Below are 226343 nucleotides of genomic sequence, written 5' to 3'. Positions count from 1 at the left end.
TTCTTGATTAAGACCATCTATTCATTCCTGTTAGCAGTTATCTGTATCGCCAGTGTTCTTTTGGGACGGTCTGAGTGGATCTTGATTTTCCCTTTCATTCCGATTCAAATTACCATGATCGACCAATTCGTGGAAGGTTTTCCACCATTCGTTCTGACTTTTGAGCGAAATATCAAACCTGTTGAACCAAACTTCCTCAGAAGATCCATGCTTCGTGCTCTACCAAGTGCACTCATGGTCGTGTTCAGCGTTCTCTTTGTGAAAATATTTGGAGCGAGTCAAGGTTGGTCTGAGATAGAAATATCAACTCTCCTCTATTATCTCTTGGGGTCAATTGGTTTCTTATCTGTATTTAGAGCCTGCATGCCATTCACCCTTTGGCGTGTACTCTTGGTTATTTGGTCAGTAGGAGGTTTCCTAGCCACAGCTCTTTTCCCAACGATTCAAAAACTGCTTGAAATTTCGACCTTAACAGGACAAACATTACCTGTTTATGGGGCCATGATGCTGGTCTTCACCGTAATTTTCATTCTGACCAGTCGTTACCAAGCCAGAAAATAAAGAAAGGCTGCAATCTGTGGATTGCGGTCTTTTTAGGTGCAAGATTGCTAGCTGAAGTATGGTATAATAAAAGGTAATAGAGTTTTGGAAAGTGAGAGAAGATGATTTCAAAGAGATTAGAAATGGTAGCTTCCTTTGTACCTCAGGGGACCATTCTACTAGATGTGGGGAGCGACCATGCTTATCTGCCGATTGACTTGGTCGAGAGAGGACAAATCGAAGGAGCTATTGCAGGGGAGGTGGTGGAAGGTCCCTACCAGTCTGCGGTTAAAAATGTTGAGGCTCATGGCCTAAATGAGAAAATCCAAGTTCGTTTAGCCAATGGCTTGGCAGCCTTTGAAGAGGCAGACCAAGTATCGGTTATCACCATTGCTGGTATGGGTGGCCGTTTGATTGCTACCATATTGCAAGAAGGTTTGGAAAAACTCGCTAATGTAGAGCGTTTAATCCTCCAGCCCAATAATCGTGAAGATGACTTGCGTATCTGGTTGCAAGACCACAATTTTCAGATCGTAGCAGAAAGCATTCTAGAAGAAGCTGGTAAGTTCTATGAGATCTTGGTGGTGGAAGCGGGACAAATGAAGCTATCAGCCAGTGATGTTCGCTTTGGCCCCTTCTTGTCCAAAGAAGTTAGTCCGGTCTTTGTCCAAAAATGGCAAAAAGAAGCAGCTAAGCTAGAGTTTGCTCTTAGCCAAATCCCAGAAAAAAATATGGAGGAACGTCAAGTTTTAGTTGATAAAATTCAAGCCATTAAGGAGGTGCTCCATGCTAGCAAGTGAAGTTATTAACGCTTATGAAGCCTTTTGCCCTCAGGAATTGTCTATGGAGGGTGACAGTCGTGGTCTGCAAATTGGAACTCTAGACAAGGATATTCAAAGAGTCATGGTTGCCCTCGATATTCGTGAAGAGACGGTGGCAGAGGCCATTGAAAAGGGTGTGGACCTGATTATCGTCAAGCACGCGCCAATTTTTCGTCCGATCAAGGACTTGGTAGCTAGTCGTCCTCAAAATCAGATTTACATCGACCTCATCAAGCATGACATCGCAGTTTATGTCAGCCATACCAATATTGACATCGTTGAAAATGGCCTCAATGACTGGTTCTGCCAGATGCTAGGTATTGAGGATACGACTTATCTTCAGGAAACAGGTCCTGAACGTGGAATTGGTCGGATTGGAAATATTCCGACTCAGACTTTTGGGGATTTCGCCCAACATGTCAAACATGTTTTTGACCTAGATAGTCTTCGAATGGTGCATTATCAAGAGAGTGATTTGCAGAAGCCAATATCAAGAGTGGCTATCTGTGGTGGAAGTGGTCAATCCTTCTATCCTGATGCTTTGGCAAAAGGGGCGGATGTCTTTATTACTGGTGATATCTACTACCATACTGCCCAAGACATGCTGTCTGATGGCTTGTTGGCACTGGATCCAGGACATTATATCGAAGTGCTTTTTGTGGAAAAAATTGCAGCACTCCTTACTCAATGGAAGGAAGAAAAGGGCTGGACTATTGATATCTTGCCTAGTCAGGCATCTACCAATCCTTTCCACCATATCTAGTTAGAAAGTGAAAATAATGAAAAAAGTTGCCATTATTGGAGCAGGGATTGTGGGGGCAACAGCTGCCTACTACCTCTCCAAAGAAGCAGATTTAGAGGTGACCGTTTTTGACCATGGACAAGGTCAGGCTACCAAGGCAGCAGCAGGAATTATCAGTCCTTGGTTTTCCAAACGCCGTAATAAAGCTTGGTACAAGATGGCACGCTTGGGGGCTGACTTTTATGTGGATTTGTTGGCTGATTTAGAAAAGTCAGGTGAAGAAATCGATTTTTACCAGCGTTCGGGAGTTTTTCTCCTGAAAAAGGATGAATCCAAGTTGGAAGAGCTCTATGAACTAGCCCTCCAGCGCAGAGAAGATTCTCCCTTAATAGGTCAGTTAGCCATTCTAGACCAAACATCAGCTAATGAGTTTTTCCCTGGTTTGCAGGGATTTGACCGCCTGCTCTATGCTTCTGGTGGGGCACGGGTGGATGGCCAGCTCTTAGTGAATCGTCTACTAGAAGCCAGTCAGGTCAAGCTGGTCAAAGAAAAAGTGAGTCTGACACCTTTAACATCAGGTTACCAGATTGGCGAAGAGGTATTTGATCAGGTTATTTTAGCGACGGGAGCTTGGTTAGGAGACATTTTGGAGCCTTTAGGATATGGGGTAGATGTTCGGCCCCAAAAGGGACAACTCCGAGACTATCAGATTTCTCAAGACCTAGAATCTTACCCTGTTGTCATGCCAGAAGGAGAGTGGGATTTAATTCCTTTTGCAGGCGGGAAATTGTCCTTAGGAGCTACTCATGAAAATGACATGGGATTTGACTTGACAGTGGATGAAACCTTGCTCCAACAAATGGAGGAAGCTGCCTTGCCTCACTACCCAGCCTTGGCAGAAGCAAAATCATCAGGTGAGCGTGTAGGAATCCGCGCCTATACCAGTGATTTCTCTCCTTTCTTTGGGAAAGTGCCAGGCTTAGCAGGCGTCTATGCAGCCAGTGGACTAGGTTCATCAGGCCTCACAACGGGTCCTATCATCGGTTACCATCTAGCTCAGCTGGTCCAATACAAGGAGTTGACCTTGGACCCAGTAAACTATCCAATTGAAAACTATGTCAAACGGGTAAAAAGCGAATAAAATTTTACTGAAATTTTAGCAGGTAGTTTAGGATGGCAAATGACATTCCCTACCAAAAATGGTAAAATAAGAAAAAATAATTCGAGAATCGAGGAAGCAAGATGCAAGAAAAGATTTTGGTAACTGGTGGTGCCGGTTTTATCGGAACCCACACTGTTATTGAATTGATCCAAGCAGGTCATCAAGTGGTTGTAGTGGATAACCTTGTCAATAGCAACCGTAAAAGTTTAGAAGTTGTTGAAAGAATCACAGGAGTTGAAATTCCTTTCTATGAGGCAGATATCCGTGATACTGATACTCTCAGAGATATTTTCAAGCAAGAAGAGCCAACAGGTGTGATTCACTTTGCTGGTTTGAAGGCTGTAGGTGAATCAACACGTATCCCTCTTGCCTACTATGACAACAATATCGCTGGAACTCTTAGTCTTTTAAAAGTTATGGAAGAAGCAAACTGTAAGAATATCATCTTCAGTTCTTCTGCGACAGTTTACGGAGATCCTCACACAGTTCCAATCTTAGAAGATTTCCCACTTTCAGTGACCAATCCTTACGGTCGTACCAAACTCATGCTAGAAGAAATCTTGACTGATATCTACAAAGCAGACTCAGAATGGAATGTGGTCTTGCTTCGTTACTTTAACCCAATCGGAGCACATGAGAGTGGAGATTTAGGAGAAAATCCAAATGGAATTCCAAACAATCTCTTACCTTATGTTGCACAAGTAGCAGTGGGCAAACTAGAGCAAGTACAAGTTTTCGGTGATGACTATGAAACTGAGGACGGAACTGGTGTTCGTGACTATATCCACGTTGTGGACCTGGCCAAAGGTCACGTTGCAGCTCTACAAAAGATCCAAAAAGGTTCAGGCCTTAATATTTACAACCTTGGAACAGGTAAAGGTTACTCCGTTCTTGAAATTATCCAAAACATGGAAAAAGCGGTGGGACGTCCTATTCCATATCGCATCGTAGAACGCCGCCCAGGTGATATTGCTGCCTGCTACTCAGACCCTGCAAAAGCTAAAGCAGAACTGGGTTGGGAAGCAGAACTCGACATCACCCAAATGTGTGAAGACGCATGGCGTTGGCAAAGCAAGCATCCAAATGGATTTGAAGACTAAGATGATGATTTCAATCATTGTCCCATGTTTAAACGAAGAGGAAGTACTTCCTCTTTTTTATCAGTCTGTGGAAGCTCTGCTTCCTGACTTGGGAGCAGAAGTCGAATATGTCTTTGTAGACGATGGCTCAAACGATGGGACCTTAGAGCTTTTGAAGGCCTATCGGATGCAAAATCCTGCGATACATTATATTTCTTTCTCGCGAAATTTTGGGAAAGAAGCAGCTCTGTATGCAGGCTTGCAGCATGCAACTGGAGACCTGGTGGTCGTGATGGATGCAGACCTCCAGGATCCTCCTAGTATGTTGCTCGAAATGAAAGCCTTACTAGACCAGAATGCAGACTTAGATTGTGTTGGGACACGGAGAACCAGTCGGGAGGGAGAACCCTTCCTTCGTAGCTTCTGTGCCAATCTCTTTTACCGTCTCATGCAAAAGATCAGCCCCGTAGCTCTGCCCTCGGGTGTCCGTGATTTTCGGATGATGAGAAGGTCTGTGGTGGATGCTATTTTAGCCTTGACAGAGTCCAATCGTTTTTCTAAGGGCCTCTTTGCTTGGGTTGGTTTTCGAACGCACTATCTTGATTATCCAAACGTTGAACGACAGGCTGGCAAGACCAGTTGGAGTTTTAGGCAGCTCTTTTTCTACTCGATTGAAGGGATTCTCAACTTTTCAGATTTTCCCTTGAGTATAGCCTTTGTAGCGGGACTCCTATCTTGTTTTATTTCTTTTGTGATGACTGTTTTTGTGGTGTTTCGGACCCTTATCTTGGGAAATCCGACATCTGGCTGGACCTCTCTGATGGCTGTCATTCTCTTTCTTGGAGGGATTCAACTCCTGACCATTGGGATTCTAGGCAAGTATATCAGTAAGATTTATCTAGAGACCAAAAAAAGACCACTCTATCTGGTCAAAAAAAAAAGTGATCTTTCTATTATTGAAGGAAAAAATAGCCGGAAAAGACTATAATTTTACCTAGAAATATGCTAAACTAGTAGATGAAGGGATTAAAGTGATAAAAAGAATCTACAATATCAATCTCCCTTTTAAACTATGACCGATCTTTTAGAAGTGCACGTGTAGGACAATTTTTGATGGCCTCCAGAACATCGCTGGTCTCAGTGATTTCTCTTTGTAATTCAACTGGATCATCATAAAAGCGAACGATTCCATTATCGTGATAATCAAAGAGTTCAGAATAGGTTTGGCAAAGCCCACAGGCGATGCATCGTTCAGGTATAAGTGTGAGTTTCATATTTATATTGTAATAAGAAAGTTTAAAAAATACAAGGAGTAAGGTATGGAAAAAGAACCATGGCAAGAAGATATTTATGAAAACAATGAGGAAGAATCAAGATCGGAACGTCGTCACCGTAAACAAAAGGGAAAAGGCGTTGTTGCCAATCGTGTCTTGACCATTCTAGCTAGCCTCTTCTTTGTAATCGTTGTAGCGATGGTTGTCGTATTGATTTACCTTTCTACTGGGGGAAGTAACCGCACGGCAGCTTTGAAGGATTTTTATGATTCTTCAGCTCCATCGTCAACCTCTAAAGTGGAAGAGTCTTCTTCCTCTACTAGTAAAGCTCAAGAAACGAAAGAATCAACTCCTTCAGAAAGTAGTTCTGAAGAACACATAGATGGAGAAGGAACGCTTACTGTTCAGCCTGGAGAAGGAGAAGCAGCTCTCGCTCAGCGTGCAGGGATTTCCATTGCCCAGCTAGAAGCTCTAAATCCTTCTCATATGTCATCAGGAACTTGGTTTGCCAACCCTGGTGATGTCATCAAGACTAGATAGGAGTCGGAAATGAAGATAATTCAAATTGCTATTGATGGTCCTGCTTCTAGTGGTAAGAGTACGGTCGCAAAGATTGTTGCCAAGGATTTTGGCTACACTTATCTTGATACAGGCGCTATGTACCGTGCTGCAACTTATATAGCACTCAAGCACCAGTTGAATGCAGGAAATGTAGACCAACTTCTTGAGCTTCTTAACCAACACCCTATTAGTTTTGGACGTTCGGAGGCAGGCGAACAACTTGTTTTTGTAGGGGATGTTGATATTACTCATCCGATTCGTGAAAATGAAGTGACCAACAAGGTTTCAAGCATTGCTGCTATTCCTGAAGTACGTGAGAAACTGGTTTCTCTCCAACAGGAGATTGCCCAGCAAGGTGGTATCGTCATGGATGGGCGTGATATCGGGACAGTTGTTTTACCACAAGCTGAACTCAAGATTTTCCTAGTGGCTTCTGTTGAAGAAAGAGCAGAACGACGTTACAAGGAAAATATTGCTAAAGGGATTGAGACTGACTTGGAAACTCTGAAAGAAGAGATTGCGGCACGTGATTACAAAGATAGTCATCGCGAAACCTCGCCTCTTAAACAGGCTGAGGATGCAGTTTACCTTGACACAACTGGATTAAGTATCCAAGAAGTGGTCGAAAAAATTGAATCAGAAGCAAAAAAACGCATGTCCTAGTGACAGGTGAAGCAGGCTAAGGCTAGCCTGCTTCTTTTCTCTCTTTGGGGAGCATTTGAAAACAGTCTTTTTGGGAGATTTTTGATAAAATAGTAGTATCAATGAAAAGGATGGAAGCATGACAAAGAAAATCGTAGCCATTTGGGCCCAAGATGAAAAAGGTGTGATTGGCAAAGAAGACCGTCTTCCTTGGCATTTGCCAGCAGAATTACAACATTTTAAGGAAACAACTTTGAATCACGCCATCTTGATGGGACGAGTGACTTTTGATGGAATGGGGCGTCGTCTGCTTCCCAAACGCCAAACCTTGATTTTGACACGAAACAGTGACGAAGTCGTGGATGGAGCGCTTGTGTTTCAAGATGTGGAGTCTGTTTTAGCGTGGTATCAGAGTCAGGAAAAAAATCTCTATATCATTGGTGGAAAACAGATTTTTCAGGCTTTTGAGCCCTATTTAGATGAAATCATCGTGACACAGATTCATGCTCAGGTGGAGGGAGATACCTATTTCCCTGAGGATTTTGACTTGTCTCGATTTGAGACAGTAGCAAGCAAATCTTATACCCGAGATGAGAAAAACGACTATGATTTTACCATCCAATACCGAAAGAGAAAGGAAGTCTAATGGAGCGCAGTATATTTGGATTTTTTACAGCTTTTTTGTGTGTGATCTGTATTTTGACTGGAGCACAGGCTTTTCGTAAGAAGCGCTATGGACTGTCTGCCTTACTCTGGTTGAATGCTTTTACCAATCTGGTGAACAGTGTCCACGCTTTTTATATGACCTTATTTTAGATAGAATGATAAATTAGAATGGAAGGAAATCATGCCTACAAATAGGAAAAATGATATGATGGTTTATTGCTCATTTTGTGGCAAAAGCCAAGAAGAAGTAAAGAAAATAATCGCTGGGAACAATGCCTTTATCTGTAATGAATGTGTGGAATTGGCCCAGGAGATCATTCGGGAGGAGTTGGCCGAGGAAGTCTTGGCAGACTTGTCCGAAGTACCAAAACCAATCGAGCTCCTCAATATCTTGAACCACTATGTGATTGGTCAAGATCGTGCCAAACGTGCCTTGGCAGTGGCAGTTTACAACCACTACAAACGCATCAATTTCCATGATACGCGTGAAGAGTCAGAAGATGTGGATTTGCAAAAGTCAAACATCTTGATGATTGGCCCGACTGGTTCTGGGAAAACTTTCTTGGCCCAGACCTTGGCTAAGAGCTTGAACGTGCCTTTTGCCATTGCAGATGCAACAGCTCTGACTGAGGCTGGATATGTGGGTGAGGACGTGGAAAATATCCTCCTCAAACTCTTGCAGGCTGCTGACTTTAACATCGAACGTGCAGAACGTGGGATTATCTACGTTGATGAAATAGACAAGATTGCCAAGAAGAGCGAGAATGTGTCTATCACACGTGACGTTTCGGGTGAAGGAGTGCAACAAGCCCTTCTCAAGATTATCGAGGGAACTGTCGCTAGCGTGCCGCCTCAAGGTGGACGCAAACATCCGCAACAAGAGATGATTCAAGTGGATACTAAAAATATCCTCTTTATCGTGGGTGGTGCTTTTGATGGCATCGAAGAAATCGTTAAACAACGTTTGGGTGAAAAAGTTATTGGTTTCGGCCAAAATAATAAAGCGATTGATGAAAACAGCTCCTACATGCAAGAAATCATCGCAGAAGATATTCAAAAATTCGGTATTATCCCTGAGTTGATTGGACGCTTGCCTGTCTTTGCTGCTCTTGAGCAATTGACAGTCGATGACTTGGTTCGCATCTTGAAGGAACCAAGAAATGCCTTGGTGAAACAATACCAAACCTTGCTTTCTTATGATGATGTTGAGTTGGAATTTGACGACGAAGCCTTACAAGAAATCGCCAATAAGGCTATCGAACGCAAAACGGGTGCGCGTGGTCTTCGATCAATCATCGAAGAAACCATGCTAGACGTTATGTTTGAAGTGCCAAGTCAAGAAAATGTGAAATTGGTTCGCATCACAAAAGAAGCTGTTGATGGAACGGAAAAACCCATTCTAGAAACAGCCTAGAGGTGACTATGGAAATCAATACACACAATGCTGAAATCTTGCTCAGTGCGGCCAATAAATCCCACTATCCGCAGGATGAACTGCCAGAGATTGCCCTAGCAGGGCGTTCAAATGTTGGCAAGTCTAGCTTTATTAACACCATGTTGAACCGCAAGAATCTAGCTCGTACATCAGGGAAACCTGGGAAAACCCAGCTCCTTAACTTTTTTAACATCGATGACAAGATGCGCTTTGTGGATGTGCCTGGGTATGGCTACGCTCGCGTTTCCAAAAAGGAACGTGAAAAGTGGGGGCGCATGATTGAGGAGTACCTCACAACTCGTGAAAATCTCCGTGCAGTGGTCAGTCTGGTGGATCTCCGTCACGACCCGTCAGCAGATGATGTGCAGATGTACGAATTTCTCAAGTATTATGAGATTCCGGTTATCATCGTTGCGACCAAGGCGGACAAGATTCCTCGTGGTAAGTGGAACAAGCATGAATCAGCAATCAAAAAGAAATTAAACTTTGACCCAAGTGACGACTTCATCCTCTTTTCATCTGTCAGCAAGGCAGGGATGGATGAAGCTTGGAATGCAATATTAGAAAAATTGTGAGGGAAAGAAATGGCAAAAACAATTCATACAGACAAAGCTCCAAAGGCTATCGGACCTTATGTTCAAGGGAAAATCGTTGGCAATCTTTTGTTTGCTAGCGGTCAAGTTCCTCTTTCACCTGAAACTGGGGAAATAGTTGGAGAAACGATCCAAGAACAGACAGAACAAGTTTTAAAAAATATCGGTGCTATTTTGGCTGAAGCAGGAACAGACTTTGACCATGTTGTCAAAACAACTTGCTTCTTGAGCGATATGAATGACTTTGTTCCTTTTAACGAGGTTTACCAAACGGCCTTTAAAGAGGAATTTCCAGCTCGTTCAGCTGTGGAAGTTGCACGTCTTCCTCGTGATGTAAAAGTCGAAATTGAAGTGATCGCAGAGATTGGATAAGCTAGTTGAAGTTTGGCTCTGCCAAACTTTTTTTGATATAAGGAGAGATAGATGACAAAAAAACAACTTCACCTTGTGATTGTAACAGGGATGAGTGGTGCAGGGAAAACGGTAGCCATTCAGTCTTTCGAGGATTTGGGATATTTCACCATTGACAATATGCCACCAGCCCTCTTGCCAAAGTTTTTACAGTTGGTTGAGACCAAGGATGATGATCACAAACTGGCCTTGGTAGTGGATATGCGTAGTCGTTCCTTCTTCTCGGAGATTCAGGCTGTTTTGGATGAATTGGAAAACCAGGATGAATTGGATTTCAAAATTCTCTTTTTGGATGCAAAAGATAAGGAATTGGTCGCTCGTTACAAGGAAACCAGACGGAGTCACCCTCTAGCAGCGGATGGTCGGATTTTAGATGGCATCAAGCTAGAACGTGAACTCTTGGCACCTTTGAAAAACATGAGTCAAAACGTGGTGGATACGACAGAACTCACTCCGCGTGAACTTCGTAAAACCATTGCTGAGCAATTTTCAGACCAAGAACAGGCCCAGTCTTTCCGTATCGAGGTCATGTCTTTTGGATTTAAGTATGGTATCCCTATTGATGCAGACTTGGTCTTTGATGTCCGTTTCTTGCCAAATCCCTATTACCTACCAGAGCTGCGTAATCAAACGGGGCTGGATGAGCCTGTCTACAACTATGTGATGAATCATGAAGAGTCTGAAAGTTTCTATCAGCACTTGCTAGCCTTGATTGAGCCGATCTTGCCAAGTTACAAAAAAGAAGGCAAGTCCGTTTTAACTATTGCAGTAGGATGTACAGGTGGCCAGCACCGTAGTGTCGCCTTTGCCAAGCGCATAGCTGAGGACCTTGCTAAAAACTGGCCTGTCAATGAAAGCCATCGTGACAAAGACAGAAGAAAGGAAACGGTAAACCGTTCATGAGAAAACCAAAAATAACGGTGATTGGTGGAGGGACTGGTATCCCCGTCATTTTAAAAAGTTTGCGGGAAAAGGATGTTGACATCGCAGCCATCGTAACGGTAGCTGATGATGGTGGTTCTTCTGGTGAGCTAAGAAAGAATATTCAACAGCTGACACCGCCTGGAGATCTTCGTAATGTTCTGGTAGCCATGTCGGATATGCCTAAGTTTTATGAGAAGGTTTTTCAGTACCGATTTTCAGAAGAGGCTGGAGCTTTTGCGGGTCATCCGCTAGGAAATATCATCATAGCAGGGCTTTCTGAAATGCAAGGATCTACCTACAATGCTATGCAATTACTCAGTAAATTCTTTCACACAACAGGAAAGATCTACCCCTCAAGCGATCATCCTTTGACACTGCATGCAGTCTTTAAAGACGGTTCTGAGGTGGCAGGTGAGAGCCACATTGCTGATCATCCAGGCATGATTGACCATGTCTATGTGACCAATACCTTGGATGATGAAACACCCCAAGCCAGCCGTCGAGTAGTCAATACCATTCTCGAGAGTGACATGATCGTCTTGGGGCCTGGTTCCCTCTTTACATCGATTTTGCCAAATATTGTCATTGAGGAGATTGGGCAGGCTCTCTTGGAGACCAAGGCGGAGATTGCCTATGTCTGCAATATCATGACCCAGCGTGGGGAAACAGAGCACTTTTCAGACAGCGACCACGTGGAAGTTCTCCATCGACATCTAGGTCGGCCTTTTATTGATACGGTCTTGGTCAATATCGAGAAGGTTCCTAGAGAATACATGAATACCAACCGTTTTGATGAATATTTGGTTCAGGTGGAGCATGACTTTGCTGGTCTTTGCAAACAGGTCCCTCGTGTGATTTCATCCAACTTCCTTCGTTTGGAAAATGGAGGAGCCTTCCACGATGGTGATTTGATTGTGGATGAATTGATGCGCATCATACAGGTGAGAAAATGAGTTTTACAGTTGCAGTAAAAGAGGAAATTCTTGGTCAACATCATCTCAGTCGTCATGAATTGTCTGCCATCATCAAGATGTCTGGCAGTATTGGTCTCTCGACTTCTGGCCTGACCTTGTCTGTCGTGACTGAAAATGCCAAGTTGGCTCGGCACCTCTATGAGTCCTTTCTCCATTTTTATGATATCAAGTCAGAGATTCGACACCATCAGAGAAGCAATCTTCGTAAGAATCGTGTCTATACGGTCTATACCGATGAGAGAGTGCAGGAGCTTTTAGCTGATTTGCGGCTTGCGGATTCCTTCTTTGGTTTGGAGACAGGTATTGATCCCAATATTTTAGCAGATGAAGAAGCTGGTCGTTCCTACTTATGTGGGGCCTTTCTGGCAAATGGTAGCATCCGAGATCCTGAGTCTGGCAAGTACCAGTTGGAGATTAGTTCCGTTTATCTGGACCATGCCCAAGGACTGGCCTCTCTCCTCCAGCAATTTTTACTGGATGCCAAGGTTATTGAGCGAAAGAAAGGTGCAGTTACTTATCTCCAGCGTGCAGAGGACATCATGGATTTCTTGATTGTGATTGGTGCCATGCAGGCGCGTGATAACTTTGAGCGAGTCAAGATTTTGCGTGAAACTCGTAATGATCTCAATCGAGCCAATAACGCTGAAACAGCCAATATCGCTCGAACGGTGTCGGCCAGCATGAAGACTATCAATAATATCAGTAAAATCAAAGATAGAATGGGCTTGGAAAATTTACCAATAGATTTGCAGGAGGTGGCTCGTCTGCGGATTCAGCACCCAGATTATTCTATCCAGCAGTTGGCAGATAGCTTGAGCAATCCCCTGACCAAAAGTGGTGTCAACCACAGACTGAGAAAAATAAACAAGATTGCGGATGAATTATAAAGAGTCTGGGACAAAAGTCTAACCTTAAATATAAAAAGCGAACAAAATCAGTTATCTGACACTCAGAATTCTGTCTTGTTCGCTTTTTTGTCTAATCTATTGATTTTAAAAATTTATAATAAAGAATTCCTAAAATCAAAATCTTTTTGTCCCAGACTATCTTTTCTTGAAGTTATTAAATATGTGAGAAATATTTTAAAGGAAACCTACTCCATAATCTATGGTATACTATAGATGAATTATACTGTAGAGTAAAGGAGGCACCATGAAAAAACCTAAAAAAAGTATGATTATTTTATTCAGTATTTTAGTAGTAATTGGAATTGCAGTAGGAGGATGTAGCATGCACCAATATCAAAAGAAACAAAAAATGATTGCCATCGCAACAAGCGATGAGGCGAAAAAGGTTTATGAAAATCATATGAAGGCAAATGATCCTAAAGCATTAACAAAAGATGGAATCATTAAATCATATGATATTGATACAGAAACTTTAGAGTATAATCCAATGGGAGGGCTAATGGTAAGGATATACTTTAATAAAGATAAGGAATTAGATTTTCACTTTGGCTTAATAAAAGATAATTCAGGTAATTATGAATCTTATGGATATACTGTATCACCAAAATTATCATCTATGTTAAAGGAATCTAAAAAATGAGAAAGTATGTCGATGATTCAAATCTTCAGATTGCAATGACTGAATATAACGATAACTCAATTAATCGTGAGGTTAAGGATCAATATGATCGAAGTGTTGGCACTGTTACCCAAGTCTACAACAATACTACAGGAGCAGGGGAGCAGGTTTATGCAGTTGTAAAAAATCCTGATGAAGAAGCTGATAAGGTACAGGAAAGTTATGCTATACTATGAGTAAGTTCATTTCTAATTTATTGATAGGATAACATAAAGGAGGCGCCATGAAAACATCTAAAAAAAGTATGATTATTTTATTCAGTATTCAGTCATTGGAATAGCAGTAGGAGGATGTAGCATGCACCAATATCAAAAGAAACAAGAAATGATTGCCATCGCGACAAGTGATGAGGCGAAGAAAATATATGAAAGCCATATGAAAGCATTGGATCAAAATGCCTTAACTGACGATGGTGTTATTAAATCATATGAAATTGATAATGAAAGCCTATATTACAATCCCATGGGAGGAATGGAGGTTACAGTTTATGTGAATCATGATAAAGATTTGGAATTTCAATTTGGGATCATTGAAGATAATGAAGGTATTTTAAAATCTAGTGGTTATATATACTCAGGGAAATTAGCAAAACTTCTTGGAGAATAGAGTTATGGAAAAAGAATATGTCAATGATAAACAACTTCAGATAGCTATGACAGAATATAGAAATTTAAAGTTGGATAATATTGCTAGAACTCCTAACAATGACATTCTTGGCACTGTCACCCAAGTCTACAACAATACTACTGGGGCAGGCGAGCAGGTTTATGCAGTTGTAAAAAATCCTGATGAAAAAGCTGATAAGGTACAGGAAAGTTATGCTATACTATGAGTAAGTTCATTTCTAATTTATTGATAGGATAGCATAAAGGAGGCACCATGAAAAAACCTAAAAAAAGTATGATTATTTTATTCAGTATTTTAGTAGTAATTGGAATTGCAGTAGGAGGATGTAGCATGCACCAGTACCAAAAGAAACAAGAAATGATTGCAATCGCAACAAGCGATGAGGCGAAAAAGGTTTATGAAAATCATATGAGGGCAAATGATCCAAAAGCATTAACAAAAGATGGAGTCATTAAATCATATGATATTGATACAGAAACTTTAGAGTATAATCCAATGGGAGGGCTAATGGTAAGGATATACTTTAATAAAGATAAGGAATTAGATTTTCACTTTGGCTTAATAAAAGATAATTCAGGTAATTATGAATCTTATGGATATACTGTATCACCTAAATTATCATCTATGTTAAAGGAATCTAAAAAATGAGAAAGTATGTCAATGATTCAAATCTTCAGATTGCAATGACTGAATATAACGATAACTCAATTAATCGTGAGGTTAAGGATCAATATGATCAAAGTGTTGGCACTGTCACTCAAGTCTACAACAATACTACAGGAGCGGGCGAGCAGGTTTATGCGGTTGTAAAAAATCCCAATGAAAAAGCTGATAAGGTACAGGAAGTAACGGTTCTCTTTCGTGGTTCTACGGGTCCAGATCATTTTTGGGAAGAAACAGCGGATTTCTGGAATGACTGGGCAGAAAACGATGCAGTTATAGCCAAGAGAATTATGTTGCAAAAAGATCTTAGCTATCAAGACAAGTCTACCGAACAGCTAAAGGCTTCTGCAAGAGCATTAAAAGACATCATGGGAAAATATCCCAATGCCAAGATTAATGTCTATGGACATTCACTAGGTTCTATGGATGCTCAGTATTCTATGGCTGCCCTACAGGCAGATCAAGTCAAACGTATCCAAAAGGCTTATATCTATAACGGCCCAGATATCTATAGGATACTAAGCCCTGAACAAAGGAAAGTTGTAGACTCTATTAAGACGAGGATCCATAACTATGCTGACCCAGATGATCCTATCAGTATGGTTGGTAGGGATATGGTTAAGGGAAGTATCGGATCGGTTGGCTTGGTTTATTATGTGGATAGTACAAAAGAAGACTTTGTGAACCAACACATGACTTATGGCTACCAGCTGGATAAAAATGGGAAGATCAAAATACTGTCAAACACCAGTACGGTCATTTATAATGACTATTTACTCCAGATGGATAACTATACACTACTCAAGGAGAAACTATCAGAAGGTGGTTATACAAAGGAAGAGCAATTGTTCCTAGATTCGGAGCAAGCAGGTATTGCAGCAGCGAGCATCAGTCTAATGTCTACAGAGGGAAAAAGTATCATCAAAAGTATAAGAGATGAAGCAGTAGAAGATGCAAGAAAAGTATTTGCTTCCCGTAGACAAGTTCCTTGGGGCTTTATCCTTAGTCCATCAGAGATGGAAAATGCATATATTGAAGGAGGAGCTACCTATGAAACGACTATCGGGGTTATTGAGAAACTATTAGATCCAGTTGTTGATAAGGTGTCTCAATTGGAAAAAGACTGTATAGATTTAGAAACTCAGACCAAGAAAGGTATTCAAAAGAAATTAGAAACAGATAAGGAGTTTGCTGAAAAATTTAGACAATGGAAAAAATTGACATGATAGACCAAGAGATTTGGAAAAAGAGACGGCAATTAGAAGAATTGGAGGAAGACTATTATCACTCACGTAAAAAGATAGAGAATGCAAAGGAAGAGAGTGATTATAGATTGAATGATTTGCATCGGATGCTTGAGGAAAAGCATACAGTAGCAAGTCATATGCTGAGTCAGATAGAAGGAGACACTTCTATGCTACACTATCAGCTGAATCAACTGGCTACAGACTTTAGTCAGCAAATGGATTTAGCATATAGAAAAAGACTTGATCAGCTAGAAACAGAAGAAAGCAATGCTAAACAGAAATATAGTCGTGAATACCGTGAGCTTGATGAAGAACTAACTCAAATTCTGGCTAAACAAAGACATATACAAGATAAAAGAGAGTAACGCGGATGGATTTATTTAATTATATATTTGATTTCGTCTCTGGTGTGGATGATAGTTTTCGTGAAATAGAAAAAGAAATTGAGCGTTTATTTGTTAGGCAGATATTGGCTCCTGCTAAAAAGTATGAAATTAATCAAATCGAGCAAGAAGCTAAGAAAAATACTCGTTTGACCATTAATAGTATCCAAGAAAGTCTAAACGCGGTAAATAAAAAAATAGATGTCTCTATGAAGGGCAAGTTTGCCTCAAAAGTTATTGAGACCATAGATAGCAAAAATAAAGAATACGAGAAAGTGTTGGAGGAGCAAATATAGGAAGTTTAAAACCACGAATCATTGATCCGTGGTTCTTTTCTTATAAACTGGTTGAGTGTTTGGGTTGTACTTTTTGGTCAGGGTCGATGTAGTTGATAGCATTATTGACGGCGGTTGGAGCTTCACCCAGTCCTGTCGCGATCAAATCAATTTTACCTTCATAGTAGCAGCAGTCTCCGATAGCGTAAATACCCGCTTGGCTGGATTCTTGCTTGCTATTGACGATAATCTTGTGTCGGTTGAGCTCCAGTCCCCAGTTTTTAAGATTTCCGACAGAAGACTTGAAGCCGTAGTTGACAAAGAGGTGATCTAAGTCAATTGTTTCGGTTTCATCAGATTTGACTTTTGTAATTTCCAGTTTATCGAGTGTTTTTCCATCTCCAAGGAGTTGGCTAGGAACAAATGGTGTCTTGATAGTCACAGATGATTCTTGCAGGGCTTGCACACTGTGTTCCAAGGCGCGGAAGTTATCTCGACGGTGAACGAGAGTAGTTGGGGCAATTTTTTCAAAAGCCAATGCCCAGTCAACTGCTGAGTCCCCTCCACCAAGGATGGTCACTTTCTTATCAGCGTATTGCTGGATATTGGAAACGTGGTAGTGGATATTTTCATAGTCCTCAACATCGTCTAATTCGAGTGGACGTGGTTTAAAGGCACCACCCCCCATAGCAATGATGACGGTTTTAGTCAGGTGACTTCCCTTGTTGGTTGTGATGCTAAATCCTTCATCTTGTTTCTCAATCTCAAGAACCGTTTCGTTGAGGTGAACAGGTGTGTCAAAGCCATCTAGCTGCTCAAGCAAACGATTGGTTAATTCCTCTCCAGTTAGATTTGGGAAACCTGGCACATCAAGGATTTGCTTTTCAGGATAGAGGATGGCAGGCTGCCCACCGAGTTGGGGAAGAGAGTCGATGATTTGGACTTTAGCTTGGCGTAGGTGAGCGTAAAAGGCAGCAAAGAGGCCGACAGGACCGCCCCCTACAATGGTAATATCATAGAGTTGAGACATGATTTCTCCTTCGTTTTTTCTAGTCAGTTTATTGTATCATAATTTTGCTTAATTTAAAATGAAGTAGGATGGGGAAAAAATGAGCAGAAAATGGTATAATAGTACGGAAAGTGTTTTGACGGGGAGGAGGCCAGGGATGAATTTTCAACAATTATCCAATTGGCAATACTGGACAAGTTTGTTTTCAAGTCCTTGGACGATAGTCATCAATCTGATTGATATTTTGATTGTGACTTATATTTTGTACCATTTTACCAAAGCGATTGCAGGGACTAAAATCATGATATTGGTTCGGGGAGTTTTGGTCTTTATTCTAGCCCAGATTCTCTCTAATATGATTGGTTTAACGACCATTTCCTGGTTGATCAATCAGATTATCACCTACGGGGTCATCGCAGCAGTGGTTATCTTTTCACCAGAGATTCGGACTGGTTTGGAGAGATTGGGCCGGGCGACAGATTTCTTTTCCAATGCCCCTATTAGTGCGGAAGAGCAAATGGTTCGTGCCTTTGTCAAATCAGTCGAATACATGAGTCCGCGTAAGATTGGGGCGCTTGTAGTGGTTCAGCGAGTGAGAACCTTGCAGGAATACATCTCGACAGGGATCCCTTTAGATGCTAAAATTTCGGCTGAATTGCTTATCAATATTTTCATTCCCAATACTCCCTTGCACGATGGTGCAGTCATCATCAGGGAAGATCGGATTGCCGTAACTTCAGCCTACCTACCCCTGACTGAAAATACTGAGATTTCCAAGGAGTTTGGGACACGTCACAGGGCGGCGATTGGTTTGTCAGAAGTATCGGATGCTCTTACCTTTGTGGTTTCTGAGGAAACAGGTGGAATCTCAATCACCTATAATGGAGTCTTTAAGCACGATTTGACCTTAGAAGAGTTTGAATCTGAATTGAGAAGAATCCTACTTCCAGCATCAGAGGAAAAACACGGTCTGAAGGAGCGCTTGCTAGGAGGATTGAAACATGAGAAAAAATAGTCTTTATATTATTTCTTCCTTCTTTTTCGCCTGCATCCTCTTTATCTATGCGACTTCTACAAACTATCAGAATAATAATAGTGCCAGACAGGTGCGGACGGAAACCTACACCAATACGGTCCTTAATGTCCCAATCGATATTCAGTATGACAGCGACCAGTACTTTATCAGTGGTTTTACATCTGAAGTGACCGTCTTCCTAACTGGATCAAATAGGGTTGCTTTGGCAAGCGAGATGCAGGAAAGCACTCGGAAATTCAAGGTCAAAGCTGACTTAACCAATGCCAGTGTAGGGACCATCGAAGTTCCTCTAACCATTGAAAATCTGCCTAGCGGTTTGACGGCTGTTGCGACACCACAAAAGATAACAGTCAAGGTCGGTAAAAAAGCAAAACGAGATAATGTAATCGTTGTGCCGGAGATTGACCCTAGTCAGATTGATTCTCGGGTCAAAATCGACACAGTAACTGTTTCAGATGAAAAAGTAACGGTCATTAGCGATGAGGAGACTCTCTCTAGAGTGGACCGTGTCATTGCCATCTTACCGACGAGTGAACGGATAACAGGTAACTACTCGGCTTCTGTTCCACTACAAGCAGTTGATAAAAATGGAAATGTTTTGCCAAGCGTCATTATGCCATTTGACACTACAATGAAAATTACAACCAAGACAGCATCGTCTAGCTCGAGTTCTTCGTCTACGACCTCATCAACTGGCACCTCAGCTAGCAGTTCGTCTTCAACGAGTTCAGAAACAAAACCAGACTCGTCTAAACAAGAATAAACTAAATTTTAGAAAAGGATGATTAACAAAATGGGTAAATATTTTGGGACCGATGGAGTCCGTGGAGAAGCAAACGTAGAACTAACGCCAGAGTTGGCCTTTAAACTGGGACGTTTTGGTGGATATGTTCTTAGTCAACATGAAACGGAAGCCCCTAAAGTCTTTGTAGGACGTGATACACGTATCTCAGGAGAAATGTTAGAATCTGCCTTAGTGGCAGGTCTTCTATCAGTAGGAATTCACGTCTACAAACTCGGTGTCCTTGCAACACCAGCAGTAGCTTACTTGGTAAAAACAGAGGGAGCTAGTGCAGGTGTCATGATTTCAGCGAGTCACAACCCAGCCCTTGATAATGGAATTAAGTTCTTTGGTGGGGATGGCTTCAAACTTGATGACGACAAAGAAGCAGAAATCGAAGCCTTGTTGGACGCTGCTGAAGACACTCTTCCTCGTCCGAGTGCAGAGGGCTTGGGAACCTTAGTGGACTATCCAGAAGGTTTGCGTAAGTACGAAGGCTACCTTGTTTCAACTGGAGCGCCTCTTGAAGGCATGAAAGTAGCCTTGGATACAGCCAACGGTGCAGCAGCTACAAGTGCCCGTCAGATTTTCGCTGATCTAGGTGCCCAGTTGACTGTTATCGGTGAGACTCCAGATGGTCTTAACATCAACCTAAATGTTGGTTCAACTCATCCAGAAGCTCTCCAAGAACTAGTCAAAGAAAGCCAGTCAGCTATTGGTTTGGCCTTTGATGGTGATAGTGATCGTTTGATTGCTGTTGATGAAAATGGCAACATCGTCGATGGTGATAAGATCATGTACATCATCGGGAAATACCTTTCTGAAAAAGGACAGTTAGCTCAAAACACCATCGTGACAACGGTTATGTCTAACCTTGGCTTCCATAAGGCCTTGGAGAGTGCTGGTATTAACAAGGCAGTGACTGCTGTTGGTGACCGCTATGTCGTTGAAGAAATGAGAAAATCAGGCTACAATCTTGGTGGTGAACAATCAGGTCACGTTATCTTGATGGATTACAATACAACTGGTGATGGTCAATTATCAGCTGTTCAATTGACTAAAATCATGAAAGAAACAGGCAAGAGCTTGTCTCAACTAGCATCAGAAGTGACGATTTACCCACAAAAACTGGTCAATATCCGAGTGGAAAATGCCATGAAAGAAAAAGCCATGGAAGTACCAGCCATTAAAACTATCATCGAAAAGATGGAAGAAGAAATGGCAGGGAACGGTCGTATCCTTGTCCGCCCAAGTGGAACAGAACCCCTCTTGCGTGTCATGGCAGAAGCCCCAACAACAGAAGAAGTTAACTACTACGTAGATACGATTGCTGCGGTTGTTAAAGATGAAATCGGAATTGACTAAAGCCTAGAAAACTAGATGAAATGATAAAAATGTGGTACAATTGCATAGTAAATTGTAGCAATGGGAGAGAAAAATGAATCTTAAACGAGAACAAGAATTTGTTAGCCAGTATCACTTTGATGCTCGTAACTTTGAATGGGAAAATGAAAATGGAGCCCCTGAAACCAAGGTAGATGTGAACTTTCAGTTGCTCCAACATGACCAAGAAAACCAAGTGACTTCGCTTGTCGTTATCTTGAGCTTTATGATTGTCTTTGACAAATTCGTCATCAGCGGAACAATTTCTCAAGTTAACCATGTGGAAGGTCGTATTGTCAACGAACCAAGCGAATTTAACCAAGAAGAAGTCGAAACCTTGGCACGTCCATGTTTGAACATGCTCAATCGTTTGACGTATGAAGTAACAGAAATCGCCTTGGATCTTCCAGGGATCAATTTGGAGTTTTAGTCATGAAATTAGCTGTCATTACAGATTCTTCAGCCTATTTAGAGGAGAAGACGCTGCAAAGAGAGAATCTATATATCTTGGATATTCCTGTCAATATTGATGGGGAGGAGTATGTTGAAGGTGTCAATCTGACTGCTGAGGAATTTTATCAAAAAATGGCTCAGTCTGCAGAATTGCCTAAAACTAGTCAACCAAGTATTGCCAAATTGGATGAGATTCTAAGTTCCTTGAAAGATGAAGGCTATACCCATGTCTTGGGACTCTTTCTTTCGTCAGGAATTTCAGGCTTTTATCAGAACATCCAATACATGTTGGATGAGTATGATGGCTTGACCATTGCCTTTCCAGATACCCATATCACAAGCTCCCCTCTAGGATTTATGGTGGAGAGTACCTTTAAATGGGCAGAACAGGGCGATAATTTTGCTCAGATTCAGGAGAAGTTGGCTATCCAAATCGCTGATAACTCAGCCTTTATCATAGTAGATGACCTCGACCACTTGGTTAAGGGAGGACGTTTGTCAAATGGGGCTGCCGTCTTAGGGAATCTCCTCAGTATCAAGCCTATCCTCTACTTTAATGACCAAGGGGTGATTGAAGTTTATGAAAAAGTTCGTACGGAAAAGAAGGCAACTAAACGTTTGGTGGAAATCATCAAAGAGTTGACAAAAGGTGGGGACTACCGTATTACAGTCATTCATGGTAACGCACCTCAAAAGGCGGCAGATTTGCGCCAACTCTTGATTGAGAGTGGTGTGACTTCTGAGATTCCAATTGTTAGCTTTGGTAGTGTCATTGGAACCCACCTTGGAGAAGGCAGTATTGCCTTGAGCTATACACCAATCGTCTAGATTGTTCTTACAGGCTTTGTATCTTAGAAATTGAACACGGACTACCTGCCTCTTGAAAAAAGATGCCTGTCTTGCCTTCCGTGGAAAGTCAGCGCCATTCCCTATTTTTCATGGGCAGCTAACGTCCTTTGTATCTTAGACAGGAGTAGAGATGAGTATTCGAGTAATTATTGCCGGGTTTAAGGGAAAGATGGGCCAAGCTGCCTGTCAGATGGTCTTGGCTGATCCAGACTTGGACTTGGTCGCAGTTTTGGATCCTTTTGAGTCTGAGTTAGAATGGCAGGGAATTCCTGTCTTCAATGATAAGACTGACTTGGCTGGTTTTGAAGCGGATGTTTGGGTAGATTTTACTACACCAGCCGTTGCCTACGAAAATACACGCTTTGCTCTTGAAAATGGCTTCGCTCCAGTAGTTGGAACAACAGGCTTTACTAGTGAAGAAATTGCAGAACTAAAAGCATTTTCCCGTGAACAAGATTTGGGTGGCTTGATTGCCCCTAACTTTGCCTTGGGAGCTGTCTTGCTTATGCAATTTGCGGCGCAGGCTGTCAAATATTTCCCAAATGTGGAGATTATCGAGCTCCATCACGACAAGAAAAAAGATGCTCCGAGTGGAACAGCCATTAAAACGGCTGAGCTGATGGCGGAAGTTCGGGAATCAATCCAGCAAGGTGCGCCTGATGAGGAAGAATTGATTGCAGGTGCTCGTGGTGCTGATTTTGATGGTATGCGCATCCACTCAGTCCGTCTACCAGGCTTGGTAGCCCATCAAGAAGTCATCTTTGGCAATCAGGGAGAAGGATTGACCCTTCGTCATGACTCCTATGATCGCAGCTCCTTCATGACAGGGGTGAATTTGGGAATTAAAGAAGTTGTCAAGCGTCATGAGCTTGTCTATGGATTAGAACACTTATTATGAGATTAACACAAATGCCTTCTGAATTTCAGAAGGCTTTACCAGTATTAGAAAAAATTAAAGAAGCAGGCTTTGAAGCCTATTTTGTTGGGGGCTCTGTTCGAGATGCCCTCCTCCATCGTCCTATCCATGATGTGGATATTGCGACCTCTTCCTATCCAGAGGAGACCAAGCAGATATTCTCCCGCACAGCCGATATCGGAATTGAGCACGGAACCGTCTTGGTTTTAGATGGGGATGAGGAGTATGAGGTGACGACCTTTCGGACCGAAGATGTCTATGTAGACTATCGCAGACCCAGTGCGGTTTCCTTTGTACGTTCGCTAGAAGAAGATCTCAAGCGCCGTGATTTCACAGTCAATGCCTTTGCCTTGGACGAAACAGGAGAAATCATCGATTTGTTCGATGGTCTCAAAGATCTGGAAAACCAAGTCTTACGAGCAGTTGGAGTAGCTAGTGAACGTTTCAATGAAGATGCTTTGCGTATTATGCGTGGTTTTCGTTTTCAGGCCAGTCTTGGTTTTGAACTTGAGCGAGAAACATTTGAAGCGATGAAATCCTTGACTCCACTCTTGGAGAAGATTTCTGTGGAACGTACCTTTGTTGAGTTTGATAAACTCTTGCTGGCACCTTTTTGGCGAGTTGGCTTGGCTTCCATGATTGAGAGTCAAGCTTATGATTATCTCCCTGATATGGCAGACAGTCGAGAAAAGCTTCAAAAATTGTTTGATTTAGAGGCGGACTTCACCTTTGAGTCTTCTGAGCAAGCCTGGGCGACCCTCTTGTGGGCTTTGGAGATTAGAGATGCACAGCCCTTTTTGAAAGCATGGAAGACCTCACGTCAATTTGCCAAGCAGGTTCAGGATTTGCTGACTATTTTGGTTCTGCGAGAAGAAGGGGAGTTGAGCAAGCGCGATTGTTACCGCTTTGACTTGGATTCCCTTTTACAAGCTGAAAGTCTTCGTCAGGCCCAAGGAAAAGAAGTCAATCCACAAGCCATCACTGAAACTTACCAGAGTTTGACCATTCATGATAAGAAAGAAATCCAGATTAACGGTGGTATTCTCATTAAAGAGTACGGCTACCAGCCTGGGCCAGACTTGGGAGAGATTTTAACAGAGATTGAGTTTGCCATTGTCGATGGAGAGTTGGAAAACGACCGTCAAGCCATCCATACTTACCTGAGGGAGAAAAAATGAGTGATTTTATTGTTGAAAAACTAAGCAAATCCGTCGGTGACAAGACCGTTTTTAAGGATATTTCTTTTATCATCCATGATTTGGACAGAATCGGTCTGATTGGTGTCAATGGAACGGGTAAGACCACCCTTTTAGATGTTCTTTCTGGAGTTTCAGGTTTTGATGGAGATGTCAGTCCTTTCTTGGCTAAGAATGATTATCAGATTGGTTACTTGACGCAGGATCCAGAGTTTGACGACAGTAAGACGGTTTTGGATACGGTCCTATCCAGCGACCTCAAGGAAATCCAGTTGATTCGTGAGTATGAACTCCTCATGCTCAACTATAGCGAGGACAAGCAGGCTCGTTTGGAACGCGTTATGGCGGAGATGGACTCCCTTCAAGCCTGGGAAATCGAAAGTCAGGTCAAGACGGTTCTCAGCAAGCTGGGGATTCAGGATTTGTCGACTCCAGTTGGTGAATTGTCAGGTGGTCTGAGAAGACGTGTTCAGTTGGCGCAAGTTCTCCTAGGAAACCACGACCTCTTGCTACTGGATGAGCCGACCAACCATCTGGACATTGCGACCATCGAGTGGTTGACCCTTTTCTTGAAAAATTCCAAGAAGACGGTTCTCTTTATCACCCATGATCGCTATTTCCTAGATGCACTATCAACACGGATTTTCGAGTTGGACCGAGCAGGCTTGACCGAGTATCAGGGAAATTATCAGGACTATGTTCGCCTTAAGGCGGAACAAGATGAGCGTGACGCTGCTCTCCTTCACAAAAAGGAGCAACTCTACAAACAAGAATTGGCTTGGATGCGCAGACAACCGCAAGCGCGTGCGACCAAGCAGCAGGCTCGGATCAATCGTTTCCACGACTTGAAAAAGGAAGTTTCAGGTGGCGTTGCTGAAACAGACTTAACCATGAACTTTGAAACTAGCCGTATTGGTAAGAAGGTTATCGAGTTTAAAGATGTTTCCTTTGCTTATGAGAATAAGCCGATATTACAAAATTTTAATCTCTTGGTGCAAGCCAAAGACCGTATCGGAATTGTTGGGGACAACGGTGTCGGGAAGTCAACTCTTCTTAATCTGATAGCAGGAAGTCTTGAGCCGACAGCAGGTCAAGTTGTGATTGGGGAAACTGTTCGTATCGCTTATTTCTCTCAACAAATCGAAGGGCTGGATGAAAGCAAACGGGTCATCAACTACCTCCAGGAAGTAGCAGAAGAGGTCAAGACTAGCGGTGGTTCTACAACTTCCATCGCTGAGTTGCTGGAGCAGTTCCTTTTCCCACGTTCGACACATGGAACCTTGATTGGGAAGTTGTCTGGTGGCGAGAAAAAACGCCTCTATCTCCTCAAACTTCTCTTGGAAAAACCAAATGTTCTCCTCTTGGATGAGCCGACAAATGATCTGGACATTGCGACCTTGACAGTTTTAGAGAATTTCTTGCAAGGTTTTGCTGGGCCTGTTTTAACAGTTAGCCACGACCGTTATTTCCTGGATAAGGTAGCTACCAAGATTCTGGCCTTTGAGAATGGAAGTATCCGAACTTTCTTTGGTCATTACACCGACTACCTTGACGAAAAAGCTTTTGAAACAGAGATGGTCAATCAAGTTCAAAAGGCCGAAAAAGAGAAAGTGGTCAAAGTCCGTGAAGAAAAGAAGCGAATGACCTATCAAGAAAAGCAGGAGTGGGCAAGCATTGAAGGCGATATTGAAGCCTTGGAAAATCGTATCGCTGCTATTGAAGAGGAGATGCAGGCAAATGGCTCTGATTTTGGTAAACTTGCGACACTTCAGAAAGAGCTCGATGAAAAAAACGAAGAACTCCTTGAAAAATACGAACGCTATGAATATTTAAGTGAGTTTGATAGCTAGAAGAATAGAAAAATCCCGTCTCATGACAGGATTTCTCTATTCTTTTTTGGTTTCTTGATGAAAGATATTTTGCCAAGTTTCGTGGCGACGCCAGATACTGGTGTGGACGATACCATCTAACTCATAGCAGATGAGTTTGGTTTTTTGACTGATAGAAGTGATTTGGATGTCCTTAATTGCAGCTTTAAGTTCTTTTTCAGCTTGATAGGCCTTTTTATCCATCTGCTCTCCATCTTGACGGATATAGAGAAAGTCCTCAGCAAGGAGTTCTTCTAGCTGGTTCCCTTGGTCAATCAATTGCTCGCGCATGAGTAGTTTTTTATAAACATTGTCCCAAATTTCGTCTTCAGGTATAGGAGCAGGTTCGATATGGACATCGGTGTCAAATACTCCAAATCGTTCTTCTAGCATAGACTCAACCTGATCTGCAATTTCGTGACTTTCATAGACTGATAGGTCGGGATTCATCTCCAGCGTGATATCAAGGTAGATATTGCTACCGTAGGTGCGACCTCTTTGGGACTTAACCTTACTAATCTTTGGAATCTCCATGATAGCCTTCTGATAATCTTCCAGCAGACGGTCGTCAAAACCATCTGAAAGACTAAAGGAAGACTCGATAAAGATATCATAGGCTGTCTTTAAGATAAAGAAAGTGATGATGATAGCGACCAGTTTATCCACGATTGGATAATTGAAACTGCTGGCTAGGATGGCGATGGAAGTCCCCAGCGAGGTGACAGCATCGGAAAGATTGTCCTTGGCGGCAGCCTTGAGGGCCTTGGATTTGGATTTTCTACTGAGGCGGGTATTATAGAGATAAACGGCGAACATGACTGCTGCAGAGACGACTCCGAGAGTTGCACCCAGTGGGTCGATAACTGTCTGTTCCCGACTGAGAATTTTTTGAATGGTGTCCCGAAGCACATCAAAGCCAACGTAGAACATGATGATGGAAGTAATCAAACTAGCCAAATCTTCAATCTTCCAGTGACCGAAACGATGGTCACGATCTGCGGGCTGGCGAGCCATCCGAATACCGATCAGAAGAGCAACATTTCCGATAATATCTGATACGTTATTGAAACCATCCGCTACCAAACTGGAAGAATGTAGGAGGTGGCCAGTCGCTAATTTTGCCGCAGACAAGAGGAGGTAGGTCGAAATGCTGATAATGGCACCACGTTCCGCCAACTTGAGATTTGACATGGATTGATTCATCGGACTTCCTTTCTAGTGCTGAGATTCTGTTTTCATTATACTGGTTTTCATGGGAAAATTCAAATTTAGTCTTGTTCCATCGGATTTTAATTCTTGAAAACTTTTCAAATTTTGATATAATAGTACTACTCAAGGGAGTAGCTGGCAGAAACCTGTGATAGTGTCGTCATTCCGAATTGTATACTGAAAAGTATGTTTTCCGGCGCTATCTTAAACAGCGAGACTTGTTATGATTAACAGGTCTCTTTTTGTTTGTCATAAAACCAAAAGAGAGCTTGTTTTGCACACAAAGTCAAGGAGGAGACACATGTCAAAAGAACAAAAACGCCAAGCGTTTTATACTCAGAGTCCTGAAGAGGTCTTGAAGTCGGTTGAAGCAACTGAGCAAGGTCTTTCGTCAAGCGAAGCGCAGAAACGCCTAGCTGAATATGGGCGCAATGAACTCGAGGAGGGTGAGAAAAAAACTCTCTTGGTTAAATTCATAGAACAGTTTAAGGATTTGATGATTATCATCCTAGTTGCTGCGGCTATTTTGTCAGTCGTAACTTCTGGTGGAGAAGATATCGCAGATGCCATCATTATTCTAGCCGTGGTTATCATCAATGCAGCCTTCGGTGTTTACCAAGAAGGAAAAGCGGAAGAAGCCATCGAAGCCCTCAAGTCTATGTCTAGTCCAGCTGCTCGCGTTATTCGTGATGGGCACATGTCAGAGATTGATTCCAAAGAATTGGTGCCAGGAGATATCGTTGCCCTTGAAGCAGGTGACGTAGTACCAGCAGACCTACGTTTGCTAGAAGCCAATTCACTCAAAATCGAAGAAGCTGCCTTGACAGGTGAGTCTGTTCCAGTTGAAAAAGATTTGACTGTAGAACTCGCTACCGATGCTGGTATTGGTGACCGTGTCAATATGGCCTTCCAAAACTCAAACGTGACTTATGGTCGTGGTCTTGGTGTTGTTGTCAATACAGGTATGTACACAGAAGTGGGTCATATCGCTGGCATGCTCCAAGATGCGGATGAGACGGATACACCACTCAAACAAAACTTGAACAACCTCTCTAAGGTCTTGACCTATGCAATTTTGGTTATTGCCCTTGTTACTTTTGTAGTTGGAGTCTTTATTCAAGGTAAAAATCCACTTGGTGAGTTGATGACCTCTGTTGCGCTTGCTGTTGCAGCCATCCCAGAAGGACTTCCTGCTATCGTGACCATCGTTCTTGCCCTTGGTACTCAAGTTTTGGCAAAACGAAACTCTATCGTTCGTAAGTTGCCAGCAGTTGAAACGCTTGGTTCAACTGAGATCATCGCTTCTGATAAGACTGGTACGCTTACTATGAACAAGATGACAGTTGAAAAAGTCTTCTATGATGCAGTCCTACATGATTCAGCTGATGATATTGAACTAGGTCTTGAAATGCCTCTTCTTCGTTCTGTTGTTTTGGCTAATGATACTAAGATTGATGCAGAAGGAAACCTGATCGGAGATCCAACCGAAACAGCCTTCATCCAGTATGCCTTGGATAAGGGCTATGATGTTAAAGGATTTTTAGAGAAATATCCTCGTGTGGCTGAATTGCCATTTGACTCAGATCGTAAGCTCATGTCAACGGTTCATCCATTGCCAGATGGGAAATTCCTAGTGGCAGTCAAGGGAGCTCCTGACCAACTCTTGAAACGTTGTGTTTCTCGTGATAAAGCTGGAGATGTCGCTCCGATTGATAATCAAGTCAATGACTTAATTCACACAAATAACTCTGAAATGGCTCACCAAGCCTTGCGTGTCCTTGCAGGTGCTTATAAGATTATTGATAGCATTCCAGAAAACTTGACTTCTGAAGAACTGGAAAACAACTTGATCTTTACTGGTTTGATTGGGATGATTGACCCTGAGCGTGCCGAAGCGGCAGAAGCAGTTCGTGTCGCTAAGGAAGCAGGAATTCGTCCAATCATGATCACTGGTGACCACCAAGACACAGCGGAAGCCATTGCCAAACGTTTGGGAATCATCGATGAAAATGACTCAGAAGACCATGTCTTGACTGGTGCTGAGCTCAACGAACTCTCTGATGAAGAATTTGAAAAAGTAGTTGGTCAATACTCTGTTTACGCGCGTGTATCTCCAGAACACAAGGTTCGTATCGTGAAAGCTTGGCAAAACCAAGGTAAGGTCGTTGCCATGACAGGTGACGGTGTTAATGACGCCCCAGCCCTGAAAACAGCTGATATCGGTATCGGTATGGGAATCACTGGTACAGAGGTTTCTAAGGGTGCATCTGACATGATTCTTGCGGATGATAACTTTGCGACCATCATCGTCGCAGTTGAAGAAGGACGTAAGGTCTTCTCAAACATTCAAAAGACTATTCAATACCTACTTTCTGCCAATACGGCTGAAGTATTAACTATCTTCTTATCAACCTTGTTTGGTTGGGATGTCTTACAGCCAGTTCATCTTTTGTGGATCAACTTGGTAACCGATACCTTCCCAGCCATTGCTCTTGGTGTTGAACCAGCTGAGCCTGGTGTTATGACCCACAAACCACGTGGACGCAAATCAAGCTTCTTCTCAGGTGGGGTCATGAGTTCCATTATCTATCAAGGTGTACTCCAAGGGGCTCTCGTCTTGACCGTTTATGGTCTTGCTCTTGCCTATCCAGTCCATGTGGGAGATAATAAAGCAATTCATGCGGATGCCCTCACCATGGCCTTTGCAACACTTGGTTTGATCCAGCTCTTCCATGCCTACAACGTCAAGTCTGTTTACCAATCAATCTTGACAGTTGGACCATTCAAGTCTAAGACTTTCAACTGGTCTATCTTGGTATCCTTCATTCTTCTTATGGCAACGATCGTCGTAGAACCACTTGAAGGTATCTTCCACGTAACCAAACTAGACTTGTCACAATGGGGAATTGTCATGGCTGGAAGCTTCTCAATGATTATCATTGTCGAAATCGTTAAGTTTGTTCAACGTAAACTTGGTCTTGATAAGAACGCGATTTAAAAAGAAAGTCATCTTCGGATGGCTTTTTTTGCATTTGAGGGAAAGGACTAGAAGTTGCCCCCTTTTGTGCTATAATAAAGTAAAGTTGTAAGGAGCGTAAGAGAATGGAAAAGAAAATTGTCCGAGATGTCTTATTCTTGTCGCAGGTCTCGAAACCTGCAAGTCAGGAAGACCTTTATCTGGCTAAGGATTTGCAGGATACCCTGCTGGCTAATCGCGAGACCTGTGTCGGTCTGGCGGCTAATATGATTGGTGCGCAGAAGCGCGTGATTATCTTTAATCTTGGACTGGTTCCTATGGTCATGTTTAACCCCGTTCTTTTGTCTTTTGAGGGAGCTTACGAGACGGAGGAAGGTTGTTTATCTTTGACTGGGGTTCGAACGACGACTCGATATGAAATGATTACGGTATCCTATCGCGATAGCAAGTGGCAGGAACGGACTATTACACTAACAGGTTTTCCAGCTCAAATATGCCAACATGAACTGGATCATTTGGAAGGACGGATTATTTAGGAGGAACTCAGATGAAACGCATCCTTTTTGAAATTGTTTTTATCGCAACGACCTGGTATATCTTTTTACCACCACTCAATCTCACCAGCTGGGAATGTATTTTTTTCCTCTGTGGTCATTTGGTGGTGATGGGGATTTTGTTTAGTTTCCGAAGGGATACCAATCCTTTCAAGACAGTTCACGTACGTCATGGCAAGGTTGCCAACGAACTCAATCTAGAAGGGCTTCATTTTAATAAATTAGGTGGAGGATTGTTGCTGGCTGCAGGCCTTATCTTTGTCCTTGCTGGTCTGGTAAGTCTAGTGACCTCTAGCTTTTTCCAGGCTAAAAACTATGCCAATGTGGTTTCTATCACAGAAAAAGACTTTAAAGACTTTCCTAAGAGTGATACCAGTAAGGTTCCAATCTTGGATCGAAGCACTGCAGAAAAGATTGGAGACCGTTATCTAGGCTCTCTGACGGACAAGGTATCCCAGTACGTAGCAGCAGATACCTATACCCAACTGACGATTGATGGGAAACCTTATCGGGTTACGCCACTAGAATACGCAGACCCTATCAAATGGTTCAACAATCAAGCCAAGGGAATTGGCGAGTATATCAAGGTTGATATGGTGACAGGAAATGCGGAATTGGTGGATTTAAAAACACCGATGAAGTATTCGGACTCTGAGTATTTTAACCGTGACGTCAAACGTCATCTTCGAATCAAGTATCCGACCAAGATTTTTAAAACTCCGTCCTTTGAGGTGGATGATGAAGGCAATCCTTTCTATGTAGCAACCGTTTATCAAAAACAGTTTGGTCTTGGAGTGCCTCGCCCTTCATCTGTTATTATCTTGGATGCTGCTAATGGAGAAACCAAGGAATATAGCTTGGATGAAGTGCCAGAATGGGTGGACCGTGTCTATCCGGCCGAAGAAACCATCGAACAAATCAACTACAACGGCAAGTATAAAGACGGCTTCTGGAATGCCTTGATTTCTAAGAAAAATGTTACCCAAACGACAGAGGGCTATAACTATCTTTCTATCGGAAATGACATTTATCTCTACACGGGGGTGACTTCAGCAAATGCTGACGAAAGTAATCTAGGTTTTATCCTTGAAAACATGCGAACTGGTGAAATCACCAAGTACAATCTAGCATCAGCAACCGAAGAATCTGCCCGTGCGTCCGCAGAAGGAGCCGTGCAGGAGAAAGCCTACAAGGCGACCTTCCCTATCCTTGTCAATCTCAACGACAAACCGCTCTATATCATGGGCTTGAAGGACAATGCAGGCTTGGTTAAGGAGTATGCTTTGGTCGATGCAGTGGAGTACCAAAACGTCATCGTAGCAGCTACAGTAGATGAACTCCTCAGCAAATATGCCAATAAAAACGACCTCGAGCTGGATAATGAAACGATAGAAAATATCAAGGGTGTGGTTGCGGATCTGAAATCAGCTGTCATCAAGGGAGACACCGTCTACTTCTTTAAAGTTGATGGCAAAATCTACAAGGTCAAGGCCTACGTATCAGACGACCTTCCTTACCTTGAAAATGGCCAATCCTTCGAAGGTCAAGTTGGAAAAGATAATTACCTCAAGACCTTTAAAGTGAAGTAAACAAAGAAACCTTGGTATAAACCGAGGTTTTTAAGATGAAATTCTTGGTCGTGATTGAAAAATATGCTACACTAACAATATGAAAATTTTAATCCCAACAGCAAAAGAAATGAACACCAATCTTCCTAGTATAGTAGCGACTCCCTTGAGAAAAGAAAGTCAGGCTGTTCTAGATGAACTAGCGTCTTACTCTACTCAAGAACTAGAGAAGTTTTACAAAATCTCTGCCGAAAAAGCGCAAGAGGAATATGAACGCATTCAAGCCTTAAAAGAACAAAGAGCCAAAAACTATCCAGCTTTGAAACTATTTGATGGTCTCATGTATCGCCACATCAAACGAGATAAATTGACCGAGCATGAACAAGCCTATCTGGAAGATCATGTCCTGATTACCTCAGCTTTGTATGGTGTTGTTCCAGCCTTATCACCTATGGCTCCTCACCGTTTGGATTTCTTGATGAAGTTAAAAGTGGCTGGTAAAACCCTAAAGAGCCATTGGAAACTAGCCTACGATGAGGCCCTACAGGATGAGGACTTGATATTTTCTCTCTTGTCATCAGAGTTTGAAACAGTATTTTCAAAGGAAATCAGAGAAAAGATGGTGACCTTCAAATTTATGGAGGACAAGGCTGGGCAGCTGAAAATTCATTCAACTATTTCCAAGAAAGCTCGGGGTGCCTTTTTAACCGCCTTGATAGAAGGGCAAGTTCAAACAGTTGAGCAAGCTCGTAAGCTCCGCTTCGCAGGCTTTGACTACCGACCTGATTTATCAAGTGACTTAGAACTCGTCTTTGTGAAACAAGCATAAAACCAGCTCGCATGAGCTGGTTTTTGCTTGATTAATTGATGGCTGCAAGAAGGTTGTCAGCTTGTTTGGCAAGGGATGAAACAGTTGTTTCTTCTAACACCAATTGTCCATCTGCCCAAGCAGAGTCATTGACACGCGCGGCAGTAAAGTCACCAACGACTTGTGTACGGATAAAAGGCAAGAGGTCTTTGTAAATCGCAAAGAGTTGCTCGTGACCTGCATTGGCTACAGATGAGACAGTAACAAACTTGTCTTGGAGGGCAGAAGCACTACGTGTATCTGTCAAGTCAAGGGCGCGCGAGAGCCAGTCAAGCAAGTTCTTCACTGTTCCAGGGATAGAGAAGTTGTAGACTGGGGAGAAGATCCAGATGGCATCGGCTGCAAGGACAGCTTCGCGAGCGGCAGCTACAGCTGGATGAGTTGGAACTTCGAGATCTTGGCTGAAGAGAGGAACAGCTGAGTAATCAAGATAGCTAACTTCCACTTTGCCAGCAAGTGCTTTTTCAGCTTCGAGGGCCATTTGGTGGTTGAAAGAACCTTGGCGTAGTGATCCGACGATAAATAGTACTTTTTTAGACATGATGTGTCTCCTTTAGTTAAAATTTAAAGAGCGAACTCTTTTGTTACCACCTATGTTACAACAAATAATACTAATTAGCAATAATTTTGCTCACAAATTTTTAAATTTTTTTAAAATCCGAATCAAATCCTCTTTTTCTCCATCTTCTAAGATACTAAAAGCATCTACAACAGAGTTAATATGGTCAGGAAGAACCTCTTCAATTTTTTTGCGTCCAGCTGGTGTTAGTTTCAGGAAAAAAGAACGACGGTCTTTTGGGTCACAAGTTCTAGAAATCCACCCATCTCGAATCATGTTTCGAATAACAACAGTCATGTTTCCAGAAGTGGCTAGAATTTTTTCAATCAAATCCTGAATGCGCAGTTCTCCCTTGCTATAGAGAGTCTCCAGAACGGAAAATTGAGTAGGGGTTAGTCCGTGTTCTTTGGCAGCCTTGGTTTCATAAGGTTTAAAACTTCGCATCGCTTTATTGAGAACGATAGCCGTTTTCAAGTCTAATTGATTTTGGAAAATTTTTTCTTTCAAATATTGTTTCATAAGGGTATTCTATCAATAAATAAATAGAAATACAAGAGGCATGGATTTTATAGGGAAATTATCTCAGAATGTTCCTGTCTTCACTTGTAATAAAGGAAGAGAGATGGTAAAATAGACGAGTGAAACTAAGACAGAAAAAAGCAAAAAACAAGCTACTTATACAATACGGAATCGGCATTTCTTTGGTGCTACTAGTGCTGACTGGATCCTTTCTTTACCTGATTTCCCTCAGCATGAAACCCTATCAAGATGCTAGGGTTGAGGGAGAAAAACTGGCCAAGCAGTATGCAGAATTAGAAAAAGCAGATCAGGTTGATTTTTTTAATGGTTCGGAAGCTTATTACAGCCTTCTGGGGCATAATAAAAAGCAAGAGGCCATTGCCGTGCTAATCGAAAAGAATGACCACAAGATTTACGTTTATCAGCTAGATAAGGGGATTTCTCAAGACAAGGCGGCGACGATTTCGAGGGAAAAAGGAGCTAGCGACATTGACAAAGTCACCTTTGGTCGCTATCAGGACAAGCCGATTTGGGAAGTTAAGTCTGGAAACCAGTACTATCTGGTGGACTTTGAAACAGGAGCAGTGATCCAATAAGGAGGGCATATGAAACTATCCAAGCGTGTACTAGAAATGGAAGAAAGTGTCACTCTAGCCAGTGATGCAAGAGCCAAAGCATTAAAAGCTCAAGGAAAAGATGTTCTTTTCTTAACCTTGGGACAGCCAGATTTTCATACTCCTGAAAATATTCAGGATGCGGCGGTGGAAGCGATTCGTGATGGTCGAGCTTCCTTTTATACAGTTGCTTCAGGTCTACCAGACTTAAAGGCAGCGGTTAATACCTATTTTGAACGCTACTATGGCTATTCCGTAGCAGCCAACGAGGTTACCTTTGCCACAGGTGCTAAGTTCTCTCTCTATACCTTTTTTATGGCTGTGGTCAATCCAGGTGATGAGGTCATCATCCCTACACCATACTGGGTCAGTTATGGAGACCAAGTCAAGATGGCAGAAGGTGTGCCGGTCTTTGTCCAAGCCAAGGAAGACAATCACTTTAAAGTAACAGTCGAGCAGCTTGAAGCGGCCCGAACAGATAAGACCAAGGTCTTGGTTCTCAATTCGCCATCGAATCCGACCGGTATGATTTACACTCGTGACGAATTGCTAGCCATCGGAAATTGGGCTGTGGAACATGATATTCTCATCCTAGCAGATGATATCTACGGACGTCTGGTTTATAACGGAAATGAATTTGTTCCAATTTCTAGTCTGTCAGAAGCGATTCGCAAGCAAACTATTGTTATCAACGGTGTCTCTAAGGCTTATGCCATGACTGGTTGGCGGGTAGGTTATGCAGTAGGAAATCCAGAGATTATTGCTGCTATGAGCAAGCTAACAGGTCAAACAACCTCAAACCTGACTGCTGTATCACAATATGCTACCATTGAAGCCTTAACTGGACCACAAGACTCTGTCGAAACTATGCGCCAAGCATTTGAGGAACGTTTGAATACCATTTATCCTCTCTTGTGCCAAGTGCCAGGATTTGAAGTTGTCAAGCCTCAAGGAGCTTTCTATCTTTTCCCAAATGTTAAAAAAGCGATGGAGATGAAGGGCTATACCGATGTGACGGACTTTACAACGGCTATTCTTGAGGAAGTCGGTCTTGCCTTGATTACAGGAGCAGGATTTGGAGCACCAGAAAATGTTCGTCTCAGCTATGCCACAGACTTGGATACTTTGAAAGAAGCTATTCGCCGTTTGCATCAATTTATGGAAAAATAAAACTTAGAATCTTCGCCTTTTTAGCGAAGATTTTTTGTATCGAAAATCTCGCGAATTTTCTCTAGTAGAACCTAGCTATCACAGTCTATTTATGGTAAAATAGTGGGTAATGATGTCTTCGGACAAGTTAAACGAAAAAAGGAAGATAGATTATGACAAAACGTGTAACAATTATCGATGTAAAAGACTACGTTGGTCAAGAAGTGACCATCGGAGCCTGGGTTGCCAACAAATCAGGAAAAGGGAAAATTGCCTTCTTGCAATTGCGTGACGGAACAGCCTTTTTCCAAGGAGTCGCCTTCAAACCAAACTTTATTGAAAAATTTGGTGAAGAGGTAGGCCTTGAAAAATTTGAAACGATCAAACACTTGAGCCAAGAGACTTCTGTTTATGTGACAGGGATTGTCAAAGAAGATGAGCGTTCTAAGTTTGGCTATGAGCTCGATATCACAGACATCGAAGTCATCGGTGAATCACAAGATTACCCAATCACTCCAAAAGAACATGGAACAGACTTCTTGATGGACAACCGTCACTTGTGGCTCCGTTCTCGTAAGCAAGTAGCAGTCATGCAAATCCGTAACGCTATCATCTATGCAACCTATGAGTTCTTTGACAGGAATGGTTTCTTGAAATTTGATAGCCCAATTCTTTCAGGAAATGCGGCAGAAGACTCAACAGAACTCTTTGAAACTGACTACTTCGGAACCCCAGCCTATTTGAGCCAGTCAGGTCAGCTTTATCTTGAAGCGGGTGCAATGGCTCTTGGTCGCGTATTTGACTTTGGTCCAGTATTCCGTGCTGAAAAATCAAAAACGCGCCGTCACTTGACTGAGTTCTGGATGATGGATGCGGAGTATTCTTACTTGACACATGACGAGTCACTTGACTTGCAAGAAGCCTATGTTAAAGCCCTTCTCCAAGGTGTTTTGGATCGTGCACCACAAGCCTTGGAAACCTTGGAACGTGATACAGAACTCTTGAAACGCTACATTGCAGAGCCATTCAAACGCATCACTTATGATCAAGCCATTGACCTCTTGCGAGAGCATGAAAACGATGCTGATGCTGACTACGAGCATTTGGAACATGGAGATGACTTCGGTTCACCACACGAAACTTGGATTTCGAACCACTTTGGTGTGCCAACATTTGTCATGAACTACCCAGCAGCTATCAAGGCCTTCTACATGAAACCAGTTCCTGGAAATCCAGAGCGCGTGCTTTGTGCTGACTTGCTAGCACCAGAAGGCTATGGAGAAATCATCGGTGGTTCCATGCGTGAGGAAGATTACGATGCCCTTGTCGCTAAGATGGATGAACTTGGTATGGATCGTACAGAGTACGAATTCTATCTTGACCTTCGTAAATACGGTACTGTTCCACACGGTGGATTTGGTATCGGTATCGAGCGTATGGTAACCTTTGCAGCTGGAACAAAACACATCCGTGAAGCGATTCCATTCCCACGTATGTTGCACCGTATCAAACCATAAAAAGAAACGCCCTAGGGGCGTTTTTTCAAAATACCATAATACTTGAAGGAAGAGGTGAGGAACATGTAAAGTTAGAATTAACAAGTGACAAACACAAGGATATATACACTTGTTAAAGGAGAAATGATGTTTAAAGCAAATTATCGGAAGAATATCGGTCTCATGGCTGGAGTGGAATTTTTTGCCTTTCTGGGTATTACTAGCTTTTGGATTTTATTTCTCAGTCAAAATGGGATGTCACTTTGGCAGATTGGCTTATTGGAAAGTATTTTTCATGCTACCAGTGTCATTTGTGAAATTCCTTCTGGAATGTTAGCTGACCGCTATTCATATAAAACCAACCTGTATTTAAGTCGAATAGCTGGAATTGCGTCGTCTATTCTCATGTTAGTAGGGCAAGGTAATTTTTGGATTTATGCCCTCGCGATGGTGGTGAGTGCCTTGTCTTATAATTTTGATTCGGGGACGAGTGCAGCCATGGTTTATGATTCGGCCGTGGAGGCTGGATTAAAAGAGCGCTACTTGTCTATCTCAAGTTTTATGTCAGGAGTAGCAGAAGGAACTCGGTCTTTGGGGACCGTTTTAGCGGGATTTTTTGTTCATGGTCAATTACACTTGACCTACTATATCATGATTGCCACTTCTATAATCGTTCTTTTCCTAACTTGGATGTTAAAAGAGCCTAGTATTAAAGCGCAAAAATCTGAGCGTCTGACCATGAAAAAAATTATTTGGACTGTCAAAGAGGAGTTGCAGAGAAATCCCAGTCTTTTTAGCTGGATGATTCTGTCCCAAATCATCGGAACTCTGATGTGCATGTTTTATTTTTACTATCAAAATCAACTGCCTGACTTAGAAGGTTGGCAGATTTCGATGGTCATGCTAATCGGTAGTGTTTTGAATATCTGGGCAGTTTATCTAGCGAGTAAGATTGGAAAGAGGTATTCAGCCTTAAAGCTCTTTCCAATTCTTGTACTCTTGACGGGAGTGACCTACTTGCTTTCCTACATTGGCACATCTCTAATTTATATTTTGATTTACTTGATTAGTAACGCCTTATATGCTCTCTTTCAACCGATTTTTGACAACGATTTACAAAAGCGACTCCCAAGTGAGGTACGGGCAACCATGCTAAGTGTCTACTCCATGATGTTCAGCCTGAGTATGATTGTTATTTTTCCTCTAACGGGGTGGCTGATTGATTCTCTAGGCTTTGTAGTAGCTTTCCTTTACTTGGGGCTCAGTTTAGTAATGGTGAGTCTTTTGCTATTTTTCGTTTTGAAAAAGATGGCCAGAGCTTTATAACTGAAAGAGAATGTCATTTCTAAGCAATAGAGTTATTTTACATTTTTCTCTTGCTATCTATTAGTATTTCTAGTATAATAGTTAATTGTGAGCAAACCTCACTTACCCCTTGCAAAGTCTTGGGGTCATTAGACCAAAAGGAGGAACATATCAATGGCTAAATACGAAATTCTTTATATCATTCGTCCAAACATTGAAGAAGAAGCGAAAAACGCTTTGGTAGCACGTTTTGACTCTATCTTGACTGACAACGGTGCAACTGTTGTTGAATCAAAATCATGGGAAAAACGTCGTCTTGCATACGAAATCCAAGATTTCCGTGAAGGACTTTACCACATCGTTAACGTTGAAGCAAACGACGACGCAGCTCTTAAAGAGTTTGACCGTCTTTCAAAAATCAACGCTGACATTCTTCGTCACATGATCGTCAAACTTGACGCGTAAGAAGGTAAATTATGATTAACAATGTTGTACTTGTAGGGCGTATGACACGTGACGCTGAGTTGCGTTATACCCCATCAAATGTAGCAGTTGCGACTTTTACTCTTGCAGTAAACCGTACATTCAAGAGTCAAAATGGCGAACGTGAGGCTGATTTCATCAATGTCGTTATGTGGCGCCAACAGGCTGAAAATCTTGCTAACTGGGCTAAAAAAGGCTCTCTTATCGGGATCACAGGTCGTATCCAGACTCGTAGTTACGATAACCAGCAAGGACAACGTGTCTACGTAACGGAAGTCGTGGCTGATAATTTCCAAATGTTGGAAAGCCGTAGTGTGCGTGAGGGACATACAGGTGGAGCTTATTCTGCACCAACTGCTAGTTATACAGCACCTACACAATCAGTACCAGACTTTTCACGTGATGAAAATCCATTTGGAGCAACAAATCCTTTGGATATTTCAGATGATGATTTACCATTCTAATGGACAATTAATACTATAAAGGAGAAAAAACATGGCTCAACAACGTCGTGGCGGATTCAAACGCCGTAAAAAAGTTGATTACATCGCAGCAAACAAAATTGAATATGTTGATTACAAAGATACTGAGCTTCTTAGCCGTTTCGTTTCAGAACGTGGGAAAATCCTTCCTCGTCGTGTAACAGGAACTTCAGCTAAAAACCAACGTAAAGTAACAACAGCTATCAAACGTGCTCGCGTAATGGCTTTGATGCCTTTCGTAAACGAAGATTAAAGAAAAAAAAGACCCTAACGGGTCTTTTTTTCACGAGTTTTTAAATGAGAAGGCGAGTTCGGTCCGATTGGACCTCTTTTTCAGACCCCAATGGGTCTTTTTTCTTTCTATAAACGTGCTATAATGATAGTAGGAATTTTTAAAGGAGCATCTTATGAAGACGACTTGTTCAATTAGAAAAATGCAAGAATCTGACATTAAAGATCTATCTCGAGGATTTACTAGCCAAGGTTGGCCAAGTAGAGAGGAAATTTTAACTCGATATTTTAAGGAGCAGGAAAGTGGAGAGAGGGAAGTGTTAATTGCTGACCTTACTGGTGTAGTAGCGGGCTACATTACTATTTTACCAATTGCCAAGCAAGGGCCCTTTGCTGGAAGTGCTCCAGAACTCTCAGATTTCAATGTCTTTGAACCCTTTCAAAATCAAGGTATTGGAAATCTCTTGATAGAAGAAGCAGAAAAACGAGTAAAACTTATATCCGATAAGGTGACGCTTGGAGTTGGGCTTCATTCAGGGTATGGTCCTGCTCAGAGATTGTACATCAAACGCGGCTATATTCCAGATGGTACGGGTGTCTGGTATCGAAACCAACCTTTGGAAATGAATGCCACTATTCAAAATAATGATGATTTAGTTCTGTACTTATCCAAGGAATTAGAATAAGAGATAGCGATTTTTTTGGAGATGTGGGATTTCTCTACTTTATGGTATAATGGAAAGAGTTAGATTGAAAGAGGTAGAGAGATGGATGCAAAATTAAAATACAAGGCAAAGAAAATTAAGATTGTCTTTTTTGATATTGATGATACCTTACGTGCGTCAAAGACAGGTTTTATTCCGGATACAATTCCTACTGTCTTTAAGCAGTTGCGTGAAAAAGGGATTTTGACAGGAATTGCCTCAGGGCGCGGTATTTTTGGTGTTGTTCCAGAGATTCGTGAACTCAAGCCTGACTTTTTTGTGACCTTGAATGGTGCTTATATAGAAGATAAAAAAGGAAATATTATTTATCAAAATCAGATTGAGAAGTCAAATGTAGAAGAGTACATTTCTTGGACTAAGAAAGAGGGGATTGAATATGGTTTGGTTGGCAGTCATGCTGCTAAACTCTCCACTCGAACAGAAATGATCAGTGAGGCGATTGATCCGATTTATCCAAACTTGGATGTGGATCCTGACTTTCATGAAAAAGTAGATATTTATCAGATGTGGACCTTTGAAGATGAAGGAGATGCCTTGCACTTGCCAGATTCATTGTCGGATAAACTTCGCATGGTGCGTTGGCATGAACATTCATCTGATGTGGTACCAATTGCAGGCTCAAAGGCTGCTGGTGTGGCAAAGGTTGTAGAACACCTAGGATTGAAACCAGAGAATGTCATGGTCTTTGGAGATGGCCTCAATGACTTGGAACTCTTTGATTATGCAGGAATTAGCATTGCCATGGGAGTTTCCCACGAAAAGATCAAAGAAAAAGCAGATTATATTACAAAAACAGTAGAAGAAGATGGCATTTTTGATGCCTTAGAAGGATTTGGTATGGTAGAAAAAGAATTGCATTTCCCACAAGTAGACATTGAAACAGTAGAAGGTCCTCTAGCGACTATTAAGACAAATCACGGAGACTTGCGTATCAAGCTCTTCCCTGAACATGCTCCTAAAACAGTAGCAAACTTTGTCGCTCTTTCAAAAGATGGTTACTATGATGGAGTGATTTTCCATCGCATTATCAAGGACTTTATGATCCAAGGCGGAGACCCAACTGGTACAGGTATGGGTGGTGAGTCAATCTACGGTGACTCTTTTGAAGATGAATTTTCAGAAGAACTCTATAATATCCGTGGTGCCCTTTCTATGGCCAATGCTGGTCCAAATACCAACGGCAGCCAGTTCTTTATCGTGCAAAATCAACATTTGCCTTATTCTAAAAAAGAGATTGCTCGTGGTGGCTGGCCTGAACCAATCGCTGAGATCTATGCAGAGCAAGGTGGAACTCCTCACCTTGACCGTCGTCACACTGTTTTTGGGCAATTGGTAGATGCAGAATCTTTTGCAGTCTTGGATGCCATTGCAGCTGTTGAAACTGGTGCTATGGACAAGCCAGTTGAAGATGTAGTAATTGAAACGATTGAAATTGAGGACTAGGATGAAAATTGGTGATAAGCTAAAGGGGCGTATTACAGGAATTCAGCCCTATGGTGCCTTTGTCGAGTTAGAGACAGGGGTGATTGGGCTGATTCATATTTCAGAGATTCGGACAGGATTTATCGAAAATATCTATGAAGTTTTGAAAATTGGTGAAGAAGTGCAAGTTCAGGTTGTTGATTTAGACGAATTTTCAGGTAAAGCTAGTCTATCTATTCGCACTCTGGAGGAAGAAAAACACCAGCTACCAAGACGGAGACGTTTTTCAAATGATCGTATCAAGCATGGTTTTGCACCACTTGGGCGAATGATGCCAATCTGGACAAAGGAAGCCCTCAACAATCTGAGAGAGAAAAACTAGTCTATTAGATTTCGTATTTTTAAAAATCAATATATGGAAGAACAATTATTAAAACCAGGAGAGCGCATCAACCAGCTCTTTTCGACAGATATCAAGATCATTCAAAATAGAGAAGTATTTAGCTATTCGGTGGATAGTGTTCTCTTGTCACGCTTTCCACGCTTTCCTAAAAATGGCTTAATAGTGGATTTTTGTGCTGGAAATGGTGCAGTGGGACTTTTTGCAAGTAGTCGTACAAGGGCAAAAATCCTCTCTGTAGAAATTCAGGAGCGTTTGGCGGATATGGCAGAGCGTTCGGTTCAGTTGAATGGTTTGGAAGAGCAGATGCGGGTCATCTGCGATGATTTGAAAAATATGCCTGCTCACATCCAAGGAAGTAAGGTGGATATGATCTTGTGTAATCCGCCTTATTTCAAGGTAGATCCGCATTCCAATCTCAATGAGAGTGAACACTACCTCCTGGCAAGACACGAAATTGCGACTAACCTAGAAGAAATTTGTCGAAGTGCTCAGAGTATTCTCAAGTCTAATGGTCGTTTGGTCATGGTTCATCGTCCAGATCGGCTCTTGGATATCTTAGACATGCTTCAACGCCACAATTTGGCACCCAAGCGCCTGCAATTTGTCTATCCTAAACGACAGAAGGAGGCCAATATGCTCTTAATCGAAGCTATCAAGGATGGATCGACAAGTGGTTTCAAGGTCCTGCCACCACTCATTGTTCACAATGACGATGGTTCCTACACGCCAGAAATTCAAGAGATTTACTATGGATCATAAGGCCTACATGTATGTGGTGGAGTGTAGTGACGGTTCTTACTATACGGGCTATACAACGGATGTGAAGAGGCGCATTGCCGTTCATAATAGTGGTAAGGGAGCCAAGTATACCCGAGCTCGCTTGCCAGTCAAACTCGTCTATACAGAAGGCTTTGCCAGCAAGGAAGAAGCCATGTCTGCAGAGGCTCTTCTCAAACGTAAGAAGAGACCACAGAAAGAACGATTTTTATCCGAAAATCAAGAAAAAAATCTAGTCAATCATATTGACATCTAATGAGGAGTCCTTTGACTCCTCTTACTTTTGTCAAAAGAGAAAAAAAATGCTAAAATAAGATGAATAAATTTAAAGAGGTATTATCATGTCTAAGATTCTAGTATTTGGTCACCAAAATCCAGACTCAGATGCCATCGGGTCATCTGTAGCCTTTGCTTACCTTGCAAAAGAAGCTTATGGATTGGACACAGAAGCAGTTGCTCTTGGTACTCCAAATGAAGAAACAGCCTTTGTTTTGAACTATTTTGGTGTAGAAGCACCACGCGTCATCACATCTGCTAAAGCAGAAGGTGCAGAGCAAGTTATCTTGACTGACCACAATGAATTCCAACAATCAGTGTCAGATATCGCTGAAGTAGAAGTTTACGGAGTAGTGGATCACCACCGTGTGGCTAACTTTGAAACTGCAAGCCCACTTTACATGCGCTTGGAACCAGTTGGATCAGCTTCATCTATCGTTTACCGCATGTTCAAAGAACATGGTGTAGCAGTTCCTAAAGAAATCGCAGGATTGATGCTTTCAGGTTTGATTTCAGATACCCTTCTTTTGAAATCACCAACAACACACCCATCTGATAAAGTTATTGCTCCTGAATTGGCAGAATTAGCAGGTGTGAACTTGGAAGAGTACGGCCTCGCGATGCTGAAGGCTGGTACAAACTTGGCTAGTAAATCTGCTGAAGAATTGATTGATATCGACGCTAAGACTTTTGAACTCAACGGAAATAAGGTTCGTGTTGCCCAAGTCAATACAGTTGATATTGCTGAAGTCTTGGAACGCCAAGCTGAAATCGAAGCAGCAATGCAAGCAGCTAATGCTGCAAACGGCTACTCTGACTTTGTCTTGATGATTACTGATATTGTGAACTCAAACTCAGAAATTTTGGCTCTTGGATCAAATATGGGCAAGGTTGAAGCTGCCTTCAACTTTAAACTTGAAAACAACCACGCTTTCCTTCCAGGTGCTGTTTCACGTAAGAAACAAGTGGTGCCTCAGTTGACAGAAAGCTTTAATGGCTAATAGCCTGAGTGATGATTGAAATGTGGAAACACTTGTTTCCATATAGCTAAAGGGGTCTCGGCTCCTTTTTTTCTAGGAGAGAAAGATGTTAGAAAATGGCGATTTGATTTTTGTGAAGGACCTTTCAGATATGGGGCAGGCCATCCAGGATTCTACTGGGAACTATAGTCATGTAGCTATCTTTTTGGACGGTTTGATCTACCATGCTAGTGGGCAAGCAGGGGTCATCTGTCAAGAACCGGCTGAATTTTTTGAACCAACTCATCTCTACGATCTCTATATCTACCCAGAGATAGAAACTGATTTGGTGAAGATGAGAGCTAGCAAACATTTAGGTGCACCCTATAATGCCTCTTTTTATTCAGATGGGTCTGGCTTTTACTGCTCCCAGTACATCGCTGAAATTCTCCCTATTTTTGAGACCATTCCGATGCAATTTGGAGACGGGGAGCAGGAGATTAGTGATTTTTGGAGGGAATATTACAGGAAACTCGAACTTCCTGTACCTCTGAATCAACCAGGGACCAATCCTAGTCAACTAGCAGCATCTTCTCTTTTAGAATGTAAAGAAAGGAATCTTCATGATTCAGATTTTTAATCCCTCCCGTTTGACTCGACAGCCATTTTTTATAGATTTGGTTGACTATCTGGACCAGCATGACGATGTGATTCTACGAGAAATCAAGGCTCAGTTTCCAGATGTGGCAGTTGATAAACTCATGGAAGAGTATATAAAGGCAGGCTTGATCGTAAGGGAAAACAAACGTTATTCCCTTAATCTCCCTTTTCTAGAATCTATAGGTAATCTATCCCTTGACCAAGAAATTTTTGTCAGAGAGGATAGTCCAGTTTATCAAGCCTTGCTAGAGAAGACTTTTGAGACAGAATTGCGCAATCAAACCAATGCAGCCATTCTAGTCGAATCTACGGATTTTGCAAGAGAAAAGATGACCCTGTCGAATTATTTCTACAAGATCAAACATCAATATCCTTTGACACAAAAACAGCAGGAACTCTATGCCATTTTGGGAGATGTCAATCCTGAGTACGCCCTCAAGTATATGACGACTTTTTTACTGAAGTTTCTCAAAAAAGATCAACTTTTGCAGAAACGCCGTGATATCTTCGTTGAGAGTCTAGTCGTCTTGGACTATGTAGTGCAAAACGAAGAAGGGAAGTATGAGTTGGCGGTTGATTTTGACAAGGAGCGGTTGACTTTTTATTTACCTTAATTGCTTCATTTTGAGCAGATTGTTTGACTTTACTAAAGAATAAGCATAAACTGAATGTAAGCGATAACATTTATCGTATTAAAAGCAAAGGAGACAGAGCTATGTCACTTGAAAATAAATTGGAACAAGCAACTGGTGCTATCAAAGAAGGATTTGGTAAAGTTACTGGCGATAGCAAAACAGAAGCAGAAGGTACTGTAGAAAAAACAGTTGCCAAAGCAAAAGAAGTTGTTGAAGATGCTAAAGGTGCTGTAGAAGGTGCCGTTGAAGGTCTTAAAAACTCATTTAAGAAAGAAGACTAAAAAAATCAAGGGAATGTTTCCCTTGATTTTTTTATAGATAACGTTCTGCGACAGCTGAGTCACCAGGGTAGGATTCTTTTACTCCATTGATGATTTGGTAGCAATCAGCTCCCTTACCAGCAATAATCACGGCATCGAGTTCTTGACTTGTAACAGCCATTGCCGCCTGGATGGCTTGTTCGCGATCGGCAATCTTTTCAACAGGATGACTGATGTAGTTGCTGATTTCATCTGCAATCGCTATTGGATCTTCATAGTTTGGATCATCAGCGGTGAGAAAGACTTGAATCTCAGGATGTTGATTGAGAAGGAGTCCAAAGTCTTTGCGACGACTTTCACCCTTGTTTCCAGTCGAACCGAGAACCAGAGCGATTTTCCCAGTTTGATGAGTTTCAACCACATTGATGAGTTTTTTCAAACTGTCCCCGTTGTGGGCATAGTCGATGAAGACCTTGGCTCCATTTTTCTGCGTGAGGACTTCCATACGTCCAGGAACTCGGGTCGCAGCGATTCCTTTTTTGATGTCCTCTAGACTGGCACCTAGACGAAGGCAGGCAAGTCCAGCTGCAACGGCATTTTCTTGGTTAAAGTGGCCAATGAGTTGAATATCATAATCACCAGCGAGTTTACCTGTAGCGGAAAAGCTAAAGGCTTTGGAATTCTCGATTTGGTTACTTGACTGGCTACCATAGAAATCATGCTCTTGATTTTCAACTTGTTCTTTTAGCACAGAAAAGTGGTCCATGTCGCTGTTAATGACAACTGCTCGGCTATTTTCCATCAAGAGACGTTTGTGGTAGAAGTAATCTTCAAAACTTGGATGCTCAATCGGACCGATATGGTCAGGACTGATATTGAGAAACACTCCTACATCGAAAGTTAGGCCGTAGACTCGCTTAACCAAGTAGGCTTGACTGGAGACTTCCATGATGAGATGGGATCTTCCGTTATGAACAGCTTGAGCCATCATATCAAAGAGATCAATGCTCTCAGGAGTTGTGAGGGCAGATTTAAAGAAGGTCTTACCATCTAAGGTTGTATTCATGGTAGACAGCATAGCTGGGCGATGATGTTGAGCCAAGATGTTATAGGCAAAATAGGCCGCTGTTGTCTTTCCTTTTGTCCCTGTGAAAGCGAGAATTTTGAGTTTTTCTTGTGGATTGCCATAAAATTCCATGGCAATCAAACTCATGGCTTTCTTAATGTCGTTCACGACAATAACAGGAATACCGACCTCGTAGTCCTTTTCAGCTACATACCAACCTAAGCCCTGAGTTATAGCAGAAAGAAGGTATTCTTTTTTAAAGGTAGCACCTTTTGCAAAAAAAAGAGTGCCTGCTTTTACTTTACGACTGTCGTAACTGATACTATCAAAATCGACATCACTGTAATTGTAGTAGTAATGTCCCTGATCAATAATCTCACGGAAGAGACTATCTTTCTTTAAAATATCTAATACGGTTTCAATCTTTATCATACTTTCTATTATAAACTTCAAGTCTGAATTTTACAAGTAACAAGGAAAAGTTTATAATGGAAGATAAGGAACTTTTCCTAGTTATCAAAATTGAATGAGGAAGCTATGTCTAACGAAAATAATCACCAGCAAGCCCAGATGTTGCGAGGGACTGCTTGGCTAACAGCTAGTAACTTTATTAGTCGCCTCCTTGGTGCTATCTATATTATTCCCTGGTATATTTGGATGGGGACTTATGCCGCCAAGGCAAATGGTCTCTTTACCATGGGTTATAATATTTACGCCTGGTTCTTGCTGATTTCGACAGCGGGTATCCCGGTTGCGGTTGCTAAACAAGTGGCTAAGTACAATACTATGCGAGAAGAAGAGCATAGCTTTGCCTTGATTCGGAGTTTTCTAGGCTTTATGACGGGCTTGGGACTAGTCTTTGCCTTGGTCTTGTATCTCTTTTCTCCCTGGTTGGCAGATTTATCAGGCGTGGGGACAGACCTAATTCCTATCATGCAGAGTTTGGCTTGGGCAGTTCTGATTTTTCCATCTATGAGTGTTATCCGTGGCTTTTTCCAAGGGATGAATAACCTGAAGCCCTATGCTATGAGTCAAATCGCCGAGCAGGTGATCCGTGTTATCTGGATGTTGCTGGCTACTTTTATTATCATGAAGATGGGTTCTGGTGATTACTTATCAGCGGTTACTCAGTCTACCTTTGCTGCCTTTGTGGGAATGGTGGCTAGTTTTGCAGTCTTGATCTATTTTCTTTCCAAGGAGGGACTGCTCCAAAAGGTATTTGAAACACGGGATAAGATCAATAGCAAGCGACTCTTGGTTGATACCATCAAGGAAGCCATTCCCTTTATCCTGACAGGATCAGCCATCCAGCTCTTCCAGATTTTAGACCAAATGACCTTCATCAATAGCATGAAGTGGTTTACCAACTACAGCAATGAAGACTTGGTTGTCATGTTTTCTTATTTCTCCGCCAATCCTAATAAAATCACCATGATTTTGATCTCTGTTGGTGTCTCGATTGGAAGTGTCGGCTTGCCACTTTTGACGGAAAATTATGTCAAAGGTGATTTGAGAGCCGCTGCTCGCCTAGTTCAAGATAGTATGACCATGCTCTTTATGTTTCTCTTACCAGCAACAGTTGGAGTCGTCATGGTAGGGGAACCTCTCTATACAGTCTTTTATGGCAAGCCAGATAGTCTGGCCATGGGCTTGTTTGTCTTTGCGGTTTTACAGTCTACTATTTTAGGTTTGTACATGGTCTTGTCTCCTATGCTTCAGGCTATGTTCCGCAATCGCAAGGCAGTGCTTTACTTTGTCTATGGTTCCCTTGCCAAGCTAGTCTTGCAGTTACCAGCTATTGCCATTTTCCACAGCTATGGTCCCTTGATTTCAACGACTATCGGTCTCATCATTCCAAATGTTTTGATGTATCGCGATATCTGCCAAGTGACTGGTGCTCGTCGAAAGATTATCTTGAAACGGACGATCTTAATCACGATCTTGACTCTCGTCATGTTTATCTTGGTTGGCTTTTTGCAATGGCTTCTAGGATTTATCTTCCAACCAACTGGACGTTTCTGGAGTTTCCTATATGTTGCTCTTATAGGCGGTATAGGTGGTGCTCTCTATGGTTTAATGAGTTTAGAAACTCGTCTATTGGATAAAGTTATCGGGAAATCGAAGGCAGATCGCCTGCGAGCAAAATTTAAACGATCTTAACAAAATAGATTTATAAATAAAAGGAATGCTGACACTTAAATTTCCATAAATTAAAATCCCTAGAATCAAGCGTTCTAGGGATTTATTGGGGTGTGAGCATCATTAACTCTACAATCATAGCGATATAGAGGACTAAGGTTAGGAGAAAACCTGCTCTCCAGAAGAATTTGATAAATTTAGGGTAGTAAAAACTTCTTTTTTTGAGGAGGAAAAAAATTGCAAGGAGAATTGCTAGAAGTGACAGTGCGACACCAAGTCGCGGTAGAAAGTTGTGGGTAAAAGCTTTAGCAGTGATAAGGTAGTACTCGAATACCAAAAGTGGAAAGGCTAAATCCGCGAAATTAATTCTTAGTTTTTTCAGTCCGAAAAGCTTGGTGACAATAAAGCAAACTACCAAGGTTAAAATCAATAATAAAATAGATGCTATTTTCATTAAAATCATACCCATATTGTATCATAAAAAATCACTAAAGGAAACGAGAAACAGAGGATTTTATTGCAAAGGCAGGCTTTTGAGATTGTTAGTGTTTTTTGTTATAATGAAAGTTATGAAATCTTATAATACCTTGAATGATTATTATCGAAAACTCTTTGGAGAAAAGACTTTTAAAGTTCCTATTGATGCGGGGTTTGACTGTCCAAATCGAGACGGAACTGTGGCTCATGGGGGCTGTACCTTTTGTACGGTTTCGGGTTCAGGAGATGCCATTGTGGCACCAGATGCCCCTATCCGTGAGCAATTTTATAAAGAAATCGACTTTATGCACCGCAAGTGGCCGGATGTTAAAAAGTATCTGGTTTATTTTCAAAACTTTACCAATACCCATGAAAAGGTGGAAGTGATTCGGGAGCGTTATGAACAAGCCATCAACGAACCAGGTGTAGTGGGAATCAATATCGGAACACGCCCAGATTGTTTGCCAGACGAAACCATCCTTTACTTAGCTGAGCTAGCTGAACGCATGCATGTGACGGTGGAATTAGGCTTACAGACAACGTATGAGACAACCTCTGATTTGATTAACCGTGCTCATTCCTACGAATTGTATGTGGAAACGGTCAAACGATTGAGGAAATATCCTAAGATTGAGATTGTTTCCCATTTGATCAACGGACTGCCTGGGGAAACTCATGAGATGATGGTTGAAAATGTCCGCCGCTGTGTCACTGATAATGATATTCAAGGAATTAAACTGCACTTGCTCCATCTTATGACCAATACGCGTATGCAGCGAGATTACCACGAAGGACGCTTGCAACTGATGAGTCAGAACGAATATGTCAAGGTCATTTGTGACCAATTGGAGATTATTCCCAAGCATATCGTCATCCACCGAATCACGGGAGATGCACCTAGAGATATGTTGATTGGTCCCATGTGGAGCCTCAAAAAATGGGAAGTGCTAAATGCTATTGAAACTGAGATGCGCCGTCGTGGAAGTGTGCAAGGATGCAAGGCTGTAAAACAGGAGTTTAAAAATGAAAAGACCACTTGAGATGGCACATGATTTTTTGGCGGAAGTTGTGACAAAAGAGGATATTGTAGTGGATGCGACCATGGGCAATGGCCATGATACCCTTTTTCTAGCCAAGCTAGCCAAGCAAGTTTACGCCTTTGATATCCAGAAACAAGCTTTGGAGAAAACCCAAGACCGTTTAAATGAGGCAGGTTTAGAAAATGTCCAGTTGATTTTACAAGGGCATGAGACGCTTGACCAGTTTGTGACAGAAGCTAAGGCAGGGATTTTTAATCTTGGTTATTTGCCTTCTGCTGACAAATCCATCATCACCAGACCTCAGACTACTATTGAAGCTTTAGAGAAGCTTTGCCATTTGCTTGTCAAGGGGGGACGAATTACCATCATGATCTACTATGGCCATGAAGGAGGAGATACCGAGAGGGATGCTGTGTTGGATTTTGTTAGCCAGTTGAACCAACAAGAGTATACAGCAGCCATTTATCGGACACTCAACCAAGTCAACAATCCCCCGTTTTTAGTTATGATTGAGAAATTAGAAAGATATAGACATGGATAAGCAATACCTACGTGAGAAATTAGAGGCTATGCGCCAAAATTTTGTTGAGTCAACGCATCACGAGAGAGCAGTCGGGGTGCTCGACGAAGCACATATGAGCAAGAAAATGCTCAAAATCAAGAAAAAATTAGTGGCTCTTGAAATGGAACGATGTCAGAAAAAAATTGAGCACAAAGACTGTTCCAAGATTGATCAGAAAATCCAAGAGCAGAAGGAGATGTTTGAATTTTGTTGTAAAAAAGACTAAGGAGGGTCTAGATGACACTACTAATTTACCTGATTCTATTTTTATTAGTCTTAATCGTTTCAACTACGACCAATAAACTTTTGCCTTTTTTGCCCCTCCCTCTAGTACAAATCCTTTTGGGACTTGGCATTGGTCTTTTTTTGCCCAATACTGATTTTCATCTCAATACAGAGCTGTTTCTGGCCATGGTTATTGGCCCCTTACTTTTCCGAGAGGCAGAAGAAGCCGATATTACATCTGTTTTAAAACACTGGCGCATCATTGTCTACTTAATCTTTCCAGTAATTTTCATCTCGACCTTGAGTTTGGGAGCCTTGGCTCATTTCCTTTGGCTCAGTCTTCCCTTAGCTGCCTGTTTGGCTGTTGGGGCAGCGCTTGGTCCGACGGATCTGGTAGCCTTTGCTTCTCTTTCTGAACGTTTTCGTTTTCCCAAACGGGTTTCCAATATCCTAAAAGGAGAAGGCCTTTTAAATGACGCTTCTGGTTTGGTTGCCTTTCAGATGGCTCTTGCTGCTTGGACAACAGGAACTTTTTCTCTCAGCCAAGCTGGGACTTCCCTAGCACTTTCTATCCTTGGTGGTTTTGTAGTCGGTTTTGTGACGGCTATGGTCAATCGTTTCTTGCATAGCTTTTTACTGAGTGTGCGAGCGACTGATATAGCGAGTGAACTCTTGCTTGAACTGAGTTTGCCTCTCATGACCTTCTTTATCGCTGAAGAAATCCATGTTTCAGGGATTATCGCAGTTGTAGTCGCAGGGATTTTGAAGGCCAGTCGTTTCAAAAAAATCACGCTCCTCGAAGCTCAGGTAGATACTGTTACAGATACTGTTTGGCATACCGTGACCTTTATGCTCAATGGTTCTGTCTTTGTCATCTTGGGAATGGAATTAGAAATGATAGCAGAACCTATCCTGACCAATCCCCTTTATAACCCCTTACTCTTATTAGTGTCGGTTGTTTTGCTGACATTCTTACTTTTTGCCATTCGCTTTGTCATGATTTATGGCTTCTATGTTTGGAGAACACGACGCCTCAAGAAAAGTCTCCGTAAATACATGAAGGATATGCTCCTTTTGACCTTCTCTGGTGTAAAAGGAACGGTCTCTATTGCAACCATACTTCTCATACCAAGCAATCTAGAGCAGGAGTATCCCCTCTTACTTTTTCTAGTAGCGGGTGTCACGCTATTAAGCTTTCTAACAGGTCTCTTAGTTCTTCCCCACCTTTCCGAGGAACAAGAAGAAACCAAGGATTACCTCATGCACATTGCGATTTTAAATGAGGTCACAGGAGAGTTAGAAAAAGAACTGGAAGGACATAAGAATAAACTTCCCCTTTATGCAGCTATTGATAATTATCACGGTCGAATTGAAAACCTAATCCTTAGTCAAGAAAACAAGAGTGCCCAAGAGGACTGGGAGGCTTTAAAACTCCTCATCTTGAGTATCGAAAGCGATGGTTTGGAGCAGGCTTACGAGGAAGGGAAAATCGGTGAGCGTGGTTATCAAGTTTACCAACGCTATCTGAAAAATATGGAGCAAAGCATCAATCGCAAGGTGGCTTCCCGCCTAACATATTACTTCCTTGTATCGCTCCGTATCTTGCGTTTTGTCCTGCATGAATTACTGACCTTTGGCCAGACCTTCCGGAGTTGGAATGACAAGGAGCAACGTCGACTTCGAGCTATTGATTATGATCAAATATCCGAGCTCTATCTGGAGAATACGGAGTTGATTATCGAAAGTTTGGAAAACCTAAAAGGAATCTACAAGAGTAGTCTGATCAGCTTTATGCAGGAGTCTCGCTTGCGTGAAACAGCTATTATCGGTAGTGGTGCCTTTGTCGAACGTGTTATTACTCGTATCAAACCAAACAATATCGATGAAATGCTAAGGGGTTACTACCTAGAACGTAAGTTAATCTTTGAATTCGAAGAGAAGAAATTGATTACAACCAAGTATGCCAAGAAATTACGACAAAATGTCAACAATCTTGAGAATTATTCTCTAAAAGAAGCCGCAAATACCCTACCCTATGATATGATGGAATTAGTCAGAAGAAATTAGTTTAGAAAATCAAGTTGTATTAGGAGGATAGCAACATGAAAAAGTGGTGGAAAGAGCTGATGGAACGGCCCTTGTTGAAAGCTTTTTTACATTTTTATCAAGCTTCCGATAGTGAACTAACCAGTGTTGCGGTTGCCTACTATTGGTTGATTTCAATCTTCCCCTTGCTGATGATAATGGTCAATATCTTGCCCTATTTTCAGATTCCGATTTCAAATTTTTTGCTCACCATCAAAGAATTTGTACCGGATACGGTCTATGATGTGGTCGCAAAGATTGCCCGAGAAGTCCTGACTCAACCATCAACTAGTTTGCTGAGTTTTGCCGTATTGTCTGCACTTTGGACCTTTTCGAAATCGATGGATTTCCTCCAAAAAGCTTTTAATAAGGCCTATGGAGTGGCTAAGAGCCGAGGAATTATCTCCCATCAACTGATGAGTTTAGTCGTCAGCTTTGGCTTGCAAATTCTTTTTGCCCTAGCCTTATTTGTGAGTATGTTTGGGCGTATGTTGCTCAACCTCCTCAAAACTTACTGGCAATCAGACAGTCCTTTCTTTGATTATCTACAGGACTTTACAGGCCCTTTGATTTATGCCTTGCTCTTTGCCATCTTGGTCATGCTCTACTATTTCCTTCCAAATGTCAGAGTCCCTCGTATTCGCTACGTTTTTCCTGGTAGTATCTTTGTTTTGCTGACGCTTGTCTTTCTGTTGAATATCTTTTCTGTCTATTTCAATAACTATGTCAACCATCTGGTCGATGTCCGATTTTTTAGTTCCATTATCGTGGTGGTCATGATGTTCTGGTTTATTCTCATCGCTAAGATTCTGATTATTGGAGCAGTTATCAATGCCAGTGTACAGAGTTTGAAAGATCCAAAGTTTCGTGATAACACATTCTTTTTAAAAAATGAAGAATAAAAAAAGACGCTTTGTTTTCAAAGTGTTTTTTTATTGCATTTGCAACAAAAATGTGCTATTCTATCATCATAGATACGAGAGGAGGAAACATGTCGTTATTACGCGAAATCGGAATTATAGCCCGTGCCCTAGATTCTATTGCTAATATTGAGTTTCGTGATATTGAACTAGCTCGTGGGCAATATCTTTATTTAGTACGAATCAAGGAGAACCCAGGAATCATTCAAGAAGTCTTGTCGGATTTACTGAAGGTTGACCGTTCGACAGTTGCTCGTTCAGTAAAAAAACTGGAAGAAAAGGGGTTAATAAAACAAGGAATGACCAGTACAAATCGGAAAAATAAGGAGTGGTTTGTAACAGAAAAAGGTGAGACACTTTATCCTTTTATCCTTGCTGAACATCACTATTCAGAGAATTCTGCCCTAAAAGGATTTTCCAGAGAAGAGGCCAGGGAACTGGAGAGCCTACTAATTCGGGTTAGAAAAAATATTACAAGTGATTGGGATATGGTCAAAAAAGGCCAGAAAAGAAATTATTTATAATGAGAGGTGAAAGATGAAAGTTATCGTTGAAAATGAATTTTGGAGCTTGTTTCCAGAAGCACAGATTAGCGTTTTAGTAGTAAAGGGATTAGATAATACAGTTGATGAAAGCAAGGATCCCTATTTCAAAACCTTGCTAGATAAGGGAGCTAAACGAGCTGGGGATTTCATTTCGGATGAGAATTTTACTCAGAATGATGTCGTTCAAGAATGGCGTCAGGCTTTCAGCAAGTTCAAAACGAAAAAGGGAGCACGCTCCTCTATAGAAGCTCTGCTTAAAAGGGTCAGTCAGGGAAGAGAGTTTAATCCCATCAATCCCTTAGTAGACATCTATAATAGTGTCTCTCTATCTTATGCTGTTCCCTGTGGTGGCGAAGATGTGAACAAGATTGTAGGCAATCTTCATCTTGGTCAGGCTAAGGGAGGAGAACCTTTCTTTCCACTAGGAGCTGAAAACGATGCGCCTGCTTTACCTGAAGAAATCATCTATTATGATGATGAAGGAGCGGTTTGTCGTTGTCTCAACTGGAGAGAGGCACAGAGAACCATGCTGACGGAAGAGACAAAGGATGCTGTCTTAGTGATTGAAGCGATCAATGCTGAACAGGCAACGCGTGCTAGGGCTGCCATGGAAGAATTACAGGACTTGGTAAAAGACTACTTTGGTGTTCAAGGCAAACTGGTCCATCTAACTTCTGAGTCCCCAGAAATTACACTTTAAACAGAAATAGCCCTGTCATCTCTTAGGAATAAACTATCCTAAAGAAATGGCGGAGCTATTTTTAATAGATAAACATGGCATCACCGAAACTGAAGAAACGGTAGTGTTCTTGAATAGCGTGCTGGTAAGCATCTAAGACTAAGTCACGGCCTGCAAAGGCAGAAACCAACATGACGAGGGTTGATTTTGGCAGATGGAAGTTGGTTGAGAAAGCATCGACAACCTTCCATTCGTATCCAGGTTTGATAAAGATATTGGTCCAGCCAGAATCTGCTTGGATTTGCCCATCAAACTTGGAACCGATGGTTTCCAGTGTGCGGATCGAAGTGGTTCCAACAGCGATAACGCGTCCACCATTTTCCTTGACAGAGCGAAGGGTAGCAGCTGCTTCCTCAGAAAGTTGGTAGAATTCTGAGTGCATCTCATGTTCGTCCAGATTATCCACAGAAACGGGTCTAAAAGTTCCTAAACCAACGTGGAGGGTCAAATAAACCAAATGAACACCCTTGGCTTGGATTTCTGCTAGCAGTTCTTTGGTGAAGTGCAGGCCAGCAGTTGGTGCAGCAGCAGAACCACTTTCCTTGGCGTAGACGGTTTGATAACGTTCACGATCATCCAGTTTTTCATGGATATAAGGTGGCAGTGGCATTTCACCTAAACTTTCCAAAACTTCTAGGAAAATTCCTTGGTATTCAAAGCGGACAATACGGCCTCCGTGGGTCAATTCTTCCGTAACGACAGCGCTGAGACGACCATCTCCAAAGCTGACGCGAGTTCCGACCTTGAGGCGTTTGGCAGGTTTGGCTAGGACTTCCCACTCATCACCGGCAGTATTTTTGAGAAGGAGAAGTTCCACGTGGCCTCCTGTTTCTTCCTTTTGACCATAGAGGCGGGCTGGAAGAACACGGGTGTCGTTCATGACAAGGGCATCACCCGGTTCCAGCATATCGATAATAGAGTGGAAGTGTTTATCCTGAAATTCTCCCGTCTCACGATTGACGATGAGGAGTTTAGAGGCATCACGTTTTTCAAGGGGAGTTTGGGCAATCAATTCCTCAGGCAAGTGGAAATCAAAATCAGCTGTATTCATTTTTTATCATTCTTTCTAACTTCTAATCTTATCCATTATAACATGTTTCAAGTTTGGACGCTCTTTTTTTGAAAATTAAATCGTTTTCACTTGACAAAAATTGGTCTATACCATATAATGAATATAGAAATATGGAGGATATGAAATGAAAGTTATTAAAGTTGAAAATCAAGTCGAAGGTGGAAAAGTAGCTTTTGAGATTTTGAAGGAAAAGTTGGCCAATGGCGCTCAAACATTGGGACTTGCGACAGGAAGCAGTCCGCTAGAGTTTTACAAGGAAATCGTTGAGAGTGATCTTGATTTCTCAAATCTAACCAGTGTGAACCTTGATGAGTATGTAGGGCTTGATGGGGACAACCCACAGTCTTATCGTTACTTTATGCAAGAACACTTATTCAACCAAAAACCATTTAAAGAAAGCTTCTTACCCCGTGGGATTAAGGATAATGCTGAAGCTGAAGTGGAACGCTACAACCAAATTTTGGCTGACCATCCAGTTGATTTGCAAATCTTGGGAATTGGTCGCAATGGACATATCGGCTTTAACGAGCCTGGCACTCCATTTGACAGTCAAACGCATTTAGTAGAACTAGACCAGTCTACTATCGAAGCCAATGCTCGCTTCTTTGACAAGATTGAAGACGTCCCAACTCAAGCCATCTCAATGGGGATTAAAAACATCTTAGATGCCAAGTCTATTATTCTTTTTGCTTACGGTGAGTCGAAAGCAGAAGCCATCGCTGGAACAGTATCAGGCCCAGTAACTGAAAGTCTACCAGCAAGTAGCCTACAAAACCACCCTGATGTGACCATTATTGCGGATGCAGCAGCGCTCAGCTTACTTGAAAAATAAAAATACAAGAACCACTTGCTCTTTGGAGTGAGTGGCTTTTTACTTCAAATGTTCACTATCTTGCTAAAGTGGTATAATATAGCTATACGGGGGAGGCTCGAACTTTGATTTATATAATCGGTTTTATTTGTTTTTTACTTTTAATGTTACTGTTTAGTCGCTTAATTCAGCAATCAAAGAATCCTTCGGGCTTTCTAGGAAAACGAATGATGAAATTGTGGAATCGAGCCTATCTCTCCATGTTTGTATGGGCAATTCGTCATCTGGATAGGACATTTTACCCTGTAATCTTAGATGTAGGAGTTGGAAACGGCCGTTCAACCATTCTGCTGAAAGAAACTTTTCCGCAAAGTACCGTAACTGGAATCGATATTTCAGATACCGCAATAACTCAAGCCAAACAGATAGAGATGGCTAATCTAAATTTTGAACGAAGAGACGTTAGGGAGACAGGCTTTTCTGATGAAAGTTTTGATTTAATCACAGCCTTTCAAACTCATTTTCATTGGCAGGATCTAGAAGCTTCTTTTATGGAACTTCGAAGAATACTCAAATCAGACGGGATGCTCTTACTAGCTTGTGAATATAACAAGTTATCTTATTTTTTACTGAAATTTCAAAGCGAAGAAGTATTTAAACGATTCTTGTTATCAATAGGCTTTGAGCTCGTAACTAGTCAAAGAAAGGGATCGTGGATCCTTTATAAAATTGTTAAAAACTAATGGAGGTACAATCATGAAACAATTATTTTTATGTTCATATTTTGCTGGTGTCAAAAATCTTTTTAGTGATTATGCAAAGGAAAAAAATCTAGAAAAAAAGGTTTTATTTATTCCTACCGCTGGGAACAAAGAGGACTATACTGCCTATATCGATGAGGCTCAGCAAACATTCAGAGATTTAGGCTTTGAGATAGAGATTCTAGATATTGCTTCTTGTGATCGAGAAACTGCACAGGCAAAGATTTTCCAAAGCAAGATTCTTTATATCTCAGGCGGGAATACCTTTTATTTATTACAAGAATTAAAGAAAAAGCAACTCCTATCTCTCATCAAAGAACAAATAAGAGATGGGTTGGTCTATGTGGGAGAATCAGCAGGGGCTATCATTGCAGCCAAGGATATTGACTACAATAAACTCATGGACGACAAGACAGTAGCGACAGAGTTATCCGATACAGCGGGATTGGATGAAGTGGATTTTTACATCCTTCCACATTATGGTGAGGAACCTTTTACTGATAGTAGCAAAAAGACCTTTGAAATGTATAAAAAGCAGCTCGAATTGCTACCACTTCATAACCGCCAAGCAATTATCGTTAATGATGAGCAAATAGATATCTTAACAATAGAATAAAGATAATAAAGATGTGGTTGGAAGAACATTAATATTTTGCCACTAAAATGATTAGAGGTTGATAACTCACTTAGCGAGAATTTGCTATGGATGAATTAATTTTACGAATTCAAGGAGAGAAAAGTTATGAAAATAAAAACGCTAGATAAAATAGGTGGGGTTATTTTCTTGTTTCTAACGATTGCTATCATTGTCGTTTTTTTATCAGATACGAGCTTTTTTGAGTGGGCATTTACTAGACACCAGAATACTCTGAGTTGGTATATTCGCCCTCTCTTTATTATTCCAATCGTAATGGGAGCTTATAAAAAATCCTATAGCCTGATTTTCTTTTCTATATTTTGCTTATTCACTAGTATGTTCTGGTTCCCAAAGCCGGAAATAGTTGATGTAAAAGTAATTGAATTTTTGAATTTTGAGAAGACTTATTTAACGAGCGGATGGAGTATTGAAAAAATTATCATTCTGGCGATGATTCTAGCATTTTTTACGGCGATTATATCCTTAACATGGAGTAGACGTTGGTATGGATTATTAGCAACGGTAGTAATTGGAGCGTTTCTGAAGGTTGCCCATAGTCTTTTATTTAGTGGAGGAAGTGGCATATCAATTGTGAAACCAGCGATTTTGGGCTTGATTCTCTGCATCTTAGTGATTTATTTCATCTTCAAAAGAAAAAAGTAAAGAGAATAAAAGTTTATGGCCGTTTTTTCCTTGACATTTATTCATTTTGCGTGTAAAATAGAATAGATCTTGAACTTGAAGGGAGTGAAAAAAATGTCTAAAACAGTAGTACGTAAGAATGAATCTCTTGACGATGCACTTCGTCGTTTCAAACGTGCGGTTACTAAAGCTGGTACTCTTCAAGAAACACGCAAACGTGAATTCTATGAAAAACCTTCTGTAAAACGTAAACGTAAATCAGAAGCAGCTCGTAAACGTAAAAAATTCTAATTTGAAATGAAAGGCTAGAGAAATCTAGTCTTTTTATTTTTAAATAAATACTGTAAATCCTGCAAAAAAAGGAAACTTCCACCTACAATTTGATATAATAGTAGGGAGAACTCGATTGAAGGAGGAAATTATGTCGGTTTTAGTAAGAGATGTCATTGAAAAGCTCAGACTAGATATTGTCTATGGTGAAGGTGAGTTACTTGAAAAGGAAATCAACACTGCGGACATTATGAGACCAGGTCTTGAAATGACGGGCTATTTTGATTACTATACTCCAGAACGGATTCAACTGTTAGGGATGAAGGAGTGGTCCTATTTGGTAGCTATGCCTGCCCATAACCGTTATCAAGTTTTGAAGAAAATGTTTCTACCTGAAACACCTGCTGTCATCGTTGCTCGTGGTTTGGTAGTGCCAGAAGAAATGTTGAAAGCTGCTAGGGAATGTAAGATTGCGATTTTAACCAGTCGAACATCAACCAGTCGTTTATCTGGAGAGTTATCTAGCTACCTTGATTCCCGTTTGGCTGAACGTACGAGTGTGCATGGTGTTTTGATGGACATCTATGGTATGGGTGTCTTGATCCAAGGGGATAGTGGTATCGGTAAGAGCGAGACAGGTCTTGAGCTTGTGAAACGTGGACACCGTTTGGTAGCAGACGACCGTGTAGATATCTTTGCCAAGGATGAAATGACTCTTTGGGGAGAGCCTGCTGAAATATTGAAGCATTTACTTGAGATTCGTGGAGTGGGGATTATTGACGTGATGAGTCTCTACGGAGCAAGTGCTGTAAAAGATTCCTCACAAGTTCAGCTGGCAGTCTATTTGGAAAATTACGATACACATAAGACCTTTGACCGTCTAGGAAACAATGCCGAAGAACTAGAAGTTTCTGGTGTAACGATTCCGCGTATCCGTATCCCAGTAAAAACAGGACGCAATATCTCTGTTGTTATTGAGGCGGCAGCTATGAACTATCGCGCTAAGGAAATGGGCTTTGATGCGACGCGTTTATTTGAAGAACGCTTGACTAATCTCATCTCCAAAAATGAGGTGAAAGATGATTAATCCAGTTGCATTTGAAATCGGTCCTTTTTCCATTCGTTGGTATGCTTTGTGTATTGTGGCTGGATTGGTCTTGGCTGTCTATCTTGCTATGAAAGAAGCTCCCAAAAAGAAAATTCTATCAGATGATATTTTGGATTTTATCCTGATTGCTTTTCCAGTTGCGATTTTAGGTGCTAGACTATACTATGTGCTCTTTCGCTTAGATTATTATCTGCAAAATCCAGGTGAAATCATTGCCATCTGGAATGGTGGTTTGGCCATTTATGGAGGTTTGATAGCGGGAGCTATTGTCCTTTATATCTTTGCAGATAGAAAGCTGATCAATACTTGGGATTTCTTAGATATTGCAGCACCGAGCGTCATGGTTGCCCAAAGTTTAGGCCGCTGGGGGAATTTCTTTAACCAAGAAGCCTATGGTGCAGCGGTAGATAGTCTGGATTATTTGCCAGGCTTCATTCGTGAACAGATGTACATTGACGGTAGCTACCGTCAGCCGACTTTTCTATATGAGTCGGTTTGGAATCTGATCGGATTTGCTTTAATCTTGATTTTTAGACGAAAATTAAAAGGAATCAGACGCGGTCAGATCACGGCGTTCTACTTGATTTGGTATGGCTTTGGTCGTATGATCATCGAAGGGATGCGGACGGATAGTCTCATGTTCTTTGGTCTGCGAGTTTCCCAATGGTTATCAGTTATCCTTATCGGACTCGGTATTTTTATCATACTTTATCAAAATCGAAAGAAAGCCCCTTTCTATCATACAGAGGAGGAAAAATAAATGTTAGAAGTTGCATATATTCTTGTCGCGATTGCTTTGATTGTCTGTTTAGTCTATTTGACAATCACGATTCAAAAAGCAGGTCGTATGATTGATGAGACAGAGAAAACCATCAAAACCTTGTCTTCAGATGTAGATGTTACTTTGCATCATACCAATGAATTGTTGGTTAAGGTTAATGTGTTGGCAGACGATATCAATATCAAAGTTGCGACGATTGATCCACTCTTTACAGCTGTAGCGGACTTGTCTGAGTCAGTATCTGACCTCAATCAACATGCGCGTGTCTTGGGTAAAAAAGCCTCATCAGCTGGTTCAAAGACCATTAAGACAGGTGCAGGCTTGTCCGCTCTTCGTTTCGCAAGTAAAATTTTCAAAAAATAGAAAAGGAGAAATCTTATGGGTAAACTATCCTCTATCCTTTTAGGAACTGTTTCTGGTGCAGCTCTTGCTTTATTTTTGACGAGTGACAAGGGCAAGCAAGTTTGTAGTCAAGCTCAGGATTTTCTAGATGATTTGAGAGAAGATCCAGAATTTGCTAGAGAGCAGGTTTGTGAGAAACTAACTGAAGTGAAGGAACAGGCAACTGACTTTGTATTGAAAACAAAGGAGCAAGTAGAATCTGGTGAAATCACTTTTGATAGTGTCCTTGACCAAGCTAAAAACTGTGCTCGACAAGCGACGGAAGCATCGAAGGAAACCTTTAACAATCTCAAGGAGCAATGGCAAGAACAGTCAGCAACTCCAGACGTTGCTGAAGGCCAAGAAGAAATCATCATCGATATTACTGAAGTATAAGGTAACACCATCTCTGGTTTTTGGAGATGGTGATTTTTATCTGCAAGCCTGTCTTTGTGGTATAATAAATACTATGCAGAAAAAACCAACGTCCGCCTACGTGCATATTCCCTTTTGTACACAGATTTGTTATTATTGTGATTTTTCAAAGGTGTTTATCAAGAATCAGCCAGTAGATAGTTATTTGGAGCATCTACTAGAAGAGTTTCGTTCTTATGATATCCAAAAGTTGCGAACTCTCTACATTGGAGGTGGGACGCCAACGGCACTGTCCGCTCTGCAACTAGAAGTGCTCTTGGATGGTTTGACTAAAAATCTGGACTTGTCAGTTTTGGAAGAATTAACCATTGAGGCCAATCCAGGCGATTTGGACGCGGATAAGATTGCAGTTTTGAAACAGTCGCCAGTCAATCGTGTTTCCTTGGGTGTGCAGACTTTTGATGACAAAATGCTGAAAAAGATTGGACGCAGTCATTTGGAGAAGGACATTTATGAGAATATCGACCGCCTCAAACTGGCTGGTTTTGACAATATCTCCATCGACCTAATCTATGCACTTCCGGGTCAAACTATGGATCAGGTTGAGGAAAATGTGGCTAAGGCTATTTCGCTTGATATTCCTCATATGAGCCTTTATAGCTTAATTTTGGAGAATCATACGGTCTTTATGAACCGTATGCGACGTGGGAAATTGCCCTTGCCCAAGGAAGAATTAGAAGCAGAAATGTTTGAGTACATCATTGCGGAACTTGAGCGGGCTGGTTTTGAGCATTATGAGATTTCCAATTTCTCTAAACCAGGCTTTGAAAGTCGCCACAATCTCATGTACTGGGACAATGCTGAGTATTATGGTATCGGTGCGGGTGCTTCAGGTTATGTGGACGGAGTGCGTTATAAAAACCACGGTCCTATCCGCCACTATCTCAATGCGGTAGAGGCAGGAAATGCTCGGATAACAGAAGAACACCTGAGTCAAAGGGAGCAGATGGAAGAAGAAATGTTCCTAGGCCTCCGGAAAAAATCCGGAGTTTCTATGGCGCAATTTAAGGAAAAATTCGGACGATCCTTTGATGGACTTTATGGTGAAATCATCAGAGACTTGGTTCAACAAGGTCTCATGCAGATAGATGGAGATCGTGTCCGAATGACAAAGAGAGGTCTCTTTTTAGGAGACACCGTAGCAGAACGATTTATTTTGGAGTAGAACAATGGGCTTAACTTATCAAATGAAAATGAAAATTCCTTTTGATATGGCAGATATGAATGGCCATATCAAGCTTCCAGATGTCATTTTGCTGTCCCTGCAAGTATCAGGTATGCAGTCGATTGAGCTGGGAGTTAGCGACAAGGATATGTTAGAACGTTACAATCTGGTCTGGATTATTACAGACTATGCGATTGACGTGGTTCGCTTGCCTCGCTTTGCTGAGGAGATTACGATTGAAACAGAAGCATTGACTTACAATCGTCTTTTTTGCTACCGCCGTTTCACCATCTATGATGAAGCAGGTCAAGAAATGATTCGCATGTTGGCAACCTTTGTTCTCATGGACAGAGACAGTCGTAAAGTTCATGCTGTCGAACCAGAAATTGTTGCTCCTTACCAGTCTGAGTTTGATAAAAAACTCATCCGTGGGCCAAAGTATACAAATCTAGAAAACTCGATCAGTAAAGACTACCATGTTCGTTTTTACGACTTGGATATGAATGGTCATGTCAATAATAGCAAATATCTGGATTGGATTTTTGAGGTCATGGGAGCAGACTTTTTGACCAAGTATATTCCAAAGAAAATCAATCTCAAATATGTCAAAGAAGTGCGACCAGGTGGCATGATTGCTTCAGCTTATGAACTCAAGGGACTAGAAAGCAAGCATGAGATTATCAGTGATGGCGAGATTAATGCCCAAGCTATGATTACTTGGCAAGAAATTGAAGGCAATTAGAAAGGGCGATATGGCTTATAAAGGTTATTTAATTGATTTAGACGGAACCATTTACAAGGGGAAAGACCGAATTCCGGCAGGAGAGGCTTTTGTCCATGAGTTGCAAAAGCGAGAAATTCCCTATCTCTTTGTGACTAATAATACAACTCGTACTCCTGAGAGCGTTCAAGAGATGTTGGCTCAGAATTTTAATATCGACACGCCTCTTTCAACTGTCTACACGGCAACTCTAGCAACCATTGACTATATGAATGACTTGGGACTGGAAAAGACAGTCTATGTCATCGGTGAAGCAGGGCTCAAAGATGCCATTAAAGCGGCTGGTTATGTCGAAGACAAGGAAAATCCTGCCTATGTGGTAGTTGGACTGGACTGGCAAGTGGACTATGAAAAATTTGCTACGGCAACTCTTGCCATCCAAAAGGGTGCCCACTTTATCGGAACCAACCCTGACCTCAATATTCCAACAGAGCGTGGTCTCTTGCCAGGTGCTGGTTCACTTGTAACACTTCTTGAAGTAGCAACTCGGGTAAAATCAGTTTATATCGGGAAACCAAATGCTATTATCATGGACAAGGCAGTTGAGCACTTGGGCTTGAAACGAGAAGAATTGCTCATGGTCGGGGATAACTACCTGACGGATATTCGGGCAGGGATTGATAATGGCATTCCAACGCTCTTGGTGACAACAGGTTTCACCAAAGCAGAAGAAGTGGCTGACCTGCCAATCGCACCAACTCATGTGCTTTCTAGCCTTACGGAGTGGGATTTTGATGAAAACTAAACTAACCTTTTGGGGAAGTATGCTCTTTTTCCTCTCCCTTTCTATTCTCTTAACCATTTATCTGGCATGGATTTTCTATCCTTTGGAGATTCAGTGGCTGAACTTAGCGAATCGAGTCTTTCTAAAGTCAGAAACCATTCAGTACAACTTTCAAATTTTGATGAATTACCTGACCAATCCCTTTAGTCAGGTCTTAGAGATGCCTGATTTTCGTTCGTCAGCAGCAGGTCTGCACCACTTTGCGGTGGTGAAGAACCTCTTTCACTTGGTTCAGCTAGTCACATTGGTGACACTGCCAAGTTTCTATTTCTTTGTTAAAAATATTGTAAAAAAAGGCTTTCTACCCCTATATCGTAAAAGTATCCTGGCTTTATTAGTTTTACCTCTGGTCATTGGGCTTTTGGGAGTGTTGATTGGTTTTGAGCAATTCTTTACTCTCTTCCATCAGATTCTCTTTGTGGGAGATGATACCTGGCTTTTTGATCCAGCAAAGGACCCAGTTATTTTGATTTTACCAGAGGCCTTCTTCCTCCATGCTTTCCTTCTCTTTTTTGGACTCTATGAAAGTTTCTTTGGTTTTCTTTATTTGAAAAGTCGTAGAATACTTTAATGTGTTGCATTGATAAAACAGAGATGAAGTTAAAAATTCTTACGAGGAGTGAATTAACTTCATTGGAATTGAGTAATTCGTTCGCATACAGTCTATTTTTCTAGAAAAAAATAGGCTTTTTTCTAGAAATTGCTAGTCAAGCGCTTTATTTTTTTGTATAATAAGAATAGCAAAGTATAGATAAAGAAGAGAAAAGCATGATTACACTATTTTTATCACCGAGCTGTACATCATGTCGTAAGGCAAAGGCCTGGTTAGAGACGCATAAAGTTCCTTTTGAGGAGCACAATATTATGACCAGTCCTTTAACAAGAAAAGAATTGCAACACATTCTTTCCTTGACCGAAAATGGTACTGATGACATCATTTCAACTCGTTCAAAAATTTTCCAAAAATTGGATATTGATGTAGAGAGTATTTCGGTATCGGAGTTGCTTCAGTTGATTGAGCAATATCCTAGTCTTTTGCGTCGCCCAATTATTATTGATACCAAACGCATGCAGATCGGTTTTAATGAAGATGAGATTCGTGCTTTTCTCCCTCGTAGTTACCGTAAACAAGAACTAAAAGAAGCAACATTGAGAGCTGGTATTGGATAGATGAACAAACAGTATAGTTACCCACTAGATTTGTCGTGGAGCACTGAAGAACTTGCTTCAGTGCTTTCTTTTTTTAATGATGTTGAAGCTGCCTATGAAGACAAGGTAGAAGCAAAAAAACTGCTAGAGTCTTACAAGGAATTTAAGTCTGTCGTTCCGAGCAAAAGTGAAGAAAAACGCCTAGGCCGCGAATTTGAGACGGCTAGCGGTTATTCCTTCTATCATGCAGTTCAATTAGCAAAAGAAAAAAGAGAAGGGAAGATTTCTCTTGGAAACTAAATTTAAATTTGCTAAACAGATTGTGCAAGAAGCTGCAGATTACATTTTGGCCCACATGCAAGAAGATTTGCAGGTCGAGCGAAAGTCTTCACCTACTGACTTGGTGACGCGTTTGGATAAGGAAGTTCAGGATCTTTTGGTTGGTAGAATTTTAGCATCTTATCCAGAAGACTTGATTTGTGCGGAAGAGGGCTGTTTGCGTGCTGGAGTCGGTCAAGGTTCCGTTTGGGTGATTGATCCCATTGACGGTACCAATAACTTTGTCGCTCAGAAGGAAGATTTTGCCGTGATGTTGGCTTATTTTGAGAATGGTGTGGGCAAATTTGGCATTATTTATGATGTCATGAAAGGGGATTGTTACTATGGTGGTGGTTCCTTTCCTCCATGTCGTAATAATGAGCCCTTACCAACTTTTAAAAAGAAACCTCTCAGAGAATTTTTAGTGGCTGGTAACTCAGGTATGTTTGAAACAAATGAGTGGGGCTTGGCGGATTTGGGCCGAGCAGCGTTGGGAGTCCGTGTCTATGGTAGTGCGGCCATTAGTTTTGCCAAGGTTTTATCGGGTCGTCTTCTGACTTATATCACCTACTTGCAGCCATGGGATTACGCTGCGGCAAGTATCCTAGGAGACAGTCTGGGCTATCGTCTTCTTACAGTTTCTGGTGAGCCTGTTGATTTTCAAACGCGTCAGCCTGTCATGATGGTGCCAATCGAGATGCAAGAAGAGATTCAGTCCTATATTTATGAAAGGAAAGAAAACTAAATGCAATTTCCAGAAGGATTTGTTGAAAAATATGAAGCGATACTAGAAGATGAGGCAAGAGATTTTCTTGCCTCTTTTAAACAGGAAGCGGTATCGGCTTTTCGGGTCAATCCCTTAAAAGAAAGTCAGCTGTCGTTTGACGATGCCATTCCCTATACACCTTGGGGATACTATGGCAAGGTCTCAGGGAAGTCACCAGAGCATGTGACAGGTTTTGTTTATTCGCAAGAGCCTGCAGCCCAAATGGTGGCCCAGGTGGCTCAACCAAGCCCTGGTATGAAGGTCTTGGACTTGGCGGCAGCACCAGGTGGAAAATCCACGCAACTAGCAGCCTATCTGGCTAATCAGGGAGTCCTTGTTTCCAACGAAATTTCAAGTAAACGTGCTAAGATTTTAGTGGAAAATATGGAGCGGTTTGGTGCTACAAACGTAGTTGTGACCAATGAATCTGCGGACCGCCTAGCCAAGGTCTTTAAAGGTTATTTTGATGTGATTGTCCTTGATGCCCCTTGCTCGGGTGAAGGGATGTTCCGTAAACAACCAGATGCCATGGATTATTGGAGTACCGATTATCCGAGCCAATGTGCCAGTCTCCAAAGAGAGATTCTAGAAGATGCAGTCACCATGCTTGCAGAAGGTGGCCGTCTGGTCTACTCGACCTGTACTTGGTCACCTGAGGAAAATGAAGAAATCGTCCACTGGTTGCTTGATACTTATGATTTTGAATTGCTTCCAGTCGAGCATGTGAACGGTATGGTAGCAGGAATTGGACTTCCTGAAACGGCGCGAATGTACCCTCACCATTTTAAGGGAGAAGGTCAGTTTGTTGCCCACCTGCAGTTTAAGGGAGAAAATCCAGCACCTAAATTCAAAGCCAGCAAGAGCAATCTCAGTCGTGAACAATTGGCTCTGTGGCATGATTTTGCCCAAAAACACTTGCAGGTCAATCTAACTGGTATCTTGCAGACTTTTGGAGATCAGCTCTATCTCTTGCCAGAGATGCTACCTGATCTAGGCAAACTCAAAATTGCTAGAAATGGGCTCCATCTGGGGACGTTTAAGAAGAAACGCTTCGAACCAACTTTTGCTCTGGGATTAGCCTTAAAACCAAGTCAAGTTTTGCAAACAGTCGAAATCAAGGATGAGAATTTTGTAAAATATGTGGCTGGGGAGACAGTTCAGCTAGCTGAAAGTCTACCAAATGGCTGGTATCAAGTTGTGGTTCAAGGAAACGGTCTGGGCTTTGCAAAAGTTACTGGAAATGTTTTAAAAAATTATTATCCAAAAGGCCTCAGATTCAAGTGAAAAAGCTAGTCAAAGAATCTATTCTATGTTATATTGGAAGTATGAGTTTTTTCTGATAGTCTTTCATTTTTACTTATATTATGTTACGAACTGACTGGTCCTCAATGGGGCTTCCAGTCTATAAATCGTAAACCAAATCTTATCATCACTAATTGATATGATAGGAACAGAAAGAAATCAGAGCATTCATCATTATGTTCAAGGAGAAAAATAGTGAAAAAAAGAAAAAAGCTCGTCCTATCTCTTGCGACTCTTTTGCTGGCAGGTTCTCTGGCAGGATGTGCAAGCTGGATTGATCGTGGAGAAACCATGACAGCCGTCGGTTCAACTGCTCTTCAGCCTTTGGTTGAAGCCGCAGCAGACGAATTTGGTTCAAAAAATATCGGAAAAACAGTCAACGTTCAAGGTGGAGGTTCGGGAACAGGACTTTCTCAGGTGCAGTCTGGAGCTGTAGATATTGGCAACTCTGACGTTTTTGCTGAGGAAAAAGATGGAATTGACGCTTCAGCTCTAGTAGACCACAAGGTTGCAGTGGCTGGTCTGGCAGTGATTGTGAACAAAGAAGTGGCTGTTGAAAATCTCACAACCGAGCAACTTCGCAAAATCTTTACAGGTGAAGTGACCAACTGGAAAGAAGTTGGGGGCAAAGACCTGGCCATTTCAATCATCAACCGAGCGGCAAGTTCGGGTTCTCGAGCAACCTTTGACAATGTCGTAATGAATGGCCAATCTGCTATGCAGAGCCAAGAGCAGGATTCCAATGGAATGGTCAAGTCGATTGTCTCCCAAACTCCAGGAGCCATTTCTTATCTTGCCTTTGCTTATGTAGATGACTCGGTCAAGACCATGAAGCTCAATGGTTATGAGCCTACGTCTGAAAATGTAACGACCAACAACTGGCCTTTGTGGTCTTATGAACATATGTACACACTTGGTCAGCCAAATGAGTTAGCTGCTGAATTCCTGAATTTCGTCTTCTCAGACGAAGCCCAAAATGGAATTGTTAGGGGCATGGGCTATATTTCCATCAATGAAATGAAAGTCCAAAAGGATGCTTCAGGTACCGTTACAGCAGTAGAAGGAGGTCAATAATGAATCAAGAAGAATTATCGAAAAAATTACTCTCTCCTTCAAAGAACTCTCGCCTTGAGAAGTTTGGTAAAGGTTTGACCTTCACTTGCCTTTCTTTGATTGTCATCATTGTAGCGATGATTTTGATTTTTGTAGCCCAAAAAGGTTTGTCGACCTTCTTTGTCAATGGGGTCAACATCTTTGATTTCCTCTTTGGACAAACTTGGAATCCCTCAGGGAAACAATTTGGTGCCCTTCCGATGATTTTGGGTTCCTTTATTGTGACGATTTTATCTGCCCTCATCGCAACTCCCTTTGCTATTGGAGCAGCAGTTTTTATGACAGAAGTATCACCAAAGGGTGCAAAGATTTTGCAACCGGCCATCGAACTTCTCGTCGGTATTCCTTCAGTCGTCTATGGATTTATTGGTTTGCAAGTTGTGGTGCCTTTTGTTCGTAGCATCTTTGGTGGAACTGGTTTTGGCATCTTGTCAGGGATTTTCGTTCTCTTTGTCATGATCCTACCAACTGTAACCTTTATGACAACAGACAGCTTGCGTGCTGTTCCTCGTCATTACCGTGAAGCTAGTTTAGCTATGGGAGCCACTCGTTGGCAAACCATCTGGCGTGTGACCTTGAAAGCAGCACGTTCAGGTATTTTCACTGCAGTGGTCTTTGGGATGGCGCGTGCCTTCGGTGAAGCCCTTGCTATTCAGATGGTGGTCGGAAACTCAGCCGTTGTCCCAACTTCGCTAACAACACCAGCTGCGACTTTGACTTCTGTTTTGACTATGGGAATTGGGAATACCGTCATGGGAACGGTTGATAATAACGTTCTCTGGTCACTGGCCTTGGTCTTGCTCTTGATGAGTTTGGCCTTTAACAGTGTGATTAAATTGATTACGAAAGAAAGAGGAAAGAAAAACTATGCACGCTAAGAAATTAGATAAACTTGCAACAGCTGTCCTCTATACCATCGCGGGTATCATCGTGGCCATTTTGGCATCTTTGATTCTCTATATCTTGGTTCGAGGGTTGCCTCATATCTCTTGGTCCTTCTTGACTGGGAAATCCTCCTCTTATCAAGCAGGTGGAGGTATCGGGATTCAGCTCTATAATTCCTTCTTCCTTTTGGTCATTACCTTGATCATTTCTGTTCCCCTGTCTATGGGAGCTGGCGTTTTCCTTGCTGAGTATGCCAAAAAAGGACCTGTGACCAATTTCATCCGTACCTGTATTGAGATTTTGTCTTCTCTACCATCAGTCGTTGTGGGTCTCTTTGGTTACTTGATCTTTGTAGTCCAGTTTGAGTATGGATTTTCAATCATTTCAGGTGCCTTGGCCTTGACAGTCTTTAACCTCCCTCAGATGACTCGAAATGTTGAGGACAGTTTAAAACACGTTCACCATACACAACGTGAGGCTGGTCTTGCCCTTGGAATTTCTCGTTGGGAGACTGTGGTCCATGTCGTCATTCCTGAAGCTCTTCCAGGTATTGTAACAGGTGTTGTCTTGGCATCTGGCCGTATCTTTGGTGAGGCCGCCGCTCTGATCTATACGGCAGGACAGTCTGCACCAGCCCTTGACTGGTCTAACTGGAATATCCTTAGTGTTACCAGCCCTATCTCAATCTTCCGTCAAGCAGAAACATTGGCTGTCCACATCTGGAAAGTCAATAGCGAGGGAACCATTCCAGATGCTACCATCGTATCAGCTGGTTCTGCCGCTGTGCTCCTCATCTTTATCTTGATTTTTAACTTTGGGGCTCGCAAACTCGGAAGCTATTTACACAAGAAATTAACCGCTGCCTAAAGGAGAAGCCATGTCAAAATATAACTGGGATGAAAAGCATATCATCACCTTCCCTGAAGAAAAAGTGGCCCTCTCTACCAAGGATTTACATGTTTACTATGGTAAAAATGAATCCATCAAGGGCATCGATATGCAATTTGAAAAAAATAAAATAACGGCCTTGATTGGTCCATCAGGATCTGGGAAATCTACCTATCTCCGTAGTCTCAATCGGATGAATGATACCATTGACATTGCCAAGGTAACAGGTAAAATTCTTTACCAAGGAATTGACGTCAATCGTCCTGAAATCAATGTCTATGAGATGCGTAAGCATATCGGAATGGTCTTTCAACGTCCAAATCCATTTGCCAAGTCTATTTACCGCAACATCACTTTTGCTCATGAACGTGCAGGTGTTAAGGATAAGAAAGTACTTGATGAAATTGTAGAAACCTCTCTAAGACAGGCTGCCCTTTGGGATCAGGTCAAAGACGACCTCCACAAATCAGCCTTGATGCTTTCTGGTGGTCAGCAACAACGTCTCTGTATCGCTCGTGCCATCTCTGTCAAGCCAGATATCCTCTTGATGGATGAGCCTGCTTCAGCCTTGGATCCGATTGCGACAGCCCAACTGGAAGAAACCATGTTGGAATTAAAGAAGGATTTTACCATAATTATCGTTACCCACAGTATGCAACAGGCCGCCCGTGCAAGTGACTACACAGGATTTTTCTACTTGGGCGATTTGATCGAGTATGATAAGACATCCAATATTTTCCAAAATGCTAAGTTACAGTCAACCAATGACTATGTAACGGGACACTTTGGTTAGAAAGGAAGCAGTATGACAGAACCAATTTTGCAGGTTAAAGACCTGTCCGTTTATTACAATAAAAAGAAGGCCTTGAATAGTGTTTCCCTTTCTTTCCAGCCCAAGGAAATAACCGCCCTCATTGGTCCCTCAGGTTCAGGGAAGTCAACTCTTCTCAAGGCCATCAACCGCATGGGAGATTTAAACCCTGAGGTGACAACAACTGGGACAGTGATTTATAATGGTCACAATATCTATAGTCCACGTACAGATACGGTTGAATTGCGTAAGGAAATCGGCATGGTTTTCCAACAGCCCAATCCCTTCCCTATGTCTATTTATGAAAATGTTGTTTACGGACTACGTATCAATGGAGTCAAGGATAAACAGGTCCTTGATGAAGCAGTAGAAAAGGCCTTGCAACGTGCTTCTATCTGGGATGAAGTCAAGGATCGTTTGCATGATTCGGCCATTGGTCTCTCAGGAGGTCAACAGCAACGTGTCTGTGTTGCCCGTGTTTTGGCAACTAGCCCTAAAATCATCCTCTTGGACGAACCAACTTCAGCTTTGGATCCTATCTCGGCTGGTAAGATTGAAGAAACCTTGTATGGTCTGAAAGATAAGTACACCATGCTCTTGGTAACGCGTTCCATGCAGCAGGCTTCTCGTATCTCTGATAAGACTGGCTTTTTCCTAGATGGAGATTTGATTGAGTTTAATGATACGAAGAAGATGTTCCTTTCCCCTCAAAACAAGGAAACAGAAGATTATATTACAGGAAAATTTGGATAAGGAGTTGAATGATGTTACGATCTCAATTTGAAGAAGATTTGGAGAAATTGCACAACCAGTTCTATGCTATGGGACAAGAAGTGCTCTCGCAGATCAATCGTACAGTGCGTGCCTTTGTTACGCATGACCGTGATTTGGCAAAAGAAGTCATCGAAGACGATGCAGAAGTAAATGAATATGAAGTGAAGTTGGAAAAGAAATCATTTGAAATGATTGCCCTCCAACAACCTGTTTCGCAAGACCTTCGTACCGTCTTGACCGTTCTCAAGGCAGTATCAGACGTGGAACGCATGGGAGATCATGCAGTGTCTATCGCTGAGGCGACCATTCGCATGAAGGGGGAGCAACGTATCCCTTCTGTTGAAGAAGAAATCAAAAAGATGGGACGCGACGTGAAAAACTTCGTTGAAGCAGCCCTAGATCTCTATCTCAACGGTTCTGTGGATCAAGCCTACGAAGTAGCAGCTATGGACGAAAAAATCAACCATTACTTTGATAGCATCCGTGATTTGGCTACAGAAGAAATTAGGAAAAATCCTGAAGCCATCGTTACAGGCCGTGATTACTTCCAGGTCATTTCCTTCTTGGAACGAATCGGAGACTACGCAAAAAATATCTGTGAATGGGTTGTTTACTTTGAAACAGGTAAAATTGTCGAACTCTAAGAAACGGATTAAATATGCACTAAAAAGGCTAATCAACTCAGATTAGTCTTTTTTTTTGAATAAAAAGGAATTTTTTTGAAATGAAAATTCTGAAAATATTGACAAGTATTTTCAAATAAGTTATAATTATTCAGAAATAATAGAAAGGTAGTTTATTTATGAAATTCAAGAAATGGATAGTAGTTGTGTGTAGCATGCTTGCCAGCATGATTTTAGTAGCTTGTCAATCCAGTACGGATAGTTCCCAGTCTGCTGTGGATGCTATCCAACAAAAAGGGAAGCTAGTCGTGGCGACCAGCCCAGACTATGCGCCATTTGAATTCCAAGCCTTGGTAGATGGTAAAAACCAAGTGATTGGTGCAGATATTGATATGGCTCAAGCGATTGCGGATGAACTTGGAGTTAGACTTGAAATCTCTAGTATGAGTTTTGACAATGTCTTGACCAGTCTTCAAACTGGAAAGGCTGACTTGGCCATTGCAGGAATTAGTGCCACCGATGAGAGAAAGGAAGTCTTTGACTTTTCTATCCCTTACTATGAAAACAAGATGAGTTTCTTGGTTAGAAAATCCGATTTAGACAAGTACAAGGATCTTTCAAGCCTCGCAAGTGCCAATATCGCAGCTCAAAAGGGAACTGTTCCAGAAACCATGGTCAAGGAACAATTGCCAAATGCCCAATTGACATCCTTGACCAATATGGGAGAGGCAGTTAATGAATTGCAGGCTGGGAAAGTGGATGCTGTACATATGGATGAACCAGTGGCTCTTAGTTACGCAGGTAAAAACTCAGACCTTGTCGTTGCGACAGCTACTTTGACGATGAAAGATGGCGAAGCCAATGCCGTTGCCATCAAGAAGAATCAATCAGATTTGAAAGCAGTAGTAGATAAGGTTATCCAAAAACTGAAAGATGAAGGAACTTATCAAACCTATCTAGAAAAAGCAGCGAAACTAACAGAAGTTGAACAGTAAAAAAGAAAGCAGAGTTGGAGTTTAATCCAATTCTGCTTTTATGTATTGTAATAGTGCTTCTAGATTTTCAAGAGAGACTTTGGCAAACTGATAAGGACAGGCTTCCAAATAAGCCTCTTCAAAGAAGTCTAGTTTGAGTGAGCTATGCTTTAAACTAGCAATTTTAGGATAGGTTCTCAAATCAAGGAGAAGGCCATCGTGTAGAGGATAGTGGGGCAAGGGACAGGTGTTTTTTCCAAGTATTTCCTTTATCCGAGTCTGATAGTTTTCTTGAAGGGTCAGTCGAGCCAGTCGATTTTTTTCAAATAACTGACTATCGATATAAAGTGAGAGAGCCTTTTGCATGATGAGATTGCTGTCATAGTCCAGGACATTTTTGTAGGAAACAAAAGCCTCTTTTAGGGCATTTGGGAGAATGAGAGCTGTGATACGAAGGGCTGGAAAGAGGCTGGTTGAGAAGGACTTGATATAAATGACGCGATCCTCTGTATCCAGATAGTGGAAGGTCTGACCTTTTTTAGGGTCTAGGTCTCCTAGATAGTCATCCTCGACGATGTAAACACCATACTGGTTTGCTAGATCCAGTATGGCCCTTTTTTCCTGATCAGAATAGGAATGGCCAAGAGGATAGTGGAAGCGAGGAATGGTATAGAAGAACTTGATTTTTCCGGATTTGAACTGTTCTTCTAGTTCGTCAAGGTCAATCCCATCGATTCGGCGTTCAATGGTCCTGTAGGTCAATCCCTGAGCGATCAAGAGGCGATTCATTCGGTGGTAAGTTGGCTGTTCGACCAAAATCTCTTCTCCCTTACTTGGGAAGTTGATCTGAGAAAGGATAAAGAGAGCTTGCTGTGTGCCCGAAGTCAGAACCAGTTGGTCGGGTTTGCAGTATAGGGCTTGGTTGAAAAGAAGTTGATGGACAGATTGTCTCAGTTCCTCAAGTCCTTCTTGGTTGTCATAGTAGTTGAAGAGGTAGTTTTCTCGTCCGATTAACGTTTCATTGACGCAGAGCCGAAAGTCGTCATAGGCACTGGCATGTTCGTCAGTGACTTCGATTTCCAAGTCCTGATGCTGTCCCTGTTCCAGAACATAATAGCCACTTTGGGGCTTGGCATAGAGGTATTGTTCATGGCGTAATTCCAGCAGGGCTCGTTGGACAGTGTCCTTGCTACAATGAAAATCCAGACTCAGTTGACGGATAGAGGGAAGTCTGCTACCAGTTGGAAATTTTCCTGATTCAATACCTTCTTTTAGAAAGGAAATGACTGCTTGGTATTTACTTTCTTTCGTCATTCCAGCCCTCCTTTGATTTTGTTTCATTTTACCTTTTTTTTGTCTACTTGGCAATGGGAAAAGCATTTCTCTCTTTCACATCTAGGGGCAAATGTGGTATACTTAGAAAGTATGATAATTCATTGAAAAGAAGATAAGAGAGAGAATGGATAGAAAAGTGCAGGAACCAGTAAAATTATTTCAATACAATACTCTAGGTGCCCTAATGGCTGGTCTCTATGGTGGAACCATGACAGTGGGAGAATTGCTGGAGCATGGTGACCTTGGTTTGGGAACCCTTGATTCGATTGATGGAGAGTTGATTGTCCTTGATGGCAAGGCTTATCAAGCCAAAGGTTTAGGGGAGCAACCTGAAATTGTAGAAGTTGCGCCTGATGCCCTTATCCCTTATGCGGCAGTGGTCCCCCATCAGGCAGAAGTAATTTTCCGCCAACGCTTTGAGATGACGGACAAGGAATTAGAAAAGCGGATTGAGTCCTACTATGATGGGGAGAATCTCTTTCGCTCTATCAAGATTCATGGTGAATTTTCACAAATGCATGTGCGGATGATTCCCAAATCCACACCTGATACCAAGTTTGCTGAGGTTGCCACCCATCAGCCTGAATATAGTCGAGAAAATGTATCAGGAACCATCGTTGGTTTTTGGACACCAGAGATTTTCCATGGGGTCAGTGTTGCAGGTTACCATTTGCACTTTATCTCGGATGATTTGACTTTTGGTGGACACGTGATGGACTTTGTTATCAAGGAAGGCATTATCGAGGTTGGAGCAGTTGACCAATTGGACCAACGTTTTCCAGTCCAAGATCGCCAGTATTTATTTGCGAAATTTAATGTTGATGAGATGAAGAAAGACATTGACAAGTCAGAATAGGAGAAAAAGATGACACTACATATTATCCTTACCATGATCGCTTTGGTTTTAGTCCTAGTAGGTGGGACTTGGTATGCCAAAAAACGGTTTCAGATCTCTCTTGCAGTGATGGGCTTGGGGGCAATCGCATTTTTTGTTTCTTCTCAAGTGTTAGAGAAGATGGTCCACTTTCTAGTTCTTCGACCGCAAAAAGACGGAACGATTTCGCTCATGAATGAGCAACCTTTCCTATATGTTCTTTACGCGATTGCCATGGCAGCCCTCTTTGAGGAAACTGCCCGCCTTGTCTTTTTTAAATGGTTGGAGAAAAAGAGAAATCTAGAAGAGAAAGACGCTTTGGCTTACGGCTTGGGACATGGAGGTTTGGAGTTGCTCTATCTTGGGATGGGAAGCTTAATCAGTTTGTTGATCCTCTTTTCACTCATCCAGTCTTCAAATACTGATGTAGCCAATCTCCTTCCAAAGGCTACCCTTGAAACGGTTCAGTCTCTATCGATATGGCAGGTTTATTTATTAGGAGTTGAGCGTGTGCTTGCTCTAGTTCTACAAATTGGTCTTTCCATCTGGGTTTACCAAAGTGTTAGTCAAAAGAAATGGATCTACCTCTTTGCTGCCTATGGTTTGCATGCCTTGTTTGATTTGGCTCCAGCTTTATCTCAAGTGGGATGGATTGCAAATCCACTTCTAGTGGAAGTCATTCTTCTTTTAGAAGTACTAGCCTTTATCTGGCTAACAAAATCTACATTTTGGAAAAAATCATCATAAAAAGAGGGAAACCTCTTTTTTTACGCAATGCTTTGACACCAAGAATTTTCCTGTCGTCAAAAGCCCTTAAAAATGGTATAATGAAATGACTTTACAAAAGGATGAGAGATATGACATTCGTAACTAAAATACAAGAACAATTAGAAGGAATCGATATTCGTTTCAAGGAGCCCTTGAAGACCTATACCTATACCAAGGTTGGAGGTCGAGCGGATTATCTAGTTTTGCCACGCAATCGCTATGAGATGGCGCGTGTCGTTCAATTTGCCAATCAGGAGAATATTCCTTGGATGGTGCTAGGAAATGCCAGCAATATCATCGTTCGTGAAGGTGGAGTCCGTGGTTTTGTCATCTTGTGTGATAAGCTCAATAACGTTTCAGTTGATGGTTATACCATTGAGGCAGAAGCGGGTGCTAATTTGATCGAGACAACACGTATTGCACTTCGTCATAGTTTGACTGGTTTTGAGTTTGCTTGCGGCATTCCAGGGAGCATCGGAGGTGCTGTCTTTATGAATGCGGGTGCCTACGGAGGAGAGATTGCTCACATTTTGCAGTCTTGTAAGATTCTGACCAAGGAAGGGGAAATTGAAACCTTGTCAGCCAAGGACTTGGCTTTTGGTTACCGCCATTCAGCTATTCAGGATTCTGGGGCCATTGTCTTGTCAGCTAAATTTGCCCTAGCTCCAGGAAATCATCAGGTTATCAAGCAGGAAATGGATCGCTTGACTCACCTTCGTGAACTCAAACAACCGCTAGGATACCCATCTTGTGGTTCAGTCTTTAAGCGTCCAGTGGGGCATTTTGCAGGTCAGTTGATTTCAGAGGCTGGTTTGAAAGGCTATCGTATCGGTGGTGTTGAAGTGTCTGAAAAGCACGCTGGTTTCATGATCAATGTTGCTGACGGAACGGCTAAAGACTACGAGGACTTGATCCAATCTGTTATTGAAAAAGTCAAGGAACACTCAGGTGTCACTCTTGAGAGAGAAGTTCGAATCTTGGGCGAGAAGGAGTAAGGTTTCGCCAAAATAGCTGCTGCTATGTCAATGGAAAGGGGGTGAAAGCCTATCGGTAGCGAAGATATATGCAGGTGGTTTTACTCCCTGCAAGAGGTAGTGGCGGCCTGACAGAGCCCTGATCTGTTAATTTATGAAAAAGAAGGAATTTATGCCAATTGAAAAAACCAATTATCGAATTCAAAAACGTCTCTAAAGTTTTTGAAGACAGCAACACCAAGGTTCTCAAAGACATTAACTTTGAGTTGGAAGAAGGGAAATTCTATACTCTTTTAGGCGCATCTGGTTCAGGAAAATCAACCATCCTAAACATCATTGCAGGTTTACTGGATGCGACGACAGGAGATATTTTGTTGGATGGGGTGCGGATCAACGACATCCCGACCAACAAGCGAGACGTCCATACCGTCTTCCAATCCTATGCCTTGTTTCCACATATGAATGTGTTTGAAAATGTTGCCTTTCCACTCCGCTTGCGTAAGATTGACAAGAAAGAAATCGAACAACGCGTAGCGGAAGTTCTCAAGATGGTTCAGTTGGAAGGTTATGAAAAACGTTCCATCCGTAAACTTTCTGGAGGACAACGTCAGCGTGTGGCCATTGCCCGCGCCATCATCAACCAACCCCGTGTGGTTTTGTTGGATGAGCCTTTGTCAGCTCTGGACTTGAAATTGCGAACAGACATGCAGTATGAACTGCGTGAACTGCAACAACGATTGGGGATTACCTTTGTCTTTGTCACTCACGATCAGGAAGAAGCTCTTGCCATGAGTGACTGGATTTTCGTTATGAACGATGGTGAGATTGTTCAGTCTGGAACGCCTGTGGACATCTACGACGAGCCGATCAACCACTTTGTTGCCACCTTTATCGGTGAGTCAAATATTTTGCCAGGAACCATGATTGAGGACTACTTGGTCGAGTTTAACGGCAAACACTTCGAAGCGGTCGATGGGGGGATGAAGCCAAATGAGCCTGTTGAGGTTGTCATTCGTCCAGAGGACTTGCGCATTACCCTTCCTGAAGAAGGCAAGCTCCAAGTTAAAGTTGATACCCAGCTTTTCCGTGGAGTTCACTATGAGATCATTGCCTATGACGAACTCGGAAATGAATGGATGATCCACTCGACCCGTAAGGCCATCGTTGGTGAGGAAATCGGTCTGGACTTTGAACCAGAAGACATCCACATCATGCGTCTCAACGAAACCGAAGAAGAATTCGATGCTCGTATCGAAGAATACGTAGAAATCGAAGAGCAAGAAGCAGGTCTGATTAACGCGATCGAGGAGGAAAGAGATGAAGAAAACAACCTCTAAACTCTTTGTAGTACCCTATATGCTTTGGATTGCCCTCTTTGTTCTCGCACCCTTAGTCTTGATTTTCGGACAATCCTTTTTCAACATTGAAGGGCAGTTTAGTTTAGAAAACTACAAATCCTACTTTGCATCACAAAACTTGACCTATCTCAAAATGAGTTTCAACTCTGTGCTCTATGCGGGGATTGTGACCATGGTGACGCTACTCATCAGTTATCCGACAGCCCTCTTTTTGACCCGTCTCAAGCACCGTCAACTCTGGCTCATGCTGATTATCCTGCCAACATGGATCAACCTGCTCCTCAAGGCTTATGCCTTTATCGGGATTTTTGGTCAAGATGGCTCTATTAACCAATTCTTGGAATTTATCGGAATCGGTTCACAGCAGTTGCTCTTTACGGATTTCTCCTTTATCTTTGTCGCAAGCTACATCGAGCTTCCCTTTATGATTTTGCCGATTTTCAATGTCTTGGACGATATGGATAACAATCTTATCAATGCCAGCTACGACCTCGGTGCGACCAAGTGGGAGACCTTCCGCCATGTCATCTTCCCTCTATCAATGAATGGAGTGAGAAGTGGGGTTCAGTCGGTCTTTATCCCAAGTTTGAGTCTTTTCATGCTGACACGTTTGATTGGTGGGAACCGCGTTATCACACTGGGAACAGCTATTGAGCAGAACTTCCTGACAAATGACAACTACGGTATGGGTTCAACCATCGGTGTGATTCTCATCCTGACCATGTTCATCACCATGTGGGTGACCAAGGAAAGGAGAGAACGATGAAAAAATTTGCCAATCTCTACCTAGCCTTTGTCTTTATCATCCTCTATTTGCCAATTTTTTACTTGATTGGCTATGCCTTTAATGCTGGCGATGATATGAACAGCTTTACTGGTTTTAGCTTGAGCCATTTTCAAACCATGTTTGGTGACGGTCGTCTCATGTTGATCCTCACTCAAACCTTTTTCTTGGCCTTTCTATCAGCCTTGATTGCAACCATTATCGGGACTTTCGGTGCCATTTATATCTATCAGTCTCGTAAGAAATACCAAGAAGCCTTTTTGTCGCTCAATAATATCCTCATGGTTGCGCCTGACGTTATGATTGGTGCCAGCTTCTTAATTCTCTTTACACAGCTTAAGTTTTCACTTGGCTTTTTGACGGTTCTATCTAGTCACGTGGCCTTCTCCATCCCAATCGTGGTCTTGATGGTCTTGCCTCGACTCAAGGAGATGAATGGAGACATGATTCACGCTGCTTATGACTTAGGTGCCAGCCAGTTTCAAATGTTCAAAGAAATTATGTTGCCCTATCTAACGCCGTCTATCATCGCAGGTTATTTCATGGCCTTTACCTATTCGCTGGATGATTTTGCCGTGACCTTCTTTGTGACAGGAAATGGCTTTTCAACCCTGTCAGTCGAGATTTACTCTCGTGCTCGTAAGGGAATTTCCCTAGAAATCAATGCCCTGTCTGCCCTTGTCTTTCTCTTTAGTATTATCCTAGTTGTTGGATATTACTTTATCTCACGTGAGAAGGAGGAGCAAGCATGAAAAAACTCTATTCATTTTTAGCAGGAATTGCAGCAATTATCCTTGTCTTGTGGGGAATTGCGACTCATCTAGACAGTAAAATCAATAGCCGAGATAGTCAAAAACTGGTTATCTACAACTGGGGAGACTACATTGATCCCGAACTTTTGGAGCAATTCACAGAAGAAACAGGAATCCAAGTCCAGTATGAGACCTTTGACTCTAATGAAGCTATGTACACTAAGATTAAGCAGGGTGGAACGACTTATGATATTGCTATCCCAAGTGAATACATGATCAACAAGATGAAGGATGAAGACCTCTTGGTTCCGCTGGATTATTCTAAGATTGAGGGGATCGAAAATATCGGACCAGAGTTCCTCAACCAGTCTTTCGACCCAAACAATGAATACTCCATCCCATATTTCTGGGGAACCTTGGGAATTGTCTACAATGAAACCATGGTAGATGAGGCGCCTGAGCATTGGGATGACCTCTGGAAACCAGAGTACAAAAACTCCATCATGCTCTTTGATGGGGCGCGTGAGGTGCTGGGACTCGGGCTTAACTCGCTGGGCTACAGTCTCAACTCAAAGGATCCTCAGCAGTTGGAAGAGACAGTAGACAAACTATATAAACTGACTCCAAATATCAAGGCCATTGTGGCGGACGAGATGAAAGGTTACATGATTCAAAACAATGCTGCTATCGGCGTGACCTTCTCTGGGGAAGCCAGCCAGATGTTGGAGAAAAATTCTAACCTCAAATATGTTGTGCCTACTGAGGCCAGCAATCTCTGGTTTGATAACATGGTCATTCCAAAAACTGTGAAAAACCAAGATGCAGCCTACGCCTTTATCAACTTTATGTTGAAACCCGAAAATGCTCTTAAAAATGCTGAGTATGTAGGCTATGCAACACCAAACCTACCAGCCAAGGAACTGCTCCCAGAGGAGACCAAGGAAGACAAATCCTTCTATCCAGACGCTGATACCATGAAACACCTAGAAGTTTATGAGAAGTTTGACCATAAATGGACAGGAAAATATAGTGACCTCTTCCTACAGTTTAAAATGTATCGGAAGTAGGAGATAGCAGACACGAAACGAATCAGTCAAGCTGGTTCGTTTTCTTAATAGAAGTTAACTTTTACAGCCTTATCTTTTTCTATTCTAGTTGCTTATTTGCTTGTCTAGTAGTATACTAAGTTTATACGAATAGAAAGCGGTAACAAATCATGAAAATGTCTACTTTTTTCAAAAAAAGTTACTGGCCAACCTTTTTAATTGTTAACGAAACAATTATACTATTTCATTTAAAGGATGGTTTGGATCGGCAATATCTAACAACGGATTCCATATATTTGGTGATAGGTTACTTTATATTTGCAAATGTTTTCATAGCTATCTTTAGCAATTCAAAAACTTGGAATAAAAGTTGGGATAAAAAGAAAAATGGCAGTAAGCAAAAATATATCCTGAAAAAGTAATCAGGGATGTAGGGAATGATTCCCAGTTGACGCAAACTAAAAAAAACGATATAATAAGGGAGTTGAGAATTGATTTTCAGTCATCTTAGTCCAGAGAAATGGCGGTGCTGCGAGCCATCTAAGGTAGGAAGTCATGCTACTCAATCACACAATTGCATAAGAATAAGAGAATGACAAGTTCATTGAATGAAGGTGGTACCGCGGTTTTTCGCCCTTCGTGATGTGAGCTTGTCTTTTGATTTTTGGAGGTGTTTATGAAGACATTTCTCGTGAAACAAAAGTTTCGTCTTGGAGGCGAACGCTTTGATATCAAGGATGATAGAGGAGTAGTGAACTATCAGGTGGAGGGATCTTTTTTCCAAATTCCTAAGACCTTTACCATCTATGACGCCTATGGTGAGCAAGTCAGTGAGATTAGTAAAGAATTTTTCACCTTGCTTCCTCGCTTTAACATTCAGCTACGGGACGGGTCAAATTTCGTCATTCGTAAGAAGTTGACCTTCTGGCGAGATAAGTATGAGTTTGATGATCTAGGGCTTCGTATCGAGGGCAATATCTGGGATTTGAATTTCAAATTGCTAGATGATCGTGATCAGCTTGTCGCCGAGATTCGGAAAGAAATTTTCCATCTGACCTCAACCTACACCGTAACCGTCTATGAAGATTCTTATGCAGACCTGGTCATTTCCCTCTGTGTCGCGATTGACTATGTGGAAATGTTGGAAAGCCAATCAAATTAATCAAGTAATAAGGAGATATTATGAAACAACTATCTAGTGCTCAAGTTCGCCAAATGTGGCTTGATTTCTGGGCAAGCAAAGGCCACTCTGTCGAACCATCAGTCAGCTTGGTTCCTGTAAACGACCCAACTCTTTTGTGGATTAACTCTGGTGTAGCAACCCTTAAGAAATACTTTGACGGGACCATTATCCCTGAAAATCCACGTATTACCAACGCGCAAAAAGCCATCCGTACTAACGATATTGAAAACGTAGGGAAGACTGCGCGTCACCATACTATGTTTGAAATGTTGGGGAACTTCTCTATCGGGGATTACTTCCGTGATGAGGCCATCACTTGGGCTTATGAACTTTTGACAAGTCCTGAATGGTTTGACTTTCCTGCTGAAAAACTCTACATGACCTACTATCCAGATGATAAAGATTCTTATAACCGCTGGATTGAAGTAGGAGTGGACCCAAGCCACTTGATCCCAATCGAAGACAACTTCTGGGAAATCGGTGCTGGACCTTCTGGACCTGATACAGAGATTTTCTTTGACCGCGGAGAAGCATTTGACCCAGAAAATATCGGTATTCGCCTGCTTGCAGAGGATATCGAAAACGACCGTTATATCGAAATCTGGAATATCGTTTTGTCACAATTTAACGCAGACCCTGCTGTTCCTCGTAGTGAGTACAAGGAATTGCCACATAAGAACATTGATACGGGCGCTGGTTTGGAGCGTTTGGTGGCAGTTATTCAAGGGGCTAAGACAAACTTTGAAACAGACCTCTTCATGCCAATCATTCGTGAAGTTGAGAAATTGTCTGGTAAGGTTTATGACCAAGATGGCGACAATATGAGCTTTAAGGTCATTGCGGACCATATTCGTTCTCTTTCATTTGCCATCGGTGATGGTGCCCTTCCTGGAAATGAAGGTCGTGGTTATGTCCTTCGTCGTCTTCTTCGTCGTGCTTCTATGCACGGTCAAAAATTGGGCATCAACGAGCCTTTCCTTTACAAACTGGTTCCAACTGTTGGAAAAATCATGGAAAGCTACTACCCAGAAGTGCTTGAGAAACGCGACTTTATCGAGAAAATCGTGAAGAGCGAGGAAGAGTCATTTGCCCGTACTCTTCACTCAGGTCAACACTTTGCCCAAGGCATCGTAGATGACTTGAAAGAAAAAGGTCAATCTGTCATCGCTGGTTCAGATGTCTTCAAACTCTATGATACATACGGATTTCCAGTTGAGTTGACAGAAGAAATCGCTGAAGAAGCTGGTATGACTGTCGACCGTGAAGGTTTTGAAGCAGCCATGAAAGAACAGCAAGAACGTGCGCGTGCGTCTGCTGTTAAGGGTGGCTCAATGGGAATGCAAAATGAAACCCTCCAAAACATTACAGTGGAAAGTGTCTTCAACTACAATGCTAGTCAATTGCCTTCTAAGTTGGTGGCTATCGTAGCCAACAATGCAGAAGTAGAAGCTGTTTCAGAAGGAACTGTCTCTCTCATCTTTGCAGAGACTCCATTCTACGCTGAAATGGGTGGACAAGTAGCTGACCATGGACAAATCTTGGATGCTGCAGGAAACGTCGTGGCTACTGTGACAGATGTTCAAAAAGCACCAAATGGACAACCATTGCATACAGTTGAAGTCCATGCTCCACTTGCTTTAAATACAGAATATACTCTGGCAATCGATACTAATCGCCGTCACCGTGTCATGAAGAACCACACAGCAACTCACTTGCTCCATGCTGCTCTTCACAATATTCTTGGCAGTCACGCAACCCAAGCAGGCTCTCTGAACGAAGTCGAATTCCTTCGCTTTGACTTCACACACTTCCAAGCAGTAACTCCTGAAGAATTGCGCGCCATTGAACAACAAGTCAATGAGAAGATTTGGGAAGCCATCGCAGTAGAAACTGTTGAGACAGATATTGATACGGCTAAAGAAATGGGAGCCATGGCCCTCTTTGGTGAGAAATACGGCAAAGAAGTCCGTGTCGTAACCATCGGTGACTACTCTATCGAGCTTTGTGGTGGTACCCACGTTGGCAACACTTCTGAAATTGGCCTCTTCAAGATCGTCAAAGAAGAAGGAATCGGATCAGGAACTCGCCGTATCTTGGCAGTGACTGGTAAGGAAGCCTTTGAAGCCTATCGCGAACAAGAAGACGCTCTTAAAGCCGTCGCAGCAACCTTGAAAGCACCTCAACTCAAGGAAGTACCTCACAAGGTTGAAGGACTTCAAGAGCAACTCCGTCAATTGCAAAAAGAAAATGCAGAATTGAAAGAAAAAGCCGCAGCCGCAGCCGCAGGCGATGTCTTCAAGGATGTGAAGGAAGTCAACGGACACCGTTACATTGCAAGCCAAGTTTCTGTATCAGATGCAGGTGCCCTTCGTACCTTTGCGGATAACTGGAAACAAAAAGACTACTCTGACCTGCTTGTCCTAGTTGCAGCTATCGGTGACAAAGTCAATATTCTTGTAGCTAGCAAGACCAAAGATATCCACGCAGGTAACTTGGTTAAAGAATTGGCTCCAATCGTCGATGGACGTGGTGGTGGAAAACCAGACATGGCCATGGCAGGAGGAAGCAACCAAGCGAAAATCCAAGACTTGCTGGATGCCGTAGCAGGTAAATTGTAATCAAGCAAAGATCTATCCATTTGGGTAGGTCTTTTTCTAAATATAAAAAAGCCAAATCTGACCGGATTTGGCTTGTAACTGATAGGTTTATTTTGCTGCCCAGACACTGACTGAACCCGCTGCTACTGGAAATTCTCCATAACCTTCAGCATTGATCGTAACTTGTGCTGGGTGATTTTCAAGGAGGTCAACAAAGGTCTGGTCAGCCCATTCTGGACCAACAAACATAGACTTGCTGTTTTCTTGGTCATTTGAAATCAAGACTGCGATTGGGGATTGATTTTCAGCGCCTGAACGGACCCATCCAATACAGTTGGCATCGTCAAAGTAGTCTGTTTGCTCTCCATAAGCCAAGTCTTTTCGGATGGCTAGGAGGCGGTCAAGAACTTCTCTGAAATCTTCTTGGGCATATTGCCCTGAAATGCCGTAATAGTCTCCATAAAACACACATGGAAGCCCATCTTGGCGTAATAGAATAAGGGCATAGGCTGCTGGTTTGAACCATTCTTCAACAGTAGACTCAAGGGCCTGTCCTCGTTGAGTATCATGGTTGTCAACGAAAGTGACAGCCTTGTCAGGCTTGAGTTGAACCAAGCTATCAGTAAAGATAGTACGAAGGTCGTAGCTTGCTCCAGCCTGACTAGCTTCAAAGAGGTTCTGGTGGAGGCGAACATCGACAAGGTCAAAGCGTTCTTCTGTCTTTTCAAGGTAGTCTAGATTGGCTTCCTTGTCTGGATTCCAAAATTCCCCAAAAACATAGAAATCTTGACCGTATTTTTCCTTCATATCACGGATGAAATTGCCCATAAAGAAGGAGTCGATGTGCTTAACGGCATCCAAACGGAAACCAGCTACACCAGTTGTTTCCATGAACCAGTCAGCCCAGTCATAGATGTTTTGGATGACTTCAGGGTGCTTAAAGTCCAGGTCAGCGTACATGAGATAGTCGTAGTTGCCGTTTTCGTTATCGACCAGTTCCTCATTTGCCCAACCTTTATTGTCTCCCTGGATCAGGTAAATGCCAGACTTACGGCGCTTGGCATCATAGTCTGTACCTGTGAAGTGGTACCAGTGCCAGTGGAAGTCATTGTAGGTATCCTGGCGACCATCGAAAGTAAAGTGGGTCCAGCCATTAATAGTAAAGGGCTCGCTTAGTTGAACGGTACGATCCTCAGGATCCACTTCAATAACCTGAAAGGCTTCCATATGATCTGCTGCAGCCTTGTGATTGAGAACGATGTCAGCCATTGGTTGGATTCCATGCTCCTTGAGTGTCTGAATCGTTTGGAGATAATCTTCCTTAAAACCATACTTGGTACGGACAGTCCCTTTTTGGTGAAATTCGCCTAGGTCAAAAAGATCATAAACACCATAGCCTACATCCTTTTCATTGGTCGCCTTAAAGGCAGGGGGCATCCAGACATGACTGATACCAAGATTTGCTAGGTGTTCAGCGTCATCTGCCAATCGCGTCCAGTGTTGTCCGTCGTGGGGCAGATACCACTCAAAGTATTGCATAAGTGTCTGATTTTGCATTGTTTTTCCTCTTGTTTATCAATGTTGTGTTTTATTCTACCATAAAGTTTAGCACTAGGCAAACGTTTGCGCAAGTTTCTATACTCATTTCTATAAATGTCTATTTTAGAGCTTGCTTACCTTCTCTCTATTGCTGGGAAAAAGGTTCTTAGAACAAAGAATAATATGATTAAACTTTTTTAACAAAAATGACACTTAGTAAACTAAAGTAAAAGTGGACAAACGGTTTCTTTTTTGAGAATTGTCACAAAATTTGCTATAATAGTAGCTATGAATAGAATTAGGGTCAGCAGACGTGTTGAAAAAAAGCTAGCTAAGGGTCTAGTTCTTTTGGAAGCGAGCGATTTGATAGATATTGATCTGACGGATCAGGAAGTAGAAGTTCTTAGTCAAGACGGGAAGTTTTTAGGGAGTGCCTATCTTTCTCAGCAGAACAAGGGCATTGGCTGGTTTATCAGCAAGGAAAAGGTTGGTTTCAACCAAGCCTTCTTTGAAACTCTGTTTCGTATGGCCAAGGAAGCTAGAAAGCCGTATTATCAGGATGACTTGACCACTGCCTTTCGCCTTTTTAACCAAGAGGGGGATGGTTTTGGTGGTCTGAATATTGATCTCTACGAAGATTATGTGGTTTTTTCTTGGTACAACTCCTTTGTTTACCAGATTCGTGAGCTGATAGTAAAGGCTTTTAAGGAAGTTTTTCCTGAGGTCTTGGGGGCTTATGAAAAGATTCGTTTTAAAGGTCTAAACTACGAGTCTGCTCATGTCTATGGTGAAAAAGCGCCAGACTACTTTACTGTTCTTGAGAATGGCGTACTTTATCAAGTCTTTATGAATGATGGCTTGATGACAGGTATTTTCCTGGATCAACACGAGGTTCGTGGGAGTTTGGTAGATGGTTTAGCCATGGGTAAATCCTTGCTCAATATGTTTTCCTATACGGCTGCCTTTTCAGTTGCTGCAGCTATGGGAGGCGCGAGTGAGACGACTTCTGTCGACTTGGCCAAACGGTCTAGAGAGCTGTCAGAAGCTCATTTTCAGGCAAATGGACTCAGCACGGACAATCACCGTTTTATCGTCATGGATGTCTTTGAGTACTTCAAGTATGCCAAGCGAAAAGATTTGACCTACGATGTGATTGTCCTAGATCCGCCGAGCTTTGCTCGCAATAAAAAACAAACTTTTTCTGTAGCTAAGGACTATCACAAGTTGATTTCCCAGAGTCTAGAGATCTTAAATCCGGGAGGCATTATCATTGCTAGTACCAATGCTGCCAATGTTTCCCGCCAGAAATTTACAGAACAAATTGATAAAGGTTTTGCAGGAAGAAAATATCAGATCTTAAACCAATATGGTCTTCCAGCAGACTTTGCCTATAATAAAAAAGATGAAAGCAGTAATTACCTCAAGGTGATTAGTATGAAGGTTAGTAGATGAAATTAATCGTTTCAGTAATGCCAAGAAGTTTAGAAGAAGCGCAAGAACTGGATGCCACTAGGTATGAAGATGCCGATATCATTGAGTGGCGTGCGGACTTTCTTACAAAGGACGCTATTTTACAGGTAGCGCCCGCTATCTTTGAGAAATTTGCAGGACGCGAACTTGTCTTTACCCTTCGGACTCGCGCTGAGGGAGGAGAAATCGAACTTTCCTCAGAAGAGTATGTTCAAATCATCAAGGAAGTTACTCAGCTCTATCAGCCGGATTATGTAGATTTTGAGTATTTCAGCTACAAGGACATTTTTGAGGAAATGTTGGATTTCCCAAATCTTGTTTTGAGTTACCATAATTTCCAAGAGACACCTGAAAACATGATGGAGATTTTGTCTGAGTTGACCAGTCTCTCTCCGAAAGTGGTCAAGGTATCAGTTATGGCCCATACGGAGCAGGATGTTTTAGACCTGATGAACTACACACGAGGATTTAAAACACTCAATCCTGAACAAGAGTACGTGACTATTTCTATGGGGAAAATGGGCAAGGTATCACGCATTACTTCAGATGTGACGGGTTCAAGTTGGTCATTTGCTAGTCTAGATGAAGCGAGTGCCCCTGGTCAGATTTCTCTATCAAACATGAAGAAAATCAGGGAGATTTTGGATGAAGCTTGATGGCTATACGCGTTTAGCTGCAGTTGTTGCAAAACCCATCAAACACTCTATTTCACCCTTCATCCATAATAGGGCCTTTGAGGCGACAGCTACCAATGGTGTCTATGTGGCTTGGGAGATTGAAGCGGGTGACTTGGCAGAAACAGTCGCCAATATTCGCCGTTATCAGATGTTTGGGATAAATCTTTCCATGCCTTACAAGGAGCAAGTGATTCCTTATTTGGATAAGTTGAGTGATGAGGCTCGTTTGATTGGGGCGGTCAACACAGTTGTTAATCAAGGCGGAACGTTAATTGGATATAATACAGATGGCAAGGGATTCTTTAAGAGCTTGCCTTCTTTTACAATTTCAGGCAAAAAGATGACCATGCTAGGAGCAGGTGGAGCAGCCAAGGCTATTTTGGCACAGGCTATTTTGGATGACGTCAGTCAGATTTCAGTCTTTGTTCGTTCAGCTTCGATAGAAAAAACAAGACCTTATCTAGACAAGTTACAGGAGCAAACAGGCTTTAAAGTGGACTTGTATGCTTTAGAAGATCTTTCTGTACTGCAATCAAGGATTGCCGATTCGCACTTACTAGTCAATGCCACTAGTGTGGGGATGGATGACCAGTCGTCACCAGTTCCGACAAGTATAGTCTTACCTGAAGATCTCTTGGTGGCCGATATCATTTACCAACCCTTTGAAACGCCATTTTTGAAATGGGCCAAAAGTCAGGGGAATCCAGCAATCAATGGCCTAGGAATGTTGCTCTATCAAGCCGCTGAAGCTTTTCAACTGTGGACAGGTAAAGAAATGCCGACTGAAGAGATTTGGCAGTCTTTAACAGAAAAATACCAATAATGAAAAGGAGACCCTACTATGAAAATCAGAATCGATATTCCGCATCATCCTTATGATATTCAGATTGAAAAAGGTTGTCTATCGCAAGCAGGTCAATGGTTGCGAGAACTCTGGCAACCGCAAAAAGTGGTTATCGTAACAGACAACCGCGTGGGCTCACTCTATGCAGAGAAGGTCAAGCTCAGCTTAGAAGATGCTGGTTTTCAGGTAGCTGTTTTTGACTTTTTAGAAGGTGAAGAAAGAAAGAATTTAACTACTGTTCAGAAGGTCTATGAATTTCTAGTCAAGCAAGGTCTGACTCGTAGCGATGGGATTGTGGCCCTTGGTGGTGGTGTCGTTGGGGACCTGGCTGGCTTTGTAGCTTCTACCTATATGCGTGGAATTCACTTTGTTCAGATTCCGACTAGTTTGACAGCCCAGGTAGATTCTTCTATCGGTGGTAAGACGGGTGTCAACACCCCTTTTGCTAAGAATATGGTGGGAACTTTTGCCCAACCTGATGGGGTTCTGATTGATCCGCTTGTCCTAGAAACGCTTGGAAAAAGAGAGTTGATTGAGGGGATGGGTGAGGTCATCAAGTATGGTTCGATTGAGGATGTGGAACTATGGGCTCTCTTGACGGAGTTAGATGGTTCTGTAGAAAGCATTTTGGAACATGCAGAGACTTTGATTGAACATTCTTGCCAAGTTAAGCGCAAGATGGTAGTAGAGGATGAGTTGGACAATGGTATCCGACTTTACCTCAATTTTGGGCACACCATTGGCCATGCCATAGAAGCAACGGCAGGTTATGGAAAAGTTATGCATGGAGAGGCTGTTGCCATGGGAATGGTGCAGATTTCCAAGGTTGCTGAGGAAAAAGGCCTTATGCCAGCTGGTATAACCCAGTCCATCACAGCTATGTGTCAGAAATTTGGCTTGCCAGTTGATTATGAAAACTGGGATATTGAAAAGCTTTATCAGGCTTTGACTCATGACAAGAAAGCGCGTGGGAACACCTTGAAATTGGTCTTGGTGCCAGAGCTTGGTTCGGCGACCATTCACCCTGTTTCCCTAGAAGAGATGAAAGACTACTTGGTAAAATAAGGAGAGCCTATGAGATATTTAACTGCAGGAGAATCACACGGACCCCGTCTGACAGCTATAATTGAAGGAATTCCAGCAGGTCTACCTTTAACTACAGAAGATATAAACGAAGATTTGAAACGTCGTCAAGGTGGATATGGTCGTGGTGGTCGTATGAAAATTGAGAGTGACCAGGTTGTCTTTACTTCGGGTGTTCGCCATGGGAAGACGACTGGGGCTCCTATTACCATGGATGTCGTCAATAAAGACCACCAAAAATGGCTGGATATCATGTCTGCTGAGGACATTGAAGACCGCCTTAAAAGCAAGCGAAAAATCACTCATCCTCGGCCAGGTCATGCCGATTTGGTTGGGGGCATCAAGTACCGTTTTAATGATTTGCGTAATTCCTTGGAGCGTTCATCAGCTCGTGAAACAACCATGCGAGTAGCAGTGGGAGCAGTAGCCAAACGTCTCTTGGCTGAACTGGATATGGAGATTGCTAATCATGTCGTGGTCTTTGGTGGTAAGGAAATCGATGTACCTGAAAATCTGACTGTTGCGGAGATTAAGGAACGAGCTGCCCAGTCTGAAGTTTCTATTGTTAATCAAGAACGGGAACAGGAAATCAAGGACTATATTGACCAAATCAAGCGTGACGGTGATACCATCGGTGGAGTTGTTGAGACAGTTGTCGGAGGTGTTCCAGTCGGCCTCGGTTCCTATGTTCAATGGGACAGAAAATTGGATGCGCGATTGGCTCAGGCAGTTGTATCTATCAATGCCTTTAAAGGGGTGGAATTTGGTCTTGGCTTTGAAGCTGGTTACCGTAAAGGCAGCCAAGTCATGGACGAAATTCTCTGGTCTAAAGAAGACGGCTATACCCGTCGTACCAATAATCTAGGAGGTTTTGAAGGTGGTATGACCAATGGGCAACCAATTGTTGTTCGTGGAGTAATGAAACCCATTCCTACTCTTTATAAGCCTCTTATGAGTGTGGATATCGAGACTCATGAACCCTACAAGGCAACGGTGGAGAGAAGTGATCCGACCGCTCTGCCAGCAGCTGGTGTTGTCATGGAGGCTGTTGTGGCAACAGTTTTGGCACAAGAAATCCTTGAAAAATTCTCATCTGACAATCTAGAGGAATTAAAAGAAGCGGTAGCTAAACACCGAGACTATACAAAGAACTATTAAGGAGTCCTTATGGCAAAAACCATCTATATCGCAGGTCTCGGTTTGATTGGTGCTTCGATGGCGCTCGGTATCAGGCGCGATCATCCGGATTATGAAATTTTGGGTTATAATCGCAGTCAGGCTTCGAGAGACATTGCCTTGGAGCGGGGGATGATTGACTGTGCGACGGATGATTTTGCCAGTTTCGCTCCCCTAGCAGATGTCATCATCTTGACCTTGCCAATCAAGCAGACCATTGCTTTTATTAAGGAGCTGGCAGATTTAGACTTGAAAGAAGGCGTCATTATCTCGGATGCTGGCTCGACCAAGTCAGCCATTGTGGATACAGCGGAGCAGTATTTGGCTGGCAAGCCTGTTCGCTTTGTTGGGGCCCATCCCATGGCTGGTAGCCACAAGACAGGAGCCGCCTCTGCAGATGTTAATCTCTTTGAAAATGCCTATTATATCTTCACACCTTCGAGCCTGACAAGTCCTGACACACTTGAGGAAATGAAGGACTTGCTTTCAGGCCTTCATGCTCGTTTTATCGAGATTGATGCCAAGGAGCATGATCGAGTAACTTCACAGATTAGCCATTTTCCCCATATCTTGGCATCAGGTCTCATGGAGCAGACGGCAGTTTATGCTCAAGAACATGAGATGGCAAGACGCTTTGCGGCGGGTGGTTTTCGAGATATGACTCGGATTGCGGAGAGTGAGCCGGGTATGTGGACTTCTATTCTCTTGTCCAATCGTGAGACCATTCTAGAGCGAATTGCGGATTTCAAGGAGCGCTTGGAAGCGATTGGTCAGGCCATCAGTGAGGGAGATGAAGAGCAAATCTGGAATTTCTTCAATCAAGCGCGTGCGCAACGGCAGGCTATGGAAATCCATAAGCGTGGTGGTGTGGATAGCTCTTACGACCTCTATGTCGACGTTCCCGATGAAGAAGATGTCATCTTGCGGATTTTGGAATTGCTACGGGGAACTTCCTTGGTCAACATTCACATCAACGAAGAAAACCGTGAGGATGTTCACGGGATTCTACAAATTTCCTTTAAAAATGCTCAGGATCTGGAACGAGCTGAGCGCTTAATTTCAGAAAATACGGACTACACAGTCGTCATCAAATAAGGAGAAAATCATGTCAAATATTTACGATAGTGCAAATGAACTCAGTCGCGGTCTACGCGAATTACCAGAATACAAGGCTGTCAAGGCAGCGAAAGATGCCATCCAAGCAGATGATCAAGCCAACAAGATTTTTGCAGACTACCTCGCTTTCCAGCAAGAAATCCAAGTCATGGCTCAAACTGGACAAATGCCAGATGCCTCTTTCCAAGAAAAGATGCAGTCTTTCAGCAAGCAAATCCAAGAGAACGCTCTTTTGTCAGATTTCTTTGCCAAACAGCAACAATTATCCATTTACCTTTCAGACATTGAAAAAATTGTCTTTGAACCTGTTTCAGAATTATTGAAATAGTATTTTATCTGTATAAAAGCCAGAAATTTCAGGAATTTCTGGCTTTTTTGTGATAAAATAAGAAAAAGTATTGCAAGTATGAGGTCCGCTATGAAACTAAAAACAAACATTCGCCACTTACATGGCAGTATCCGAGTTCCAGGTGATAAGTCCATCAGCCATCGTTCGATTATCTTTGGAAGTCTAGCTGAGGGTGAGACTAAGGTTTATGATATTTTGCGTGGTGAGGACGTGCTCTCGACTATGCAGGTTTTTCGTGACCTTGGTGTTGAAATTGAGGATAAAGACGGTGTGATTACTATTCAAGGCGTTGGCATGGATGGCCTTAAAGCTCCGCAACATGCTTTGGATATGGGGAATTCTGGGACCTCAATTCGTCTGATTTCAGGTGTACTTGCTGGTGCAGATTTTGAAGTTGAGATGTTTGGGGACGACAGTCTATCCAAACGTCCTATGGATCGTGTGACCCTTCCCTTGAAAAAAATGGGAGTCAGCATTTCTGGCCAAACAGAGCGAGACTTGCCCCCTCTTCACTTAAAAGGGACTAAAAACTTAACACCAATTCACTATGAGTTGCCAATAGCATCTGCCCAAGTCAAGTCAGCCTTGATATTTGCAGCCTTGCAGGCTCAAGGTCAGTCAGTCATTATTGAAAAAGAGTGTACTCGTAACCATACAGAAGACATGCTACAGCAATTTGGTGGCCATTTAAGTGTGAATGGTAAAACGATCACTGTCACAGGACCACAAAAACTGACTGGACAAAAGGTCATCGTTTCAGGAGACATTTCCAGTGCAGCCTTTTGGTTAGTTGCTGGTTTGATTGTTCCAGATTCTCGTGTGGTTCTGCAGAATGTGGGCATTAACGAAACCCGGACTGGTATCATTGATGTCATTCGCGCCATGGGTGGAAAACTAGAAATAACTGAAATCAATCCAGTCGCAAAATCTGCAACCTTAACTGTCGAGTCTTCTGATTTGAAAGGAACAGAAATTGGTGGAGCTTTGATTCCACGTTTGATTGATGAATTGCCCATTATTGCCCTTCTAGCGACGCAAGCCCAAGGTGTAACAGTTATTAAGGATGCTGAGGAACTCAAGGTCAAGGAAACCGATCGCATTCAGGTGGTGGCTGACGCCTTAAATAGTATGGGGGCTGAAATCACACCTAATACAGATGGAATGGTTATCAAAGGGAAATCATCCCTTCATGGTGCGAGAATCAATACCTTTGGTGACCATCGTATCGGAATGATGACTGCTATTGCGGCCCTCTTGGTTGCAGATGGAGAGGTGGAACTTGACCGTGCTGAAGCCATCAATACCAGTTATCCTAGCTTTTTTGAGGACTTGGAGACCTTGATTCATGGCTAAGGTATTACTCGGATTTATGGGGGCTGGGAAATCCACAATTGCTAGAGGCTTGGATCCAGACTACCTAGATATGGATGCCTTGCTCGAGGAGCGCTTAGGCATATCCATTGCAAATTTTTTCGCTGAAAAAGGAGAAGCGGCCTTTCGTCAGATAGAGTCAGATATTTTATCGGACTTACTAAAAACGGACCGAGTTGTGTCAACTGGTGGAGGAGTGGTTGTTTCTCAGAGAAATCGTGACTTGCTCAAACAAAATCCTGATAATATCTATCTGAAAGCTGATTTTGACACTCTCTATCAACGTATCGCAGCTGATAAGGACAATCAACGGCCACTTTTTCTCAACAACAGCAAGGAAGAGTTGCGAGAGATTTTTCAAGAAAGACAGGCTTGGTACGAGGAAGTAGCCAGTCGTGTTCTAGATGTGACCAAGCTAAGCCCAGAGGAAATTATAGAGGAACTGAGATGAGAATTGCCTACCTAGGTCCTAAGGGATCTTTTTCGCACCACGTCGTGCAGACTGCTTTTCCTGATGAGGAATTACAAGCCTTTGCCAACATTACAGATGTTATTAAGGCCTATGAGCAAGGTTTGGTGGACTATTCTGTGGTGCCAGTTGAAAACTCCATTGAGGGAAGTGTGCATGAAAGCTTGGACTATCTTTTTCATCAGGCGAACATTCAGGCTGTTGCAGAAATAGTACAACCCATTCATCAGCAACTGATGGCAGTTCCTGGTCATGCTAAGATTGAAAAAATTATTTCACACCCACAAGCTCTGGCTCAGGGAAAGAAATTCATAGAGGAGCATTATCCAGAAGCTCAGCTTGAAGTGACAGCAAGTACAGCCTATGCAGCCCGCTTTATCGCTGAACATCCAGACCAGCCTTTTGCAGCTATTGCCCCTAGAAACTCCGCTGCTGAGTATAGATTGGAATTGATAGCAGAAGATATCCAAGAAATGGAAGCCAATTTCACGCGTTTTTGGGTTTTAGGATCCGAGATTCCCACTATCCCTTTGCGATCACAAACTGAAAAAATGAGTTTGGCCTTAACCTTACCGGACAACCTTCCAGGTGCCCTCTACAAGGCTCTTTCAACCTTCGCTTGGCGAGGTATTGACTTAACCAAGATAGAAAGTCGTCCCCTCAAAACGGCACTAGGTGAGTACTTTTTCATCATCGATGTGGATTATAGTGTAAAAGAGCTGGTTCATTTTGCCAGACAAGAACTTGAAACAATTGGGATCCAGTACAAGATACTGGGAACCTACCCTATTTTCACTATTAGGGATTTAGGAAAGGAGAGCCTATGAGTAAAAACAGCCCTTTAAGTCATCATGAGCAGTTACGCTATGACTATCTTTTTAAGAATATTCACTACCTAAATGACAGAGAAAAGAGAGAATTTGACTATCTGAAAAGAAAAATGGATGGCGAATCTAACTCTAATGAACAGGAAGAAAATCGAGGGACGGATCTTGGGATTCCACAATATTCCAACCAAAGTCGCTCGAATAGACATCAGAAAATTCCCTCTCTTCCAAAAGTGAAAAAGAAGAAACCAAGAAGATTTTTTAAACGACTTCTAATTTGGCTTTTATTGCTAATAACCTGTGTAGCTGCAGGCATGATTTTTATGTTTCTTCGAGGTTTCCAGTCCACAAATTCTGCCAAAAATCCTTCCAATGCACGGGCAGCTCAGGTTGAAGTTTTTAATGGTCAAGACACGAGAGATGGAGTCAATATCTTGATTCTGGGGACAGATGGACGGATTGGCCAAAACAGTGCTGAGACGCGAACGGATTCCATCATGGTTTTGAATGTAAGTGGTTCAGACAAAAAAATCAAACTGGTCAGTTTCATGCGGGACAATCTGGTTTATATAGATGGTTATAGTCAGGTTTTAGGAGGTAAAAATCAGAAAGATCATAAGTTAAATCTTGCTTATGAACTAGGTGAGCAGGACAATAAAAAAGGAGCTGAGTTGGTTCGTAAGGTCTTGAAGGATAACTTTGATCTGGACATAAAATATTACGCACTAGTAGACTTTCAAGCCTTTGCAACTGCGATTGACACTCTTTTCCCTGACGGAGTGACCATCGATGCTCAATTTTCAACTCTGAATGGTCAACCTCTGACAGAAGCTACAGTTGGAGATGACCTTCATGCGACAGAAACGGAATCACCAACTCAAACGATTCGTGCTGGCAAACAACAAATGAATGGCTCAACCTTACTTAACTATGCCCGCTTCCGTGATGATGATGAGGGAGACTATGGACGTACACGAAGACAGCAACAGGTCATGACAGCTATTCTTCAACAAATCAAGGACCCAACCAAACTCTTTACAGGTTCAGAGGCGCTTGGAAAGGTCTTTGGAATGACTTCAACCAATTTACCGTATAGCTTCTTGTTGACCAATGGTTTGTCAGTTATCGAAGGCGCACAGAATGGTATTGAAAAACTCACAGTGCCAGAACTTGGTGATTGGGTAGACGCTTATGATGTCTACGGAGGACAGGGTCTACTTGTCGACCAAAACAAATATCAGACTAAACTCGCTCAGATGGGCTTGAGATAACAGAAGATAAATAAAAATCAAAGCTTTATTTACTAGTAAAAAGAGTGGATTGAGCTTTGATTTTTTACGGTATCTGATGGATTTTTAAGGCTTTTTTATGGTATAATAAAACGATATAACTCGTTATTGGACAGAAGAGGAGAGACATGAGTGATTTGAAAGCGATTCAGGCTCGTAGTCTGGAAATGGCTGAATATTTCGTCGCATTTTGTAAAGAACATGACTTGTTGTGCTATCTCTGTGGTGGAGGGGCTATTGGTGCCCTTCGCAACAAGGGCTTCATTCCTTGGGATGATGATCTAGATTTTTTCATGCCTCGCAAGGACTATGAAAAATTAGTTGAATTATGGCCTCGTTATGCAGATGAGCGGTATTTTTTGTCAAAGAGTCACAAGGATTTTGTCGATCGGAACCTTTTTATTACTATTCGTGATAGGGAAACAACTTGTATCAAGCCTTATCAGAAGGATTTAGATTTGCCACACGGTTTGGCTTTGGATGTTTTACCTTTAGATTACTATCCTAAAAATCCAGCTGAGCGTAAGAAACAAGTCCGCTGGGCCTTGATCTATTCACTCTTTTGCGCCCAAACTGTCCCAGAAAAGCATGGTGCAGTCATGAAATGTGGAAGTCGCATTTTACTCGGTTTGACGCCAAAATCTCTACGTTATCGCATTTGGAAAAAAGCTGAGAAAGAAATGACCAAGTACAGTCTAGCTGAGAGTGATGGAATCACGGAATTATGCTCAGGTCCTGGCTACATGCGAAACAAGTACTCAATCGCATCCTTTGAAGATAATCTCTTCTTGCCATTTGAAGGAACCGAGATGCCCATCCCAGTCGGTTATGATGCCTATCTCAGCACTGCTTTTGGGGATTATATGACACCACCACCAGCAGATAAGCAAGTACCGCATCATGATGCTATTATAGCAGACATGGACAAGAGTTACACAGAGTATAAGGGAGAATACGGAGCATGATGGGAGAAAAAATTAGCGTTATCGTTCCAGTCTACAATGTAGAAGCTTATCTGGAGAGATGTGTGGAGTCGATTCTTCAACAAACTTATGCCAATTTTGAACTAATCCTAATAAACGATGGATCAACAGATTCAAGTGCAGATATCTGTGACAATTTAGCCTCTCGGCATGAGAATGTCAAGGTTCATCATCTTGAAAATGCTGGAGTCTCAAATGCGAGAAATACGGGAATCAAGCTGGCGACTGGTGCTTGGATTACCTTTATTGATAGCGATGATTTCGTTAGTAAAGATTATCTGGAAATCTTGATTGGTGCAGTTGATGATGATGAGTCCGTAGGATTTACAATCGCTTCTTTGCACCATATTAAAAATGGAATCATAACAGATTTACCTCCGTATTCTAGAAAAAAGGAAATCTGGTCAACAGAAGAAACCATGAAGGAGTTACTGATAACTACGAAAACATCATTTTTTCCTGTCGCAAAACTGTTTAAGAGAGACCTGCTAGCGGATGAAAAATTTAATACAAGCTATCATCTAGCTGAAGATGCCTTGTTTTTGACAGAATTGTTGTTAAAGACAAGATGCAGTAGCGTATTTATTGACAAACCAATTTATTATTATGATCATCGTGAGGGAAGTGCGACAACATCTGTTAATCAGCATGTATTTGATACGATAGAAGTTTATCAGAAGATTATAGATCAAGTATCACAAGCTTTTCCTAATTTAAAATACGAATTGAAAAATAGAGAATGTTGGTCGTACATCACAGTTTACGATAAAATTATCTTTACCTCATCTGAACAGTATCAAAAGGAGAAAGTCGAATTAAGGACTTGGATCATTCAGCATAGACGCGAAATATGGAAGGATGCATACTTTACTAGATTTCGTAAGATAGCTATCTTGTCACTTGTATTTTCTCCATGGCTATATAAGAAAATTGTTGGATTAAAAAACTAATATCATGAGAAGGAGTTGAAAATGAATTTTTCAAAAATGGATGAATACTTTGAAAAATCAAAACTATGGATTGCATATCTGTTTGTTTTTATTTCGATTTTAAGTATGAGTTCACTAGTTTATAAGGTAGCAAATCCCCTTTATAAAGGCTTATCAGCAGTTGTAGTGCTTTATATTTGCTACACCTTATTGTTTAAGTGGAAAGAAATCACAGTAGATCGCAAATTTCTATCCTTATTCGGACTCTTAGCTGGAAGCCATCTGCTATCTGCTATTTTCAATCGCTCTGGACATTTGATTGGGAATGTGACTGAAATTCTCTTCATGGTAACCTATGTTTTATTATTTACCATGTTACAATCGGGTCAACTCAAAAAATTATTTGACTGGATTGCCTATACAGTTCAAATCATTTCTTTCTCTTCCGCAATCTTTGCATTTGGTTTATTAGTAAGTAGAGTCCTTATCCTATTTAAGATTGGAGAGCAATCTTATTACTATGGTGTCATGAATGGACGTCTGTGGGGGATTGTCAATCCTAATGCTAGTGCGATTTTTTCATACATTAGTATTATTTTGGCTATGTATTTAATCCAAAAAGGAAGTAAATACTCCGTTTATCTAAAAATAAACAATGTGATTCAATTGGTTTGCTTTGCAACTATGCAAAGCCGAGGAGCTTCACTTTCTTTGCTCCTCATGATTGGACTCTATAGTTTCTTTGCTACAAGAGGGAGTATCGTTAAACGATTCCTCACTTTTATTGTTGCTGGTTTACTGGTTGCTGCAACCAATATTGGATTGAGTTATGCAACTTCAATTTATATCTCATCTGAAACTGCGACTGTTTTTGACTTAAACAAAGGACAGTCCTACGCTGAGACTGATTCGTCTGTTATCAAGAAGAATGGTGAACTCCATCTAATTGAAACAACACCAAGTGGTAGGACCTATATTTGGAAAAATGCCATCAAGATGGGAAGTGCAAAACCAATTTTTGGTTATGGTGTACGAAATGTTCCAGATTACTACACAGAATATTTCAGTAAATTTGTGATTCAAAATTCTCTCATTGGAGGGAACTTCCATAACATTTTTGTCACTATATTTGTTAGTTCTGGTATCCTAGGATTATTATCTTTCGTTCTTATATTGGGATATGTAATCAAGCGCTTTTTAACTTATTTGATTGTTTCCAAAAAAAATACTGACAAATTGATTATGATTCTCTTCTTCGGTATCTTGTTTGGTCAATTATTTGAAAGTCAGATTATGTATTCGACCAACTTTATTAATATCATCTTTTGGTTAGCGATTGGCTATGGGCTCGTAGTCTGCAAACGGGATGAAGAAGTTCGGTACCAAGAAGTAACAGATATCGGTGAAATTCAACAAATGGAACTTGGAATCATGGAGTATATTCATGAAGTTTGTCAGAAAATTGGGGTCAAGTATTTCTTAGCATATGGAAGTCTAATTGGTGCTGTTCGCCATAAAGGTTTCATTCCTTGGGATGATGACATGGATATCTGCATGCTAAGAGAAGATTATGAGAAACTACAAGATTACCTCATCGCTCATCCAGATGAACGTTATGAGGTCATGTCTTATAAAACTAATCTCAACTACGTCTATCCCTTCATGAAAGTGCAGGATAACCATACCTACTTGCTAGAAGAGGATGTTCGAATCGATTCCAATATGGGAATCTATGTAGATATTTTCCCTGTGGATGGTTATGAAGATGACGCAGATTTTAAAAATAAGATGACGAAACTGATAAAGAAACGTCAATTGAGTTGTTATACTTTTAAAGGAATTACAAACACAAAAAGTCTACTGAATTCTTTGATTCGTTATATTTCTGTTGTCATTTTCTATTTTACAAATACGAATAAGTATGTTGAGCAAATTGATGAGCTTGCTAAATCTAGAGCAGTTGCTGACTACGAGCAAGTTGATTATTTGATTTACAAGGATATGAATAAGCCAGTTTGGAAACGCGAGTGGTTGGAACAAGTGATTGTGGGAACGTTTGAAGGCAAGGAATTTATGATTCCAAAACACTACCATGAAATTTTGACCTCGGACTATGGAGAGTACATGCAATTGCCCCCTCTTGAACAAAGAGTATCTCACCATGATTTTAAACTGTGGAAAATCACTAAAAATTCTAAGTAAGCAAATCGCAGTTAAAAATCGTTTAAAGAATTAGTCGAAATTAGGAGAATAGAAAGTATGTCTGAGAGAGTTTTAAGTCTTGAAGAAATAAAACAAGTGGAGTTGGATATTTTAAAGTATCTACATGAACTATGTGAAAAGCATCAGATTAAATATTTTATTGATTTTGGAACCTTACTAGGAGCTGTCCGCCATAAAGGATTTATCCCTTGGGATGATGATACAGATATTTCTTTAGCGCGTGATGAATTTGAAAAACTGTATAAGGTTTTAAAAAATGAGAATCATCCCTACTACAAATTGATTTCATTTAGGGAGACAAAAGGCTATCCTTACAGTTATATGCGTGTCCATGATATTAGAACACGTAGAGATGCCAATCTTCTGGATCCGACAGTCGTATTGGGAACTTGTGTTGACATTTTTCCATACGATGGTGTCGTGACGGAGGAAAGTGATTGTAAGAAAATGAAGCTCTATAAACATTTTGTCCGCCTTTCATCTTTGAATTTCAAAGGAATTAAATCAGAAAATGGGGGGCTAAAAAATCTGCCTCGCTATATTGGATCAGCTATTTTTCGTCTAAGCTCTCCACAAACTTGGAATCAAAAATTAGAGAATCTTGCTTTGAAATATAGTGTAAATCAAGCTACAGATCTTACCTGTACGATATTTGATCCAAGCTTTCCAGAGGGAATCAAAAAAGAATGGCTCTATGATTTGATTGATATGCCATACGAAAACATCGTAGTGAAGGCTCCGAGAAAATACCATGAAATTCTTGCCTATGAATTTGGAGCAGATTATATGACTCCACCACCTGTTGAACAACAGGTTCCAGGAACTGATAAGAATTATTGGATTGATTAGTAAGAGATTGTTTTCATCGAAAAAGGAGTGTTCAAGATGAAGAATAAAAAATTAGTTAAATCAGTCAGTTATAGTTTATTTGCTTTCCTTTTTGTGTTGGTTGGTTTATCGCAACAAGTTGATGCGAACATCATTACCGCTGGTTCGGGTAATCGTATCCATTTCATTAACACCAAGGCCAAGTCAGGAAGTGATGCCATCCTTCTAGAAAGTAATGGTCATTATGCCTTGATTGATATGGGGGAAGACTATGACTTTCCTGATGGGAGTGATCCACGCTATCCAAGTCGTTGGGGAATTTCCATGAAAAATTATCAAGTCTTGGAGGACCGTTTGATTCGCCATCTTGACCAAGTTGGAGTTAAAAAATTAGATTTTATTTTGGGAACCCATGTACATAGTGACCATATCGGCGGAGCAGATGAAATACTCAATCGTTACCAGGTTGATAAGTTTTATCTGAAAAAATATTCAGATGATCGGATCACCTCACACTGGGGACTCTGGGATAATCTTTTCAATTATGATAATGCTTTGAGAACTGCACACAAACGAGGAGTTACTCTTATTCAGAATATTACAGACGAGGATAGTCACTTTAAATTAGGTGATATGGATATCCAACTCTATAATTATAAAAATGAATATGATGCTGATGGTAACTTGAAAAAAGTTCGAGATGATAACTCAAACTCAATCGTTTCAGTGGTGACTGTGGCAGGAAAGAGAATCTACCTTGGTGGAGATTTGGATAATGCCGAAGGAGCGGAAGATAAGTTAGGCCCAGTTATCGGCAAGGTTGATATGATGAAATGGAATCATCATTATGATGCGACAATTTCAAATACGATTAATTTTCTTGAAAACCTATCTCCAAAGATGATTATTCAGACAACTGGTGGTGATATTAATGTTGCTTCAACCAGAGAATATCTCCAAAAGAAAAATATTCAAGTTCTCAGAGCTTCTAGTCAAACTCAAGATGCTACCGTTTTTGATATTAGTGATAGCGGATTTGCCAATGTTTCTAATCTCTTCCCGGACATCCCTGTAGTTGACGAAAAATGGTATCAAGAAGGTGGCTACTGGAAATATCGTTTAAGTGATGGAGAAATGGCTATCGGTTGGAAAGAGATTGGCGGAGCCATTTACTTCTTTAATGGAAAAGGACAGATGCAGGCAGGACGCTGGCTTCACCTTAATGACGATTGGGGAGAAAATGCCAAGGGAAATGACTACTATTTGAACCCAAATGGTAAAATGCAAACAGGCGGTTGGTTCAAGCTGGATGGTTCTTGGTATTATATCCAATCAAATGGCGCTAGACGATTTAGTGAGCTTTCTGAAATTGGAGGGAAGAAATATCTCTTTGCAGAAGATGGTAAGATGCTAACAGGATATCAAGTCTTTAATGGCAAGAAAATGTTCTTTAGCGAAAGTGGTGCACTCCAAACAGCAGGTAAACCTTTAACTTGGCAAAAGATTGATTCAGATTGGTATTTCTATGATGAGGATGGGCTAAAGACCATTGGTAAAAAGAATATCAATGGAAGCACATACTACTTTAATCAAGAAGGTGTGATGCAAACCGGTTGGGCCTTTGTTGATGGTCACTGGAACTATTTTGCAAGTTCAGGATCTATGAAAACAGGCTGGATCAAGGATCAGGATACTTGGTATTATCTGGATAAAGATGGTATCATGCTCACTGGAAAACAAGAAATCAACAGTATTCGTTACTACTTGAACGCTAGTGGTGCTATGCAAACGGGTTGGAAATGGCTAGAGAACAATTGGTATTACTATGCGAACTCAGGAGCTATGAAAACAGGCTGGATTAAGGATAATGAGAAATGGTATTATCTAGATCAAGATGGTATTATGCAGACTGGAAAACAAGAAATCAATGGTACGCGTTACTATTTGAATACCAGCGGTGCCATGCAAACAGGCTGGCAGTGGCTTGATAAACACTGGCATTACTATGCTGACTCAGGAGCTATGAAAACTGGTTGGTTGAAGGATCAAGGAACATGGTATTATCTTGAAGATCAGGAAGGTATCATGCTGGTCGGTTTCCAACAAGTAGATGGTAAGCAGTATTACTTTAGTGCATCAGGAGCTATGCAAACAGGCTGGAAATGGTTTGATAATCATTATCGTTACTTTGAAGCAAATGGAGCTATGAAAACAGGTTGGATAAAGGATAAAGGAATCTGGTATTATCTCAATCCTGAAGATGGCATCATGTTGGTTGGCCTTCATAAAGTAAATGGTGATCATTATTACTTTGATGAATCAGGAGCTATGCAGACCGGTTGGAAACGAATTGACGGTAATTGGTACTATTTCCAAACAGATGGTTCCTTGTTGAAAAATGCAACTACGCCTGATGGTTATAAGGTAAACGAGGAGGGCATTTGGAGACAGGCTGTTGCTGCTGTAAATGGCGAAGCAGATCAGTCAGAAAAGAAGCAAGAAGCTAATTCCTCTATTGCTGAACAGCCAAAACAAGATTCAAATCTAGAAGCGAATGCTTCTGACAAGAAAGAAAAAGAATAAAAGAAACCCCCTACTTGTGTATCAGTAGGGGTTCTTTTAGTTTCTTTTGATTTTAGCAAGTACCAGATTGAGTGCATAGTGTAATGTTTTGTCTTTGGCGATAAAAAGCGTCAAGAGATAGTAGATTCCACAAGTAGTTATGGTAGAGAGAACCATGAGAATCATATTGAGGTTCACCGTATAGGAACTGATTTGGAAAATCATTTTGAAAATATAGAAGATTGGGATAAATCCAAGGGATATGAGACCATAGCGTGTTAAGGTCACAAAGATTTCTTTTAAATTAATTAGTTGGTGTTTCCTAATAAAATGAATTTCTAAGAGAACAACGATGGCTTCTGCAATAATGGTAGTAGCAATATAATATTCAGGGGCAAAAATATTATTGATATACAAGATACAGTTGAAGAGGAGATTTGCTCCACCACCAGCAAAGTAGAAAGCAGTCAAGCGGTTCTCGTGGTCATTGATAAAGATAATTTGCTTACCAAGAATTAATTCAATAGCCCAGATAATGGTTCGAAAGGCGAAGACGCTGGTCACGATACCTGCCTCAAGATACTTTTCAGAAGAGTAGATAACCGTTGCATACTTTCCCAAAATCATAATCCCAAAACTAGTTGGAATCATGAGAAAATAGAATAATGATGCCGCTTGATTTACAAGATAATTATAAGAATTGTAATCCTTTTTCCCGAGGTAGTAGCCGAGACGTGGAATGCTGACACTGATAGCTCCACTTAAGACACCTGCAATCAGCATAACGATGCTATAGGCAATTGTATAATAAGAAATGTAGTTTTCATCAGGTCCCTTGGTGATAAACATTCTATCAAGCAAGGTATAGAGCATATTGGCATTTGCCAAGAGAAGCATAGTAAAGAGTGGTTTAGAAGCCTTAGCTAACTCGATGAAACCAATTTTGACAAAGGAAACTTCTCTCTTGATCCAAAGAAAACTAAGGAGGTAGTTGAGGATAGTGGTCGCTGTCATTACGATAGCGTAGGGAACAATATCATCAGCAGTTTTGACAAAGGCAAAGATGGCGACCAGCATGGTAATCCGAATAATCAATGTCTTGTAAAGGATAAAGGCATAATTTTCATAGGCTTCGTTCATCCATTCGATATTGAGGAATTGGAAGAGAGCCTGGGCTCCTAGGATGTAGTAGAGGACTTTCAGGTTCTCAATGCTGGTGTCAAAGAAGATAAAGAGGAAGTAGATACCAGTCGTCAGGAGAGAGGTAAAAACTGAGATATAAAACAACTTAGAAAAGACATAGTTGATTTTATTCTTGTTGTCCTTAACCTTACTGATAGCACGAATCCCGTAGTTGTAAATACCAAAGGCAGCTAGTGGAATGACAAAGCTAGCCCAGGTGTTGGCAGTATTGAAGTAACCGTAGTTAGATTTGCTGAGAATCCGCGTCAGATAAGGGTTGGTTATCAGTGGAAAAACAATATTGAGAATATTGACCAGCAAGCTAGCCAAGGCATTTACTTTTATATTTTTCATTGAACTTTCTTTCTTAAATCTAAAATCATATCTAGTATTATATCACATTCTCGCTTCATTCTTTTGATAAAATCGTAAAAATCTAGTATAATAGATAGACTGAAAGTATGAGGTTGTTAGATATGAAGATGAAACAAATTAGTGATACAACACTGAAAATCACGATGACTTTAGATGATTTGATGGATCGGGGAATGGAAATCGCAGACTTTCTCGTTCCTCAGGAAAAAACAGAAGAGTTTTTCTATGCTATTTTAGATGAATTGGAGATGCCAGACAATTTCTTGGATAGTGGCATGCTGAGTTTCCGTGTGACGCCAAAACCAGATAAGGTCGATGTCTTTGTGACCAAGTCCAAGATTGACCAGAACCTAGATTTTGATGATTTGGCGGACCTACCTGACATGGAAGAATTGGCCCAAATGTCGCCAGATGAATTTCTCAAGACGCTTGAAAAGAGTATCGCAGAGAAAACCAAGGATGATATAGAGGCTATTCAATCACTAGAACAAGTCGAGGCTAAGGAAGAGGAGCAAGAACAGGCTGACAAGGAGACTGAGAACAAGAAAGAACCTTATATCTACTATATTCTGCGTTTCGCAAATCTTGCAGACCTAGTTGCTTTTGCAAAGACGGTTAACTACCAGATGGAAACATCTGAACTCTATAAGATGAATGACCACTATTATTTGACAATCTTAGTCGATGTGGAAAACCATCCTAGTCCATATCCAGCCTGGCTCTTGGCTCGTATGCGTGAATTTGCTGACGACAGTGATATCAGTCGTTCGGTTTTACAAGAGTATGGTCACATCTTGATTAATCACGACGCTGTGTTTGGGCTTCAAAAAATTAATTCATAGTTTTTAGAAATCAATTTTCATTTATCAAGAAAGACGAATCCCATGATTCGTTTTTTCTTTTCTATCTATAAATAGTGGTTTTCTTGGATAGGAATTTTTTCAAAATTCTGTTATAATGGCTATATCAGAAAATTTCTAGGAGACAAACATGACAGTTAAAATTGCTTTACTTGGATTTGGTACCGTTGCAAGTGGCGTACCTTTCCTCCTAAAGGAAAATGGAGAAAAAATCATCCAGTCAGCTCATTCTGAGATTGAAGTAGCCAAGGTATTGGTTAAGGATGAAGATGAGAAGAACCGCTTGCTTGCAGCAGGGAATGACTTTACCTTTGTAACCAATGTAGATGATATTTTGTCAGATCAAGACATTACTATCATAGTGGAATTGATGGGACGTATCGAACCTGCTAAGACCTTTATCACTCGTGCCTTGGAAGCTGGGAAGCACGTTGTTACTGCAAACAAGGACCTTTTGGCTGTCCATGGTGCAGAATTGTTAGAAATCGCTAAAGAGCACAATGTGGCACTCTACTACGAAGCGGCAGTTGCTGGTGGGATTCCAATTCTTCGTACCTTGGCAAATTCATTGGCTTCTGATAAAATCACACGCGTTCTTGGTGTCGTTAACGGAACCTCTAACTTTATGATGACTAAAATGGTCGAAGAAAGCTGGTCTTATGAAGATGCTCTGGCTGAAGCACAACGCCTTGGGTTCGCAGAAAGCGACCCTACAAATGACGTAGATGGGATTGATGCAGCCTACAAGATGGTGATTTTGAGCCAGTTTGCTTTTGGTATGAAGGTTGCCTTTGACGATGTTGCCCACAAGGGAATCCGCAACATCACACCAGAAGACGTAGCTGTAGCCCAAGACCTCGGCTATGTAGTGAAATTGGTTGGTTCTATCGAGGAAACTCCTTCAGGGATTGCTGCAGAAGTGACACCAACCTTCCTACCTAAAGCACACCCACTTGCCAGTGTGAATGGTGTAATGAATGCTGTTTTTGTAGAGTCTATTGGTATCGGTGAGTCTATGTATTATGGACCAGGTGCGGGTCAAAAACCAACTGCAACAAGTGTTGTAGCGGATATTGTTCGTATCGTTCGTCGCTTGAATGATGGTACCATCGGCAAAGACTTCAACGAATATAGCCGTGATTTGGTCTTGGCAAATCCAGAAGATGTCAAAGCAAACTACTACTTCTCAATCTTGACACCAGACTCAAAAGGTCAGGTCTTGAAATTAGCTGAAATCTTTAATGCTCAAGATATTTCCTTCAAGCAAATTCTCCAAGATGGAAAAGATGGGGACAAGGCGCGTGTCGTCATCATTACACATAAGATCAATAAAGCGCAGCTTGAGAAGGTTTCAGCTGAGTTGACCAAGGTATCAGATTTTGACCTCTTGAATACCTTCAAGGTGCTAGGAGACTAGGATGAAGATTATTGTACCTGCAACAAGTGCCAATATCGGGCCAGGATTTGACTCGGTCGGTGTAGCTGTAACCAAGTATCTTCAAATTGAGGTCTGTGAAGAACGAGATGAGTGGTTGATTGAACACCAGATTGGCAAATGGATTCCACATGACGAGCGTAATCTTTTGCTTAAAATTGCCTTGCAAATTGCGCCAGACTTACAACCGAGACGCTTGAAAATGACCAGTGATGTTCCCCTAGCGCGTGGTTTGGGTTCTTCTAGCTCGGTTATTGTTGCTGGGATAGAACTTGCTAACCAACTGGGCAAGCTCAACTTATCTGACCACGACAAATTGCAGCTGGCGACCAAGATTGAAGGGCATCCTGACAATGTGGCTCCGGCTATCTATGGAAATCTCGTTGTTGCGAGCTCTGTTGAAGGACACGTTTCAGCAATTGTGGCAGACTTCCCAGAGTGTGATTTTCTAGCTTATATTCCCAACTATGAATTACGCACTCGCGATAGCCGTGGTGTCCTTCCTAAGAAATTGTCCTACAAGGAAGCAGTTGCAGCTAGTTCTATCGCAAATGTTGCTGTTGCAGCCTTGTTGGCAGGAGACATGGTGACAGCTGGACAAGCAATCGAGGGAGACCTCTTCCACGAGCGCTACCGTCAGGATCTGGTGAGGGAATTTGCGACGATTAAGCAAGTGGCTAAAGAAAATGATGCCTATGCAACCTATCTCTCTGGAGCTGGTCCGACAGTTATGGTTCTGGCTTCTCATGACAAGATGCCCACGATTAAAGCTGAATTGCAAAAGCAGTCTTTCAAAGGCAAACTTCATGATTTGAAGGTTGATACCCAAGGTGTCCGTGTCGAAACAAAGTAAAGAATAGCAGATAGGATGGGGAAACTCTTGATTAGAGGACTTCCTATCCTTTTTTTGAAAAGTAGTCTAGTTAAAGAACTTGATAAAGGAGAAATAAAGATGGCAGAAATTTATCTAGCAGGTGGTTGTTTTTGGGGCCTAGAGGAATATTTTTCACGCATTTCTGGAGTGCTAGCAACCAGTGTTGGCTACGCTAATGGGCAAGTCGAAACGACCAATTATCAGCTGCTCAAGGAAACAGATCATGCAGAAACGGTTCAAGTGATTTACGATGAGAAGGCAGTGTCACTCAGAGAGATTTTACTCTATTATTTCCGAGTCATTGACCCTTTATCTATCAACCAGCAAGGGAATGACCGTGGTCGCCAATATCGTACTGGGATTTATTACCAAGATGAAGCAGATCTGCCAGCTATCTATACAGTGGTGCAGGAGCAGGAGCGCATGCTGGGTCGAAAGATTGCAGTAGAAGTGGAGAAACTTCGCCACTACATTCTGGCTGAAGACTATCACCAAGACTATCTCAAGAAGAATCCTTCGGGGTATTGTCATATCGATGTGACCGATGCTGAGAAGCCATTGATTGATGCCTCTCACTATGAAAAACCTAGTCAAGAAGTGTTAAGGAAAAGTTTGTCTGAAGAGTCTTACCATGTCACCCAAGAAGCTGCTACAGAGGCTCCATTTACCAATGCCTATGACCAAACCTTTGAAGAAGGGATTTATGTAGACATTACAACGGGTGAGCCTCTCTTTTTCGCCAAGGATAAGTTTGCCTCAGGATGTGGTTGGCCGAGCTTTAGCCGTCCGATTTCTAAGGAATTGATTCATTATTACAAGGACATGAGCCATGGAATGGATCGAATCGAAGTTCGTTCTCGGTCAGGTAATGCCCACTTGGGCCATGTTTTCACAGATGGACCGCAGGAGTTAGGTGGTCTCCGTTACTGTATCAATTCTGCCTCCTTGCGTTTTGTGGCCAAGGATGAGATGGAAGAGGCAGGATACGGCTATCTATTGCCTTACTTAAATAAATAAAACAGAGAGGGTGGGCGCTTCCCACTTTCTTCATTTCCAGAATAAGAATAGAAGGGATTTATGAAACACTTACTATCTTACTTCAAACCCTACATCAAAGAATCCATTTTAGCCCCTTTGTTCAAGTTACTAGAAGCTGTTTTTGAGCTCTTAGTTCCCATGGTGATAGCTGGGATTGTTGACCAATCTTTGCCTCAGGGAGATCAAGGACATCTCTGGATGCAGATTGGCCTGCTCCTTATCTTTGCAGTGATTGGCGTTTTCGTAGCCTTGATAGCCCAGTTTTACTCAGCTAAGGCAGCGGTTGGGTTTGCCAAAGAACTAACAGACGACCTCTATCGTCATATTCTTTCCTTGCCCAAGGACAGCAGAGATCGTTTGACAACTTCGAGCTTGGTCACTCGCTTGACTTCAGACACTTACCAGATACAGACTGGTATCAATCAATTCCTGCGCCTCTTTTTGCGAGCGCCTATTATCGTTTTTGGGGCTATCTTTATGGCTTATCGCATCTCGGCTGATCTGACTTTCTGGTTTTTAGTTATGGTTGTCATTTTGACGATTGTCATTGTCGGTCTCTCTCGTCTGGTCAATCCTCTCTACGGTAATCTTAGAACGAAAACGGATCAACTGGTTCAGGAAACTCGCCAGCAATTGCAAGGGATGCGGGTTATTCGTGCCTTTGGGCAAGAAAAACGAGAGTTACAGATTTTTCAAACCCTTAACCAAGTCTATTCCAGTTTGCAAGAAAAGACGGGTTTCTGGTCTAGTTTATTAACACCTCTAACCTATCTGATTGTGAATGGGACTCTCCTTGTTATCATCTGGCAGGGTTATATTTCAATTCAAGGAGGTTTACTCAGTCAAGGTGCTCTCATTGCCCTTATCAACTACCTCTTGCAGATCTTGGTGGAATTGGTCAAACTAGCTATGCTGATAAATTCCCTCAATCAGTCCTATATCTCAGCTAAGCGAATCGAGGAAGTCTTTGCAGAATCTCCCGAAGACATCTATTCAGAGTTAGAACAAAAGCAAGCTACCAGTAATCAGGTTTTACAAGTCCAAGAATTGACTTTTACCTATCCTGATGCGGGCCAACCCTCTCTGAGAGATATTTCCTTTAATATGAAGCAGGAGCAAATTCTTGGTATCATCGGGGGAACGGGTTCTGGTAAATCAAGCTTAGTGCAAGTCTTACTTGGACTTTATCCAGTAGATAAGGGAAGTATTGACCTTTATCGAGATGGATGTAGTCCTCTTAATTTGGAGCAGTGGCGGTCTTGGATTGCCTATGTGCCCCAAAAAGTAGAACTCTTTAAGGGAACTATTCGTTCCAACTTGACTTTAGGTTTGGATCAAGAAGTAACTGACCAAGAACTCTGGCAGGCCTTGGAAATTGCGCAAGCTAAGGATTTTGTCAGTGACAAGGAAGGACTCTTAGATGCCCTAGTTGAGACAGGAGGGCGGAATTTCTCAGGTGGACAAAAACAAAGACTGTCTATCGCTCGAGCAGTCTTGCGTCGAACTCCGTTTCTCATCCTAGATGATGCAACCTCGGCCCTTGACACCATTACCGAGTCCAAGCTCTTGAAAGCTATCCGCGAAAACTTACCGCATACGAGTTTAATCTTGATCTCTCAACGAACCTCGACTTTACAGATGGCTGACCAGATTCTCCTCTTGGAAAAAGGTGAGCTCCTAGCTATCGGCAAGCACGAGGACTTGATGAAGTCCAGTCAAGTCTATCGTGAAATCAATGCATCCCAACATGGAAAGGAGGACTAGCATGAGACGACAAACTGCAAACCAGACGCTCACACGTTTGGCTAAAGACCTTGCAAGACATCCTTTCCTCCTTTTCCTAGCCTTTCTAGGAACGATTGCCCAGGTTGGCTTATCAATCTACCTACCTATTCTAATTGGGCAGGTCATTGACCAGGTCCTAGTGACGGGCTCTTCACCAGTTTTTTGGCAGATTTTCATTCAGATGGTATTGGTGGTCATAGGAAATACCCTAGTACAATGGGTAAATCCTCTTCTTTATAATCGCCTAATTTTCTCTTATACCAGAGACTTGCGAGAGCGAATTATCCATAAGCTCCATCGTCTACCGATTGCCTTTGTGGATAGGCAGGGTAGTGGGGAGATGGTTAGTCGTGTAACCACGGACATCGAACAGTTGGCAGCTGGCTTGACCATGATTTTTAACCAATTTTTCATTGGTGTCTTGATGATTTTGGTTAGTATTTTAGCCATGCTCCAAATTCATCTCCTCATGACCCTCTTGGTCTTGCTGTTGACGCCCCTATCCATGGTGATTTCACGCTTTATTGCCAAACGCTCCTATCATCTCTTCCAGAAACAAACAGAGACTAGAGGAATTCAGACCCAGTTGATAGAAGAATCGCTTAGCCAGCAGACTATTATCCAGTCCTTTAATGCTCAAGAAGAGTTTATCCAAAGATTGCATGAGGCTAATGATAACTACTCAAGCTATTCTCAGTCAGCCATCTTTTATTCTTCAACGGTTAATCCTTCGACTCGCTTTGTCAATGCGCTCATTTATGCCCTTCTAGCTGGGGTAGGAGCTTATCGCATTATGATGGGATCCACCTTGACCATTGGCCGTTTGGTGACTTTTTTGAACTATGTTCAGCAGTATACCAAACCCTTTAACGATATTTCCTCAGTTCTAGCCGAATTGCAAAGCGCCTTGGCTTGTGCAGAACGTGTCTATGCTGTCTTAGAAAGTCCTGAGGTGGCTGAAACAGGCAAGGAAGTCTTGACTAGTGACCAAGTCAAGGGAGCTATTTCCTTTAAACAGGTCTCTTTTGGCTACCATCCTGAAAAGATTTTGATTAAGGATTTATCGATTGATATTCCAGCTGGTAGCAAGGTGGCCATCGTTGGTCCGACAGGTGCTGGCAAATCAACCCTCATCAATCTCCTCATGCGTTTTTATCCCATTAACTCGGGAGATATCTTGCTAGACGGAAGATCCATTTATGACTATACCCGAGCGTCATTGAGACAGCAGTTTGGCATGGTGCTTCAAGAAACTTGGCTCAAGCAAGGGACCATTCATGACAATATTGCCTTTGGCAATCCTAAAGCCAGTCGAGAGCAAGTCATTGCTGCTGCAAAAGCAGCCAATGCAGACTTTTTCATCCAACAGTTGCCACAAGGCTATGATACCAAGCTTGAAAATGCGGGTGAATCCCTCTCTGTCGGTCAATCCCAGCTCTTGACCATTGCCCGAGTCTTTCTGGCTATTCCCAAGATTCTCATCCTAGATGAGGCGACTTCCTCTATCGATACGCGGACAGAAGTGCTGGTCCAGGATGCCTTTGCTAAACTCATGAAGGGGCGAACAAGCTTTATCATTGCCCACCGCTTGTCTACCATTCAGGATGCGGATCTGATTCTAGTCTTGGTGGATGGTGACATCGTGGAGCATGGCAATCATCAGGATCTCATGGCTAGAAAAGGCAAGTATTACCAAATGCAAAAGGCTGCGGTTTTTAGCTCTGAATAAGCTATTCCTATCCATTTTAAAGTCTTAATGACACTAAAAGTTGCCTTCGGGTGACTTTTTTGTTACAATAGCTAGAAAAATTATTCACTGTAAATTGTCTTATAGAAAAGGAGCCTAGAATGAAAGTCTTTCAGCATGTAAATATCGTGACTTGTGACCAAGATTTCCATGTCCATCTGGATGGTATCTTGGCTGTTAAGGATTCTAAAATCGTCTCTGTCGGTCAAGAGAAGCAAGAGATTTTAGAGCAAGCTGAGCAGATTATAGACTATCAGGGGGCCTGGATTATGCCTGGTTTGGTCAATTGCCATACCCATTCAGCTATGACAGGCTTACGCGGAATCCGAGATGATAGCAATCTCCATGAATGGCTCAATGACTATATCTGGCCTGCAGAAGCAGGATTTACGCCCGACATAACTACCAAGGCGGTCAAGCAGGCTCTGACAGAGATGCTTCAGTCAGGAACAACAACCTTCAACGATATGTATAATCCCAATGGTGTGGATATCAAGCAAATTTATCAGGCAGTGAAAGCTTCCAAGATGCGTTGTTATTTCTCACCGACCCTCTTTTCTTCCGAGGCGGAGACTACTGATGAGACCATAAGTAGAACACGTGCCATCATCGAGGAAATCTTAGAATATAAAAATCCAAATTTCAAGGTTATGGTAGCACCACATTCTCCCTACAGCTGTAGTAAAGATTTGCTGCAAGCGAGTTTGGATTTGGCAAAAGAGCTAAACATTCCTCTCCATATCCATGTTGCGGAGACCAAGGAGGAGTCAGGAATTATCCTGAAACGATACGGCAAACGCCCCCTTGCCTTTCTTGAAGAACTGGGTTACTTAGACCATCCCTCTGTCTTTGCTCACGGGGTAGAATTAAACGAGCGAGAAATTGAACTCTTGGCGACTTCTCAAGTGGCTATCGCTCACAATCCTATCAGCAATCTCAAACTAGCTTCGGGAATTGCTCCAATCATCCAACTCCAAAAAGCAGGAGTGGCAGTTGGTATTGCTACTGATTCAGTTGCTTCCAACAACAACCTTGATATGTTTGAGGAAGGACGAACAGCAGCTCTCTTACAGAAAATGAAGAGTGGAGATGCCAGCCAGTTTTCAATCGAAACGGCCCTCAAGGCATTGACGATAGAAGGAGCTAAGGTCCTCGGTGTGCAAGAACAGATAGGAAGTCTGGAAGTTGGCAAGCAAGCAGATTTTCTGGTCATCCAACCACAAGGGAAAATCCATCTCCAACCTCAGGAAAATATGCTATCTCACCTCGTTTATGCAGTCAAATCCAGTGATGTTGATGATGTCTATATTGCTGGAGAACAGGTTGTCAAGCAAGGACAAGTTTTGACAGTAGAGATTTAAAAATAGATTAAATAAAGCGTTTTCCAGATATTCTTTTAGAAAATCGGTTGCTAAAAGACCTAAAAATTGATAGAATAAGGATTGTCTAAAAAATTTTAAGGAGAATCTATCAAATGGATTTTACATGGGCTATTAAATATGCCACTGAATTCTTGGGAACTGCTATTTTGATCATTCTTGGTAATGGTGCAGTTGCTAACGTTGAACTTAAAGGTACGAAAGGTCACCAAAGTGGCTGGCTCGTTATCGCTGTTGGTTATGGTATGGGGGTTATGATTCCGGCCTTGATGTTTGGTAATGTATCTGGTAACCACATCAACCCAGCATTCACTCTTGGTCTTGCAGTTAGTGGACTTTTCCCTTGGGCTCAAGTAGTGCCATACATTATCGCACAAGTTTTGGGAGCAATCTTTGGACAAGCTTTGGTTGTTGCAACTCATCGTCCTTACTACTTGAAAACAGAAAATCCAAATAATATCTTGGGAACTTTCTCAACTATTTCAAATGTTGACCAAGGAACAAAAGAATCACACTTTGCAGCATCTGTTAACGGTTTTATCAACGAGTTTGTTGGTTCATTCGTTCTCTTCTTTGCAGCACTAGGTATGACAAAGAACTACTTTGGTGCTGAGGTTCTTCAATACATGAAACAAATGGCTACTCAGGCTGGTCAAACAGTTGATTTAACTGAAATGGCAGTGAAAGCTCAAGTAGCACCTCACACAGCTGCTGGACTTTCAGTCGCTCACTTGGCCCTTGGTTTCCTAGTGATGGCCTTGGTAACATCTCTTGGTGGTCCTACAGGACCTGGTTTGAACCCTGCTCGTGACTTTGGACCACGTCTCCTTCACGCTGTTCTTCCAAAATCAGTTCTTGGTCAACACAAGGGTGATTCAAAATGGTGGTATGCATGGGTACCAGTTGTAGCTCCAATCGCAGCGGGTATTGCAGCAGTAGCACTATTCAAACTACTTTACCTATAAGAAACGAAACTGGGTTTCCCCAGTTTTTTTACTGGAAATTTTTTCAAAAAATTCTAGAATTTAAGTAGAATAGCTTGTAAAAAATCTTAAAATCCTTTAAAATAAAAGAGTTGGAGGAAACCATGAATGCAAATCAAATGATACAAATTATTCCGACTTTGAAGGTCAATAACCGAAAATTAAATGAAAAATTTTACATTGAAACTCTTGGGATGAAGCCCTTATTAGAAGAATCTGCTTTCCTTTCACTTGGTGACCAAACAGGTACGGAAAGATTGATTTTAGAAGAATCTCCGAGCATGCGAACTCGGAGAGTTGAAGGGCTTAAGAAACTAGCTAGACTCATAGTAAAAGTTGAGAACCCTTCTGAAATTGAGGGTCTTCTTTCACAGATGAAGTCTCTTCCTCATCTATTTAAAGGAAGCCGTGGTTATGCCTTTGAGATTGTTTCTCCTGAACAGGATGTGATCCTTGTTCATGCGGAAAATCATATTAAAGATTTGGTTCCGCTGGAAACTGTTCCTGAATTTTATTCAAATAAAAGCATAAAGTATTTGAGTCAATTTGAGATTTCTATGGAGTTACGTTTGCCTGAAGGAACAGAGAGTTTACTTGATTCAGAATTGGCAACTGATGCCATCACATTTACTCAAGGGCAAGGTCCAGATTTGGCTGTTGAAAACAATGTTACCTGGGACTTGTCTATGCTGAAATTTTTGGTAAAGGATCTTGAGTTGACTAGTCTTCGTCGGAAATTTGAAAAGACAGGCTACTTTGTTCCTAAGTCCGGAAAATTCTTTCTTGGTAAAGATACCAATAACATCGAATTGTGGTTTGAAGAAGCATGAAGTGGACAAAAATTCTAAGAAAAATAGAAGATCAAATCGAGGCAGGGGTCTATCCCGGGGCCTCTTTTGCGTATTATAAGGATGGTGAATGGAAAGAGTCTTATCTGGGATTGAGTGATCCAGAACGGGGCATGAAGACAGAGGCCGATTTGGTTTATGATCTGGCTAGTGTGAGTAAGGTTGTGGGAGTGGGGACGGTCTACACCTTCTTGTGGCAGCAAGGCAAATTAGATATTGACCGACCGGTGACGGACTTTTTAGCTGCATGTGATTACCCAGATATCACTATTCGTCAACTCTTGACCCACGCGACAGACCTGGACCCCTTTATTCTCAATAGGGACCAGTTAGGCTCTGAGGAATTAAGAGAGGCCATGTTTCATCTGAATAGACGTAGTCAGCCTGCTTTTCTATACTCGGATGTTCATTTTTTACTCTTGGGTTTCCTTTTGGAAAAAATCTTTGAACAAGACTTGGATCAGATTATAGAAGAACAAGTTTTGAACCCATGGGGGATGAAGGAAACCATGTTTGGTCCCGTTGAGTTTGCTGTACCAACAGTGAGGGGAGTAGAGGCAGGCAGTATTCACGATCCCAAAGCTCGTCTTTTGAGCAAACATGCTGGAAGTGCGGGTTTATTTTCAACTGTTAAGGATTTGCAAATCTTTCTGGAACATTACTTGAAAGATGATTTTGCTGAAAACTTAAGTCGAAATTACTCTCCCTTAGAGGATAAAGAGCGTTCGCTAGCTTGGAATCTGGAGGGAGACTGGCTAGATCATACAGGCTATACAGGTACCTTCATCATGTGGAATCGTAAGAAACAGGAAGCCGCCATCTTTTTATCCAATCGAACGTATGAGAAGGATGAACGTGCTCAGTGGATAGTCGATCGAAACCAAGTCATGGAAATGATTCGTAGGGAAAGGTAGGGGGAAGAATGTCAAAAACCGTAAAAGGAACTCTCTTTACAGTAGTTGCAGGCATTGCTTGGGGCTTGTCTGGAACCAGTGGCCAATACCTGATGGCACACGGGATTTCCGCTCTAGTCTTGACCAATCTGCGGCTCATTATTGCTGGATTTGCCCTAATATTTTTAACTTATGCGACCGCAAAGGATAAATTCCTTGCTTTTTTAAAAGACAGGAAAAGCCTTTTTTCTCTCTTGTTATTTGCCTTGTTTGGACTTTTCTTAAACCAGTTTGCCTATCTTTCTGCCATTCAGGAAACCAATGCTGGAACGGCGACGGTTCTCCAGTATGTATGTCCTGTTGGCATCTTGATTTATACTTGTATCAAGGACAAGGTAGCGCCGACTCTGGCTGAGATTATTTCAATTGGTTTAGCAATTGGAGGAACTTTTCTTATTGCTACGCATGGGGAACTTGACCAGTTGTCGGTCACACCTGCTGGTCTCTTTTGGGGTCTCTTTTCTGCCTTGACCTATGCCCTCTATATTATCCTCCCGATCGCTTTGATTAAGAAGTGGGGAAGTATGTTGGTGATTGGTGTGGGCATGGTTATTTCTGGTGTCGGGGCTATTCCCTTCACAGGAGTTTTGCAGGCCAGTATACCGACTAGCTTGGATTTTCTCTTTGCACTTGCTGGGATTATCATCATCGGAACGGTCTTTGCCTATATAGCTTTCCTAAAAGGAGCTAGTTTGATAGGACCTGTTAAGTCCAGTTTATTGGCTTCCATAGAACCCATATCAGCCGTTTTCTTTGCCTTTCTGATTATGAAGGAGCAATTCTATGCGATTGATTTTATCGGTATGGCCATGATTTTACTAGCGGTAAGCATTATTTCTTTGAAAGATTTGTTGATAGAAAACAAACGGAAGGTTGAATGAGAAACTAGCTACTCGTAAAAAGTGGTTGGTTTGAATATCCTATCGAAATATTGATTACGGATAAGGAATACGAAGGGGATATTATAAAATTTTAAGTTTCTTTTCTTACAATAAACCAATCTTTAACTGCTAGAAGGAGAAAATATGAAAATTTTACAAATCATTCATCCATCTCAGCCTCTGCGCTACTTGAGATGGTTTGATATTCTGATTATTACAGTTCTAATGTTTGGTCAGTTTATCATTCGCTCAACGAAGCTCTTTTTAGCAAGTATGTTTCCGACAGGTCTGTCAACTACAATGGATACAGCAAGTAATACTGTCAGCGAGGGAGTAGGCTATTTGAGCAACTTCACCCTGCAAGTGATACTTCTGATCTTGACCTTTCTTTACCTTTTGATTCGGAATTATGATTTCAAACAACTTCCCATTCGTTGGACCTGGTCCCTTCTCTTTTGGGTTCCTTTTATATTTGCCATTGTGGGATTGTTTGGAGACTTGGTGACGACACTAACTGGTGAATACAATTACTTAAATCCAGCTCTTTTTGCCCACATAGATCTCATGGAAATTATACGGAAATTCCTAGCGCTTAGTCCGATGACAATTGCCTATGCCTTGCTGAATGGCTTCTATGAAGAGTTTTTCTTTCTAGGATTGTTGACATCAGTGAGAGAAAAGCATAAGTGGCGGTTTTTGCTTTATTCTACCATCATTCGGATTTCTTTTCATACTTATCAAGGAGTGGTGTGGGCACTGGTTATTGGTGTCGTTTATGGCCTATTCTATTATTTCTTATACAAGTATAAGCTCAAAAATCTCTTGCCATTTTTCCTCATGCATGCTCTGGCAGATATGTTTGGTTCTAGCCTCATGTATCTCTTGATTGCGTGGGGAGCATAAGAATCAGAAAAATCCACTCAATTGAGTGGATTTTGTGTATATAGATGACTAGTCTTTATTTTCGTATGGTAAGATCAGGTTTAAGATGATACCTGTCATAGCTGATAAGGCAGTACCTGAAAGGGTTACTGGACCGAGTTTAAGGATTGCTCCACCAAGTCCAAGTACCAGCATTGCACTTGCAATGATTAGGTTACGCATTTGACCGAAGTCTACACGTTCTTTGATTAAGACTTTCAAACCATTGCTGGCGATAACTCCGTAGAGAAGGATAGACATCCCACCAAGTACAGCGTTTGGGATTGTAGAAATCAAGGCTGTGAATTTACCAAGGAAGCTAAGGGCAATCGCGATAAAGGCAGCGTTACGGATAACTGAGACAGAAGCGATACGAGTCATACCGATAACCCCTGTATTTTCTCCGTAAGTTGTATTGGCTGGTCCACCAAGGAAGGCAGAAACAGAAGTTGCGATACCATCACCAAGAAGAGTACGGTGAAGACCTGGTTCTTTCAAGAATTGACGGCCACAGATTTGACCCAAAACAGTATGGTCTCCGATATGTTCAGAAATTGTTACGATAGCGATTGGCAAGATAGCGATTGTTTCAGGTCCAAAGTATAGGTCATATTGCTTGAAGGCTCCACCTGTGCTAAATGGCAAGTAGAAACCAGGAATTTCAAACCAGTTAGCTTTTAGAACTGGTGTAAAGTCAACCAAACCAAGAGTTAGTGCGAAGATGTAACCACCGATGATGGCAAAGAGGAAAGGAATAATACGAAGGAAACCTTTTCCTTTTGTATTGATAAAGGCAGCGATCAAGAAAGTTACAACAGCTACAAGAGCATTTTTCCAATTTCCATCTGCTACAAGTCCAGCATTCGTTACAGCTGAATTTGCCAGACCAAGACCGATAACGATAATCATAGGTCCGATGATGATTGGTGGCAAGAGTTTATCAATCCATTTTGTACCCGCAAAACGAACACTTGCAGCCACAAGGACATATATAAAACCTGTAAGGATAACCCCTGTTTGTGCAGCTGATACATCCCCTCCTAGTTCCTTCATAGCTAGGGACATAGCTGTGATAAAGGCGAATGATGATCCTAGATAAACTGGAACTCTAAAACCAGTTGCGATCATGTAGATGAGTGTTCCAACACCTGAAGCAAAAAGTGCAACAGATACAGGCATTCCCAAAATCAAGGGTACCAAGATGGTCGCACCAAACATGGCGAAAACGTGTTGGAAACTAAGGAGAATTCCTTTTCCAGCTGAAGGACGTTGGTCAACGTCTAGTAACAAATCAACAGTTGATTCTTGTTTCATATAAACCTCACTTTTGGGCATCAAAAAAGAGCCCATTATTTTACAGCAACAGGCTATCAGAGTAAGACTTCTTTAAAAAGAGGATAATCTCATTCTCAAAGAATTTCATATATTTCTGTGTCTTCGTCACCTCACGGGATGACATTAAAAACCTTTGCTTAGGATAGTATAGCAGAAAAAAATGATTTTGTAAATCATTTTTTCCCGAGCCCAGAAATGTGAGAGGGAGGTTGATTTTGTAAATCATTTTTTCCCGAGCCCAGAAATGTAAGAGCGAGGCGAACTTTGTAAATCATTTTTTTACTAAAAAATTTAAAGTGGGCGTTTATTGGGCATGCCAGCCTTACGTGGATATTTGTTTGGGGTTTCTTTTTTCTTTTCTACCACAGTGATGTAACGTGGATCTCCATTTGGTAGGGCGTAACTGATATTATCCTCAACCTTGCTAAAGAGCAGATTGAGGGCATTCTTGGCTTCAGATAATTCCTCAGGGGCGTTGCTGGCCTTGAGAGCCAGTAGTTTTCCACCAACTTTAAGGTAGGGAATGGTCAGTTCAGACAAGACCTGCATACGGGCAACAGCACGGGCCGTCACTATATCAAACTGAGCACGGAAGTTCTTATCTTGGGCAAAGTCTTCAGCGCGTCCATGGTAGAAGTGAACTCCGTCCAAATCGAGTTCTTGAACCAAAAGCTGGAGGAAGTTGATGCGTTTGTTGAGCGAATCAATGATGGTCACATCTAACTGAGGATAGAGGATTTTCATAGGAAGACTAGGAAATCCTGCCCCAGCCCCGATATCAAGAAGTTTGATAGTTTCACTTGAAATCAAACCTTGTAGGATGGGTGCAATCGAATCATAAAAGTGCTTAAGGTAGACTTCTTCTTTGTCTGTAATAGCGGTCAGGTTAATCTTTTCATTCCATTCCACCAAGAGTTCAAAATACCGTTCAAATTGGTTCTTTTGCTGGTCTGAAAGTGGAAGGTTTTGCTCCGCTAGCAAGTCGTAAAATGTTTCTGGTTTCATAGTTATTTCCTTCTCTAGTATCATCTTATTTTACCATATTCATTAAAAATTTGATATACTGGTATTAATCTAAAAGCAGAAAGGAATAAGATTATGACTTGGATTATTCTTGGAGTTTTGGCTCTGATTGTTATTTTTGTGATTGTTAGCTATAACGGTTTGGTTAAAAATCGTATGCAGACCAAGGAGGCTTGGAGCCAGATAGATGTTCAGTTGAAGCGTCGTAATGATCTCCTCCCAAACTTGATTGAAACAGTCAAAGGCTATGCCAAATATGAAGGTTCTACCTTGGAAAAAGTGACAGAACTTCGTAGACAAGTAGCCGCAGCAACCTCACCAGCTGAGGCGATGAAGGCCAGTGATGCCCTTACCCGCCAGATTTCTGGTATCTTTGCAGTAGCAGAGAATTACCCAGACTTGAAAGCTAGCGCTAACTTTATCAAATTACAAGAAGAGTTGACCAATACAGAAAATAAAATTTCCTACTCACGCCAACTCTACAACAGTGTTGTCAGCAACTACAATGTAAAACTAGAGAGCTTCCCAAGCAATGTCATCGCAGGACTCTTTGGCTTTAAAGCTGCAGACTTCCTTCAAACACCTGAAGAGGAAAAGGCAGTTCCGAAAGTCGATTTTAGCGGTTTAGGTGACTAAGATGTTGTTTGATCAAATTGCAAGTAATAAGCGAAGAACCTGGATTTTGTTGCTGATTTTCTTCCTACTCTTGGCCTTGATTGGTTATGCGGTTGGCTATCTCTTTATGCGTTCAGGTCTTGGTGGCATCATCATAGCCCTAATCATCGGTTTTGTCTATGCATTAACCATGATCTTTCAATCGACAGAGATTGTCATGTCTATGAATGGGGCGCGTGAGGTTGATGAGCAAACAGCACCAGACCTCTACCATGTAGTGGAAGATATGGCCATGGTCGCTCAGATTCCCATGCCACGAGTTTTCATCATTGAGGATTCATCTTTAAATGCCTTTGCAACAGGTTCGAATCCGCAGAATGCAGCAGTAGCAGCCACTTCGGGTCTTCTAGCTATCATGAATCGCGAGGAACTGGAAGCTGTTATGGGGCATGAGGTCAGTCATATCCGAAACTACGATATCCGCATTTCGACCATTGCTGTTGCCCTTGCTAGTGCTATTACACTGCTATCTAGTATGGCAGGACGGATGATGTGGTGGGGTGGCGCTGGTCGCAGACGGAGTGACGACGATCGTGATGGAAATGGTTTAGAGATTATCATGCTTGTTATCTCTCTCTTAGCCATTGTTCTGGCACCTCTCGCTGCAACCTTGGTGCAACTAGCTATTTCCCGTCAGAGGGAATTTTTGGCGGATGCATCTAGTGTGGAGCTGACCCGCAATCCTCAAGGGATGATCAATGCGCTGCGCAAGTTGGACAATAGCGAGCCGATGCATCACCATGTTGACGATGCCAGCAGCGCTCTTTATATCAATGACCCTAAGAAAGGTGGGGGACTACAAAAACTCTTTTATACCCACCCACCTATCTCAGAACGGATCGAACGCTTGAAACACATGTAAAAAAATCCAGAGGTCGTCTCTGGATTTTTGCTATGTTCAAAATTTATAAATCTTGTAAAGCAACAACTTCCAAACCATGATCTGTCAAACGATAGATACTTGTACAGACCTCTTTTAAGAAGCGTCTGTCATGCGAAACAGTGATCAGACCACCAGGATAAGAGGCAAAGAGTTTTCTGATTTCGGGTTGAGAAGTGGGAGAAAAATTACGTGTAGGCTCATCCAGAAGGAGAAAGTTTGGTTTGCGCAACACTAAATCCAAAAGTAGGAGTTTACCTTGTTGCCCACCAGATAAGGAACGGATTTGGTGCTGCATCTCTGGGTAACTGAAATTGAGACTGGCTAAGTGGGATTGGATTTTCTGTAGTTCCTCTTTTTGTCCAGTTTGGCTGAGGTAGGCTACTGGAGATAGATCTAATTGCAGTTTTTTATGGTAATCTTGTGGCATAAAACCAAGCGAAATTTCTCTTTTGATGCTGAGCAGTTGTTGCAACTTGGCTAGCAGAGTCGATTTCCCAATACCATTAGGCCCGATGATACCGATTTTATCTTGGCCACGGATAGTTAGTTGTAGTTTTTTAGCCAAAACTCGGTCGCCAATGGACAAATTTTCCTTTTCCAGTCGGATTAAGACTTTAGAAGCTGGTAATGGTTGTATATCTGAGAAGAAAAGTTGGATTTGTTCTTCTTCAAGCGGCTTTTGGGTCATGGACTGAGCTGCCTTTTCGTAGCGCTTTTCTTGAGAGAGAACATTTTTCATCTTCTTAGCCAGTAGGCGCCCAGCAACATCATTTTTAGTGTTACGTAAGGCAGTTTCTACATTTTGCTTGACTCGGCGATGTTTTTCCATGGTTTTGTCATAGGCTCTCTGGTCGTTAGCAGCTTGCTGTCTTTGCCTTGCAAAATTAGCCTTTCTCTGCTCACTATAGCGATCATAGTCTAAACGCTCGACTAGCGTTTCGGCTTCTTTCCGGTGCTTGACCAGTCGCAAGTGGACAATAGTATCTGCCGTATGAGAAAGAAAGTCTTCATCATGGGAAATGAAAATAACAGTTTGCCTAATTTTTTGAATCTGCCTTTTTAGCCAATTAACCGTTTCAAGGTCTAGGTCATTTGAAGGTTCATCTAAAAATAGAATCTCAAAGGGTTTTGCTAACTCGTGGATGAGCTGAATTTTCAAAGCTTCGCCCCCTGATAGACTGCCAATCTCTTGGTCGCTAGCAAAACGGTCGCTATCAAAGTGCAACTCCTCCGCCAAACGATAAAGAATACTGTAGTCTAAATCAGCAGAATCTAAAAAGAAGTAGTCATGTAGAGTCCTATTTTTCAGGATTTCAGGGATTTTTTGAGGAATGTATGCCAGTGATTGAAGGTCAGACTGGATGTCGCCCTTGATAGTAAAATCAGGTAATGCTTCCCCCATTAAAGCTCGTAGTAAAGTCGATTTACCATTTCCTTCTTCTCCGATAATAGCAACCTTTTCCCCGTCTTGGATTGTCATGGTTAGGTCAGATACAAGGTCTCGTAAATCTTTGTTTTGCGTGATAGTTAGATGATTAATTTTTATCATATTGTTGCTCTTTCTAGAATGTCCATAGTGCATAACAAAAAGCTCTACTTTATCTAGTAGAGCCCAAAGTCACTGTTAAAAATGCCATTATCCAAGTCAAAAATCCCATCAAACTAGGTCAGTCTATCCCTATCCAACCCAAGAGGAGTAGATGGCTAGCTTTCTAGTTTTTTGGTTTTTTGGTTTTCAAAGAGGATAAAGTACCAGAAAGTCCAGTACAAAAGAGCATGCAAAAAGAGACAAAAACAAGATCTACTAAATAAAGTTCTTTATTTGATAGACTTAGTTGTTCATGTCTCCCTTACCTCCGAGTATTAGTACCTCTATCCTATACCTTTATGGAAATTTTGTCAACAGTAAATCTGAAATTTTAAACTCTAAAATCCAAAAACAGGTCCATAGAGAGTCAGTACGTGTTTGACATGCTCATAATGGAACTTATCATAGTTTCGCCAAGAAGTTCGTGCTGGATCGTTTAGTTTTAGGCTACCGAGGCCTATCAGAAGACTGGTACGTTGGTAAAATTTCTCAAGGTCAATTAAGATACTGTTGTCAAGCCTTTCCGCTTTTTTAAGTTCCTTGAGAGTGCTGTTTAGCAGTTCTTGTAGACGGAAATCATCGACTGTACCTTGTTTGCAACTTTGGTAGCTTTTATTTAACTCGGAAAGGAGTTGGTAAGCTTGGTTGATTAGTTCTTTGTCTTCCATATGAGCATCCTCCTTGCTCTGATCTATTCTTGCCTATAGTATAGCACTAAACAGAAAATATGTCATAGTAAGTATGTTAAAAATGAGATTTTAATATCAAGGTTTGGAAGGCTGTCTTGTAGCCTTTTCATGGTATAATCAAGAGAGTAAATCTTTATGGAGGAAATATGAAGTTAACTATTCAAGAAATTCGTAAGCAGCCTGAAGGCTTGCATTTTGAACAAGCTTTAGACCTGGCATCAGACTTACGTACCCGTAATCAAGAAATTATAGATGTCAAAGATATCCTTGCGGTTGGGAAAGTACAGTACGAAGACCGTATGTATTTCTTAGATTATCAACTATCTTACACCATTGTTCTTGCTTCCAGCCGCAGTATGGAGCCAGTTGAGTTGGCAGAGTCTTATCCAGTGACAGAGGTTTTCATGGAAGGCGCAACCAACCAACTAGATCAGGAAGTTTTAGACGATGACTTGGTCCTACCTATCGAAAATGGGGAAATCGACCTTGCTGAGAGCGTAGCAGATAATATTTTGCTCAATATTCCAATCAAAGTCTTGACGGCTGAAGAAGAAGCTGGTCAAGGTTTTGTGTCTGGAAATGACTGGCAAATCATGACAGAGGAAGAATACCAAGCTCAACAAGCAGTCAAGAAAGAAGAAAACAGTCCATTTGCTGGCTTGCAAGGACTATTTGACGGAGACGAATAATGGTCTTGTCTAAAAAACGAGCACGAAAGGTGCTTGAAGAAATCATAGCTCTCTTCCCAGATGCCAAACCCAGCCTCGATTTTACCAATCATTTTGAACTCTTGGTTGCGGTGATGTTGTCAGCACAGACGACAGATGCCGCAGTCAACAAGGCCACACCAGGCCTCTTTGCTGCTTTTCCAACGCCTCAAGCCATGTCTGTCGCGACTGAAAGTGAAATTGCTTCACATATTTCACGTCTAGGTCTTTATCGTAATAAAGCCAAATTCCTTAAAAAATGTGCCCAGCAACTCTTGGAAGATTTTGATGGTCAAGTACCTCAAACTCGGGAGGAATTGGAAAGCCTAGCTGGTGTTGGTCGCAAGACCGCCAACGTCGTCATGAGTGTGGGATTTGGCATTCCAGCCTTTGCGGTGGATACTCATGTTGAGCGTATCTGCAAGCATCATGATATTGTCAAAAAATCGGCAACGCCCCTCGAAGTAGAAAAACGTGTCATGGACATTCTGCCACCAGAGAAATGGTTGGCAGCCCATCAAGCTATGATCTACTTTGGACGAGCTATCTGCCATCCAAAAAATCCAGAATGCGATCACTATCCACAATTATATGATTTTAGTTCGTTATAAGATGAAAATTTTATGTTTTTTTCTTGCATTGATCCTTTCTTTGTGATATAGTAATAACAATAAAATATTCCTTTAAACCTGTCCCGTGAGGCAGGCAAGGAGCTGGATCAAGTAGATAGGTGGAGTCTATACTGTTTATGGTAGGGCTCGCTTGGCTATACATTCTGAAGTCTCCTTGTTAAGGAGACTTTTCTTTTTGGAGGTTTGTCATGAAGACAAAAGAAGTTGTAGACGAATTGACCGTCAAACGCGCGATTACTCGGATTACATACGAGATTATTGAGCGAAACAAAGATTTGAACAAAATCGTTTTGGCTGGTATTAAAACGCGAGGTGTCTTTATCGCTCGCCGTATCCAAGAACGTTTGGAGCAGTTAGAGGCTCTCTCCGTTCCTGTAGTGGAGTTAGACACTAAGCCTTTCCGTGACGATGTAAAAAGTGGTGAAGATACTTCTTTAATCTCTGTTGATGTGACTGATCGGGAAGTCATCTTGGTGGACGATGTGCTCTATACAGGTCGTACCATTCGTGCAGCTATTGACAACATCGTCAGCCATGGTCGCCCTGCTCGTGTGAGTTTAGCAGTCTTGGTTGACCGTGGCCATAGAGAATTGCCAATCCGCCCAGACTATGTTGGGAAAAACATCCCAACCAGTCGTTCTGAAGAAATTATCGTAGAGATGACAGAACTAGATGGACAAGACAGAGTACTAATCACAGAACAAGCCTAAAACACTAAAAGGAGTAAAAAAATGTCAGAAAATAAACAAGCTTTGCAACACGTAGTTTCTATGGAAGACCTTACTGTAGAACAAGTAATGAAATTGATCAAACGCGGAATCGAATTTAAAAATGGAGCAACTGCTTCCTACGCGGAACAGCATATCGTTTCCAACCTTTTCTTTGAAAGTTCAACTCGTACCCACAAATCCTTTGAGGTAGCAGAACTGAAACTTGGACTTGATCTACTAGATTTCGATGTGAAGACCAGCTCAGTGAACAAGGGTGAAACACTCTACGACACCATTCTAACTTTGTCTGCACTAGGAGTGGATGCCTGTGTCATTCGTCACCCAGAAGTGGATTACTATAGAGAATTGATTGCTAGCCCGACTATTACAACCTCCATTATCAATGGTGGGGACGGTTCAGGGCAACACCCTAGCCAGAGCTTGCTTGATTTGATGACAATTTATGAAGAATTTGGACATTTTGAAGGTCTTAAGGTGGCTATTGCTGGCGACCTAAACCACTCACGGGTAGCTAAGTCTAATATGCAAATCCTTAAACGCTTGGGAGCGGAGCTTTACTTTGCAGGTCCTGAGGAATGGAGAAGTGAGGAGTTTGAACATTACGGTCGCTTTGTATCAATTGATGAGGTGATTGATCAAGTAGATGTTATGATGTTTCTTCGTGTGCAGCATGAACGTCATGAAATTGTGACAGGATTTTCAAAAGAAGACTATCATATCCAGCATGGTTTGACACAAGAACGCTATGACCGCTTGAAAGAAAAAGCAATCCTCATGCACCCAGCTCCAGTCAATCGTGATGTTGAAATCGCAGACCACCTGGTTGAAGCACCAAAATCACGTATCGTCCAACAAATGACCAACGGTGTCTTTGTCAGAATGGCAATTTTAGAATCTGTGCTGGCCTATAGAAAAGCAAAATAAGGCACAAAGCGTTAAAAGATGTCTGAGAGCATCAATGAGAGGTGAGTAGATGAAAAAACGACTTCTAGTATTAGAAGATGGTACAGTATTTGAAGGCAAGGCCTTCGGAGCAGATATTGATGTAACAGGGGAAATCGTCTTTAACACAGGGATGACTGGTTACCAAGAATCCATTACAGACCAGTCTTACAATGGACAAATCTTAACCTTTACCTACCCATTGGTGGGAAATTATGGAATTAATCGTGACGACTACGAATCCATCAGTCCTACCTGTAAGGGAGTAGTAGTTTTTGAAGAAGCGCGTAGAGCCAGCAACTGGCGCAATCAAATGACCTTGGACGAATTCTTGAAAGCCAAGAAAATTCCGGGCATTTCTGGGATTGATACGCGTGCCCTGACCAAAATCATCCGTAAGCATGGTACTATGCGTGCAACCCTTACGCATGTTGGTGATACCATGGACCATATCACAGACCAGCTCCAAGCGACAGTTCTACCGACAGATAATATCAAGCAAGTCTCTACAAAGACGGCTTATCCTGCTCCTGGAGTTGGATTGAGTGTCGTACTGGTAGACTTTGGTCTTAAACACTCCATCTTACGCGAACTTTCTAAGCGTAACTGTAACGTGACTGTGGTTCCTTATTCGACAACTGCTGAAGAAATTCTTCACCTCAATCCTGACGGAGTCATGTTGTCAAACGGTCCAGGAAATCCAGAAGATGTTCCTCAGGCTCTGGATATGATTCGAGGCGTGCAAGGGAAAATTCCAATCTTTGGTATCTGTATGGGGCATCAACTTTTTGCTATGGCAAATGGAGCCAAGACCTACAAGATGAAATTTGGTCACCGTGGATTTAATCACGCGGTTCGTGAAATTGCAACAGGACGAGTAGACTTTACTAGCCAGAACCATGGTTATGCGGTCAGCCGTGAGGACTTGCCAGAGCACTTGATCATTACCCACGAAGAAATTAACGACAAGTCAGTTGAAGGTGTGCGTCACAGATACCAACCAGGTTTCTCTGTGCAATTCCACCCAGATGCAGCTCCAGGACCGCACGATGCAAGCTATCTCTTTGATGAATTTATTGAAATGATGGGGTCGTTTAAATCTGCTAATCGCTGATATAGGAAACTCTGTCAGAGGCTTGTCGGATAGAAAGGCAAGTCCTTTCTTTTAGTTGAGCAAAGAGATACTGAAATGTTTTACACTCGATTTATTATTGAAAAATCGTCGGAGAATTTATTTAATGTCGCCCCGTGAGGCGACGAATAGAAAGGAGAAGGTACAGTGTTCGCGGAAGTGAACACGCCCTAAGAACTGTGTGAAAAAGATAAACATCGTTTTGACGCTGAAGGCGTCTGCACCGAGTTTCCTATTTTCACTTTGTTCTTGACGGGCTTTGTATCATAAACTATGCCTAAACGTACTGATATTCAAAAAATTATGGTGATTGGTTCTGGTCCGATTATTATTGGTCAGGCTGCTGAGTTTGACTATGCTGGGACCCAAGCCTGCTTGTCTTTGAAAGAGGAAGGCTATGAGGTTGTCTTGGTGAACTCAAACCCTGCAACCATCATGACGGATAAGGAGATTGCTGACAAAGTCTACATCGAACCGATTACACTTGAGTTTGTGACGCGTATTCTCCGTAAGGAACGTCCCGACGCTTTGCTACCTACCCTTGGAGGACAAACTGGTCTGAATATGGCCATGGAATTATCTAAAAATGGTATCCTAGATGAGCTTGGTGTTGAACTTCTAGGTACCAAATTATCAGCCATTGACCAAGCGGAGGACCGTGACCTCTTTAAACAGTTGATGGAAGAACTTGAGCAACCCATCCCTGAATCTGAAATTGTCAATACAGTTGAAGAAGCAGTTGCCTTTGCAGCGACAATTGGTTACCCAGTTATCGTTCGTCCAGCCTTTACCCTAGGTGGTACTGGTGGTGGTATGTGTGCCAACGAGGAAGAATTGCGTGAAATCGCTGAAAATGGGTTGAAGTTGTCGCCTGTTACCCAATGTTTGATTGAGCGTTCCATTGCAGGTTTCAAGGAAATCGAATACGAAGTCATGCGCGACTCAGCTGATAATGCCCTCGTTGTTTGTAACATGGAAAACTTTGACCCAGTTGGGATTCATACAGGGGATTCCATTGTATTTGCCCCTGCGCAAACCATGTCAGACTATGAGAACCAAATGCTTCGTGATGCCAGCTTGAGCATCATTCGTGCCCTCAAGATTGAAGGCGGATGTAATGTTCAGCTAGCTCTTGATCCCCACAGCTTTAAGTACTATGTTATCGAAGTAAACCCTCGTGTATCGCGTTCTTCTGCCCTTGCATCTAAGGCGACAGGGTATCCGATTGCTAAGTTGGCTGCTAAGATTGCAGTAGGCTTGACTCTAGATGAGGTTATCAACCCAGTTACGGGCTCAACCTACGCCATGTTTGAGCCTGCCCTTGACTATGTGGTTGCCAAGATTCCACGTTTCCCGTTTGATAAGTTTGAAAAAGGTGAACGTCGTCTCGGTACCCAGATGAAGGCAACTGGAGAAGTCATGGCGATTGGTCGAAACATTGAAGAATCTCTCCTTAAGGCCTGCCGCTCCCTTGAAATTGGTGTCCACCACAATGAAATGCCTGAGCTTGCAGCGATTTCTGATGATGCCTTGATTGAAAAAGTTGTCAAGGCCCAAGATGACCGTCTCTTCTACGTATCAGAAGCCATTCGACGTGGTTACACACCAGAAGAAATTGCTGAATTGACCAAGATTGATATCTTTTATCTTGATAAACTCTTGCATATCTTTGAAATCGAGCAAGAATTGGGTGCCCATCCACGAGATCTAGAAGTTTTGAAAACAGCTAAACTAAATGGCTTCTCAGACCGTAAGATTGCTGAACTATGGGAAACGACAGCTGACCAAGTTCGCCAACTTCGTTTGGAAAACAAGATTGTTCCTGTCTACAAGATGGTTGATACCTGTGCCGCAGAATTTGAATCAGAAACTCCATACTTCTATTCAACCTATGGTTGGGAAAATGAGTCTATCAAGTCTGATAAAGAATCTGTACTAGTCCTAGGTTCTGGTCCAATCCGTATCGGGCAAGGGGTTGAGTTTGACTACGCAACTGTTCATTCAGTTAAGGCTATTCAGGCTGCTGGCTATGAAGCCATCATCATGAACTCAAACCCAGAGACCGTTTCTACAGACTTCTCGGTATCTGACAAGCTCTACTTTGAACCGTTGACTTTCGAAGATGTTATGAATGTTATCGACTTGGAGCAACCAAAAGGTGTTATTGTTCAGTTTGGTGGTCAAACAGCTATCAACCTTGCGGAGCCATTGGCAAAAGCAGGTGTGACCATCCTTGGTACGCAAGTCGCTGACCTAGACCGTGCAGAAGACCGTGACCTCTTCGAGCAAGCCCTTAAAGACTTGGATATTCCACAGCCACCAGGACAAACAGCTACCAATGAAGAAGAAGCAGTGCTTGCTGCTCGTAAGATTGGTTTCCCAGTCCTCGTTCGCCCATCTTATGTCTTGGGGGGACGTGCCATGGAAATCGTTGAAAACGAGGAGGACCTCCGTTCTTACATGCGTACCGCTGTTAAGGCTAGTCCAGACCACCCTGTTCTTGTCGACTCTTACATCGTTGGGCAAGAGTGTGAAGTTGATGCCATTTCAGACGGAGAAAATGTTCTCATCCCCGGTATCATGGAACACATCGAACGTGCTGGTGTCCACTCAGGTGACTCAATGGCCGTTTACCCACCACAAACCTTGTCGCAAAAGGTTCAGGAGACCATCGCCGACTACACCAAACGCCTAGCAATTGGTCTTAACTGTTTTGGCATGATGAACATCCAGTTTGTCATCAAGGATGAAAAAGTCTATGTCATCGAGGTCAACCCTCGTGCCAGTCGTACGGTTCCTTTCCTATCAAAGGTAACCAATATCCCTATGGCTCAGGTAGCAACCAAGCTCATTCTTGGTCAAAGCCTTGAAGCACTTGGTTACCAAGATGGACTTTACCCTGAAAGTACTCGCGTTCACATCAAGGCTCCAGTCTTCTCCTTCACCAAGTTAGCTAAGGTAGATAGCTTGCTCGGACCTGAAATGAAGTCAACAGGTGAAGTCATGGGATCTGATGCAACTCTAGAAAAAGCTCTCTATAAGGCCTTTGAAGCTTCTTACCTCCATTTGCCAACCTTTGGTAACGTTGTATTTACCATCGCTGATGATGCCAAAGAAGAAGCCTTGGACTTGGCTCGCCGTTTCCAAAATATCGGTTACGGTATTCTCGCGACAGAAGGGACCGCAGCCTTCTTTGCCAGTCATGGACTGCATGCCCAGCCTGTTGGTAAGATCGGTGATGATGAGAAGGATATTCCAAGCTTTGTCCGCAAAGGGAAAATCCAAGCTATCATCAATACTGTCGGAACCAAACGAACTGCTGACGAAGATGGTGAGCAAATCCGCCGTTCAGCCATTGAACACGGTGTGCCACTCTTTACAGCCCTAGACACAGCAGATGCCATGCTAAAGGTGCTAGAAAGTCGTAGTTTCGTTACAGAAGCTATTTAATCAAGAAAAAAACCTGAGAACTATTTTGTCTCAGGTTCTTTTATAATTATTTGAAACCGTATTTTACAAAGATATACTCTATAGTGTTTAAATCCTTATTAAATCAACGTTTCTAAAGGGATATAGCTGTAAAATATTATATATATACCGTATAGTTAAACCAAGACGGTACCAAAAACAAAAAAGCCAATTCCAATTTCTTGGAAAAGGCTTTGTATCAACGTTTTTAAGCAATAAATGCGGTTGATTATTTGAGACCGTATTTTTTGTTGAAACGATCCACACGTCCATCTGCTTGAGTGAACTTTTGACGTCCAGTGTAGAATGGGTGTGAGTCTGATGAAATTTCCACACGGATCAATGGGTAAGTTTCGCCTTCGAACTCAACAGTTTCGTTAGAGCGTTTTGTTGAACCGCTAAGGAATTTGTAACCAGTAGTTGTGTCCATGAAGACAACTGGGCGATATTCTGGATGGATATCTTTTTTCATTTTGCAATATTTCCTTTCTGCCATGGTCTCTTTGCGAGCCATAGATTGTTACCTTACTAGTCTATCAGATTCTGAAAAGTTTGGCAAGTATTTTATCAGTTTTTAAGCAAGTTTTTTAATTTTTGGTAGATGATTTCGTTTTCTTCTAGACTATAGGAATTGGCGCCACTAGCTAATGGATGTCCTCCTCCGTCGTGTTCTTTGGCAATTTCATTGATAGGGGTGATTTTACTGCGCATACGCACACGGAAGTGACCGTCAACTTGCTCAACAAAGATGACCCAAGCCTTAACGGTATCAATTCGACCAGGTGCTCCGACAATCGCAGCCGTTTCAGCATCCGTAACCTTATATTTTTCCAAGATGTCTTGAGTAAGCAGAACGCGTGCAGCCCCATTCTCATCAACTTCTAAGTGATCATAAACATACCCTTGCAATTTTGCAATCTTGAAGCTCATGGTATCCATTTGACGAGACAGTCCAGCAAAGTCAAAATCAACTTCTCGGAGCTGGCCAGCTATTCTAAAGGTACGGGCACTAGTTGACGGGTAGAGAAAACGCCCTGTGTCCCCGACAATTCCTGCATAGAGAAGTCGTGCCGCTTCGCTAGACAAAGTTAGTTGGTTTTCTTGAGCAAATAGAGCAATCATCTCACTGGCACTGCTTGAACTTGTATCCACCCAAGATAGGTCGCCATAGATATCATCATTTGGATGATGATCGATTTTGATGGTGAAATCAGCTTGTTCATAGCGTTTATCATCGATACGAGGACGATTCGCTGTATCACAAATAATAGCAAGGGCTCCTTGGTAGTCACTATCTTGGACAGTATCCATTTCCGCCATCCAAGCTAGAGTCGGTTCATTAAAACCGACTGCTTTGATGGTCTTTTCTGGAAAATGGTGTGTGAGAAGAGTTTTTAAACCTACCTGACTCCCTATGGCATCTGGATCTGGTTTCATATGACGATGAATGATAATGGTATCGTATTCTTTGATTTTCTCTAAAATTTGCCGGCAAATTTCCATAAATAACCTCAATTCTTTCTCATTTCATTGTAGCACAAGAATTTTTATTTTTAAAATGAAAAAGATGTGATATAATGGAGAAAGATAAATTGAGGAGGACGATATGGCATTAGCAAAAATTGTATTTGCCAGTATGACCGGTAATACCGAAGAAATTGCAGATATTGTTGCAGACAAATTGCGTGAATTAGGCTTGGATGTCGATGTGGATGAGTGTACAACTGTTGACGCTTCAGACTTCTTAGAAGCAGACATCGCTATCGTTGCGACTTACACTTATGGTGATGGAGAATTGCCAGATGAGATGATGGACTTCTACGAAGACCTAGCAGATCTCAACTTGAATGGCAAAATCTACGGAGTGGTCGGTTCAGGAGATACCTTCTACGACGAATTCTGTAAGGCTGTCGATGACTTTGATCGCGTTTTTGTAGCGACAGGAGCAGAAAAAGGTTCAGAATGTGTCAAAGTTGATCTCTCTGCTGAGGAAGAAGATATTGAACGCTTGGAACAATTCGCAGAAGAATTGGCTGCTAAGGTAGGATAAGAATCAGACTGCGCTGACTGGAATAAGTCGATGCAGTTTTTTATTAGTTATTTTGGGATTTTACTAGCCTATTTATAAGCTTTTTGATACAATAATTCAAATAAAGGAGGAGATGCCATGGATTTAGATATTATTCGGCAAGAAATTGATCAAATTGACGATCAAATCGTCAAGCTCCTAGAAGAACGGATGCACCTAGTTGAAGGGGTTGTCACTTATAAGAAAGCATCTGGTAAGCCAATCTTAGATTCTAAGAGAGAAGAAGTTATTTTTGAGAAAGTCAAAAATCGAGTAGAAGATAAGCGCTATCAAGAAACCATTGTTGCGACTTTTTCATATATTCTCAAACGTTCGCGTGATTATCAGGATCAAAACATCAAATGAAAAAAGAACAATTCTATCCGCTCGGGATTTTTTTAGCTGCTATGTCAGGTGGCCTTGTCCGCTATTTTGTATCTAGTCAGTTGCCAGCTAGTCCCGACTTTCCTTGGGGGACCCTCCTTGTCAACTATCTGGGCATTTTCTGTTTGCTCTATCTGGTAAAAGGCTATCTGCTCTATAAGGGAAGCAGTAAGGGCTTGGTTTTGGCGCTGGGTACAGGCTTTTGTGGTGGTTTAACAACCTTTTCTAGCCTGCTCTTGGATGCTGTGAAATTGCTTAATACCGGGCGTTATCTTAGTTTAGGCATCTACCTACTTTTGAGTATTGGTGGAGGCCTGCTCTTGGCTTATTATCTAGGGAGGAAGAAATGGTAATCGTCTATCTTGCAATCGCCTGCGGCTTCGGAGCCCTAGTGCGGTATTTCTTTTCCCAATATAATCAATCCTCAAAGTTCCCCCTAGGAACTCTCATAGCCAATCTTCTCGGTTGTTTTTTGATTGGCTTGCTCTATAACCATGTGGAGTCTAAGGAAGTCTATACTATCCTCGCGACAGGTTTCTGTGGTGGGTTGACGACCTTTTCAACTCTGAATGACGAGCTACAAAGACTGTTAAGTGACAAGAAAGTATTTTTTAGCTATTTTCTTTTAACTTACCTAGGCGGTTTTCTAGCGATTTTTTTAGGAATTCTGCTATAAATTTCTTTACTTTTAGGTGGAAATTTGGTAAACTGTATCTTGTGTGTAATGGACGCACAAAAATACAGTTTATCCGCTGAGGAAGGTTCCTCAAGATTGACAAAGATAGGAGAATAAAATGAATCCATTAATCCAAAGTTTGACTGAAGGTCAACTTCGTACAGATATCCCATCATTCCGTCCTGGTGACACAGTTCGTGTACACGCGAAAGTTGTCGAAGGTAACCGTGAACGTGTTCAGATTTTTGAAGGTGTTGTTATCGCACGTAAAGGTGCTGGTATCTCAGAAAACTACACAGTTCGTAAAATCTCTAACGGTGTAGGTGTTGAGCGTATCTTCCCAATCCACACTCCACGTGTTGAAAAGATCGAAGTTGTTCGTTACGGTAAAGTACGTCGTGCGAAATTGTACTACTTACGTGCTCTTCAAGGTAAGGCAGCTCGTATCAAAGAAATCCGTCGTTAATTCGACTAAAAAACTCTGCTTACCCAGCAGAGTTTTTCTCTAGCTCCCTTAGTTCAATGGATATAACAACTCCCTCCTAAGGAGTAGTTGCAGGTTCGATCCCTGCAGGGGGCATAATAAGAAGCGTAAAGAAACATAAAGAAAACACTGAAGATTCAGTGTTTTTTTGTTTATTAACTCATAAGAGGCCATGAAAATATATAGGGAGAAGAAAATCGCTCTCTTTTTTATGTTATAATAGGTATAGAATGTTTAGGAGAAAGAGATGAAAAAACATAAACGCTTATTTTGGGTTGTTAGTGTGATGCTAATGGTCCTGACTCTTTATACACTGAATGGATGTAGTTTGGGTGGTGAAACCATTCCCAAAAACAGAACAAAGGAACAGTACGAATTTGAAAAAACGTTTGAGCCTATATTTAAATTTTTAGAGCAAGATAAGAAGGATTTTAATGGATTAAAGCTTTACAAAAATAGTATTTATATAGAGAGTGGAAACGTAGTAAAGGATTATAAAGTATTCTTAGATACTAGCCAATCTGACATTAAGGGTGACTATACAATAAAAATTGGGGATAATAAAGAAACAGTTCCTGTTACTTACTCTAATGGGAAGTTAAATTATGGGTCGGAGGTAACTCCTTTATATGATGAAGAAATTCTTAATTTGGTAGTACAAAGAGATTATTTCGCTTCCTTGAATATAAAAGAAACCTTTAAGAGTGCTGAAACTGAATTGAGCGATATTATCTACCAGCCTGAAAATCATTCTGGCCTCTATAAATATCTTAAAAATAAGTACGATATGCCAGAAGATACGACCTGTCGAATAATATTAGATTACTCTAGTGGAACAATCTATGGAATTTCAATACTAATGGAATCTAAGGATGAGGCTGTTCAAATAGATTTAACTATATTTAAACAACGGGAGGATAATCAATGAATGAAATTGAAAAAAGTAACCGTCGAGTTGAAAGATAAAGCACTATAAAAGCTGTTTCATAACTGATTTTTAATGAGCATCAGGAGATATTATGTTAAAATCGAACAAGTGGATATTCCTTGCGATTTCCGTTCCCTTTATTATTATTGGTTTGTCATATTTGTTAATTAGGCTACCGATTGGGAACACTGGTAAGTTTATTCATGATCATGAGGATTCTATCAAGAGCGAAATTATTGCAGACATAGATAGTCAAGGGCAATATATAAAGTCAGTGACGCTTTTACCAGGTTCTGCGAGGGGAGGCTTTGATAATGGTGGAGATGTAGGTGGAAATTATCATATCTCCCTTACAGCCTATGCTAATAATAATCGCAAGCAGTCAATGAAAGTAGAATTATACTTTCCTGATGCTGGTATAGGTCCTTTTACATTTATAAAACCCAATCCTTATAAATCTCCTGAAACTATGGAGAGATGGTACTTGTCAGTAGTAGAGGTATCAAGTGACCCCTCGTGGGATTGGAAGCGAGAGCAAGATAAATTGACTGAAACTATGAATAAACTTTTGGATGATTCTGTTAGCAAAGGCAAGGATGTATCCAGGCAAATTCAAAAAGAAAGTATGATTCGTCTTCTTAACAGATGGCTACAAGAACATGAGGAAAATTTCAAACTAGCTATCCAAACAGACCTGTATAGAAACGACCCAGAATTGGAACAGAAATTAGGAAAGATTCAAAGTATCAGTGTAAGTGAATATCAAATGTACATTCCTTCGACAGGTAGCGACATTCGTTTTGATGTTAGATTTGAGAAATATCCTGAAGAAGTAGCTACTATAGACGTTCGCTTGCATTCCCAAGGGGAACAATCAGTTTTTAAGGATCCCTCAGTAGCTGCAACTATTAGTTTTGAAAGAGAACGTTTTGTTATAAAAACTGTGTACGACTCCAAGCTATTTCCAATTTTTAATCAAAGTCGATTTGGTAATAGTAATGGAGAAATATCTTATGAGCTCCCAAAAGATTATGAAAATCAATTTTTAATTCCTTAACTTTCAAGCAAGCTATTGTGCTTGCTTTATCTTTATGGCTTCAAGCTATAAGAGTAAGAACGACAAATCGATGTATGATAGAGGAGATTCAAGCTTATATCTCTTCCTTGTAGACATGGGATACTGATGTTTTCAAGTATAAAGGAGTAAAAATGATGCTAGCTATTTGTATAGATTCTATAGGTGACAAGTCAGGAACCTATAAGTTGTTAAGAAATTATTCATCCTTACCTTTCTCTTTAATCCAATCCAAAATAAATAATCATGACACGGTAATAGAGGTAGACATGTTAGATTTGGACGAATTGAAAAAGATGAGAGCCCTCATCCATGAGTTGAGTGCTATTGGGACTATGGTTACGATGAGAGATTCGACTGGTATTATCACCTTAGAATTTTTAAATAATATTATTTCTACCTTTGAAGAGATTGCAGCTGAAAGAGAAGAATTAGATGCTCTGATGTTTGAGGGGGAAGAGTGATTTGTTTTGCAAGTTTCTAAAGGTAACTCGTTTGTGACGAATTCAATATTCAAAAAGAACACCCCAGAAGTTAGACTTTTATCTCTAACTTATGGGGTACTTTTTCTATATGATAATCATGTTACAAGACCCACGTACGAATAGCATGGGCTACGCCAGATTCGTCATTCGTTTTGGTGATGTATTTGGCGATTTTTTTGAGTTCTGGATTTCCATTTTCCATAACAACGGGGTTTCCAACGACTTCGAGCATGGCGCGGTCATTTTCTTCGTCCCCGATCGCCATAGTTTCATCTTTGGTCAATCCGAGTTTTTCAGCTAAGTGAGTTATCGCTGAACCCTTGTCTACATTCTTTTTAAGGAGTTCTAGGTAGAAAGGAGCAGATTTGTTGATAGAGTAGCGTTCGTAAAATTCTGCTGGGATTTTTTCAATTGCAGCATCGAGAATCTCAGGTTCATCGATAAACATACACTTGACGATTTCTTTGTCAGCCATTTCTTCAGGAGTACGGTAGAAGATGGGCATGCTGACGAGGGTTGATTCGTGCACCGTGTATTTTCCGATATTGCGATTGGCAGTGTAGATACCGTCCTTGGTAATGGCGTGCATGTGGACACCGAGCTTGCGACTGAGGAATTCCATATCCAGATAATCCTCATAGGTCAAGGATTCGCTGATAATTTCATGTCCAGTCGCAGTTTCTTGGACAAGGCCACCGTTGAAGGTTACTACATAGTCACCCTCGTCTCTTAACTGCAAGTCATCCAGAAGTTTGGCAACACCTGCGATGGGACGACCCGTTGCAATCACGATTTTGACACCGGCTTGTTTGGCGTCTTGGATGGCAGAAAAGACTTCAGGAGTGATTTCCTTTTTACTGTTGACTAGGGTACCATCGATATCGACGGCGATTAGTTTAATACTCATATAGTTCCTCTATTCGTTCTTATTTGGGCTAAAATGATCGTTCTCAATCAAGTGTAAAAATTGCTGGGTGATATTTACGAAAATGCTGTTTTGATCTAACATTTCTTTTGGGAAATAGAAACGATTATCTCCGTGGCGGCTGCCAGCAAGGGATTGGACGATAGGAGACAGGCTAGAGAGTTCTGCCAGCTCCCCATTTTTTTGTAAAATTTCAATCTGAGTCCGTGGATTTTCAGATTCGGGACGATAGATATCATAAGGGAGGTCAAAGTTCTTATGAATAGCAGTGTAGTAGTCTGGATCAAAACCGATTTCTTCAACCAATTTTCTCATGGTTGCGAGTTGGTCTTGGTCTTCTTGTGAAAAGGTGATGGATTTAAAGACCTTGCGGTTGACAAAGCGTTGCGACAAGTCTGCTAGAATTTTGTCAGGACTGGTCATCCAGAGCTGGAAGTAGGTATTCATCACGCCATCATCAAGAGCCAGATAGTCAGTTAGAGTGACTTTCTTCTCGAAAAAAGGGAGGAGATGTGGAGAAGTTCGTGCAAAGAAGTCCTTGTCCTCAGGGTAGAGTTCCTTGGCACGTTTGAGGAGATTCTGCAGGAGAACTTCCATGGCGCGTGTTGCTGGGTGGAAATAAACCTGCATATACATCTGGTAGCGACTGAGGACATAGTCTTCGATGGCATGCATGCCATTACGCTGAAAGGCGATACCATTTTCGATAGGACGAATCACTCGGAGGATTCGAGTCAGGTCAAATTCCCCATAAGATGCTCCTGTAAAATAGGAGTCGCGCAAGAGATAGTCCATGCGGTCTGCATCAATTTGACTAGAAATGAGCTGCACGACCTGCTTGTTAGGATAGGTATGGTCGATGACACTGGCTACCTTTTCTGGGAAATCTGGCGCTACTTGAAGCAGGACTTGGTGAATCTCTGTCTCAGGACTTTGGATGATTTCCTGAGTAATGGCCTCATGATCTGTATCAAAAAGATTTTCAAAAGTATGCGAATAGGCACCATGCCCAAGGTCATGTAGGAGAGCAGCGGTCATGGTCAAGAGAGACTCAGCGGGATCCCATTCTTCAGGATATTTTTCTTCAAAAATCTCTGTGATACGACGTGCAATCTCATAGACCCCGAGGCAGTGAGAAAAACGACTGTGCTCCCCACCGTGGAAGGTATAACTGGATGTGCCGAGTTGCTTAATACGGCGCAGACGTTGAAATTCTTTTGTATTGATCAAGTCATAGATGACCTGATTATTAACATGGATATAGTTGTGAACTGGGTCACGGAATACTTTTTCGTTCATATGACCATTATAGCAAAATCCTGCTCTTTTTGGTAAAATAGTAGGACAAGAGACAAGAAAGAGGATTTGATGTGAAGATTCGGATGCGAAATACGATTCAGTTTGATGAACAGTTGGAAGTCATTGATCAACTCTATGACGTGGAAGTGCGTGAAAAAGGAGATTATGGCTATTTACTCTTTTATAATGAGGAAAAGGAAAAAGTGGTTCTCAAATTTCATCAAGAAGAACTGGTGATGAGCCGATTTTCCAATCCCAAGACCATTATGCGCTTTCTAAGGGATAGCGATAGTTTAGCCTATATCCCTACTCCAATGGGTATGCAGGAGTTTATCATCCAAACGAGCCGTTATGAAGTTGATGGGCAAAAGATTCATTTAGATTATCAACTACAAAATCAAGAGGGACACCCCTTTGCCAGCTATCAATTGGAAATTACTTGGGGATAAGAAAAAGGTTGGCGAGAGCCAACCTTATTTAATATAGAGTTCTTGGTTTTTTAGGATAATTTCACGTGCATTTGCAAACTTCTTGAGTTTTTTTAGTTCTTCAGGATGGGTTACGAGAGTGATAACATAGCCCTCTTTGCCCATGCGACCTGTACGGCCAGCGCGGTGGGTGTAAGTTTCGATATCTCTAGGAATATCAAAGTTTACGACACATTCTAGGCTATCGATATCAATTCCACGAGCCAGAAGGTCAGTTGCAAGGAGCAAGGTTAGCTGCTTATCCTTAAACTTTTCCAAGATAACTTTTCTAAACTTGACATTGACATCGCTAGCGAGGGAAACAGCCAAGATATCCCGATACTGTAGTTTTTCCTCTGCGCTCCCAAGGTCTGATAGGCTGTTAAAGAAGACCAGACCACGAAAGTCCTCTACATGAGCAAGCTTTCGTAGCATATCCACTCGGTGACGTTGGTCTACCTGCATGTAGAAGTGTTGGATGTTGTCCAACTTTTGGTCAGAAAGGTCGATGGTGCGCGTGTTTGGAGCAATCTTTTCTTGGTCAAACTTGGTCGTCGCACTCATGTAGACGAGTTGGTGGTCACGAGGTGCGTAGTGAGTAATTTTCTCGACAAAGTGAATCTGAGAATCATCGAGCAATTGGTCAAATTCATCCAGGATGATGGTTTCCACATTCATCATCTTGATTTTTTTCAATTTAATCAACTCAAAGATACGGCCAGGAGTTCCAATCAGAATTTCTGGCCCTTTTTTTAGGCGTTCAATCTGACGTTTCTGACTCGAACCTGATAAGAAGAGCTGAGCAGTCAAGCCGATAGCTTCAGCCCACGTTTTACATACATCAAAAATCTGTCCAGCAAGTTCTGTATTTGGTGCTAGAATCAAGAGTTGCTGGGCTTTTTTCTTTTGTAGTCTGAGTAGACTCGGTAGGAGGTAAGCTAGGGTCTTACCAGTTCCTGTTGGGCTCACTCCTAGGAGGTTTTCTCCAGCAAGAAGGGGCTCAAATAGTTGAGTTTGAATGGGGGTGAATTCTTGGAAACCAAGTCGGTTACTTAGTTCTTGCCATTCAATAGGTAGTTTGGTTTTCATTTTTCTCCCTCAAATCTAATGCCAGCAGTCTGGCGCATGGTATATAATAGGTCATGAACAGAACCCGCATCATCCAGCCAGTTCTGGTAAAGTGTCTGGTCTGGTTGCTGGATCATGTGTGCAAATGCAGTGGCTTCCTCAGCCATCGTATGAGGAGCTTGTTGGGTAGGGAGCTGGACTTGATTTCCTTGGTGGTCGGTAAAAATAGCTGAGCGGACATGTTCAATCGTGTTGAGTGTTAAGGTTCCATCTAATGTATAAATCTCGCAAGGAAGATTGGAAGTGATGTTTTTTCCTGCCTTGATATGAACTTGGAAGTCGGGGTAGAAGAGGGTACCGTCTCCATTTAGGTCAATGCTATTGTCAAGTTGTTGAGCCTGGTAGGTCGCGTCCTGAGCCTTTCCAAAAAGGCGAACGGCTGCGTAGAGAGGATAAATCCCCAAGTCCATAAGGGCTCCACCAGCAAAACGGTCTGAAAAGACATTGGGTGTCTGTCCAGCCAACAAGTCAGGCATCTTGGAAGAATACTTGGCATAGTTAAAATCTGCTCCTAGCACTTGCTTGTCTGCTAAAAAGTTTTTGATAGTGGTAAAAGCTTCTTCGTGGTAATTACGAGCTGCTTCAAAGATAAAACAGTGATTTTTCTCAGCTGTTTGCCTCAAATCTAGCCATTCATGTGGCTGAGTGACAGCTGGCTTTTCAAGAATAACATGCTTACCAAAAGACAAGGCAACCTTGGCTTGAACAAAATGCAAGGAGTTTGGACTGGCGATATAGACTACATCAAAGGAAGACTTGAAGAAGTCTTCTAATTGATCAAAGAGTTGGACATTTTGATAGCGAGAAGCAAAGGTTGCGGCAGTTTCTAGTTTTCTAGAATAGACTGCGACCAGCTGGTATTCTTCGCTAGCATGGGCTGCTTCTATGAAATGATGGCTGATAGCGCCTGTTCCGATGACACCTAATTTAAGCATAGATACTCCTTTTCCGACTTCAAATCCTTCCTTCATTATAACACAGAAAAGAAGGACTATCCAATAGATGGTAAAAATTTTCAAATGGACTACGCATTTCTTGGAGAAAGTGGTACAATATTTAAATAAGTAGATGAAATGAAAAGGGGGAGAAAATGAGATTATTACCAATAAGAAAAATATCACGTCAGTCTAAGAGGCTAGCGCTTTTTTTGACTTTTTGTGCAGGATATGTCGATGCCTATACCTTTATTGTGCGAGGAAATACCCTTGTGGCAGGACAGACTGGGAATGTGGTTTTTCTATCAGTAGGACTCATTCAACATAATGTGTCAGATGCTAGTGCCAAAGTAATGACCTTGCTAGCTTTTATGATGGGGGTCCTTTTATTAACTATTTATAAGGAAAAATTGAGAATTGTTAAAAAGCCGATTTTGTCCTTGATCCCACTCGCGGTATTATCCATAATCATTGGGTTTGTTCCCTTGTCAGTAGACAATATCTACTTAGTCCCACCTTTAGCCTTTTGTATGGGATTGGTGACAACAGCCTTTGGAGAAGTGTCGGGGATTGCCTATAATAATGCCTTTATGACAGGGAATATTAAACGAACCATGTTGGCTTTTGGGGATTATTTCCGGACTAAACATACGCCCTTCCTGCGTGAAGCCTTGATTTTCGTTAGCCTACTTACCAGCTTTGTTCTTGGAGTTGTCTTTTCAGCCTATTTGACGGTTTTCTATCATGAAAAGACGATTCTAGGTGTTCCCGTGATGATGAGCATCTTTTACCTCAGTATGCTTTTTGCTTCTTGGAAGAAAAAAGGGAAAGAAAAAACTTAATTTTGATTGATTTTACTTGTAAGAAAAAAGAAGATATGCTATACTTGAAGAGTTGACTATGCACAGTCCTGTGCAACCGCACGAACATCGTTGCTCGTCGTATACGAGGTTTAAACTTTGTTATACATAGAGCTTATATACTAAGTGGTTCGTCCCACGATGCTAGGCGAGTCTTCACAAAATACGGGGAAACCCAAAAAATCATAGGAGGTGCATAATGAGCACATACGCAATTATCAAAACTGGCGGAAAACAAGTTAAAGTTGAAGTTGGTCAAGCAGTTTACGTTGAAAAATTGAACGTTGAAGCTGGTCAAGAAGTTACTTTTAACGAAGTTGTTCTTGTTGGTGGTGAAAACACTGTTGTCGGAACTCCACTTGTTGCTGGAGCTACTGTAGTTGGAACTGTTGAAAAACAAGGAAAACAAAAGAAAGTTGTTACTTACAAGTACAAACCTAAAAAAGGTAGCCACCGTAAACAAGGTCACCGTCAACCATATACAAAAGTTGTCATCAACGCAATCAACGCTTAATTTTAAGGAGAACACATGATACAAGCAGTCTTTGAGAGAGCCGAAGATGGCGAGCTGAGGAGTGCGGAAATTACTGGACACGCCGAGAGTGGCGAATACGGCTTAGATGTCGTGTGTGCATCGGTTTCTACGCTTGCCATTAACTTTATCAATTCCATTGAGAAATTTGCAGGCTATGAACCAATCCTAGAATTAAACGAAGATGAAGGTGGCTATCTGATGGTGGAAATACCAAAAGATCTTCCTTCACACCAGAGAGAAATGACCCAGTTATTCTTCGAATCATTTTTCTTGGGTATGGCAAACTTATCGGAGGACTCATCTGAGTTCGTCCAAACCAGAGTTATCACAGAAAACTAACACGGAGGAAAACATTATGTTAAAAATGACTCTTAACAACTTGCAACTTTTCGCCCACAAAAAGGGTGGAGGTTCTACATCAAACGGACGTGATTCACAAGCGAAACGTCTTGGAGCTAAAGCAGCTGACGGACAAACTGTAACAGGTGGATCAATCCTTTACCGTCAACGTGGTACACACATCTATCCAGGTGTAAACGTTGGACGTGGTGGAGACGATACTTTGTTCGCTAAAGTTGAAGGCGTAGTACGCTTTGAACGTAAAGGTCGCGATAAGAAACAAGTTTCTGTTTATCCAATCGCTAAATAAAAAGGTCCAGTGAACCTTTTTATCCCGAGCCTTGAAATGAAAAGGCGAGGAAGCTCTAAGTAGCATTAAATAGGCTTTCCGAGTTTTCGGAGAGCCTATTTTCTTGTTTTGATACCCATCTTTTTTTAAGTCTAGTGTAGTTGGATTTTATGAAGGCTATTCTTTTTCCTTTGTGGAAAACTTCTGAATTATGGTATAATGAACAGATAGAGAAGTTGGGGGTAGAAGATGAATATTCAACAATTACGCTATGTTGTTGCTATTGCCAATAGTGGTACTTTCCGAGAAGCTGCTGAAAAGATGTATGTCAGTCAGCCCAGTCTGTCTATTTCTGTACGCGATTTGGAAAAAGAGCTGGGCTTTAAGATTTTCCGTCGGACGAGTTCGGGGACTTTTTTGACCCGTCGTGGTATGGAATTTTACGAGAAAGCGCAGGAATTGGTCAAGGGATTTGATGTTTTTCAAAATCAGTATGCCAATCCTGAGGAAGAAAAGGATGAATTTTCCATTGCCAGTCAGCACTATGACTTCTTGCCACCAACGATTACGGCTTTTTCAGAGCGCTATCCTGACTACAAAAACTTCCGTATTTTTGAGTCTACTACAGTTCAAATCCTAGATGAAGTAGCTCAGGGTCATAGTGAGATTGGGATTATTTACCTTAATAATCAAAATCAAAAGGGAATTATGCAACGGGTTGAAAAGTTAGGTCTCGAAGTCATTGAGTTGATTCCTTTTCATACTCACATCTATTTGCGTGAAGGACATCCCTTGGCGGAAAAAGAAGAACTGGTCATGGAGGATTTAGCTGATTTACCAACAGTTCGCTTTACTCAGGAAAAGGACGAGTACCTTTACTATTCAGAGAACTTTGTTGATACCAGTGCTAGCTCCCAGATGTTCAATGTGACGGACCGTGCTACCTTAAATGGTATTTTAGAGCGAACGGATGCGTATGCGACGGGGTCTGGATTTTTGGATAGTGATAGTGTTAATGGCATTACAGTTATTCGCCTCAAGGATAATTTAGATAATCGCATGGTTTATGTCAAACGGGAAGAAGTCGAGCTTAGTCAAGCTGGGACACTCTTCGTTGAGGTCATGCAAGAATATTTTGATCAAAAGAGGAAATCATGAAAAAAAGAGGAATAGTGGCAGTGATTGTACTGCTCTTAATTGCACTGGATCAGTGGGTTAAAGCCTATGTCGTCCAACAGATACCTTTGGGAGAGGTTCGGTCTTGGATACCCAATCTCGTTAGCTTGACCTACCTGCAAAATAGAGGGGCAGCCTTCTCTATGTTACAAGACCAGCAGTGGTTTTTTGCTATCATTACCTTGGTTGTTATGGCGGGTGCCATTTGGTATCTACATAAGCACATGGAGGCTTCTCTTTGGCTGGTCTTTGGACTGACTCTGATAATCGCAGGAGGTCTTGGCAACTTTATCGACAGGATGAGTCAAGGTTTTGTGGTGGATATGTTTCACCTAGACTTTATCAACTTTGCGATTTTCAATGTGGCTGACAGCTATTTGACAGTTGGTGTCGTTGTTTTATTGATTGCAATGCTTAAAGAGGAAGTAAATGGAAATAAAAATTGAAACTGGTGGGCAACGTTTAGACAAGGCTCTGTCTGACCTGACAGAATTGTCACGCAGTCTCGCTAATGAACAAATCAAGGCTGGACAAGTTTTGGTTAATGGGCAAGCCAAGAAAGCAAAATACACTGTCCAAGAGGGCGATGTCGTCACCTACCATGTGCCAGAACCAGAGGTTTTAGAGTATGTGGCTGAGAATCTGCCACTCGAGATCATCTACCAAGATGAGGATGTAGCCGTTGTTAACAAACCTCAAGGCATGGTGGTCCATCCCAGCGCAGGTCATACTAGTGGAACCTTGGTCAATGCCCTCATGTACCATATCAAGGACCTGTCAGGTATCAATGGGGTTCTCCGCCCAGGAATCGTTCACCGCATTGACAAGGACACGTCTGGTCTGCTCATGATTGCTAAGAATGATGAGGCTCACTTAGCGCTCGCTCAAGAACTCAAGGACAAGAAGTCTCTACGCAAATACTGGGCGATTGTTCATGGCAATCTGCCAAATGATCGTGGTGTGATTGAAGCACCGATTGGTCGGAGCGAAAAAGACCGTAAGAAACAGGCTGTGACTGCTAAAGGGAAGCCAGCAGTGACCCGTTTTCAGGTTTTGGAACGTTTTGGTGATTATAGCTTAGTGGAGTTGCAACTGGAAACAGGGCGTACCCACCAAATCCGTGTTCATATGGCTTATATTGGCCATCCGGTCGCTGGGGATGAGGTCTATGGTCCACGCAAAACCTTGAAAGGACATGGACAATTCCTCCATGCTAAAACTCTAGGTTTTACTCATCCGAGAACAGGTGAAACCTTGGAGTTCACAGCAGATATTCCAGAGATTTTTAAAGAAACGCTGGAAAGATTGCGTAAAACTGAGAATAGATAAAAGAGTTGAGATGCCTTGTCTCAACCTTTTTCATTTCAAGTCTTTTCCATTTTAAAACATTCATGTTATAATGGATAAATATGAAGAATCGGAGTGAGAATATGAAGTACAAACGAATCGTCTTTAAGGTGGGGACTTCGTCCTTGACAAATGAAGACGGGAGTTTATCAAGAAGTAAAGTAAAGGTAATTACCCAACAATTAGCTATGCTGCATGAAGCTGGACATGAGTTGATTTTGGTGTCATCTGGGGCAGTTGCCGCTGGATTTGGAGCTTTGGGTTTTAAAAAACGTCCGATCAAGATTGCAGATAAACAAGCTTCTGCTGCAGTTGGTCAGGGACTTTTGTTGGAGGAATACACAACCAACCTCCTCATGCACCAAATCGTCTCCGCGCAAATCTTGCTGACCCAGGATGATTTTGTAGATAAACGTCGTTATAAGAATGCCCATCAGGCCTTGTCTGTATTGCTTCATCGTGGAGCGATTCCCATCATCAATGAAAATGACAGTGTCGTCATTGACGAACTCAAGGTGGGTGATAATGACACTCTGAGTGCTCAGGTAGCAGCGATGGTCCAAGCAGACCTTTTGGTTCTCTTGACCGATGTGGATGGTCTCTATACTGGCAATCCCAACTCAGATCCAAGAGCTAAACGTCTTGAGAAAATCGAGACTATCAATCGTGAGATTATTGATATGGCTGGTGGAGCAGGTTCGTCTAATGGTACAGGTGGTATGTTGACTAAAATCAAGGCGGCTACGATTGCAACGGAGTCAGGTGTGCCAGTCTATATCTGCTCTTCCATGAAATCTGATGCCTTGATCGAGGCAGCGGAGGAGACCAAGGATGGTTCCTTCTTTGTTGCGCAAGAGAAGGGACTTCGTACCCAGAAACAATGGCTGGCCTTCTATGCTCAAAGTCAGGGGACGATTTGGGTAGATGGTGGAGCTGCAGAAGCACTTTCAAAAAACGGAAAAAGTCTCCTTTTATCAGGTGTGGTAGAAGTGGAAGGGAACTTCTCTTACCACGATATTGTAACAGTAGCAGATAAAGAAACGGGTCAATCTCTTGGAAAGGGACGTGTCCAATTTGGTGTCTCAGCCCTAGAAGATATGCTCCGTTCTCAAAAAGCTAAGGGAGTCTTGATTCACCGTGATGACTGGATTTCCATCACTCCTGAAATCCAGCTGCTCTTTACAGAATTTTAGAGGTGAACGATGGTAAGGACACAAGAACAATTTGAACAAGTACAGGCTGTTAAAAAGTCAATCAACACTGCTAGTGAAACAGTGAAAAACCAAGCCTTGCTAGCCATGGCTGATCATTTATTGGTAGCTACTGAGGAGATTTTAGTGGCAAATGCCCTTGATATGGCAGCAGCCAAGGGGAAAATCTCAGATGTTATGCTAGACCGTCTTTATTTGGATGCGGAACGTATAGAAGCGATGGCAAGAGGGATTCGTGAAGTGGTTGCTTTACCAGATCCTATCGGTGAAGTCCTAGAAACAAGTCATCTTGAAAATGGCTTGGTTATTACCAAGAAACGTGTGGCTATGGGTGTTATCGGTATTATCTATGAAAGCCGTCCGAATGTAACTTCTGATGCGGCTGCCTTGGCTCTAAAGAGTGGGAATGCGGTCGTTCTTCGTAGTGGTAAGGACGCCTACCAAACTGCCCATGCTATTGTCACAGCCTTGAAGAAGGGCTTGGAGACGACGACCATTCATCCTGATGTGATTCAACTAGTAGAAGATACCAGTCGAGAAAGTAGTTATGCTATGATGAAGGCCAAGGGCTATCTAGACCTTCTCATTCCTCGTGGAGGAGCTGGTTTGATCAATGCTGTGGTTGAAAATGCTATCGTACCCGTTATCGAGACAGGTACTGGAATTGTCCATGTCTATGTGGACAAGGATGCCGATGAAGACAAGGCTCTGTCTATCATCAACAATGCTAAAACCAGTCGTCCTTCTGTCTGCAATGCTATGGAAGTTTTGCTGGTTCATGAAGACAAGGCAGCGGATTTCCTTCCTCGCTTGGAGCAAGTTCTGGTTACAAGTCGGAAAGAAGATGGGCTGGAACCGATTCAATTCCGCTTGGATGAGAAAGCAAGTCAGTTTGTTTCAGGTCGAGCAGCCGAGGCCCAAGACTTTGACACTGAGTTTTTAGACTATGTCCTAGCGGTTAAGATCGTTAGCAGTTTAGAAGAAGCGGTTGCGCATATTGAAGCCCACAGTACCCATCATTCGGACGCCATTGTGACAGAAAATGCTGAAGCTGCGGCTTACTTTACAAATCAAGTAGACTCAGCAGCGGTTTATGTCAATGCTTCAACGCGTTTCACTGATGGTGGGCAATTTGGTCTTGGATGTGAAATGGGAATTTCTACCCAGAAATTGCACGCGCGTGGGCCAATGGGCTTGAAGGAATTAACCAGCTACAAGTATGTGGTTACTGGTGACGGACAGATAAGGGAGTAAGAGATGAAGATTGGATTTATCGGTTTGGGAAATATGGGAGCTAGCTTGGCTAAGGCTGTCTTGCAGGCCAAGACGGGTGCTCAGATTCTCCTTGCCAATCGTAGTCAAGCAAAAGTAGATGCTTTCATCGCCAATTTCGGTGGCCAGGCTTCCAGTAATGAAGAAATTTTTGCAGAAGCAGATGTGATTTTTCTAGGAGTTAAACCTGCTCAGTTTTCAGACTTACTTTCTCAATATCAGACTATCCTTGAAAAACGAGAGAGTCTTCTTTTGATTTCCATGGCGGCTGGATTGACCTTGGAAAAACTGGCAAGTCTTCTGCCAAGTCAACACCGAATCATTCGCATCATGCCCAATACTCCAGTGGCTATCGGTCAAGGAGTGATTAGTTATGCCATGTCAGCAAACTGTCGTGCCGAGGACAGTGACTTTTTTTGTCAGCTTTTAGACAAGGCTGGTCTATTGGTTGAGCTGGGAGACGGCTTAATCGATGCGGCGACAGGTCTCGCAGGTTGTGGACCAGCTTTTGTCTACCTCTTTATCGAGGCTTTGGCAGATGCGGGTGTACAGACAGGATTGCCACGAGAAACGGCATTGAAAATGGCAGCTCAAACTGTGGTAGGAGCTGGGAAATTGCTCCTAGAAACCCAAGAGCATCCTGGGGTCTTAAAAGATCAAGTTTGTAGCCCAAGCGGTTCGACTATCGCTGGTGTAGCGAGTCTAGAAGCGCATGCTTTTCGAGGGACAGTTATGGATGCAGTTCATCAAGCCTACAAACGAACACAAGAACTAGGTAAATAAGAGGTTGGATGACACCAAGCCTCTTTTATGGTCGATTGAAATGAGAAGACACAAAAAGATTGTCACAAAAACCTATTTTTTTGATAGAATAGAAGGTAGAAAAAAAGAAATGAGTTAGACATGTCAAAAGGATTTTTAGTCTCTCTTGAGGGACCAGAGGGAGCAGGAAAGACCAGTGTTTTAGAGGCTCTGCTCCCAATTTTAGAGGAAAAAGGAGTAGAGGTGCTGACCACCCGTGAGCCAGGTGGAGTCTTGATTGGGGAGAAGATTCGTCAAGTGATTTTGGATCCAAGTCATACTCAGATGGATCCTAAAACAGAGCTCCTTCTCTATATCGCCAGTCGCAGACAGCACTTGGTGGAAAAAGTTCTCCCAGCACTCGAAGCTGGCAAGTTGGTCATTATGGACCGCTTCATCGATAGTTCCGTTGCTTATCAGGGATTTGGCCGAGGCTTAGATATTGATGCCATTGATTGGCTCAATCACTTTGCGACAGATGGCCTCAAACCCGACTTGACACTCTATTTTGACATCGAGGTGGAAGAAGGGCTGGCTCGCATAGCAGCTAACAGTGATCGCGAGGTCAATCGTTTAGACTTGGAAGGTTTGGACTTGCATAAAAAAGTCCGTCAAGGCTACCTCTCTCTTCTGGAAAAAGAAGGAAGTCGTATTGCCAAGATTGATGCCAGTCTTCCTTTGGAGCAAGTTGTGGAAGCTACCAAAACTGTCTTGTTTGAGAGAATGGGATTGGCAAAATGAAACAAGATCAACTAAAGGCTTGGCAACCAGAGCAATTTGACCGCTTCGTCCGTATTTTAGAACAAGACCAGCTTAATCACGCCTATCTTTTTTCAGGTTTCTTTGGAAGCTTGGAAATGGCGCAATTTTTGGCTAAGAGCCTCTTTTGTAGGGATAAAGTAGGCGTTCTACCATGTGAGAAATGCCGAAACTGCAAGCTGATTGAGCAGGAAGAATTTCCCGATGTTACTTTAATCAAGCCAGTCAATCAGGTCATCAAGACAGAACGGATTCGAGAATTGGTGGGTCAGTTTTCCCAAGCAGGGATTGAAAGCCAGCAACAGGTTTTTATTATCGAGGAAGCTGAGAAAATGCATCCCAACGCAGCCAATTCTCTGCTCAAGGTCATCGAAGAACCTCAGAGTGAAGTTTATATTTTCTTCTTGACTAGCGATGAGGAAAAGATGTTGCCGACTATCCGAAGTCGGACACAGATTTTCCACTTTAAAAAGCAAGAAGAAAAGCTGATCCATCAATTAGAACAAGCAGGTCTGGTCAAGAAAAAAGCGACTCTTTTAGCCCAGTTTTGTCAATCGCGAGCTGAAGCAGAAAAGTTGGCAAACCAGGCAAGTTTTTGGATCTTGGTTGATGAGAGTGAACGCCTGCTAACTTGGTTATTAGCTAAGAAAAAAGAAAGTTTTCTCCAAGTTGCTAAATTAGCTAGCTTGGCAGATGACAAGGAAAAACAAGATCAGGTCTTGAGAATCCTCGAAGTCCTCTGTGGGCAGGATCTCTTGCAAGCAAGGATTCGACAGATTTTACAAGATTTGCTAGAAGCTAGAAAAATGTGGCAGGCTAATGTCAGCTTTCAAAATGCCATGGAATATCTGGTCTTGAAAGAAATATAAACTCAATGAAGGATAAAGAAAGGAAAGGGCTGGTTTATGGACAAAAAAGAATTATTTGATGCGCTAGACGATTTTTCTCAACAGTTATTGGTGACCTTGGCTGATGTGGAAGCCATCAAGAAAAATCTCAAGAGCCTGGTAGAAGAAAATACAGCTCTTCGTTTGGAAAATAGTAAGTTGCGCGAACGCTTAGGCGAGGTAGAAGCAGATACACCTGTTAAGGCCAAGCATGTTCGTGAAAGCGTCCGTCGGATCTATAAAGACGGGTTTCACGTATGTAATGATTTTTATGGACAACGCCGAGAGCAGGACGAGGAATGTATGTTCTGTGACGAGTTGTTATACAGGGAGTAGGCATGCAGATTCAAAAAAGTTTTAAGGGGCAAACTCCCTATGGCAAGCTTTACTTAGTAGCAACGCCGATTGGCAATTTAGATGACATGACCTTTCGTGCTATCCAGACCTTGAAAGAGGTGGACTGGATTGCTGCTGAGGACACGCGCAATACGGGTCTTTTGCTCAAGCATTTTGACATTTCCACTAAGCAGATCAGTTTTCACGAGCACAATGCCAAGGAAAAGATTCCTGACTTGATTAGTTTTCTGAAAGCAGGACAAAGTATTGCTCAGGTCTCCGATGCGGGTCTGCCTAGCATCTCGGATCCTGGTCACGATTTAGTCAAGGCAGCTATCGAAGAAGAGATTGCAGTTGTCACAGTTCCAGGTGCCTCTGCAGGAATTTCTGCCTTGATTGCTAGTGGTTTGGCGCCACAACCACATATCTTTTACGGTTTCTTACCGAGAAAATCAGGCCAGCAAAAGCAATTTTTCGACTTAAAAAAAGACTATCCTGAAACTCAGATTTTCTATGAATCGCCCCACCGTGTAGCGGATACGCTAGAAAACATGCTAGCAGTTTACGGCGATCGCTCGGTCGTCTTGGTCAGGGAATTGACTAAAATCTATGAAGAATACCAACGAGGTACCATCTCTGAGTTATTAGAAAACATCGCTGAAACGCCACTCAAGGGCGAGTGCCTTCTCATCGTTGAAGGTGCCAGTCAGGATGTAGAGGAAAAGAACGAGGAGGACTTGTTTTCAGAAATCCAAGCGCGAATCCAGCAAGGTATGAAGAAAAATCAAGCCATTAAGGAAGTTGCGAAACTCTACCAGTGGAATAAAAGCCAGCTCTACGCTGCCTACCACGATTGGGAAGAAAATCAAGAAAATGACTAAACAGGGAAGTTTGCCTTCTTCCCTTTTTTTGTTATACTAGTAAAAGAAAAATTAGAAAGATTTGTGGGTGCCAAAAAGTCCAGTGGCTTGTTTTTATTTGGACTGAGGTTCCACCCAAAGAGGTATTAGTGTCGTGTCTCAATCTTATATCAATGTTATCGGAGCAGGTTTGGCAGGTTCTGAAGCAGCCTACCAAATCGCAGAACGTGGTATTCCAGTTAAACTCTATGAAATGCGTGGTGTCAAGTCAACACCTCAGCACAAAACAGACAATTTTGCAGAGTTAGTTTGTTCCAATTCCCTACGTGGGGATGCTTTGACCAATGCGGTTGGACTTCTCAAGGAAGAAATGCGTCGCTTGGGATCTGTCATTTTGGAATCTGCTGAAGCTACACGTGTTCCTGCAGGTGGTGCCCTTGCGGTGGATCGCGATGGTTTCTCCCAAATGGTGACTGAAAAAGTGGTCAACCATCCCTTGATTGAAGTTGTTCGCGATGAAATTACAGAATTGCCAACTGACGTTATTACTGTTGTCGCTACTGGTCCTTTGACCAGCGACGCCCTAGCTGAAAAGATTCATGCCCTTAATGACGGCGATGGTTTCTATTTCTACGACGCGGCAGCACCTATTATCGATGTCAACACTATCGATATGAGCAAGGTCTATCTCAAGTCTCGTTATGACAAAGGAGAAGCGGCCTATCTTAACGCTCCTATGACCAAACAAGAATTTATGGATTTCCATGAAGCCTTGGTCCATGCGGAAGAAACTCCGCTCAATTCTTTTGAAAAAGAAAAGTACTTTGAAGGTTGTATGCCTATCGAAGTCATGGCAAAACGTGGTATTAAAACCATGCTTTATGGTCCTATGAAACCAGTTGGTCTGGAGTACCCGGACGACTATACTGGCCCTCGAGATGGCGACTTTAAGACACCGTACGCTGTTGTCCAGCTCCGTCAGGATAATGCAGCTGGTAGTCTCTACAATATCGTCGGTTTCCAGACCCACCTCAAATGGGGAGAACAAAAGCGTGTCTTCCAAATGATTCCAGGTCTTGAAAATGCGGAGTTTGTTCGTTATGGTGTCATGCACCGCAATTCTTACATGGATTCACCAAATCTTCTTGAGCAGACCTATCGTTCTAAGAAGCAGTCAAATCTCTTCTTTGCTGGTCAGATGACGGGTGTGGAAGGCTATGTCGAGTCAGCAGCTTCAGGCCTGGTTGCAGGTATTAACGCGGCTCGTCTTTTCAAGGGAGAAAGCGCAGCTATTTTCCCAGAAACAACAGCGATTGGAAGTCTGGCTCATTACATCACCCATGCTGACAGCAAGCATTTCCAACCTATGAACGTCAACTTTGGCATTATCAAGGAGTTAGAAGGCGAGCGTATCCGTGATAAGAAGGCTCGTTATGAAAAAATTGCAGAACGTGCTCTTACCGACTTAGAGGATTTTTTAACTGTCTAATTTTTTTGAAAGAATTGCTCATGGCACTATAAAAATCTTAGAAATTGTGATAAAATAGGTAGGATAAAAAAAGGAGAGTAAAAATGGCTAACCCCAAGTATAAACGTATTTTAATCAAGTTATCAGGTGAAGCCCTTGCCGGTGAACGTGGCGTAGGGATTGATATCCAGACAGTTCAAAAAATCGCAAAAGAGATTCAAGAAGTTCATAGTTTAGGTATCGAAATTGCCCTTGTTATTGGTGGAGGAAATCTCTGGCGTGGTGAACCTGCTGCAGAAGCAGGAATGGACCGCGTTCAGGCAGATTACACTGGAATGCTTGGGACCGTGATGAATGCTCTTGTAATGGCAGATTCATTGCAACAAGTTGGTGTCGATACGCGTGTGCAAACGGCTATCTCTATGCAACAAGTGGCAGAACCTTACGTACGTGGACGTGCCCTTCGTCATCTAGAAAAAGGCCGCATCGTTATCTTTGGTGCTGGAATTGGTTCACCTTACTTCTCAACAGATACAACAGCGGCTCTTCGTGCAGCTGAAATCGAAGCGGATGCCATCCTTATGGCTAAAAATGGCGTAGACGGTGTTTACAATGCCGATCCTAAGAAAGACAAGACAGCCGTTAAGTTTGAAGAATTGACTCACCGTGATGTTATCAATAAAGGTCTTCGTATCATGGACTCAACTGCTTCAACCCTCTCTATGGACAACGACATTGACTTGGTTGTCTTTAACATGAACCAACCAGGCAACATCAAACGTGTCGTATTTGGTGAAAATATCGGAACAACAGTTTCAAACAATATCGAAGAAAAGGAATAGGAAAGATTATGGCTAACGCAATTGTAGAAAAAGCTAAAGAGAGAATGACCCACTCGCACCAAAGTCTGGCTCGTGAATTTGGTGGAATCCGTGCCGGCCGTGCCAATGCAAGCTTGCTGGACCGTGTACATGTAGAATACTATGGAGTCGAAACTCCTCTTAACCAAATCGCTTCAATTACCATTCCAGAAGCGCGTGTTTTGTTGGTAACGCCATTTGACAAGTCTTCATTGAAAGACATCGAACGTGCCTTGAACGCTTCTGATCTTGGTATTACACCAGCTAATGACGGCTCTGTGATTCGCTTGGTGATTCCAGCTCTTACAGAAGAAACTCGTCGTGACCTTGCTAAAGAAGTGAAGAAGGTCGGTGAGAATGCGAAAGTGGCTGTCCGCAATATCCGTCGTGATGCTATGGACGAAGCTAAGAAACAAGAAAAAGCAAAAGAAATCACTGAAGACGAATTGAAGACTCTTGAAAAAGATATTCAAAAAGTAACAGACGATGCTGTTAAACACATCGACGATATGACTGCCAATAAAGAAAAAGAACTTTTGGAAGTCTAAAAATAAACAGAAAAACTCAGTTGGCATTGCTGGCTGAGTTTTATTCGAAAGAAGGAAATATGAATACAAATCTTGCAAGTTTTATCGTTGGACTCATCATCGATGAAAATGACCGTTTTTACTTTGTGCAAAAGGATGGTCAAACCTATGCACTTGCCAAGGAAGAAGGTCAACATACAGTAGGGGATACGGTCAAAGGTTTTGCCTACACGGATATGAAGCAAAAACTCCGCTTGACCACTCTAGAGGTGACTGCTACTCAGGACCAATTTGGTTGGGGAACTGTAACAGAAGTTCGTAAGGACTTGGGTGTTTTTGTCGATACCGGTCTACCTGATAAAGAAATCGTTGTGTCACTCGATATCCTCCCTGAGCTCAAGGAACTCTGGCCTAAGAAAGGCGATAAACTTTACATCCGTCTTGAAGTGGACAAGAAAGACCGAATATGGGGACTCTTGGCTTATCAAGAAGATTTCCAACGTCTGGCTCGTCCTGCCTACAACAACATGCAGAACCAAAACTGGCCAGCCATTGTTTACCGCCTCAAGCTGTCAGGGACCTTTGTCTATCTCCCAGAGAATAACATGCTTGGTTTTATCCATCCTAGCGAGCGCTACGCAGAGCCACGTTTGGGACAAGTGCTAGATGCGCGTGTCATCGGTTTCCGTGAAGTGGACCGTACCTTGAACCTATCCCTCAAACCACGTTCTTTTGAGATGTTGGAGAATGATGCCCAGATGATTTTGACCTACTTGGAAAGCAGTGGCGGTTTTATGACCTTGAATGATAAGTCTTCTCCAGAGGACATCAAAGCAACCTTTGGTATCTCTAAAGGTCAGTTCAAGAAAGCACTCGGTGGCTTGATGAAGGCTGGCAAAATCAAGCAAGACCAGTTTGGGACAGAGTTGATTTAGGTCTTATAGACATGATAAAGAAACTTGAAGAAATGAGTTTAGAGGAACTCTGGCAACTTTTTCCTATTTTTCTAGTAGAGCACAAGTCAGAGTGGAAAGACTGGTATGAATCGGAAAAAACAAATCTGAAAAAAATATTAGGTGCAAATGTTATTCAAAGAATAGAACATATCGGTAGCACTGCTATCCCTAATATTTGGGCCAAAAATATCGTTGATATTCTGTTAGAAGTAGGTAGAATAGAGGATTTAGCAAGAGTTAGGGATTTATTGGTGAAGAATGGTTGGCTAGTGATGTCGGAGAGTCCTAACAGGATTTCTCTAAATAAAGGCTATACAGAGAAGGGATTTGCTGAGAAAGTTTTTCATCTACATTTGCGAATGACGGGAGATCATGACGAGATTTATTTTAGAGATTATCTCTGCCAGCATCCAGATATCGCCCAAGCGTATCAGGAATTAAAACTAAGTTTGTGGAAAAAATTTGAACACAATCGAGATGCCTATACAGATGCGAAAACAGATTTTATAAAACACTACGTATCAGAAGCTAAGTCCAGTAATTTTCAAGAATCAGAAAAGTTTCATCAAAAAAAGTCTTGATAGGAGAAAGAATTGAGAAAATCATTTTACACTTGGCTCATGACCGAGCGCAATCCTAAAAGTAATAGCCCTAAAGCTATCTTGGCAGATCTCGCTTTTGAAGAGTCAGCCTTTCCAAAACACACGGATGATTTCGATGAGGTGAGTCGTTTTTTGGAGGAGCATGCCAGTTTCTCTTTCAACCTAGGAGACTTTGACGCCATCTGGCAAGAATACTTAGAACACTAGAGACAATGAGATGAGGCTAGTATTTTATTGTTCTCTTTGCTATAATAAAAAGAAATAAACGGATTAGAGAGGTTCTTTATTTGAAGGAACATTCAATAGACATTCAACTTAGTCATCCGGATGACTTGTTTCATCTTTTTGGATCCAATGAACGTCATCTTCGTTTGATGGAAGAAGAGCTCGATGTGGTGATTCATGCCCGTACGGAGATTGTCCAGGTTTTGGGAGAAGAGACTGCCTGTGAGGAAGCCCGTCAGGTTATCCAGGCATTGATGGTTTTGGTTAATCGTGGAATGACCGTTGGGACGCCAGATGTAGTGACGGCTATTAGCATGGTCAAAAACAACGAAATCGACAAGTTTGTCGCCCTTTACGAAGAAGAAATTATCAAGGACAATACAGGGAAACCTATCCGTGTCAAAACCTTGGGGCAAAAGCTTTATGTGGACAGTGTCAAACAGCATGATGTGACCTTTGGAATTGGGCCAGCAGGGACTGGGAAAACCTTTCTTGCAGTGACCTTGGCAGTGACAGCCCTTAAACGTGGGCAGGTCAAGCGGATTATCCTTACTCGTCCAGCAGTGGAAGCAGGTGAGAGTCTAGGATTTCTTCCGGGGGATCTCAAGGAGAAGGTAGATCCTTACCTTCGACCTGTTTACGATGCCTTGTATCAGATTCTCGGCAAAGACCAAACGACTCGTCTTATGGAGCGTGAAATCATTGAAATCGCGCCCCTCGCCTACATGCGTGGACGGACCTTGGATGATGCCTTTGTCATTCTTGATGAGGCGCAAAATACGACTATCATGCAGATGAAGATGTTCTTGACGCGTTTAGGTTTTAATTCTAAGATGATTGTCAATGGAGATATCAGTCAGATTGACCTTCCGCGTAACGTCAAGTCAGGTTTGATTGATGCCCAAGAAAAGCTCAAGAACATTCATCAAATTGACTTTGTTCATTTTTCAGCTAAGGATGTGGTTCGCCATCCAGTTGTCGCTCAGATTATCCGAGCTTATGAACCAGCTCCAGTTAAGGTTGAAGAAAAGAACGAAGAAACAGAATAGCAAAAAAAGCAGTTCAGATGTGAACTGCTCTTTTTGCTTTTTTATGAGTCTCTAACTTTAAACAAGTTCGTCGATAGACGTGTGATCTTTATCGAGGCCTTGGGCAACTGGGAGGCTAGTCAAGTAACCTTGATAAGTTGTAACTCCTTCACGTAAGCCTTGATCTTCAGTGATTGCCTTCTTAAAACCTTTTCCTGCTAAGGCTTCGATGTAAGGAAGGGTCACATTGGTCAGGGCGATGGTAGAAGTACGAGCTACGGCACCAGGGATGTTGGCGACAGCATAGTGGAGCACCCCATGTTTTTCATAGACGGGCTCATCGTGCGTTGTCACACGATCTGCTGTTGCGATAACACCACCTTGGTCAACGGCGACGTCAACGATGACAGATCCTGGACGCATTTGTTTGACCATCTCATCTGTCACCAATTTCGGTGCCTTGGCACCAGGGATGAGAACTGCCCCAATCACCACATCAGCATCTTTCACACTTGCTTCGATGTTGAAAGAATTTGACATAAGAGTTTGGATTTGGTTTCCAAAGACTTCTTCTAGAACCGAGAGACGCTTAGCACTGATATCTAAAATAGTCACTTGAGCACCAAGACCAAGGGCGATGCGGGCAGCGTGTGTACCGACGACACCGCCACCGATGATGGTTACTTTTCCTTTTGGAACACCTGGTACACCACCAAGTAGGACACCAGAGCCACCAGCTTGTTTGGTAAGGAAGTGAGCTCCGATTTGAACCGCCATACGGCCAGCAACTTCACTCATAGGAACGAGGAGTGGCAGATGTCCTTGGCTGTCACGGACAGTTTCATAGGCAATTCCTGTTGTTTTTGCTGCTAACATAGCATCTGCTAATTCTGGAGCAGCGGCCATGTGCAAGTAGGTGAAGAGGAGCAGGTCGTTGCGCAAGTACCCATATTCAGAAGCTAATGGCTCTTTTACTTTCACGACCAACTCAGCTGCCCAGGCTTCGCTAGCAGTAGCGACAATCTCAGCACCTTGCTTTTGATAGTCTGCATCAGTAAATCCTGAACCGAGTCCAGCGTTTGTCTCGATGAGGACGCGATGACCACGGGTGATCAAACTATGGACACCAGCAGGTGTGAGGGCGACACGGTTTTCATTATTCTTAATTTCTTTTGGGATTCCGATTAACATATAGGTTTACTCCATTTTCTAAATTCGGGTCTTTAAAATCAAACATCACAGAGAAACCCGATTATCGTGATGTTTTTATTTTATATAAATCTGTTTCGAAAATCAAGAAAAACTTTTGCTTTGATGAGCTTTTTTTGATAAGCTAGTAGGAAAATACTTGTAAATAGGGGGAAGTGTGTATGGAATCAATCTTTTTAAAACTAGCCCAGTATCCAATAGTGGAGACAGAACGTTTATTGCTCCGACCTGTAACCTTGGATGATGCGGAAGCAATGTTTGCTTATGCCTCGGACAAGGATAATACGCGCTACACTTTTCCAACAAATCAAAGCTTAGAAGAAACTAAGAACAACATTGCTCAGTTTTACTTGGCTAATCCCTTGGGCCGGTGGGGAATCGAACTAAAAAGCAATGGTCAGTTTATTGGAACCATTGACTTGCACAAGATTGATCCTGTTATTAAGAAGGCAGCTATTGGCTACATTATCAATCAAAAGTATTGGAATCAAGGATTGACGACAGAAGCCAATCGTGCTGTGATTGAGCTAGCTTTTGAGAAAATTGGAATGAATAAGTTGACCGCCCTTTACGATAAGGACAATCCTGCATCTGGAAAGGTCATGGAGAAATCAGGCATGCATTTTTCACATGCAGAACCATATGCTTGTATGGACCAGCATGAAGAAGGCCAAATTGTCACAAGAGTTCATTATGTCTTGACCAAGGAAGACTATTTTGCAAATAAATAAGCAGTTGAAAAGAAATTTTCGACTGTTTTTTCTTCCTCTTGCGAATAACTTAAGAGAGGAGAAAATATGGAAGCAATTATCGAGAAAATCAAAGATTATAAAATTATTGTCATTTGTGCTGGTTTGGGTTTGCTTGTAGGTGGATTTTTCCTACTAAAACCAACGTCACAAACACCTGTCAAGGAAACGAATTTGCAGGCTGAAGTTGCAGCCGTTTCAAAGGATTCATCGGCTGAAAAAGAAGTGAAGAAGGAAGAAAAAGAAGAGCCTCTGGAACAAGATCATATCACAGTGGATGTAAAAGGTGCTGTCAAATCGCCAGGGATTTATGATTTGCCAGTAGGGAGTCGGATTCATGATGCCGTTCAGAAGGCTGGTGGCTTGACAGAGCAAGCAGATAGCAAGTCGCTCAATTTAGCCCAGAAAGTTAGTGACGAGGCTCTGGTTTACGTCCCGACAAAGGGGGAAGAAGTAGCTAGTCAGCAGACCGCCTCTGGAACGACTTCTTCGACAAGTAAAGAAAAGAAGGTCAATCTCAACAAGGCCAGCCTAGAAGAACTCAAACAGGTCAAAGGACTTGGAGGGAAACGAGCTCAGGACATTATCGACCATCGTGAGGCAAATGGCAAATTCAAGTCGGTAGACGAACTCAAGAAGGTCTCTGGTATTGGTGTAAAGACCATAGAAAAGTTAAAAGACTATGTTACAGTGGATTAAGACTCTTCCTATCCCCTTAATCTATCTGGGCTTTTTGTTACTTTGGCTTTACTATGCCATTTTAGGAGCGTCCTATCTCTCACTGCTAGGTTTTGTTTTTTTGCTTGTCTGTCTCTTTTTCCAATTTCCTTGGAAATCGGCTGGTAAAGTTCTAGCGATTTGTGGAGTTTTTGGGTTTTGTTTTTTGTTTCAAAACTGGCAACAGACACAAGCTAGTCAAAACCTAGTGGATTCTGTTGAGAGGGTACGGATTTTGCCTGACACTATTAAGGTCAATGGAGATAGTCTGTCCTTTCGGGGCAAGGCTGAGGGTCGCACCTTCCAAGTTTACTATAAACTCCAGTCTGAGGAGGAGAGAGAGCACTTTCAGGCCTTAACAGATCTTCATGAGATTGAACTAGAAGGAAAACTTTCCGAGCCAGAAGGTCAGAGAAATTTTGGTGGATTTGACTATCAATCCTATCTGAAGACTCAAGGAATTTACCAAACTTTGACTATCAAGAGTATCCAGTCAATGAAAAAGATTAGCAGTTGGGATATAGGAGAAAATCTGTCCAGTTTACGTCGAAAGGCTGTAGTTTGGATTAAGATGCACTTTCCAGATCCTATGCGCAACTATATGACAGGTCTTCTTTTCGGACATCTAGATACTGATTTTGAGGAGATGAATGAGCTCTATTCCAGTCTTGGAATTATCCATCTCTTTGCCTTGTCAGGTATGCAGGTTGGATTTTTTATGGAATCCTTTAAGAAGCTCCTCTTGCGATTGGGCTTGACTCAAGAAAAGTTGAAGTGGCTGATCTACCCTTTTTCCCTTATCTATGCAGGGCTGACAGGATTTTCAGCTTCGGTCATTCGTAGTCTCTTACAAAAATTACTAGCCCAACATGGTGTTAAGAGCTTGGACAATTTTGCCTTGACTGTTCTTGTCCTCTTTATCATCATGCCCAACTTTTTCCTAACAGCAGGAGGTGTCTTGTCCTGTGCCTATGCTTTTATCTTGACCATGACAAGCAAAGAAGGGGAGGGGCTCAAGGCTGTTGCCAGAGAAAGTCTAGTCATTTCCTTGGGAATATTGCCCATTCTATCCTTCTATTTTGCAGAATTTCAGCCTTGGTCTATCCTTTTGACCTTTGTCTTTTCCTTCTTGTTTGACTTGGTTTTCTTACCGCTTTTGTCTATCTTATTCATTCTGTCTTTTGTTTACCCAGTCACTCAGCTTAACCTTGTCTTTGAATGGCTGGAGAGCATCATTCGCTTGGTTTCGCAGATGGCAAGTAGGCCCTTGGTCTTTGGACAACCAAACGCATGGCTTTTGATTCTCCTCTTAGCTTCATTGGCCTTGGTCTATGATTTTAGGAAAAACATCAAAAGAGTAGCAGGGTTCAGCCTCTTTATCGTGGGACTCTTTTTCATAACCAAACACCCGCTGGAAAATGAAATCACCATGCTGGATGTTGGGCAGGGAGAAAGCATTTTTCTACGGGATATGACTGGTAAAACTATCTTGATAGATGTAGGAGGTAAGGCAGAATCCGACAAAAAAATCCAAGCTTGGCAGCAAAAGTCTACAACCAGCAATGCCCAGAGGACCTTGATTCCCTATCTTAAAAGTCGAGGAGTAGATAAGATTGATCAGCTGATTTTGACCAATACAGACAAGGAGCATGTTGGAGATTTGCTGGAGGTGACCAAGGCTTTCCATGTAGGGGAGATTTTAGTATCAAAAGGAAGTTTGACACAGAAAGAATTTGTGGCAGAATTAGAAGCGACTCAAACCAAGGTACGCAGTGTGACAGCAGGGGAGAATTTTCCGATTTTTGGCAGTTACTTAGAAGTCCTATCTCCAGGGAAGATTGGAGATGGGAATCGTGATGATTCTCTCCTTCTTTATGGAAAACTCATGGATAAGTACTTTCTCTTTACTGGAAACTTGAAGGAGAAGGGAGAAAAGGATCTTCTAAAGCAATACCCTACCTTAGAGGTGGATGTCTTAAAAGTCGGTCAACATGGTGCTAAAACCTCATCAAATCCAGCTTTTCTAGAAAAACTCAAACCAGAGATTACTCTCATTTCAGTGGGTAAGAACAATCGTGCAAAACTCCCCCATCAGGAAACCTTGACACGACTGGAAAGTATCAAGAGTAAGGTTTACCGAACTGACCAGAACGGAGCTACTCGCTTTAAAGGTTGGAAAAGTTGGCGAATTGAAAGCGTTCGATAGGAAGAAAAATGTTATATATTAATGAAATGGACTAAAAATCTGTTGCATAATACAGGGAAAAACGATATAATGAAAGCGTCTTCAATACTAATGATACAAATTCAATGATAACCATGAAAAAATCAGCAAAAGTTGTTTTATTAGCTAGTTTGTTATCTATTGGTCTTTTTCAGTCTAGTGTATCTGCTAAGACCGTTCTTAAAAATTATCGCTATGACTGGAATGCCTTCTATGAGTCTAGAATGAATTACCATGCATATAGATATAAGGTCATTCCGGAATGGTCTCGTTATTACAGCTATTCTGAGTATAAAGTTGGCGGAGGCTGGAACTACGCTCGTTATGAGGTCATTAACTACTAGACAGGAAACTATCAATCGTTAAAGAGTGAAAAAAAGGAGGGCTGTATATGATAACTCTTACTCATGTTACCTTAAAAACACGACAAGTCATCTTACAAGATGTTGATTTCACATTTGAAAAGGGCAGGATTTATGGCCTTCTTGCTATCAATGGCTCGGGAAAGACGACCCTGTTCCGAGCCATGAGCAAGCTACTTCCCCTTAGTAGTGGAAATATCGCAGTCCCTCCTTCTTTATTTTATTATGAGAGTATTGAATGGCTGGATGGAAACTTAAGTGGGATGGACTACCTTCGTCTCATAAAAAATATCTGGAAGTCAGACCTAAACTTGGGGGACGAAATCGCCTATTGGGAAATGTCTGACTATATCAACCTTCCTATTCGTAAGTATTCCTTAGGGATGAAGCAACGCTTGGTGATTGCTATGTATTTCCTCAGTCAGGCGAAATGCTGGCTCATGGATGAGGTAACAAATGGTTTAGACGAGTATTATCGACAGAAGTTTTTTGATAGATTGGCACAAATCGATAGACGAGAGCAGCTGGTTCTTTTAAGTTCCCACTACAAAGAGGAGTTAGTGGGGATTTGCGATAGCATCGTAACCATTCGTCAGGGGCAGATAGAAGAGGTTCCGTTATGAAAGATATTAGCCTATTTTTATTAAAAAAAGTTTTCAAAAGTCGCTTAAACTGGATTATCTTAGCTTTATTTGTATCTGGACTCGGTGTTACCTTTTATCTTAATAGTCAGACTGCAAACTCCGTCAGCTTGGAGAGCGAGTTGGAAACCCGTCTTGTAAAAAATGAGAGAGTCATCAATGAATATGAAGAGAAACTCTCCCAAATATCTGATACCAACTCGGAGGAATACCAGATTGTTAAAAGTAATTTAGAATCACAAAAACATCTTTTAACGCAAAAGAAAGAAATTCTAACCTTACTAAAAGAAGGGCGCTGGAAAGAAGCCTATTATTTGCAGTGGCAAGATGAAGAGAAGAATTATGAAGTTATGTCAAATCAACCGACTTCTGACTCTGAATTTAAAATGGCAGTTGACCGCCAACGAAAGATTTACCAAGCCCTGTATCCCTTGAACATAAAAGCACATACTTTGGAGTTTCCGACCCACGGGATTGATCAGATTGTCTGGATTTTAGAGGCTATCATCCCAAGCTTGTTTGTGATTGGTATTATTTTCATGCTAACACAACTGTTTGCAGAAAGATATCAAAATAATCTCGATACAGCTCAGTTATATCCTTTTTCAAAAGTGACATTTGCCATGTCCTCTCTTGGAGTTGGGGTGAGTTATGTAAGTGTGCTGTTTATTGGAATCTGTGGATTTTCTTTTCTAGTGGGAAGTCTAATAAGTGGTGTTGGACAGTTAGATTATCCCTACCCTTTCTATAGCTTAACCAATCAAGAGGTAACTATTGGGAAGATACAAGATGTGTTATTTCCTAGCTTGCTCTTAGCTTTCTTAGCCTTTATCGTCATTGTGGAAATCGTGTACTTGATTGCTTACTTTTTCAAGCAAAAAATGCCTGTCCTCTTTCTTTCCCTCATTGGGATTGTTGGCTTATTGTTTGGTATCCAAACGATCCAGCCTCTTCAGAGTATTGCCCATCTGATTCCCTTTACTTACTTGCGTTCAGTGGAGATTCTATCTGGAAGATTACCTAAGCAGATTAATAATGTAGATCTAAATTGGAGCATGGGGATGGTCTTACTTCCTTGCCTGATTATTCTTTTGTTAGTGGGTATTCTATTTATCGAAAGATGGGGAAGTTCACGTAAAAAGGAAGGTTTTAATAGGTCTTAGCATTCCTATATGGAAGGTGAGGGAAAAAATAACATAGAGAGGGAACCAACTAGGTTCTCTCTTTTTGATGCGGACATCAAGAAGAAAACAGAAACTTTTTCGAAAAAATGACTTTTTATCTTGACAAGGTATAGAAAACTTGGTATCATATAAAAGTTGAGAAAAGCAGAAGTGAGAGCTTCTCGCCTTGTGACATCAAGTTGCCTGGCCCTACGGATGAAAAGTTTCTAAGAAACGCTATCATAACGTGCGGGCTTGTATCATTACGAGCCCGCTCTTGTTTTTCTCTAATAATAAAAAAGAGGTGAAAACCATAGCAAAGCAAGACTTATTCATCAATGATGAAATTCGTGTACGTGAAGTTCGCTTGATCGGTCTTGAGGGAGAACAGCTAGGCATCAAGCCACTCAGCGAAGCGCAAGCATTGGCTGATAGTGCAAATGTTGACTTAGTATTGATTCAACCCCAAGCAAAACCGCCTGTTGCTAAAATTATGGACTACGGTAAGTTCAAATTTGAGTATCAGAAAAAGCAAAAAGAACAACGTAAAAAACAAAGTGTTGTTACTGTGAAAGAAGTTCGTCTGAGTCCAACTATTGACAAGGGAGACTTTGACACAAAACTTCGCAATGCACGTAAATTCCTTGAAAAAGGAAATAAAGTTAAGGTATCTATTCGCTTTAAGGGTCGTATGATTACCCATAAAGAGATTGGTGCAAAAGTTTTAGCCGAGTTTGCTGAAGCAACACAAGATATTGCGATCATAGAACAACGAGCTAAGATGGATGGACGCCAAATGTTCATGCAGTTGGCGCCAGCAACTGACAAAAAATAATTGTCAGAAAGTTAAATAAAGGAGAAAAAATCATGCCAAAACAAAAAACACACCGCGCATCAGCTAAACGTTTCAAACGTACAGGTTCTGGTGGACTTAAACGTTTCCGTGCTTACACTTCTCACCGTTTCCACGGAAAAACTAAGAAACAACGTCGTCATCTTCGTAAAGCATCTATGGTGCATTCAGGAGATTTCAAACGTATCAAAGCAATGCTTACTCGCTTGAAATAATAGCCTAACAGTAAGTAAACAATTCTAGGAAATATTTGGAGGAAATAAAACATGGCACGTGTTAAAGGTGGCGTTGTATCACGCAAACGTCGTAAACGTATTCTTAAATTAGCAAAAGGTTACTATGGAGCTAAACACATCTTGTTCCGTACTGCAAAAGAACAAGTAATGAACTCTTACTACTATGCATACCGTGACCGTCGTCAAAAGAAACGTGACTTCCGCAAATTGTGGATCACTCGTATCAATGCGGCAGCTCGTTTGAACGGACTTTCATACTCACAATTGATGCATGGTTTGAAATTGGCTGAAATCGAAGTTAACCGTAAAATGCTTGCTGACTTGGCTGTTAACGATGCAGCAGCTTTCACAGCTCTTGCAGATGCAGCTAAAGCAAAACTTGGTAAATAATTACTTTTAAGACTGGAACAGGATTGTCCCAGTCTTTTTAGAAATAAAGGAGAAAGCTATGGCTTCAAAAATGCTACACACTTGCTTGCGAGTAGAAAACCTTGAAAAATCAATCGCATTTTATCAAGACGCTTTTGGTTTTAAAGAATTACGTCGCAAGGATTTTCCAGATTATGCCTTCACCATTGTCTATCTAGGACTTGAGGGTGATGACTACGAGTTGGAATTGACCTATAACTATGACCACGGTCCTTATGTGGTAGGTGATGGCTTTGCCCATATCGCCCTCAGTACACCTGACCTTGAGGCACTTCATCAAGAACATAGCGCGAAAGGCTATGAGGTTACAGAGCCAAAAGGCCTACCAGGAACCCCACCAAACTATTACTTTGTCAAGGATCCTGATGGCTACAAGGTCGAAGTCATTCGTGAAAAATAATCCAGTGAGGTCAAGTAGAATGTTCGTTTTCTACTTGACTTTTTTTCTTTGAAAGGGTATACTAATACAAATTTAACCTTTAAGGGGAGTCCAGAGAGACTCACAAGGTGTCAGATAAAAGTGATAGGGAAAACTCTCTGCGGAGACCTTTTAGTTGTGCGCATGAGTTCTGTCCTATCTCGACTGAGACCTTGCACTAGCAAGGTCTTTTCTTTATCTGGTCCCCTTAAAATTTAAGGAGGAAAATCATGAATCCTACATGTAAGAAGCGTTTGGGTGCCATTCGTTTGGAAACTATGAAGGTGGTTGCACAGGAGGAAATTGCGTCAGCAATTTTTGAATTAGTCCTAGAAGGAGAAATGGTTGAAGCGATGCGAGCAGGCCAATTTCTACATCTGCGCGTGCCTGATGATGCCCATCTCTTGCGTCGTCCTATTTCAATCTCATCTATTGACAAGATTAAGAAGCAGTGTCGCCTTATTTATCGGATTGAAGGTGCTGGGACAGCTATTTTTTCAACATTAAGTCAGGGTGATACACTTGATGTGATGGGGCCTCAGGGGAACGGTTTTGACTTGTCTGATCTGGACGACAAGAGTCAAGTTCTCCTCGTTGGTGGGGGGATTGGAGTTCCACCCTTGCTTGAGGTAGCTAAGGAATTGCATGCGCGTGGGGTGAAAGTAGTGACAGTCCTCGGTTTTGCCAACAAGGATGCTGTTATTCTCGAAACCGAATTGGCCCAATATGGTCAGGTTTTTGTTACGACAGATGATGGTTCGTATGGTATTAAGGGAAATGTATCTGTTGTCATCAATAATTTAGATAGTCATTTTGATGCTGTTTACTCATGTGGGGCACCTGGAATGATGAAGTACATCAATCAAACCTTTTATGACCACCCAAGAGCCTACCTATCTCTAGAATCTCGTATGGCTTGCGGGATGGGGGCCTGCTATGCCTGCGTTCTAAAAGTGCCAGAAAGTGAGACAGTCAGCCAACGCGTCTGTGAAGATGGCCCTGTTTTCCGCACAGGAACAGTTGTATTATAAGGAGAAAGTCATGACTACAAATCGTTTACAAGTCTCTCTACCGGGCTTGGACTTGAAAAATCCTATCATACCAGCATCAGGCTGTTTTGGTTTTGGTCAGGAGTATGCCAAGTACTATGATTTAGACCTTTTAGGCTCCATTATGATCAAGGCGACGACACTTGAACCCCGTTTTGGCAATCCAACTCCCAGGGTAGCAGAGACACCTGCTGGTATGCTCAATGCAATCGGCTTGCAAAATCCGGGTTTAGAAGCTGTTTTATCTGAAAAGTTGCCTTGGCTAGAAAGAGAGTATCCTACGCTTCCCATCATCGCCAATGTAGCAGGATTTTCAAAACAAGAGTATGCAGCCGTTTCTCAAGGAATTTCCAAGGCGGCTAATGTAAAAGCTATCGAGCTCAATATCTCCTGTCCGAATGTGGATCACGGCAATCATGGACTTTTGATTGGGCAAGATCCTGATTTGGCCTACGAAGTGGTAAAAGCGGCTGTGGAAGCCTCTGATGTGCCAGTTTATGTCAAGCTAACCCCTAGTGTGACGGATATCGTCACCGTCGCAAAGGCAGCAGAGGATGCGGGAGCAAGTGGCTTGACTATGATTAATACTCTAGTCGGTATGCGCTTTGACCTCAAAACTAGAAGACCAATCTTGGCCAATGGAACGGGTGGGATGTCAGGTCCAGCAGTTTTTCCGGTAGCCCTCAAACTCATTCGCCAAGTCGCTCAAACAACAGACCTCCCCATCATTGGAATGGGGGGAGTGGATTCGGCTGAAGCAGCGCTTGAAATGTATCTGGCTGGGGCCTCTGCGATTGGAGTTGGAACAGCAAACTTTACTAACCCTTATGCTTGCCCTGAAATCATCGAAAATCTGCCAAAAGTCATGGACAAATATGGCATTAGCAGTTTAGAAGAACTTCGTCGAGAAGTCAAAGCCAGTCTGAGATAAGATAGACCTTCCTTATCGTCAACAAGACATAGAATCTTCATCAATTTGTAATATTTCCGTCTGTTAACTATGTTACAATAGGGTTTGGAAAATAGTAATAGTATAGATTGATTTCTACTGAGGAGAATAAAATGAAGAAGATACTACTTGCAAGTACTGTCGTTCTTTCTATGGCAGGATTTGCAAAGACATCAGTATATGCTGAAGAATCTCAGGTTACGAAAAAAACTCAGACCACAGATGTAGTCAAGAAAAAAGAAGAAGCTACTCCGAAAAAGGAAGTTCCCCAAGTGGAGCCCAAGAAAGAGCCGGTTGTAAAAGAGGAAAATTCTTCTAAAGATAACTCATCCAAAAAGGAAAAAAACGAGGACGTTATCAAGGAAGGTTGGAAAAAAGAGCAAGGAAACTGGCGTTTTTATGAAAATAACCAGTCTGTCGTAAACTGGAAAAAAATTGGTGGTGTCTGGTATTACTTTGATAAAGAAGGTGTCATGCTTAGTCGCACCATCTATAATGACTATCTCTTCCAAGGTAGTGGTGCTATGGCAGAAAACGATTGGGTGAAAATATCTGACAAGTGGTACTATGCTACAGCTTCGGGAAAAATTTCCCGCAACAAATGGGAAAAGATTGAAGGTGTCTGGTATTACTTTGATAAAGAAGGTGTCATGCTTAGTCGCACCATCTATAATGACTATCTCTTCCAAGGTAGTGGTGCGATGGCAGAAAACGATTGGGTAAAAATATCTGACAAGTGGTACTATGCCACAGCTTCAGGAAAGATTTCTCGCAACAAATGGGAAAAGATTGAAGGTGTCTGGTATTACTTTGATAAGGAAGGTGTCATGCTTAGTCGCACCATCTATAATGACTATCTCTTCCAAGGTAGTGGTGCCATGGCAGAAAACGATTGGGTGAAAATATCTGACAAGTGGTACTATGCTACAGCTTCGGGAAAAATTTCCCGCAACAAATGGGAAAGAATCAAAGGAACATGGTACTATTTCAATAGCGATGGTGTGATGGCAAGTAGCCAGTGGAAAAGTGACTACTATCTGAAAAATAGTGGTGCTATGGCGGAAAAAGAGTGGATTTTTGATAAATCCTACAATAGCTGGTTCTACTTGAAATCAGGTGGGGGCTACGCTTCTCGTGAATGGATTGGTTCATACTACCTTAAATCCGGTGGCTATATGGCCAAAAATGAATGGATTTTTGACAAAGATTACGATGCTTGGTACTATCTAAAAGATGATGGTCGATATGTAACAGGTACTTTTACGATCAAAGGTAAAGAGTATTCCTTCCAGAATAATGGGAAGTGGATCTCAGAGGCAAAATATTACAAAGTGAAACCAATTACTGCTTATGTCTATAGCGCTTCTGGTGAAAGATTGAGTTATGTATCGCAAGGAACCATAGTTTCACTTGGGGATGCCCAATCTAAAAAAGATAGTCAAATACCAGTTAATGTTTCGGGATTGTCAGGATTTATGAATAAAAGTGACCTAGTCGCTATTGATAAAGACAGTGAATTTGTCCCTCATTATACAAGCGATGGTAAGTATTTTTACCATGAGTTGTCACCTTATGTGAGTCTTCGTGTTGCGCCACATAGCTCAGCTATGACCATTGGTAAGAAATATTATTCAACTGATGGGATTCATTTTGATGGCTTCACCATTGAAAATCCTTTCCTCTTTAGAAATTTGACTAAACCAAGTAATTACAGTGCAGCTGAATTGGATAAAATTTATTCTTTGATGAATATTCGGGATAGTCGCCTCGCTGGTAAGGGAGCTGTTTTTAAGGAAGCTGAGGAACGATATGGTGTGAATGCTCTTTACTTAATGGCCCATAGTGCACTTGAGAGTGCTTGGGGACGGAGCAAGATTGCCAAGGATAAGAATAACTTCTTTGGAATTGCAGCTTATGATTCGAGCCCGTATACCTCAGCCAAGAAATTTGATGATGTGGATAAGGGGATCCTCGGCGCGGCTAAGTGGATTCGTGAGAATTACATTGACCGTGGAAGAGACCACTTGGGGAACAAGGCGACAGGAATGAATGTTCTCTATGCTTCTGATCCATATTGGGGTGAAAAAATAGCTAGCATCATGATGACCATCAATAGCAAACTTGGTGGGAAAGACTAAAAGATAAGCAACGATAACTGCTGAAAAGTGGTTGTCGTTTTTTTAACTATTATGCTTTACAAACTAGTGTGGAAGTGCTATGCTATGTTAGTTTACAAAGTAGTCATACGAGTGCTGCTATTGGATTGTTTAAAATAGGTTTTAAAAATCCAATGGGTGATCAATTAGATAGCTCACGACCACGCTTAATTATTACTCAATCAGCTGGAAATTATGATGAAGATTTTTATTACTATAAAGTAGAGTCAAGTGATATCCCGTAGAATAATAGGAGAATCATAATCAAAAAGCCGTTTTAAAGCGGTTTTTTTGTTATAATGAAGGGAAGAACAGTAGAAATTAGAGGAGAAAAAATTGATGAGATACATAACTCTTGGTCAAGAAGACAAAGAATTATCAGAAATTGTTCTCGGAATGATGAGAATAAAAGATAAGTCTGTAAAAGAAGTTGAAGAGCTTGTAGAAACAGCTCTTTCTGTTGGAATCAATGCCTTCGACTTGGCTGATATATATGGTCGTGGTCGTTGTGAAGAACTGTTAGGTCTTGTCCTAAAAAATCGTCCAGATTTAAGAGAGGAGATGTGGATTCAGTCAAAATGTGGAATTCGCATTGAAGAATTCACCTATTTTGATTTTTCTAAGGACTATATCATAAAATCAGTAGACGGTATTTTGCAAAGATTGAAGATTGAACATCTAGATAGCTTGCTTCTTCATCGACCAGATGCTTTGATGGAAGCTGACCAAGTAGCAGAAGCCTTTAATCTCCTTTATAAACAAGGTAAAGTTCGAGATTTTGGAGTTTCTAATCAAAATCCTATGATGATGGAGTTGCTTAAAAAAGATGTCAAGCAGCCGTTAGCTGTTAATCAGCTACAATTGAGTGCGGCTTTTACTCCAGGATTCGAATCAGGTTTTCATGTTAATATGGAAGATAGTCAAGCAACTATGCGAGATGGCAACATTTTTGAATATTGCAAATTACACGATGTGGTCATTCAAGCATGGTCTGTCTTACAATTCGGGTATTTTAAAGGGAATTTTGTTGGAAATGAGAAATTTCAAGCTTTGAATCAAGTACTTGATCGTTTAGCTTTTAAATATGGAGTAACTCCTTCAACTATTGCAATTTCTTGGATATTGCGTTATCCAGCTAAAATGCAGGCAGTCGTAGGTACAACAAATCCTAAGCATTTGAGAGAAGTTAGCCAAGCGGCAAACTTTAGCTTAACAAGAAAAGAATGGTATGAAATTTATCTTGCTGCAGGGAACGATTTGCCGTAGGTAGAAGCAGATTTGAATAAATTACAGTCAAAAAGCCGTTTTAAAGCGGTTTTTTTGTTATAATGAAGTGAAGAATTATTGATATAAAAGGAGAAAGTCATGACATTTGAAGAAATCCTGAAAAGTGTCTAGGAATGGCTTCAAATAGGAGTTTATAGGCTTTATTTTTGTGGACTTTTTGAAAAAACATAGTCACAAATGACCTTTAATATTCTCCCAAAGTCCACAAAAAGGGGAGTAAAAAAGACCTAAAATAGGTCAATAATTTACGAGTTCAGCAGGCAAGAACTAGCGTAGTCATCAGCTACGCTTTTTTAGTTGCTTTTGCTTATCTGATAGGATTATTATACCAAAAAAAGGGAGTGTATGACCTCCATGGGTTAACTTTCCTTAATCGGCTAGACTATGCAAGCCTCCAACTGTGATTACATTATACCACGGTACCACTCGAAAAGAGAAACGCTAAAAAGCGCGTGGTTATCAATTATGTTAACGTCAACAATAATGTTTCACGCGATTGTCACGCGCAATCCTATCGGATTTTTATAGTTCGCCTTTCTCTATTTTTTCTTGTATTATCCCAGCACAAATATTATAAAAAGGATGTCCTGCTGGAATAACAGGAGGGTTTTTATCAAATTCTTCTTGTGATAAGGTGGTTTCTTTGTCTAATATTGTACCGTCAGCTAGTTTGGTACCTTTAGGGACAATATGGGATATTGTTGGGTTCCATTTCTCTTTAACTTTTGCCATCTTAAATGCTCCTTTATGGTAAAAACAGAACCGTCCCACCTCCTACTGCAGAATGAACTGTTTCAAGGGGAGATGGAAAAGCTCTGTTTATAAGTCAATTATATCATAGTTAATTATTAAGCATGGATTTTTTTATCAGCAATAGCGTCTGTTAGGGTCTGTGAGAAGTTCAAACCTAGGTCACGTCCTAAAGTATCCGCCCAACGTGGGATAGTTAGGGTTTTCTTTACAGGCTCTTGACTACCTAGATACTCCGCTACGTCAACCATAACCATAGAGACAAAAGACTTGCTAGGGTCATAAACTAGCTCTATATCCTCATCATCACGGAAAGGGTTATTATTTGCCAAAGATAGAGCGTTAATAGGGGTAGGGGTAGGAATTTCTCGCCCATTCTCGATATAATCAGCTAGGTTAATACCGAGCCAATCGCTGGCCATTGCCATAGCGTCAGCCATATCTTCGCCTTGGGTTGCTGAATGCTCAAAGTCTGGGAAAGTGACAAAATAAGGGGCGTTTGCTCCGTCTGTATCGTCATAATAAAATAAAGCTGGATAAGTGACAAGCATAGTTTACCTCCAAAATCAAAGACAAGCGGGGGACTGCCTTTATTACAGTCCTGCTTGCTTTCTTATCCCTCTTTCAGTGTACTTATTTAGTTCACCATGAGGGACTGTGATAGGTCTTTCCCCTTCTTTCTCCATTTTAACGTGGGAGCCTTTACCGCCTTTGGTTTTTATCCAACCATGAGCAGTAAGGAGTTTGACCATCTCTTTTTGTGTCATAGGCATAGCGCTTTTACCTCCTGACAATATTATTATAACACGTATTACACGTACTGTAAAGGGATAATACTTATTATCTCTCAAATCACAAAGGCCCCCAGAATCGTTTCTAAGGACTTCTAGTTTATCCATGGTGTTTTAGTCATCTAGTACGAAACAAAGCAAAATAGGGAGCAAATACGAAGCATAGGGTATCCTATACGAACTAGTCTCTGTGCTAAGGTTAAATCAATCTCCATTTACTATACCTGTTAAGTGTTCTATAGCTTCCTGCCTTACACTATATATCGAAGATTTAGATTTCCCTATTTCCTCAGCTACCTCCCAAGCGTCGAGATTATTCAAGTAAAAAAGTCTTAGAACAGAACGCTCAAGAGGATTAACCAGCTTATCGATCAACCTAGATATTTCCATTCTCTCCTCAGTAAGTCGCTCAATTCTCTGTAAAGTGTCCTCTTTTAGCTTCAGAACACTTATAAGGTTATTCTCTGCTGTATTTACCCTGCTTGTTTGTACTCTGGTAGTGGTCATTTCTAGCTTTTTGATAATACCACTTTCTAAAGCCGCAAGCTCTAAATATAAGCCCTCTATTTCTTTATTTATCCACTTAATACCCTCTAGTTTTTCTTTTATTTGCTCTGGTGTCATACTTTGGCCTCCTGTATGGTATAATTTTATTGTGTTAATTATAGCTGAGGCGGATTGCTTTGGCTTTTTTTGCGTTTTCTCTATGTTCGCTCGAGGTTCAAGCCATATAATCTTCTCAGTTCCTTCTCTGTTCAAGAGCTATTTTCTCGGCGTTCGCTCGGAGTTCAACACACATAACCCTGCCATTTGTCAGGCATATTTTTTGCCACTACCTAACCAAAACCTCACCATTGTAAAACTTCGATACCTTACCAAAACCTTACCGTTCTATGGTTCTAAAAGTGTCGATACCTTAGGGTGATCTTAGGGTTCTATCACTAGAAAAAAGTCCTGTACCTTTGTAAAATCTTAGTATTTTTAAATACGCAACCTCCTCCTTACCTCACCCTTTTTTTGGAACGCTCTACTTACTTAAATCCTTGATATATCTAGCTTTTTTAACATTTAAACCGTCTAATATGTAGTATTTATTTGTTTGGTAAATTACACCCTACTACAAATTATCGGAGTGATCCTAAACCATTCAGCCAAAAACTATCTCCTTTCTTTGTGTAGTTCACAAACTTTTGGTAATGCTTATCATACTTGTCACGTTTCATATACTTTGGTCTTTCAGGAAAACTGTCAAACATATATCCGCCACGTTTGGGACTCCAACCTGGTTCTACCTTTCTAGCTTCCCTAAGCGCAAGCTCCCAATAGTATTGACAATCTGTCTTACTTCGGTTCAGTGTTGTCTTGTGTATTTTCTGGCATGATCCACAACCATATAGCAAAAGTCTCTTATAGAGTTTTCTGCATCGATTACCACAAATAGGACAGAGAAAGAAATAGCGATTACCTCCCTTAGTTCCTGGTATACTTGCTAAATCAAAATGATTACTTCCAAAGGTGATATACAGGTTATCTAAGTCTATTTCCAGTTTTCTACCGTCCAACTCAGCTATACCATGACTGATATTTTTGTTTTTCATTGGTTTTATAAATGTCTCTATGGTTATTGATTTAATAACTTTCATTCTCTCAAAATACCCCTATATGGAAAAACCCAAATTGATTGGGTTCAGTAGTAGTGAAACAACAAAAAGAGGCAATGCCCCTTTGCTACTATTCTTCACTGAGTAAGCCACTTACTACCACATCACGGACAAACTGAGCTTGCTTTTCTTTGGGCAGTTGTAAAGCTTCAAGTAAAGACTCCAGAACTTGCTTGTCAGTTCCTGCAATCAACTTCTTAATGATATTCTGGAACTGTCCTTCCAAGTACTCGCAAAAATGTATCCGCTGTGCTTGTGTTGGCTGCACTGGTACTGGTGAACTATCTGCAATTAGCAAGAAGCAGGCTTCCGCGATTTGGGCGAATAACTTTGCACGCGCTTCAGGGTGTCTGTATAACTCATAGGTATTTATGCTGGTGTCTTCCGTCCGGAGCTTCTCACCTAGTTCAATCAGTTTAGGCGTATCTTCAAGACATACTGGTGTTTCATCTGTCATAAAATCGTCACGTTTGCGATTGAGTTCCTCCAGTCCCTGATCTGCCTGTTCAAAGTATACTGGTTCTATCATGGGCTTCCTCCTTTCTTTATTTGGTTAAAAATTACGCCTCATCCTCTTGTCTTTGATGTCTGTCATGTTGTATACATTCCCCTCTGACCGTTTGCCAATTCGACTGACTAGCTTGTCATTATAAATTCTGGCCAACTCTTTTCCGTTGTGGTTGGTATTGATGATGGTTGTTTCCCGCCTATCAAAAATCTTGAAAAGAAAGGTCTGTACCCAGTTATTAGCCTCATCTTTTCGGCTATTCATAACGCTTTCTGTACCTAAATCGTCAATAAAGAGATAGTCAACTTCAGTCAGCAGCTTCAAGGCGTCATACTCTGTAAAATCACTCTGCCTATACTGCCAGCCTGACTGAATGCGCGTGACGATTTCAGCAATGCTGACAAAGAGGACGCTCTTAGGGTCATTCTTAGACTTATAGCCCTCGTTGATGGCTTTGGCCATGGAATAGCATAAATGACTTTTACCAGTGCCTGGTTTGCCCATAATCAGCGTGTTTCCTGTCATGCCATTTAGGTACAGCTTAGCTTGCTTGATAGCAAACTCCTTGGCCTCGTGTTCCTCTTTTGTCTCAGCTTTGAAAGTGCTAAAAGAGGCTTCTCTCAGCTCATTTGACACCGTACTTTCACGCGCTAGCACATCATAGGTTGAAGAGTTCAGATCATGCCCTAGAGCTTTTTCTACGCCCTCTAGCTCCGTCTGTTTAATATTCACCCTAGTACATTCCATGCAGTAGGGTGATGTATAATCATCTGGCTTTTTGAATTGTACTAGGTTAATCTGATGAGTTGGGCAAAGCTCATCAGTGACCTTTATTTTTTCGTTTAGCTGGTCTGTATTCAGTAATTCCATTGTTTCTCCTCTCCGTCAGTAGATAAAGGGGTCTTGAATATCATCGCCAGACTGACCTTGTTTCTCTTGCTGAAACTGTCTCTGTTCAGATTCGACTTGTGTCATGGTTTTAATGCCATTCTGTCGCCAGTTCTTCAGTATTGAATTGATATAGCTAAAAGATCGCTTGCCGTTATCTGCAGCCTTTTCTATGGCCTCTAGCTCTATACCGTCAAGAGTGAGATAGTCAGTCAGTATTTGATATTGTTGCCCATCCATAACCCCTATACGCTTTTGGTAATAGTTAGAGATTTCAGCAGTAGGAGCAGAAGAAGTTTTTTTATCTATCTCTTCTTCTAACTCTATCTCTATCTCTATCTCTGTCTTACACATAGATAACGTTGTGAGGTCTTCGGGTAACATTGTAAGATTTTCCTTTTGTTCTCGTTGCTGTTTCCGATATTCTCGCATGTATGCTGCTTGGTTAGTTTCCTGCTGTACTAGGGCTTTAGCCTGGGGTAGTTCTGCGTTTTTATCTTCGTCAATCTGTATTAAACCGCATTTTGTAAAGTATGCCATGGTCATATCTATATCATCTTCTGATACATCTAATTTTAGGGCTAACTCTTCCTTAAGATTATCAAAGTAGCCCTCATAGTATAAAATACAGTCACTCTCCAAGCTCTCTAGCATGAGCCTAATATAAATAACTGTCATGGTGTACCCACCCGGTATTGTCTTTAGTCTCTTGATAAAAATATTATCAAAAAATTTCTTATCAATTTTTAGCCAAAAATATATTTTTGTTCTTGCCACGTTTTACTCCTTATGATTCTTTATCAGCTCCTAGAAATATTAGAATATCACCGATTCTATAAAAGACTTTGCGTGTATCCTCGATAGGAGGAGTGCACCTTTTTAGCCCTGCGCGTTCCCAACGTTTTAAGGTGTTGTAATCTATCTCTAACTCTTCCTTGAGTTGTTTAGGTGTCATTAGCCCTGTTATACGTTGTTTAGGCTTTAAATAGTCTTTTAGAAAGTTTTCTACCAGTTTTAATATGCCACGTTTTAGACTGTTTTCACTTTCTTTGCTGAGACTAAACATTCTTATCAGCTCCCTTCAGCAGCTCTTTATAGCTTTCTAAATCAGCTTTGATAAGCACATCTAGACGCCTTCCTTCTGTGTCATACTGAGCCTTTAGCTCCCTGATCCCTGCTAGGCGTTCGGTATCGTTAGCAGGGATATAGTAGCCGTTACTTGCCCCACGTTTGGCCACAATGGGGATACCATAGCGAACGATAAGCCGGAGAATATGATCTCGTAAGGCTCTCATCTCTAGCCCTAGCACATTGGCTATATCCCGCCCTGCGCGTGGCTCGTCCGCCCCTACAGGTATCAGTCTTAAAATTCTTTCTTCAAGCTCCGTCATCCTCTACCCTCCATTGTTTCAAGCCATTTTTCCATCTTTCTGAGTTGCCGTTTGGTGATATATCCTCGGCGTCTGTAAGCAATAGCCCAGGAGTGAAACAGCTCAGCACATACGCCAGCTAGAAAGAAAAGTAGTAGTGTTAAAATTGCACCTAGTAGCTCGCTCATGCTAATAACCCTTATCCTTTCACTCTCAGGTAGGCTTTTAATTCTTCGGGATTGTCGCATTCCAGTAGCTGATATGCCACGGCGTCTAGTTCCTGATACATTACATCCATCTGGTCATATACTTGGCTTAGAAAGTTTTTTAGGCAGCTTAATAGAACGGCTTTGTCTGGCTCGCTGTTCATGGCTAGCATAAGACTGTTAGCATAGCCTTTTAGAGTGTCTACTCTCGTCATAACGTCGGTAGTGCGTTGGCCTTGTTCTTTGATTTACTTAACTGTCAGAGCAACTGTTTGATTTTGGTCTTGTTTTTTCATGGTAATTACCTCGCTTTTTTATGTAATTAGAGTCTTTTGAATGTTTTTCTTGTCACTGGCCTCGCGCTCAGAGTCGCCAAAGTTTGAAAGCGTGAGGTGATACCAGTTTTAAGAGTTGGCGCTCTCCGTATGGTCAAAGTGTCCCAGATATGCTATAATCTAGGTATAAATCTTTACTAAAACCCTTTTAATAAAAGCTTGCCTGCTTGTTTATTATGTTTTAGTGATAGTGTGAAAGGCTCTGCGGTGTGGTTATTGCTAAGCCTTTTTTGTTGCTCTCACGCGCCTTGTGGTGCGTTTTCTTTTTGTCTGAAGACCATAGACTTAATATCCTGATAGGTCATACCCAAGTTAATCATAGCGATAGCCATATCTTCCAAGGCTTGGTATCTGACAAGCTCGGTACTGGTCAAGCTATCGATACCTGTCAGACCGCCACGCGCTGCCATCAGTTGCTTTTTATTCATACCGCTAGTGCCTTTTAGCAAAAGATTTGTGATAGTGCTATGCGCGCGCTTTGGTTTTTGTTCCCAGTTCTTAATGCTGTCATGCAAAGTCTTACGCTTTAGCTTTTCTAAAGCACGTTGCAGCTTAAACTGAGTTAGCTCGTCCCGCATTTCAAAAAATGCTTTGACTAGAGCTTTTTTAAAAGCTCTAACGGGTTCGGTATTTTTTAGGTAAGTGATCAGCAAGGTTGCCTGTTGTTCGTTCAGGCGATAGATTTTCATTGGTCGTCCTCTGCCGTCTAATTTACGCATTTCAAATGCGATAATTCCGTAGCTTTCAAAGTCAGCTTTATGCTTTCTTAAAAGTTCTTGTATTGTGTGATGAGTAACTTCAGCACATTCAGCGATGATCTCGCTTGTGGTGTACGGCTCTTTCTTACCGTCCATGTAGACAATGTTCATGCTGTACCTCCTAATCTTCGACTGTAAGTAGTTCGTCAATGGTTACGCCTAGATACTCGGCTACCTTTTGCAAGGTTTCAATATCTGGGCGCTTTGTGCGCTCATAATACAGTGAAATAAGTGTACTTTTTGAGATACCTGTCGCTAAATGAACGTCAGCAACTTTTTTGCGTTGCTTTGCCAATAAGACACGGAAATTATTTTCCATAGCTTTAAACTCCTTTTTGTTTATTTTAAGAAAAATAATAGCGCTAACGCTAAAATTATACTCTTTATTTTACACTATATTTTTATCGTGTCAAGTAAAAAAATAAAATATCTTGAAAAAAAGAAGTGTATAAGCTAAAATGTATTTAAAGGAGCGTGATTTTAATGCTTAGAAATAATTTAGCAAAACTAATGATTGATAGAGGAGTAACGGCTACCCAATTATTTAATGATACAGGGATAGCTCGTTCAACTATTTCAAAAATTTCAAATAATAATACTGATAAAATTAGCTTACAAACAATAGATAAAATTTGTAACTATCTAGAAGTTTCTCCTAGTGAATTCTTTGATTTTTGGGCTTATGATGTAAAAATTCAATGTGGCTTTGATAATTTTGATACATTATCCGAGGTCAAAGAACATTGGGAATTTGTTCCTGAATTTGAAGAACCATGCTATCTTTTACTAGAGTTTAGAAGAGGGAGAGATAGGAAATACCTTCTTGAATATAAATTTCTTTATTTGTATAGTAAAGACCCTGATAAGCTATTCAATCCAAGTCAATTGGATAAAGTTAGACTAAATGGCTCTATGTCTCAAGTTGCTATTTTTGATGATATGCCTGTGCAATTTAAAAATGAATTGATAGATAATATAAAACAACAACTTTCTGAAACGTTTGAAGTCTGGGATATTTCACCAACAATTAAGTACATAGATATGTTTATTTTCAACCCCGAAGCTGAATAGGGTGCCTCACGCGCCACTAGGTGTAAAAATCTGAAATATAAGTTTTCCTAGTTTTTTGGTATGTTATACCCTGAAAATGTCAACTTTTGTCAACATGAACCCAAATAACTTAAAACCATTGAAAGACTTGTAAGCACTTGTTTTTCTAGCTTTTGAAATCTTCAAAAATTCATGTTTTTTCACGTTCTGCGCGTGATTTCTTGGCGTTCAATATAAGATTTAAAAAAAGTATGAACTTATAAGTACTTTTTCAATATTTACCCATATAAGCCCCGTATCCGCCTTATTTCCAACTCTGGTATTATTTACCGCCTGACTCTTTAAAATCGAATACAGGGCAATCTGTGAAGCCCTAGCATGATTTAAACCACAATCTAAAACCTTTTTAATAATAGCTTGCCTGCTGATGTATTTTAGAAAGGTTTAAAATATGCAAATAACTGAAGTCAAAAAGAAAAACGGTACAACAGTGTACCGTGCTAATGTATATTTAGGAGTTGACCAGGTAACAGGTAAGAAAGCTAAAACAAGTGTAACGGGTAGGACAAAAAAAGAGGTCAAGCAGAAAGCAAAGCACGCGCAAGATGATTTTATATCGAACGGTTGTACGGTGACAAAAGTAGTACCTGTAAAAAATTATCAGGAGTTAGCTGATCTATGGCTAGACAGTTACCAGCTTACAGTAAAGCCTCAGACTTTTTTAGACACTAAGAGAATGCTGTACAATCATCTTATACCTGTCTTTGGTACTCTGAAACTGACCAAGCTATCTGTTAGCTATATACAAAGCTTTATCAATGATTTATCGACTCAGCTAGTTCACTATGCGGTGGTTCATTCAATAAATAGGCGTGTCTTACAGTATGGGGTATCTCTCCAGCTCTTGCCATTCAATCCAGCTAGGGATATTATTCTCCCTAAACAGCCTAAACGTGAGAATACAGCGATCAAGTTCATAGCTTCAGACGACTTAAAGGCTCTGTTGCTCCATATGGAAAAACTGGCGTTTAAGAAATATAGATATTATTTTGATTATGTTCTGTATAGTGTCTTACTTGCTACTGGTTGCCGTTTTGGTGAAGTAGTAGCCCTGGAATGGTCGGATATTGATTTTGAGAATGGAACTATAAGCATTAACAAGAATTACAGTAGGTTATTAAAGCTAATAGGTACACCGAAAAGCAAAGCAGGAGTTAGGATAATCAGCATAGACAAGAAAACGGTCAACATGTTACGTCTTTACCAGAATAGACAACGCCAATTATATTTGGAGTCAGGGGCGCGTGTTTCGTCTGTGGTGTTTGCAACACCTACGAGAGAGTACCAGAACCTGGCAACTAGACAGGAGGCTTTAGATAGACGCTGTAATGAGATTTCTATTCCTCGCTTTACTTTTCACGCTTTCCGTCATACTCACGCTAGTTTATTGCTAAATGCTGGTATCAGCTATAAAGAATTACAATACCGTTTAGGTCATGCTACTTTAGCTATGACCATGGATATATACAGCCACCTATCTGCGGATAAAGAAAAAGAGGCGGTTTCATATTTTGAAAAAGCCATGAATAGCTTGTAAGTCCACAAAAAGGTGAACAAATTTATATTTCAGAACTCAAAGGCTGACTAAAAAGCTTATTAAATCAACGTTTATAGACAACAAAGGAGAAGAACATGACATTTGAAGAAATCCTACCTGGATTAAAGGCTAAGAAAAAATATGTACGAACTGGTTGGGGAGGGGCTGAAAACTATGTGCAGCTTTTTGACACTATTGAACAAAACGGGGTTGCACTTGAAGTGACACCTTATTTCCTAATCAACGTGTCTGGAGAAGGAGAAGGTTTTTCCATGTGGAGTCCGACACCTTGTGATGTTTTGGCGACGGATTGGGTAGAAGTGCATGACTAGACGTGTATTGATTACGGGAGTGAGTTCAGGTATCGGTCTGGCTCAAGCTCGACTTTTTTTAGAGAAGGACTATCAAGTTTATGGAGTTGACCAAGGCGAAAATCCACTATTACAGGGTGATTTCCACTTTTTACAGAGAGATTTGACATTGAACTTGGAGCCTATTTTTGACTGGTGTCCTCGGGTGGATGTTTTGTGCAATACTGCTGGAGTTTTGGATGATTACAAACCACTTTTGGAACAAACGGCGCAGGAAATTCAAGAAATTTTTGAAATTAACTACGTGACTCCTGTTGAGTTGACTCGCTATTATTTGACACAAATGCTGGAGAATAAAAAAGGAATCATCATCAATATGTGCTCCATCGCTTCTAGTTTAGCCGGCGGAGGTGGTCACGCCTATACTTCCTCTAAGCATGCCTTGGCTGGCTTTACCAAGCAGTTGGCTCTAGATTATGCAGATGCTGGGATTCAGGTCTTTGGGATTGCTCCCGGAGCAGTCAAGACAGGCATGACTGCTGCGGACTTTGAACCCGGTGGCTTAGCAGACTGGGTGGCTAGTGAAACTCCTATCAAGCGTTGGATTGAACCAAGTGAAATTGCAGAAGTCAGCTTATTCTTGGCTAGCGGTCACGCATCTGCCATGCAAGGACAAATCTTGACTGTGGATGGTGGCTGGTCTTTGAAGTAGGAGGAGTTGGATGGAAATCAAAAAACACTTTGGTGTTTATGGCGTTTGCTTTGAAAATGGGAAGTTACTCTGCATTGAGAAAACGAGAGGTCCTTATCAACATCGTTTTGATCTACCTGGTGGTAGCCAGGAAGTAGGTGAAGGGCTGACAGAAACCCTCAAGAGAGAAGTTCTGGAAGAGACGGGATATAAGGTTAATGGTTATGCTAATCCTAGGATTTATGATGTGCTGGTTCAAGAAGATGGGCAAGACTTTGCAGTACATCATATCATGGCCTTTTATGATATAGTACTTGATTTCGAACGCTATCAAAAATCACTTCCTCATGAAGTTCTTGATGGAAGTAATGATTCAGCAAATGCACTTTGGTTGAGTTTGGAAGAAATTACTGCTGATAATGCTTCTCCTTTAGTGTTGCAGGTTAAGGCAGAGTTACTAGGATTTCCAGAATTAGATATGACAAGCTATAGAAATTGGAAGGTGAAGAAGGGAGATAATGGAACTATTTAAAACATGGAAGAAAAATATGGTTCTCTATGGTCTTCAATCTCAAATCGGAACTGTCTACCGAAACAGTGATAGGACAACAAGCTTTTATGATGTTGGGAATTTTCTATACCTAGCAGGGAAGTTGAATTCCAGATTTTGGGAAGATTTTGTTAGGAAATATGGTTTAGATTATAAGATTATTATTTCAGAAAATACTAATTGGCAAAATTTTCTGCATCAGAAAGTGGGGCTAATTTCTTTTACTCGCTATTCTTTTAAAGATAAGGCAAATTTTCAAGTTGAATTTCTAAATGATCTAGTTACTCATTTAGAGGAAGGTTACAGTATTGTGCCTATTGATAATCATATTTATAACTGCTTTTCTGAGGAAGAATGGTCACAAGATTTAAAGGGAGATTTTGAGTCCTACCAGGATTTTGCATTGAAAGGTGGATTTGGCTTTGTGGTTCTTAAAAATAATGAACTAATTGCTGGGATTTCCTCAGGGTTAGTTTACCGTGGAGCAGTTGAAGTGGAAGTTGCAACTAGACCAAACGAACAAGGAAATGGATTTGCTAAAAAGCTTGGTGCTGCAATGATTCTAGAGAGTTTGAATAGAGATATGATTCCTCTTTGGGATGCTCATAACGAGGCTTCCAAAAAAGTAGCAGAATTTTTAGGATATGAGTTAATTGGACCTTATGTAGCTTTTGAACTAGAGAAAAGTGTCATATAATGATAGCTGATATTATATCTCTTAAGACGAGGTGAATGGACATGCAAAACCAACTGGCTCTTAGTGGGGAAAAAATTATTAAAAAAGTTTATCCTCAGCTATTTCACCATATTGGTATGATTCGTGGGGAATACTTGTTAAGAGAGCTCAATCAAAACATCCTGTTACCAAGTTGTCAGCAATTTATAAAAGATTATCTAGATACTATCTGCTCCTTGTACTCTGATGAGGAAGTTTGGTATCGTTTTTCAGAATTAACGAATACAGAAGCTAATTGTCTAGAGGGGACTAAAGAGTTTTTTGACGAAGGGCATCCCTTGTTTGGCTATAGAGGTACTAGGCGTTTATTGGCGTGTCCGAATGAATTTCAGGCTGAGTCCAATGTCGTTACAGAAGTTTATCAAAACAATCCCAATCTGTCTGTTATCTTTCCTTTTGTCAATGATGCTGAGCAGTTAAAGCAAGCTATTACAGTATTGCGTCAGCAGGATTTTACTGGGAAAGTCGGCACAATGATTGAATTACCGTCAGCATATTTTGACTTGGACAGGATACTGGAAACTGGTATTTCAAAGATTATAGTTGGAATGAATGATTTGACTTCTTTTGTTTTTGCGACTGTGAGAAACAGTAAATGGCATGATATGGAAAGTCCAATAATGTTAGATATGCTAAGACAGATGCAGGATAAAGCAAGGGCGAAAAAAATTGACTTTGCTGTAGCAGGCTATCTGAATGCTTCTTTCATAAAAAAATGAATCAGATGGGTATCAAATGCATTATTCACTACAGTTCTATTCCAGATATTTTTAATTTAGAGATTGACCATCCAGACCACCTAGAACGTGTAAAAGAAGTAAGTAAAAAATTACAAAGGAGTAACCTATGACACCGCAAGAAATGTGGAATATTTACAAGCAAATTAACCCCTCTATCGGCGATGAGATAGATGCCTGGGCTTTTGGAGTAGATGCCGATCTCTTGGCAGATTTGGTTTTAAAAGGCGAAAAGACAGCAACCGCCTCAGCCTATGATCTTTATGCAGTTGATAACGAACCCCTTCCGCGAGAAGGAACTTTTGATATCATTTTAGATAGCCAAGATCGAGCTGTCTGCATTGTCGAAATTACAAAGGTCTCTGTCGAATCCTTTAATCAAGTTTCTGCTGAACATGCCTTTAAGGAAGGGGAAGGTGACAAATCCCTAGCCTATTGGCGTCAGGTTCATAAGGACTGTTTCGCCGAGTGGCTGAGAGAGGCAGGACTGACTTTTACACCTGACAGCAAGGTTGTTTTGGAAGAATTTCGCAAGGTTTATCCACAGTAAACTATAGTAGAAAGAAAGTTTTGGAAATTACTGTCCAATCCTTTTTTCTTAAGTAAAACATGATATAATAAGTTTGTTTGAATAAGAGTAAAACTCTTAAACTTAGAATAGGAGAAAACTATGCAAGCAGTTGAACATTTTATTACGCAATTTGTTCCTGAACACTATGATTTATTTTTAGACTTGAGTCGTGAGACCAAGACCTTTTCTGGGAAGGTGACCATCACTGGTCAAGCACAGAGTGACCGTATTTCCCTTCACCAAAAAGACTTGGAAATCGCTTCTGTAGAAGTTGCGGGTCAAGCTCGTCCATTTACAGTTGATCATGAAAATGAAGCCCTGCATATCGAATTAGCTGAGGCTGGTCAAGTTGAATTAGTCATTGCTTTTTCAGGAAAAATCACAGACAACATGACAGGGATTTATCCTTCTTACTACACTGTTGATGATGTCAAGAAGGAAGTCTTGTCTACTCAGTTTGAGAGTCATTTTGCGCGCGAAGCCTTCCCATGTGTGGACGAGCCAGAAGCCAAAGCAACCTTTGATCTCGCTCTTCGTTTTGACCAAGCAGAAGGTGAAGTGGCCTTGTCAAACATGCCAGAGATTGATGTTGAAAACCGCAAGGAAACAGGTATCTGGAAGTTTGAAACGACACCTCGTATGTCTTCCTACTTGTTGGCCTTTGTTGCAGGTGATTTGCAAGGTGTGACCGCTAAAACTAAAAACGGTACCCTTGTAGGTGTCTACTCAACCAAAGCTCATCCACTTTCTAACCTTGATTTCTCACTCGACATCGCCGTTCGCTCAATCGAGTTTTACGAAGATTACTACGGAGTTAAATACCCAATCCCTCAATCTCTTCATATCGCCCTCCCTGACTTCTCAGCAGGTGCTATGGAAAACTGGGGTCTGGTAACCTACCGTGAAGTTTACTTGGTTGTGGATGAAAACTCAACCTTTGCCAGCCGTCAACAGGTAGCCCTTGTCATTGCCCATGAGCTTGCTCACCAATGGTTTGGAAACCTCGTGACTATGAAATGGTGGGATGACCTCTGGCTCAATGAAAGCTTCGCTAACATGATGGAATACGTCTGTGTGGATGCTATTGAACCAAGTTGGAATATCTTTGAAGACTTCCAAACAGGTGGTGTGCCGGGAGCACTTAAACGTGATGCGACGGATGGCGTTCAGTCTGTCCATGTCGAAGTCAAACACCCAGATGAAATCAATACGCTCTTTGATGGCGCTATCGTCTATGCCAAAGGAAGCCGTCTCATGCATATGCTTCGTCGTTGGCTCGGTGATGCTGATTTTGCTAAAGGTTTGCATGCCTACTTTGAAAAACACCAATATGGAAATACCATTGGTCGTGACCTATGGAATGCCCTTGGACAAGCGTCTGGTCGTGATGTGGCAGCCTTCATGGATTCTTGGTTGGAACAACCTGGTTATCCAGTTCTCACTGTCAAAGTTGAAAATGATGTCTTGAAGATTTCACAAAAACAATTCTTCATCGGTGAGCACGAAGACAAGAACCGCCTCTGGGTAGTGCCACTGAACAGCAACTGGAAAGGTTTGCCAGATACACTTGAAACTGAAAGTATCGAAATACCTGGCTACGCCGCTCTTCTTGCTGAAAATGAAGGAGCTCTTCGTCTCAACACTGAAAATACAGCTCACTACATTACCGACTATCAAGGAGACTTGTTAGAATCTGTTCTTGCTGAGCTAGAGACACTTGATAATACAAGCAAACTGCAAATCGTTCAAGAACGTCGTCTGCTTGCTGAAGCAGGGCACATTTCTTATGCAGACTTGCTCCCAGTCCTTGATAAACTTGCTAAGGAAGAGTCTTACCTTGTTGTTTCAGCTGTTTCTCAAGTGATTTCTGCCCTTGAGCGCTTTATTGATGAAGGAACAGAAACTGAGAAATCCTTTAACCGTCTCGTTGCTAAATTGGCTCGTCACAACTATGACCGTCTTGGTTTTGAAGCTAAAGATGGTGAATCAGATGAAGATGAATTGGTTCGTCAGTTGACCATTTCCATGATGATTCGCTCCAATGATGCAGAAGCTAGTCAAGTCGCTAGCCAAATCTTTGCGACTCACAAGGAAAATCTTGCAGGACTTCCAGCAGCAATTCGCGCTCAAGTTCTCATCAATGAAATGAAACACCATGAGACCAAGGATTTGGTGGCAACTTATCTGGACCTCTACACTCATGCGACGGATGCAGTCTTCAAACGTCAGTTGGCAGGGGCTCTTGCCTATAGTAAAGATACGGATAATATCCAAACCTTGATTGGTTCATGGAAGGATAAGTTTGTTGTGAAACCACAAGACCTTTCTTCATGGTATCTCCAATTCCTAGGACACCAAGCTACCCAAGAAACTGTTTGGGTTTGGGCGCGTGAAAACTGGGACTGGATTAAGGCAGCCCTTGGTGGTGATATGAGCTTTGATAGCTTTGTCATCTTCCCATCGCATATCTTTAAAACAGATCAACGCTTGGCAGAGTACAAGGAATTCTTTGAACCACAACTCTCTGACCTTGCTCTTAGCCGTAATATCAAGATGGGAATCAAGGACATTGCAGCGCGTGTTGACTTGATTAAGCGTGAGAAAACGGCAGTAGAAGCTGTTGTAGCCCAATATGCTAAAGCTTAATTCGTTCGAAATGTAAATAAAAACTCAACTTTCTATCTGAAAACAAGAGAGAGTTGAGTTTTTTTTAAGGCAATTTTGGTATAATAATCATAACAAGGAGGAGTTTCTGATGATAAAAATCTTATTAGTAGAAGATGACCTAGGTCTGTCAAACTCAGTATTTGACTTTTTAGATGATTTTGCAGATGTCATGCAGGTCTTTGATGGTGAAGAAGGTCTCTACGAAGCTGAAAGTGGCGTCTATGACTTGATTTTGCTTGACCTGATGTTGCCTGAAAAAAATGGATTCCAAGTCTTGAAAGAATTGCGTGAAAAAGGAATTACGACACCAGTCCTTATCATGACTGCTAAGGAAAGTTTGGATGACAAAGGACATGGTTTTGAGTTGGGAGCGGATGACTACCTCACCAAACCTTTCTACCTAGAAGAACTCAAAATGCGGATCCAAGCCCTTCTCAAACGTTCAGGTAAGTTTAACGAAAACACCTTGACCTATGGGGACATTGTCGTCAACCTTTCAACGAATGAAGTTAAGGTGGAAGATACTCCTGTGGAACTGCTCGGAAAAGAGTTTGAGTTATTGGTTTACTTCCTTCAAAATCAAAATGTCATTCTTCCCAAGACACAAATTTTTGACCGTCTATGGGGATTTGATAGCGATACGACTATTTCTGTTGTAGAAGTCTATGTTTCAAAAGTTCGTAAGAAATTGAAGGGGACAGCCTTTGCTGAAAATCTTCAAACCTTGCGTAGTGTCGGGTATATTTTAAAAGATGTTCAATAAACTAAAAAAAACATGGTATGCAGATGATTTTAGCTATTTCATTCGAAACTTCGGAGTTTTCACCCTGATCTTCTCTGCTATGACCTTGATTATCCTTCAGGTCATGCACTCGAGTCTCTACACTTCTGTAGATGAAAAACTACAAGCCCTTAGCACTAGCCCTCAAGCTGTCATCCAATTAGCCCTTAATCGGGCAACTGAAGAAGTCAAAGATATTCAACCAGCAACAGCGGATGCCAGCAAGGCTGAAATCAAGCCCAATGTCAGCTCCAATACGGAAGTCTTGCTCTTTGACAAGGATTTTAATCAGCTCTTATTGGGCAATCGCTTTTTAGGCTTGGACAAGATCAAACTGGACAAGAAAGAGTTGAATCATATTCGGCAAATCCAAGTTGTCAATAGCTACGGTCAGGAAGAAACCTATCGAATGGTCTTGATGGAAACAAATTCGTCCACTGTTTCAAGCAACGTCAAATATGCGGCGGTCTTGATCAATACCAGCCAGCTTGAGCAAATCAGCCAAAACCATGAGCATTTAATCGTAGTGGTCATGGCCAGTTTCTGGCTCCTGTCGTTAATCGCTAGTGTTTACCTTGCCCGTGTCAGTGTCAAACCCTTGCTGGAAAGTATGCAAAAGCAGAAGTCCTTTGTTGAAAATGCGAGCCACGAACTGAGAACACCTTTGGCCGTTTTACAAAATCGTTTAGAAAATCTCTTTCGAAAACCAGAAGCGACGATCATGGAATCCAGCGAAAGTATTGCTTCGAGTCTCGAAGAAGTTCGCAACATGCGCTTCCTTACAACCAACCTTCTCAATTTAGCACGTCGAGATGATGGACTTAAGCCAGAAATAGCAGAAGTTTCTCCACAATTCTTTAAAACCACCTTTACCAACTATGAGTTAATTGCTTCTGAAAATGATCGAGTTTTTGACTATGAAAATCGGATTTATCGTCCCTTTATGACTGATCAGTTGCTCTTAAAACAACTCATGACCATCTTGTTTGATAATGCCATCAAGTATACTGAAGGAGATGGGAAAATTGAGTTTGTGGTTTATGCTACAGATCGCCACCTCTATCTAACAGTAGCGGATAATGGGATTGGAATCTCAGCTGCTGACAAGAAGAAAATCTTTGACCGTTTTTACCGTGTAGACAAGGCGAGAACCCGTCAGAAAGGTGGCTTTGGCCTTGGATTATCTTTGGCCAAGCAGATTGTTGATGCCTTACGAGGAACGATTAGCGTAAAAGATAACAAACCTAGAGGAACGATTTTTGAAGTTAAAGTCGCTATCCAATCTCCTCCAAAACGAAAGAATAAATAAAAAAGACAGTTTTATAACTGTCTTTTCAGATAACTAGAAAAGAGGTTGGTAGTAGTACCAATCTTTATTTTAAAATCTTTTGTTTAATAATCTTTCGTTGAAGTTGTAAAAGTGCGAAGCTTGTTCCCATAGCAGCGATAAATGACAAAGCTGTATTTAATTTTAAGGCCAAAAAGATAAAGCTAAAAAGCACCATAAAAATACAAAAACAAGCGATATTTACAAAAAATAAAATCTCTTTTAGGTTAGGGCCGACTGGGGCTTCAGGTGTGTAATCTTGGTAAAGCGGAGTTTGTTTTGATTCGGGAATTTGTTCAAACTCATAAGCTTCTAATTTTCTTGCGGGCATGATTCTCTCCTTAACAATACCTAACTATTTTATCATTTTTTATGCAGAGAATTGTTACAGAATGTTTACAAAACTACTAAAGTCTCTTATCATCTTCTAAGTCACTCTTCTTGACACCCACTAGAGAAAGTGATAGCATGGATGTTACACTTAAAACAGATGACCCGACCTTCTCTATTATAGATATACTGAGAAAGGAAAGGATAACTTATATAAATTGATAGCAAGCAAGTGCTTTTCCTAAGATGATTTGTTGAGTTGCTACCTGGATACTTTTGAAGAGTATTGGTAGGAGTTGTTTTGAATGGATGGAAGGACAGCGATTCTGTCTATTGGACTGGGTGGCCTTCTTGCTACCTCTGGGGAAAGTTAAAGGAGACAAGCATGTATCTTGCTATCAAAGAAATAGTACGAAACAAACTTCGATATAGTTTGATTCTAACTACCATTTTTCTTATCGCTTTTATGGTCTTTTTTATGACCAGTTTAGCTCTTGGTCTTGTGCGAAACAACCGGGCTGCGATTGATAATTGGCAAGCAACGGGTGTGGTTTTATCTGACTACGCAAATGATAATTTGACGGCATCTTTTATTCCTGAAAAGGACTACAAGGATAAAAATTCTGAAGAGGCTGCTCCATTGGGCTATATGTTCGCTGTGACCAATCTAGTCGATGATAGTGAAAAGGTCAATGTTTCCATCTTTGCTCAAAACTGGGACTCTTTTATCTCTCCTAGTTTAACGGAGGGAAGGTACCCTGAAGGGGATGATGAGGTTATCGTGGATCAGTCCTTTGAAAATTATGGAATTAAGCTAGGTGATGCCATTCAGCTCAATGGAAGCGAGGCAAGTTACAAGATTGTAGGCCTGACTCAAGGAAATAAGTTTTTTACCGAGCCTGTTGTCTTTACGAGTCTGACAACTTATTGGACCTTACAAGGAACCTTGAAAGCCAATCGTTCCATCTCTGCCTTGGTGTTGAAAAATGATATAGAAGTGGCTGGCGATGGACTGAAACAGATTTCCATCCCAAAAATGATATCGAAAATTCCTGGTTACACACCTCAGGTTAATGTGTTTTCAGGGATGATTCTTGCTATGATTGTCATCACAGGCTTGATTGTGGGTATTTTTGTTTATATTATTACCATCCAAAAACTAGGACTTTATGGAATAATGCGAGCTCAGGGAATACAGATCAAAACCATTGTATGGTCTCTTTTCTGTCAAATTTTCCTCCTAGCTGGTATGGGGATTGCTTTAGCCTTGCTTGCTATTGGTGGAGTGATTTTAGTCTTACCAGCTACCTTCTTTTTCTACCCAAGTTGGATAGCCTACTCTGTCCTAAGTTTGGTAATTTGCTTGATGGCCCTTCTAGGTGGTGTCATTTCACTTCCACGCTTGCTAAAGGTGGACCCGATTACTGCAATTGCAGAATGATAAGGAGAATTGTATGACAACATTGATAGAAATGAATCAAGTGACAAAAACCTACGGGGAAGGAAAGATGAAAGTCGTAGCCCTGCATGAGACGAATTTTCGGCTAAATGCGGGAGAGTTCGTAGCTATCGTTGGGCCTTCAGGTTCTGGAAAGACGACCTTTCTAACAACTCTAGGACAACTTCAGGAAGCTTCGAGTGGAAAGATTTTGGTAAAGGGGAAGGAAACAGGCAGTTTGACGGAGAAGGAAAAAACAGATCTCCGTTTTAGAGAGTTTGGCTTCATTCTCCAGGCTTCAAACTTAATTCCTTTTCTAACGGTCAAGGAACAGCTGGATTTGATTGACAGACTAGATAAGGGAAAAAATAGTAAAAGTGATCGAAAAGAGCTCTTTGACTTGTTGGATTTGACAAAAGTACAAGATCATTATCCCAAGGCTTTATCAGGTGGTGAACGTCAACGTGCGGCGATTGCTAGAGCGCTTTATAACAATCCGAGCATCGTTCTTGCAGATGAGCCGACAGCAAGTCTAGATACCCAGCGTGCTTACCAAGTAACGGAGATGTTGGCTGCTATTGCCCATGAACAAGGAAGAGGAGTTGTTATTATTACGCATGATACTCGTCTTCTTGATAAGGTTGATCGTATTTATGTCATGAATGATGGCCACCTAGTTGAAGAAACACACGCATAAAAAAGAAAATGGACGGTGCTGGTTACTGTTCACTTTTTGATTGCAAACTTTAAAAAAGACTTTGACTTTTTATAAAACTCCTAGTATTCATAGCTGATTTTTGAGAAATGTGGTATAATTTTTCTTATGGAAAAGATTATTATTACAGCAACTGCTGAAAGTATTGAACAAGTTGAACAACTACTCGAAGCTGGCGTAGACCGTATCTATGTTGGTGAGAAAGATTTTGGTCTTCGTCTGCCAACAACCTTTAGCTATGAAGAGTTACGCACCATCGCTAAGTTGGTTCATGAAGCAGGCAAGGAATTGATTGTTGCAGTTAATGCCCTCATGCACCAAGATATGATGGACCGTATCAAGCCTTTCCTAGACTTCTTGGAAGAAATCAAGACAGACTATATTACTGTTGGAGATGCAGGTGTCTTTTACGTGGTAAACCGTGATGGCTACTCCTTTAAAACCATCTACGATGCTTCAACTATGGTGACAAGCAGTCGTCAGATTAACTTTTGGGGTCAAAAGGCTGGTGCATCTGAGGCGGTTTTGGCGCGTGAAATTCCATCTGCTGAGCTCTTCAAGATGCCAGAAATTTTGGAAATTCCTGCTGAAGTCTTGGTTTACGGAGCTAGCGTCATTCACCATTCTAAGCGTCCGCTCTTACAAAACTACTATAACTTTACACATATCGATGATGAAAAGACACGTAAACGTGACCTCTTCTTGGCGGAACCGAGCGACCCAGAGAGCCATTACTCTATCTTTGAGGATAATCATGGTACCCACATCTTTGCCAACAATGACCTTGATTTGATGACTAAATTGACAGAATTAGTAGAACATGGTTTCACTCACTGGAAGCTAGAAGGACTTTATACACCTGGTCAGAATTTTGTAGAAATTGCTAAACTTTTTATTCAAGCGCGTGGCTTGATCCAAGAGGGGAATTTCAGTCATGACCAAGCCTTCTTGTTAGATGAGGAAGTGCGCAAGTTACACCCTAAAAACCGTTTCCTCGATACAGGATTCTATGACTACGATCCTGATATGGTTAAATAGGACACCAAAACCCGAAATAAAAATGTTCGGGTTTTTCAAGTGTATTCATGAAATAAAAACGGATACATGTTATAATAAAAGTAGCTCTTTAATGGAGGTATTTAAGTGGAGAATCTGAAAAAGATGGCAGGTATCAAGGCTGCTGAGTTTGTCAAGGATGGTATGATTGTCGGACTCGGTACTGGATCAACTGCCTACTATTTCGTAGAAGAAATCGGTCGTCGGATTAAGGAAGAAGGTTTGCAGATTACTGCTGTAACGACTTCCAGTGTGACCAGTAAACAGGCTGAAGGTCTTAACATCCCGCTCAAGTCGATTGATCAAGTGGACTTTGTCGATGTGACAGTCGATGGAGCGGATGAAGTAGACAGCCAGTTCAACGGGATCAAAGGCGGTGGTGGTGCCCTTCTGATGGAGAAGGTTGTCGCAACGCCCTCAAAAGAATACATTTGGGTGGTTGATGAAAGCAAACTAGTAGAGAAACTAGGTGCTTTTAAATTGCCAGTAGAAGTGGTTCAGTATGGATCAGAACAGGTCTTTCGTCGATTTGAGCGAGCTGGCTACAAACCAAGTTTCCGTGAAAAAGACGGCCAACGTTTTGTGACCGATATGCAGAACTTTATCATTGACCTAGCCTTGGATGTCATTGAAGATCCGATTGCCTTTGGGCAAGAATTGGACCATGTTGTTGGTGTCGTAGAGCATGGCTTGTTCAACCAAATGGTGGATAAGGTCATCGTTGCTGGACGAGACGGTGTTCAGATTTTAACTTCAACAAAAGGGAAATAAAAGGAGACACACTATGTCAAAATTTAATCGAATTCACTTGGTGGTACTGGATTCCGTGGGAATCGGTGCTGCACCAGATGCCAATAACTTTGTCAATGCAGGAGTTCCAGACGGAGCTTCTGACACACTGGGACACATTTCAAAAACAGTTGGTTTGAATGTGCCAAACATGGCTAAAATCGGTCTAGGAAATATTCCTCGTGAAACGCCGTTGAAGACTGTTCCAGCAGAAAGCAATCCAACAGGATATGTGACGAAATTGGAAGAAGTATCTCTTGGTAAGGATACCATGACTGGACACTGGGAAATTATGGGCCTTAACATTACAGAACCTTTCGATACTTTCTGGAATGGATTCCCAGAAGAAATCTTGACAAAGATCGAAGAATTTTCCGGACGCAAGGTCATTCGTGAAGCCAACAAACCTTACTCAGGAACAGCTGTTATCGATGATTTTGGACCACGTCAAATGGAAACTGGGGAGTTGATTATCTATACTTCAGCTGACCCAGTCTTGCAAATTGCTGCCCACGAAGATATCATTCCTTTGGATGAACTGTATCGTATTTGTGAATACGCTCGTTCGATTACCCTTGAGCGTCCTGCTCTTCTAGGTCGTATCATTGCCCGTCCATATGTAGGTGAGCCTGGTAACTTCACTCGTACAGCAAACCGTCGTGACTTGGCTGTATCCCCATTTGCACCAACTGTTTTGGATAAATTGAACGAAGCTGGCATCGATACTTACGCCGTTGGTAAAATCAACGATATCTTTAACGGCGCTGGTATCAATCATGACATGGGCCACAACAAGTCAAACAGCCACGGAATTGATACATTATTGAAGACCATGGGACTTGCTGAGTTTGAAAAAGGATTCTCCTTCACAAACTTAGTTGACTTTGATGCCCTTTACGGCCACCGCCGCAATGCTCATGGTTACCGTGATTGCTTGCATGAGTTTGATGAACGCTTGCCTGAAATTATCGCAGCCATGAGAGAGAATGATCTTCTCTTGATTACAGCGGACCATGGAAATGACCCAACCTATGCAGGAACAGACCACACTCGTGAATATATTCCACTTTTAGCTTACAGCCCTAGCTTTAAGGGAAATGGTGTCATTCCAGTTGGACATTTTGCAGATATCTCAGCGACAGTTGCAGATAACTTTGGTGTTGAAACTGCCATGATTGGGGAAAGTTTCTTAGATAAATTGGTATAAGATGACGCGCTATGCTTTACTGGTAAGGGGCATTAATGTCGGTGGGAAAAATAAGGTTGTTATGGCGCAACTTCGTCAAGAATTGACAGAGTTGGGACTGGAAAAAGTTGATACCTACATCAACAGTGGCAATATTTTCTTTACTTCGACAGATCCCAAAGCCCAATTGGTTGAAAAGTTAGAGGATTTCTTTGCAGTCCATTATCCATTTATTCAGAGCTTTTCCTTGCTGAGTCAGGAAGATTATGAAGCAGAGCTGAAGAATCTGCCAAATTGGTGGACCAAAGACCTGGCTCGAAAAGATGTCCTCTTTTATACAGAAGGCTTGGATGTGGATCAAGTCATTGAGAAAGTTGAAAGTTTGGAACTGAAAGATGAAGTGGTTCGTTTTGGAAGACTTGGGATTTTCTGGGGGAAATTCTCTGAAGAATCCTACTATGCAACTGCCTATCACAAGTACTTGCTCAAGATGCCTTTTTATCGCAACATCACCATTCGCAATGCAAAAACCTTTGACAAAATCGGTCAAATGCTAAAAAATAATAAAGGAGACACAGAATGACATTTTTAGATAAGATCAAGGAAACAGCTGCTTTCCTGAAAGATAAGGGAATCCAAGCGCCTGAGTTCGGTTTAATCCTTGGATCAGGACTTGGAGAATTAGCAGAAGAAATCGAAAATCCAGTTGTAGTAGATTATACAGACATTCCAAACTGGGGCCGCTCTACAGTAGTCGGACACGCTGGAAAATTGGTATATGGTGAACTTGCAGGCCGCAAGGTCTTGGCTCTTCAAGGTCGTTTCCATTTCTATGAAGGAAATCCTCTTGAAGTCGTGACTTTCCCGGTACGTGTGATGAAAGTTCTCGGATGTGAAGGTGTCATTGTAACCAATGCTGCTGGTGGTATTGGTTATGGACCTGGTACCTTGATGGTTATCTCAGACCATATCAATATGACGGGGCAAAACCCATTGATGGGTGAAAACTTGGATGACTTTGGTCCACGTTTCCCAGATATGTCTAAAGCCTACACACCAGAATACCGTACTACTGCCCATGAAGTTGCTAAAAAACTTGGTATCAAGCTTGATGAAGGTGTCTATATCGGTGTAACCGGTCCGACTTATGAAACACCAGCAGAAATTCGTGCCTATAAGACATTGGGTGCAGATGCAGTTGGTATGTCCACTGTTCCTGAAGTTATCGTAGCAGCCCACTCAGGCTTGAAAGTTCTAGGAATTTCATGTATCACTAACCACGCTGCTGGTTTCCAAGAGGAACTCAACCATGAGGAAGTGGTTGAAGTAACAGAGCGTGTCAAAGGTGATTTCAAAGGCTTGCTTAAAGCTATTATTGTTGAATTGTAATGTCATGAGAGTTCACTTTATTTTACATGAAACATTTGAGGTTCCGGGTGCTTATCTAAAATGGGCTCTGGAACGAGGTCATCACATTACATCAACAAAGGTTTATGAAAAAGAACCTCTTCCTGAAACAATTGACGGAATTGATTTTCTGATTGTTATGGGTGGTCCTCAATCACCTGATGAGGATAGAGAAAACTTCCCATACTATGATCCAAAGGCTGAGCTTGCTTTTATGAAAGAAGCGATTGCTGCAGATATTTATATTGTTGGTGTCTGTCTTGGTGCGCAGCTCCTATCTGTTGCCTATGGTGCGAAGTATGAACATAGTCCAGAGCGCGAGATCGGCGTTTATCCTGTGACATTGACGATGCAAGGTCTAACAGATCCTCATGTCAGCTTGTTCGGAGAAACCTTAGAAACCGGCCACTGGCACGGTGATATGCCAGGGCTGACAGAGGATGCTGTTGTTCTTGCGACCAGTCAAGGTTGTCCACGTCAGATTATTCGCTTCAGTCCGAAACATTATGCCTTTCAGGCCCATTTGGAATTTGATCCAGAAGCAATAGAACTCTTAATTACTGCGGATGGTGAAGCTGTTTTGGAGGAACAAAGTCAAAATCTGACTTTTGTTCAAAAACCTGAAACTATTCGTAACTACGATTATCGAGAAATGAATGCGGAACTCTATACATTTTTGAATTCATTAACAAGTTAAAAATAACAGAAAGGTAGAGCGTGTGTTCAGATTTGAACACGAGCGGAAAACTTTTCTAAAAACATTGAAAGGTAGGGTAGTTTGGTTTTGAATTGAACCCGTGCTATTCTCCTATTTATCATCTAAATTAAGAAAGAAAGGAATTGAACCCCCCCTAAAAGCAGTGGGAAAAAGATAGTTGGTCTAGCGAGCATCGCTCACTGCACCCAACTCCTATTTTCCCTTTGCTTTTTGACGGGTTTGGTATCTTATATTATGTCTATCCATATTGCTGCTAAGCAGGGTGAAATTGCTGATAAAATTCTTCTTCCGGGGGATCCTCTTCGTGCTAAGTTTATTGCGGAGAACTTCCTTGAAGATGCTGTTTGTTTTAACCAAGTGCGGAACATGTTTGGTTACACTGGTACTTACAAGGGTCACCGTGTATCTGTCATGGGAACTGGTATGGGAATGCCATCAATCTCTATCTATGCACGCGAGTTGATTGTGGATTACGGTGTGAAGAAATTGATTCGTGTGGGAACTGCTGGTTCTTTGAATGAAGATGTTCACGTCCGTGAATTGGTCTTGGCACAGGCTGCTGCAACCAATTCAAACATCATCCGCAACGACTGGCCACAGTATGATTTTCCACAAATCGCTAGTTTTGATTTGTTAGACAAGGCCTACCATATCGCTAAAGAACTCGGTATGACAACCCACGTTGGGAACGTCTTGTCATCAGATGTCTTTTATTCAAACTATTTTGAAAAGAACATCGAACTTGGTAAATGGGGAGTTAAGGCTGTGGAAATGGAAGCAGCAGCTCTTTACTATCTTGCTGCCCAACACCACGTTGATGCACTTGCTATCATGACCATTTCTGATAGCTTGGTCAATCCAGATGAAGACACTACGGCAGAAGAACGCCAAAATACCTTCACCGATATGATGAAGGTTGGTTTGGAAACCTTGATTGCAGAGTAAATTGTAAACGAAAATCCTGATTTCACTTGAAATCAGGATTTTTTCATAGATGCGATTTTTTCTGGGTCTGGTGTGACACGGAGGGTCTTTTGTCTAGTATAAGTAACAAAACCGGGTTTGCCACCTGTTGGTTTGTTGAGTTTTTTAACTTCAATCATATCCACCTGAACTAGATTTGACAAGCGCCCTTTGGAGAAGTAGGCAGCTAGTTCGGCCGCATCTGTCTTCACTTCGTCAGAAGGATTAAGATTTCCTGAGATGACGACATGGCTTCCAGGAATATCCTTGGCATGGAACCAAAGTTCTTCCTTGCGGGCCATTTTAAAGGTCAATTCTTCGTTTTGAAGATTGTTTCGACCGACATAGATAATGGTCTTGCCATCGCTCGCCAGATATTGTTCTGGTTTTTTGCGTTTCTGGATTTTTTCACGTTGGCGTCTTCTAATGAAACCTGTTTGGATCAATTCTTCACGGATTTCAGCGATTTCCTCCAGTCCAGCTTGGTTGAGAACCGTTTCAACGCTTTCCAGATAAAGAATGGTGGCCTTGGTTTCTTCAATCAGTTCAGTCAGATATTTGACAGCTTCTTTGAGCTTCTGGTAACGTTTAAAATAGCGTTGGGCATTCTGGCTGGGAGTTAGTGCCTTATCAAGAGCAATTGTGATAGGCTGATTGGTGTAGTAGTTGTCCAAGGTAACCTGATCTTGGTCATTAGGTACTTGATGAAGGAAGGTTGTCAACAATTCCCCTTTTTGACGAAATTCCTCAGCATTGTCTGTCGCCAGTAACTCTTTTTCTTGTTTTTTCAGCTTATGTCGATTTTTCTGAAGTTCATTTTCAACACGACGAATCAGTTCACTGGCTTGCTGTTTGACGCGATCGCGCTCGGCCTTGTCTTTGTAGTAGGTATCCAGAAGATCAGAAAGACTGGCAAAAGGCTCTCCTACACGATTCGCAAAAGGAACTGGGCTGAAAGAAGTCTCTGTCAAAAATGGTTTGCTTGCTTGACTGAAAAAGTTACGGAAAGTTGATAGTTTATCATGAACCAATAGACTTTCCAGTTCGTTTGCCGTATCACGACCTAGACCTTGAAAGAGGCTTTGAAGATTTTTTGCTGTTAATTCCTTTGTTTGCAGGATTTCAAAGAGTTTCTCATCCTTGACTGTAAAAGGATTGAGAGACTCGGTACTTGGCGGAGCGATATAGCTTGAGCCTGGCAGTAAGGTGCGGTAGCTATTTTGTGAAAAGCCTACGTGTTTGATGACTTCGAGGATTTTGTGGTTACTTTTATCGACAAGAAGAATATTGCTGTGTTTCCCCATAATCTCGATAATCAAGGTAGCCTGGATATGATCCCCAATTTCGTTTTTATTGGAAACTGTTAGTTCTACGATTCGGTCATTTTCGATTTGCTCGATGGACTCAATTACGGCGCCTTGTAAATATTTTCTCAAAACCATGATAAAAGTAGAAGGTTGGGCTGGATTTTCAAAGGTCGTTTGGGTCAGCTGAATGCGTCCAAAAACGGGATGGGCAGAAAGGAGCAGGCGATGGCTTTGGCGATTGTTGCGGATTTGCAAGACCAACTCTTGTTCAAAAGGCTGATTGATTTTCTGAATGCGACCATTGACCAACTCGCATCGCAATTCCTCAACCATGTGGTGTAAAAAAAATCCGTCAAATGACATCGTTCTCTCCTTGTGATTGTATTCCATAGTATTATATCAAAAAGGTAGAATAAAATCATGGAAATATGGTATAATAAAGCCAAGTAAAGAGAATCGAGAAGTACATGTATATTGAAATGGTAGATGAAACTGATCAAGTTTCACAAGAAATCTTGCAACAAACCCAAGAGATTTTGGAATTTGCTGCCCAAAAAATAGGAAAAGAAGACAAGGAGATGGCAGTTACTTTTGTGACCAACGAGCGTAGCCACGAACTCAACCTCGAGTACCGTGATACAGATCGTCCGACAGATGTCATTAGCCTTGAATATAAGCCAGAATTGGACATTTCCTTTGATGAGGAAGATTTGCTTGAAAATCCTGAATTAGCAGAGATGATGTCTGAGTTTGATGCCTATATTGGGGAGCTTTTCATCTCTATCGATAAAGCGCATGAGCAGGCTAAGGAATACGGTCACAGCTTTGAGCGTGAGATGGGCTTCTTGGCAGTACACGGCTTTTTACATATCAACGGCTACGATCACTACACTCCGGAAGAAGAAGCGGAGATGTTCGGTTTACAAGAAGAAATTTTGACAGCCTATGGACTCACAAGACAATAAACGAAAATGGAAAAATCGTGACCTGATATCCAGTTTAGAATTTGCCATCACAGGGATTTTGACTGCTATCAAGGAAGAACGCAATATGCGAAAACATGCAGTGACGGCTCTAGTAGTTATCCTTGCAGGTTTTGTTTTTCAGGTATCACGAATCGAATGGCTCTTTCTCCTAATGAGCATTTTCTTAGTAGTAGCCTTTGAAATTATTAATTCTGCTATCGAAAATGTGGTGGATCTAGCCAGTCACTATCACTTTTCTATGTTGGCAAAGAAAGCCAAGGACATGGCAGCAGGTGCCGTTCTAGTGGTCTCTCTTTTTGCTGCAGTGACAGGTGCACTTATCTTTATCCCGCGCATTTGGGATATACTATTTTAAACAATAAGAGGAAATTATGACATTTAAATCAGGCTTTGTAGCCATTTTGGGACGTCCCAATGTTGGGAAGTCAACCTTTTTGAATCACGTCATGGGGCAAAAGATTGCCATCATGAGTGACAAGGCGCAGACAACGCGCAATAAAATCATGGGGATTTACACCACGGATAAGGAGCAAATCGTCTTTATTGACACACCAGGTATTCACAAGCCTAAAACAGCTCTTGGTGATTTCATGGTGGAATCTGCCTACAGTACCCTTCGTGAAGTGGATACTGTTCTCTTCATGGTGCCAGCTGATGAGCCACGTGGTAAGGGCGACGACATGATTATCGAGCGTCTGAAAGCTGCCAAGGTTCCTGTGATTCTGGTGGTGAATAAGATTGATAAGGTTCATCCTGATCAGCTCTTGGCTCAGATTGATGATTTCCGTAACCAGATGGACTTCAAGGAGATTGTTCCAATTTCAGCCCTTCAGGGAAATAACGTTTCTCGTCTAATTGACATCCTTAGTGAAAATCTGGAGGAAGGTTTCCAGTACTTTCCGTCTGATCAAATCACAGACCACCCAGAGCGATTCCTAGTTTCAGAAATGATTCGTGAGAAGGTCTTGCACCTAACTCGTGAAGAGATTCCTCACTCAGTTGCCGTAGTGGTTGACTCCATGAAGCGTGACGAAGAGACCGACAAGGTTCACATCCGCGCAACTATTATGGTCGAGCGCGATAGTCAGAAAGGGATCATCATCGGAAAAGGTGGCGCTATGCTCAAGAAAATTGGGACCATGGCCCGTCGTGATATCGAACTCATGCTAGGGGATAAGGTTTTCCTAGAAACTTGGGTTAAGGTCAAGAAAAACTGGCGTGATAAAAAGCTAGATTTGGCTGACTTTGGCTATAATGAAAAAGAATACTAAGTAGAGGTGGGCTCATGCCTGCTTCTTGTTTTTACAGAAGGAGGATTTATGCCTGAATTACCTGAGGTTGAAACCGTTCGTCGTGGCTTAGAGAAATTAATTTTGGGAAAGAAGATTTCTAGTATAGAGATTGCTTATCCTAAGATGATCAAGACAGATTTGGATGAGTTTCAAAAGGAATTGCCTGGTCAGATTGTTGAGTCCATGGGGCGCCGTGGAAAATATTTACTTTTTTACCTGACAAACAAGGTCTTGATTTCCCATCTGCGGATGGAGGGCAAGTATTTCTACTATCCGGATCAGGTTCCTGAATGCAAGCATGCCCATGTTTTCTTCCATTTTGAGGATGGCGGCACTCTTGTATATGAGGACGTACGCAAGTTTGGAACTATGGAACTGCTGTCACCTGACCTTTTGGAAGCCTACTTTGTTTCTAAAAAATTAGGCCCTGAGCCAAGAGAGCAGGACTTTGATTTGCAGTCCTTCCAAGCTGCCCTAGCCAAATCTAAAAAGCCTATCAAATCCCACCTCCTAGACCAAACCTTGGTCGCTGGTCTTGGAAATATCTATGTGGATGAGGTCCTCTGGCGAGCTCAGGTCCATCCAGCAAGACCTTCGCAAACTTTGACAGCAGCAGAAGCGTCAGCTATTCATGATCAGATCATTGCTGTTTTGGGACAGGCAGTTGAAAAGGGCGGCTCTACCATTCGAACCTATACCAATGCCTTTGGGGAAGACGGAACCATGCAGGACTTCCATCAGGTCTATGATAAGACTGGACAAGCATGTTCCCGCTGTGGCACCCTCATTGAGAAATTCCAGCTCGGTGGACGAGGAACTCATTTTTGTCCTCAGTGTCAAAGGAGGGGCTGATGGGAAAAATTATCGGGATCACAGGAGGAATTGCCTCAGGTAAGTCAACTGTGACAAATTTCCTAAGAGAAAAAGGCTTTCAAGTGGTCGATGCTGACGCAGTCGTCCACCAACAACAAAAACCTGGAGAGCGCCTATATCAGGTCTTAGTTCAGCACTTTGGACAGGAAATTATCTTAGAAAATGGAGAACTCAATCGCCCTCTCCTAGCTAGTCTCATCTTCTCAAATCCAGAAGAGCGGGAATGGTCTAAGCAAACCCAAGGAGAGATTATTCGTGAGGAACTGGCTGTACTAAGAGAACAGTTGGCTCAGACAGAAGCGATTTTTTTCATGGATATTCCTCTGCTTTTTGAGCAGAACTATGCCAACTGGTTTGATGAAACGTGGCTGGTCTATGTGGACCATGATATCCAATTAGAACGTTTCATGAAACGGGATCATCTTTCTAAGGAAGTAGCGGAGTCCCGTCTGGCAGCCCAGTGGTCTTTAGAAGAAAAGAAAAAATTGGCGAGTCATATATTAGATAATAATGGCAGTCGTGACCAGCTTGTGGGGCAAGTAGTGAAGTTACTTGAAGGAGGCGATAGCTGTGCAAGAGATTAGTTGGAAAGATAATCTTCGTGTCGCCTGGTTCGGTAGTTTTCTAACGGGAGCCAGTATTTCCTTGGTCGTCCCTTTTATGCCTATCTTTGTAGAGCAGTTGGGAATCGAGAGTGACCAAGTTGCTTTCTATGCTGGATTAGCCATCTCAGTTTCGGCTGTTTCAGCAGCTTTGATTTCTCCTATCTGGGGTATTCTTGCTGACAAGTACGGTCGTAAACCCATGATGATTCGAGCTGGCCTTGCCATGACCATCACTATGGGAGGTTTGGCCTTCGTGCCGAATATCTATTGGTTAATCTTTCTTAGGTTACTAAATGGCGTATTTACAGGTTTCGTACCGAATGCGACAGCTTTAATAGCCAGTCAAGTCCCCAAGGATAAGTCTGGCTATGCTTTGGGGACTTTATCAACTGGAGTAGTAGCTGGAACCCTAACGGGCCCCTTTGTAGGTGGCTTGATTGCTGAAATTTTTGGTATTCGCAATGTCTTTTTATTGGTGGGTGCTTTCCTATTTTTAGCTGCAATCCTAACCATTTTCTTTATCAAGGAAGATTTTCGACCAGTGGCTAAGGAGAAGGCAATACCAACAAAAGAGTTGTTTAGTTCTATTAAACACTCTCATCTTTTGATTAATTTGTTTTTAACCAGCTTTGTCATTCAATTTTCAGCTCAATCAATTGGTCCTATCCTGGCTCTCTATGTGCGGGACTTAGGGCAGACTGAAAATCTCCTCTTTGTATCTGGTTTGATAGTATCGAGTATGGGATTTTCTAGCATGATGAGTGCTGGAGTGATGGGAAAACTAGGAGATAAGGTGGGAAATCATAGACTTTTAGTTGCAGCGCAGGTTTATTCAGTCATCATTTACCTTCTTTGTGCCCATGCAACCAGCCCCATTCAACTTGGCTTGTATCGTTTTCTATTTGGTTTGGGAACGGGTGCTCTGATACCAGGTGTTAATGCATTGCTTAGTAAGATGACTCCCAAAGCAGGCATTTCAAGGATTTTTGCCTTTAATCAAGTCTTTTTCTACCTTGGGGGTGTTGTTGGTCCCATGACTGGTTCAGTAGTAGCAGGGCAATTTGGCTACCACTCTGTTTTTTATGCGACAGCAGCCTGTGTGGCTTTCAGTTGTTTATTTAACTTAGTTCAATTTAGATCATTATTAAAAGTAAAGGAAATCTAGTGCGAGTAAAAATTAATCTCAAATGCTCCTCTTGTGGCAGCATGAATTATCTAACTAGTAAGAACTCAAAAACCCATCCAGACAAGATTGAAGTTTTAAAGTATTGTCCAAAGGAAAGAAAAGTAACCCTACATCTTGAATCTAAGTAGAATTTATGGTAAAATAGTAGGGATTTTAAGGAGTTTGATATGTATAACCTATTATTAACCATTTTATTAGTATTATCTGTTGTGATTGTGATTGCGATTTTCATGCAACCAACCAAGAACCAATCTAGCAATGTATTTGATGCCAGCTCAGGTGATTTGTTTGAACGTAGTAAAGCTCGTGGTTTTGAAGCTGTGATGCAACGTTTGACAGGTATTTTAGTCTTTTTCTGGCTAGCCATTGCCTTAGCATTGACGGTATTATCAAGTAGATAAGAAATGGGCAGGACTAGGTCTTAGCCTATTTTTATTTTTATACTCTTCAAAAATCAAATTCAAACCACGTCAGCATCGGCTTGTCGTACTCAAGTACTGCCTGCGCCTAGCTTTCTAGTTTGCTCTTTGATTTTTATTGAGTATTAAATGATGTTTGAGAAGGTCTTACAGTAAAAGAAAATTATAAAAATCTAGAAAGAAAACATGAAAGATAAAATTAAAGAATATTTGCAAGAGAAGGGGCGAGTGACGGTAAATGACCTAGCTCAGGCTCTCGGAAAGGATGGATCCAAGGATTTCCGTGAGTTGATTAAAACCCTGTCTCTGATGGAAAGAAAGCACCAGATTCGATTTGGAGAAGATGGCAGCCTCACCTTGGACCAGAAGAAGAAACATGAAATCACCCTCAAAGGGATTTTTCATGCCCATAAAAACGGATTTGGCTTTGTCAGTCTGGAAGGTGAAGAGGACGATCTTTTTGTAGGAAAAAACGATGTCAACTGTGCCATAGACGGCGATACCGTTGAGGTGGTCATTAAGAAAGTTGCTGACCGTAACAAGGGAACAGCTGCCGAAGCCAAAATTATTGATATCCTTGAACACAGTCTGACGACAGTTGTCGGTCAAATTGTTCTGGATCAGGAAAAGCCCAAGTATGCTGGCTACATTCGTTCCAAAAATCAAAAAATCAGCCAACCAATCTATGTTAAGAAACCAGCCCTCAAACTTGAAGGGACAGAAGTTCTCAAGGTCTTTATCGACAAGTACCCAAGTAAGAAACACGATTTCTTTGTCGCTAGTGTACTGGACGTGGTAGGACACTCGACAGATGCAGGAATTGATGTCCTTGAAGTCTTAGAGTCCATGGATATTGTTTCAGAATTTCCAGAGGCTGTTCTCAAAGAGGCGGAAAGTGTGCCTGATGTTCCCTCAGAAAAGGATATTGAAGGGCGTCTTGATTTGAGAGATGAGCTTACCTTTACCATTGACGGCGCGGATGCAAAGGACTTGGACGACGCAGTTCACATCAAGCCTTTGAAAAATGGCAATATCGAACTCGGAGTTCACATCGCGGATGTTTCCTACTATGTGACTGAGGGCTCTGCCCTTGACAAGGAAGCCCTTAACCGCGCAACTTCTGTCTATGTGACAGACCGTGTAGTGCCTATGCTACCAGAACGCCTTTCAAACGGCATCTGCTCTCTCAATCCTCAAGTAGATCGCTTGACCCAGTCCGCCATTATGGAAATTGATAAACATGGCCGTGTGGTTAATTACACCATTACCCAAACAGTTATCAAGACTAGCTTCCGTATGACCTATAGTGCTGTTAATGACATCCTAGCTGGTGATGAGGAGAAGAGACAAGAGTATAAGAAAATTGTTCCAAGTATCGAACTGATGGCCAAGCTTCATGAAACTCTAGAAAGCATGCGTGAGAAACGTGGTGCCCTTAATTTTGATACCAGCGAAGCTAAGATTTTGGTGGATAAAAAAGGCAAGCCTGTGGATATCGTTCTTCGTCAACGTGGCGTTGCTGAGCGGATGATTGAGTCCTTCATGCTGATTGCCAACGAAACGGTTGCCGAGCACTTCAGCAAGATGGACCTACCTTTTATCTATCGGATTCACGAGGAGCCCAAGGCTGAAAAAGTTCAGAAGTTTATTGATTACGCTTCGAGCTTTGGATTGCGAATTTATGGGACGGCCAGTGAGATTAGCCAGGAAGCCCTCCAAGACATCATGCGTGCTGTTGAAGGTGAGCCTTATGCGGATGTATTATCCATGATGCTTCTCCGTTCCATGCAACAGGCTCGTTATTCGGAGCACAATCATGGCCACTATGGGTTGGCTGCGGACTATTACACTCACTTTACCAGTCCGATTCGCCGTTATCCAGACCTCCTTGTCCACCGTATGATTCGGGATTACGGCCGTTCTAAGGAAATAGCAGAGCATTTTGAGCAAGTGATTCCAGAGATTGCAACCCAGTCTTCCAACCGTGAGCGTCGTGCCATCGAGGCAGAGCGTGAAGTCGAAGCCATGAAAAAGGCTGAGTACATGGAAGAATACGTGGGAGAAGAGTATGATGCGGTTGTATCCAGTATTGTCAAGTTCGGTCTCTTTGTCGAATTGCCGAACACAGTTGAAGGCTTGATTCACATCACCAATTTGCCTGAATTTTATCATTTCAACGAACGTGATTTGACTCTTCGTGGAGAGAAGTCAGGAACAACCTTCCGTGTGGGACAGCAGATTCGTATTCGCGTAGAAAGAGCGGATAAGATGACAGGTGAGATTGACTTCTCTTATATCCCAAGTGAGTTTGATGTCATTGAAAAGGGCTTGAAACAAACGGGTCGTAAAGAAAGAGGGAAATCTTCCAACCGTCGTTCAGACAAAGAAGAGGACAAGAGAAGACAAGGACGTCCTAGCGACAAACGCAAGTCCTTATCAAAAGACAAAAAGAAAAAGGGTAAGAAACCATTTTACAAAGAAGTAGCTAAGAAAGGAGCTAAGCATGGCAAAGGGCGAGGGAAAGGTCGTCGCACAAAATAAAAAAGCGCACCACGACTATACAATCGTAGACACGCTAGAGGCAGGAATGGTGCTGACAGGAACGGAAATCAAGAGTGTACGTGCTGCACGTATCAATCTCAAGGACGGCTTTGCCCAAGTCAAAAATGGGGAGGTCTGGTTGAGCAATGTTCATATCGCTCCTTACGAAGAGGGCAATATCTGGAACCAAGAACCAGAACGCCGTCGCAAACTCCTGCTCCATAAGAAGCAAATTCAAAAATTGGAACAAGAAACCAAAGGAACAGGAATGACTCTGGTTCCCCTCAAAGTCTATCTCAAAGATGGCTATGCCAAACTCCTTTTAGGACTTGCTAAAGGGAAACATGACTATGACAAACGGGAGTCGATCAAGCGACGTGAACAAAACCGCGACATCGCGCGTGTGATGAAAGCTGTCAACCAGCGATAAGAAGAGGAAGTGAAATGGAAAAACTAATTGCCTATAAACGAATGCCCTTGTGGAATAAACAGACCATGCCTGAAGCTGTTCAGCAGAAGCACAATACAAAGGTCGGGACATGGGGGAAAATCACCGTTTTGAAAGGAACTCTCAAGTTTATTGAATTGACAGAAGAAGGTCAAGTTCTAGCTGAATATCTTTTCCAAGCAGGGGCCGACAATCCCATGGCGCAACCGCAAGCTTGGCATCGAGTAGAGGCAGCTACGGATGATGTAGAATGGTATTTGGAGTTTTATTGTAAACCTGAGGATTATTTTTCTAAGAAGTACCAGACCAATCCAGTCCATTCAGAGGTCCTAGAGGCCATGCAGACGGTGAAACCAGGAAGAGCCTTGGATTTGGGTTGTGGTCAAGGACGTAACTCTCTCTTCTTAGCCCAGCAAGGTTTTGATGTTACAGCTGTGGATCAAAATGAACTATCCCTTGAAATTTTGCAAAGCATCGTAGAGCAAGAGGATTTAGACATGCCAGTTGGACTTTATGATATCAATTCAGCCAGCATTAGCCAGGTCTATGATTTTATCGTATCGACAGTTGTTCTCATGTTCCTTCAAGCGGACCGTATTCCAGCTATCATCCAAAACATGCAGGAGAAAACTACTGTTGGGGGCTACAATCTTATCGTCTGTGCCATGGATACAGAGGATTATCCTTGCTCGGTTAACTTCCCATTCACCTTTAAAGAAGGGGAATTGGCTGACTACTACAAGGATTGGGAGTTGGTCAAGTACAATGAAAATCCAGGACATCTGCACCGTCGTGATGAAAATGGCAATCGCATTCAACTCCGATTTGCGACCATGCTAGCCAAGAAAATCAAGTAAATCAAGTAAATCAAATCTTTACAAGCGAATAGAAACCATTTTGAAAGGTTTCTATTCGTTTTTATTTGCGGCGGCGGATTGGTGCGAGCAGGATTTTATGCTATACTAGAAGTAGGAAATGTGAGCAGTAGAGCTGTATTGCTGTCACTTTCGGCTCAAGAAATTGTAGATGATGGAGGTGGTCCAATGACGAGTCTTTTGGTGGAACTGTATGATCGGCATGTATTGGAAAAGAATGTCTACCAAGCCTTTATCAGTGATTGTGACGAGATTCTCTTCCTTTCTTTGACGAAAATAAGCAATAACGATAAACTTTCGCTGCGCCATTTTATCATGGATGAAGTGTCCCATGTCCAACGAGTGACCTTCCGTCAGCTGTCTTTAGAACAACTAGCGAACCAGTTAGATTATTGCCTGGCAGGCTATGATCAAGTTCTTCTCGATGTTTTTGGTGGAGATTCACTACTAGCCTTATCTCTCTATCAATATGGCTTGGATCGCCACCTCCCCATTGTGGCCATGGATGTCGACCGGGGAAAACAATACAAGTGGACAGCTAGTCAGTTGGAAAAAGAAGACTTGGATATTCCAACCCTAAGTATCCAACAGTTGATAGCCTTGCGTGGTGGAAAAATGCTCAAATCAAAACGCCCTATCCACTCAGCTCAGCAAATTGCGGCCATTAAAAAACTAGCTAGCTCTGCTATTGCCAATCCCGCCCACTGGTACCAAGTAACCCAATTTTTCTCTTTAGCTAAGACCAATGACCTGCATGCTGAAACTGAAAAGATACTGGAAAACAACGGCAAGTATTACCTCTATCCAGAATCCGTCATCCCCTTACTAGTGGAAGCGGGGATGCTTCGTATTGAAAGCGAGGACAAGGAGCGAGTAAGCTACAGCTTTCCAAGTCAAGAAGCTCAAGTCTTTTGCCGTAACAAGGGGCATATTTTAGAGGTATATCTCTATCTCTTGGCGCTCGAGTCTCAGCTATTTGATGAATGCATGATAGGTGGTGAGATTGATTGGAATGGTATCTTTCCAGAGGCAGACAATGTTCAAAATGAGATTGATGTCATTCTGAGAAAGGGGCGCTCGATTACCTTTATCTCCTGCAAGATGACAGATTTATCAGTTGAAGCCATCAATGAGCTTGAAGTCTATGCTAATCATTTTGCTGGGGAGAGTTGCCTCAAGTTGATTGTTTGTACGGGGAAAATCAATCCCGTTTATGCCAATCGTTGTCAGGAATACGGTGTGCTCGTCATTAGGAGCGAGCAAATCCCCAATCTTATTCCCATGCTAAAAAAATACTCTAAGAGAGTAAAAAGTTAAAAAAGCAATATGAAAGGCTGGAATTCCAGTCTTTTTTACTTCTTTTCCGAATAGAAAAGAAAAGGAGGTAGACCATGTTTGTAGCCAGAGATAGCAAGGGAAATTTGGTAAATGCCCTTGAAAAAGAGGTGACTAAGCAGGCTTATACCTGTCCAGCCTGTGGTGGCGGACTACGATTACGTCAAGGACAGAGCATTCGAACGCATTTTGCTCATGAATCTTTAAGAGATTGTATGGCTATTTTTGAGAATGAAAGTTCAGAACACTTGGGCAACAAAGAGGCTCTCTATCACTGGGCTAAAAAGGATAATCAGGTTGATGTAGAATACAGTCTGCCCGCGATTCAGCAGGTAGCGGATGTTCTCGTAAATGAGAAACTAGCTCTAGAGGTCCAGTGCAGTCCCTTGTCTCAAAAGCTTTTACGCGACAGAAGTCAAGGATACCGTAGTCAGGGATACCAAGTTATCTGGCTACTAGGAGAAAAACTCTGGTTAAAAGAGCGGCTTACTCAACTGCAAAGGGGTTTTCTCTATTTTAGTCAAAATATGGGTTTCTATGCTTGGGAACTAGATTTCAAAAAGCAAGTTTTGAGACTGAAATATCTTTTACATCAGGACCTACGTGGCAAGCTTCATTTTCTGGTAAAGGAATTTCCCTTTGGTCAAGGAAATCTCTTAGAGATTTTACGATTTCCTTATCAAAAACAAAAAATGTCTCGTTTTGCAGTTCCCCTAGATTCTACTATCTATCACTACATTCGCCAGCAGTTGTACTACCAAACGCCTTACTGGATGAAAAAACAGGAGGAGGCTTATCAACAAGGAGACAATCTATTAAAGCGTCAACTGGACGACTGGTATCCCCAGGTCAGACCAATAGAATCAGGAGATTTTTGTCAAATTGACCAAGATATAAGTAGCTATTATAAAGAATTTTTCGCTTACTATCAAAAAAATCCGAAAAATAATCGCCAAAAGCTCTATCCACCAGCCTTTTATCACTTATATTTCTCAAAAAATGTGGTAAAATAGAAAGGATGGAGGAATCTTATGGTATTACAACGACATGAAATAAATGAAAAAGATACATGGGATCTTTCGACAATCTACCCAACAGATCAGGCTTGGGAAGAAGCCTTGAAAGATTTAACTGAAAAAGTACAAACAGCATCTCAGTATGAAGGGCATCTCTTGGATAGTGCAGACAGTTTGCTTGAGATTACAGAATTCTCACTTGACTTGGAACGCCAAGTTGAAAAGCTTTATGTCTATGCGCATATGAAAAATGACCAGGACACGCGTGAAGCCAAGTATCAAGAGTACTATGCCAAGGCAATGACCCTATACAGTCAGTTAGAACAAGCCTTTTCATTCTATGAACCTGAGTTTATGGAGATTAGCGAAGAGCAGTATGCGGCCTTCCTAGAAGCTCAACCAAAACTCCAAGTTTACAAACACTTTTTTGACAAGCTCTTGCAAAAGAAAGACCACGTTCTTTCGCAACGTGAGGAAGAATTACTTGCTGGAGCAGGAGAAATCTTTGGCGCTGCTAGTGAAACCTTCGCTATTTTGGACAATGCGGATATTAGCTTCCCATATGTCCTTGATGATGAAGGCAAGGAAGTGCAACTCTCACACGGTACATACATCCGTTTGATGGAGTCTAAAAACCGTGAAGTGCGTCGTGGTGCCTATGAAGCCCTCTATGCGACTTATGAGCAATTCCAACACACTTACGCTAAGACTTTGCAGACAAATGTTAAGGTGCAAAACTACCGCGCAAAAGTTCGCAACTATAAGAGTGCTCGCCATGCAGCCCTCGCAGCAAACTTTGTTCCAGAAAGTGTCTATGACAATCTAGTAGCAGCAGTTCGCAAGCATTTGCCACTCTTGCATCGATACCTTAACCTGCGTTCTAAAATCTTGGGGATTTCTGATCTCAAGATGTACGATGTCTACACACCGCTATCTTCAGTAGAATACAGCTTTACTTATGAGGAAGCCTTGAAGAAAGCAGAAGAAGCCTTGGCAGTCTTGGGTGATGATTACTTGAGCCGTGTTAAACGTGCCTTCAGCGAGCGTTGGATTGATGTCTATGAAAACCAAGGCAAGCGTTCTGGTGCCTACTCTGGTGGTTCTTATGATACAAATGCCTTTATGCTTCTCAACTGGCAGGACAATCTAGACAATCTCTTTACCCTTGTCCATGAAACAGGTCACAGTATGCATTCTAGCTATACTCGTGAAACTCAGCCTTATGTTTACGGGGATTACTCTATCTTCTTGGCTGAGATTGCCTCAACGACCAATGAAAATATCTTGACGGAGAAATTATTGGAGGAAGTGGAAGACGATGCAACTCGTTTTGCCATCCTTAACAACTTCTTGGACGGTTTCCGTGGAACAGTCTTCCGTCAAACTCAATTCGCTGAGTTTGAACATGCTATCCATCAAGCAGACCAAAATGGAGAAGTCTTGACAAGTGATTTCCTGAATAAACTCTACGCTGACTTGAACCAAGAGTACTATGGACTCAGCAAGGAAGACAATCCACAGATCCAATACGAGTGGGCACGCATTCCACACTTCTACTATAACTACTACGTATACCAGTATTCGACTGGTTTTGCAGCTGCTTCAGCCTTGGCTGAGAAGATTGTCCATGGTAGTCAGGAAGACCGTGACCGTTATATCGACTACCTCAAGGCAGGTAAGTCAGACTATCCACTCAATGTCATGAGAAAAGCGGGAGTGGATATGGAGAAGGAAGACTATCTCAACGACGCCTTTGCAGTCTTTGAACGCCGCTTGAATGAGTTTGAAGCCTTAGTTGAAAAATTGGGACTGGCTTAAGATGGTAGAGTCTTATAGTAAAAATGCCAATCACAATATGCGTCGTCCCGTTGTCAAGGAAGAAATCGTAGAGTTCATGCGCCAGCGTCAAAAGCAGGTGACAGGTTCCTTGAAAGAATTGGAAACCTTCGCTCGTAAGGAAAATATTCCCATTATTCCTCATGAAACAGTCGCATATTTCCGTTTTCTCATGGAAAGTCTGCAGCCCAAGAACATTTTGGAGATTGGAACGGCAATTGGCTTCTCAGCTCTCCTGATGGCGGAACATGCCCCAAATGCTAAGATTACAACGATTGACCGTAATCCTGAGATGATCGGCTTTGCCAAGGAAAACTTTGCCCAGTTTGATAGTCGCAAGCAAATCACCCTCCTAGAGGGAGACGCAGTCGATGTCTTGTCAACCTTGACTGAAACTTATGACTTTGTCTTTATGGATTCGGCCAAGTCCAAGTACATCGTCTTTCTACCTGAAATCCTCAAACACTTGGAAGTTGGTGGAGTAGTAGTCTTGGATGATATTTTCCAAGGAGGCGATGTTGCCAAGGATATCATGGAAGTCCGTCGGGGTCAACGCACCATTTACCGTGGTTTACAAAGACTGTTCGACGCAACCTTAGACAATCCAGATTTAACGGCGACTTTAATTCCACTTGGAGACGGCATTCTCATGCTACGAAAGAATGTGGAAAATGTAACTTTACCAGAAATGGAATAAATTAAAAAATAGTACAATCCTCCTGTACCAAGTAATAGGAGGATTTTTATGTCTCAAAACATCATCAATATCGGCTATGCACGCGTTTCAACCCACAAGCAAGATTTGGGCTTAGAGGTGCAAATCGAGGCACTTAAGCACTGCGACCAGCTCTTTATCGAACGTGAATCTGGTTCCAACAATGCACGTCCAGAACTCGAAAAGGCCTTAAAATTGGCTTGTGACCTTTCAAAGGAAGGCAAACAGGTCACTTTTACTATCTATAAGTTAGATCGCCTGACTCGCTCCATGTTCAAATTGCTAGAACTGATTGAACAATTTAATGATTCGGATATTCAGCTAGTCAGTTTACATGAAAAGCTGGAAACCGATTCGCTCATTGGTAGGTTACTTTGTATGATTTTAGGATTTGTGGCAGAAAGTGAGCTGGAAAACTTGCGATTTCGTACTCGTGAAGGACTTCGTAAAGCCAAGGAAAAAGGCGTCAAACTAGGTGCCAAGCAAATTTCGAAAGAGAAGGAGGAGAGAATTATTGAGCTGTATTTAGCAGGGGAATCAAGCATCAGAACAATTGCAAAAACAGAACGAATTTCGACCTCAACCATCTATAAAGTCTTGGAACGCAACGATGTGGCCAACAATCGAAAAAAAGTTTCGCAAATTTCTTGCTAAAAACCAGACAAAATGCTATAATGAAGGCGTAAATATGTTTCGATTAACGACCGTTTGGCGAAACATTCAAAATAACAATATGAATATTTCAGAAAATACGAATTTAACAAGGTTTTGATCCTGTGTTGGATTTGTATTTTTTTGTTTTTTAAGTGTATCGTTTAACGGTCCTTACGCGATACACCAAAACCCTTGTCGCTCAAGTGGTTGAGGAGAACTTTACGAAATACTAAATCAAAAATTAGGCCTTTTGTAGTATTTGCATACCTTAAAAAGTAATTCTACATTCCTAAGGAGGAAATGATGAAAACGAATAAAGTAACCAAACTTGGTATTTCTTTGCTTTCTGTTGCAGCTCTTGGCGTTGTTGCGCCAGCTTTGACCAATAACCCTGTTTTTGGGGTTTCTATTGTAAAAGCGGAAGAGCAGCAGAAACCGTTAAAATACCGTATTGATTACATCGGAGAATCAGGAGAAAAGGTTGCTCCGTCAGAATTTGGGGTTTTAAACCCTGGCGAAACGGTTAATATCTATAAAGATATTGAAGGTCACGAGGTAGTTTCACGTTTTGAGTGGCTACCTGGCTATAACATGGATTATGATACATTAAGTACATATTCTGGTTTCGTGGATGGATATAACTATATGTATCTTAAATATAAGAAGTTAGATCCAGCACCAGCACCAACTCCGAAACCAGAAGTTAAGCCAGAGACCAAACCTTCAGAAACACCAAAACCAGAAGTAAAATCGGAAACAAAACCATCTGAAACTCCGAAACCAGAAGTAAAACCAGAACCAGCGCCAAAAGAAGAAAAGCAGGAGCCCCTCAAATATCGTATCGATTATTTCGATGCAGATACGGGAGAGGAGATATCTCGAGAATATGGAGCTTTAAACCCTGGTGAAACTATCAATATCCATAAAAATATTGATGGCTATGAGGTAGTTTCGAATTATAGCTGGATGCCTGGATATAATGTGGACTACCAGATAATGAGTACATATTTTGGTGGTACTATGGATGAACATTACATGTTTCTAGATTATAAGAAGGTAAATGCGGATGCCAAACCTTCAGAGACACCAAAACCAGAAGTTAAGCCGGCACCTAAGCCTTCAGATACACCGAAACCAGAAGTAAAACCGGCACCTAAGCCTTCAGAAACACCAAAACCAGAAGTTAAACCGGCACCTAAGCCTTCAGAAACTCCGAAACCAGAAGTGAAACCGGAAACTAAGCCCTCAGAAACTCCAAAACCAGAAGTAAAACCGGAAACTAAGCCTTCAGAAACCCCGAAACCAGAGGTGAAACCGTCAGAAAAGCCTGACGCTGAAGCTGAAGAACAAGAGCCAATCAAATACCGTATTAGGTATTTAGATGAGCATAGCAGGGAAATCGCATCTATGGAGACCGGAGTTCTGAACCCTGGTGAGTCTATAAATATCCACAAGGATATTGAAGGATATCAAGTGGTATCGAACTTTTCATGGATGCCAGGCTATAACTTGACGCATGATATAGCAAGCACATTCTTTTACGGTGCTGCTGATGGGTATAGGGAGGGATACCTAAGATATAAGAAATTAGATGCGGATGTCAAGCCTTCAGAAGAAACTAAGCCTGACGTCAAACCAAGCGAACAGCCTAAGCAAGAAGCAAAACCTGAGCCTAAACCTTCAGAAACTCCAAAACCAGAAGTGAAGCCGTCAGAAAAGCCTGTTGATAAACCAGAAACTAACAAGCCAACTACCAAACCACAAACTGGTTTAAATAACGCTCCAACAGCTCCTATAAATCCTGTTGGGCAAGATTCAAACACTAAAGCTGACAAACCTGTTTCGAAAACCGAAACTACAGCTTTACCAAACACTGGAGAACAAAATTCAATTCTTGGATTTGCAGGCTTCCTTCTTGCAAGTCTTGGTCTAGCAGGCTTGACTTACAAAGGACGTCACTAAAAAATAACACAAGATAAACAAAGAACTTGAACAATTGTTCAGGTTCTTTTTGGAATGAAAAAAACTTGAATCGTTAAAAATTTAAAAGCTACTATTTTTAGTCTTATTTAAGTTATCTGCTATAAAATATGGTATAATGATTGAGTTGGTCTAGAGAAATTTTTGACCGTTTTTAGAAAAAGGAGTAAACATGAAGAAAAAACTATTGGCAGGAGCCATTACATTATTATCTGTAGCGACTTTGGCTGCTTGTTCAAAAAGTTCTGAAGGGGCTGACCTCATCAGCATGAAGGGTGATGTCGTCACTGAACACCAATTTTATGAACAAGTCAAAAACAATCCAACTGCGCAACAAGTCTTGCTTAATATGACTATCCAAAAAGTATTTGAAAAACAATATGGTTCAGAAGTGACTGACAAAGAGGTGGCTGATGCCGTTGCTGAGGAACAAAAGAAATACGGCGATAGCTACAACAGCGTACTTCAACGTGCGGGTATGACTCCTGAGACTCGTAAAGCTCAAATTCGCACAAGTAAGTTGGTCGAATTGGCAGTTAAAAAAGCCGCAGAGAGTGAATTGACTGACGAAGCTTACCAAAAAGCTTTTGAGTCTTATACACCAGATGTAACAGCTCAGATCATCCGTATGGATAATGAAGACAAGGCCAAAGAAGTGCTTGAAAAAGCAAAAGCAGAAGGAGCTGACTTTGCCCAGTTGGCAAAAGACAACTCAAATGATGACAAGACAAAAGAAAATGGTGGCGAAATCACTTTTGACTCTGCTTCTACAGAACTTCCAGAACAAGTCAAGAAGGCGGCCTTTACCTTGGATGTGAATGGTATCTCTGATGTTATCACAGCGACTGGAACACAAGCCTACAGTACCCAATACTACATTATTAAGCTAACCAAGAAAACAGAAAAATCATCAAACCTAGATGATTACAAAGAAAAATTAAAAACAGTCATTTTGACGCAGAAACAAAACGATTCATCTTTCGTTCAGAGCGTTATCGGAAAAGAATTCCAAGCTGCCAATATTAAAGTGAAAGATCCTGTTTTCCAAAATATCTTTGCCCAATACGTTGGTGGTGCAGACTCAAACTCAAGCAGTAGCTCATCAGCAGAATAAAAAAGAAAATACAAACTTTGTCTTGAAGTTTGTATTTTTTAGTAATCAGTTTCGACCAAAGAGCAAAATTCGAAGGATTGGAGGATAAGAGTTTTTTTCTTTCTGAAAAAATGGTATAATAGCAATCAAAACTAGAAAATAAAACGGAATTAGGAACAGTTTTCTCTGTTTCTATTAGAATGGTGACATATGAAAATTAGTAAAAGGCACCTATTGAACTATTCCATTTTGATTCCTTACCTCCTTTTATCGATTTTGGGTCTAATTGTTGTTTACTCAACGACGAGTGCTACCCTGATCCAAGAAGGAAAAAGCGCTCTTCAGTTAGCTCGGAACCAAGGAATGTTTTGGGTAGTTAGTTTGATTTTGATTGCCTTAATTTATAAACTGAAACTTGGTTTTTTAAGAAATGAACGCTTGATTTTTATCGTCATGTTTGTAGAGATGATTCTCCTAGCTTTGGCGCGGCTAATTGGGACACCAGTCAATGGTGCCTACGGTTGGATTTCTGTAGGACCTGTAACGATTCAGCCTGCGGAGTACCTTAAGATTATCATCATCTGGTACTTGGCGCATCGTTTTTCAAAACAGCAGGATGAGATAGCTGTTTATGATTTTCAGGTCTTGACTCAAAATCAGTGGTTGCCTCGGGCTTTTAATGACTGGCGTTTCGTTCTACTGGTTCTGATTGGTAGCTTGGGGATTTTCCCAGACTTGGGAAATGCGACTATCTTAGTTTTAGTGGCGCTCATCATGTATACGGTTAGTGGGATCGCCTATCGTTGGTTCTCGACTATTCTAGCTCTCTTAGCAGGAAGTTCGATATTAGCCTTGTCTGTCATTCGTCTCGTCGGGGTTGAAAAGTTTTCTAAAATTCCGCTATTTGGTTACGTTGCTAAACGTTTCAGTGCCTTCTTTAATCCCTTTAACGACCTAGCAGGGGCTGGACACCAGCTTGCAAATTCTTACTATGCCATGGTTAATGGAGGTTGGTTTGGACTAGGATTAGGAAATTCCATTGAGAAACGTGGTTATTTGCCAGAAGCTCACACGGATTTCGTCTTTTCAATTGTCATCGAGGAATTTGGATTTGTAGGAGCAAGTATGATTTTGGCCCTCCTCTTCTTCTTGATTTTGAGAATTATCTTAGTCGGAATTCGAGCTAAGGATCCCTTTAATTCTATGGTTGCTATCGGTGTCGGAGGGATGATCCTTGTGCAGGTCTTTGTCAATATCGGTGGGATTTCCGGTTTGATTCCTTCTACAGGGGTAACCTTCCCCTTCCTTTCACAAGGTGGGAATAGTCTTTTGGTCTTATCTGTAGCCATTGCCTTTGTACTAAATATCGATGCTAGTGAAAAGCGTGCGAAACTATACAGGGAACTTGCAGCCCAAGCTTCTGGTCAACTGTAAGGAAAGTATGAAAAGGAGAGTTTATGTCACTTCAAAAATTAGAAAACTATAGCAATAAAGCAGTCGTCCAAGAAGAAGTCTTGATTTTGACAGAGTTATTAGAAGACATCACAAAAAATATGCTTGCGCCTGAGACCTTTGATAAAATCATGCAGTTAAAGAACTTGTCTACAAACGAAGACTATCAAGGACTCAATAAATTGGTGACCAGCCTTTCAAACGAAGAAATGATTTATATTTCTCGTTATTTCTCAATCCTTCCACTCTTGATCAATATCTCTGAGGATGTGGATTTGGCTTATGAGATCAATCACCAAAATAATGTGGACCAAGACTATCTAGGAAAATTATCTACAACCATTAAAATGGTAGCTGAAAAAGAAAATGCAGCTACCATTTTGGAGCAACTGAATGTTGTCCCTGTTCTGACTGCCCATCCGACTCAGGTCCAACGTAAGAGTATGTTGGATTTGACTAATCACATCCATACTCTTTTGCGTAAGTACCGTGATGTCAAACTAGGCTTGATTAACAAAGAAAAATGGCACACAGATCTCCGTCGTTATATTGAGATTATCATGCAAACGGACATGATTCGCGAGAAGAAATTGAAAGTAACCAACGAAATCACCAACGTGATGGAGTACTATCAAAGTTCTTTCTTGAATGCTGTTCCACGTTTGACGGCTGAGTATAAGAAACTAGCTAAGGAACAAGGTATCGAGCTCCAACATCCAAAACCGATTACAATGGGGATGTGGATTGGAGGAGACCGTGATGGAAATCCTTTCGTAACAGCGGAAACCCTCAATAAATCAGCCTTGACTCAGTGCGAAGTCATCATGAACTATTACGATGAGAAGATTTATAACCTCTATCGTGAATTCTCACTCTCAACCAGTATTGTGAATGTCAGTGATAAGGTTCGTGAGATGGCGCTCAAGTCACAGGATAACTCGATTTATCGTGAAAAAGAACTCTATCGTCGTGCCCTCTTTGACATCCAAGCTAAGATGCAGGCAACCAAGACCTATCTTATCGAAGATAAGGATGTTCATCCAAGATATGCTACCGCAGATGAATTTTACCAAGACTTGTTGGCTATCCGAGATTCTCTATTAGAGAACAAAGGTGAGTACCTGATTTCAGGAGAATTTGTCGAGTTGATGCAGGCAGTTGAAATCTTTGGCTTCTACCTTGCCTCTATCGACATGCGCCAAGATTCAAGTGTTCATGAAGCTTGTGTGGCTGAATTATTAGCATCAGCTGGTATCAATGACCATTATAGCGACCTTTCTGAAGATGAAAAATGCGCCCTCCTCTTAAAAGAGTTGGAAGAAGATCCTCGTATCCTCTCAGCCACTCATGCTGAAAAGTCAGAACTGCTTGAAAAAGAACTGTCTATCTTTAAAGCTGCTCGCAAGTTGAAGGATAAACTGGGTGAAAATGTCATTCGTCAAACCATCATTTCTCATGCAACTAGCGTGTCTGATATGCT

At 41.7% G+C, this 226343-nt stretch carries 247 protein-coding genes, 1 tRNA gene, 4 pseudogenes and 2 other annotated features (2 of these 254 running past the window's edge); of the genes and pseudogenes, 215 read left to right on the top strand and 37 right to left on the bottom strand.

Annotation, left to right across the window (positions count from 1 at the left end; genetic code table 11):
- The 6 genes from FGK98_RS07000 to FGK98_RS06975 all read left to right on the top strand — a co-directional run.
- A protein-coding gene (locus FGK98_RS07000) for a cation-translocating P-type ATPase (protein ID WP_138101052.1) crosses the window boundary here: on the top strand, nt 1-561 show its 3' end. 1776 nt of this gene lie to the left of the window's left edge; only the last 561 of its 2337 coding nucleotides appear in the window; its start codon lies beyond the left edge, outside the window; it ends in the stop codon at nt 559-561.
- A gap of 101 nt (nt 562-662) precedes the next feature.
- A complete protein-coding gene (locus FGK98_RS06995) occupies nt 663-1340 on the top strand; it encodes a tRNA (adenine(22)-N(1))-methyltransferase (protein ID WP_138100612.1) in 678 nt (225 codons plus the stop codon).
- Nucleotides 1327-2124 carry a Nif3-like dinuclear metal center hexameric protein gene (locus tag FGK98_RS06990; protein ID WP_138100611.1) on the top strand — a complete coding sequence of 266 codons (798 nt, stop codon included), beginning with the start codon at nt 1327-1329 and terminating at the stop codon, nt 2122-2124. The genes FGK98_RS06995 and FGK98_RS06990 overlap by 14 nt, the downstream gene beginning before the upstream one ends.
- A gap of 16 nt (nt 2125-2140) precedes the next feature.
- Nucleotides 2141-3244 (top strand): NAD(P)/FAD-dependent oxidoreductase, encoded by a 1104-nt coding sequence (locus FGK98_RS06985; protein WP_171011127.1) that lies wholly within the window; start codon nt 2141-2143, stop codon nt 3242-3244.
- Nucleotides 3245-3345: 101 nt separating this feature from the next.
- Nucleotides 3346-4365: a UDP-glucose 4-epimerase GalE gene (galE, locus tag FGK98_RS06980; protein WP_138100609.1), complete on the top strand. Its 1020-nt coding sequence runs from the start codon at nt 3346-3348 to the stop codon at nt 4363-4365.
- 1 nt (nt 4366) lies between these two features.
- Complete coding sequence (locus FGK98_RS06975) at nt 4367-5332, top strand: glycosyltransferase family 2 protein (protein ID WP_138100608.1); 966 nt, start codon at nt 4367-4369, stop codon at nt 5330-5332.
- Nucleotides 5333-5414: 82 nt separating this feature from the next.
- Here the strand turns inward: FGK98_RS06975 and FGK98_RS06970 are convergent, their stop codons facing one another.
- The gene (locus FGK98_RS06970) at nt 5415-5618 is read right to left on the bottom strand and encodes a ferredoxin (protein ID WP_004240353.1); all 204 of its coding nucleotides are present in this window, start codon (nt 5616-5618) and stop codon (nt 5415-5417) included.
- 45 nt (nt 5619-5663) lie between these two features.
- Between FGK98_RS06970 and FGK98_RS06965 the strand changes: the two genes are divergently transcribed.
- The 17 genes and pseudogenes from FGK98_RS06965 (at nt 5664) to FGK98_RS06880 (ending at nt 16627) form a co-directional block, all read left to right on the top strand.
- Nucleotides 5664-6158 carry an SAG1386/EF1546 family surface-associated protein gene (locus FGK98_RS06965; RefSeq protein WP_138100607.1) on the top strand — a complete coding sequence of 165 codons (495 nt, stop codon included), beginning with the start codon at nt 5664-5666 and terminating at the stop codon, nt 6156-6158.
- Nucleotides 6159-6167: 9 nt separating this feature from the next.
- On the top strand, nt 6168-6842 hold the full coding sequence (gene cmk, locus FGK98_RS06960; RefSeq protein ID WP_138100606.1) for a (d)CMP kinase: 675 nt from the start codon (nt 6168-6170) through the stop codon (nt 6840-6842).
- A 118-nt stretch (nt 6843-6960) separates the two neighbouring features.
- The gene (locus FGK98_RS06955) at nt 6961-7467 is read left to right on the top strand and encodes a dihydrofolate reductase (protein ID WP_138100605.1); all 507 of its coding nucleotides are present in this window, start codon (nt 6961-6963) and stop codon (nt 7465-7467) included.
- Nucleotides 7468-7668: 201 nt separating this feature from the next.
- Nucleotides 7669-8901, top strand: coding sequence for an ATP-dependent Clp protease ATP-binding subunit ClpX (gene clpX / locus FGK98_RS06945; RefSeq protein WP_002874765.1), 1233 nt, complete (start codon nt 7669-7671; stop codon nt 8899-8901).
- Between the two features lie 8 nt (nt 8902-8909).
- Nucleotides 8910-9497, top strand: coding sequence for a ribosome biogenesis GTP-binding protein YihA/YsxC (gene yihA, locus FGK98_RS06940; protein ID WP_023940271.1), 588 nt, complete (start codon nt 8910-8912; stop codon nt 9495-9497).
- 9 nt (nt 9498-9506) lie between these two features.
- On the top strand, nt 9507-9887 hold the full coding sequence (locus FGK98_RS06935; protein WP_001140420.1) for a RidA family protein: 381 nt from the start codon (nt 9507-9509) through the stop codon (nt 9885-9887).
- Nucleotides 9888-9938: 51 nt separating this feature from the next.
- A complete protein-coding gene (gene rapZ / locus FGK98_RS06930) occupies nt 9939-10829 on the top strand; it encodes an RNase adapter RapZ (RefSeq protein WP_138100604.1) in 891 nt (296 codons plus the stop codon).
- The gene (locus tag FGK98_RS06925) at nt 10826-11803 is read left to right on the top strand and encodes a YvcK family protein (RefSeq protein ID WP_001231057.1); all 978 of its coding nucleotides are present in this window, start codon (nt 10826-10828) and stop codon (nt 11801-11803) included. The genes rapZ and FGK98_RS06925 overlap by 4 nt, the downstream gene beginning before the upstream one ends.
- Complete coding sequence (gene whiA, locus FGK98_RS06920) at nt 11800-12711, top strand: DNA-binding protein WhiA (RefSeq protein WP_138100603.1); 912 nt, start codon at nt 11800-11802, stop codon at nt 12709-12711. Before FGK98_RS06925 ends, whiA begins: the two co-directional genes overlap by 4 nt.
- 265 nt (nt 12712-12976) lie before the next feature.
- A complete protein-coding gene (locus FGK98_RS06915) occupies nt 12977-13372 on the top strand; it encodes a DUF1310 family protein (RefSeq protein WP_138100602.1) in 396 nt (131 codons plus the stop codon).
- Nucleotides 13369-13569: pseudogene (locus FGK98_RS06910) on the top strand (triacylglycerol lipase); the annotation flags it as partial. The gene FGK98_RS06915 and the pseudogene FGK98_RS06910, both read left to right, overlap by 4 nt.
- Before the next feature lie 139 nt (nt 13570-13708).
- The gene (locus tag FGK98_RS06905; protein WP_138100600.1) at nt 13709-14017 is read left to right on the top strand and encodes a DUF1310 family protein; all 309 of its coding nucleotides are present in this window, start codon (nt 13709-13711) and stop codon (nt 14015-14017) included.
- Nucleotides 14018-14021: 4 nt separating this feature from the next.
- Entirely contained in the window at nt 14022-14243 is a 222-nt protein-coding gene (locus FGK98_RS06900) for a hypothetical protein (RefSeq protein WP_138100599.1), read from the top strand.
- Nucleotides 14244-14290: 47 nt separating this feature from the next.
- Nucleotides 14291-14686 (top strand): DUF1310 family protein, encoded by a 396-nt coding sequence (locus tag FGK98_RS06895; protein ID WP_138100598.1) that lies wholly within the window; start codon nt 14291-14293, stop codon nt 14684-14686.
- The gene (locus tag FGK98_RS06890) at nt 14683-15927 is read left to right on the top strand and encodes an Mbeg1-like protein (protein ID WP_138100597.1); all 1245 of its coding nucleotides are present in this window, start codon (nt 14683-14685) and stop codon (nt 15925-15927) included. Before FGK98_RS06895 ends, FGK98_RS06890 begins: the two co-directional genes overlap by 4 nt.
- Nucleotides 15909-16313 carry a hypothetical protein gene (locus FGK98_RS06885; RefSeq protein ID WP_138100596.1) on the top strand — a complete coding sequence of 135 codons (405 nt, stop codon included), beginning with the start codon at nt 15909-15911 and terminating at the stop codon, nt 16311-16313. Before FGK98_RS06890 ends, FGK98_RS06885 begins: the two co-directional genes overlap by 19 nt.
- Nucleotides 16314-16318: 5 nt before the next feature.
- A complete protein-coding gene (locus FGK98_RS06880; protein ID WP_138100595.1) occupies nt 16319-16627 on the top strand; it encodes a hypothetical protein in 309 nt (102 codons plus the stop codon).
- Nucleotides 16628-16667: 40 nt separating this feature from the next.
- Here FGK98_RS06880 and FGK98_RS06875 read toward each other — a convergent pair whose 3' ends face one another.
- The gene (locus FGK98_RS06875) at nt 16668-17636 is read right to left on the bottom strand and encodes an NAD(P)/FAD-dependent oxidoreductase (RefSeq protein WP_138100594.1); all 969 of its coding nucleotides are present in this window, start codon (nt 17634-17636) and stop codon (nt 16668-16670) included.
- Nucleotides 17637-17772: 136 nt separating this feature from the next.
- On the opposite strand from FGK98_RS06875, the gene cdaA reads away from it, so the two are divergent.
- The 8 genes from cdaA to FGK98_RS06835 all read left to right on the top strand — a co-directional run bounded on the left by cdaA (nt 17773) and on the right by FGK98_RS06835 (nt 26079).
- Nucleotides 17773-18630, top strand: coding sequence for a diadenylate cyclase CdaA (gene cdaA / locus FGK98_RS06870; protein ID WP_138100593.1), 858 nt, complete (start codon nt 17773-17775; stop codon nt 18628-18630).
- A complete protein-coding gene (locus tag FGK98_RS06865; RefSeq protein WP_138100592.1) occupies nt 18617-19414 on the top strand; it encodes a CdaR family protein in 798 nt (265 codons plus the stop codon). Before cdaA ends, FGK98_RS06865 begins: the two co-directional genes overlap by 14 nt.
- Nucleotides 19415-19444: 30 nt before the next feature.
- Nucleotides 19445-20797: a phosphoglucosamine mutase gene (gene glmM, locus FGK98_RS06860; RefSeq protein ID WP_138100591.1), complete on the top strand. Its 1353-nt coding sequence runs from the start codon at nt 19445-19447 to the stop codon at nt 20795-20797.
- A 73-nt stretch (nt 20798-20870) separates the two neighbouring features.
- The gene (locus FGK98_RS06855; protein WP_001050092.1) at nt 20871-21245 is read left to right on the top strand and encodes a DUF1149 family protein; all 375 of its coding nucleotides are present in this window, start codon (nt 20871-20873) and stop codon (nt 21243-21245) included.
- 2 nt (nt 21246-21247) lie between these two features.
- Nucleotides 21248-22096 (top strand): DegV family protein, encoded by an 849-nt coding sequence (locus FGK98_RS06850; RefSeq protein ID WP_138100590.1) that lies wholly within the window; start codon nt 21248-21250, stop codon nt 22094-22096.
- A 151-nt stretch (nt 22097-22247) separates the two neighbouring features.
- Nucleotides 22248-23015, top strand: coding sequence for a 4-hydroxy-tetrahydrodipicolinate reductase (gene dapB / locus FGK98_RS06845; protein WP_138100589.1), 768 nt, complete (start codon nt 22248-22250; stop codon nt 23013-23015).
- The gene (locus FGK98_RS06840; RefSeq protein WP_138100588.1) at nt 23012-24211 is read left to right on the top strand and encodes a CCA tRNA nucleotidyltransferase; all 1200 of its coding nucleotides are present in this window, start codon (nt 23012-23014) and stop codon (nt 24209-24211) included. The genes dapB and FGK98_RS06840 overlap by 4 nt, the downstream gene beginning before the upstream one ends.
- Nucleotides 24208-26079, top strand: a complete 1872-nt coding sequence (locus tag FGK98_RS06835) for an ABC-F family ATP-binding cassette domain-containing protein (RefSeq protein ID WP_138100587.1) — start codon at nt 24208-24210, stop codon at nt 26077-26079. The genes FGK98_RS06840 and FGK98_RS06835 overlap by 4 nt, the downstream gene beginning before the upstream one ends.
- Before the next feature lie 36 nt (nt 26080-26115).
- Here FGK98_RS06835 and FGK98_RS06830 read toward each other — a convergent pair whose 3' ends face one another.
- A complete protein-coding gene (locus tag FGK98_RS06830; RefSeq protein WP_138100586.1) occupies nt 26116-27300 on the bottom strand; it encodes a cation diffusion facilitator family transporter in 1185 nt (394 codons plus the stop codon).
- 307 nt (nt 27301-27607) lie between these two features.
- On the opposite strand from FGK98_RS06830, the gene FGK98_RS06825 reads away from it, so the two are divergent.
- The 4 genes from FGK98_RS06825 to yaaA all read left to right on the top strand — a co-directional run bounded on the left by FGK98_RS06825 (nt 27608) and on the right by yaaA (nt 33234).
- The gene (locus tag FGK98_RS06825) at nt 27608-30304 is read left to right on the top strand and encodes a cation-translocating P-type ATPase (protein WP_138100585.1); all 2697 of its coding nucleotides are present in this window, start codon (nt 27608-27610) and stop codon (nt 30302-30304) included.
- A gap of 104 nt (nt 30305-30408) precedes the next feature.
- Complete coding sequence (locus FGK98_RS06820; RefSeq protein ID WP_138100584.1) at nt 30409-30819, top strand: peptide deformylase; 411 nt, start codon at nt 30409-30411, stop codon at nt 30817-30819.
- Nucleotides 30820-30830: 11 nt separating this feature from the next.
- Nucleotides 30831-32426 carry a hypothetical protein gene (locus tag FGK98_RS06815; RefSeq protein WP_138100583.1) on the top strand — a complete coding sequence of 532 codons (1596 nt, stop codon included), beginning with the start codon at nt 30831-30833 and terminating at the stop codon, nt 32424-32426.
- Nucleotides 32427-32505: 79 nt separating this feature from the next.
- Complete coding sequence (gene yaaA / locus FGK98_RS06810) at nt 32506-33234, top strand: peroxide stress protein YaaA (protein ID WP_138100582.1); 729 nt, start codon at nt 32506-32508, stop codon at nt 33232-33234.
- A gap of 31 nt (nt 33235-33265) precedes the next feature.
- On the opposite strand, the gene FGK98_RS06805 is transcribed toward yaaA, so the two are convergent.
- Complete coding sequence (locus tag FGK98_RS06805) at nt 33266-33814, bottom strand: NADPH-dependent FMN reductase (protein WP_138100581.1); 549 nt, start codon at nt 33812-33814, stop codon at nt 33266-33268.
- A gap of 90 nt (nt 33815-33904) precedes the next feature.
- Nucleotides 33905-34351, bottom strand: coding sequence for a MarR family winged helix-turn-helix transcriptional regulator (locus FGK98_RS06800; RefSeq protein ID WP_138100580.1), 447 nt, complete (start codon nt 34349-34351; stop codon nt 33905-33907).
- 119 nt (nt 34352-34470) lie between these two features.
- Between FGK98_RS06800 and FGK98_RS06795 the strand changes: the two genes are divergently transcribed.
- The 16 genes from FGK98_RS06795 to FGK98_RS06720 all read left to right on the top strand — a co-directional run bounded on the left by FGK98_RS06795 (nt 34471) and on the right by FGK98_RS06720 (nt 46249).
- The gene (locus FGK98_RS06795) at nt 34471-34947 is read left to right on the top strand and encodes a cell wall elongation regulator TseB-like domain-containing protein (RefSeq protein ID WP_138100579.1); all 477 of its coding nucleotides are present in this window, start codon (nt 34471-34473) and stop codon (nt 34945-34947) included.
- Nucleotides 34948-34956: 9 nt separating this feature from the next.
- Complete coding sequence (locus FGK98_RS06790; RefSeq protein ID WP_138100578.1) at nt 34957-36135, top strand: pyridoxal phosphate-dependent aminotransferase; 1179 nt, start codon at nt 34957-34959, stop codon at nt 36133-36135.
- A gap of 152 nt (nt 36136-36287) precedes the next feature.
- Nucleotides 36288-37631 (top strand): asparagine--tRNA ligase, encoded by a 1344-nt coding sequence (gene asnS, locus FGK98_RS06785; protein ID WP_138100577.1) that lies wholly within the window; start codon nt 36288-36290, stop codon nt 37629-37631.
- Between the two features lie 126 nt (nt 37632-37757).
- Nucleotides 37758-38936, top strand: coding sequence for an MFS transporter (locus FGK98_RS06780; protein WP_138100576.1), 1179 nt, complete (start codon nt 37758-37760; stop codon nt 38934-38936).
- A 153-nt stretch (nt 38937-39089) separates the two neighbouring features.
- Entirely contained in the window at nt 39090-39380 is a 291-nt protein-coding gene (gene rpsF, locus FGK98_RS06775) for a 30S ribosomal protein S6 (protein ID WP_001151782.1), read from the top strand.
- 11 nt (nt 39381-39391) lie between these two features.
- A complete protein-coding gene (gene ssbA / locus FGK98_RS06770) occupies nt 39392-39862 on the top strand; it encodes a single-stranded DNA-binding protein SsbA (protein WP_000609594.1) in 471 nt (156 codons plus the stop codon).
- A 31-nt stretch (nt 39863-39893) separates the two neighbouring features.
- Nucleotides 39894-40133 carry a 30S ribosomal protein S18 gene (gene rpsR / locus FGK98_RS06765; protein WP_000068664.1) on the top strand — a complete coding sequence of 80 codons (240 nt, stop codon included), beginning with the start codon at nt 39894-39896 and terminating at the stop codon, nt 40131-40133.
- A 154-nt stretch (nt 40134-40287) separates the two neighbouring features.
- A complete protein-coding gene (locus FGK98_RS06760; protein WP_138100575.1) occupies nt 40288-40797 on the top strand; it encodes a GNAT family N-acetyltransferase in 510 nt (169 codons plus the stop codon).
- Between the two features lie 81 nt (nt 40798-40878).
- The gene (locus FGK98_RS06755; RefSeq protein WP_138100574.1) at nt 40879-42279 is read left to right on the top strand and encodes a bifunctional Cof-type HAD-IIB family hydrolase/peptidylprolyl isomerase; all 1401 of its coding nucleotides are present in this window, start codon (nt 40879-40881) and stop codon (nt 42277-42279) included.
- 1 nt (nt 42280) lies between these two features.
- The gene (locus tag FGK98_RS06750; protein ID WP_038805977.1) at nt 42281-42640 is read left to right on the top strand and encodes a S1 RNA-binding domain-containing protein; all 360 of its coding nucleotides are present in this window, start codon (nt 42281-42283) and stop codon (nt 42638-42640) included.
- A gap of 33 nt (nt 42641-42673) precedes the next feature.
- Nucleotides 42674-43420: a tRNA1(Val) (adenine(37)-N6)-methyltransferase gene (locus tag FGK98_RS06745; RefSeq protein WP_138100573.1), complete on the top strand. Its 747-nt coding sequence runs from the start codon at nt 42674-42676 to the stop codon at nt 43418-43420.
- A complete protein-coding gene (locus FGK98_RS06740; RefSeq protein WP_138100572.1) occupies nt 43410-43694 on the top strand; it encodes a GIY-YIG nuclease family protein in 285 nt (94 codons plus the stop codon). Before FGK98_RS06745 ends, FGK98_RS06740 begins: the two co-directional genes overlap by 11 nt.
- 85 nt (nt 43695-43779) lie before the next feature.
- On the top strand, nt 43780-44715 hold the full coding sequence (locus FGK98_RS06735) for a manganese-dependent inorganic pyrophosphatase (RefSeq protein WP_138100571.1): 936 nt from the start codon (nt 43780-43782) through the stop codon (nt 44713-44715).
- An 85-nt stretch (nt 44716-44800) separates the two neighbouring features.
- Nucleotides 44801-45313, top strand: a complete 513-nt coding sequence (locus FGK98_RS06730) for a YiiX/YebB-like N1pC/P60 family cysteine hydrolase (protein ID WP_138100570.1) — start codon at nt 44801-44803, stop codon at nt 45311-45313.
- Complete coding sequence (locus FGK98_RS06725) at nt 45297-45947, top strand: DUF1803 domain-containing protein (RefSeq protein WP_138100569.1); 651 nt, start codon at nt 45297-45299, stop codon at nt 45945-45947. Before FGK98_RS06730 ends, FGK98_RS06725 begins: the two co-directional genes overlap by 17 nt.
- A gap of 101 nt (nt 45948-46048) precedes the next feature.
- Nucleotides 46049-46249, top strand: a complete 201-nt coding sequence (locus tag FGK98_RS06720; RefSeq protein WP_000051186.1) for a CsbD family protein — start codon at nt 46049-46051, stop codon at nt 46247-46249.
- 31 nt (nt 46250-46280) lie between these two features.
- On the opposite strand, the gene FGK98_RS06715 is transcribed toward FGK98_RS06720, so the two are convergent.
- Nucleotides 46281-47726 (bottom strand): UDP-N-acetylmuramoyl-L-alanyl-D-glutamate--L-lysine ligase, encoded by a 1446-nt coding sequence (locus FGK98_RS06715; protein ID WP_084926076.1) that lies wholly within the window; start codon nt 47724-47726, stop codon nt 46281-46283.
- Nucleotides 47727-47831: 105 nt separating this feature from the next.
- Between FGK98_RS06715 and FGK98_RS06710 the strand changes: the two genes are divergently transcribed.
- Nucleotides 47832-49454: a putative polysaccharide biosynthesis protein gene (locus FGK98_RS06710; protein ID WP_138100568.1), complete on the top strand. Its 1623-nt coding sequence runs from the start codon at nt 47832-47834 to the stop codon at nt 49452-49454.
- Between the two features lie 82 nt (nt 49455-49536).
- Here the strand turns inward: FGK98_RS06710 and FGK98_RS06705 are convergent, their stop codons facing one another.
- The gene (locus FGK98_RS06705) at nt 49537-49902 is read right to left on the bottom strand and encodes a DUF3397 family protein (protein ID WP_138100567.1); all 366 of its coding nucleotides are present in this window, start codon (nt 49900-49902) and stop codon (nt 49537-49539) included.
- Between the two features lie 91 nt (nt 49903-49993).
- Between FGK98_RS06705 and FGK98_RS06700 the strand changes: the two genes are divergently transcribed.
- The 7 genes from FGK98_RS06700 to FGK98_RS06670 all read left to right on the top strand — a co-directional run bounded on the left by FGK98_RS06700 (nt 49994) and on the right by FGK98_RS06670 (nt 55987).
- Nucleotides 49994-50950, top strand: a complete 957-nt coding sequence (locus FGK98_RS06700; RefSeq protein ID WP_138100566.1) for a TIGR01212 family radical SAM protein — start codon at nt 49994-49996, stop codon at nt 50948-50950.
- Nucleotides 50934-51491 carry a tRNA (mnm(5)s(2)U34)-methyltransferase gene (locus FGK98_RS06695; RefSeq protein WP_138100565.1) on the top strand — a complete coding sequence of 186 codons (558 nt, stop codon included), beginning with the start codon at nt 50934-50936 and terminating at the stop codon, nt 51489-51491. The genes FGK98_RS06700 and FGK98_RS06695 overlap by 17 nt, the downstream gene beginning before the upstream one ends.
- Nucleotides 51484-51738: a hypothetical protein gene (locus tag FGK98_RS06690; RefSeq protein WP_000361095.1), complete on the top strand. Its 255-nt coding sequence runs from the start codon at nt 51484-51486 to the stop codon at nt 51736-51738. Before FGK98_RS06695 ends, FGK98_RS06690 begins: the two co-directional genes overlap by 8 nt.
- Before the next feature lie 11 nt (nt 51739-51749).
- A complete protein-coding gene (locus FGK98_RS06685; protein ID WP_138100564.1) occupies nt 51750-53804 on the top strand; it encodes a cation:proton antiporter in 2055 nt (684 codons plus the stop codon).
- Nucleotides 53805-53839: 35 nt separating this feature from the next.
- Nucleotides 53840-54724 (top strand): YihY/virulence factor BrkB family protein, encoded by an 885-nt coding sequence (locus FGK98_RS06680; protein ID WP_138100563.1) that lies wholly within the window; start codon nt 53840-53842, stop codon nt 54722-54724.
- Nucleotides 54725-54813: 89 nt separating this feature from the next.
- Entirely contained in the window at nt 54814-55266 is a 453-nt protein-coding gene (locus tag FGK98_RS06675) for a MarR family winged helix-turn-helix transcriptional regulator (protein ID WP_138100562.1), read from the top strand.
- A gap of 13 nt (nt 55267-55279) precedes the next feature.
- A complete protein-coding gene (locus tag FGK98_RS06670) occupies nt 55280-55987 on the top strand; it encodes a B3/B4 domain-containing protein (RefSeq protein WP_138100561.1) in 708 nt (235 codons plus the stop codon).
- A gap of 61 nt (nt 55988-56048) precedes the next feature.
- Here the strand turns inward: FGK98_RS06670 and queA are convergent, their stop codons facing one another.
- A complete protein-coding gene (queA, locus tag FGK98_RS06665; RefSeq protein ID WP_138100560.1) occupies nt 56049-57077 on the bottom strand; it encodes a tRNA preQ1(34) S-adenosylmethionine ribosyltransferase-isomerase QueA in 1029 nt (342 codons plus the stop codon).
- Between the two features lie 145 nt (nt 57078-57222).
- Here queA and FGK98_RS06660 point away from each other — a divergent pair, with 145 nt between their 5' ends.
- The 24 genes from FGK98_RS06660 (at nt 57223) to FGK98_RS06545 (ending at nt 75278) form a co-directional block, all read left to right on the top strand.
- Nucleotides 57223-57930: a glucosamine-6-phosphate deaminase gene (locus tag FGK98_RS06660; RefSeq protein WP_000864605.1), complete on the top strand. Its 708-nt coding sequence runs from the start codon at nt 57223-57225 to the stop codon at nt 57928-57930.
- A gap of 104 nt (nt 57931-58034) precedes the next feature.
- A complete protein-coding gene (locus tag FGK98_RS06655; protein WP_009013938.1) occupies nt 58035-58652 on the top strand; it encodes a class I SAM-dependent methyltransferase in 618 nt (205 codons plus the stop codon).
- Between the two features lie 13 nt (nt 58653-58665).
- The gene (locus FGK98_RS06650; RefSeq protein ID WP_038805990.1) at nt 58666-59286 is read left to right on the top strand and encodes a Type 1 glutamine amidotransferase-like domain-containing protein; all 621 of its coding nucleotides are present in this window, start codon (nt 58666-58668) and stop codon (nt 59284-59286) included.
- Nucleotides 59287-59412: 126 nt separating this feature from the next.
- Complete coding sequence (locus FGK98_RS06645; protein ID WP_138100559.1) at nt 59413-59970, top strand: hypothetical protein; 558 nt, start codon at nt 59413-59415, stop codon at nt 59968-59970.
- Nucleotides 59971-60063: 93 nt separating this feature from the next.
- Nucleotides 60064-60240: a 30S ribosomal protein S21 gene (rpsU, locus tag FGK98_RS06640; RefSeq protein WP_000048054.1), complete on the top strand. Its 177-nt coding sequence runs from the start codon at nt 60064-60066 to the stop codon at nt 60238-60240.
- A gap of 130 nt (nt 60241-60370) precedes the next feature.
- Nucleotides 60371-61306 carry an HPr(Ser) kinase/phosphatase gene (gene hprK / locus FGK98_RS06635; RefSeq protein WP_000115188.1) on the top strand — a complete coding sequence of 312 codons (936 nt, stop codon included), beginning with the start codon at nt 60371-60373 and terminating at the stop codon, nt 61304-61306.
- A complete protein-coding gene (lgt, locus tag FGK98_RS06630) occupies nt 61299-62087 on the top strand; it encodes a prolipoprotein diacylglyceryl transferase (protein WP_138100558.1) in 789 nt (262 codons plus the stop codon). Before hprK ends, lgt begins: the two co-directional genes overlap by 8 nt.
- Nucleotides 62088-62471, top strand: coding sequence for a DUF948 domain-containing protein (locus FGK98_RS06625; RefSeq protein ID WP_138100557.1), 384 nt, complete (start codon nt 62088-62090; stop codon nt 62469-62471).
- Between the two features lie 15 nt (nt 62472-62486).
- Nucleotides 62487-62885 (top strand): YtxH domain-containing protein, encoded by a 399-nt coding sequence (locus FGK98_RS06620; RefSeq protein ID WP_084945914.1) that lies wholly within the window; start codon nt 62487-62489, stop codon nt 62883-62885.
- 73 nt (nt 62886-62958) lie between these two features.
- Nucleotides 62959-64089: a radical SAM family heme chaperone HemW gene (gene hemW, locus FGK98_RS06615; protein ID WP_138100556.1), complete on the top strand. Its 1131-nt coding sequence runs from the start codon at nt 62959-62961 to the stop codon at nt 64087-64089.
- A gap of 4 nt (nt 64090-64093) precedes the next feature.
- On the top strand, nt 64094-64831 hold the full coding sequence (locus tag FGK98_RS06610; RefSeq protein WP_138100555.1) for an acyl-[acyl-carrier-protein] thioesterase: 738 nt from the start codon (nt 64094-64096) through the stop codon (nt 64829-64831).
- Between the two features lie 10 nt (nt 64832-64841).
- Entirely contained in the window at nt 64842-65615 is a 774-nt protein-coding gene (locus FGK98_RS06605) for a TIGR01457 family HAD-type hydrolase (RefSeq protein WP_138100554.1), read from the top strand.
- Nucleotides 65605-66225: a TIGR01906 family membrane protein gene (locus FGK98_RS06600; RefSeq protein ID WP_138100553.1), complete on the top strand. Its 621-nt coding sequence runs from the start codon at nt 65605-65607 to the stop codon at nt 66223-66225. The genes FGK98_RS06605 and FGK98_RS06600 overlap by 11 nt, the downstream gene beginning before the upstream one ends.
- Nucleotides 66226-66422: 197 nt before the next feature.
- Nucleotides 66423-66824 (top strand): Spx/MgsR family RNA polymerase-binding regulatory protein, encoded by a 402-nt coding sequence (locus tag FGK98_RS06595; protein WP_004246303.1) that lies wholly within the window; start codon nt 66423-66425, stop codon nt 66822-66824.
- Nucleotides 66825-67103: a UPF0223 family protein gene (locus FGK98_RS06590; protein WP_001041968.1), complete on the top strand. Its 279-nt coding sequence runs from the start codon at nt 66825-66827 to the stop codon at nt 67101-67103. It begins immediately after the preceding gene.
- Nucleotides 67093-67866 (top strand): inositol monophosphatase family protein, encoded by a 774-nt coding sequence (locus FGK98_RS06585; RefSeq protein WP_138100552.1) that lies wholly within the window; start codon nt 67093-67095, stop codon nt 67864-67866. Before FGK98_RS06590 ends, FGK98_RS06585 begins: the two co-directional genes overlap by 11 nt.
- Nucleotides 67867-69171 (top strand): RsmF rRNA methyltransferase first C-terminal domain-containing protein, encoded by a 1305-nt coding sequence (locus tag FGK98_RS06580; protein WP_138100551.1) that lies wholly within the window; start codon nt 67867-67869, stop codon nt 69169-69171.
- A 213-nt stretch (nt 69172-69384) separates the two neighbouring features.
- Entirely contained in the window at nt 69385-70263 is an 879-nt protein-coding gene (locus FGK98_RS06575) for a phosphate ABC transporter substrate-binding protein PstS (RefSeq protein ID WP_138100550.1), read from the top strand.
- The gene (gene pstC / locus FGK98_RS06570) at nt 70263-71180 is read left to right on the top strand and encodes a phosphate ABC transporter permease subunit PstC (RefSeq protein WP_138100549.1); all 918 of its coding nucleotides are present in this window, start codon (nt 70263-70265) and stop codon (nt 71178-71180) included. Before FGK98_RS06575 ends, pstC begins: the two co-directional genes overlap by 1 nt.
- The gene (pstA, locus tag FGK98_RS06565; RefSeq protein ID WP_000543050.1) at nt 71170-72054 is read left to right on the top strand and encodes a phosphate ABC transporter permease PstA; all 885 of its coding nucleotides are present in this window, start codon (nt 71170-71172) and stop codon (nt 72052-72054) included. The genes pstC and pstA overlap by 11 nt, the downstream gene beginning before the upstream one ends.
- A gap of 10 nt (nt 72055-72064) precedes the next feature.
- Nucleotides 72065-72868: a phosphate ABC transporter ATP-binding protein PstB gene (gene pstB, locus FGK98_RS06560; protein WP_138100548.1), complete on the top strand. Its 804-nt coding sequence runs from the start codon at nt 72065-72067 to the stop codon at nt 72866-72868.
- Nucleotides 72869-72880: 12 nt separating this feature from the next.
- Nucleotides 72881-73639, top strand: a complete 759-nt coding sequence (gene pstB, locus FGK98_RS06555; protein ID WP_000138670.1) for a phosphate ABC transporter ATP-binding protein PstB — start codon at nt 72881-72883, stop codon at nt 73637-73639.
- An 11-nt stretch (nt 73640-73650) separates the two neighbouring features.
- The gene (gene phoU, locus FGK98_RS06550) at nt 73651-74304 is read left to right on the top strand and encodes a phosphate signaling complex protein PhoU (RefSeq protein WP_000946469.1); all 654 of its coding nucleotides are present in this window, start codon (nt 73651-73653) and stop codon (nt 74302-74304) included.
- 158 nt (nt 74305-74462) lie between these two features.
- Nucleotides 74463-75278, top strand: a complete 816-nt coding sequence (locus tag FGK98_RS06545) for an ABC transporter substrate-binding protein (protein WP_138100547.1) — start codon at nt 74463-74465, stop codon at nt 75276-75278.
- A gap of 21 nt (nt 75279-75299) precedes the next feature.
- On the opposite strand, the gene FGK98_RS06540 is transcribed toward FGK98_RS06545, so the two are convergent.
- Complete coding sequence (locus FGK98_RS06540; protein WP_138100546.1) at nt 75300-76571, bottom strand: aminotransferase-like domain-containing protein; 1272 nt, start codon at nt 76569-76571, stop codon at nt 75300-75302.
- A gap of 145 nt (nt 76572-76716) precedes the next feature.
- Here FGK98_RS06540 and budA point away from each other — a divergent pair, with 145 nt between their 5' ends.
- From budA to alaS, 10 genes are all read left to right on the top strand, one after another.
- A complete protein-coding gene (gene budA / locus FGK98_RS06535; RefSeq protein WP_138100545.1) occupies nt 76717-77448 on the top strand; it encodes an acetolactate decarboxylase in 732 nt (243 codons plus the stop codon).
- A 9-nt stretch (nt 77449-77457) separates the two neighbouring features.
- Nucleotides 77458-78213, top strand: a complete 756-nt coding sequence (locus FGK98_RS06530) for a YhfC family glutamic-type intramembrane protease (protein WP_138100544.1) — start codon at nt 77458-77460, stop codon at nt 78211-78213.
- A 110-nt stretch (nt 78214-78323) separates the two neighbouring features.
- The gene (murB, locus tag FGK98_RS06525) at nt 78324-79229 is read left to right on the top strand and encodes a UDP-N-acetylmuramate dehydrogenase (RefSeq protein ID WP_171011125.1); all 906 of its coding nucleotides are present in this window, start codon (nt 78324-78326) and stop codon (nt 79227-79229) included.
- Nucleotides 79230-79387: 158 nt separating this feature from the next.
- Nucleotides 79388-80545 carry an ABC transporter ATP-binding protein gene (locus tag FGK98_RS06520; protein ID WP_138100543.1) on the top strand — a complete coding sequence of 386 codons (1158 nt, stop codon included), beginning with the start codon at nt 79388-79390 and terminating at the stop codon, nt 80543-80545.
- Nucleotides 80526-81332, top strand: coding sequence for an ABC transporter permease (locus FGK98_RS06515; protein WP_125424653.1), 807 nt, complete (start codon nt 80526-80528; stop codon nt 81330-81332). Before FGK98_RS06520 ends, FGK98_RS06515 begins: the two co-directional genes overlap by 20 nt.
- The gene (locus tag FGK98_RS06510) at nt 81329-82102 is read left to right on the top strand and encodes an ABC transporter permease (protein WP_061599258.1); all 774 of its coding nucleotides are present in this window, start codon (nt 81329-81331) and stop codon (nt 82100-82102) included. The genes FGK98_RS06515 and FGK98_RS06510 overlap by 4 nt, the downstream gene beginning before the upstream one ends.
- Nucleotides 82099-83169 (top strand): ABC transporter substrate-binding protein, encoded by a 1071-nt coding sequence (locus FGK98_RS06505; RefSeq protein ID WP_138100542.1) that lies wholly within the window; start codon nt 82099-82101, stop codon nt 83167-83169. Before FGK98_RS06510 ends, FGK98_RS06505 begins: the two co-directional genes overlap by 4 nt.
- Nucleotides 83170-83318: 149 nt before the next feature.
- Nucleotides 83319-83570: a hypothetical protein gene (locus FGK98_RS06500; protein ID WP_138100541.1), complete on the top strand. Its 252-nt coding sequence runs from the start codon at nt 83319-83321 to the stop codon at nt 83568-83570.
- Nucleotides 83571-83824: 254 nt separating this feature from the next.
- The gene (locus FGK98_RS06495; RefSeq protein ID WP_138100540.1) at nt 83825-84310 is read left to right on the top strand and encodes an LURP-one-related/scramblase family protein; all 486 of its coding nucleotides are present in this window, start codon (nt 83825-83827) and stop codon (nt 84308-84310) included.
- A gap of 20 nt (nt 84311-84330) precedes the next feature.
- Entirely contained in the window at nt 84331-86949 is a 2619-nt protein-coding gene (alaS, locus tag FGK98_RS06490) for an alanine--tRNA ligase (RefSeq protein WP_138100539.1), read from the top strand.
- Between the two features lie 87 nt (nt 86950-87036).
- Here alaS and FGK98_RS06485 read toward each other — a convergent pair whose 3' ends face one another.
- A complete protein-coding gene (locus tag FGK98_RS06485) occupies nt 87037-88485 on the bottom strand; it encodes an alpha-amylase (protein ID WP_138100538.1) in 1449 nt (482 codons plus the stop codon).
- Between the two features lie 270 nt (nt 88486-88755).
- Between FGK98_RS06485 and FGK98_RS06480 the strand changes: the two genes are divergently transcribed.
- From FGK98_RS06480 to FGK98_RS06400, 16 genes are all read left to right on the top strand, one after another.
- Nucleotides 88756-89919 carry a class I SAM-dependent rRNA methyltransferase gene (locus FGK98_RS06480; RefSeq protein ID WP_171011124.1) on the top strand — a complete coding sequence of 388 codons (1164 nt, stop codon included), beginning with the start codon at nt 88756-88758 and terminating at the stop codon, nt 89917-89919.
- Nucleotides 89916-90593: a type I 3-dehydroquinate dehydratase gene (aroD, locus tag FGK98_RS06475; protein WP_138100537.1), complete on the top strand. Its 678-nt coding sequence runs from the start codon at nt 89916-89918 to the stop codon at nt 90591-90593. The genes FGK98_RS06480 and aroD overlap by 4 nt, the downstream gene beginning before the upstream one ends.
- Nucleotides 90583-91437 carry a shikimate dehydrogenase gene (locus tag FGK98_RS06470; RefSeq protein WP_138100536.1) on the top strand — a complete coding sequence of 285 codons (855 nt, stop codon included), beginning with the start codon at nt 90583-90585 and terminating at the stop codon, nt 91435-91437. The genes aroD and FGK98_RS06470 overlap by 11 nt, the downstream gene beginning before the upstream one ends.
- A gap of 18 nt (nt 91438-91455) precedes the next feature.
- Complete coding sequence (gene aroB, locus FGK98_RS06465) at nt 91456-92523, top strand: 3-dehydroquinate synthase (RefSeq protein ID WP_138100535.1); 1068 nt, start codon at nt 91456-91458, stop codon at nt 92521-92523.
- A gap of 9 nt (nt 92524-92532) precedes the next feature.
- Complete coding sequence (aroC, locus tag FGK98_RS06460) at nt 92533-93699, top strand: chorismate synthase (protein WP_138100534.1); 1167 nt, start codon at nt 92533-92535, stop codon at nt 93697-93699.
- 9 nt (nt 93700-93708) lie between these two features.
- The gene (locus FGK98_RS06455) at nt 93709-94812 is read left to right on the top strand and encodes a prephenate dehydrogenase (protein ID WP_138100533.1); all 1104 of its coding nucleotides are present in this window, start codon (nt 93709-93711) and stop codon (nt 94810-94812) included.
- Nucleotides 94813-94822: 10 nt separating this feature from the next.
- Complete coding sequence (locus FGK98_RS06450) at nt 94823-95161, top strand: YlbF/YmcA family competence regulator (RefSeq protein ID WP_138100532.1); 339 nt, start codon at nt 94823-94825, stop codon at nt 95159-95161.
- A gap of 90 nt (nt 95162-95251) precedes the next feature.
- Nucleotides 95252-96535 (top strand): 3-phosphoshikimate 1-carboxyvinyltransferase, encoded by a 1284-nt coding sequence (aroA, locus tag FGK98_RS06440; protein WP_138100531.1) that lies wholly within the window; start codon nt 95252-95254, stop codon nt 96533-96535.
- Nucleotides 96528-97004: a shikimate kinase gene (locus FGK98_RS06435; RefSeq protein ID WP_138100530.1), complete on the top strand. Its 477-nt coding sequence runs from the start codon at nt 96528-96530 to the stop codon at nt 97002-97004. Before aroA ends, FGK98_RS06435 begins: the two co-directional genes overlap by 8 nt.
- Nucleotides 97001-97849 (top strand): prephenate dehydratase, encoded by an 849-nt coding sequence (gene pheA, locus FGK98_RS06430; protein WP_138100529.1) that lies wholly within the window; start codon nt 97001-97003, stop codon nt 97847-97849. Before FGK98_RS06435 ends, pheA begins: the two co-directional genes overlap by 4 nt.
- On the top strand, nt 97846-99120 hold the full coding sequence (locus tag FGK98_RS06425; RefSeq protein WP_138100528.1) for an LCP family protein: 1275 nt from the start codon (nt 97846-97848) through the stop codon (nt 99118-99120). The genes pheA and FGK98_RS06425 overlap by 4 nt, the downstream gene beginning before the upstream one ends.
- A 146-nt stretch (nt 99121-99266) precedes the next feature.
- Entirely contained in the window at nt 99267-100103 is an 837-nt protein-coding gene (locus FGK98_RS06420) for a LicD family protein (RefSeq protein ID WP_138100527.1), read from the top strand.
- Complete coding sequence (locus FGK98_RS06415) at nt 100100-101071, top strand: glycosyltransferase family 2 protein (RefSeq protein ID WP_138100526.1); 972 nt, start codon at nt 100100-100102, stop codon at nt 101069-101071. The genes FGK98_RS06420 and FGK98_RS06415 overlap by 4 nt, the downstream gene beginning before the upstream one ends.
- A 21-nt stretch (nt 101072-101092) precedes the next feature.
- Nucleotides 101093-103252 (top strand): LicD family protein, encoded by a 2160-nt coding sequence (locus FGK98_RS06410; protein ID WP_138100525.1) that lies wholly within the window; start codon nt 101093-101095, stop codon nt 103250-103252.
- 57 nt (nt 103253-103309) lie between these two features.
- Nucleotides 103310-104122, top strand: a complete 813-nt coding sequence (locus tag FGK98_RS06405) for a LicD family protein (protein WP_138100524.1) — start codon at nt 103310-103312, stop codon at nt 104120-104122.
- A 36-nt stretch (nt 104123-104158) separates the two neighbouring features.
- Entirely contained in the window at nt 104159-106684 is a 2526-nt protein-coding gene (locus FGK98_RS06400) for an MBL fold metallo-hydrolase (protein ID WP_138100523.1), read from the top strand.
- Between the two features lie 36 nt (nt 106685-106720).
- Here the strand turns inward: FGK98_RS06400 and FGK98_RS06395 are convergent, their stop codons facing one another.
- Complete coding sequence (locus tag FGK98_RS06395) at nt 106721-108199, bottom strand: oligosaccharide flippase family protein (protein WP_138100522.1); 1479 nt, start codon at nt 108197-108199, stop codon at nt 106721-106723.
- A 122-nt stretch (nt 108200-108321) separates the two neighbouring features.
- On the opposite strand from FGK98_RS06395, the gene mecA reads away from it, so the two are divergent.
- From mecA to FGK98_RS06335, 12 genes are all read left to right on the top strand, one after another.
- Nucleotides 108322-109062, top strand: coding sequence for an adaptor protein MecA (gene mecA / locus FGK98_RS06390; RefSeq protein ID WP_138100521.1), 741 nt, complete (start codon nt 108322-108324; stop codon nt 109060-109062).
- A gap of 148 nt (nt 109063-109210) precedes the next feature.
- Nucleotides 109211-110497, top strand: coding sequence for a homoserine dehydrogenase (locus tag FGK98_RS06385; protein WP_138100520.1), 1287 nt, complete (start codon nt 109211-109213; stop codon nt 110495-110497).
- Between the two features lies 1 nt (nt 110498).
- Nucleotides 110499-111368, top strand: a complete 870-nt coding sequence (thrB, locus tag FGK98_RS06380) for a homoserine kinase (protein ID WP_138100519.1) — start codon at nt 110499-110501, stop codon at nt 111366-111368.
- A gap of 99 nt (nt 111369-111467) precedes the next feature.
- The gene (gene msrB / locus FGK98_RS06375; RefSeq protein ID WP_000818183.1) at nt 111468-112406 is read left to right on the top strand and encodes a peptide-methionine (R)-S-oxide reductase MsrB; all 939 of its coding nucleotides are present in this window, start codon (nt 111468-111470) and stop codon (nt 112404-112406) included.
- Between the two features lie 60 nt (nt 112407-112466).
- Entirely contained in the window at nt 112467-114191 is a 1725-nt protein-coding gene (locus tag FGK98_RS06370; protein WP_138100518.1) for an ABC transporter ATP-binding protein, read from the top strand.
- 1 nt (nt 114192) lies between these two features.
- Nucleotides 114193-115941: an ABC transporter ATP-binding protein gene (locus FGK98_RS06365; RefSeq protein WP_138100517.1), complete on the top strand. Its 1749-nt coding sequence runs from the start codon at nt 114193-114195 to the stop codon at nt 115939-115941.
- A gap of 119 nt (nt 115942-116060) precedes the next feature.
- Entirely contained in the window at nt 116061-117320 is a 1260-nt protein-coding gene (locus tag FGK98_RS06360; protein ID WP_138100516.1) for a TRZ/ATZ family protein, read from the top strand.
- A 113-nt stretch (nt 117321-117433) separates the two neighbouring features.
- The gene (gene gla, locus FGK98_RS06355; protein ID WP_138100515.1) at nt 117434-118303 is read left to right on the top strand and encodes an aquaglyceroporin Gla; all 870 of its coding nucleotides are present in this window, start codon (nt 117434-117436) and stop codon (nt 118301-118303) included.
- Between the two features lie 122 nt (nt 118304-118425).
- On the top strand, nt 118426-119151 hold the full coding sequence (locus FGK98_RS06350) for a CppA N-terminal domain-containing protein (RefSeq protein ID WP_138100514.1): 726 nt from the start codon (nt 118426-118428) through the stop codon (nt 119149-119151).
- Nucleotides 119148-120083: a serine hydrolase domain-containing protein gene (locus FGK98_RS06345; RefSeq protein ID WP_138100513.1), complete on the top strand. Its 936-nt coding sequence runs from the start codon at nt 119148-119150 to the stop codon at nt 120081-120083. Before FGK98_RS06350 ends, FGK98_RS06345 begins: the two co-directional genes overlap by 4 nt.
- Before the next feature lie 8 nt (nt 120084-120091).
- Nucleotides 120092-121003: a DMT family transporter gene (locus FGK98_RS06340; protein ID WP_138100512.1), complete on the top strand. Its 912-nt coding sequence runs from the start codon at nt 120092-120094 to the stop codon at nt 121001-121003.
- Nucleotides 121004-121147: 144 nt separating this feature from the next.
- Nucleotides 121148-121906 carry a CPBP family intramembrane glutamic endopeptidase gene (locus FGK98_RS06335; RefSeq protein ID WP_138100511.1) on the top strand — a complete coding sequence of 253 codons (759 nt, stop codon included), beginning with the start codon at nt 121148-121150 and terminating at the stop codon, nt 121904-121906.
- Nucleotides 121907-121954: 48 nt separating this feature from the next.
- On the opposite strand, the gene FGK98_RS06330 is transcribed toward FGK98_RS06335, so the two are convergent.
- Both FGK98_RS06330 and rsmG read right to left on the bottom strand, forming a co-directional pair.
- Nucleotides 121955-123238, bottom strand: coding sequence for a uracil-xanthine permease family protein (locus FGK98_RS06330; RefSeq protein ID WP_171011123.1), 1284 nt, complete (start codon nt 123236-123238; stop codon nt 121955-121957).
- Between the two features lie 312 nt (nt 123239-123550).
- Entirely contained in the window at nt 123551-124264 is a 714-nt protein-coding gene (gene rsmG / locus FGK98_RS06325; protein WP_138100509.1) for a 16S rRNA (guanine(527)-N(7))-methyltransferase RsmG, read from the bottom strand.
- A gap of 93 nt (nt 124265-124357) precedes the next feature.
- On the opposite strand from rsmG, the gene FGK98_RS06320 reads away from it, so the two are divergent.
- Nucleotides 124358-124918: a LemA family protein gene (locus tag FGK98_RS06320; RefSeq protein ID WP_000219840.1), complete on the top strand. Its 561-nt coding sequence runs from the start codon at nt 124358-124360 to the stop codon at nt 124916-124918.
- 1 nt (nt 124919) lies between these two features.
- The gene (gene htpX, locus FGK98_RS06315) at nt 124920-125819 is read left to right on the top strand and encodes a zinc metalloprotease HtpX (protein WP_138100508.1); all 900 of its coding nucleotides are present in this window, start codon (nt 124920-124922) and stop codon (nt 125817-125819) included.
- Between the two features lie 43 nt (nt 125820-125862).
- Here the strand turns inward: htpX and FGK98_RS06310 are convergent, their stop codons facing one another.
- Together FGK98_RS06310 and FGK98_RS06305 are read right to left on the bottom strand one after the other, a co-directional pair.
- Nucleotides 125863-127422, bottom strand: coding sequence for an ATP-binding cassette domain-containing protein (locus tag FGK98_RS06310; RefSeq protein WP_138100507.1), 1560 nt, complete (start codon nt 127420-127422; stop codon nt 125863-125865).
- Nucleotides 127423-127766: 344 nt separating this feature from the next.
- Nucleotides 127767-128096, bottom strand: a complete 330-nt coding sequence (locus FGK98_RS06305; RefSeq protein ID WP_138100506.1) for a helicase BlpT — start codon at nt 128094-128096, stop codon at nt 127767-127769.
- Between the two features lie 167 nt (nt 128097-128263).
- Between FGK98_RS06305 and FGK98_RS06300 the strand changes: the two genes are divergently transcribed.
- The 6 genes from FGK98_RS06300 (at nt 128264) to carB (ending at nt 135711) form a co-directional block, all read left to right on the top strand.
- On the top strand, nt 128264-128806 hold the full coding sequence (locus FGK98_RS06300; protein ID WP_138100505.1) for a YceD family protein: 543 nt from the start codon (nt 128264-128266) through the stop codon (nt 128804-128806).
- Entirely contained in the window at nt 128806-129435 is a 630-nt protein-coding gene (gene nth / locus FGK98_RS06295) for an endonuclease III (RefSeq protein ID WP_038806245.1), read from the top strand. The genes FGK98_RS06300 and nth overlap by 1 nt, the downstream gene beginning before the upstream one ends.
- 209 nt (nt 129436-129644) lie before the next feature.
- The gene (pyrR, locus tag FGK98_RS06290) at nt 129645-130166 is read left to right on the top strand and encodes a bifunctional pyr operon transcriptional regulator/uracil phosphoribosyltransferase PyrR (RefSeq protein WP_038806244.1); all 522 of its coding nucleotides are present in this window, start codon (nt 129645-129647) and stop codon (nt 130164-130166) included.
- 21 nt (nt 130167-130187) lie between these two features.
- Nucleotides 130188-131111, top strand: coding sequence for an aspartate carbamoyltransferase catalytic subunit (locus FGK98_RS06285; RefSeq protein ID WP_138100504.1), 924 nt, complete (start codon nt 130188-130190; stop codon nt 131109-131111).
- A gap of 49 nt (nt 131112-131160) precedes the next feature.
- A complete protein-coding gene (locus FGK98_RS06280; RefSeq protein WP_138100503.1) occupies nt 131161-132243 on the top strand; it encodes a carbamoyl phosphate synthase small subunit in 1083 nt (360 codons plus the stop codon).
- Between the two features lie 291 nt (nt 132244-132534).
- Nucleotides 132535-135711 carry a carbamoyl-phosphate synthase large subunit gene (carB, locus tag FGK98_RS06275; RefSeq protein ID WP_138100502.1) on the top strand — a complete coding sequence of 1059 codons (3177 nt, stop codon included), beginning with the start codon at nt 132535-132537 and terminating at the stop codon, nt 135709-135711.
- 247 nt (nt 135712-135958) lie between these two features.
- Here the strand turns inward: carB and FGK98_RS06270 are convergent, their stop codons facing one another.
- Together FGK98_RS06270 and FGK98_RS06265 are read right to left on the bottom strand one after the other, a co-directional pair.
- The gene (locus tag FGK98_RS06270) at nt 135959-136201 is read right to left on the bottom strand and encodes a type B 50S ribosomal protein L31 (protein WP_000710762.1); all 243 of its coding nucleotides are present in this window, start codon (nt 136199-136201) and stop codon (nt 135959-135961) included.
- Between the two features lie 95 nt (nt 136202-136296).
- Entirely contained in the window at nt 136297-137232 is a 936-nt protein-coding gene (locus FGK98_RS06265) for a DHH family phosphoesterase (RefSeq protein WP_138100501.1), read from the bottom strand.
- 103 nt (nt 137233-137335) lie between these two features.
- Here FGK98_RS06265 and FGK98_RS06260 point away from each other — a divergent pair, with 103 nt between their 5' ends.
- The 9 genes from FGK98_RS06260 to FGK98_RS06220 all read left to right on the top strand — a co-directional run bounded on the left by FGK98_RS06260 (nt 137336) and on the right by FGK98_RS06220 (nt 141808).
- Complete coding sequence (locus FGK98_RS06260; RefSeq protein ID WP_001162133.1) at nt 137336-137779, top strand: flavodoxin; 444 nt, start codon at nt 137336-137338, stop codon at nt 137777-137779.
- A gap of 117 nt (nt 137780-137896) precedes the next feature.
- The gene (locus tag FGK98_RS06255) at nt 137897-138163 is read left to right on the top strand and encodes a chorismate mutase (protein WP_138100500.1); all 267 of its coding nucleotides are present in this window, start codon (nt 137897-137899) and stop codon (nt 138161-138163) included.
- Nucleotides 138160-138534 (top strand): fluoride efflux transporter CrcB, encoded by a 375-nt coding sequence (crcB, locus tag FGK98_RS06250; RefSeq protein WP_138100499.1) that lies wholly within the window; start codon nt 138160-138162, stop codon nt 138532-138534. The genes FGK98_RS06255 and crcB (FGK98_RS06250) overlap by 4 nt, the downstream gene beginning before the upstream one ends.
- On the top strand, nt 138528-138857 hold the full coding sequence (crcB, locus tag FGK98_RS06245; RefSeq protein ID WP_138100498.1) for a fluoride efflux transporter CrcB: 330 nt from the start codon (nt 138528-138530) through the stop codon (nt 138855-138857). The genes crcB (FGK98_RS06250) and crcB (FGK98_RS06245) overlap by 7 nt, the downstream gene beginning before the upstream one ends.
- Nucleotides 138858-138975: 118 nt before the next feature.
- Nucleotides 138976-139323: a 50S ribosomal protein L19 gene (gene rplS / locus FGK98_RS06240; protein ID WP_001068670.1), complete on the top strand. Its 348-nt coding sequence runs from the start codon at nt 138976-138978 to the stop codon at nt 139321-139323.
- A 42-nt stretch (nt 139324-139365) separates the two neighbouring features.
- Nucleotides 139366-139437 (top strand) — tRNA-Arg (locus FGK98_RS06235).
- A 151-nt stretch (nt 139438-139588) separates the two neighbouring features.
- Complete coding sequence (locus FGK98_RS06230) at nt 139589-140269, top strand: hypothetical protein (protein WP_138100497.1); 681 nt, start codon at nt 139589-139591, stop codon at nt 140267-140269.
- A 91-nt stretch (nt 140270-140360) separates the two neighbouring features.
- Nucleotides 140361-141326 carry a hypothetical protein gene (locus FGK98_RS06225; RefSeq protein WP_138100496.1) on the top strand — a complete coding sequence of 322 codons (966 nt, stop codon included), beginning with the start codon at nt 140361-140363 and terminating at the stop codon, nt 141324-141326.
- A 152-nt stretch (nt 141327-141478) separates the two neighbouring features.
- Nucleotides 141479-141808 carry a 50S ribosomal protein L7/L12 gene (locus FGK98_RS06220; RefSeq protein ID WP_455164705.1) on the top strand — a complete coding sequence of 110 codons (330 nt, stop codon included), beginning with the start codon at nt 141479-141481 and terminating at the stop codon, nt 141806-141808.
- Nucleotides 141809-141929: 121 nt separating this feature from the next.
- Here the strand turns inward: FGK98_RS06220 and yidA are convergent, their stop codons facing one another.
- Entirely contained in the window at nt 141930-142736 is an 807-nt protein-coding gene (gene yidA, locus FGK98_RS06215) for a sugar-phosphatase (RefSeq protein ID WP_138100495.1), read from the bottom strand.
- A gap of 9 nt (nt 142737-142745) precedes the next feature.
- Nucleotides 142746-144053: an HD domain-containing protein gene (locus FGK98_RS06210; RefSeq protein ID WP_138100494.1), complete on the bottom strand. Its 1308-nt coding sequence runs from the start codon at nt 144051-144053 to the stop codon at nt 142746-142748.
- A 71-nt stretch (nt 144054-144124) separates the two neighbouring features.
- Between FGK98_RS06210 and FGK98_RS06205 the strand changes: the two genes are divergently transcribed.
- On the top strand, nt 144125-144502 hold the full coding sequence (locus FGK98_RS06205) for a DUF1934 domain-containing protein (protein ID WP_138100493.1): 378 nt from the start codon (nt 144125-144127) through the stop codon (nt 144500-144502).
- A gap of 24 nt (nt 144503-144526) precedes the next feature.
- Here the strand turns inward: FGK98_RS06205 and FGK98_RS06200 are convergent, their stop codons facing one another.
- The gene (locus tag FGK98_RS06200; RefSeq protein WP_138100492.1) at nt 144527-145609 is read right to left on the bottom strand and encodes a DEAD/DEAH box helicase; all 1083 of its coding nucleotides are present in this window, start codon (nt 145607-145609) and stop codon (nt 144527-144529) included.
- A complete protein-coding gene (locus FGK98_RS06195; RefSeq protein WP_138100491.1) occupies nt 145606-146583 on the bottom strand; it encodes a Gfo/Idh/MocA family protein in 978 nt (325 codons plus the stop codon). Before FGK98_RS06195 ends, FGK98_RS06200 begins: the two co-directional genes overlap by 4 nt.
- Nucleotides 146584-146738: 155 nt before the next feature.
- Here FGK98_RS06195 and FGK98_RS06190 point away from each other — a divergent pair, with 155 nt between their 5' ends.
- From FGK98_RS06190 to rpmA, 4 genes are all read left to right on the top strand, one after another.
- Entirely contained in the window at nt 146739-147425 is a 687-nt protein-coding gene (locus tag FGK98_RS06190; protein WP_138100490.1) for a YoaK family protein, read from the top strand.
- A 64-nt stretch (nt 147426-147489) separates the two neighbouring features.
- Nucleotides 147490-147609: a sequence feature (ribosomal protein L21 leader region), on the top strand.
- A 33-nt stretch (nt 147610-147642) separates the two neighbouring features.
- Nucleotides 147643-147957, top strand: coding sequence for a 50S ribosomal protein L21 (gene rplU, locus FGK98_RS06185; protein ID WP_000109141.1), 315 nt, complete (start codon nt 147643-147645; stop codon nt 147955-147957).
- 15 nt (nt 147958-147972) lie between these two features.
- Complete coding sequence (locus FGK98_RS06180) at nt 147973-148317, top strand: ribosomal-processing cysteine protease Prp (protein ID WP_000613698.1); 345 nt, start codon at nt 147973-147975, stop codon at nt 148315-148317.
- A gap of 16 nt (nt 148318-148333) precedes the next feature.
- Nucleotides 148334-148627 (top strand): 50S ribosomal protein L27, encoded by a 294-nt coding sequence (gene rpmA, locus FGK98_RS06175; protein ID WP_000916509.1) that lies wholly within the window; start codon nt 148334-148336, stop codon nt 148625-148627.
- Nucleotides 148628-148761: 134 nt separating this feature from the next.
- Here the strand turns inward: rpmA and FGK98_RS10270 are convergent.
- Nucleotides 148762-148863, bottom strand: a pseudogene (locus FGK98_RS10270) (AraC family transcriptional regulator); the annotation flags it as partial.
- Between FGK98_RS10270 and FGK98_RS06170 the strand changes: the two are divergent.
- From FGK98_RS06170 to FGK98_RS06090, 17 genes are all read left to right on the top strand, one after another.
- Nucleotides 148856-149764: a LysR family transcriptional regulator gene (locus FGK98_RS06170; protein ID WP_138100489.1), complete on the top strand. Its 909-nt coding sequence runs from the start codon at nt 148856-148858 to the stop codon at nt 149762-149764. The pseudogene FGK98_RS10270 and the gene FGK98_RS06170 overlap by 8 nt on opposite strands.
- On the top strand, nt 149761-150228 hold the full coding sequence (gene lspA / locus FGK98_RS06165; protein ID WP_138100488.1) for a signal peptidase II: 468 nt from the start codon (nt 149761-149763) through the stop codon (nt 150226-150228). The genes FGK98_RS06170 and lspA overlap by 4 nt, the downstream gene beginning before the upstream one ends.
- The gene (locus FGK98_RS06160) at nt 150212-151111 is read left to right on the top strand and encodes an RluA family pseudouridine synthase (protein WP_138100487.1); all 900 of its coding nucleotides are present in this window, start codon (nt 150212-150214) and stop codon (nt 151109-151111) included. Before lspA ends, FGK98_RS06160 begins: the two co-directional genes overlap by 17 nt.
- A gap of 101 nt (nt 151112-151212) precedes the next feature.
- Nucleotides 151213-152322, top strand: coding sequence for a glutamate 5-kinase (proB, locus tag FGK98_RS06155; RefSeq protein ID WP_241993345.1), 1110 nt, complete (start codon nt 151213-151215; stop codon nt 152320-152322).
- Nucleotides 152323-152331: 9 nt separating this feature from the next.
- Nucleotides 152332-153594 carry a glutamate-5-semialdehyde dehydrogenase gene (locus FGK98_RS06150; RefSeq protein ID WP_138100485.1) on the top strand — a complete coding sequence of 421 codons (1263 nt, stop codon included), beginning with the start codon at nt 152332-152334 and terminating at the stop codon, nt 153592-153594.
- 3 nt (nt 153595-153597) lie between these two features.
- Nucleotides 153598-154395 (top strand): pyrroline-5-carboxylate reductase, encoded by a 798-nt coding sequence (gene proC / locus FGK98_RS06145; RefSeq protein WP_138100484.1) that lies wholly within the window; start codon nt 153598-153600, stop codon nt 154393-154395.
- Between the two features lie 120 nt (nt 154396-154515).
- Complete coding sequence (tmk, locus tag FGK98_RS06140) at nt 154516-155154, top strand: dTMP kinase (protein WP_138100483.1); 639 nt, start codon at nt 154516-154518, stop codon at nt 155152-155154.
- Nucleotides 155151-156041 carry a DNA polymerase III subunit delta' gene (locus FGK98_RS06135; protein WP_138100482.1) on the top strand — a complete coding sequence of 297 codons (891 nt, stop codon included), beginning with the start codon at nt 155151-155153 and terminating at the stop codon, nt 156039-156041. The genes tmk and FGK98_RS06135 overlap by 4 nt, the downstream gene beginning before the upstream one ends.
- Before the next feature lie 36 nt (nt 156042-156077).
- A complete protein-coding gene (yabA, locus tag FGK98_RS06130) occupies nt 156078-156395 on the top strand; it encodes a DNA replication initiation control protein YabA (RefSeq protein ID WP_000358229.1) in 318 nt (105 codons plus the stop codon).
- Nucleotides 156396-156397: 2 nt separating this feature from the next.
- Entirely contained in the window at nt 156398-157276 is an 879-nt protein-coding gene (rsmI, locus tag FGK98_RS06125; protein WP_138100481.1) for a 16S rRNA (cytidine(1402)-2'-O)-methyltransferase, read from the top strand.
- A 133-nt stretch (nt 157277-157409) separates the two neighbouring features.
- Complete coding sequence (gene trmFO, locus FGK98_RS06120) at nt 157410-158744, top strand: methylenetetrahydrofolate--tRNA-(uracil(54)-C(5))-methyltransferase (FADH(2)-oxidizing) TrmFO (RefSeq protein WP_138100480.1); 1335 nt, start codon at nt 157410-157412, stop codon at nt 158742-158744.
- An 83-nt stretch (nt 158745-158827) separates the two neighbouring features.
- Nucleotides 158828-159565, top strand: a complete 738-nt coding sequence (gene pyrH, locus FGK98_RS06115; protein WP_000002990.1) for a UMP kinase — start codon at nt 158828-158830, stop codon at nt 159563-159565.
- Nucleotides 159566-159573: 8 nt separating this feature from the next.
- Nucleotides 159574-160131 carry a ribosome recycling factor gene (gene frr, locus FGK98_RS06110; protein ID WP_138100479.1) on the top strand — a complete coding sequence of 186 codons (558 nt, stop codon included), beginning with the start codon at nt 159574-159576 and terminating at the stop codon, nt 160129-160131.
- A 59-nt stretch (nt 160132-160190) separates the two neighbouring features.
- Complete coding sequence (cvfB, locus tag FGK98_RS06105; RefSeq protein ID WP_138100478.1) at nt 160191-161045, top strand: RNA-binding virulence regulatory protein CvfB; 855 nt, start codon at nt 160191-160193, stop codon at nt 161043-161045.
- 11 nt (nt 161046-161056) lie between these two features.
- A complete protein-coding gene (locus tag FGK98_RS06100) occupies nt 161057-161647 on the top strand; it encodes a GrpB family protein (protein ID WP_138100477.1) in 591 nt (196 codons plus the stop codon).
- A gap of 12 nt (nt 161648-161659) precedes the next feature.
- On the top strand, nt 161660-161875 hold the full coding sequence (locus FGK98_RS06095; protein WP_001232084.1) for a YozE family protein: 216 nt from the start codon (nt 161660-161662) through the stop codon (nt 161873-161875).
- Nucleotides 161876-161955: 80 nt separating this feature from the next.
- Nucleotides 161956-162942 (top strand): PhoH family protein, encoded by a 987-nt coding sequence (locus FGK98_RS06090; RefSeq protein ID WP_138100476.1) that lies wholly within the window; start codon nt 161956-161958, stop codon nt 162940-162942.
- 57 nt (nt 162943-162999) lie between these two features.
- Here FGK98_RS06090 and ald read toward each other — a convergent pair whose 3' ends face one another.
- Nucleotides 163000-164112, bottom strand: a complete 1113-nt coding sequence (gene ald / locus FGK98_RS06085; RefSeq protein ID WP_138100475.1) for an alanine dehydrogenase — start codon at nt 164110-164112, stop codon at nt 163000-163002.
- 179 nt (nt 164113-164291) lie between these two features.
- On the opposite strand from ald, the gene FGK98_RS06080 reads away from it, so the two are divergent.
- From FGK98_RS06080 to FGK98_RS06010, 15 genes and pseudogenes are all read left to right on the top strand, one after another.
- Nucleotides 164292-164861, top strand: a complete 570-nt coding sequence (locus FGK98_RS06080; protein ID WP_138100474.1) for a GNAT family N-acetyltransferase — start codon at nt 164292-164294, stop codon at nt 164859-164861.
- 66 nt (nt 164862-164927) lie between these two features.
- Nucleotides 164928-165578: a helix-hairpin-helix domain-containing protein gene (locus FGK98_RS06075; RefSeq protein WP_138100473.1), complete on the top strand. Its 651-nt coding sequence runs from the start codon at nt 164928-164930 to the stop codon at nt 165576-165578.
- Nucleotides 165562-167802: a DNA internalization-related competence protein ComEC/Rec2 gene (locus FGK98_RS06070; protein ID WP_138100472.1), complete on the top strand. Its 2241-nt coding sequence runs from the start codon at nt 165562-165564 to the stop codon at nt 167800-167802. The genes FGK98_RS06075 and FGK98_RS06070 overlap by 17 nt, the downstream gene beginning before the upstream one ends.
- 113 nt (nt 167803-167915) lie before the next feature.
- The gene (locus FGK98_RS06065) at nt 167916-168164 is read left to right on the top strand and encodes a hypothetical protein (protein ID WP_049536309.1); all 249 of its coding nucleotides are present in this window, start codon (nt 167916-167918) and stop codon (nt 168162-168164) included.
- Nucleotides 168165-168211: 47 nt separating this feature from the next.
- The gene (locus tag FGK98_RS06060; protein ID WP_138100471.1) at nt 168212-168805 is read left to right on the top strand and encodes an ATP-binding cassette domain-containing protein; all 594 of its coding nucleotides are present in this window, start codon (nt 168212-168214) and stop codon (nt 168803-168805) included.
- Nucleotides 168802-169986: a hypothetical protein gene (locus FGK98_RS06055; RefSeq protein WP_138100470.1), complete on the top strand. Its 1185-nt coding sequence runs from the start codon at nt 168802-168804 to the stop codon at nt 169984-169986. Before FGK98_RS06060 ends, FGK98_RS06055 begins: the two co-directional genes overlap by 4 nt.
- 157 nt (nt 169987-170143) lie before the next feature.
- Nucleotides 170144-170275, top strand: a sequence feature (ribosomal protein L20 leader region).
- 15 nt (nt 170276-170290) lie between these two features.
- Nucleotides 170291-170821 (top strand): translation initiation factor IF-3, encoded by a 531-nt coding sequence (gene infC / locus FGK98_RS06050; protein ID WP_000848184.1) that lies wholly within the window; start codon nt 170291-170293, stop codon nt 170819-170821.
- Nucleotides 170822-170853: 32 nt separating this feature from the next.
- The gene (gene rpmI / locus FGK98_RS06045) at nt 170854-171054 is read left to right on the top strand and encodes a 50S ribosomal protein L35 (RefSeq protein ID WP_001125942.1); all 201 of its coding nucleotides are present in this window, start codon (nt 170854-170856) and stop codon (nt 171052-171054) included.
- Nucleotides 171055-171105: 51 nt separating this feature from the next.
- Nucleotides 171106-171465: a 50S ribosomal protein L20 gene (gene rplT, locus FGK98_RS06040; RefSeq protein WP_000124830.1), complete on the top strand. Its 360-nt coding sequence runs from the start codon at nt 171106-171108 to the stop codon at nt 171463-171465.
- A 58-nt stretch (nt 171466-171523) separates the two neighbouring features.
- The gene (gene gloA, locus FGK98_RS06035) at nt 171524-171904 is read left to right on the top strand and encodes a lactoylglutathione lyase (RefSeq protein ID WP_000157143.1); all 381 of its coding nucleotides are present in this window, start codon (nt 171524-171526) and stop codon (nt 171902-171904) included.
- A 248-nt stretch (nt 171905-172152) separates the two neighbouring features.
- The gene (locus tag FGK98_RS06030) at nt 172153-172953 is read left to right on the top strand and encodes a dihydroorotate dehydrogenase electron transfer subunit (RefSeq protein ID WP_138100469.1); all 801 of its coding nucleotides are present in this window, start codon (nt 172153-172155) and stop codon (nt 172951-172953) included.
- The gene (locus FGK98_RS06025) at nt 172916-173902 is read left to right on the top strand and encodes a dihydroorotate dehydrogenase (RefSeq protein WP_171011122.1); all 987 of its coding nucleotides are present in this window, start codon (nt 172916-172918) and stop codon (nt 173900-173902) included. The genes FGK98_RS06030 and FGK98_RS06025 overlap by 38 nt, the downstream gene beginning before the upstream one ends.
- A gap of 131 nt (nt 173903-174033) precedes the next feature.
- A complete protein-coding gene (locus FGK98_RS06020) occupies nt 174034-176058 on the top strand; it encodes a glucosaminidase domain-containing protein (RefSeq protein WP_138100467.1) in 2025 nt (674 codons plus the stop codon).
- Nucleotides 176059-176165: 107 nt separating this feature from the next.
- Nucleotides 176166-176321 (top strand): annotated as a pseudogene (locus FGK98_RS10265) (DUF6287 domain-containing protein); the annotation flags it as partial.
- Nucleotides 176322-176415: 94 nt separating this feature from the next.
- Nucleotides 176416-177342 (top strand): aldo/keto reductase, encoded by a 927-nt coding sequence (locus FGK98_RS06010; protein ID WP_138100466.1) that lies wholly within the window; start codon nt 176416-176418, stop codon nt 177340-177342.
- 543 nt (nt 177343-177885) lie between these two features.
- On the opposite strand, the gene FGK98_RS06005 is transcribed toward FGK98_RS06010, so the two are convergent.
- The 12 genes from FGK98_RS06005 to FGK98_RS05945 all read right to left on the bottom strand — a co-directional run bounded on the left by FGK98_RS06005 (nt 177886) and on the right by FGK98_RS05945 (nt 184949).
- The gene (locus tag FGK98_RS06005) at nt 177886-178095 is read right to left on the bottom strand and encodes a BOW99_gp33 family protein (RefSeq protein ID WP_138100465.1); all 210 of its coding nucleotides are present in this window, start codon (nt 178093-178095) and stop codon (nt 177886-177888) included.
- A 116-nt stretch (nt 178096-178211) separates the two neighbouring features.
- Complete coding sequence (locus tag FGK98_RS06000; protein WP_138100464.1) at nt 178212-178664, bottom strand: type II toxin-antitoxin system HicB family antitoxin; 453 nt, start codon at nt 178662-178664, stop codon at nt 178212-178214.
- A 42-nt stretch (nt 178665-178706) separates the two neighbouring features.
- The gene (locus FGK98_RS05995; protein WP_001132280.1) at nt 178707-178886 is read right to left on the bottom strand and encodes a type II toxin-antitoxin system HicA family toxin; all 180 of its coding nucleotides are present in this window, start codon (nt 178884-178886) and stop codon (nt 178707-178709) included.
- 222 nt (nt 178887-179108) lie between these two features.
- Entirely contained in the window at nt 179109-179528 is a 420-nt protein-coding gene (locus FGK98_RS05990; RefSeq protein WP_138100463.1) for a DUF1492 domain-containing protein, read from the bottom strand.
- 500 nt (nt 179529-180028) lie between these two features.
- Nucleotides 180029-180538 carry a hypothetical protein gene (locus FGK98_RS05985; RefSeq protein WP_138101048.1) on the bottom strand — a complete coding sequence of 170 codons (510 nt, stop codon included), beginning with the start codon at nt 180536-180538 and terminating at the stop codon, nt 180029-180031.
- A gap of 97 nt (nt 180539-180635) precedes the next feature.
- Nucleotides 180636-181094 (bottom strand): hypothetical protein, encoded by a 459-nt coding sequence (locus FGK98_RS05980; RefSeq protein ID WP_138100462.1) that lies wholly within the window; start codon nt 181092-181094, stop codon nt 180636-180638.
- A gap of 24 nt (nt 181095-181118) precedes the next feature.
- Complete coding sequence (locus tag FGK98_RS05975; protein ID WP_138100461.1) at nt 181119-181943, bottom strand: ATP-binding protein; 825 nt, start codon at nt 181941-181943, stop codon at nt 181119-181121.
- 15 nt (nt 181944-181958) lie between these two features.
- Complete coding sequence (locus FGK98_RS05970; protein WP_138100460.1) at nt 181959-182738, bottom strand: phage replisome organizer N-terminal domain-containing protein; 780 nt, start codon at nt 182736-182738, stop codon at nt 181959-181961.
- A 10-nt stretch (nt 182739-182748) separates the two neighbouring features.
- Nucleotides 182749-183027, bottom strand: coding sequence for an XRE family transcriptional regulator (locus FGK98_RS05965; RefSeq protein WP_138100459.1), 279 nt, complete (start codon nt 183025-183027; stop codon nt 182749-182751).
- Nucleotides 183020-183352: a DNA-binding protein gene (locus FGK98_RS05960; protein ID WP_138100458.1), complete on the bottom strand. Its 333-nt coding sequence runs from the start codon at nt 183350-183352 to the stop codon at nt 183020-183022. Before FGK98_RS05960 ends, FGK98_RS05965 begins: the two co-directional genes overlap by 8 nt.
- A 759-nt stretch (nt 183353-184111) precedes the next feature.
- A complete protein-coding gene (locus FGK98_RS05950) occupies nt 184112-184741 on the bottom strand; it encodes a Rha family transcriptional regulator (protein ID WP_138100457.1) in 630 nt (209 codons plus the stop codon).
- 10 nt (nt 184742-184751) lie between these two features.
- Nucleotides 184752-184949, bottom strand: coding sequence for a helix-turn-helix domain-containing protein (locus FGK98_RS05945; protein ID WP_138100456.1), 198 nt, complete (start codon nt 184947-184949; stop codon nt 184752-184754).
- Between the two features lie 164 nt (nt 184950-185113).
- Between FGK98_RS05945 and FGK98_RS05940 the strand changes: the two genes are divergently transcribed.
- The 11 genes and pseudogenes from FGK98_RS05940 to FGK98_RS05890 all read left to right on the top strand — a co-directional run bounded on the left by FGK98_RS05940 (nt 185114) and on the right by FGK98_RS05890 (nt 195630).
- On the top strand, nt 185114-185701 hold the full coding sequence (locus tag FGK98_RS05940) for a helix-turn-helix domain-containing protein (protein WP_138100455.1): 588 nt from the start codon (nt 185114-185116) through the stop codon (nt 185699-185701).
- A 430-nt stretch (nt 185702-186131) separates the two neighbouring features.
- Nucleotides 186132-187277: a tyrosine-type recombinase/integrase gene (locus FGK98_RS05935; protein ID WP_138100454.1), complete on the top strand. Its 1146-nt coding sequence runs from the start codon at nt 186132-186134 to the stop codon at nt 187275-187277.
- 95 nt (nt 187278-187372) lie between these two features.
- The gene (locus FGK98_RS05930; protein ID WP_000141913.1) at nt 187373-187609 is read left to right on the top strand and encodes a DUF2829 domain-containing protein; all 237 of its coding nucleotides are present in this window, start codon (nt 187373-187375) and stop codon (nt 187607-187609) included.
- Nucleotides 187602-188300, top strand: a complete 699-nt coding sequence (locus FGK98_RS05925; RefSeq protein WP_138100453.1) for a 3-oxoacyl-ACP reductase — start codon at nt 187602-187604, stop codon at nt 188298-188300. Before FGK98_RS05930 ends, FGK98_RS05925 begins: the two co-directional genes overlap by 8 nt.
- Nucleotides 188301-188310: 10 nt before the next feature.
- On the top strand, nt 188311-188811 hold the full coding sequence (locus tag FGK98_RS05920; protein ID WP_138100452.1) for an NUDIX hydrolase: 501 nt from the start codon (nt 188311-188313) through the stop codon (nt 188809-188811).
- Nucleotides 188798-189526: a GNAT family N-acetyltransferase gene (locus FGK98_RS05915; RefSeq protein WP_138100451.1), complete on the top strand. Its 729-nt coding sequence runs from the start codon at nt 188798-188800 to the stop codon at nt 189524-189526. Before FGK98_RS05920 ends, FGK98_RS05915 begins: the two co-directional genes overlap by 14 nt.
- 41 nt (nt 189527-189567) lie before the next feature.
- A pseudogene (locus FGK98_RS05910) lies at nt 189568-190415 on the top strand (putative PEP-binding protein).
- Nucleotides 190412-190852 carry an ASCH domain-containing protein gene (locus FGK98_RS05905; RefSeq protein ID WP_138100450.1) on the top strand — a complete coding sequence of 147 codons (441 nt, stop codon included), beginning with the start codon at nt 190412-190414 and terminating at the stop codon, nt 190850-190852. Before FGK98_RS05910 ends, FGK98_RS05905 begins: the two are co-directional and overlap by 4 nt.
- 120 nt (nt 190853-190972) lie before the next feature.
- Entirely contained in the window at nt 190973-193519 is a 2547-nt protein-coding gene (locus FGK98_RS05900) for a M1 family metallopeptidase (RefSeq protein ID WP_138100449.1), read from the top strand.
- A gap of 109 nt (nt 193520-193628) precedes the next feature.
- Nucleotides 193629-194303, top strand: a complete 675-nt coding sequence (ciaR, locus tag FGK98_RS05895) for a two-component system response regulator CiaR (protein WP_000590630.1) — start codon at nt 193629-193631, stop codon at nt 194301-194303.
- Nucleotides 194293-195630, top strand: coding sequence for a sensor histidine kinase (locus FGK98_RS05890; RefSeq protein WP_138100448.1), 1338 nt, complete (start codon nt 194293-194295; stop codon nt 195628-195630). The genes ciaR and FGK98_RS05890 overlap by 11 nt, the downstream gene beginning before the upstream one ends.
- A gap of 64 nt (nt 195631-195694) precedes the next feature.
- Here FGK98_RS05890 and FGK98_RS05885 read toward each other — a convergent pair whose 3' ends face one another.
- Nucleotides 195695-195979 carry a DUF3270 domain-containing protein gene (locus tag FGK98_RS05885; protein ID WP_138100447.1) on the bottom strand — a complete coding sequence of 95 codons (285 nt, stop codon included), beginning with the start codon at nt 195977-195979 and terminating at the stop codon, nt 195695-195697.
- A gap of 384 nt (nt 195980-196363) precedes the next feature.
- Here FGK98_RS05885 and FGK98_RS05880 point away from each other — a divergent pair, with 384 nt between their 5' ends.
- The 9 genes from FGK98_RS05880 to deoD all read left to right on the top strand — a co-directional run bounded on the left by FGK98_RS05880 (nt 196364) and on the right by deoD (nt 204232).
- A complete protein-coding gene (locus FGK98_RS05880) occupies nt 196364-197419 on the top strand; it encodes an ABC transporter permease (protein ID WP_138100446.1) in 1056 nt (351 codons plus the stop codon).
- 13 nt (nt 197420-197432) lie between these two features.
- On the top strand, nt 197433-198113 hold the full coding sequence (locus FGK98_RS05875) for an ABC transporter ATP-binding protein (RefSeq protein ID WP_138100445.1): 681 nt from the start codon (nt 197433-197435) through the stop codon (nt 198111-198113).
- Between the two features lie 126 nt (nt 198114-198239).
- Nucleotides 198240-199169, top strand: a complete 930-nt coding sequence (locus FGK98_RS05870) for a peptidase U32 family protein (protein WP_000411181.1) — start codon at nt 198240-198242, stop codon at nt 199167-199169.
- A 105-nt stretch (nt 199170-199274) separates the two neighbouring features.
- On the top strand, nt 199275-199958 hold the full coding sequence (gene rpiA, locus FGK98_RS05865; protein WP_138100444.1) for a ribose-5-phosphate isomerase RpiA: 684 nt from the start codon (nt 199275-199277) through the stop codon (nt 199956-199958).
- A gap of 13 nt (nt 199959-199971) precedes the next feature.
- Nucleotides 199972-201183, top strand: a complete 1212-nt coding sequence (locus tag FGK98_RS05860; RefSeq protein WP_138100443.1) for a phosphopentomutase — start codon at nt 199972-199974, stop codon at nt 201181-201183.
- A gap of 1 nt (nt 201184) precedes the next feature.
- Nucleotides 201185-201745 (top strand): DUF1697 domain-containing protein, encoded by a 561-nt coding sequence (locus FGK98_RS05855; protein ID WP_138100442.1) that lies wholly within the window; start codon nt 201185-201187, stop codon nt 201743-201745.
- A complete protein-coding gene (locus FGK98_RS05850) occupies nt 201742-202551 on the top strand; it encodes a purine-nucleoside phosphorylase (RefSeq protein ID WP_138100441.1) in 810 nt (269 codons plus the stop codon). Before FGK98_RS05855 ends, FGK98_RS05850 begins: the two co-directional genes overlap by 4 nt.
- A gap of 4 nt (nt 202552-202555) precedes the next feature.
- The gene (locus FGK98_RS05845) at nt 202556-203266 is read left to right on the top strand and encodes a type 1 glutamine amidotransferase (protein ID WP_138100440.1); all 711 of its coding nucleotides are present in this window, start codon (nt 202556-202558) and stop codon (nt 203264-203266) included.
- Nucleotides 203267-203521: 255 nt separating this feature from the next.
- Nucleotides 203522-204232, top strand: coding sequence for a purine-nucleoside phosphorylase (gene deoD / locus FGK98_RS05840; protein WP_138100439.1), 711 nt, complete (start codon nt 203522-203524; stop codon nt 204230-204232).
- A gap of 32 nt (nt 204233-204264) precedes the next feature.
- Here the strand turns inward: deoD and FGK98_RS05835 are convergent, their stop codons facing one another.
- Nucleotides 204265-205920: an Rqc2 family fibronectin-binding protein gene (locus FGK98_RS05835; RefSeq protein ID WP_138100438.1), complete on the bottom strand. Its 1656-nt coding sequence runs from the start codon at nt 205918-205920 to the stop codon at nt 204265-204267.
- A 104-nt stretch (nt 205921-206024) separates the two neighbouring features.
- Here FGK98_RS05835 and ybeY point away from each other — a divergent pair, with 104 nt between their 5' ends.
- The 20 genes from ybeY to ppc all read left to right on the top strand — a co-directional run.
- Complete coding sequence (ybeY, locus tag FGK98_RS05830; RefSeq protein WP_138100437.1) at nt 206025-206522, top strand: rRNA maturation RNase YbeY; 498 nt, start codon at nt 206025-206027, stop codon at nt 206520-206522.
- Nucleotides 206503-206898, top strand: coding sequence for a diacylglycerol kinase family protein (locus FGK98_RS05825; RefSeq protein ID WP_138100436.1), 396 nt, complete (start codon nt 206503-206505; stop codon nt 206896-206898). Before ybeY ends, FGK98_RS05825 begins: the two co-directional genes overlap by 20 nt.
- 16 nt (nt 206899-206914) lie before the next feature.
- Nucleotides 206915-207814 (top strand): GTPase Era, encoded by a 900-nt coding sequence (gene era, locus FGK98_RS05820; RefSeq protein ID WP_000143275.1) that lies wholly within the window; start codon nt 206915-206917, stop codon nt 207812-207814.
- 48 nt (nt 207815-207862) lie between these two features.
- On the top strand, nt 207863-208687 hold the full coding sequence (gene mutM, locus FGK98_RS05815; protein ID WP_138100435.1) for a DNA-formamidopyrimidine glycosylase: 825 nt from the start codon (nt 207863-207865) through the stop codon (nt 208685-208687).
- A complete protein-coding gene (gene coaE, locus FGK98_RS05810; RefSeq protein WP_138100434.1) occupies nt 208687-209292 on the top strand; it encodes a dephospho-CoA kinase in 606 nt (201 codons plus the stop codon). The genes mutM and coaE overlap by 1 nt, the downstream gene beginning before the upstream one ends.
- Complete coding sequence (locus FGK98_RS05805; RefSeq protein WP_138100433.1) at nt 209279-210478, top strand: multidrug efflux MFS transporter; 1200 nt, start codon at nt 209279-209281, stop codon at nt 210476-210478. Before coaE ends, FGK98_RS05805 begins: the two co-directional genes overlap by 14 nt.
- On the top strand, nt 210478-210627 hold the full coding sequence (gene rpmG / locus FGK98_RS05800; protein WP_007519517.1) for a 50S ribosomal protein L33: 150 nt from the start codon (nt 210478-210480) through the stop codon (nt 210625-210627). Before FGK98_RS05805 ends, rpmG begins: the two co-directional genes overlap by 1 nt.
- A 39-nt stretch (nt 210628-210666) precedes the next feature.
- Nucleotides 210667-210900 (top strand): preprotein translocase subunit SecG, encoded by a 234-nt coding sequence (gene secG, locus FGK98_RS05795; protein ID WP_000282517.1) that lies wholly within the window; start codon nt 210667-210669, stop codon nt 210898-210900.
- A 204-nt stretch (nt 210901-211104) separates the two neighbouring features.
- On the top strand, nt 211105-213459 hold the full coding sequence (gene rnr / locus FGK98_RS05790) for a ribonuclease R (protein WP_138100432.1): 2355 nt from the start codon (nt 211105-211107) through the stop codon (nt 213457-213459).
- The gene (smpB, locus tag FGK98_RS05785; protein WP_001051743.1) at nt 213422-213889 is read left to right on the top strand and encodes an SsrA-binding protein SmpB; all 468 of its coding nucleotides are present in this window, start codon (nt 213422-213424) and stop codon (nt 213887-213889) included. Before rnr ends, smpB begins: the two co-directional genes overlap by 38 nt.
- Before the next feature lie 14 nt (nt 213890-213903).
- The gene (tehB, locus tag FGK98_RS05780; RefSeq protein ID WP_138100431.1) at nt 213904-214764 is read left to right on the top strand and encodes an SAM-dependent methyltransferase TehB; all 861 of its coding nucleotides are present in this window, start codon (nt 213904-213906) and stop codon (nt 214762-214764) included.
- 186 nt (nt 214765-214950) lie between these two features.
- On the top strand, nt 214951-216099 hold the full coding sequence (locus FGK98_RS05775; protein WP_138101047.1) for a PDDEXK family nuclease: 1149 nt from the start codon (nt 214951-214953) through the stop codon (nt 216097-216099).
- A gap of 74 nt (nt 216100-216173) precedes the next feature.
- Nucleotides 216174-217130 (top strand): competence protein CoiA, encoded by a 957-nt coding sequence (locus FGK98_RS05770; protein WP_138100430.1) that lies wholly within the window; start codon nt 216174-216176, stop codon nt 217128-217130.
- An 18-nt stretch (nt 217131-217148) separates the two neighbouring features.
- Nucleotides 217149-218951 carry an oligoendopeptidase F gene (gene pepF, locus FGK98_RS05765; RefSeq protein ID WP_138100429.1) on the top strand — a complete coding sequence of 601 codons (1803 nt, stop codon included), beginning with the start codon at nt 217149-217151 and terminating at the stop codon, nt 218949-218951.
- A gap of 1 nt (nt 218952) precedes the next feature.
- Nucleotides 218953-219666: an O-methyltransferase gene (locus FGK98_RS05760; protein WP_138101046.1), complete on the top strand. Its 714-nt coding sequence runs from the start codon at nt 218953-218955 to the stop codon at nt 219664-219666.
- Between the two features lie 48 nt (nt 219667-219714).
- A complete protein-coding gene (locus FGK98_RS05755; RefSeq protein ID WP_138100428.1) occupies nt 219715-220338 on the top strand; it encodes a recombinase family protein in 624 nt (207 codons plus the stop codon).
- A 303-nt stretch (nt 220339-220641) separates the two neighbouring features.
- A complete protein-coding gene (locus FGK98_RS09930) occupies nt 220642-222300 on the top strand; it encodes an LPXTG cell wall anchor domain-containing protein (protein ID WP_171011121.1) in 1659 nt (552 codons plus the stop codon).
- A 190-nt stretch (nt 222301-222490) separates the two neighbouring features.
- Nucleotides 222491-223432, top strand: a complete 942-nt coding sequence (prsA, locus tag FGK98_RS05740) for a peptidylprolyl isomerase PrsA (protein ID WP_138100425.1) — start codon at nt 222491-222493, stop codon at nt 223430-223432.
- Between the two features lie 189 nt (nt 223433-223621).
- A complete protein-coding gene (gene ftsW / locus FGK98_RS05735) occupies nt 223622-224845 on the top strand; it encodes a cell division peptidoglycan polymerase FtsW (RefSeq protein WP_138100424.1) in 1224 nt (407 codons plus the stop codon).
- 23 nt (nt 224846-224868) lie between these two features.
- Nucleotides 224869-226343: the 5' portion of a phosphoenolpyruvate carboxylase gene (gene ppc / locus FGK98_RS05730; RefSeq protein ID WP_138100423.1), read on the top strand. The gene runs 1222 nt beyond the window's last position; 1475 of the gene's 2697 nt are visible here — the first part of the coding sequence; it begins with the start codon at nt 224869-224871; its stop codon lies beyond the right edge, outside the window.

This window comes from Streptococcus australis, from assembly GCF_901543175.1.
Classification (GTDB): Bacteria; Bacillota; Bacilli; order Lactobacillales; family Streptococcaceae; genus Streptococcus; species Streptococcus australis_A.
This window is presented reverse-complemented; position numbering and strand designations above follow the sequence as displayed.

Bases quoted from the DNA above. Each gene is read 5' to 3' on its own strand.
- FGK98_RS06995 (WP_138100612.1), top strand. From the start codon at position 663: ATGATTTCAAAGAGATTAGAAATGGTAGCTTCCTTTGTACCTCAGGGG.
- FGK98_RS06990 (WP_138100611.1), top strand. From the start codon at position 1,327: ATGCTAGCAAGTGAAGTTATTAACGCTTATGAAGCCTTTTGCCCTCAG.
- FGK98_RS06985 (WP_171011127.1), top strand. From the start codon at position 2,141: ATGAAAAAAGTTGCCATTATTGGAGCAGGGATTGTGGGGGCAACAGCT.
- galE (WP_138100609.1), top strand. From the start codon at position 3,346: ATGCAAGAAAAGATTTTGGTAACTGGTGGTGCCGGTTTTATCGGAACC.
- FGK98_RS06975 (WP_138100608.1), top strand. From the start codon at position 4,367: ATGATGATTTCAATCATTGTCCCATGTTTAAACGAAGAGGAAGTACTT.
- FGK98_RS06970 (WP_004240353.1), bottom strand. From the start codon at position 5,618: ATGAAACTCACACTTATACCTGAACGATGCATCGCCTGTGGGCTTTGC.
- FGK98_RS06965 (WP_138100607.1), top strand. From the start codon at position 5,664: ATGGAAAAAGAACCATGGCAAGAAGATATTTATGAAAACAATGAGGAA.
- cmk (WP_138100606.1), top strand. From the start codon at position 6,168: ATGAAGATAATTCAAATTGCTATTGATGGTCCTGCTTCTAGTGGTAAG.
- FGK98_RS06955 (WP_138100605.1), top strand. From the start codon at position 6,961: ATGACAAAGAAAATCGTAGCCATTTGGGCCCAAGATGAAAAAGGTGTG.
- clpX (WP_002874765.1), top strand. From the start codon at position 7,669: ATGCCTACAAATAGGAAAAATGATATGATGGTTTATTGCTCATTTTGT.
- yihA (WP_023940271.1), top strand. From the start codon at position 8,910: ATGGAAATCAATACACACAATGCTGAAATCTTGCTCAGTGCGGCCAAT.
- FGK98_RS06935 (WP_001140420.1), top strand. From the start codon at position 9,507: ATGGCAAAAACAATTCATACAGACAAAGCTCCAAAGGCTATCGGACCT.
- rapZ (WP_138100604.1), top strand. From the start codon at position 9,939: ATGACAAAAAAACAACTTCACCTTGTGATTGTAACAGGGATGAGTGGT.
- FGK98_RS06925 (WP_001231057.1), top strand. From the start codon at position 10,826: ATGAGAAAACCAAAAATAACGGTGATTGGTGGAGGGACTGGTATCCCC.
- whiA (WP_138100603.1), top strand. From the start codon at position 11,800: ATGAGTTTTACAGTTGCAGTAAAAGAGGAAATTCTTGGTCAACATCAT.
- FGK98_RS06915 (WP_138100602.1), top strand. From the start codon at position 12,977: ATGAAAAAACCTAAAAAAAGTATGATTATTTTATTCAGTATTTTAGTA.
- FGK98_RS06905 (WP_138100600.1), top strand. From the start codon at position 13,709: ATGCACCAATATCAAAAGAAACAAGAAATGATTGCCATCGCGACAAGT.
- FGK98_RS06900 (WP_138100599.1), top strand. From the start codon at position 14,022: ATGGAAAAAGAATATGTCAATGATAAACAACTTCAGATAGCTATGACA.
- FGK98_RS06895 (WP_138100598.1), top strand. From the start codon at position 14,291: ATGAAAAAACCTAAAAAAAGTATGATTATTTTATTCAGTATTTTAGTA.
- FGK98_RS06890 (WP_138100597.1), top strand. From the start codon at position 14,683: ATGAGAAAGTATGTCAATGATTCAAATCTTCAGATTGCAATGACTGAA.
- FGK98_RS06885 (WP_138100596.1), top strand. From the start codon at position 15,909: ATGGAAAAAATTGACATGATAGACCAAGAGATTTGGAAAAAGAGACGG.
- FGK98_RS06880 (WP_138100595.1), top strand. From the start codon at position 16,319: ATGGATTTATTTAATTATATATTTGATTTCGTCTCTGGTGTGGATGAT.
- FGK98_RS06875 (WP_138100594.1), bottom strand. From the start codon at position 17,636: ATGTCTCAACTCTATGATATTACCATTGTAGGGGGCGGTCCTGTCGGC.
- cdaA (WP_138100593.1), top strand. From the start codon at position 17,773: ATGAATTTTCAACAATTATCCAATTGGCAATACTGGACAAGTTTGTTT.
- FGK98_RS06865 (WP_138100592.1), top strand. From the start codon at position 18,617: ATGAGAAAAAATAGTCTTTATATTATTTCTTCCTTCTTTTTCGCCTGC.
- glmM (WP_138100591.1), top strand. From the start codon at position 19,445: ATGGGTAAATATTTTGGGACCGATGGAGTCCGTGGAGAAGCAAACGTA.
- FGK98_RS06855 (WP_001050092.1), top strand. From the start codon at position 20,871: ATGAATCTTAAACGAGAACAAGAATTTGTTAGCCAGTATCACTTTGAT.
- FGK98_RS06850 (WP_138100590.1), top strand. From the start codon at position 21,248: ATGAAATTAGCTGTCATTACAGATTCTTCAGCCTATTTAGAGGAGAAG.
- dapB (WP_138100589.1), top strand. From the start codon at position 22,248: ATGAGTATTCGAGTAATTATTGCCGGGTTTAAGGGAAAGATGGGCCAA.
- FGK98_RS06840 (WP_138100588.1), top strand. From the start codon at position 23,012: ATGAGATTAACACAAATGCCTTCTGAATTTCAGAAGGCTTTACCAGTA.
- FGK98_RS06835 (WP_138100587.1), top strand. From the start codon at position 24,208: ATGAGTGATTTTATTGTTGAAAAACTAAGCAAATCCGTCGGTGACAAG.
- FGK98_RS06830 (WP_138100586.1), bottom strand. From the start codon at position 27,300: ATGAATCAATCCATGTCAAATCTCAAGTTGGCGGAACGTGGTGCCATT.
- FGK98_RS06825 (WP_138100585.1), top strand. From the start codon at position 27,608: ATGTCAAAAGAACAAAAACGCCAAGCGTTTTATACTCAGAGTCCTGAA.
- FGK98_RS06820 (WP_138100584.1), top strand. From the start codon at position 30,409: ATGGAAAAGAAAATTGTCCGAGATGTCTTATTCTTGTCGCAGGTCTCG.
- FGK98_RS06815 (WP_138100583.1), top strand. From the start codon at position 30,831: ATGAAACGCATCCTTTTTGAAATTGTTTTTATCGCAACGACCTGGTAT.
- yaaA (WP_138100582.1), top strand. From the start codon at position 32,506: ATGAAAATTTTAATCCCAACAGCAAAAGAAATGAACACCAATCTTCCT.
- FGK98_RS06805 (WP_138100581.1), bottom strand. From the start codon at position 33,814: ATGTCTAAAAAAGTACTATTTATCGTCGGATCACTACGCCAAGGTTCT.
- FGK98_RS06800 (WP_138100580.1), bottom strand. From the start codon at position 34,351: ATGAAACAATATTTGAAAGAAAAAATTTTCCAAAATCAATTAGACTTG.
- FGK98_RS06790 (WP_138100578.1), top strand. From the start codon at position 34,957: ATGAAACTATCCAAGCGTGTACTAGAAATGGAAGAAAGTGTCACTCTA.
- asnS (WP_138100577.1), top strand. From the start codon at position 36,288: ATGACAAAACGTGTAACAATTATCGATGTAAAAGACTACGTTGGTCAA.
- FGK98_RS06780 (WP_138100576.1), top strand. From the start codon at position 37,758: ATGTTTAAAGCAAATTATCGGAAGAATATCGGTCTCATGGCTGGAGTG.
- rpsF (WP_001151782.1), top strand. From the start codon at position 39,090: ATGGCTAAATACGAAATTCTTTATATCATTCGTCCAAACATTGAAGAA.
- ssbA (WP_000609594.1), top strand. From the start codon at position 39,392: ATGATTAACAATGTTGTACTTGTAGGGCGTATGACACGTGACGCTGAG.
- rpsR (WP_000068664.1), top strand. From the start codon at position 39,894: ATGGCTCAACAACGTCGTGGCGGATTCAAACGCCGTAAAAAAGTTGAT.
- FGK98_RS06760 (WP_138100575.1), top strand. From the start codon at position 40,288: ATGAAGACGACTTGTTCAATTAGAAAAATGCAAGAATCTGACATTAAA.
- FGK98_RS06755 (WP_138100574.1), top strand. From the start codon at position 40,879: ATGGATGCAAAATTAAAATACAAGGCAAAGAAAATTAAGATTGTCTTT.
- FGK98_RS06750 (WP_038805977.1), top strand. From the start codon at position 42,281: ATGAAAATTGGTGATAAGCTAAAGGGGCGTATTACAGGAATTCAGCCC.
- FGK98_RS06745 (WP_138100573.1), top strand. From the start codon at position 42,674: ATGGAAGAACAATTATTAAAACCAGGAGAGCGCATCAACCAGCTCTTT.
- FGK98_RS06740 (WP_138100572.1), top strand. From the start codon at position 43,410: ATGGATCATAAGGCCTACATGTATGTGGTGGAGTGTAGTGACGGTTCT.
- FGK98_RS06735 (WP_138100571.1), top strand. From the start codon at position 43,780: ATGTCTAAGATTCTAGTATTTGGTCACCAAAATCCAGACTCAGATGCC.
- FGK98_RS06730 (WP_138100570.1), top strand. From the start codon at position 44,801: ATGTTAGAAAATGGCGATTTGATTTTTGTGAAGGACCTTTCAGATATG.
- FGK98_RS06725 (WP_138100569.1), top strand. From the start codon at position 45,297: ATGATTCAGATTTTTAATCCCTCCCGTTTGACTCGACAGCCATTTTTT.
- FGK98_RS06720 (WP_000051186.1), top strand. From the start codon at position 46,049: ATGTCACTTGAAAATAAATTGGAACAAGCAACTGGTGCTATCAAAGAA.
- FGK98_RS06715 (WP_084926076.1), bottom strand. From the start codon at position 47,726: ATGATAAAGATTGAAACCGTATTAGATATTTTAAAGAAAGATAGTCTC.
- FGK98_RS06710 (WP_138100568.1), top strand. From the start codon at position 47,832: ATGTCTAACGAAAATAATCACCAGCAAGCCCAGATGTTGCGAGGGACT.
- FGK98_RS06705 (WP_138100567.1), bottom strand. From the start codon at position 49,902: ATGGGTATGATTTTAATGAAAATAGCATCTATTTTATTATTGATTTTA.
- FGK98_RS06700 (WP_138100566.1), top strand. From the start codon at position 49,994: ATGAAAGTTATGAAATCTTATAATACCTTGAATGATTATTATCGAAAA.
- FGK98_RS06695 (WP_138100565.1), top strand. From the start codon at position 50,934: ATGAAAAGACCACTTGAGATGGCACATGATTTTTTGGCGGAAGTTGTG.
- FGK98_RS06690 (WP_000361095.1), top strand. From the start codon at position 51,484: ATGGATAAGCAATACCTACGTGAGAAATTAGAGGCTATGCGCCAAAAT.
- FGK98_RS06685 (WP_138100564.1), top strand. From the start codon at position 51,750: ATGACACTACTAATTTACCTGATTCTATTTTTATTAGTCTTAATCGTT.
- FGK98_RS06680 (WP_138100563.1), top strand. From the start codon at position 53,840: ATGAAAAAGTGGTGGAAAGAGCTGATGGAACGGCCCTTGTTGAAAGCT.
- FGK98_RS06675 (WP_138100562.1), top strand. From the start codon at position 54,814: ATGTCGTTATTACGCGAAATCGGAATTATAGCCCGTGCCCTAGATTCT.
- FGK98_RS06670 (WP_138100561.1), top strand. From the start codon at position 55,280: ATGAAAGTTATCGTTGAAAATGAATTTTGGAGCTTGTTTCCAGAAGCA.
- queA (WP_138100560.1), bottom strand. From the start codon at position 57,077: ATGAATACAGCTGATTTTGATTTCCACTTGCCTGAGGAATTGATTGCC.
- FGK98_RS06660 (WP_000864605.1), top strand. From the start codon at position 57,223: ATGAAAGTTATTAAAGTTGAAAATCAAGTCGAAGGTGGAAAAGTAGCT.
- FGK98_RS06650 (WP_038805990.1), top strand. From the start codon at position 58,666: ATGAAACAATTATTTTTATGTTCATATTTTGCTGGTGTCAAAAATCTT.
- FGK98_RS06645 (WP_138100559.1), top strand. From the start codon at position 59,413: ATGAAAATAAAAACGCTAGATAAAATAGGTGGGGTTATTTTCTTGTTT.
- rpsU (WP_000048054.1), top strand. From the start codon at position 60,064: ATGTCTAAAACAGTAGTACGTAAGAATGAATCTCTTGACGATGCACTT.
- hprK (WP_000115188.1), top strand. From the start codon at position 60,371: ATGTCGGTTTTAGTAAGAGATGTCATTGAAAAGCTCAGACTAGATATT.
- lgt (WP_138100558.1), top strand. From the start codon at position 61,299: ATGATTAATCCAGTTGCATTTGAAATCGGTCCTTTTTCCATTCGTTGG.
- FGK98_RS06625 (WP_138100557.1), top strand. From the start codon at position 62,088: ATGTTAGAAGTTGCATATATTCTTGTCGCGATTGCTTTGATTGTCTGT.
- FGK98_RS06620 (WP_084945914.1), top strand. From the start codon at position 62,487: ATGGGTAAACTATCCTCTATCCTTTTAGGAACTGTTTCTGGTGCAGCT.
- hemW (WP_138100556.1), top strand. From the start codon at position 62,959: ATGCAGAAAAAACCAACGTCCGCCTACGTGCATATTCCCTTTTGTACA.
- FGK98_RS06610 (WP_138100555.1), top strand. From the start codon at position 64,094: ATGGGCTTAACTTATCAAATGAAAATGAAAATTCCTTTTGATATGGCA.
- FGK98_RS06605 (WP_138100554.1), top strand. From the start codon at position 64,842: ATGGCTTATAAAGGTTATTTAATTGATTTAGACGGAACCATTTACAAG.
- FGK98_RS06600 (WP_138100553.1), top strand. From the start codon at position 65,605: ATGAAAACTAAACTAACCTTTTGGGGAAGTATGCTCTTTTTCCTCTCC.
- FGK98_RS06595 (WP_004246303.1), top strand. From the start codon at position 66,423: ATGATTACACTATTTTTATCACCGAGCTGTACATCATGTCGTAAGGCA.
- FGK98_RS06590 (WP_001041968.1), top strand. From the start codon at position 66,825: ATGAACAAACAGTATAGTTACCCACTAGATTTGTCGTGGAGCACTGAA.
- FGK98_RS06580 (WP_138100551.1), top strand. From the start codon at position 67,867: ATGCAATTTCCAGAAGGATTTGTTGAAAAATATGAAGCGATACTAGAA.
- pstC (WP_138100549.1), top strand. From the start codon at position 70,263: ATGAATCAAGAAGAATTATCGAAAAAATTACTCTCTCCTTCAAAGAAC.
- pstA (WP_000543050.1), top strand. From the start codon at position 71,170: ATGCACGCTAAGAAATTAGATAAACTTGCAACAGCTGTCCTCTATACC.
- pstB (WP_138100548.1), top strand. From the start codon at position 72,065: ATGTCAAAATATAACTGGGATGAAAAGCATATCATCACCTTCCCTGAA.
- pstB (WP_000138670.1), top strand. From the start codon at position 72,881: ATGACAGAACCAATTTTGCAGGTTAAAGACCTGTCCGTTTATTACAAT.
- phoU (WP_000946469.1), top strand. From the start codon at position 73,651: ATGTTACGATCTCAATTTGAAGAAGATTTGGAGAAATTGCACAACCAG.
- FGK98_RS06545 (WP_138100547.1), top strand. From the start codon at position 74,463: ATGAAATTCAAGAAATGGATAGTAGTTGTGTGTAGCATGCTTGCCAGC.
- FGK98_RS06540 (WP_138100546.1), bottom strand. From the start codon at position 76,571: ATGACGAAAGAAAGTAAATACCAAGCAGTCATTTCCTTTCTAAAAGAA.
- budA (WP_138100545.1), top strand. From the start codon at position 76,717: ATGGATAGAAAAGTGCAGGAACCAGTAAAATTATTTCAATACAATACT.
- FGK98_RS06530 (WP_138100544.1), top strand. From the start codon at position 77,458: ATGACACTACATATTATCCTTACCATGATCGCTTTGGTTTTAGTCCTA.
- murB (WP_171011125.1), top strand. From the start codon at position 78,324: ATGACATTCGTAACTAAAATACAAGAACAATTAGAAGGAATCGATATT.
- FGK98_RS06515 (WP_125424653.1), top strand. From the start codon at position 80,526: ATGAAGAAAACAACCTCTAAACTCTTTGTAGTACCCTATATGCTTTGG.
- FGK98_RS06510 (WP_061599258.1), top strand. From the start codon at position 81,329: ATGAAAAAATTTGCCAATCTCTACCTAGCCTTTGTCTTTATCATCCTC.
- FGK98_RS06505 (WP_138100542.1), top strand. From the start codon at position 82,099: ATGAAAAAACTCTATTCATTTTTAGCAGGAATTGCAGCAATTATCCTT.
- FGK98_RS06500 (WP_138100541.1), top strand. From the start codon at position 83,319: ATGAAAATGTCTACTTTTTTCAAAAAAAGTTACTGGCCAACCTTTTTA.
- FGK98_RS06495 (WP_138100540.1), top strand. From the start codon at position 83,825: ATGAAGACATTTCTCGTGAAACAAAAGTTTCGTCTTGGAGGCGAACGC.
- alaS (WP_138100539.1), top strand. From the start codon at position 84,331: ATGAAACAACTATCTAGTGCTCAAGTTCGCCAAATGTGGCTTGATTTC.
- FGK98_RS06485 (WP_138100538.1), bottom strand. From the start codon at position 88,485: ATGCAAAATCAGACACTTATGCAATACTTTGAGTGGTATCTGCCCCAC.
- FGK98_RS06480 (WP_171011124.1), top strand. From the start codon at position 88,756: ATGAATAGAATTAGGGTCAGCAGACGTGTTGAAAAAAAGCTAGCTAAG.
- aroD (WP_138100537.1), top strand. From the start codon at position 89,916: ATGAAATTAATCGTTTCAGTAATGCCAAGAAGTTTAGAAGAAGCGCAA.
- FGK98_RS06470 (WP_138100536.1), top strand. From the start codon at position 90,583: ATGAAGCTTGATGGCTATACGCGTTTAGCTGCAGTTGTTGCAAAACCC.
- aroB (WP_138100535.1), top strand. From the start codon at position 91,456: ATGAAAATCAGAATCGATATTCCGCATCATCCTTATGATATTCAGATT.
- aroC (WP_138100534.1), top strand. From the start codon at position 92,533: ATGAGATATTTAACTGCAGGAGAATCACACGGACCCCGTCTGACAGCT.
- FGK98_RS06455 (WP_138100533.1), top strand. From the start codon at position 93,709: ATGGCAAAAACCATCTATATCGCAGGTCTCGGTTTGATTGGTGCTTCG.
- FGK98_RS06450 (WP_138100532.1), top strand. From the start codon at position 94,823: ATGTCAAATATTTACGATAGTGCAAATGAACTCAGTCGCGGTCTACGC.
- aroA (WP_138100531.1), top strand. From the start codon at position 95,252: ATGAAACTAAAAACAAACATTCGCCACTTACATGGCAGTATCCGAGTT.
- FGK98_RS06435 (WP_138100530.1), top strand. From the start codon at position 96,528: ATGGCTAAGGTATTACTCGGATTTATGGGGGCTGGGAAATCCACAATT.
- pheA (WP_138100529.1), top strand. From the start codon at position 97,001: ATGAGAATTGCCTACCTAGGTCCTAAGGGATCTTTTTCGCACCACGTC.
- FGK98_RS06425 (WP_138100528.1), top strand. From the start codon at position 97,846: ATGAGTAAAAACAGCCCTTTAAGTCATCATGAGCAGTTACGCTATGAC.
- FGK98_RS06420 (WP_138100527.1), top strand. From the start codon at position 99,267: ATGAGTGATTTGAAAGCGATTCAGGCTCGTAGTCTGGAAATGGCTGAA.
- FGK98_RS06415 (WP_138100526.1), top strand. From the start codon at position 100,100: ATGATGGGAGAAAAAATTAGCGTTATCGTTCCAGTCTACAATGTAGAA.
- FGK98_RS06410 (WP_138100525.1), top strand. From the start codon at position 101,093: ATGAATTTTTCAAAAATGGATGAATACTTTGAAAAATCAAAACTATGG.
- FGK98_RS06405 (WP_138100524.1), top strand. From the start codon at position 103,310: ATGTCTGAGAGAGTTTTAAGTCTTGAAGAAATAAAACAAGTGGAGTTG.
- FGK98_RS06400 (WP_138100523.1), top strand. From the start codon at position 104,159: ATGAAGAATAAAAAATTAGTTAAATCAGTCAGTTATAGTTTATTTGCT.
- FGK98_RS06395 (WP_138100522.1), bottom strand. From the start codon at position 108,199: ATGAAAAATATAAAAGTAAATGCCTTGGCTAGCTTGCTGGTCAATATT.
- mecA (WP_138100521.1), top strand. From the start codon at position 108,322: ATGAAGATGAAACAAATTAGTGATACAACACTGAAAATCACGATGACT.
- FGK98_RS06385 (WP_138100520.1), top strand. From the start codon at position 109,211: ATGACAGTTAAAATTGCTTTACTTGGATTTGGTACCGTTGCAAGTGGC.
- thrB (WP_138100519.1), top strand. From the start codon at position 110,499: ATGAAGATTATTGTACCTGCAACAAGTGCCAATATCGGGCCAGGATTT.
- msrB (WP_000818183.1), top strand. From the start codon at position 111,468: ATGGCAGAAATTTATCTAGCAGGTGGTTGTTTTTGGGGCCTAGAGGAA.
- FGK98_RS06370 (WP_138100518.1), top strand. From the start codon at position 112,467: ATGAAACACTTACTATCTTACTTCAAACCCTACATCAAAGAATCCATT.
- FGK98_RS06365 (WP_138100517.1), top strand. From the start codon at position 114,193: ATGAGACGACAAACTGCAAACCAGACGCTCACACGTTTGGCTAAAGAC.
- FGK98_RS06360 (WP_138100516.1), top strand. From the start codon at position 116,061: ATGAAAGTCTTTCAGCATGTAAATATCGTGACTTGTGACCAAGATTTC.
- gla (WP_138100515.1), top strand. From the start codon at position 117,434: ATGGATTTTACATGGGCTATTAAATATGCCACTGAATTCTTGGGAACT.
- FGK98_RS06350 (WP_138100514.1), top strand. From the start codon at position 118,426: ATGAATGCAAATCAAATGATACAAATTATTCCGACTTTGAAGGTCAAT.
- FGK98_RS06345 (WP_138100513.1), top strand. From the start codon at position 119,148: ATGAAGTGGACAAAAATTCTAAGAAAAATAGAAGATCAAATCGAGGCA.
- FGK98_RS06340 (WP_138100512.1), top strand. From the start codon at position 120,092: ATGTCAAAAACCGTAAAAGGAACTCTCTTTACAGTAGTTGCAGGCATT.
- FGK98_RS06335 (WP_138100511.1), top strand. From the start codon at position 121,148: ATGAAAATTTTACAAATCATTCATCCATCTCAGCCTCTGCGCTACTTG.
- FGK98_RS06330 (WP_171011123.1), bottom strand. From the start codon at position 123,238: ATGAAACAAGAATCAACTGTTGATTTGTTACTAGACGTTGACCAACGT.
- rsmG (WP_138100509.1), bottom strand. From the start codon at position 124,264: ATGAAACCAGAAACATTTTACGACTTGCTAGCGGAGCAAAACCTTCCA.
- FGK98_RS06320 (WP_000219840.1), top strand. From the start codon at position 124,358: ATGACTTGGATTATTCTTGGAGTTTTGGCTCTGATTGTTATTTTTGTG.
- htpX (WP_138100508.1), top strand. From the start codon at position 124,920: ATGTTGTTTGATCAAATTGCAAGTAATAAGCGAAGAACCTGGATTTTG.
- FGK98_RS06310 (WP_138100507.1), bottom strand. From the start codon at position 127,422: ATGCACTATGGACATTCTAGAAAGAGCAACAATATGATAAAAATTAAT.
- FGK98_RS06305 (WP_138100506.1), bottom strand. From the start codon at position 128,096: ATGGAAGACAAAGAACTAATCAACCAAGCTTACCAACTCCTTTCCGAG.
- FGK98_RS06300 (WP_138100505.1), top strand. From the start codon at position 128,264: ATGAAGTTAACTATTCAAGAAATTCGTAAGCAGCCTGAAGGCTTGCAT.
- nth (WP_038806245.1), top strand. From the start codon at position 128,806: ATGGTCTTGTCTAAAAAACGAGCACGAAAGGTGCTTGAAGAAATCATA.
- pyrR (WP_038806244.1), top strand. From the start codon at position 129,645: ATGAAGACAAAAGAAGTTGTAGACGAATTGACCGTCAAACGCGCGATT.
- FGK98_RS06285 (WP_138100504.1), top strand. From the start codon at position 130,188: ATGTCAGAAAATAAACAAGCTTTGCAACACGTAGTTTCTATGGAAGAC.
- FGK98_RS06280 (WP_138100503.1), top strand. From the start codon at position 131,161: ATGAAAAAACGACTTCTAGTATTAGAAGATGGTACAGTATTTGAAGGC.
- carB (WP_138100502.1), top strand. From the start codon at position 132,535: ATGCCTAAACGTACTGATATTCAAAAAATTATGGTGATTGGTTCTGGT.
- FGK98_RS06270 (WP_000710762.1), bottom strand. From the start codon at position 136,201: ATGAAAAAAGATATCCATCCAGAATATCGCCCAGTTGTCTTCATGGAC.
- FGK98_RS06265 (WP_138100501.1), bottom strand. From the start codon at position 137,232: ATGGAAATTTGCCGGCAAATTTTAGAGAAAATCAAAGAATACGATACC.
- FGK98_RS06260 (WP_001162133.1), top strand. From the start codon at position 137,336: ATGGCATTAGCAAAAATTGTATTTGCCAGTATGACCGGTAATACCGAA.
- FGK98_RS06255 (WP_138100500.1), top strand. From the start codon at position 137,897: ATGGATTTAGATATTATTCGGCAAGAAATTGATCAAATTGACGATCAA.
- crcB (WP_138100499.1), top strand. From the start codon at position 138,160: ATGAAAAAAGAACAATTCTATCCGCTCGGGATTTTTTTAGCTGCTATG.
- crcB (WP_138100498.1), top strand. From the start codon at position 138,528: ATGGTAATCGTCTATCTTGCAATCGCCTGCGGCTTCGGAGCCCTAGTG.
- rplS (WP_001068670.1), top strand. From the start codon at position 138,976: ATGAATCCATTAATCCAAAGTTTGACTGAAGGTCAACTTCGTACAGAT.
- FGK98_RS06230 (WP_138100497.1), top strand. From the start codon at position 139,589: ATGAAAAAACATAAACGCTTATTTTGGGTTGTTAGTGTGATGCTAATG.
- FGK98_RS06225 (WP_138100496.1), top strand. From the start codon at position 140,361: ATGTTAAAATCGAACAAGTGGATATTCCTTGCGATTTCCGTTCCCTTT.
- FGK98_RS06220 (WP_455164705.1), top strand. From the start codon at position 141,479: ATGATGCTAGCTATTTGTATAGATTCTATAGGTGACAAGTCAGGAACC.
- yidA (WP_138100495.1), bottom strand. From the start codon at position 142,736: ATGAGTATTAAACTAATCGCCGTCGATATCGATGGTACCCTAGTCAAC.
- FGK98_RS06210 (WP_138100494.1), bottom strand. From the start codon at position 144,053: ATGAACGAAAAAGTATTCCGTGACCCAGTTCACAACTATATCCATGTT.
- FGK98_RS06200 (WP_138100492.1), bottom strand. From the start codon at position 145,609: ATGAAAACCAAACTACCTATTGAATGGCAAGAACTAAGTAACCGACTT.
- FGK98_RS06195 (WP_138100491.1), bottom strand. From the start codon at position 146,583: ATGCTTAAATTAGGTGTCATCGGAACAGGCGCTATCAGCCATCATTTC.
- FGK98_RS06190 (WP_138100490.1), top strand. From the start codon at position 146,739: ATGAGATTATTACCAATAAGAAAAATATCACGTCAGTCTAAGAGGCTA.
- rplU (WP_000109141.1), top strand. From the start codon at position 147,643: ATGAGCACATACGCAATTATCAAAACTGGCGGAAAACAAGTTAAAGTT.
- FGK98_RS06180 (WP_000613698.1), top strand. From the start codon at position 147,973: ATGATACAAGCAGTCTTTGAGAGAGCCGAAGATGGCGAGCTGAGGAGT.
- rpmA (WP_000916509.1), top strand. From the start codon at position 148,334: ATGTTAAAAATGACTCTTAACAACTTGCAACTTTTCGCCCACAAAAAG.
- FGK98_RS06170 (WP_138100489.1), top strand. From the start codon at position 148,856: ATGAATATTCAACAATTACGCTATGTTGTTGCTATTGCCAATAGTGGT.
- lspA (WP_138100488.1), top strand. From the start codon at position 149,761: ATGAAAAAAAGAGGAATAGTGGCAGTGATTGTACTGCTCTTAATTGCA.
- FGK98_RS06160 (WP_138100487.1), top strand. From the start codon at position 150,212: ATGGAAATAAAAATTGAAACTGGTGGGCAACGTTTAGACAAGGCTCTG.
- proB (WP_241993345.1), top strand. From the start codon at position 151,213: ATGAAGTACAAACGAATCGTCTTTAAGGTGGGGACTTCGTCCTTGACA.
- FGK98_RS06150 (WP_138100485.1), top strand. From the start codon at position 152,332: ATGGTAAGGACACAAGAACAATTTGAACAAGTACAGGCTGTTAAAAAG.
- proC (WP_138100484.1), top strand. From the start codon at position 153,598: ATGAAGATTGGATTTATCGGTTTGGGAAATATGGGAGCTAGCTTGGCT.
- tmk (WP_138100483.1), top strand. From the start codon at position 154,516: ATGTCAAAAGGATTTTTAGTCTCTCTTGAGGGACCAGAGGGAGCAGGA.
- FGK98_RS06135 (WP_138100482.1), top strand. From the start codon at position 155,151: ATGAAACAAGATCAACTAAAGGCTTGGCAACCAGAGCAATTTGACCGC.
- yabA (WP_000358229.1), top strand. From the start codon at position 156,078: ATGGACAAAAAAGAATTATTTGATGCGCTAGACGATTTTTCTCAACAG.
- rsmI (WP_138100481.1), top strand. From the start codon at position 156,398: ATGCAGATTCAAAAAAGTTTTAAGGGGCAAACTCCCTATGGCAAGCTT.
- pyrH (WP_000002990.1), top strand. From the start codon at position 158,828: ATGGCTAACCCCAAGTATAAACGTATTTTAATCAAGTTATCAGGTGAA.
- frr (WP_138100479.1), top strand. From the start codon at position 159,574: ATGGCTAACGCAATTGTAGAAAAAGCTAAAGAGAGAATGACCCACTCG.
- cvfB (WP_138100478.1), top strand. From the start codon at position 160,191: ATGAATACAAATCTTGCAAGTTTTATCGTTGGACTCATCATCGATGAA.
- FGK98_RS06100 (WP_138100477.1), top strand. From the start codon at position 161,057: ATGATAAAGAAACTTGAAGAAATGAGTTTAGAGGAACTCTGGCAACTT.
- ald (WP_138100475.1), bottom strand. From the start codon at position 164,112: ATGTTAATCGGAATCCCAAAAGAAATTAAGAATAATGAAAACCGTGTC.
- FGK98_RS06080 (WP_138100474.1), top strand. From the start codon at position 164,292: ATGGAATCAATCTTTTTAAAACTAGCCCAGTATCCAATAGTGGAGACA.
- FGK98_RS06075 (WP_138100473.1), top strand. From the start codon at position 164,928: ATGGAAGCAATTATCGAGAAAATCAAAGATTATAAAATTATTGTCATT.
- FGK98_RS06070 (WP_138100472.1), top strand. From the start codon at position 165,562: ATGTTACAGTGGATTAAGACTCTTCCTATCCCCTTAATCTATCTGGGC.
- FGK98_RS06065 (WP_049536309.1), top strand. From the start codon at position 167,916: ATGAAAAAATCAGCAAAAGTTGTTTTATTAGCTAGTTTGTTATCTATT.
- FGK98_RS06060 (WP_138100471.1), top strand. From the start codon at position 168,212: ATGATAACTCTTACTCATGTTACCTTAAAAACACGACAAGTCATCTTA.
- FGK98_RS06055 (WP_138100470.1), top strand. From the start codon at position 168,802: ATGAAAGATATTAGCCTATTTTTATTAAAAAAAGTTTTCAAAAGTCGC.
- rpmI (WP_001125942.1), top strand. From the start codon at position 170,854: ATGCCAAAACAAAAAACACACCGCGCATCAGCTAAACGTTTCAAACGT.
- rplT (WP_000124830.1), top strand. From the start codon at position 171,106: ATGGCACGTGTTAAAGGTGGCGTTGTATCACGCAAACGTCGTAAACGT.
- gloA (WP_000157143.1), top strand. From the start codon at position 171,524: ATGGCTTCAAAAATGCTACACACTTGCTTGCGAGTAGAAAACCTTGAA.
- FGK98_RS06030 (WP_138100469.1), top strand. From the start codon at position 172,153: ATGAATCCTACATGTAAGAAGCGTTTGGGTGCCATTCGTTTGGAAACT.
- FGK98_RS06025 (WP_171011122.1), top strand. From the start codon at position 172,916: ATGGCCCTGTTTTCCGCACAGGAACAGTTGTATTATAAGGAGAAAGTC.
- FGK98_RS06020 (WP_138100467.1), top strand. From the start codon at position 174,034: ATGAAGAAGATACTACTTGCAAGTACTGTCGTTCTTTCTATGGCAGGA.
- FGK98_RS06010 (WP_138100466.1), top strand. From the start codon at position 176,416: ATGAGATACATAACTCTTGGTCAAGAAGACAAAGAATTATCAGAAATT.
- FGK98_RS06005 (WP_138100465.1), bottom strand. From the start codon at position 178,095: ATGGCAAAAGTTAAAGAGAAATGGAACCCAACAATATCCCATATTGTC.
- FGK98_RS06000 (WP_138100464.1), bottom strand. From the start codon at position 178,664: ATGCTTGTCACTTATCCAGCTTTATTTTATTATGACGATACAGACGGA.
- FGK98_RS05995 (WP_001132280.1), bottom strand. From the start codon at position 178,886: ATGCCTATGACACAAAAAGAGATGGTCAAACTCCTTACTGCTCATGGT.
- FGK98_RS05990 (WP_138100463.1), bottom strand. From the start codon at position 179,528: ATGACACCAGAGCAAATAAAAGAAAAACTAGAGGGTATTAAGTGGATA.
- FGK98_RS05980 (WP_138100462.1), bottom strand. From the start codon at position 181,094: ATGATAGAACCAGTATACTTTGAACAGGCAGATCAGGGACTGGAGGAA.
- FGK98_RS05975 (WP_138100461.1), bottom strand. From the start codon at position 181,943: ATGGAATTACTGAATACAGACCAGCTAAACGAAAAAATAAAGGTCACT.
- FGK98_RS05965 (WP_138100459.1), bottom strand. From the start codon at position 183,027: ATGTTTAGTCTCAGCAAAGAAAGTGAAAACAGTCTAAAACGTGGCATA.
- FGK98_RS05960 (WP_138100458.1), bottom strand. From the start codon at position 183,352: ATGACGGAGCTTGAAGAAAGAATTTTAAGACTGATACCTGTAGGGGCG.
- FGK98_RS05950 (WP_138100457.1), bottom strand. From the start codon at position 184,741: ATGAACATTGTCTACATGGACGGTAAGAAAGAGCCGTACACCACAAGC.
- FGK98_RS05945 (WP_138100456.1), bottom strand. From the start codon at position 184,949: ATGGAAAATAATTTCCGTGTCTTATTGGCAAAGCAACGCAAAAAAGTT.
- FGK98_RS05940 (WP_138100455.1), top strand. From the start codon at position 185,114: ATGCTTAGAAATAATTTAGCAAAACTAATGATTGATAGAGGAGTAACG.
- FGK98_RS05935 (WP_138100454.1), top strand. From the start codon at position 186,132: ATGCAAATAACTGAAGTCAAAAAGAAAAACGGTACAACAGTGTACCGT.
- FGK98_RS05930 (WP_000141913.1), top strand. From the start codon at position 187,373: ATGACATTTGAAGAAATCCTACCTGGATTAAAGGCTAAGAAAAAATAT.
- FGK98_RS05925 (WP_138100453.1), top strand. From the start codon at position 187,602: ATGACTAGACGTGTATTGATTACGGGAGTGAGTTCAGGTATCGGTCTG.
- FGK98_RS05920 (WP_138100452.1), top strand. From the start codon at position 188,311: ATGGAAATCAAAAAACACTTTGGTGTTTATGGCGTTTGCTTTGAAAAT.
- FGK98_RS05915 (WP_138100451.1), top strand. From the start codon at position 188,798: ATGGAACTATTTAAAACATGGAAGAAAAATATGGTTCTCTATGGTCTT.
- FGK98_RS05905 (WP_138100450.1), top strand. From the start codon at position 190,412: ATGACACCGCAAGAAATGTGGAATATTTACAAGCAAATTAACCCCTCT.
- FGK98_RS05900 (WP_138100449.1), top strand. From the start codon at position 190,973: ATGCAAGCAGTTGAACATTTTATTACGCAATTTGTTCCTGAACACTAT.
- ciaR (WP_000590630.1), top strand. From the start codon at position 193,629: ATGATAAAAATCTTATTAGTAGAAGATGACCTAGGTCTGTCAAACTCA.
- FGK98_RS05890 (WP_138100448.1), top strand. From the start codon at position 194,293: ATGTTCAATAAACTAAAAAAAACATGGTATGCAGATGATTTTAGCTAT.
- FGK98_RS05885 (WP_138100447.1), bottom strand. From the start codon at position 195,979: ATGCCCGCAAGAAAATTAGAAGCTTATGAGTTTGAACAAATTCCCGAA.
- FGK98_RS05880 (WP_138100446.1), top strand. From the start codon at position 196,364: ATGTATCTTGCTATCAAAGAAATAGTACGAAACAAACTTCGATATAGT.
- FGK98_RS05875 (WP_138100445.1), top strand. From the start codon at position 197,433: ATGACAACATTGATAGAAATGAATCAAGTGACAAAAACCTACGGGGAA.
- FGK98_RS05870 (WP_000411181.1), top strand. From the start codon at position 198,240: ATGGAAAAGATTATTATTACAGCAACTGCTGAAAGTATTGAACAAGTT.
- FGK98_RS05860 (WP_138100443.1), top strand. From the start codon at position 199,972: ATGTCAAAATTTAATCGAATTCACTTGGTGGTACTGGATTCCGTGGGA.
- FGK98_RS05855 (WP_138100442.1), top strand. From the start codon at position 201,185: ATGACGCGCTATGCTTTACTGGTAAGGGGCATTAATGTCGGTGGGAAA.
- FGK98_RS05850 (WP_138100441.1), top strand. From the start codon at position 201,742: ATGACATTTTTAGATAAGATCAAGGAAACAGCTGCTTTCCTGAAAGAT.
- FGK98_RS05845 (WP_138100440.1), top strand. From the start codon at position 202,556: ATGAGAGTTCACTTTATTTTACATGAAACATTTGAGGTTCCGGGTGCT.
- deoD (WP_138100439.1), top strand. From the start codon at position 203,522: ATGTCTATCCATATTGCTGCTAAGCAGGGTGAAATTGCTGATAAAATT.
- FGK98_RS05835 (WP_138100438.1), bottom strand. From the start codon at position 205,920: ATGTCATTTGACGGATTTTTTTTACACCACATGGTTGAGGAATTGCGA.
- ybeY (WP_138100437.1), top strand. From the start codon at position 206,025: ATGTATATTGAAATGGTAGATGAAACTGATCAAGTTTCACAAGAAATC.
- FGK98_RS05825 (WP_138100436.1), top strand. From the start codon at position 206,503: ATGGACTCACAAGACAATAAACGAAAATGGAAAAATCGTGACCTGATA.
- era (WP_000143275.1), top strand. From the start codon at position 206,915: ATGACATTTAAATCAGGCTTTGTAGCCATTTTGGGACGTCCCAATGTT.
- mutM (WP_138100435.1), top strand. From the start codon at position 207,863: ATGCCTGAATTACCTGAGGTTGAAACCGTTCGTCGTGGCTTAGAGAAA.
- coaE (WP_138100434.1), top strand. From the start codon at position 208,687: ATGGGAAAAATTATCGGGATCACAGGAGGAATTGCCTCAGGTAAGTCA.
- secG (WP_000282517.1), top strand. From the start codon at position 210,667: ATGTATAACCTATTATTAACCATTTTATTAGTATTATCTGTTGTGATT.
- rnr (WP_138100432.1), top strand. From the start codon at position 211,105: ATGAAAGATAAAATTAAAGAATATTTGCAAGAGAAGGGGCGAGTGACG.
- smpB (WP_001051743.1), top strand. From the start codon at position 213,422: ATGGCAAAGGGCGAGGGAAAGGTCGTCGCACAAAATAAAAAAGCGCAC.
- tehB (WP_138100431.1), top strand. From the start codon at position 213,904: ATGGAAAAACTAATTGCCTATAAACGAATGCCCTTGTGGAATAAACAG.
- FGK98_RS05775 (WP_138101047.1), top strand. From the start codon at position 214,951: ATGACGAGTCTTTTGGTGGAACTGTATGATCGGCATGTATTGGAAAAG.
- FGK98_RS05770 (WP_138100430.1), top strand. From the start codon at position 216,174: ATGTTTGTAGCCAGAGATAGCAAGGGAAATTTGGTAAATGCCCTTGAA.
- pepF (WP_138100429.1), top strand. From the start codon at position 217,149: ATGGTATTACAACGACATGAAATAAATGAAAAAGATACATGGGATCTT.
- FGK98_RS05760 (WP_138101046.1), top strand. From the start codon at position 218,953: ATGGTAGAGTCTTATAGTAAAAATGCCAATCACAATATGCGTCGTCCC.
- FGK98_RS05755 (WP_138100428.1), top strand. From the start codon at position 219,715: ATGTCTCAAAACATCATCAATATCGGCTATGCACGCGTTTCAACCCAC.
- FGK98_RS09930 (WP_171011121.1), top strand. From the start codon at position 220,642: ATGAAAACGAATAAAGTAACCAAACTTGGTATTTCTTTGCTTTCTGTT.
- prsA (WP_138100425.1), top strand. From the start codon at position 222,491: ATGAAGAAAAAACTATTGGCAGGAGCCATTACATTATTATCTGTAGCG.
- ftsW (WP_138100424.1), top strand. From the start codon at position 223,622: ATGAAAATTAGTAAAAGGCACCTATTGAACTATTCCATTTTGATTCCT.